The organism is Streptomyces sp. AM 4-1-1 (genome assembly GCF_029167625.1).
Classification (GTDB): Bacteria; Actinomycetota; Actinomycetes; order Streptomycetales; family Streptomycetaceae; genus Streptomyces.
The window spans coordinates 1,722,326-1,953,011 of the sequence record NZ_CP119145.1 but is presented as its reverse complement, the minus strand read 5'-3'; the positions used below and the strand labels follow the sequence as shown (position 1 = coordinate 1,953,011).

At 70.6% G+C, this 230,686-nt stretch carries 194 protein-coding genes, 6 tRNA genes and 2 pseudogenes (2 of these 202 cut by a window edge); 126 read left to right on the top strand and 76 right to left on the bottom strand.

What is annotated here, in order from left to right; translation table 11 throughout:
• The 9 genes from mreD to PZB75_RS08170 form a co-directional block, all read left to right on the top strand.
• A protein-coding gene (gene mreD / locus PZB75_RS08215) for a rod shape-determining protein MreD (protein WP_275534635.1) crosses the window boundary here: on the top strand, positions 1-12 show its 3' end. Its footprint begins 657 nt before the window's first position; only the last 12 of its 669 coding nucleotides appear in the window; its start codon lies beyond the left edge, outside the window; the stop codon is at positions 10-12.
• 46 nt (positions 13-58) lie between these two features.
• Positions 59-2,236: a penicillin-binding protein 2 gene (gene mrdA / locus PZB75_RS08210; protein WP_275534634.1), complete on the top strand. Its 2,178-nt coding sequence runs from the start codon at positions 59-61 to the stop codon at positions 2,234-2,236.
• Positions 2,236-3,426, top strand: coding sequence for a rod shape-determining protein RodA (gene rodA / locus PZB75_RS08205; RefSeq protein WP_275534633.1), 1,191 nt, complete (start codon positions 2,236-2,238; stop codon positions 3,424-3,426). Before mrdA ends, rodA begins: the two co-directional genes overlap by 1 nt.
• Before the next feature lie 113 nt (positions 3,427-3,539).
• On the top strand, positions 3,540-5,465 hold the full coding sequence (locus tag PZB75_RS08200; RefSeq protein ID WP_275534632.1) for a TIGR03960 family B12-binding radical SAM protein: 1,926 nt from the start codon (positions 3,540-3,542) through the stop codon (positions 5,463-5,465).
• 50 nt (positions 5,466-5,515) lie between these two features.
• The gene (locus tag PZB75_RS08195) at positions 5,516-5,656 is read left to right on the top strand and encodes a hypothetical protein (protein WP_275534631.1); all 141 of its coding nucleotides are present in this window, start codon (positions 5,516-5,518) and stop codon (positions 5,654-5,656) included.
• 376 nt (positions 5,657-6,032) lie between these two features.
• A complete protein-coding gene (locus PZB75_RS08185) occupies positions 6,033-6,557 on the top strand; it encodes a DUF6879 family protein (RefSeq protein WP_275534629.1) in 525 nt (174 codons plus the stop codon).
• Between the two features lie 18 nt (positions 6,558-6,575).
• The gene (locus PZB75_RS08180; protein ID WP_275534628.1) at positions 6,576-7,424 is read left to right on the top strand and encodes a helix-turn-helix transcriptional regulator; all 849 of its coding nucleotides are present in this window, start codon (positions 6,576-6,578) and stop codon (positions 7,422-7,424) included.
• Between the two features lie 784 nt (positions 7,425-8,208).
• Positions 8,209-8,433: a DUF397 domain-containing protein gene (locus PZB75_RS08175; RefSeq protein ID WP_100107149.1), complete on the top strand. Its 225-nt coding sequence runs from the start codon at positions 8,209-8,211 to the stop codon at positions 8,431-8,433.
• A gap of 80 nt (positions 8,434-8,513) precedes the next feature.
• The gene (locus PZB75_RS08170) at positions 8,514-8,990 is read left to right on the top strand and encodes a hypothetical protein (RefSeq protein ID WP_275534627.1); all 477 of its coding nucleotides are present in this window, start codon (positions 8,514-8,516) and stop codon (positions 8,988-8,990) included.
• A gap of 52 nt (positions 8,991-9,042) precedes the next feature.
• Here PZB75_RS08170 and PZB75_RS08165 read toward each other — a convergent pair whose 3' ends face one another.
• Positions 9,043-9,744 carry a recombinase family protein gene (locus PZB75_RS08165; protein ID WP_275534626.1) on the bottom strand — a complete coding sequence of 234 codons (702 nt, stop codon included), beginning with the start codon at positions 9,742-9,744 and terminating at the stop codon, positions 9,043-9,045.
• Between the two features lie 307 nt (positions 9,745-10,051).
• Between PZB75_RS08165 and PZB75_RS08160 the strand changes: the two genes are divergently transcribed.
• The 7 genes from PZB75_RS08160 to PZB75_RS08130 all read left to right on the top strand — a co-directional run bounded on the left by PZB75_RS08160 (position 10,052) and on the right by PZB75_RS08130 (position 23,546).
• Complete coding sequence (locus PZB75_RS08160) at positions 10,052-10,879, top strand: TIGR03936 family radical SAM-associated protein (protein ID WP_275534625.1); 828 nt, start codon at positions 10,052-10,054, stop codon at positions 10,877-10,879.
• Positions 10,880-11,109: 230 nt separating this feature from the next.
• Positions 11,110-15,513 carry an Rne/Rng family ribonuclease gene (locus PZB75_RS08155; protein ID WP_275534624.1) on the top strand — a complete coding sequence of 1,468 codons (4,404 nt, stop codon included), beginning with the start codon at positions 11,110-11,112 and terminating at the stop codon, positions 15,511-15,513.
• 332 nt (positions 15,514-15,845) lie between these two features.
• Complete coding sequence (locus tag PZB75_RS08150; protein ID WP_275534623.1) at positions 15,846-16,964, top strand: DegT/DnrJ/EryC1/StrS family aminotransferase; 1,119 nt, start codon at positions 15,846-15,848, stop codon at positions 16,962-16,964.
• On the top strand, positions 16,961-17,989 hold the full coding sequence (locus tag PZB75_RS08145; protein WP_275534622.1) for a Gfo/Idh/MocA family oxidoreductase: 1,029 nt from the start codon (positions 16,961-16,963) through the stop codon (positions 17,987-17,989). Before PZB75_RS08150 ends, PZB75_RS08145 begins: the two co-directional genes overlap by 4 nt.
• Positions 17,986-19,614, top strand: coding sequence for a glycosyltransferase family 2 protein (locus PZB75_RS08140; protein WP_275534621.1), 1,629 nt, complete (start codon positions 17,986-17,988; stop codon positions 19,612-19,614). The genes PZB75_RS08145 and PZB75_RS08140 overlap by 4 nt, the downstream gene beginning before the upstream one ends.
• Positions 19,611-20,894: a nucleotide sugar dehydrogenase gene (locus PZB75_RS08135; RefSeq protein ID WP_275534620.1), complete on the top strand. Its 1,284-nt coding sequence runs from the start codon at positions 19,611-19,613 to the stop codon at positions 20,892-20,894. The genes PZB75_RS08140 and PZB75_RS08135 overlap by 4 nt, the downstream gene beginning before the upstream one ends.
• Before the next feature lie 48 nt (positions 20,895-20,942).
• Positions 20,943-23,546 (top strand): glycosyltransferase, encoded by a 2,604-nt coding sequence (locus PZB75_RS08130; RefSeq protein WP_275534619.1) that lies wholly within the window; start codon positions 20,943-20,945, stop codon positions 23,544-23,546.
• A 96-nt stretch (positions 23,547-23,642) separates the two neighbouring features.
• On the opposite strand, the gene wecB is transcribed toward PZB75_RS08130, so the two are convergent.
• Positions 23,643-24,734 (bottom strand): UDP-N-acetylglucosamine 2-epimerase (non-hydrolyzing), encoded by a 1,092-nt coding sequence (gene wecB, locus PZB75_RS08125; RefSeq protein WP_275534618.1) that lies wholly within the window; start codon positions 24,732-24,734, stop codon positions 23,643-23,645.
• Between the two features lie 173 nt (positions 24,735-24,907).
• Here wecB and PZB75_RS08120 point away from each other — a divergent pair, with 173 nt between their 5' ends.
• Entirely contained in the window at positions 24,908-26,515 is a 1,608-nt protein-coding gene (locus tag PZB75_RS08120) for a glycosyltransferase family 4 protein (protein WP_275534617.1), read from the top strand.
• A gap of 76 nt (positions 26,516-26,591) precedes the next feature.
• On the opposite strand, the gene PZB75_RS08115 is transcribed toward PZB75_RS08120, so the two are convergent.
• Together PZB75_RS08115 and PZB75_RS08110 are read right to left on the bottom strand one after the other, a co-directional pair.
• Positions 26,592-27,722 carry an acyltransferase gene (locus PZB75_RS08115; RefSeq protein ID WP_275534616.1) on the bottom strand — a complete coding sequence of 377 codons (1,131 nt, stop codon included), beginning with the start codon at positions 27,720-27,722 and terminating at the stop codon, positions 26,592-26,594.
• Between the two features lie 97 nt (positions 27,723-27,819).
• A complete protein-coding gene (locus PZB75_RS08110) occupies positions 27,820-28,422 on the bottom strand; it encodes an acyltransferase (RefSeq protein ID WP_275534615.1) in 603 nt (200 codons plus the stop codon).
• 381 nt (positions 28,423-28,803) lie between these two features.
• On the opposite strand from PZB75_RS08110, the gene rplU reads away from it, so the two are divergent.
• From rplU to PZB75_RS08050, 12 genes are all read left to right on the top strand, one after another.
• Positions 28,804-29,124: a 50S ribosomal protein L21 gene (gene rplU / locus PZB75_RS08105; RefSeq protein WP_018551604.1), complete on the top strand. Its 321-nt coding sequence runs from the start codon at positions 28,804-28,806 to the stop codon at positions 29,122-29,124.
• Positions 29,125-29,138: 14 nt separating this feature from the next.
• Positions 29,139-29,396: a 50S ribosomal protein L27 gene (rpmA, locus tag PZB75_RS08100; protein ID WP_275534614.1), complete on the top strand. Its 258-nt coding sequence runs from the start codon at positions 29,139-29,141 to the stop codon at positions 29,394-29,396.
• 131 nt (positions 29,397-29,527) lie between these two features.
• Positions 29,528-30,964 (top strand): GTPase ObgE, encoded by a 1,437-nt coding sequence (gene obgE, locus PZB75_RS08095; protein ID WP_275534613.1) that lies wholly within the window; start codon positions 29,528-29,530, stop codon positions 30,962-30,964.
• A 559-nt stretch (positions 30,965-31,523) separates the two neighbouring features.
• Positions 31,524-33,023: a bifunctional cytidylyltransferase/SDR family oxidoreductase gene (locus PZB75_RS08090; protein WP_275534612.1), complete on the top strand. Its 1,500-nt coding sequence runs from the start codon at positions 31,524-31,526 to the stop codon at positions 33,021-33,023.
• Positions 33,024-33,161: 138 nt separating this feature from the next.
• Complete coding sequence (locus tag PZB75_RS08085; protein ID WP_275534611.1) at positions 33,162-35,378, top strand: hypothetical protein; 2,217 nt, start codon at positions 33,162-33,164, stop codon at positions 35,376-35,378.
• Positions 35,379-35,852: 474 nt separating this feature from the next.
• Entirely contained in the window at positions 35,853-37,079 is a 1,227-nt protein-coding gene (locus tag PZB75_RS08080) for a glycosyltransferase family 2 protein (RefSeq protein WP_275538632.1), read from the top strand.
• A 434-nt stretch (positions 37,080-37,513) separates the two neighbouring features.
• Complete coding sequence (locus tag PZB75_RS08075; protein WP_275538631.1) at positions 37,514-40,288, top strand: CDP-glycerol glycerophosphotransferase family protein; 2,775 nt, start codon at positions 37,514-37,516, stop codon at positions 40,286-40,288.
• Between the two features lie 335 nt (positions 40,289-40,623).
• Entirely contained in the window at positions 40,624-41,730 is a 1,107-nt protein-coding gene (gene proB, locus PZB75_RS08070) for a glutamate 5-kinase (protein ID WP_275538630.1), read from the top strand.
• Positions 41,731-41,872: 142 nt separating this feature from the next.
• Complete coding sequence (locus PZB75_RS08065; protein ID WP_275534610.1) at positions 41,873-42,349, top strand: hypothetical protein; 477 nt, start codon at positions 41,873-41,875, stop codon at positions 42,347-42,349.
• A gap of 297 nt (positions 42,350-42,646) precedes the next feature.
• Positions 42,647-43,930 carry a glutamate-5-semialdehyde dehydrogenase gene (locus tag PZB75_RS08060; protein ID WP_275534609.1) on the top strand — a complete coding sequence of 428 codons (1,284 nt, stop codon included), beginning with the start codon at positions 42,647-42,649 and terminating at the stop codon, positions 43,928-43,930.
• Positions 43,931-44,441: 511 nt separating this feature from the next.
• A complete protein-coding gene (locus tag PZB75_RS08055; protein WP_275534608.1) occupies positions 44,442-45,095 on the top strand; it encodes a hypothetical protein in 654 nt (217 codons plus the stop codon).
• Positions 45,096-45,164: 69 nt separating this feature from the next.
• Entirely contained in the window at positions 45,165-46,295 is a 1,131-nt protein-coding gene (locus tag PZB75_RS08050) for a hypothetical protein (protein ID WP_275534607.1), read from the top strand.
• On the opposite strand, the gene PZB75_RS08045 is transcribed toward PZB75_RS08050, so the two are convergent.
• Complete coding sequence (locus PZB75_RS08045; RefSeq protein ID WP_275534606.1) at positions 46,225-47,454, bottom strand: M48 family metallopeptidase; 1,230 nt, start codon at positions 47,452-47,454, stop codon at positions 46,225-46,227. The two genes, PZB75_RS08050 and PZB75_RS08045, sit on opposite strands and share 71 nt — an antisense overlap.
• A gap of 117 nt (positions 47,455-47,571) precedes the next feature.
• Between PZB75_RS08045 and PZB75_RS08040 the strand changes: the two genes are divergently transcribed.
• The 17 genes from PZB75_RS08040 (at position 47,572) to PZB75_RS07960 (ending at position 64,551) form a co-directional block, all read left to right on the top strand.
• Positions 47,572-47,724 (top strand): hypothetical protein, encoded by a 153-nt coding sequence (locus PZB75_RS08040; RefSeq protein ID WP_275534605.1) that lies wholly within the window; start codon positions 47,572-47,574, stop codon positions 47,722-47,724.
• A gap of 84 nt (positions 47,725-47,808) precedes the next feature.
• Complete coding sequence (locus PZB75_RS08035) at positions 47,809-47,973, top strand: hypothetical protein (RefSeq protein WP_275534604.1); 165 nt, start codon at positions 47,809-47,811, stop codon at positions 47,971-47,973.
• A gap of 38 nt (positions 47,974-48,011) precedes the next feature.
• On the top strand, positions 48,012-48,629 hold the full coding sequence (gene nadD / locus PZB75_RS08030; protein ID WP_275534603.1) for a nicotinate-nucleotide adenylyltransferase: 618 nt from the start codon (positions 48,012-48,014) through the stop codon (positions 48,627-48,629).
• A gap of 19 nt (positions 48,630-48,648) precedes the next feature.
• On the top strand, positions 48,649-50,481 hold the full coding sequence (locus PZB75_RS08025) for an LCP family protein (RefSeq protein WP_275534602.1): 1,833 nt from the start codon (positions 48,649-48,651) through the stop codon (positions 50,479-50,481).
• A gap of 69 nt (positions 50,482-50,550) precedes the next feature.
• A complete protein-coding gene (gene rsfS, locus PZB75_RS08020; protein WP_275534601.1) occupies positions 50,551-50,982 on the top strand; it encodes a ribosome silencing factor in 432 nt (143 codons plus the stop codon).
• Entirely contained in the window at positions 50,979-51,632 is a 654-nt protein-coding gene (locus PZB75_RS08015) for a histidine phosphatase family protein (RefSeq protein ID WP_275538629.1), read from the top strand. Before rsfS ends, PZB75_RS08015 begins: the two co-directional genes overlap by 4 nt.
• Before the next feature lie 117 nt (positions 51,633-51,749).
• A tRNA-Ala gene (locus PZB75_RS08010) sits at positions 51,750-51,822 on the top strand.
• Positions 51,823-52,080: 258 nt separating this feature from the next.
• Positions 52,081-52,260: a hypothetical protein gene (locus PZB75_RS08005; RefSeq protein ID WP_275534600.1), complete on the top strand. Its 180-nt coding sequence runs from the start codon at positions 52,081-52,083 to the stop codon at positions 52,258-52,260.
• Between the two features lie 3 nt (positions 52,261-52,263).
• Entirely contained in the window at positions 52,264-52,497 is a 234-nt protein-coding gene (locus PZB75_RS08000) for a hypothetical protein (protein ID WP_093897076.1), read from the top strand.
• Positions 52,498-52,635: 138 nt separating this feature from the next.
• Positions 52,636-52,708 (top strand) — tRNA-Ala (locus tag PZB75_RS07995).
• Between the two features lie 346 nt (positions 52,709-53,054).
• Positions 53,055-55,934, top strand: coding sequence for a leucine--tRNA ligase (gene leuS, locus PZB75_RS07990; RefSeq protein WP_275534599.1), 2,880 nt, complete (start codon positions 53,055-53,057; stop codon positions 55,932-55,934).
• A 199-nt stretch (positions 55,935-56,133) separates the two neighbouring features.
• Positions 56,134-57,015 carry a hypothetical protein gene (locus tag PZB75_RS07985; RefSeq protein WP_275534598.1) on the top strand — a complete coding sequence of 294 codons (882 nt, stop codon included), beginning with the start codon at positions 56,134-56,136 and terminating at the stop codon, positions 57,013-57,015.
• Between the two features lie 227 nt (positions 57,016-57,242).
• Positions 57,243-58,088 (top strand): DegV family protein, encoded by an 846-nt coding sequence (locus tag PZB75_RS07980; RefSeq protein ID WP_275534597.1) that lies wholly within the window; start codon positions 57,243-57,245, stop codon positions 58,086-58,088.
• A gap of 1,247 nt (positions 58,089-59,335) precedes the next feature.
• On the top strand, positions 59,336-59,785 hold the full coding sequence (locus tag PZB75_RS32025; protein ID WP_343286220.1) for a ComEA family DNA-binding protein: 450 nt from the start codon (positions 59,336-59,338) through the stop codon (positions 59,783-59,785).
• Positions 59,782-62,445, top strand: a complete 2,664-nt coding sequence (locus tag PZB75_RS07970) for a ComEC/Rec2 family competence protein (protein ID WP_275534595.1) — start codon at positions 59,782-59,784, stop codon at positions 62,443-62,445. The genes PZB75_RS32025 and PZB75_RS07970 overlap by 4 nt, the downstream gene beginning before the upstream one ends.
• 269 nt (positions 62,446-62,714) lie before the next feature.
• On the top strand, positions 62,715-63,533 hold the full coding sequence (locus PZB75_RS07965) for an arylamine N-acetyltransferase (RefSeq protein ID WP_275534594.1): 819 nt from the start codon (positions 62,715-62,717) through the stop codon (positions 63,531-63,533).
• A 136-nt stretch (positions 63,534-63,669) separates the two neighbouring features.
• Positions 63,670-64,551, top strand: a complete 882-nt coding sequence (locus PZB75_RS07960; protein WP_275538628.1) for a YceI family protein — start codon at positions 63,670-63,672, stop codon at positions 64,549-64,551.
• 15 nt (positions 64,552-64,566) lie between these two features.
• Here PZB75_RS07960 and PZB75_RS07955 read toward each other — a convergent pair whose 3' ends face one another.
• Positions 64,567-64,809: a hypothetical protein gene (locus PZB75_RS07955; RefSeq protein WP_275534593.1), complete on the bottom strand. Its 243-nt coding sequence runs from the start codon at positions 64,807-64,809 to the stop codon at positions 64,567-64,569.
• A 240-nt stretch (positions 64,810-65,049) separates the two neighbouring features.
• On the opposite strand from PZB75_RS07955, the gene holA reads away from it, so the two are divergent.
• Positions 65,050-66,036: a DNA polymerase III subunit delta gene (holA, locus tag PZB75_RS07950; RefSeq protein WP_275534592.1), complete on the top strand. Its 987-nt coding sequence runs from the start codon at positions 65,050-65,052 to the stop codon at positions 66,034-66,036.
• 459 nt (positions 66,037-66,495) lie between these two features.
• Here the strand turns inward: holA and rpsT are convergent, their stop codons facing one another.
• The gene (gene rpsT / locus PZB75_RS07945) at positions 66,496-66,762 is read right to left on the bottom strand and encodes a 30S ribosomal protein S20 (protein ID WP_275534591.1); all 267 of its coding nucleotides are present in this window, start codon (positions 66,760-66,762) and stop codon (positions 66,496-66,498) included.
• Between the two features lie 215 nt (positions 66,763-66,977).
• Here rpsT and lepA point away from each other — a divergent pair, with 215 nt between their 5' ends.
• The 4 genes from lepA to hemW all read left to right on the top strand — a co-directional run bounded on the left by lepA (position 66,978) and on the right by hemW (position 75,164).
• On the top strand, positions 66,978-68,852 hold the full coding sequence (gene lepA / locus PZB75_RS07940) for a translation elongation factor 4 (RefSeq protein WP_275534590.1): 1,875 nt from the start codon (positions 66,978-66,980) through the stop codon (positions 68,850-68,852).
• A gap of 381 nt (positions 68,853-69,233) precedes the next feature.
• The gene (locus PZB75_RS07935; protein ID WP_275534589.1) at positions 69,234-71,123 is read left to right on the top strand and encodes a long-chain fatty acid--CoA ligase; all 1,890 of its coding nucleotides are present in this window, start codon (positions 69,234-69,236) and stop codon (positions 71,121-71,123) included.
• A 244-nt stretch (positions 71,124-71,367) separates the two neighbouring features.
• Entirely contained in the window at positions 71,368-73,284 is a 1,917-nt protein-coding gene (locus PZB75_RS07930; RefSeq protein ID WP_275534588.1) for an ATP-binding SpoIIE family protein phosphatase, read from the top strand.
• A 638-nt stretch (positions 73,285-73,922) separates the two neighbouring features.
• Positions 73,923-75,164, top strand: a complete 1,242-nt coding sequence (gene hemW / locus PZB75_RS07925; RefSeq protein ID WP_275534587.1) for a radical SAM family heme chaperone HemW — start codon at positions 73,923-73,925, stop codon at positions 75,162-75,164.
• Between the two features lie 39 nt (positions 75,165-75,203).
• Here the strand turns inward: hemW and PZB75_RS07920 are convergent, their stop codons facing one another.
• Both PZB75_RS07920 and PZB75_RS07915 read right to left on the bottom strand, forming a co-directional pair.
• The gene (locus tag PZB75_RS07920; RefSeq protein ID WP_275534586.1) at positions 75,204-76,043 is read right to left on the bottom strand and encodes a DUF3097 domain-containing protein; all 840 of its coding nucleotides are present in this window, start codon (positions 76,041-76,043) and stop codon (positions 75,204-75,206) included.
• A 283-nt stretch (positions 76,044-76,326) separates the two neighbouring features.
• On the bottom strand, positions 76,327-77,055 hold the full coding sequence (locus tag PZB75_RS07915; protein ID WP_275534585.1) for an MBL fold metallo-hydrolase: 729 nt from the start codon (positions 77,053-77,055) through the stop codon (positions 76,327-76,329).
• 175 nt (positions 77,056-77,230) lie between these two features.
• On the opposite strand from PZB75_RS07915, the gene hrcA reads away from it, so the two are divergent.
• The 7 genes from hrcA to PZB75_RS07880 all read left to right on the top strand — a co-directional run bounded on the left by hrcA (position 77,231) and on the right by PZB75_RS07880 (position 84,071).
• Positions 77,231-78,247, top strand: a complete 1,017-nt coding sequence (hrcA, locus tag PZB75_RS07910) for a heat-inducible transcriptional repressor HrcA (protein ID WP_275534584.1) — start codon at positions 77,231-77,233, stop codon at positions 78,245-78,247.
• Entirely contained in the window at positions 78,248-79,387 is a 1,140-nt protein-coding gene (dnaJ, locus tag PZB75_RS07905; protein WP_275534583.1) for a molecular chaperone DnaJ, read from the top strand.
• A gap of 178 nt (positions 79,388-79,565) precedes the next feature.
• Positions 79,566-80,642 (top strand): nitronate monooxygenase, encoded by a 1,077-nt coding sequence (locus PZB75_RS07900; RefSeq protein ID WP_275534582.1) that lies wholly within the window; start codon positions 79,566-79,568, stop codon positions 80,640-80,642.
• Between the two features lie 97 nt (positions 80,643-80,739).
• The gene (locus PZB75_RS07895; RefSeq protein WP_275534581.1) at positions 80,740-81,486 is read left to right on the top strand and encodes a 16S rRNA (uracil(1498)-N(3))-methyltransferase; all 747 of its coding nucleotides are present in this window, start codon (positions 80,740-80,742) and stop codon (positions 81,484-81,486) included.
• Positions 81,487-81,656: 170 nt separating this feature from the next.
• Positions 81,657-82,016, top strand: a complete 360-nt coding sequence (locus tag PZB75_RS07890) for a histidine triad nucleotide-binding protein (RefSeq protein WP_275534580.1) — start codon at positions 81,657-81,659, stop codon at positions 82,014-82,016.
• Positions 82,017-82,050: 34 nt separating this feature from the next.
• Positions 82,051-82,959 (top strand): ribonuclease Z, encoded by a 909-nt coding sequence (locus tag PZB75_RS07885; RefSeq protein ID WP_275534579.1) that lies wholly within the window; start codon positions 82,051-82,053, stop codon positions 82,957-82,959.
• Between the two features lie 119 nt (positions 82,960-83,078).
• Entirely contained in the window at positions 83,079-84,071 is a 993-nt protein-coding gene (locus PZB75_RS07880) for an adenosine deaminase (protein ID WP_275534578.1), read from the top strand.
• Here the strand turns inward: PZB75_RS07880 and PZB75_RS07875 are convergent.
• Positions 84,035-85,393: an MFS transporter gene (locus PZB75_RS07875; RefSeq protein WP_275534577.1), complete on the bottom strand. Its 1,359-nt coding sequence runs from the start codon at positions 85,391-85,393 to the stop codon at positions 84,035-84,037. The two genes, PZB75_RS07880 and PZB75_RS07875, sit on opposite strands and share 37 nt — an antisense overlap.
• A 341-nt stretch (positions 85,394-85,734) precedes the next feature.
• Here PZB75_RS07875 and PZB75_RS07870 point away from each other — a divergent pair, with 341 nt between their 5' ends.
• From PZB75_RS07870 to PZB75_RS07850, 5 genes are all read left to right on the top strand, one after another.
• Complete coding sequence (locus PZB75_RS07870) at positions 85,735-86,937, top strand: PfkB family carbohydrate kinase (RefSeq protein ID WP_275534576.1); 1,203 nt, start codon at positions 85,735-85,737, stop codon at positions 86,935-86,937.
• Between the two features lie 182 nt (positions 86,938-87,119).
• On the top strand, positions 87,120-88,184 hold the full coding sequence (locus PZB75_RS07865; protein ID WP_275534575.1) for a PhoH family protein: 1,065 nt from the start codon (positions 87,120-87,122) through the stop codon (positions 88,182-88,184).
• Between the two features lie 13 nt (positions 88,185-88,197).
• A complete protein-coding gene (gene ybeY / locus PZB75_RS07860) occupies positions 88,198-88,695 on the top strand; it encodes an rRNA maturation RNase YbeY (protein ID WP_275534574.1) in 498 nt (165 codons plus the stop codon).
• The gene (locus PZB75_RS07855) at positions 88,692-89,975 is read left to right on the top strand and encodes a hemolysin family protein (RefSeq protein ID WP_275534573.1); all 1,284 of its coding nucleotides are present in this window, start codon (positions 88,692-88,694) and stop codon (positions 89,973-89,975) included. Before ybeY ends, PZB75_RS07855 begins: the two co-directional genes overlap by 4 nt.
• Positions 89,972-90,331 (top strand): MmcQ/YjbR family DNA-binding protein, encoded by a 360-nt coding sequence (locus PZB75_RS07850; protein ID WP_275534572.1) that lies wholly within the window; start codon positions 89,972-89,974, stop codon positions 90,329-90,331. The genes PZB75_RS07855 and PZB75_RS07850 overlap by 4 nt, the downstream gene beginning before the upstream one ends.
• Before the next feature lie 147 nt (positions 90,332-90,478).
• On the opposite strand, the gene PZB75_RS07845 is transcribed toward PZB75_RS07850, so the two are convergent.
• From PZB75_RS07845 to PZB75_RS07835, 3 genes are read right to left on the bottom strand one after another with little or no spacing between them, the layout of a single operon-like run.
• A complete protein-coding gene (locus PZB75_RS07845; protein WP_275534571.1) occupies positions 90,479-90,637 on the bottom strand; it encodes a hypothetical protein in 159 nt (52 codons plus the stop codon).
• A complete protein-coding gene (locus tag PZB75_RS07840; RefSeq protein WP_275534570.1) occupies positions 90,610-90,972 on the bottom strand; it encodes a hypothetical protein in 363 nt (120 codons plus the stop codon). The genes PZB75_RS07845 and PZB75_RS07840 overlap by 28 nt, the downstream gene beginning before the upstream one ends.
• Positions 90,969-91,220 (bottom strand): hypothetical protein, encoded by a 252-nt coding sequence (locus PZB75_RS07835; protein ID WP_275534569.1) that lies wholly within the window; start codon positions 91,218-91,220, stop codon positions 90,969-90,971. The genes PZB75_RS07840 and PZB75_RS07835 overlap by 4 nt, the downstream gene beginning before the upstream one ends.
• Positions 91,221-91,499: 279 nt before the next feature.
• Between PZB75_RS07835 and PZB75_RS07830 the strand changes: the two genes are divergently transcribed.
• From PZB75_RS07830 to era, 9 genes are all read left to right on the top strand, one after another.
• Positions 91,500-92,321 (top strand): helix-turn-helix transcriptional regulator, encoded by an 822-nt coding sequence (locus PZB75_RS07830; protein WP_275534568.1) that lies wholly within the window; start codon positions 91,500-91,502, stop codon positions 92,319-92,321.
• Positions 92,318-92,530, top strand: a complete 213-nt coding sequence (locus PZB75_RS07825; protein ID WP_275534567.1) for a DUF397 domain-containing protein — start codon at positions 92,318-92,320, stop codon at positions 92,528-92,530. Before PZB75_RS07830 ends, PZB75_RS07825 begins: the two co-directional genes overlap by 4 nt.
• A gap of 1,159 nt (positions 92,531-93,689) precedes the next feature.
• A complete protein-coding gene (locus tag PZB75_RS07820) occupies positions 93,690-94,439 on the top strand; it encodes an ATP-binding cassette domain-containing protein (protein WP_275534566.1) in 750 nt (249 codons plus the stop codon).
• A 3-nt stretch (positions 94,440-94,442) separates the two neighbouring features.
• Positions 94,443-95,708, top strand: a complete 1,266-nt coding sequence (locus PZB75_RS07815) for a hypothetical protein (protein ID WP_275534565.1) — start codon at positions 94,443-94,445, stop codon at positions 95,706-95,708.
• 131 nt (positions 95,709-95,839) lie between these two features.
• The gene (locus PZB75_RS07810; RefSeq protein ID WP_275534564.1) at positions 95,840-96,295 is read left to right on the top strand and encodes a hypothetical protein; all 456 of its coding nucleotides are present in this window, start codon (positions 95,840-95,842) and stop codon (positions 96,293-96,295) included.
• A gap of 315 nt (positions 96,296-96,610) precedes the next feature.
• Positions 96,611-97,003: an AraC family transcriptional regulator gene (locus PZB75_RS07805; protein WP_275534563.1), complete on the top strand. Its 393-nt coding sequence runs from the start codon at positions 96,611-96,613 to the stop codon at positions 97,001-97,003.
• A 64-nt stretch (positions 97,004-97,067) separates the two neighbouring features.
• Positions 97,068-97,478: a VOC family protein gene (locus PZB75_RS07800; RefSeq protein WP_275534562.1), complete on the top strand. Its 411-nt coding sequence runs from the start codon at positions 97,068-97,070 to the stop codon at positions 97,476-97,478.
• A 55-nt stretch (positions 97,479-97,533) separates the two neighbouring features.
• Positions 97,534-97,899: a cytidine deaminase gene (locus PZB75_RS07795; protein ID WP_275534561.1), complete on the top strand. Its 366-nt coding sequence runs from the start codon at positions 97,534-97,536 to the stop codon at positions 97,897-97,899.
• A 151-nt stretch (positions 97,900-98,050) separates the two neighbouring features.
• Positions 98,051-98,992, top strand: coding sequence for a GTPase Era (gene era / locus PZB75_RS07790; protein WP_275534560.1), 942 nt, complete (start codon positions 98,051-98,053; stop codon positions 98,990-98,992).
• A gap of 70 nt (positions 98,993-99,062) precedes the next feature.
• On the opposite strand, the gene PZB75_RS07785 is transcribed toward era, so the two are convergent.
• Together PZB75_RS07785 and PZB75_RS07780 are read right to left on the bottom strand one after the other, a co-directional pair.
• Positions 99,063-99,329 (bottom strand): protealysin inhibitor emfourin, encoded by a 267-nt coding sequence (locus PZB75_RS07785; protein ID WP_275534559.1) that lies wholly within the window; start codon positions 99,327-99,329, stop codon positions 99,063-99,065.
• 32 nt (positions 99,330-99,361) lie between these two features.
• Complete coding sequence (locus PZB75_RS07780) at positions 99,362-100,438, bottom strand: M4 family metallopeptidase (RefSeq protein WP_275534558.1); 1,077 nt, start codon at positions 100,436-100,438, stop codon at positions 99,362-99,364.
• Positions 100,439-100,731: 293 nt separating this feature from the next.
• On the opposite strand from PZB75_RS07780, the gene leuA reads away from it, so the two are divergent.
• From leuA to PZB75_RS07740, 8 genes are all read left to right on the top strand, one after another.
• Positions 100,732-102,558, top strand: a complete 1,827-nt coding sequence (gene leuA / locus PZB75_RS07775) for a 2-isopropylmalate synthase (protein ID WP_275534557.1) — start codon at positions 100,732-100,734, stop codon at positions 102,556-102,558.
• A 222-nt stretch (positions 102,559-102,780) separates the two neighbouring features.
• Positions 102,781-103,482: a TerB family tellurite resistance protein gene (locus PZB75_RS07770; protein ID WP_275534556.1), complete on the top strand. Its 702-nt coding sequence runs from the start codon at positions 102,781-102,783 to the stop codon at positions 103,480-103,482.
• A gap of 529 nt (positions 103,483-104,011) precedes the next feature.
• The gene (locus tag PZB75_RS07765; protein ID WP_275538627.1) at positions 104,012-106,057 is read left to right on the top strand and encodes an MMPL family transporter; all 2,046 of its coding nucleotides are present in this window, start codon (positions 104,012-104,014) and stop codon (positions 106,055-106,057) included.
• Between the two features lie 68 nt (positions 106,058-106,125).
• A complete protein-coding gene (locus tag PZB75_RS07760) occupies positions 106,126-107,355 on the top strand; it encodes an ATP-binding protein (RefSeq protein ID WP_275538626.1) in 1,230 nt (409 codons plus the stop codon).
• Positions 107,352-108,110: a response regulator transcription factor gene (locus PZB75_RS07755; protein WP_275534555.1), complete on the top strand. Its 759-nt coding sequence runs from the start codon at positions 107,352-107,354 to the stop codon at positions 108,108-108,110. The genes PZB75_RS07760 and PZB75_RS07755 overlap by 4 nt, the downstream gene beginning before the upstream one ends.
• The gene (recO, locus tag PZB75_RS07750; RefSeq protein WP_275534554.1) at positions 108,107-108,853 is read left to right on the top strand and encodes a DNA repair protein RecO; all 747 of its coding nucleotides are present in this window, start codon (positions 108,107-108,109) and stop codon (positions 108,851-108,853) included. The genes PZB75_RS07755 and recO overlap by 4 nt, the downstream gene beginning before the upstream one ends.
• Before the next feature lie 21 nt (positions 108,854-108,874).
• Positions 108,875-109,711, top strand: coding sequence for an isoprenyl transferase (locus tag PZB75_RS07745; RefSeq protein ID WP_275534553.1), 837 nt, complete (start codon positions 108,875-108,877; stop codon positions 109,709-109,711).
• Between the two features lie 67 nt (positions 109,712-109,778).
• Entirely contained in the window at positions 109,779-110,345 is a 567-nt protein-coding gene (locus tag PZB75_RS07740) for a YcxB family protein (RefSeq protein ID WP_275534552.1), read from the top strand.
• Positions 110,346-110,445: 100 nt separating this feature from the next.
• Here PZB75_RS07740 and PZB75_RS07735 read toward each other — a convergent pair whose 3' ends face one another.
• From PZB75_RS07735 to PZB75_RS07720, 4 genes are all read right to left on the bottom strand, one after another.
• Positions 110,446-110,883, bottom strand: coding sequence for a transcriptional repressor (locus PZB75_RS07735; protein ID WP_275534551.1), 438 nt, complete (start codon positions 110,881-110,883; stop codon positions 110,446-110,448).
• Between the two features lie 65 nt (positions 110,884-110,948).
• A complete protein-coding gene (locus PZB75_RS07730) occupies positions 110,949-111,842 on the bottom strand; it encodes a metal ABC transporter permease (protein WP_275534550.1) in 894 nt (297 codons plus the stop codon).
• 2 nt (positions 111,843-111,844) lie between these two features.
• The gene (locus PZB75_RS07725; protein WP_275534549.1) at positions 111,845-112,747 is read right to left on the bottom strand and encodes a metal ABC transporter ATP-binding protein; all 903 of its coding nucleotides are present in this window, start codon (positions 112,745-112,747) and stop codon (positions 111,845-111,847) included.
• Between the two features lie 47 nt (positions 112,748-112,794).
• Positions 112,795-113,772 (bottom strand): metal ABC transporter substrate-binding protein, encoded by a 978-nt coding sequence (locus PZB75_RS07720; protein ID WP_275534548.1) that lies wholly within the window; start codon positions 113,770-113,772, stop codon positions 112,795-112,797.
• 154 nt (positions 113,773-113,926) lie between these two features.
• On the opposite strand from PZB75_RS07720, the gene PZB75_RS07715 reads away from it, so the two are divergent.
• Together PZB75_RS07715 and PZB75_RS07710 are read left to right on the top strand one after the other, a co-directional pair.
• Positions 113,927-115,309: a glycine--tRNA ligase gene (locus PZB75_RS07715; protein ID WP_275534547.1), complete on the top strand. Its 1,383-nt coding sequence runs from the start codon at positions 113,927-113,929 to the stop codon at positions 115,307-115,309.
• 314 nt (positions 115,310-115,623) lie between these two features.
• Entirely contained in the window at positions 115,624-115,842 is a 219-nt protein-coding gene (locus tag PZB75_RS07710; protein ID WP_275534546.1) for a DUF6243 family protein, read from the top strand.
• A gap of 123 nt (positions 115,843-115,965) precedes the next feature.
• Here the strand turns inward: PZB75_RS07710 and PZB75_RS07705 are convergent, their stop codons facing one another.
• Positions 115,966-117,534 (bottom strand): MFS transporter, encoded by a 1,569-nt coding sequence (locus PZB75_RS07705; RefSeq protein WP_275534545.1) that lies wholly within the window; start codon positions 117,532-117,534, stop codon positions 115,966-115,968.
• Positions 117,535-117,587: 53 nt separating this feature from the next.
• Here PZB75_RS07705 and PZB75_RS07700 point away from each other — a divergent pair, with 53 nt between their 5' ends.
• From PZB75_RS07700 to PZB75_RS07680, 5 genes are all read left to right on the top strand, one after another.
• The gene (locus tag PZB75_RS07700; protein WP_275534544.1) at positions 117,588-118,568 is read left to right on the top strand and encodes a helix-turn-helix transcriptional regulator; all 981 of its coding nucleotides are present in this window, start codon (positions 117,588-117,590) and stop codon (positions 118,566-118,568) included.
• Between the two features lie 262 nt (positions 118,569-118,830).
• A complete protein-coding gene (gene dusB / locus PZB75_RS07695; RefSeq protein ID WP_275534543.1) occupies positions 118,831-119,979 on the top strand; it encodes a tRNA dihydrouridine synthase DusB in 1,149 nt (382 codons plus the stop codon).
• 599 nt (positions 119,980-120,578) lie between these two features.
• Positions 120,579-123,326: a pyruvate, phosphate dikinase gene (gene ppdK / locus PZB75_RS07690; RefSeq protein WP_275534542.1), complete on the top strand. Its 2,748-nt coding sequence runs from the start codon at positions 120,579-120,581 to the stop codon at positions 123,324-123,326.
• A 923-nt stretch (positions 123,327-124,249) separates the two neighbouring features.
• Positions 124,250-125,302 carry a helix-turn-helix domain-containing protein gene (locus PZB75_RS07685; protein WP_275534541.1) on the top strand — a complete coding sequence of 351 codons (1,053 nt, stop codon included), beginning with the start codon at positions 124,250-124,252 and terminating at the stop codon, positions 125,300-125,302.
• Between the two features lie 275 nt (positions 125,303-125,577).
• Positions 125,578-126,375, top strand: a complete 798-nt coding sequence (locus PZB75_RS07680; RefSeq protein WP_275534540.1) for a TSUP family transporter — start codon at positions 125,578-125,580, stop codon at positions 126,373-126,375.
• Here PZB75_RS07680 and PZB75_RS07675 read toward each other — a convergent pair.
• The 3 genes from PZB75_RS07675 to PZB75_RS07665 form a co-directional block, all read right to left on the bottom strand.
• On the bottom strand, positions 126,344-127,018 hold the full coding sequence (locus PZB75_RS07675) for a class F sortase (protein WP_275534539.1): 675 nt from the start codon (positions 127,016-127,018) through the stop codon (positions 126,344-126,346). The two genes, PZB75_RS07680 and PZB75_RS07675, sit on opposite strands and share 32 nt — an antisense overlap.
• Positions 127,019-127,150: 132 nt before the next feature.
• Entirely contained in the window at positions 127,151-127,840 is a 690-nt protein-coding gene (locus PZB75_RS07670) for a hypothetical protein (RefSeq protein ID WP_275534538.1), read from the bottom strand.
• 353 nt (positions 127,841-128,193) lie between these two features.
• Positions 128,194-128,682, bottom strand: coding sequence for a DUF5990 family protein (locus PZB75_RS07665; protein ID WP_275534537.1), 489 nt, complete (start codon positions 128,680-128,682; stop codon positions 128,194-128,196).
• A gap of 177 nt (positions 128,683-128,859) precedes the next feature.
• Between PZB75_RS07665 and PZB75_RS07660 the strand changes: the two genes are divergently transcribed.
• On the top strand, positions 128,860-129,531 hold the full coding sequence (locus PZB75_RS07660; RefSeq protein WP_275534536.1) for an NAD(P)H-dependent oxidoreductase: 672 nt from the start codon (positions 128,860-128,862) through the stop codon (positions 129,529-129,531).
• A gap of 92 nt (positions 129,532-129,623) precedes the next feature.
• A complete protein-coding gene (gene cutA / locus PZB75_RS07655) occupies positions 129,624-129,965 on the top strand; it encodes a divalent-cation tolerance protein CutA (RefSeq protein ID WP_275534535.1) in 342 nt (113 codons plus the stop codon).
• A 244-nt stretch (positions 129,966-130,209) separates the two neighbouring features.
• Here cutA and PZB75_RS07650 read toward each other — a convergent pair whose 3' ends face one another.
• A complete protein-coding gene (locus PZB75_RS07650; protein WP_275538625.1) occupies positions 130,210-130,926 on the bottom strand; it encodes an ElyC/SanA/YdcF family protein in 717 nt (238 codons plus the stop codon).
• A 417-nt stretch (positions 130,927-131,343) separates the two neighbouring features.
• Between PZB75_RS07650 and PZB75_RS07645 the strand changes: the two genes are divergently transcribed.
• From PZB75_RS07645 to PZB75_RS07630, 4 genes are all read left to right on the top strand, one after another.
• Positions 131,344-132,654 carry a deoxyguanosinetriphosphate triphosphohydrolase gene (locus tag PZB75_RS07645; protein WP_275534534.1) on the top strand — a complete coding sequence of 437 codons (1,311 nt, stop codon included), beginning with the start codon at positions 131,344-131,346 and terminating at the stop codon, positions 132,652-132,654.
• 265 nt (positions 132,655-132,919) lie between these two features.
• Positions 132,920-134,179 (top strand): FAD-dependent oxidoreductase, encoded by a 1,260-nt coding sequence (locus PZB75_RS07640; RefSeq protein ID WP_275534533.1) that lies wholly within the window; start codon positions 132,920-132,922, stop codon positions 134,177-134,179.
• 107 nt (positions 134,180-134,286) lie between these two features.
• The gene (dnaG, locus tag PZB75_RS07635; protein ID WP_275534532.1) at positions 134,287-136,212 is read left to right on the top strand and encodes a DNA primase; all 1,926 of its coding nucleotides are present in this window, start codon (positions 134,287-134,289) and stop codon (positions 136,210-136,212) included.
• A gap of 534 nt (positions 136,213-136,746) precedes the next feature.
• Positions 136,747-137,853 (top strand): RNA polymerase sigma factor, encoded by a 1,107-nt coding sequence (locus PZB75_RS07630; protein WP_343286276.1) that lies wholly within the window; start codon positions 136,747-136,749, stop codon positions 137,851-137,853.
• A gap of 190 nt (positions 137,854-138,043) precedes the next feature.
• Here PZB75_RS07630 and PZB75_RS07625 read toward each other — a convergent pair whose 3' ends face one another.
• The 4 genes from PZB75_RS07625 to PZB75_RS07610 all read right to left on the bottom strand — a co-directional run bounded on the left by PZB75_RS07625 (position 138,044) and on the right by PZB75_RS07610 (position 143,891).
• Complete coding sequence (locus PZB75_RS07625; RefSeq protein ID WP_275534530.1) at positions 138,044-139,975, bottom strand: ABC transporter ATP-binding protein; 1,932 nt, start codon at positions 139,973-139,975, stop codon at positions 138,044-138,046.
• Positions 139,975-141,708 carry an ABC transporter ATP-binding protein gene (locus tag PZB75_RS07620; RefSeq protein WP_275534529.1) on the bottom strand — a complete coding sequence of 578 codons (1,734 nt, stop codon included), beginning with the start codon at positions 141,706-141,708 and terminating at the stop codon, positions 139,975-139,977. The genes PZB75_RS07625 and PZB75_RS07620 overlap by 1 nt, the downstream gene beginning before the upstream one ends.
• A 207-nt stretch (positions 141,709-141,915) precedes the next feature.
• Entirely contained in the window at positions 141,916-143,361 is a 1,446-nt protein-coding gene (locus tag PZB75_RS07615; protein ID WP_275534528.1) for an FGGY family carbohydrate kinase, read from the bottom strand.
• Positions 143,362-143,588: 227 nt separating this feature from the next.
• Positions 143,589-143,891: a YtxH domain-containing protein gene (locus PZB75_RS07610; RefSeq protein ID WP_275538624.1), complete on the bottom strand. Its 303-nt coding sequence runs from the start codon at positions 143,889-143,891 to the stop codon at positions 143,589-143,591.
• A 186-nt stretch (positions 143,892-144,077) separates the two neighbouring features.
• Here PZB75_RS07610 and PZB75_RS07605 point away from each other — a divergent pair.
• The 3 genes from PZB75_RS07605 to PZB75_RS07595 all read left to right on the top strand — a co-directional run bounded on the left by PZB75_RS07605 (position 144,078) and on the right by PZB75_RS07595 (position 144,594).
• Positions 144,078-144,150 (top strand) — tRNA-Asn (locus PZB75_RS07605).
• Between the two features lie 5 nt (positions 144,151-144,155).
• Positions 144,156-144,228: transfer RNA gene (locus PZB75_RS07600), tRNA-Asn, on the top strand.
• A 289-nt stretch (positions 144,229-144,517) separates the two neighbouring features.
• Positions 144,518-144,594, top strand: a tRNA-Ile gene (locus tag PZB75_RS07595).
• Between the two features lie 345 nt (positions 144,595-144,939).
• Here PZB75_RS07595 and PZB75_RS07590 read toward each other — a convergent pair.
• A pseudogene (locus PZB75_RS07590) lies at positions 144,940-145,348 on the bottom strand (PIN domain-containing protein).
• Positions 145,345-145,518 (bottom strand): annotated as a pseudogene (locus tag PZB75_RS07585) (type II toxin-antitoxin system VapB family antitoxin); the annotation flags it as partial. The pseudogenes PZB75_RS07585 and PZB75_RS07590, both read right to left, overlap by 4 nt.
• A gap of 642 nt (positions 145,519-146,160) precedes the next feature.
• Here PZB75_RS07585 and PZB75_RS07580 point away from each other — a divergent pair.
• Complete coding sequence (locus PZB75_RS07580) at positions 146,161-147,873, top strand: DUF262 domain-containing protein (protein WP_275534527.1); 1,713 nt, start codon at positions 146,161-146,163, stop codon at positions 147,871-147,873.
• Between the two features lie 28 nt (positions 147,874-147,901).
• Positions 147,902-148,555, top strand: coding sequence for a DNA repair protein RadC (gene radC, locus PZB75_RS07575; protein ID WP_275534526.1), 654 nt, complete (start codon positions 147,902-147,904; stop codon positions 148,553-148,555).
• On the opposite strand, the gene PZB75_RS07570 is transcribed toward radC, so the two are convergent.
• The 11 genes from PZB75_RS07570 to mtnB form a co-directional block, all read right to left on the bottom strand.
• Positions 148,539-149,654, bottom strand: coding sequence for a hypothetical protein (locus PZB75_RS07570; protein ID WP_275534525.1), 1,116 nt, complete (start codon positions 149,652-149,654; stop codon positions 148,539-148,541). The genes radC and PZB75_RS07570 overlap by 17 nt on opposite strands.
• A 29-nt stretch (positions 149,655-149,683) precedes the next feature.
• Positions 149,684-151,204 carry a class I SAM-dependent DNA methyltransferase gene (locus PZB75_RS07565; protein WP_275534524.1) on the bottom strand — a complete coding sequence of 507 codons (1,521 nt, stop codon included), beginning with the start codon at positions 151,202-151,204 and terminating at the stop codon, positions 149,684-149,686.
• On the bottom strand, positions 151,204-152,085 hold the full coding sequence (locus PZB75_RS07560) for a nucleotidyl transferase AbiEii/AbiGii toxin family protein (RefSeq protein ID WP_275534523.1): 882 nt from the start codon (positions 152,083-152,085) through the stop codon (positions 151,204-151,206). The genes PZB75_RS07565 and PZB75_RS07560 overlap by 1 nt, the downstream gene beginning before the upstream one ends.
• Positions 152,082-152,681, bottom strand: coding sequence for a hypothetical protein (locus PZB75_RS07555; RefSeq protein ID WP_275534522.1), 600 nt, complete (start codon positions 152,679-152,681; stop codon positions 152,082-152,084). The genes PZB75_RS07560 and PZB75_RS07555 overlap by 4 nt, the downstream gene beginning before the upstream one ends.
• Positions 152,682-152,764: 83 nt before the next feature.
• Positions 152,765-155,221, bottom strand: a complete 2,457-nt coding sequence (locus PZB75_RS07550; RefSeq protein WP_275534521.1) for a DEAD/DEAH box helicase family protein — start codon at positions 155,219-155,221, stop codon at positions 152,765-152,767.
• Positions 155,222-156,525: 1,304 nt separating this feature from the next.
• Positions 156,526-157,572: an inosamine-phosphate amidinotransferase 1 gene (locus PZB75_RS07545; protein WP_275534520.1), complete on the bottom strand. Its 1,047-nt coding sequence runs from the start codon at positions 157,570-157,572 to the stop codon at positions 156,526-156,528.
• Between the two features lie 155 nt (positions 157,573-157,727).
• Positions 157,728-158,552: an S-methyl-5'-thioadenosine phosphorylase gene (locus PZB75_RS07540; RefSeq protein ID WP_275534519.1), complete on the bottom strand. Its 825-nt coding sequence runs from the start codon at positions 158,550-158,552 to the stop codon at positions 157,728-157,730.
• Entirely contained in the window at positions 158,549-159,703 is a 1,155-nt protein-coding gene (locus PZB75_RS07535; RefSeq protein ID WP_275534518.1) for a pyridoxal phosphate-dependent aminotransferase, read from the bottom strand. The genes PZB75_RS07540 and PZB75_RS07535 overlap by 4 nt, the downstream gene beginning before the upstream one ends.
• Positions 159,700-160,389: an acireductone synthase gene (gene mtnC / locus PZB75_RS07530; RefSeq protein ID WP_275534517.1), complete on the bottom strand. Its 690-nt coding sequence runs from the start codon at positions 160,387-160,389 to the stop codon at positions 159,700-159,702. Before mtnC ends, PZB75_RS07535 begins: the two co-directional genes overlap by 4 nt.
• The gene (locus PZB75_RS07525) at positions 160,386-160,964 is read right to left on the bottom strand and encodes a cupin (RefSeq protein WP_275534516.1); all 579 of its coding nucleotides are present in this window, start codon (positions 160,962-160,964) and stop codon (positions 160,386-160,388) included. Before PZB75_RS07525 ends, mtnC begins: the two co-directional genes overlap by 4 nt.
• A 131-nt stretch (positions 160,965-161,095) precedes the next feature.
• Positions 161,096-161,746, bottom strand: coding sequence for a methylthioribulose 1-phosphate dehydratase (gene mtnB / locus PZB75_RS07520; RefSeq protein WP_275534515.1), 651 nt, complete (start codon positions 161,744-161,746; stop codon positions 161,096-161,098).
• Between the two features lie 333 nt (positions 161,747-162,079).
• On the opposite strand from mtnB, the gene PZB75_RS07515 reads away from it, so the two are divergent.
• Together PZB75_RS07515 and PZB75_RS07510 are read left to right on the top strand one after the other, a co-directional pair.
• Complete coding sequence (locus tag PZB75_RS07515; protein ID WP_275534514.1) at positions 162,080-162,700, top strand: LysE/ArgO family amino acid transporter; 621 nt, start codon at positions 162,080-162,082, stop codon at positions 162,698-162,700.
• Between the two features lie 27 nt (positions 162,701-162,727).
• Positions 162,728-163,438, top strand: coding sequence for a type 1 glutamine amidotransferase (locus PZB75_RS07510; protein WP_275534513.1), 711 nt, complete (start codon positions 162,728-162,730; stop codon positions 163,436-163,438).
• A 186-nt stretch (positions 163,439-163,624) separates the two neighbouring features.
• Here PZB75_RS07510 and PZB75_RS07505 read toward each other — a convergent pair whose 3' ends face one another.
• The 8 genes from PZB75_RS07505 to PZB75_RS07470 all read right to left on the bottom strand — a co-directional run bounded on the left by PZB75_RS07505 (position 163,625) and on the right by PZB75_RS07470 (position 172,925).
• On the bottom strand, positions 163,625-164,260 hold the full coding sequence (locus tag PZB75_RS07505; protein WP_275534512.1) for an FMN-binding negative transcriptional regulator: 636 nt from the start codon (positions 164,258-164,260) through the stop codon (positions 163,625-163,627).
• Complete coding sequence (locus tag PZB75_RS07500) at positions 164,254-164,997, bottom strand: phenylalanine--tRNA ligase beta subunit-related protein (protein WP_275534511.1); 744 nt, start codon at positions 164,995-164,997, stop codon at positions 164,254-164,256. The genes PZB75_RS07505 and PZB75_RS07500 overlap by 7 nt, the downstream gene beginning before the upstream one ends.
• Positions 164,998-165,150: 153 nt before the next feature.
• Positions 165,151-166,491: a hypothetical protein gene (locus PZB75_RS07495; RefSeq protein ID WP_275534510.1), complete on the bottom strand. Its 1,341-nt coding sequence runs from the start codon at positions 166,489-166,491 to the stop codon at positions 165,151-165,153.
• Positions 166,488-168,263, bottom strand: coding sequence for a GNAT family N-acetyltransferase (locus tag PZB75_RS07490; protein WP_275534509.1), 1,776 nt, complete (start codon positions 168,261-168,263; stop codon positions 166,488-166,490). The genes PZB75_RS07495 and PZB75_RS07490 overlap by 4 nt, the downstream gene beginning before the upstream one ends.
• A 55-nt stretch (positions 168,264-168,318) precedes the next feature.
• Entirely contained in the window at positions 168,319-169,242 is a 924-nt protein-coding gene (locus tag PZB75_RS07485) for a hypothetical protein (RefSeq protein WP_275534508.1), read from the bottom strand.
• The gene (locus tag PZB75_RS07480; RefSeq protein WP_275534507.1) at positions 169,239-170,456 is read right to left on the bottom strand and encodes an MFS transporter; all 1,218 of its coding nucleotides are present in this window, start codon (positions 170,454-170,456) and stop codon (positions 169,239-169,241) included. Before PZB75_RS07480 ends, PZB75_RS07485 begins: the two co-directional genes overlap by 4 nt.
• 35 nt (positions 170,457-170,491) lie before the next feature.
• The gene (locus tag PZB75_RS07475; protein WP_275534506.1) at positions 170,492-171,778 is read right to left on the bottom strand and encodes an ATP-grasp domain-containing protein; all 1,287 of its coding nucleotides are present in this window, start codon (positions 171,776-171,778) and stop codon (positions 170,492-170,494) included.
• Positions 171,771-172,925, bottom strand: coding sequence for a GNAT family N-acetyltransferase (locus PZB75_RS07470; protein ID WP_275534505.1), 1,155 nt, complete (start codon positions 172,923-172,925; stop codon positions 171,771-171,773). The genes PZB75_RS07475 and PZB75_RS07470 overlap by 8 nt, the downstream gene beginning before the upstream one ends.
• Before the next feature lie 191 nt (positions 172,926-173,116).
• Between PZB75_RS07470 and PZB75_RS07465 the strand changes: the two genes are divergently transcribed.
• Positions 173,117-173,545, top strand: a complete 429-nt coding sequence (locus tag PZB75_RS07465; RefSeq protein WP_275534504.1) for a gamma-glutamylcyclotransferase family protein — start codon at positions 173,117-173,119, stop codon at positions 173,543-173,545.
• Here the strand turns inward: PZB75_RS07465 and PZB75_RS07460 are convergent.
• From PZB75_RS07460 to PZB75_RS07445, 4 genes are all read right to left on the bottom strand, one after another.
• Positions 173,538-174,593, bottom strand: a complete 1,056-nt coding sequence (locus tag PZB75_RS07460; RefSeq protein WP_275534503.1) for a diiron oxygenase — start codon at positions 174,591-174,593, stop codon at positions 173,538-173,540. The two genes, PZB75_RS07465 and PZB75_RS07460, sit on opposite strands and share 8 nt — an antisense overlap.
• 113 nt (positions 174,594-174,706) lie before the next feature.
• Positions 174,707-176,287, bottom strand: a complete 1,581-nt coding sequence (mtnA, locus tag PZB75_RS07455; protein ID WP_275534502.1) for an S-methyl-5-thioribose-1-phosphate isomerase — start codon at positions 176,285-176,287, stop codon at positions 174,707-174,709.
• A gap of 541 nt (positions 176,288-176,828) precedes the next feature.
• The gene (locus PZB75_RS07450) at positions 176,829-177,881 is read right to left on the bottom strand and encodes a winged helix-turn-helix transcriptional regulator (protein WP_275534501.1); all 1,053 of its coding nucleotides are present in this window, start codon (positions 177,879-177,881) and stop codon (positions 176,829-176,831) included.
• A gap of 451 nt (positions 177,882-178,332) precedes the next feature.
• Positions 178,333-178,404: transfer RNA gene (locus tag PZB75_RS07445), tRNA-Cys, on the bottom strand.
• Between the two features lie 415 nt (positions 178,405-178,819).
• On the opposite strand from PZB75_RS07445, the gene PZB75_RS07440 reads away from it, so the two are divergent.
• From PZB75_RS07440 to cysS, 9 genes are all read left to right on the top strand, one after another.
• Positions 178,820-180,058, top strand: coding sequence for a hypothetical protein (locus PZB75_RS07440; RefSeq protein ID WP_275534500.1), 1,239 nt, complete (start codon positions 178,820-178,822; stop codon positions 180,056-180,058).
• 106 nt (positions 180,059-180,164) lie between these two features.
• Positions 180,165-180,800, top strand: a complete 636-nt coding sequence (pdxH, locus tag PZB75_RS07435) for a pyridoxamine 5'-phosphate oxidase (protein ID WP_275534499.1) — start codon at positions 180,165-180,167, stop codon at positions 180,798-180,800.
• 32 nt (positions 180,801-180,832) lie between these two features.
• Positions 180,833-181,525 (top strand): phenylalanine--tRNA ligase beta subunit-related protein, encoded by a 693-nt coding sequence (locus PZB75_RS07430; protein WP_275534498.1) that lies wholly within the window; start codon positions 180,833-180,835, stop codon positions 181,523-181,525.
• 17 nt (positions 181,526-181,542) lie between these two features.
• On the top strand, positions 181,543-182,244 hold the full coding sequence (locus PZB75_RS07425) for a YggS family pyridoxal phosphate-dependent enzyme (protein WP_275534497.1): 702 nt from the start codon (positions 181,543-181,545) through the stop codon (positions 182,242-182,244).
• Between the two features lie 23 nt (positions 182,245-182,267).
• Complete coding sequence (locus PZB75_RS07420) at positions 182,268-184,373, top strand: NAD(P)-binding protein (protein WP_275534496.1); 2,106 nt, start codon at positions 182,268-182,270, stop codon at positions 184,371-184,373.
• Positions 184,373-185,395, top strand: a complete 1,023-nt coding sequence (trpD, locus tag PZB75_RS07415; protein WP_275534495.1) for an anthranilate phosphoribosyltransferase — start codon at positions 184,373-184,375, stop codon at positions 185,393-185,395. Before PZB75_RS07420 ends, trpD begins: the two co-directional genes overlap by 1 nt.
• A gap of 1 nt (position 185,396) precedes the next feature.
• Complete coding sequence (gene trpC / locus PZB75_RS07410) at positions 185,397-186,197, top strand: indole-3-glycerol phosphate synthase TrpC (protein ID WP_275534494.1); 801 nt, start codon at positions 185,397-185,399, stop codon at positions 186,195-186,197.
• Between the two features lie 138 nt (positions 186,198-186,335).
• Positions 186,336-186,950 carry a LysE family translocator gene (locus PZB75_RS07405; RefSeq protein WP_275534493.1) on the top strand — a complete coding sequence of 205 codons (615 nt, stop codon included), beginning with the start codon at positions 186,336-186,338 and terminating at the stop codon, positions 186,948-186,950.
• Between the two features lie 155 nt (positions 186,951-187,105).
• Entirely contained in the window at positions 187,106-188,527 is a 1,422-nt protein-coding gene (gene cysS, locus PZB75_RS07400; RefSeq protein ID WP_275534492.1) for a cysteine--tRNA ligase, read from the top strand.
• Between the two features lie 158 nt (positions 188,528-188,685).
• On the opposite strand, the gene PZB75_RS07395 is transcribed toward cysS, so the two are convergent.
• From PZB75_RS07395 to PZB75_RS07385, 3 genes are all read right to left on the bottom strand, one after another.
• A complete protein-coding gene (locus tag PZB75_RS07395; protein ID WP_275534491.1) occupies positions 188,686-189,060 on the bottom strand; it encodes a hypothetical protein in 375 nt (124 codons plus the stop codon).
• Between the two features lie 11 nt (positions 189,061-189,071).
• Positions 189,072-189,836, bottom strand: a complete 765-nt coding sequence (locus PZB75_RS07390; RefSeq protein ID WP_275534490.1) for a hypothetical protein — start codon at positions 189,834-189,836, stop codon at positions 189,072-189,074.
• Between the two features lie 152 nt (positions 189,837-189,988).
• Positions 189,989-190,222 (bottom strand): hypothetical protein, encoded by a 234-nt coding sequence (locus PZB75_RS07385; RefSeq protein WP_275534489.1) that lies wholly within the window; start codon positions 190,220-190,222, stop codon positions 189,989-189,991.
• Between the two features lie 171 nt (positions 190,223-190,393).
• Between PZB75_RS07385 and PZB75_RS07380 the strand changes: the two genes are divergently transcribed.
• A complete protein-coding gene (locus tag PZB75_RS07380) occupies positions 190,394-191,659 on the top strand; it encodes an MFS transporter (RefSeq protein ID WP_275534488.1) in 1,266 nt (421 codons plus the stop codon).
• Between the two features lie 108 nt (positions 191,660-191,767).
• Here the strand turns inward: PZB75_RS07380 and PZB75_RS07375 are convergent, their stop codons facing one another.
• The 7 genes from PZB75_RS07375 to PZB75_RS07345 form a co-directional block, all read right to left on the bottom strand.
• Positions 191,768-193,147 (bottom strand): carboxyl transferase domain-containing protein, encoded by a 1,380-nt coding sequence (locus tag PZB75_RS07375; protein WP_275534487.1) that lies wholly within the window; start codon positions 193,145-193,147, stop codon positions 191,768-191,770.
• The gene (locus PZB75_RS07370) at positions 193,140-194,600 is read right to left on the bottom strand and encodes an acyl-CoA synthetase (protein WP_275534486.1); all 1,461 of its coding nucleotides are present in this window, start codon (positions 194,598-194,600) and stop codon (positions 193,140-193,142) included. The genes PZB75_RS07375 and PZB75_RS07370 overlap by 8 nt, the downstream gene beginning before the upstream one ends.
• 167 nt (positions 194,601-194,767) lie before the next feature.
• The gene (locus PZB75_RS07365) at positions 194,768-195,976 is read right to left on the bottom strand and encodes an MFS transporter (protein ID WP_275534485.1); all 1,209 of its coding nucleotides are present in this window, start codon (positions 195,974-195,976) and stop codon (positions 194,768-194,770) included.
• 133 nt (positions 195,977-196,109) lie between these two features.
• Entirely contained in the window at positions 196,110-197,717 is a 1,608-nt protein-coding gene (locus PZB75_RS07360) for a GAF domain-containing protein (protein WP_275534484.1), read from the bottom strand.
• A gap of 18 nt (positions 197,718-197,735) precedes the next feature.
• On the bottom strand, positions 197,736-198,773 hold the full coding sequence (locus PZB75_RS07355; RefSeq protein ID WP_275534483.1) for a rod shape-determining protein: 1,038 nt from the start codon (positions 198,771-198,773) through the stop codon (positions 197,736-197,738).
• A gap of 144 nt (positions 198,774-198,917) precedes the next feature.
• On the bottom strand, positions 198,918-199,499 hold the full coding sequence (locus PZB75_RS07350) for a hypothetical protein (protein ID WP_275534482.1): 582 nt from the start codon (positions 199,497-199,499) through the stop codon (positions 198,918-198,920).
• Between the two features lie 230 nt (positions 199,500-199,729).
• Positions 199,730-200,176: a MarR family transcriptional regulator gene (locus PZB75_RS07345; RefSeq protein WP_275534481.1), complete on the bottom strand. Its 447-nt coding sequence runs from the start codon at positions 200,174-200,176 to the stop codon at positions 199,730-199,732.
• 136 nt (positions 200,177-200,312) lie between these two features.
• Between PZB75_RS07345 and PZB75_RS07340 the strand changes: the two genes are divergently transcribed.
• Both PZB75_RS07340 and PZB75_RS07335 read left to right on the top strand, forming a co-directional pair.
• Entirely contained in the window at positions 200,313-201,332 is a 1,020-nt protein-coding gene (locus tag PZB75_RS07340; protein ID WP_275534480.1) for an NADP-dependent oxidoreductase, read from the top strand.
• A gap of 65 nt (positions 201,333-201,397) precedes the next feature.
• Positions 201,398-202,180 (top strand): EI24 domain-containing protein, encoded by a 783-nt coding sequence (locus tag PZB75_RS07335; RefSeq protein WP_275534479.1) that lies wholly within the window; start codon positions 201,398-201,400, stop codon positions 202,178-202,180.
• A 101-nt stretch (positions 202,181-202,281) separates the two neighbouring features.
• On the opposite strand, the gene PZB75_RS07330 is transcribed toward PZB75_RS07335, so the two are convergent.
• Complete coding sequence (locus PZB75_RS07330) at positions 202,282-204,207, bottom strand: FAD-dependent oxidoreductase (protein ID WP_275534478.1); 1,926 nt, start codon at positions 204,205-204,207, stop codon at positions 202,282-202,284.
• Between the two features lie 220 nt (positions 204,208-204,427).
• On the bottom strand, positions 204,428-205,378 hold the full coding sequence (locus PZB75_RS07325) for an SGNH/GDSL hydrolase family protein (protein WP_275534477.1): 951 nt from the start codon (positions 205,376-205,378) through the stop codon (positions 204,428-204,430).
• A gap of 352 nt (positions 205,379-205,730) precedes the next feature.
• Between PZB75_RS07325 and PZB75_RS07320 the strand changes: the two genes are divergently transcribed.
• Entirely contained in the window at positions 205,731-206,225 is a 495-nt protein-coding gene (locus PZB75_RS07320; protein WP_275534476.1) for a DUF3145 domain-containing protein, read from the top strand.
• A gap of 210 nt (positions 206,226-206,435) precedes the next feature.
• Here the strand turns inward: PZB75_RS07320 and PZB75_RS07315 are convergent, their stop codons facing one another.
• From PZB75_RS07315 to PZB75_RS07295, 5 genes are all read right to left on the bottom strand, one after another.
• Positions 206,436-207,698, bottom strand: a complete 1,263-nt coding sequence (locus tag PZB75_RS07315) for a beta-ketoacyl-[acyl-carrier-protein] synthase family protein (protein ID WP_275534475.1) — start codon at positions 207,696-207,698, stop codon at positions 206,436-206,438.
• 78 nt (positions 207,699-207,776) lie between these two features.
• The gene (locus PZB75_RS07310) at positions 207,777-208,025 is read right to left on the bottom strand and encodes an acyl carrier protein (protein ID WP_014045780.1); all 249 of its coding nucleotides are present in this window, start codon (positions 208,023-208,025) and stop codon (positions 207,777-207,779) included.
• A 61-nt stretch (positions 208,026-208,086) separates the two neighbouring features.
• A complete protein-coding gene (locus PZB75_RS07305; protein ID WP_275534474.1) occupies positions 208,087-209,088 on the bottom strand; it encodes a ketoacyl-ACP synthase III in 1,002 nt (333 codons plus the stop codon).
• A gap of 13 nt (positions 209,089-209,101) precedes the next feature.
• Entirely contained in the window at positions 209,102-210,016 is a 915-nt protein-coding gene (locus tag PZB75_RS07300; RefSeq protein WP_275534473.1) for an ACP S-malonyltransferase, read from the bottom strand.
• An 89-nt stretch (positions 210,017-210,105) separates the two neighbouring features.
• Complete coding sequence (locus tag PZB75_RS07295; RefSeq protein WP_275534472.1) at positions 210,106-211,305, bottom strand: helix-turn-helix domain-containing protein; 1,200 nt, start codon at positions 211,303-211,305, stop codon at positions 210,106-210,108.
• 109 nt (positions 211,306-211,414) lie between these two features.
• Here PZB75_RS07295 and PZB75_RS07290 point away from each other — a divergent pair, with 109 nt between their 5' ends.
• Entirely contained in the window at positions 211,415-212,071 is a 657-nt protein-coding gene (locus tag PZB75_RS07290; protein WP_275534471.1) for a pirin family protein, read from the top strand.
• 58 nt (positions 212,072-212,129) lie between these two features.
• Here PZB75_RS07290 and PZB75_RS07285 read toward each other — a convergent pair whose 3' ends face one another.
• Entirely contained in the window at positions 212,130-212,954 is an 825-nt protein-coding gene (locus PZB75_RS07285) for a serine hydrolase domain-containing protein (protein WP_275534470.1), read from the bottom strand.
• Between the two features lie 214 nt (positions 212,955-213,168).
• Here PZB75_RS07285 and PZB75_RS07280 point away from each other — a divergent pair, with 214 nt between their 5' ends.
• Complete coding sequence (locus PZB75_RS07280) at positions 213,169-213,630, top strand: MerR family transcriptional regulator (RefSeq protein WP_275534469.1); 462 nt, start codon at positions 213,169-213,171, stop codon at positions 213,628-213,630.
• Entirely contained in the window at positions 213,630-214,676 is a 1,047-nt protein-coding gene (locus PZB75_RS07275; RefSeq protein WP_275534468.1) for an aldo/keto reductase, read from the top strand. The genes PZB75_RS07280 and PZB75_RS07275 overlap by 1 nt, the downstream gene beginning before the upstream one ends.
• Before the next feature lie 422 nt (positions 214,677-215,098).
• On the opposite strand, the gene PZB75_RS07270 is transcribed toward PZB75_RS07275, so the two are convergent.
• The 3 genes from PZB75_RS07270 to PZB75_RS07260 form a co-directional block, all read right to left on the bottom strand.
• Positions 215,099-216,028 (bottom strand): DUF4429 domain-containing protein, encoded by a 930-nt coding sequence (locus PZB75_RS07270; RefSeq protein WP_275534467.1) that lies wholly within the window; start codon positions 216,026-216,028, stop codon positions 215,099-215,101.
• A gap of 182 nt (positions 216,029-216,210) precedes the next feature.
• Complete coding sequence (locus PZB75_RS07265; RefSeq protein WP_275534466.1) at positions 216,211-217,410, bottom strand: alpha/beta hydrolase; 1,200 nt, start codon at positions 217,408-217,410, stop codon at positions 216,211-216,213.
• A gap of 181 nt (positions 217,411-217,591) precedes the next feature.
• Positions 217,592-218,266 carry a TetR family transcriptional regulator gene (locus PZB75_RS07260; RefSeq protein ID WP_275534465.1) on the bottom strand — a complete coding sequence of 225 codons (675 nt, stop codon included), beginning with the start codon at positions 218,264-218,266 and terminating at the stop codon, positions 217,592-217,594.
• Positions 218,267-218,388: 122 nt separating this feature from the next.
• On the opposite strand from PZB75_RS07260, the gene PZB75_RS07255 reads away from it, so the two are divergent.
• Positions 218,389-219,999 carry an MFS transporter gene (locus PZB75_RS07255; RefSeq protein ID WP_275534464.1) on the top strand — a complete coding sequence of 537 codons (1,611 nt, stop codon included), beginning with the start codon at positions 218,389-218,391 and terminating at the stop codon, positions 219,997-219,999.
• Between the two features lie 174 nt (positions 220,000-220,173).
• A complete protein-coding gene (locus PZB75_RS07250; RefSeq protein WP_275534463.1) occupies positions 220,174-220,539 on the top strand; it encodes a peptidase inhibitor family I36 protein in 366 nt (121 codons plus the stop codon).
• Positions 220,540-220,712: 173 nt separating this feature from the next.
• Here PZB75_RS07250 and aceE read toward each other — a convergent pair whose 3' ends face one another.
• The gene (aceE, locus tag PZB75_RS07245) at positions 220,713-223,454 is read right to left on the bottom strand and encodes a pyruvate dehydrogenase (acetyl-transferring), homodimeric type (protein ID WP_275534462.1); all 2,742 of its coding nucleotides are present in this window, start codon (positions 223,452-223,454) and stop codon (positions 220,713-220,715) included.
• A 465-nt stretch (positions 223,455-223,919) separates the two neighbouring features.
• Between aceE and PZB75_RS07240 the strand changes: the two genes are divergently transcribed.
• From PZB75_RS07240 to PZB75_RS07215, 6 genes are all read left to right on the top strand, one after another.
• Positions 223,920-224,357, top strand: a complete 438-nt coding sequence (locus PZB75_RS07240) for a DUF3052 domain-containing protein (protein WP_275534461.1) — start codon at positions 223,920-223,922, stop codon at positions 224,355-224,357.
• A 213-nt stretch (positions 224,358-224,570) separates the two neighbouring features.
• Positions 224,571-225,029, top strand: a complete 459-nt coding sequence (locus tag PZB75_RS07235) for a peroxiredoxin (protein ID WP_275534460.1) — start codon at positions 224,571-224,573, stop codon at positions 225,027-225,029.
• 189 nt (positions 225,030-225,218) lie between these two features.
• Positions 225,219-225,794 (top strand): TerD family protein, encoded by a 576-nt coding sequence (locus tag PZB75_RS07230; protein WP_275538623.1) that lies wholly within the window; start codon positions 225,219-225,221, stop codon positions 225,792-225,794.
• Between the two features lie 194 nt (positions 225,795-225,988).
• The gene (locus PZB75_RS07225; protein WP_275534459.1) at positions 225,989-226,564 is read left to right on the top strand and encodes a TerD family protein; all 576 of its coding nucleotides are present in this window, start codon (positions 225,989-225,991) and stop codon (positions 226,562-226,564) included.
• Positions 226,565-226,635: 71 nt separating this feature from the next.
• The gene (locus PZB75_RS07220; RefSeq protein WP_275534458.1) at positions 226,636-227,781 is read left to right on the top strand and encodes a DUF475 domain-containing protein; all 1,146 of its coding nucleotides are present in this window, start codon (positions 226,636-226,638) and stop codon (positions 227,779-227,781) included.
• 175 nt (positions 227,782-227,956) lie between these two features.
• Entirely contained in the window at positions 227,957-228,691 is a 735-nt protein-coding gene (locus tag PZB75_RS07215; protein ID WP_275534457.1) for a Tellurium resistance, read from the top strand.
• 137 nt (positions 228,692-228,828) lie between these two features.
• On the opposite strand, the gene PZB75_RS07210 is transcribed toward PZB75_RS07215, so the two are convergent.
• Positions 228,829-229,749: a TerD family protein gene (locus tag PZB75_RS07210; protein ID WP_275534456.1), complete on the bottom strand. Its 921-nt coding sequence runs from the start codon at positions 229,747-229,749 to the stop codon at positions 228,829-228,831.
• A gap of 199 nt (positions 229,750-229,948) precedes the next feature.
• Between PZB75_RS07210 and PZB75_RS07205 the strand changes: the two genes are divergently transcribed.
• On the top strand, positions 229,949-230,686 hold the 5' portion of the coding sequence (locus PZB75_RS07205) for an HpcH/HpaI aldolase/citrate lyase family protein (RefSeq protein ID WP_275534455.1). It continues 423 nt past the right edge of the window; the window shows 738 of its 1,161 coding nt (coding positions 1-738); it begins with the start codon at positions 229,949-229,951; its stop codon lies beyond the right edge, outside the window.

The window sequence follows — 230,686 nt, the reverse complement described above, 5'->3', positions numbered from 1 at the left end:
AAGCGCCTGTGAGCCCGCACCCCTCCGGGACCCGCCCCACCACCACCGGGGGCGCCCCATGAGCAACATTCCCGAGACCGGCCGCACCCCACGCGTCCGCATCCGTCTCGTCGTCATCCAGGTCCTCGTCTTCTCCCTGCTGCTGACGCTCGGCGGACGGCTCTGGTACCTCCAGATCCGCAACGGCCAGGAGTACACCGACGAGGCCAAGAACAACCACGTCCAGCAGGTCGTGCAGCCCGCGGTCCGGGGCGCCATCCTCGACGCCCGGGGCGTCCCGCTCGCCGACAACGAGACCCGCCTCGTCGTGTCCGCCAGCCGCACCGAGCTGCTGAAGATGAAGGACGACGGCAGAGGCGTCCTCACCCGGCTCGCCGACGTCCTCGGCATGAAGCCGCAGGAGGTCATGGACAAGGTCCGGCTCTGCGACGCGAAGACCCCGCAGCCCTGCTGGAACGGCTCGCCGTACCAGCCGATCCCGGTCACCGACGAGGCCACCACCCAACAGGCCCTCCAGATCCGCGAGCGCGCCGAGGACTTCCCCGGCATCACCGCCGAACCCACCGCCGTACGCCGCTATCCCTCGCCCGCCAAGGCGAACGCCGCCCAGGTCCTCGGCTACCTCTCGCCCGTCACCGACGAGGAGATCACCAAGGCCCAGGACAGCGACTCCCCGTACCTCCGCTCCGACCAGGTCGGCCGCTCCGGCCTGGAGCGCACGTACGACAAGGAACTGCGCGGCAAGGCAGGCGTCACCCGCTACGAGGTCGACAACCTCGGCCGCGTCATCGGACAGGCCCGGAGCGACAAGGCCGAGGCCGGGGCCAGCGTCGTCACCTCCATCGACGCCCGCGTCCAGAACGTCGCCGAGTACGAACTCAACGAGGCCATGAAGACGGCCCGCAAGGAGTTCGACAAGAACACCGGCGAGAACTACAAGGCGGACTCCGGCGCCGTCGTCGTCATGGAGGCCGGGACCGGCCGCGTCGTCGCCATGGCCTCCCTCCCGGACTACGACCCCAACTCCTGGGTCGGCGGCATCTCCGGCAAGGACTACGCCGCCCTCACCGGCAAGAAGTCGAACTTCCCGCTGCTGAACCGGGCCATCCAGGGCCAGGCCGCACCCGGCTCGATCTTCAAGGTGATCTCGTCGACCGCGGCCGTCAACGCCGGCTACCCGTTCGACGGCAACTACCCCTGCCCCAGCTCGTACTCGATCGGCAACCAGGTCTTCAAGAACTTCGAGTCCCAGGGCTACGGCGACATCACCATCGGCAAGGCCCTCGAAGTCTCCTGCGACACCGTCTACTACGGCATCGCCCACAAGGAGTGGCAGAAGGACGGCGGCAACAAGCCGAAGGCCCACCCGGGCGACTGGTTCTTCAGGACCGCCCACCAGTTCGGCCTCGGCAAGGAGACCGGCATCGACCTCCCCAACGAGGTCTCCGGCCGCGTCCCCGACCGCCAGTGGAAGGAGAACTTCTTCAAGGCGAACAAGGCCGCGTGGTGCAAGCAGGGCAAGAAGGACGGCACCTACGTCGAGAAGATCGCGTACGAGAACTGCCTCGAAGGCGACAAGCTGCGCGCCGGTGACTCCGTCAACTACTCCATCGGCCAGGGCGACACCCTGGTCACCCCGATCCAGATGGCCACCATCTACAGCGCCATCTCCAACGGCGGCACCCTCTACGACCCCAGCGTCGGCAAGGCGATCGTCAGCGGCGACGGAAAGACCGTACGGGAGATCCGGCCGAAGTCGCACGGCAAGCTCCCCTTCACCGGGGACACCCGCGACCGGATAGACGAAGCCCTCGCGGGAGTCGCGACCCGCGGCAGCGCGGCCTGGCGATTCGGCGGCTGGCCGCAGGACAGAATCCCGATGCACGCCAAGACGGGTACGGCCGAGGTCTACGGCAAGCAGACGACCTCGTGGTTCGCCACGTACACCAAGGACTACTCGATCGTCATGACGATCTCCCAGGGTGGTACGGGCTCCGGCGCCTCCGGGCCCGCCGTCCGCAACATCTACAACGCCATCTACGGCCTCGACGCCACCGGCAAGCAGGACCTCAAGCGGGCGCTGCTGCCGAAGCCGCAGAAGGCCCTGCCCAGAATCCAGCCGGACGGCTCGATCGACGCCCCGGCCGTCAAGCCGTACGACCCGAACTCGCGGAAGCCGTCCGCACCGCCCGGGGAGCAGCCGCTCGCCGGACCGCTGACGTCGAGGAGGGACTGATGGCGGGCTTCTCCGTCCAGCGGTACGCGCCCGAACGCTCCTCCTGGGGCAAGCTCACCGCCCGCGACTCCGTCGCCCGCCGGCTCGACTGGCCGCTGCTCGCCTCCGCGCTCGCGCTGTCCTTCATCGGGTCGCTGCTGGTCTGGTCGGCGACCCGGGGCCGTGACTCGCTCACCCACGGCGACCCGTACTACTTCCTGTTCCGGCACGCCCTGAACACCGGCATCGGGCTCGCCCTGATGATCGGCACGATCTGGCTCGGCCACCGCACCCTGCGCGGCGCCGTCCCGGTGCTGTACGGGCTGTCGGTGCTGCTGGTCCTGACGGTCCTCACCCCGCTCGGCGCCACCGTCAACGGCGCCCACGCGTGGATCATCATCGGCGGTGGCTTCTCCCTCCAGCCGTCCGAGTTCACCAAGATCACCATCATCCTGGGCATGGCGATGCTGCTCGCCGCCCGGGTCGACGCGGGGGACCAGGCCCACCCGGACCACCGGTCGGTCGCCAAGGCCCTCGGCGTCGCGCTCATCCCGATGGCCGTCGTCATGCTGATGCCGGACCTCGGGTCCGTGATGGTCATGGCCGTCATCGTGCTGGGGGTGCTCCTCGCCTCCGGTGCCTCGAACCGCTGGGTCTTCGGACTGCTCGGCGCGGGCGCCGCGGGCGCCGTCGCGGTCTGGCAGCTCGGGCTGCTCGACGACTACCAGATCGCCCGCTTCGCGGCCTTCGCCAACCCGGCGCTCGACCCGGCGGGCGTCGGCTACAACACCAACCAGGCCCGCATCGCCATCGGTTCCGGCGGCCTCACCGGCACCGGGCTCTTCCAGGGCACCCAGACCACCGGCCAGTTCGTCCCCGAACAGCAGACCGACTTCGTGTTCACCGTCGCGGGCGAGGAGCTGGGCTTCCTCGGCGCCGGACTGATACTGGTGCTGCTCGGGATCGTCCTGTGGCGCGCCTGCCGGATCGCCCGCGAGACGACCGAGCTGTACGGGACGATCGTGGCGGCCGGGATCATCGCCTGGTTCGCCTTCCAGGCGTTCGAGAACATCGGTATGACGCTCGGCATCATGCCGGTGGCGGGGCTGCCGCTGCCGTTCGTCTCGTACGGAGGGTCGTCGATGTTCGCCGTGTGGGTGGCCATCGGGCTGCTCCAGTCGATCAGGGTGCAACGGCCGATAAGCGCATGACCCGGGCCCCCGGCCGGGGGCCCGCAGGGCCGTCCGTGCGACGGCGTCGCGGGTCCGGGCGCCGGGGTACGCTGAATGGTCCGCCCTGCCAGCTGATGAGAGACACCACATCGATGCCTGTCGAGTCGGTCTTCCCCCGCCTGGAAGCCCTCCTGCCGCATGTGCAGAAGCCCATCCAGTACGTCGGCGGTGAACTGAACTCCACCGTCAAGGACTGGGACTCGTGCGACGTCCACTGGGCGCTCATGTACCCGGACGCGTACGAGGTCGGTCTGCCCAACCAGGGCGTCATGATCCTCTACGAGGTGCTGAACGAACGCGAGGGCGTCCTCGCCGAACGCACCTACAGCGTCTGGCCGGACCTTGAGGCGCTGATGCGGGAGCACGGTGTCCCGCAGTTCACGGTGGACAGCCACCGCCCGCTGAAGGCGTTCGACGTCTTCGGGCTCAGCTTCTCCACCGAGCTGGGCTACACCAACATGCTCACCGCCCTGGACCTCGCGGGCATCCCGCTCGACGCGAAGGACCGCGGGACGGACGATCCGATCGTGCTCGCGGGCGGCCACGCGGCCTTCAATCCGGAGCCGATCGCGGAGTTCATCGACTGCGCGGTCATCGGCGACGGCGAACAGGCGGTCCTGGAGATCACCGAGATCGTCCGGGCCTGGAAGGCCGAGGGCAGGCCCGGGGGCCGTGAGGAGGTGCTGTTCCGCCTCTCGAAGACGGGCGGCGTCTACGTCCCGCGCTTCTACGACGTCGAGTACCTGCCCGACGGCCGGATCGGCCGGGTCGTGCCCAACAGGTCGGGCGTGCCGTGGCGGGTGTCCAAGCACACCGTCATGGACCTCGACGAATGGCCGTACCCGAAGCAGCCCCTCGTACCGCTCGCCGAGACCGTCCACGAGCGGATGTCCGTCGAGATCTTCCGCGGCTGCACCCGCGGCTGCCGTTTCTGCCAGGCCGGCATGATCACGCGCCCCGTGCGGGAGCGAAGCATCACCGGCATCGGCGAGATGGTGGAGAAGGGCCTCAAGGCGACCGGCTTCGAAGAGGTCGGCCTGCTGTCCCTCTCCTCGGCGGACCACTCGGAGATCGGCGAGATCGCCAAGGGCCTCGCCGACCGGTACACCGACGACAAGGTCGGCCTCTCGCTGCCGTCGACCCGGGTCGACGCGTTCAACGTCGACCTGGCCAACGAGCTGACCCGCAACGGCCGCAGGTCCGGCCTCACCTTCGCCCCCGAGGGCGGCTCGGAACGGCTGCGCAAGGTCATCAACAAGATGGTCTCGGAAGAGGACCTGATCAGGACCGTCGCCACCGCGTACGGCAACGGCTGGCGCCAGGTGAAGCTGTACTTCATGTGCGGCCTGCCCACCGAGACCGACGAGGACGTCCTCCAGATCGGCGACATGGCGGTCAGCGTCATCGCCAAGGGCCGTGAGGTCTCCGGCCAGGGCGACATCCGCTGCACCGTCTCCATCGGCGGCTTCGTCCCCAAGCCCCACACCCCGTTCCAGTGGGCGCCGCAGCTGAGCGCCGAGGAGACCGACGCCCGGCTGGCGAAGCTCCGCGACAAGATCCGCGGCGACAAGAAGTACGGCCGCTCGATCGGCTTCCGCTACCACGACGGCAAGCCCGGCATCGTGGAGGGCCTGCTCTCCCGGGGCGACCGCCGGATCGGGTCCGTCATCCGCGCCGTCTACGAGGACGGCGGCCGTTTCGACGGCTGGCGCGAGCACTTCAGCTACGACCGCTGGATGGCCTGCGCGGAGAAGACCCTGCCGGGCTTCGGGGTCGACGTCGACTGGTACACCACCCGCGAGCGGACGTACGAGGAGGTCCTGCCCTGGGACCACCTGGACTCCGGCCTCGACAAGGAATGGCTTTGGGAGGACTGGCAGGACGCGCTCGACGAGACCGAGGTCGAGGACTGCCGCTGGACACCGTGCTTCGACTGCGGGGTCTGTCCGCAGATGGACACGAGCATCCAGATCGGACCGACGGGCAAGACGCTGCTGCCGCTTGAGGTCAAGCAGTAGCCGTGACCAGCGGCGATGCCGTCCAGAGGATGGCTGAGACGCTCGCTGGCATGAGCGAGGCGGAGCGTACCGAGATCCTTCGAGGGCTCGGGACGAAGGAGCGCGAGCAGGCTGCCCGCCCTGTGCGGCGTACGCCGCTCCCCGCTCCTCGGCAAGATCCGGGCATCGTCTCGGCGGTCGAGTGGCTGTAGCTGAAGAGAGGCGTCCGGGCCGTAAGGGTCCGGGCGCCTTGTGCGTGGCGCCGATGAACAGCATCGGGTCGGATCGGGGTGAAGACGCCCTCTTGACCCGCAGGTTCCGACAGAGTGAAGGTCGTGCAACCAGGCGCGACGCGCTCGACAGGGAGGGACACCATGGCCTTACGGTTCGTCGGTAAAGATCCCGAGTCCGGAGATCACGGATCACCCGCTGTGTGGGTGGACCAGGAGTCGAAGGATCTTGTGATCCAGGGGTGGACGGCAGACGAGCGGACCACGAGCGAGAGCTCGCGGGATGTGTCGATCCCCGGACACGAGTCGGTGATCAGGGTTCCGAAGCGGATGGTCCCGCTTCTCAGGGAGGCGCTTCGTGTCGCAGAGTCTGACTGACTTCTCTGACCTCATCAGGTCAGTGCGGGAGTCAGCCGTGCATCTTGAGATGCGCGACGGGTACGGCGTGGACAACGAGATCGAAGGCTTCTCCGCATGGAAGCAGGGGCACCGGTTGAACCCGGACGACCGGGCTTCATGGTGGCGTCCCTGGCTTGACCTCGTGCAAGAGGTGACGGCCAAGGGTGTGGTCATCCGACGTGCCCGCATCGTCTCGGAGCCGGTCAGCGATTACATCGCCTTCGAGCACTCGGGCACCTTTACGAACGTAGCGGCCGGAGAGCAGATCCGTTGGCTGCCCCGTCGCAACGCCTCGGACCTTGCCCTGCCGGGCAACGACTTCTGGTTGTTCGACGGCCGTCTTGTCCAGTTCAACGTCTTCGACGGCGTCGGCCGGTGGGTCCACACTGACCAGACGGAAGAGCCTGCCGCAGTTGATCTGTGTGCGTCGGCGTTCGAAGCGGTGTGGGAGCGAGCCATCCCGCACGAGAAGTACGCCGTCTGATTCCTTACGGGTCAGCTCATGCCTTCTTCTCCGCTCTCCAGCGCTCAAGCGGCGCGAGCCGCTGTGGCTGCCCGCTTGCAGGGCCTTATGCAAGACGCTGGCCTGACAGGGCATGAGCTAGCCGCTCGGTGCGGCTGGCACAAGTCGAAGTCATCCCGGATCGCGCGGGGCAAGACGCCACCCTCGGATGCTGACATCCGTGCATGGTGCGCTGCCTGCGGGGCTGACGATCACGCGGCTGATCTGATCGCTGCGTCCCGAAACGCCGAGTCGATGTACGTCGAGTGGCGGCAGATCCATCGCGATGGGATGCGCCGGGTTCATGAGCAGACTGTCCCGCTGTACCAGCGGACCCGCTCCTTTCGTGTCTACGCCTCGAACGTCATGCCGGGGATGCTCCAGACCCCCGGCTACGCGACAGGGCTTCTACGGTCCATCACAGCCTTTCAAGGAACCCCAGACGACGTGGCCGACGCCGTGCAGGCTCGGACCCAACGGTCCCGCGTGATCCGGGAGGGGGATCACCGGTTCGCCCTGGTGCTCGAAGAGACGGTTCTCTACTACCGGGTGAGCGACGATGCCGCCATGGCGGCCCAGCTTGAACACCTGCTCTCGGTGATGGGACAGCCGAACGTATCCCTCGGCATCATCCCCGCCCGCGCCCGCCGCGCCGTCTGGCCGCTCGAAGCCTTCTACGCCTTCGACGATCGACAGGTGGCGGTGGAGACGCTCACCGCAGAGATCAACCTGACCACGCCCGGCGAGATCCGTACGTACCTTCGGGCCTTTTCCGAGCTGTCCCGATCCGCTGTGCGCGGGGCCGGTGCCCGCGCCCTGATCACGAAGGCTCTCGCTGCCCTCGGGTGAATCCGTGCAACCGCGTGCAACAGCGTGGACCCCTCGCAACCCCGCTCCCTACGGTCTCTTCATCGACCTCGGAAGCGGCAGGGAGGGCGCGACGGTGACGAAGACAGAACCCACGCGGTGGCAGGAAGCGCCGGTAGAGCTGCCGATCCGGGAGGAGCGCCCTGCGCCCCGCCCTGTGTCCGGCTGCCCCGAGTGCACGCGGCTCGGTCAGCTCCGGAAGGCGGCCTGGATGGAGCGTGACAGCACCACGGTTGCCGACTGCGACATCCTGCTTCGGATGCACGGGACCGGCCACTGATGGACATGCAGACGTGGAGGGACGCCAGGACGCAGGCGACGGACGCGACGGAATCCATACGCGCGGCACTCGCGCGCTCGGAGTTCCCGAGTCCGCGTGGAGCAGCGTCCGGCCGGTGGTGACGCACAGCGGGCAGGCGTACGTCCATCTCGGGATGATCCGCGCTGATGCGGTCGAGCAGATCGCAGAGGCGCTGCGGGTGCCCTCGACGCCCTGAGTTCTCACAGAATCCTGTCACTGCCGCCCTCCCGGCGGGACAGGTAGTCCCCCGACCGGACAAGGCTTGAACAGGGACAGGGCGTGTCCCGTCTGAGCTGACGTGCTCGGGTTCTCCCCCGGTCCACTCCTTGACTGGAGTGCCGCCCTGAGCGGTGAGGGCATCGCTCAGGACTCAGGGAAGCCGGGGCAGCCACTCCAAGACTTCCGTCCGCTACGGGCGGGGGACGGCCCTCTCTGGGCCGTCAGCAGATCAGGAAGGGCACAACGATGACCGACCTGTACGGGCTCCCCATCGAGGGAGCCGAGTTCTCGAAGGCGTGCGGCGGCAGTACCCACCCCGACGGCGAGGCGTGCGTGACCCTCGCGAAGATCGGGCCGGACGCGTGGGCCATGGGTGACAGCAAGCGCCCGGGCGCCGAGCCGCTGCGCTTCACCACGGCCGAGCTGGACGCGGCGGGTATCGACCCCGCCCGCTTCGACCTCTCCGCCTGATCCACGGCACCACCTGAACTGACGGCCCTGCCCTCACGCCGACGGGCGGGGCCGTCGTCATCTCTCGGAACGGAGCAGCGGTGCACCACCACGGTTACGCATGGGTGGGGGAGAAGAAGACGTTCGACAGGGAGAGCGTCCGTAGACCGGCCGGACAAGCCCCGACCGCGAGCAGCGAGAAGGAGGTACTCGACCGGTACCGAGAAGCCGTGGCCGTGTTCCCGACGACCGACGTGCCCCCGATCCAGACGGCGCACTGGCTGATGAAACCGCCCTCGATGATCCGAGGGACATGGGAGGAACCCAAGGAGGCCGGCGAGTGGCTGGGGCTCCAGCTCGCAGAGTTCGCACCCCGGTTCGCCTCCGAGCAGGATCGTGAAGTGACCAGACTGGTTCTCCTGGTGAAGGGTGCAGTCGAGCGGCTGACGTGGGGAGGAGACGTGTCCCTCGGCCACTACCTGAAGGGCGCTGTCTTCCACTCCGTCGCCCTTGTGACGTGCTCGCCGAACCGCTCTGATCCCGACCTGCCCTGCCCCGCCCGGCAGACCCGCGCATGAGAGCGGCCCCCGGCGTATGCCGAGGGCCTGCCTGCATCCGTGTGCGCCTCTCTCAGGCGCTCTCTCCCAGGTGGCGGTACAACGTGGCACGACCGATTCCCAGGGCCTTCGCGATGGCTGTGACGCTGTCACCCTTGGCGTGCCGGGCACGGGCTACGGCGAGCTTGTCGTCATCCACGACAGAGGGACGCCCCCCGACGTTGCCCTTACGGGCCGCAGCCTCCAACCCCTCCAACGTCTTCTCTCGTATGCCTTCCCGCTCCACCTCTGCACTGACGGCGAGCACGGCGAACACGATGGCACCTGCCCCGTTCGGGTCGTACACACCCTGAAGCGGACCGGACAGGAGTTCCAGTTGGATGCCGTCCGCCTGAAGGGTGGAAGACAGCGTCATCAGCTCTGCCGCACTGCGGGCAGGACGCTTCATCTCGACCACGGTCAGGATGACCGGCTGATTCGGTGCGGCTGCCTTGATCTCCCGGGCCAGGGCGAGCGCCTTCTCAAGCTCCGGCCGCTCCTTCACACGGGTGCTGATCTTCTCCGAGAAGACGCGGGTGCAGTCGGCACGGGCAAGCATGGCCAACTGGGACTGAAGTTCCTGTCCAACGGTGGAGCACCGTGCGTAGCCCAGCCGGATCGCTGCACTCGGTATCGCGTCGGGTACCTGTGTGACAGGAGCGCCCTGTGTCCGCGCCTTACCGGGGTTTCGGTCGGCCGGAGTCTTCACGGTCAGTTCCGCCTTGAGCGCGGGCACCAGGGCGAAGCGGCCCGTGTGGTAATTCGCTGCCACCTTGCCCGTGGTCGTCGGCGGGGCGTTCCCCGGGTCCGCCACGGTCCCGGGGAACCCGGGAGCGGGCCTGCGCGTACTCTGGGTAGTACAACGACTGTCCCCAGCGCGGCGCCCGAATCGGAGATCTCCCCGCACCCGCGGGGGTGAGCCCGGAGCGGACACCCCGGGGCCACCCGTATTCCGAGGGCGGCGTGCCACCGCGTCCGCTCCGCACCGAGGAGAAGAACCACTGGGCAAGCGACAGCCCGAAGGCCCGCCGCCCGCACCGACGGTGCAGCGCATCCGACTGCGCTACACCAAGCGGGGCCGCCTCCGGTTCACCAGTCACCGCGACTTCCAGCGCGCCTTCGAGCGGGCGCTGCGCCGCGCCGAGGTGCCGATGGCGTACTCGGCGGGCTTCACCCCGCACCCGAAGGTGTCGTACGCCAATGCCGCTCCCACCGGCACGGGCAGTGAGGCCGAGTTTCTGGAGATGGCCCTCACCGAGGCGCGGGACCCCGACACGCTGCGTCAGTTGCTCGACGCGTCGCTGCCGGACGGCCTCGACATCACCGACGCCGTCGAGGCCCGCACCTCGGGTCTCGCCGACCGGCTGACCGCTTCCGTCTGGGAGCTGCGGCTGGACGGGGTCACGGTCGAGGACGCGGAGAAGGCCGTGTCCGGCTTCCTCGAAGCCGGGACCGTCGAGGTCCAGCGCCGTACGAAGAACGGCGTGCGGACCTTCGACGCCAGGGCCGCCGTGGTGGCCCTGGAGGCCGGTGGACCGGACTCCGCGACGCTCCCCGGTGGCGCCGGTACGACCGGTGCCCCGCTCGTCAATAGGCCCGGGGACAAGCCCTGTGCGATACTGCGGCTGGTTGTTCGGCACGTGACACCTGCCGTGCGACCCGACGACGTCCTGTCCGGTCTCCGAGCTGTGGCCGACCTGGCGCCGCCGGTCCCCGCAGCGGTGACCAGGCTGGCGCAGGGGCTCTTCGACGAGGAGACCGGCACGGTGACCGACCCGCTCGCGCCTGACCGCGAGGCAGCCCCGGCCGCGCTACCCACGGCCACCGGGACCGCCGTCGCGACGGCGTCGGCAGGTGCGGGTTCCGCGTAAGGCGGTCGTTGTAGCGCAGCCCCCGGACTCGGGAGCCACCTGGGTCGGGCCGCGCACTGACCAGAAGACTTTCGCCAGGCCGCACGTACATCGCGTACGGAACCGGCGAGCCAGACATTCAGCTCCCGTGCGGCGCCCGCGCCCCGGACGGCGGTATCGCACCATCACGCGAACCGTGCCGGACCGGAATCAGGCGCGGCGCCCGGGAGCGCGACGGGAGAACCGCCCGCATGCCTCAGCCGAACGAACCCGGTACGACCGGAAACACCGAAGACAACAACGCGCCCGGCGACAAGCTGCCGCCGCGCCGCAGGCGCCGCGCCGCGTCCCGCCCGGCCGGTCCGCCGGGCGGGGGAGCCGCCGACGCCACCACCGAGGACACCGCGCGCGCCGCCTCGGCGGCCGACGCGGAGGCGGCCGACGCCACCGCCGGGACCGATGTGGTGCCCGCCACCCCGGCGCGCACCCGCCGCCGGGCCGTCCGCAAGGCGACCGCCCCGGCCGGTGCTCCGGAGACCGCCGAGGCCGTCGAGGTGGTGGAGCCCGCGACGGGTTCCGCCCCGGCCCCCGGGGAGGCCCCCGTGGAATCGGCGCCGGCGGTCGAGAGCACCGATGCGGAACCGGCCGCCGCGCCGCGTGCGCGTCGGCGCGCGGTCCGCAAGGCGACCGCCCCGGCGGGCGCGCCCCGTACCGAGGACGCCGCCGAGGCTCCCGGCACGGCTGTGTCTCCTGAGGCTGCCGCGTCCCCCGAGGCCGAGGTCGAGCCGCCGCGTACCCGCCGTCGGGCGTCCCGCAAGGCGACCGCCCCGGCCACCGGTGTCGAGGCCGGCACGGCCTCGCAGGCCGCCGAGATCGAGGCCGCCGAAGCCGAGGCGGCCGGACCGGTGGGCGGAGAAGCCGCGGAGACCGCCGCTCCCGCCACCACCGAGGCTCCGCGCGGCCGTGCCCGGCGCAGGGCGTCGGCACCGGCCGGCACCCCGCAGGCCACCGGAGCCGAGCGGTCCGACGAGGCCGCGCGCACCGACGAGGCCGCGCAGGCCCCGGAGCCCGTCGTACAGACCCCTGAGACCGTCGTACAGACCCCTGAGCTCGCCGCGCGGCTCGCCGATGAGCCGCAGCCCGAGCCGCAGCCCGAGTCCGGGACCCCGCGTGGCCGTCGGCGCGCGGTCCGCAAGGCGACCGCCCCGGCGGGCGCCCCGCAGGCCGCCGAGACCCCCGAGACCCCCGCGGTCGTGGAACCCGTGGCCGAGTCCGCCGCGGACACCGCGACCACCGCGAGCGAGGCGCCGGTGGAGACCGCCGACGACGCCGCGCCGCGTGGTGGCCGTCGCCGCAGGGCCACGGCAGCCGCCGGGCGCCCCGAGTTCACCGGCAAGGTCGAGGAGCCGGTACGCGGCCGGCGCGCGACGCGTCCCGCCGTGGCGGTGTTCCAGGCACCGGTCTTCGCCGAGCCGATGTTCCAGACCCCGGAGACCGCTGCCGCCGCCGCTGCCGCCTCGCAGTACGACGACACGTACGAGACCGACGAGGCCGACGAGGCCGAGGAGACCACCGGGACGGCCGCGGCCGAACCCGCCGCCGAGCCCGCCGAGGTCGCCGAGACCGCGCCGCAGGGCGGTTCGCGCCGTCGCCGTCGCCGTCGCGGTGAGTCCGCCGAGCCCGAGCGGGCCGCCGTCCAGGCCGCGCCCGCCGAGGCCGAAGAGCCCGCCGGGCCCGCGGAGGAGGCCGAGTCCGAGACCGACGCCGACCACGAGGGCGACGCCGATCACGAGGGCGACGAGTACGGCGACCGGCCCTCGCGCCGGCGCCGTCGCGGTGGCCGCCGTCGTCGCCGGGGTGACGCCACCGAGGCGGACGACGCCTCGGAGCAGCACGACGAGAGCGCCGACCGGTCCGACGAGTCGCGGGAGAGCGGCCAGGACGGCGGCCACGACTCCGACACCGACGAGGAGTCCGACGACGACAACGAGTCGTCGGCCGGTGGCTCCAGCAGCAGCCGTCGCAGGCGCCGTCGTCGCCGTCGCAGTGGTGACGCGTCGTCGGACGGTGAGAACGGCACCACGGACGACCCCGAGCGCACGGTCGTCAAGGTCCGTGAGCCCCGTGAGCGGCGTGCCAGGGAATCGGCCGACCGCGAGCCCGGCACCGGCTTCGACGAGGTCCAGTCCATCAAGGGTTCCACCCGGATGGAGGCGAAGAAGCAGCGCCGCCGTGAGGGCCGCGAGCAGGGCCGCCGCCGGGTCCCGATCATCACCGAGGCGGAGTTCCTGGCCCGCCGCGAGGCCGTCGAGCGGGTGATGGTCGTCCGCCAGAGCGGCGAGCGCACCCAGATCGGTGTGCTGGAGGACAACGTCCTCGTCGAGCACTACGTCAACAAGGAACAGGCCACCAGCTACGTCGGCAACGTCTACCTGGGCAAGGTGCAGAACGTACTGCCGTCCATGGAGGCCGCCTTCGTCGACATCGGCAAGGGCCGCAACGCCGTCCTGTACGCCGGTGAGGTGAACTTCGAGGCGCTCGGCATGGCCCACGGGCCGCGCCGGATCGAGACCGCGCTGAAGTCCGGCCAGTCGGTCCTCGTACAGGTCACGAAGGACCCGATCGGCCACAAGGGTGCCCGCCTGACCAGCCAGGTCTCGCTGCCCGGCCGCTACCTGGTCTACGTGCCCGAGGGTTCGATGACCGGCATCAGCCGCAAGCTGCCCGACACCGAGCGCGCCCGGCTGAAGACCATCCTGAAGAAGATCGTCCCCGAGGACGCGGGCGTCATCGTGCGCACCGCCGCCGAGGGCGCCAGCGAGGACGAGCTGCGCCGGGACGTCGAGCGTCTCCAGGGGCAGTGGGAGGCGATCCAGAAGAACGCCAAGGGCAGCGGCAGCTCCAACGCGCCGACGCTGCTCTACGGCGAGCCGGACATGACCGTCCGGGTGGTCCGCGACATCTTCAACGAGGACTTCTCGAAGGTCATCGTCAGCGGTGACGAGGCGTGGGAGACCATCCACGGTTACGTCTCGCACGTGGCACCGGACCTCACGGACCGGCTGTCCAGGTGGACCTCCGAGGTCGACGTCTTCGCGACGTACCGGATCGACGAGCAGCTGATGAAGGCGCTGGACCGGAAGGTCTGGCTGCCGAGCGGCGGTTCGCTGGTGATCGACAAGACCGAGGCGATGATCGTCGTCGACGTCAACACCGGGAAGTTCACCGGCCAGGGCGGCAACCTGGAGGAGACCGTCACCAGGAACAACCTGGAGGCGGCCGAGGAGATCGTGCGTCAGCTGCGGCTGCGCGACCTCGGTGGCATCGTCGTCATCGACTTCATCGACATGGTGCTGGAGTCCAACCGGGATCTGGTGCTGCGGCGCCTGCTGGAGTGCCTGGGCCGCGACCGCACGAAGCACCAGGTCGCCGAGGTCACCTCGCTGGGCCTGGTCCAGATGACCCGCAAGCGGGTGGGCCAGGGGTTGCTGGAGTCGTTCTCCGAGACCTGTGTCCACTGCAACGGGCGCGGTGTGATCGTGCACATGGAGCAGCCGACCTCGGTCGGCGGTGGCGGCGGTGGCAAGCGGGCCAAGAAGCGTCGCGGCTCCGGTCAGGACCACGACCACGACCACGAGTACACGACGGAGACAGTGACCGAGCCGGAGTCGGAGGGCGAGGCCGAGTCGGCCGCCGAGGCGCCCGCCCCGGTGGCGTCGTCCGAGCCGGAGTTCGTACCCGACGAGGACCTGTACAGCAGCCCGGCCGAGGCCGAGGCCGCCGCCACGCGCGGTCGCGGCCGACGTCGGGCGTCCCGCAAGGCGTCGGCTCCGGCCGGTGCTCCGGGCGCCGGACGGTCCTCCGCCGCCGAGCCGCGGCAGGACGAGGCGGCGCCGGACGTCGAGACGGTCGTGGAGACGGTGGTCGAGACGCCCGTCGTCGAGGCACCGTTCGTCGCCGAACCGGCCGAGGCCGTCGAGGTCATCGAGGCCCCGGCGCCCGAGACGCCCGAGCCCGAGGCGGCCCCGGCCCCCCAGGGCCGTACCCGGCGCCGGGCGACCCGTAAGGCGACCGCCCCCGCGGGTTCGCCGAAGTCGGCGGACTCGCCGGCTCCGGCCGCCGAGTTCGTCGAGTCCGTGGAGGAGCCGGTGTCCGCCCAGGACCCGGTCGCCGCCGAGGACCCGGTGGCCCCGACGCCGCAGCCCGAGGCCGAGCCCGTCGAGGTGACCGCTCCGGCGGCCCCGCCGCGCGCCCGGCGCCGGGCGACCCGTAAGGCCACCGCCCCCGCGGGTTCGCCCGCGGGATCGGACGCCGCCGAGGTCGTCGTGGTGACCGGTCCGGCGGACGCCGGGGCAGGTACCGAATCCGGTGCCGCTCCCGCCGAGGGGACGGAGGCCCCGGCGACCGCGGAGGCGTCCGAGGCACCGGAAGCCGCCGAGGCACCGGTCAAGAAGGCGGTCCGCAAGACGGCCGCCAAGAAGGCGCCCGCCAAGAAGACCGCCGCGAAGAAGACCACGGCGGCCAAGAAGACCGCCGCGAAGAAGACGACGGCCAAGAAGGCGACGGCGAAGAAGACGTCCGCCGCCGAGCAGCCCTCGACGCCTTCCGTGACGGCGTCCGCGCAGTCCGCGGGAGAGGGACCGGCCGACAACTGAAGAATGAGTGACGAGTAGTCTGACGAAACGTGTCCCACTCTGGTGAGCCAGGGTGGGACACGTGTTCTGTTTCAGAATCGATGCATGAGCTTGTCAACAGACCCGAAATCGCCTAAGAAATCCCTGATAATGTGACGGCGTTCGCTGTCCTGTGAGGGGTTTCCACCTCGAAATCAGGGTGGTGACGGGGCCCGGTTCGGGACCAGACCGGCCCCAGAATCCTCGGTAGGGCGTCGGCATTGCGCCGGAGGGGTACGCGCGGCCTCGTAAGACGTCCCGCATCCCTGATCTCTGCCTGTAAAGAGCTCTTGCGGTGTTCAAGGAGGACGTCCATGACGAGCATCAACGAGCAGCCGATTCCTGCTGCCCGCCCGGTCATCGGTGAAGAAGAGATCGAGGCCGTCGTACGAGTGATGCGCAGCGGTCGCGTCGTACAGGGCCCGGAGGTGGCGGCCTTCGAGGAGGGCTTCTCGGAGCTGGTCGACGGCCGGCACTGTGTCGCGGTGAACTCGGGCACATCCGCGCTCCACCTGCTGCTGCTCGCCCTGGGCATCGGCCCCGGCGACGAGGTCATCGTCCCGTCGTTCTCGTTCGCCGCCTCGGCGAACGCGGTGCGTCTGGTCGGCGCCGACGCCGTCTTCGCCGACATCGAGCCCGGCAGCTTCGGCCTCGACCCGGCAGCCGTCGAGGCCGCGATCACACCGCGTACCGTCGCGATCATGCCGGTGCACCTCTACGGCCACCCCGCCGCGATGGACAAGCTCATGCCCATCGCCGAGAAGCACAAGCTCGCCGTCGTCGAGGACGCCTGCCAGGCGCACGCGGCGGCGCTGAACGGCACCCCGGTCGGCGCCTTCGGCGCGGGTGGCACCTTCAGCTTCTACCCGACCAAGAACATGCACTCCCTCGAAGGCGGCATGGTCTCCACCGCCGACGCCGAGCTGGCCCGCACCCTGCGGCTGCTGCGCAACCAGGGCATGGAGCAGCGGTACGCCAACGAGATCGTCGGCGCCAACATGCGCATGACGGACGTGTCCGCCGCCGTCGGCCGCGTACAGCTGGCCAAGGTCGGCGGCTGGACCGAGCAGCGCCGCGCCAACGCCGCCTACCTCGACGCGCACATCACCGCGCCGAACGTCATCACGCCGCCGGTCGCCGAGGGCGCGCACCACATCTACCACCAGTACACGATCCGGGTGCGCGGTGACCGCGAGGCCGCGATGGCCAAGCTCACCGAGGCGGGCATCGGCAACGCCGTGTACTACCCGACGCCGATCCACCGGCTGAAGCCCTACTGGGAGCCGGACCAGAAGGCCGGCCGCACCTGGGACCTGCCGGAGACCGAGCGGGCCGCCGCCGAGGTCGTGTCGCTGCCCGTCCACCCGTCGCTCGGCGAGGGTGACCTGGAACGCATCGCGAACGCCGTGAACGCGCTGGGAGAGAACCTGTGACCGCCACCGGACTGCGTGCCGGACTCGTCGGCCTCGGCTCGATGGGGCGCCACCACGCCCGCGTCCTCGCCGGTCTCGACAACGTCACCCTCGTCGGCGTCGTCGACCCGATGGGGGACAAGAACGGCTGGGCGCAGGGCGCCCCCGTGCTGTCGACCGTCGAGGAGCTCATCGGGCTGGGCGTCGACTACGCCGTCGTGGCCTGCCCGACCGCGCTGCACGAGGAAGTCGGCCTCAAGCTGGCCGACGCCGGGATCTGCGCTCTCGTCGAGAAGCCGCTCGCGGACACCGTCGAGGGCGCCCGCCGTCTCGTCGAGGCGTTCGAGTCGCGCGGCCTGGTGGCCGGGGTCGGCCACATCGAGCGCTGCAACCCGGCGCTGCGCTCGCTGCGCGCCCGACTGGAGGCCGGCGAACTCGGCGACGTGTACCAGGTGGTGACGCGCCGCCAGGGACCGTTCCCGCACCGGATCGCCGACGTCGGCGTGGTCAAGGACCTCGCCACCCACGACATCGACCTGACCGGCTGGGTCACCGGCGAGGCGTACACGTCGATCGCCGCCCGCACGGTGTCCAAGTCCGGCCGCCCGCACGAGGACATGGTCTCCGCGGTCGGACAGCTCACCGGCGGCACCATGGTCAACCACCTGGTGAACTGGCTGAGCCCGCTCAAGGAGCGGTTCACCTCCGTCACCGGCGAGCGCGGCTGCTTCGTCGCGGACACCCTCACCGCCGACCTGACGTTCCACTCGAACGCCGCGGTCACCACCGAGTGGGAGGCGCTGCGCGCCTTCCGCGGTGTCTCCGAGGGCGACATGATCCGCTACGCGATCCCGAAGCGCGAGCCGCTGCTCGTCGAGCACGAGCTGTTCCGTGACGCCGTGCTCGGCAAGACGGACGACATCTGCACCCTGCGCCAGGGGCTGCGCACGGTCGAGGTCGCCGCGGCCGTGCTGGAGTCCGCCTCGACCGGCCGCGCGGTGTTCCTGGACGACAGAGAGACATCGCCAGAGGGTGTGGCAAGTTGACTGAACCCGCTGTCACCGTTGTCGTAGCCGTGTACAACACCATGCCCTATCTCACCGAGTGCCTGAACTCGCTCGTGGGGCAGAGCATCGGTCTCGACCGGCTCGAAATCGTTGCCGTGGACGACGGATCCACCGATGACAGCGGTCAGGAACTGGACCGCTTCGCGGCCCGCTACCCCGGCACGGTCAAGGTGATCCACCAGGCGAACTCCGGTGGCCCCGCCGCGCCGAGCAACCGTGCCCTGGAGGAGGCCACCGGTCGATACGTGTACTTCATCGGCTCCGACGACTACCTCGGCGAGGAAGCGCTGGAGCGGATGGTCGCCTGCGCGGACGAGCACCAGTCCGACGTGGTCGTCGGCAAGATGGTCGGCACCAACGGCCGCTACGTCCACCAGGCGCTGTACAAGAAGAACGACCCGGACATCAGCCTGTACGACTCGGCGCTGCCGTTCACGCTGGCAAACACCAAGCTCTTCCGTCGTGAGCTGGTGGAGAAGTACGGGCTGCGCTTCCCCGAGCACCTGCCGGTCGGCAGCGACCAGCCGTTCACCATCGAGGCGTGCGTCCGGGCCCGGAAGATCTCGGTGCTCGCCGACTACACGTACTACTACGCGGTCAAGCGCGGCGACGCGAGCAACATCACCTACCGCGCGGACCACCTGGCGCGGCTGCGGTGCACCGCGGAGATCATGCGGCACGCGGCCGAGCTGATCGAGGCCGGGCCGAAGCGCGACGCCGTCTTCAAACGGCACTTCGACTGGGAGCTCTCGAAGCTTCTCCTGGACGATTTCCCCGCTCTCGACCCGGCGGTCCGGCGCGAGGTCTGCGCGGGCATAGCGGCGCTGATGGACGAGTACTTCACGGACGGCCTGCGGGACGCGACCGCCGTGACCCGCCGGGTACGGTTCGGCCTCGCCCGGTGCGGCGCCGTCGACGAACTCTGCCGTGCCATCACGGAGGAGGCCGAGCACGGCGCACCGCCCTTCCTCCTGGAGGGCGACCGCGCCTTCGCGCCCTACCCCGGCTTCCGGGACAGCGCCATCGGCCTGCCCGACCGCTACTTCGAGGTCATCGGCGAAGCGGTCCCCGGGCGGCTCGCGAAACACGCCGAGCTGGAGTCCGCCGAGTGGGTGCAGCAGGGGCACGACCTGTCGCTCGCCCTGGCGGTCCGGATCGGGATCACCGGGGACACGGCGTCGGCCGTGATCGGCCTGGCCCCGAAGGCGATGCCCAAGGGCGCGGAGAAGACGGGCGGCCGCAGGCTGCCCGTGGGAACCGAACGCCCCCCCGTCGTGGGTGAGTTCACCAGAGAGACCGTCCAGGACGGTACGCGGACCCTGGTGCGCGCCCGCATCCCGGTCCAGCCCGTCAAGGCCAGATGCGCCGTACGGGTCTACGTCGACCTGGCGGGCTCGACGTACGAGATCGCCGTCAGGACCGGCGGGCTGCCGCTGCCGCTGGCACGCCGCTGGGGAGCCGTGATCCCCTACCGCGTCGCGGCACACGCGAATCCGAAGGGCCGGATGGTCGTCGTCACGGGGCCCCTCTGGGCCTCCGAACGCCGTACGGGCTCCCGGCTGCGCCATCTGCTGTCCCGGTTGACGAAGAAAGTGACCCGATGAATATCTGTGTAGTCGCACTCGGCAAGATCGGCCTCCCGCTCGCCGTGCAGTTCGCCGCGAAGGGCCACCGCGTCATCGGCGCGGACGTCAACGCCAAGGTCGTCGACCTGGTCAACGCGGCCACCGAGCCCTTCCCCGGCGAGCACGACCTGGACGTCAAGCTGAAGGAGACCGTCGGCGCGGGTCTGCTCTCCGCGACGACGGACACCACCGCCGCCGTCGCCGCGTCCGACGCCGTCGTGGTCGTCGTACCGCTGTTCGTGGACGCCGACGGCACTCCCGACTTCGGCTGGATGGACTCCGCCACCAAGGCGATCGCCGCCGGTCTGAAGCCGGGCACCCTCGTCAGTTACGAGACCACGCTGCCCGTCGGTACCACCCGTACCCGCTGGGCGCCGATGCTCGCCGAGGGTTCGGGGCTCACCCCGGGCGAGGACTTCCACCTGGTCTTCTCCCCGGAGCGGGTGCTCACCGGCCGGGTCTTCGCCGACCTGCGCCGCTACCCCAAGCTCGTCGGTGGCATCGACGAGGCGTCGACGCGTCGCGGTGTCGAGTTCTACGAGGCGGTGCTCGACTTCGACGCCCGTGACGACCTGCCCCGGCCGAACGGCGTCTGGGACCTCGGCACCGCCGAGGCGTCCGAGCTCGCCAAGCTCGCCGAGACCACCTACCGCGACGTCAACATCGGCCTGGCCAACCAGTTCGCCCGGTTCGCCGACCAGAACGACATCGACGTCAAGAAGGTCATCGAGGCCTGCAACAGCCAGCCGTACAGCCACATCCACCAGCCCGGCATCGCCGTCGGCGGGCACTGCATCCCGATCTACCCGCGGATGTACCTCTGGAACGACCCGGAGGCGACCGTCGTGCGCTCGGCCCGTGAGGCCAACGCCGCGATGCCCGCGTACGCCGTCGACCTGCTGGCCGCCGCCTACGGCGACCTCGACGGGGTCGGTGTGCTGGTGCTGGGCGCCGCCTACCGCGGCGGCGTCAAGGAGACCGCGTTCTCCGGCGTCTTCGGAGTGGTCGAGGCGCTCAAGGCGCGCGGCGCGGTGCCGTTCGTGTCCGACCCGATGTACACGGCCGAGGAGCTGACCGCGCACGGTCTCGTCCCGCACGTCGACCAGGCCGTCACCGCCGCCATCCTTCAGGCCGACCACGCCGAGTACCGCGAGCTCGCCGCCACCGACCTGCCGGACGTCCGGGTCCTGGTCGACGGCCGACGCACCACGGACCCGGCCAACTGGGTGGGCGTCCGCCGCGTTGTCATCGGTGGCTGATCCGAAGATGCTCGGTACCACCCAGTTCGTTTTTATAAGGATTCAGCTATGACAACGTCCGTTGCCCGGCCCAAACTCGCGGTCATCGTCGCCAACGGCATCACCGGGGACTCCCGGGTGCAGAAGACGGCCCTGGCGGCGGCGCGCGCCGGATGGGACGTCATGCTCATCGGCCAGAGCGTCACCAAGCGTCAGGAGCACTCCTGGTTCGGCCCGGTGAAGGTCGTACGCGTTCCGGTCGTCCCGCACATGAAGCGGCGCGTGGCGGCCCAGGCCCGTCGCGGTGGGCCCCGTGCCCGGCTGACCCAGTTCGGTATCAAGGACCGCGGCACCCTGCACCAGGTGCGGGCCGCGCACGGCACCTGGGTGCGTGAGCAGACCGCCAAGATCGGCTGGTGGGGCTCGTCCGGCGTCGCCGCCCCGGCCGCGGCCAGCCTCAAGGCGTGGGTGCGCGCCCGTCGCGGCGTCCACAAGCTCAGGGTCAAGGCCTACCGCTGGGAGGAGCGGCGCAAGCCCGAGCAGCAGCCCACCGGCGACTGGCGCAAGGACTGGCCAGGACTGCTCGACCTCGACCTGGCCTTCGGACCGGTCATCGAGAAGTTCGCGCCCGACGTCATCCACGCCAACGACATCACCGCGATCAACCTGGGGGCCATGGCAGCCGCCCGGCTGCGAGCCCGCGGCCGCAAGTGCGCCTGGCTGTACGACGCGCACGAATACGTGGCCGGCGTCGAATGGCCCAATCCGCTGATGACCACCGCCTTCCCCGGCGTGGAGAAGGAGTTCATCCACCGGGCCGACGCCGTGGTGACGGTCTCCCCGGAGATCGCCGAGGTGATCCGGAAGGACTACGGCCTGGCCAAGACGCCTCTCGTGGTCCGTAACACCCCGATCCGCGAGACGATCGGTACGGCCGGGGGCCGGGTATCGGTGCGCGCCGCGTGCGGGCTGGGCGATGACGTACCCCTGCTCGTCTACTCCGGCTGGATCTCCTCCGAGCGCGGGCTCGGCACGGCCGTCGAGGGGCTGGCCCAGCTCCCCGACTACCACCTGGCGATCGTCGCGGGCAAGCGCAGCCCGGAGCTGCTGCGGCTGCTGGAGCTGGCCGAGGAGACCGGGGTACGCGACCGCATCCACGTCGTGCCCTATGTCGCGCAGCACGAGGTGGCCGACTACCTCTCGACCGCCGACCTCGGTCTGATCTGCTCCCAGCGGACGATCAACTACGAACTGTCGCTGCCGACCAAGACTGCGGAGTATCTGCACGCGGGACTGCCGATCATCGCCAGTGACGTGAAGACGCTCAGCGCGTTCGTGCGGGAGCACGGCGTCGGCGAGGTCTTCGTCTCGGGCGACGCGGACTCGTTCTCCGAGGCCGTCACGCGGGGCATCGACAAACTCGCCGAGATGAAGGCACACATCACCGAGCCGATCCTCACGGAGCTCTCCTGGGAGCACCAGTGCGAGGGGTTGATGGAGCTCTACACCAAGATCTCCGGAGTGACCCCGCCGACCCCTCGGTCCGACTTCTCCTGGGGCGCGGTGGAGCGGGTGGTCACCGCTGAGGAGGAGGAACCGGTCGTGGAGCTGGAGCGGGGCTGGACCCCTCTCGGCAACACGCCGATCAAGCTGGGACTGGGGCCGGCCAACTACGCGGGGCAGCTCGCCGCCTTCGCGCAGGCGATCACCCGGGAGCGGGCCGACGTGTCCGCGGAGGTGGTCAAGCACCGCACCGCGCGGACGCACGACTACCCGGCCGACGTCTACGTGGAGGGCAGGGCCCTCAAGAACCTCGACGTGCAGCTCGAACAGGTGCAGCGGATCGTGCCGCGCTACACGCACCTCATCGCCGACGCGTTCCGCCCCGTCTTCGGCGGGCTGAACGGCGACAGCATCGAGGGTGATCTGCCCGCGCTGCTCAACGGCGGGCTGAAGGTCGCGCTGCTCGCCCACGGCAGCGAGGTCCGCAGTCCGGCGCTGCACAAGAAGCGCAACCCGTACTCCCTCTTCCTGGACGCCCCGGAGGGGTACGAGGAGAAGCTGACGGTCATCGCGGACCGCAACCGGCGCATCGCCGAGGAGAGCGGGCTGCCCGTCTTCGTCACCACTCCCGACCTGCTCGTCGACCTGCCGATGGCCATCTGGACACCGCTGGTCGTCGACGTGGACGCCTGGACCTGCGACCGGCCGGTCATGGAGCGCGAGCGGCCGGTGGTCCTGCACGCCCCGTCGGCGCGGTGGACCAAGGGGACGGACCGGATTCTGCCCGTCCTCGAAGAGCTGCACGAGCGGGGCCTGATCGAGTTCCAGCTGGCCGAACAGGTCTCCTGGACCAAGGTGCGGGAGATGGTGATGGAGGCCGACATCATCATCGACCAGTTCGCCATCGGTACGTACGGGACCTTCGCCTGTGAGGGGATGGCGGCGGGCAAGCCCGTCGTGGCGTACCTCGACAAGGAGCCCATCGAGGCCAGTGGGGTGACCCCGCCGATCGTCAACGCCACGCCGGAGACGCTGGGTTCGGTCATCGAGGCGCTGGTCGCGGACCGCGAGGGCACCAGGCGGCTCGGCGCCGAGTCCGCCGCGTTCGCGCGGGAGTACCACGACGGACGGGCCACCGCCGCCGCCCTGGACTCCTTCCTCACGCCGTAGCACGCGGCACGCCGTAGCCGGGACGCACCGGACCGGACGTGCGAAGAGGCTCCCCCGCCCGGCGGGGGAGCCTCTTCGCGTACCGGCGGCGCGGGGTCAGCCGCGCAGCGCCTCCTCCAGCAGCTCGACGACCCGGACGGCCGCGGTGCCCTCGCCGTACGGGGTGCCGCGGGGCGCGTCCGGGGCGGGCCGGGACGCCACCGCGGCCCACTCGGCCGCCGACATGTCCTGCGGGTCCGGTACGAGGACGTTCCAGCCGCCCTCCAGGGTCTCCACCCACTCGGTCTCCGGGCGGATCGTGGTGCACGCCCGGCCCAGCAGGAAGGTTTCCTTCTGGAGCCCGCCCGAGTCGGTGACCACCCCGGACGACGCCATGACCGCGCCGATCAGACCGGCGTACGGCAGCGGCCGGCCGACGTGCAGGGAGCCTTGCGCCAGCTTGATGCCGTGCTCCTCGGCGCGGGCGACCAGTCGCGGGTGGGCGAGCAGCGCCACCGGGACCGGCAGCGCGGCGAGCGACGCCAGGATCGCGGACAGCCGCTTCGGGTCGTCGGTGTTGTCGGGCCGGTGCAGGGTGGCCAGCAGGAAGGGGGCGGCCGGGTCGATGCCCTCGGGCAGCGCGGGCGCGGGGTGCTGCCCGGCGGCGACCGCGTCCCGGATGCGCAGGCAGATGTCGACCATCACGTCACCGGCCAGCCGGGAGCGCTCGGCCAGCCCCTCGGCGGCGAGGTGGCGCATGGCCTCCTCGGTGGGGGCGAGCAGCAGATCGGCGCAGTGGTCGGTGAGGACCCGGTTGTGCTCCTCGGGCATCCGCCGGTTGAAGGACCGCAGTCCCGCCTCCAGGTGGGCCACGGGCAGGTGCATCTTCACGGCGGACAGCGCGCCCGCGACCGTCGAGTTGGTGTCCCCGTAGACCAGCACCCAGTCGGGCCGCTCGGTCTCCAGCACCCGGTCCATGGCGGCGAGGACCGCGCCGGTCTGCACGCCGTGGCTGCCCGAACCGACACCGAGGTGCACGTCGGGGGCCGGGATGCCGAGCCCGTCGAAGAAGACGTCGGAGAGGTCGGCGTCGTAGTGCTGGCCGGTGTGCACGATGACATGCTGGTGGGGCGTGCCCGCGAAGGCCGCGGCGATGGGCGCGAGCTTCACGAGCTGGGGCCGTGCCCCGACGACGCTGAGGACCTTCACGTTGCTCTTCTCCTTGAGGGCTGTCGGACCCGTAACGGGCCGTCCCCGATGGTACGTGGAGCCCCGTGGGGGACGGGCACCGCAGGGTCCCGCACGGCCGGTATGCTCGCTGGCTGCGGTAAGTCCGCGGCAGGAAGAAGGCCGGGACGGCGGCGATCAGGAAAGGCGCGTACATGGAGCCGGACAGCACCACGCGGCAGGAATCCCGGGGACGGGTCGTCATGCTCGTCGACAACGGGGTCAGAGGGGACTCCCGGGTGCAGAAGGCGGCCAGGTCCGCGGCGGACGCCGGCTGGGACGTCGTGCTCTTCGGGGTCTCGCCCGACCGCGAGCCGCACTCCTGGAAGCTGGGCGCCGCCGAGGTCCGGCTGGTCCCCAAGCCGGGCCCGCTGAACCCCCGCAGACACGAGCTGCGCCGCCCGTTCCCGCGCCGCCCGCTGGCCTACCGGTCGCCCCAGGTGGCGCGCTACCGGGTGCAGACGGCCAAGGCGTGGCGCTCGGACCTGAGCTTCCGGCAGGCGGCGGCGAAGGCGGCGAAGGCCGGATACCCCGGACGCAGCGCCGGCGGCTCCAAGGGCCGGCTCCTGGTGCCCCGGCTCAGCGCGAAGGTCTTCAGCACCTGGGTCAGGCTGCGCGCCCGCGAGACGCGCCTCCTGCACAAGCGGCGGTCCATGATGGACGCCCCGCTGGACCGCGCGACCACCGCGATGTGGCAGACGTTCATGGGAGAGCGCTCCTGGCGCCGCCTGATGCCCAATCTGTGGGACTTCGAGCTGGCGTTCGCCAAGCACATCGACGACCTGAAGCCCGACCTCATCCACGCGCACGACTTCAAGATGCTGGGCGTGGGCGCCCGCGCCGCCGTCCGCGCCCGCGCGGCGGGCCGCCCCGTGAAGCTCGTCTGGGACGCCCACGAGTACGTCCCCGGACTGCCCCCGAGGCACGCCCGCTGGCTGCCCGCCCACGTCGCGTGGGAGAAGGAGCACGCGGTCTTCGCCGACGCGGTGATCACGGTCTCCCCGTCGCTGGCCGAGCTGCTGAAGGACGGCCACGGGCTGACCGAGCTGCCCACGGTGGTGCTGAACGCCCCGGTGCTCTCCCCGGACCCCGACGAGGTGGCGGGCGTCGGACCCGTACCGGATCTGCGCGCCCTGTGCGGTGTCGGCCCCGACACCCCGCTGCTCGCCTATGTCGGCGGCATCAACCCGGTGCGCGGTGTGGAGACGATCGTCGAGGGCCTGGCCCTGATGCCGGACGTCCACGTCGCCATGGTCTCCGTTCCGCCCGGCAAGCCGTACGCGGCGACCGCCACGATCCAGAAGCTCGTCGACGAGCTGGGGGTCGGCGACCGGGTGCACTTCCTGCCGTTCGTACCGCACTGGCAGGTGGCCGAGTTCGTGGCCCCCGCGGACGCCGCCGTCAGCCCGCTGCACCACCTGGCCAACCACGAGCTGGCACTGAGCAACAAGTTCTTCGAGTACTCGCAGGCCAGGCTGCCCCAGGTGGTCAGTGACATCCGCACGATGGCGGAAATGGTCCGTTCGACCGGCCAGGGCGAGGTCTTCCGCGCCCAGGACACCGAGGACTACGTCAGGGCGGTACGGGCCGTGCTGGCGGACCCGGAGCGCTACCGGGCCGCGTACGACAAGCCGGGTCTGCTGGAGAAGTGGACCTGGGAGGCCCAGGCCGAGGTCCTGGACGGCATCTACAGCCGGCTCCTGCCGGACCGGCCGCGGCTGCCCGCCGCCGCTTCCGAGCCGCAGGCCGCCCAGCGCGCCTGAGCGGCCGACGGCGGAGGAACGAGGCCCCGTACCGGACACGTTCCGGTACGGGGCCTCGCTCTGCGGTGGGGCGCGCCTACAGCTTGGTGCGCAGCCAGCGGACCGACGGCCGCTCGACGAAGCGGTGCACCAGCCAGGAGAGGAGGACGAGCACGGCCACGGTGACCGCCAGCGTGGGCCACGGGCCCAGCGGACCGTACAGTTCTCGGATCAGGGCCCAGCCCAGCTCCTCGTGGACCAGATACAGCGGGTAGACCAGTGCGCCCGCGCTCGACAGCACGCGCCAGCGGACCCGGTCGAGCTTGTGCAGCGCGACGGCGAGCACCAGCAGATAGAAGACCGTGACCAGGGCCAGGGCGATGTACGGGCTGCGGTGGAAGCCCTCCTCGTCCCGCAGCCGGTCGCCGTGCTCCACCAGATCGCTCTGCATGACCAGCCAGCTGGCGCCCAGCAGCAGCCACAGCTTGAGGTCCGGTCCGAAGCGGTACATCAGGTACATCGCGATCCCGGCCACGAACAGGGCGGTGTTCAGCGCCGGAGCGATGGTGCCCAGCAACGGCAGGCCGGTGTCCTGCTGGGCCAGCGCGGACAGGATCAGCCAGGACCAGCAGAAGACGTACACCCGCTGGAAGCTGATCTCCTTCATCAGGACGACGAGGAAGACCAGGTAGAAGCAGAGTTCCAGCCAGAGCGTCCAGTAGGCGCCCACCACGTTCGGTGCCTTGAGCGGCACCTGGAACATCGTGAGGTTCGTCAGGGCGACGCTGAAGCTGGGGGCGTCCCGGACGCCGTCGGGGAGCAGCCGGTAGACCAGGACGGCGAGGACCACGGAGAACCAGTAGGCCGGGAAGAGCCGCATGAAGCGGGCCCTGACGAACTGCCCGGGGGTGCGCCCCCACGCGGACAGACAGATCACGAAGCCGCTGATGATGAAGAAGAGCTGGACGCCGTAGGAGCCGTACTGCGTGAAGGGAAAGAGCCACGGGAACAACTCCCGTGGATTCTCGCCCCAGTTGACGCCGGTCGCCTTGTCGATCCCGGTGAAGTGGAAGGCCAGCACGGCGAGTGCGGCCAGGACCCGCAGCCCGTCCAGCGCGTAGAGCCGTACGGGAGCCCGGCCGGTCCGCTCAGTGCCTCCCGGTGGAGCCGTCCGGGCAAGGGCCTCCGCCGGCTTGTCTTCGGGAGCCTGAACATCGCTTTGTGGCATCACACGTCACTTCGGAGAGCGGTGGGGGAGGGAAGTACCCGCACATCCTGACGTACGCCGGACCGGTCCTCGACCTCGTGGCCGGATCGGAGCGCTGTCAGGCGGCCCGCTCACCGAGTGCCCCGTCCTTCTCCTCGTACACCGCGCCGGATTGCGGGCACTCCCACACGCCGGGCTCGCCGTCCCGCTGGACCAGCCGGACACCGCTGTGGCCCACCCAGCCGATCTGCCGGGCCGGCACGCCGACGACCAGCGCGAAGTCCGGTACGTCCTTGGTGACCACGGCGCCCGCCGCGACCATGGCCCAGCGCCCGATCCGTACCGGCGCCACACAGACGCAGCGCGCGCCGAGGGAGGCGCCCTCGGCGACCTTCACCCCGACCGCCTCCCAGTCGCCGCCGCGCTTCTGCTTGCCCTGGGGGTCGACCGAGCGGGGGTTGTGGTCGTTGGTGAGGACCACCGCGGGGCCGACGAACACACCGTCGCCGAGTTCGGCGGGCTCGTACACGAGGGCGTAGTTCTGCAGCTTGACGTTGTCGCCGATCCGCACACCGGTGCCGACGTACGCGCCGCGGCCGATCACGCAGCCCGTCCCGAGCCGTGCGCCCTCGCGGATCTGCGCGAGCTCCCAGACGCTGCTGCCGTCGCCGATCTCGGCGCTCTCGTCGACCTGGGCGGTGGGCTGGACCCTGTAGTTCACTCTGCTGCCTCTCGCGTGGCCGGTTGTCCGGTTCTCCGGGGGAGCATACGAAACCGCCCGGGGAGGGCCGGACGCGGCACGGTCCCGGCCCGCCGGGGCGGCTCGGCCGCGTCCGGTCGGGGAGGCGACCCGGTTTGACCCCTCACCTGCCGCCCCGTAGCCTTGTCCCTCGGCGTGTTTCCATGCGCGCCTACCCCTGAGCACATCCCTCCTGACGGATTCCCGGTGGTCCGGACCGGAGCGGCGCATCGCGTCCGTTCTCTTCCGTTCCGACCGTCCGTCCGTCGGGAGAGGCCGCTCGTCCTTCCGGATCGTCACGGGCCCCGGCCCGTGCGAGTGGCTGGCTTCAGGGGTTCCGTTCCGAGCGAGAGAGAGACCCGCGTGTACGCCATCGTGCGCAGCGGTGGTCGCCAGCACAAGGTTGCTGTCGGCGACATCGTTGAGGTTGACAAGATTCCCACTGCCAAGGTTGGCGACACGGTCGAGCTCTCGACCCTGCTCGTTGTCGACGGCGACGCCGTGACCAGCGACCCGTGGGTCCTGGACGGCATCAAGGTCCAGGCCGAGATCGTGGACCACCACAAGGGCGCGAAGATCGACATCCTTCGCTACAAGAACAAGACCGGCTACCGCCGTCGCCAGGGTCACCGCCAGCAGTACACGGCGATCAAGGTCACCGGTATCCCCGCGGCTGCGAAGTAAGGGACTGAGGAGACATGGCACACAAGAAGGGCGCATCGTCCACTCGGAACGGGCGCGATTCCAACGCTCAGCGGCTCGGCGTCAAGCGCTTCGGCGGCCAGGCCGTCAACGCCGGTGAGATCCTGGTCCGCCAGCGCGGCACCCACTTCCACCCGGGCACGGGCGTCGGCCGTGGCGGCGACGACACGCTGTTCGCGCTGACCGCCGGTGCGGTGGAGTTCGGCACGCACCGCGGCCGCAAGGTCGTGAACATCGTTCCGATCGCCGTCTGACTTCCGGCGCTCGCAGAACGACACAGCACCTTCCGAGGGCGGATCTCAGCTTTCCCGGCGAACGGGGAAGCGGGTCCGCCCTCGGCGTGTTACCACAGAGACAACCCCGTTTTTACCTGGAGGCACCAACCATGACCACCTTCGTGGACCGCGTCGAGCTGCATGCCGCCGCGGGTAACGGAGGCCACGGCTGCGCCTCCGTCCACCGTGAGAAGTTCAAGCCGCTGGGGGGCCCCGACGGGGGCAACGGCGGACGCGGCGGCGATGTGATCCTCGTCGTCCAGCAGTCCGTGACCACGCTGCTCGACTACCACCACAGCCCGCACCGGAAGGCCACCAACGGCCAGCCCGGCGCGGGGGACAACCGCTCGGGCAAGGACGGTCAGGACCTGGTCCTGCCGGTGCCGGACGGCACCGTCGTCCTCGACACCCGCGGCAATGTGCTCGCCGACCTGGTCGGCGAGGGCACCACCTTCGTCGCGGGCCAGGGCGGCCGGGGCGGTCTCGGCAACGCCGCGCTCGCCTCGGCCCGCCGCAAGGCCCCCGGGTTCGCGCTGCTCGGCGAGCCGGGGGAGTCCCGGGACATCGTCCTGGAGCTCAAGACCGTCGCCGATGTGGCCCTGGTCGGCTACCCGAGCGCGGGGAAGTCCTCGCTGATCTCGGTGCTCTCCGCCGCCAAGCCGAAGATCGCGGACTACCCGTTCACCACGCTCGTCCCGAACCTGGGCGTCGTCACCGCCGGCTCGACCGTCTACACCATCGCGGACGTCCCCGGGCTGATCCCGGGCGCCAGCCAGGGCCGGGGCCTCGGTCTGGAGTTCCTGCGGCACGTCGAGCGCTGCTCGGTGCTCGTGCACGTACTGGACACCGCGACCCTGGAGTCGGACCGGGACCCGGTCTCCGACCTCGACACGATCGAGGAGGAGCTGAAGCAGTACGGCGGCCTCGACGACCGGCCGCGCGTCGTCGTCCTCAACAAGATCGACATCCCGGACGGCCAGGACCTCGCCGACATGATCCGGCCCGAGCTGGAGGACCGCGGCTACCGCGTGTTCGAGGTGTCGGCCATCGCCCACAAGGGGCTGAACGAGCTCTCGTACGCCCTCGGCGGGATCATCGCCGAGGCGCGGGCCGCGAAGCCGCAGGAGGAGGCGACCCGGATCGTCATCCGTCCGAAGGCCGTCAACGACGCGGGCTTCAAGGTGACGCGCGAGGACGACGGCCTCTACCGCGTGCGCGGCGAGAAGCCCGAACGCTGGGTGCGGCAGACCGACTTCAACAACGACGAGGCCGTCGGCTACCTCGCCGACCGGCTCAACCGGCTCGGGGTCGAGGAGGCCCTGATGAAGGCGGGCGCCCGCGAGGGTGACGGCGTGGCCATCGGCCCCGAGGAGAACGCGGTCGTCTTCGACTGGGAGCCGACCGTGATGGCCGGCGCCGAGATGCTGGGCCGTCGTGGCGAGGACCACCGGCTGGAAACGCCGCGGCCCGCCGCGCAGCGCCGCCGGGAGCGGGAGAGCGAGCGCGACGACCCGCAGCGCGAGTACGACGAGTTCGACCCGTTCTGACCGGGCGGGGTGCACGTGGGTGATGTCTTTCGGGCGCGGGCGCGGGCGGGAGACATGGGTGTGGTGCGGAAGCTGCCCACCTAGCCCCGCGCGGCCGGTCCGCACACGCCCCCTCCGGTACGTGACCACGGCCCCGCTTCCTGTGACCTCGGCCTCCCGTGACCCACGGCCCCGCCCCGGCGGGGCCGTGGGCCGTTCGCCCGGCCGGGGTGAGAATCTCGTTATTTGTTCACGCCGCCCACGGGGCGCGAGCGCCGCGGAGCAGGCCCTCCGACCCCGGATGCCGGGCCGGCGGAGGACCGGCGTACCGTGGCGTCCACGCGCCCCGGCCACCCCCGGTCACCAGGGCAGGAGATGGCGCGGGTGTGCGAATCATGTGCAGCTCTGTGGTGCCGGTCACCCGATGTTCCGGCCGTAACCCACCCGATTCACCTGGCGGAACGGTGAACCCAGGGCGTCTCGGAGGGGTACGGCAGGCCACCGTCTCGCCTTGCGAGACGGTCACGCAGAGTGCGACCATCACACTGTCCCCCCGTCCTCGCAAGGTAGGTCGTCTTCTGTGTCTGTGCCGCATGATGCCAAGCTCCGGACCACAGCGGTCGTGCTCGCCGGTGGCACCGGCCAGCGCGTGGGACTGTCGATCCCCAAGCAGCTGCTGAAGATCGCAGGCAAGGCAGTCATCGAACACACGCTGACGGCCTTCGAGCACGCGGAATCCATCGACGACGTGATCGTGCTGATGGCACCCGGTTTCGTGCCCGACGTCGAGAGGATCATCGCCAAGGCCGGTCTGACGAAGGTCAGCCGGGTCATCGAGGGCGGCACCACCCGGAACGAGACCACCGAGCGCGCCATCGCGGCCCTCGGTGAGGGGCTCGCGGAGGGGGAGGACCACAACGTCCTCTTCCATGACGCGGTCCGTCCGCTGCTGTCACAGCGCGTCATCAACGACTGCGTGGACGCTCTCGGCCGCTACCAGGCCGTCGACGTCGCCATCCCGTCGGCGGACACGATCATCGTGACCCGCACGCACGGCGAGGACGGCGAGTTCATCACGGAGGTCCCGGACCGCTCCCGGCTGCGCCGCGGCCAGACCCCCCAGGCGTTCAAGCTCTCCACGATCCGCAAGGCGTACGAGATCGCGGCGGGCGACCCCAACTTCCAGGCCACCGACGACTGTTCGGTGGTCCTGCGATATCTCCCCGACGTGCCGATCTTCGTGGTCGCGGGCGACGAGTACAACATGAAGGTGACGCAGCCGGTCGACGTCTTCATCACCGACAAGCTGTTCCAGCTGGCCTCCAGCGCCGCCCCGCGCCAGGCCGACGAGGCCGCCTACCGCGAGCTGCTGACCGGCAAGACCCTGGTGGTGTTCGGCGGTTCGTACGGCATCGGCGCCGACATAGCGTCCATCGCCGAACAGTACGGCGCCCGCGTCCACGCGCTGGGCCGCTCCACCACCGGTACGCACGTCGAGAACCCGGAACACATCGACGACGCGCTGTCCAAGGCGTACGCCGAGACGGGGCGCATCGACTACGTGATCAACACCGCGGGCGTGCTGCGCATCGGCAAGCTGGCCGAGACCGACAACACGACGATCCAGGAAGCGCTGAACGTCAACTACCTGGCGCCCGTCCAGATCGCCCGGGCCTCGTACAAGTATCTCGCGGAGACACGCGGGCAGTTGCTGCTCTACACCTCCAGCAGCTACACCCGGGGCCGTGCCGAGTACAGTCTCTACTCCTCCACCAAGGCCGCCATGGTGAACCTCACCCAGGCGCTGGCCGACGAGTGGGCGGGCGAGGGCATCCGGGTCAACTGCGTGAACCCTGAGCGCACGGCGACCCCGATGCGCACCAAGGCGTTCGGACAGGAACCGGAGGGTTCACTGCTCTCCTCCGAGGCGGTGGCGCGTACCTCGCTCGACGTCCTGCTCTCCGAACTCACCGGCCACGTCATCGACGTACGCCAGCAGGACCCGATGCGGGAGGCGTCCGAGGCATCCGGCTTCGAACAGGCCCTGGCCTCGGTGCTGGACCGCCAGGAAGATGTGTAATAATTCTTGATAAATGTACTTTATTCGGGCCTCTGTGATCGCTCTTGAGCGAGCGCGGGGGCCCGTCTGCGTGAAGCATCTCTTCACATTTCCTTTAGAACGTGAATCAACCGGCACCCTCTCTGGAGCAGGTTCTTCGTGATTTCCACCGCCATTCGCCTGGCCCGTGTGGGCAGCCGGTCAGAGCTGGCAGCCGTAGCACTGATGGTGCTGGGCTATCCGTGCGTGATGCTGGCAGCGCTCCTTCCCCACCTCTGGCTGTTCGCGGCGGCAGCGGCCGTCACGTACGCCGCCGACTGGTACCTCCATCAGCGTGGCAGCTATCTGGTCGACCGGCTGAACAAGGTGCGCGCCGGTCTGCCCATACGGTTCCTGCTTCGCCAGCTGATGCTGATCCTGCTGCTGGCCCGGCTGGACCTCGCGGAGGAACCGCTCTTCTACGTGGCGGTCGGCTGCTTCCTCGTCTTCTACGGCCTCCAGGCACCGCAGGGCGCCCTCGCCACCCTCATCCGGCTGCGCCGCACCATGCCGGTCGTCACCCGCAACGTCGACCTGAACGCCGTCCGCATTCCCGACGCTCCGCCGAACTGGCTGCTGCACCGCTCCGGCGAGAAGATGCTGCACCTGGACATCCCCGCGATGGTGGGCGTGCTGATCGGCGCCGGGACCGGTGACGACGTCGTCGGCTTCGTCGGCGCCGGGATCACCCTGGGCCTGGGGCTCCTCTACACCGTCGTGCTCGCCCCGTACCTCCGCCGCAGCCGCCGGGCCCCCGCGGCGCCCGCCGTGCTCAAGGCCCTGGGCACCTGGCTGCGCGAGTACCAGCCGACGGTGGTCCTCTACTTCTCCGGGTCCAACGAGTCGGCCTACCAGGTCAACATGTGGCTCGACACGATGGCGCACATCGAGGGCCGCCCGCTGATCATCATGCGCGAAGGCGCTCTGATCACCCAGCTCGGCGAGACCGCGGTACCGGTCGTCTGCGTGGCCGGCGGCACCCATCTGATGAACATGGACCTCTCGTCGGTACGGGTCTGCCTCTACGCGGCCAACGTCGGCAAGAACATCCACATGCTGCGCGTCCCGACGATGAAGCACGTCTTCATCGGCCACGGGGACAGCGACAAACTGGCCAGCGTCAACCCGTTCTCCAAGGTGTACGACGAGGTGTGGACGGCGGGCCGCGCGGGCCGCGACCGCTACGCGCTGGCCGACGTCGGCGTCCGCGACGACGACATCGTCGAGGTCGGCCGCCCCCAGCTGGCCCCGATCGAGTCCTGGACGGGCACCACGAAGAACCCGATCCCGACCGTGCTGTACGCCCCCACCTGGGAGGGCTGGGACGACAGCCCGGGCAACACCTCCCTGCTGCTCGCGGGCGAGAACATCGTGCGACGGCTGCTGGCGGCCGAGCCGCCGGTCCGGGTCGTCTACAAGCCGCACCCCTTCACCGGTATCCGGAACAAGAAGGCCAAGGCCGTCCACGACCGGATCACGGCCCTGGTGAACAAGGCCGCCGCCGAGCGCGCGGGCGACCCCCGCTGGGCGAAGGAGGCCGCCGCGGCCGAGGCCGGACAGCGTGCGGCGCGCGCCGATCTGGTCCGGATCGGCGCCAGGCTCGACGCGCTGGCCCAGCCCGGCAGGGCGGGCGGAGACGACGCGGAGGAGTCGCGCGTCTCGCTCGCCGACCCGGCACGCCAGGCCGAGATCGCCTCCCTGCGGGCCGAGTGGAACGCCGCGTACTGGCGCTCCTTCGGCTGGTGGGAGCACCGGACCGTGACGGAGGCGCAGCCGAAGCTGTACGACTGCTTCAACGAGTCCGACGCGATGGTCTCGGACATCTCCAGCGTGGTCTCCGACTTCATCGCGAGCGGCAAGCCGTACGCCGTCACCGACTCGGCCGAACTGGGCGCCGACGAGTTCAAGCGGCAGAACACCGCCGTACGGGCCGCGGTGATCCTCTCCAACGACGCCGAGGAGATCGGGCAGTTGCTGGACGCCGTCACCGCCGGGGGCACCGACCCGCTGGCGGCGGCCCGCCGGGAGCTGAAGGGCTATCTGCTCGGTCCGGACGAGCCGAACTCCCTGGAGCGGTTCAACACCGCCGTACGCACACTGAGCGCCAAGGCGGAGGCCCGTAACGCCAGGGTCGAACAGCGGCTCGGCGAGCAGACGTCCGCCGTCCTCGACCGTGAGGCGAGGACCAGCGGCGTCGGTACGGGCGCGGCCGAGGCGGACGTGGCCGCCACGGCGACCGCGTCCCCGGACGCCACCGCCGACCCCACGACGGGACTCGCGGAGGAGACCGCGGGGCTCGACGCGGACATCGCGGCGGAGCCCCCGGTGGTCCGCTGACGCGGGCCGCCGGGACCGCCCGGGCCGCCGGGGCCGCCGGGACCGCCCGGGCCGCCGGAGTTCGGCCCGTCGGAGCCCGGACCGTCGGAGCCCGGCCCGTCGGAGCCCGGACCGCCGGCGTCCGGACCGCCGGCGTCCGGACCCTTCCTGAGGGCCGGTCCGAGAAAGCCCGTTGATCGCGAGGGTCTGTCGGTCGAAAGGGCCCCGTTGATCGCGAGGGCCTGCCGGCCGAAAGGGTCTGTTGATCGAGAAGGCCGGTCCTTCCGGCCCGGACCGCTTCCGGCACCCCGCCCGGCCGCCGTGACACCGGCCTCGACCGCCGTACCACCGGCCCCGGCAACGGCCCACGACCCGCCCGTGGGAGAGTCATGGGCCGTCCGGTGCGCCGGTGGTACGGGACGGGCGGTGCCCGGCGTCGCGCGGCGGGACTTCCAGCACGTGTTCCAGATCTCGCAGACCATGGCCGGAGGGCCGATGAACAGCACCGAACCCGACGTGAGCGTAATCATCGGGGCATACAACGCCATGCCCTATCTGGTGCGCTGCCTGGAGTCCGTCGAAGCGCAGACGCTCGGTGCCGAACGGATGGAGATCGTCGCCGTCGACGACGGCTCCACGGACGGCACGGGGGAATACCTGGAGGAGTTCGCCGCCAGGACGAGCATCCCCACGCGCGTCGTCCGGCAGGCCAACTCGGGCGGCCCCAGCGGCCCGCGCAACACCGGCCTCGGGCTCGCACGCGGACGTTATGTCTTCTTCCTCGACGCCGACGACTACTTCGGCGACGAGGCCCTGGAGCGGATGGTCGCGATGGGCGACCGGGCCCGCACGGACGTGGTGCTCGGCAAGATCGAGGGTGTCAACAGGGGCGCGGCCAAGTCGATGTGGAAGGAGACCGTCGAGCGCGCCGACCTCTACACCTCCAACATCAAGTTCACCCTGAGCGCCCAGAAGCTCTTCCGCCGCGAGCTGCTCGTACGCCTCGGGATGTCCTTCGACGAGGGGCTGAGGACGGGCGAGGACGCCCTCTTCACCATGGAGGCGTATCTGCGGGGCGACGGCGTCTCCGTCGTCGCCGACTACACCTGCTACTACCTGGTCGGCCGGGACGACGGCAAGCACGTGACCAAGAGCGGCAGTTGGACCCTGCGCTTCGACTCCGCGCGGGCGCTGACGGGGCTGATCGCCGAGTACGTGCCGCCGGGCGCCAAGCGGGACCAGCTGATGGTCCGTCCCTTCGCGATCACGCTGCTGCCGCAGTTCGGGCCCGCGCTGCTGCGGGCGACGCCGGAGGTGCGGGAACAGAAGCTGGAGCTGGCCGCGCCGCTGATGGCGGCGTACTGGACGCCCGGTCTCGCCCGCCGCTTCAAGGTGCACGAACGGCTGCGGCTGGCCGCGCTGGCGGAGGGGCGGCTCGATCTGGTGCTGGACGTCCTGGAGTTCATGGCGGCGAAGAAGGTCCCCGAGGTCGTCGCCCGGCAGCGCCCGGACCGGCTCCACCTCGCGTATCCGCACTTCGGCGACGGCACCGGGCTGCCCGACGCGGCGTACGAGGTGACCGTGACCGAGACGATCGGCGGCGAACGCGTCGCACCCCCACGACCCCGGAAGCCCGCCGGTTCGCCCGCGCGGCGCCTGGTGGGCAAGGCCCGCAGGGCGGTGCGGGCGGCGCTGCGCGCACCACGGCGGAACCGGGCCTGAGCCCGGCGCGGGCCGGCTCAGAGCCGGGCTCAGGCCGGGCTTCGGGCCGGACGCGCAGCACGGCGGAACCAGGCGCGGGCCGGGTCCGCGCCGGGCATGGACCACGGCGGACCGGGCGCGGACCGGGCATGGATCACGGCGGACCGGGCGGGGACCGGGTCCGAATCCCGCTCTGAGCCGGGCGTAGGCCGGGTGTGGGCGGACCAGGCGTGGACCGCGTTCGGGCGGGCGGGTCCGGGGCCCCGGACGCGTCCCGCAGACCCCGCCGGGCACCGGCACGGTCGTCATGGCGTGTCGCGGGGCAACCATGAGAGGTTGTGGATCGTCTTGCGCGTACCCCCACCTCCCGGGGTGCGTCCGCGTTTACTCGGAAAGGCCCTTTCCCCGTGGCGTCCCGCCCCCTCGAAAGCATCCCCGAAGAGCTGAGCCGGCTCATGAGGTTCTTCCCGGAGACGCCGGCCGAGGAGCGTCCCGCGTTCCACGCCGCGGCGAAGGACTTCCTGGAGCGCGCCGATCCGAAGCTCGTGCGGAGGTTTTCGCCACTGGCCCGTGCCAAGTGGCACCTGGCGGCCACCGGGCGCGGGGACGAACTCGTCGAACTGCTGCGCCACGAGCGCGCCAACCCGGGCGTCTTCGCGGTGCGGGGCCTGCGGCGGCCCCGCACCCAACTCCCCGGCGTCGACGGCTCCTCGCTGCCTCCGGCGGTGCGTCACCTGACCCGCGGCGAACTCCCCGTACGCAGCAGACTGACCGAACTGGCCTGGGAGAACGGCCGCCTGACCGCCCGTGGATACGCGTACATCCCCAACGTCCCGTCCGCTACGGGCAGACGGTCGCTGCGGATCGCCGCGCTCCGCCGCCGGGGCACCAAGAGCACCATCCCGCTGAGGCTGCGTACCGTCCTGGAGCCCAGGGCGACCGCCGAGGCGGACGAACACCGCTACGACTGGTCGGGTTTCGAGATATCCGTCGACCCCGCCCGGTTGCGCAGCCGGGGCCGCTGGCAGCCGGGCGAATGGCTGATGGGCATCGGCATCCCCCGTCGGGGCGGGATGTCGGTCGGCGGGGTGATGAAGGGCGACGCCGGTTCGGCGGGACACGGGCAGGTACGGACACTGGCGGACGGCGTCCGGCTGGTCGTGGGCCACGACCGCGGCCGGCTCCTGCTGAGGGTGGACGTCGTTCCGGCCGAGATCGAGTCGCAGGAGGCGGACGGCGACGGCCTCACCGTGACGCTCAGATCGCGGGGCACCGCCGACGACGGGAGGACCCCGACGGCGCTGCGACTCGTCCACGGGGCGACCGGCCGTGAGCCCGCCGGCCGCGAGTCCGCCGGCCGTGGGGCGACCGGCCGTGAGACCGATCATCCGCTGGAGAAGCGCGGGGTCGGCGGGGACGGCTGGGTGCGCTACACCGCGCGTCTTCCCTTCGCGGGGCTGCCCGTCGACGGGGTCGCCGCGGGCCGGGCGAGGACGTTGGGGGCGTTCATCGTCTTCGCCGACGGCACCACGCGCCGCGCGACCGCCGTGGAGGGGCTGCGGCCCCTCGTCCACCCGCTGCCCGGCGGTCAGGAACTCGCCGTGGCCGCCGACGACGAGCGCACCTACGTCCCACGTGTCCGGGTGGTGAGCCCCGTCGTTGACCGGGTCGAGTGGGCCGAGGACGGTGAACTGCTCCTGGCGGGCACATACCCCGCGCCCGGCGGTGGCTCGATGAAACTGATCCTCCGTCACGAACGGCGCGGCGAGGACCTGACCGTGCCGGTCGAGTGCGTCGACGGCCGCTTCACCGCCCGGCTGAGGCCGGACGCCGTACCCGGGTACGGCGGGACGCTTCCCCTGCGCGAGGGGCGCTGGCTGCCGTACTTCCGCCCGCGTGACACCTGGGACCACACCCGCGATGTCCCCATGACCGTCCGCCCCGACCTGACCGGACCGCTCCCTGCGGTCCGGCGGGGCGACCGCCGGACGTACACGGTGGAACGGACCGACCACGACCGGATCTTCATCGAGTCCGGCCCGGTCCTCGGCGCGGACGCCCGGGGCGGGTACCGGCAGCGACGGCTGCGCGAGACCCACACCCGGACGCAGCGGAAGCTTCCGCTGCGCGACACGGTGCTGTACGACAGCTTCGGCGGCAGGCAGTTCTCCGACTCGCCCCGGGCCGTCCACCGGGAACTGGCCCGCCGCCGCGTCGATGTCGAACACCTCGTGGTGGTCCGTGACCAGCAGGTGGAGCTGCCGCCCGGGGTACGCGGAGTCGAGTGGGCGAGCGAGGAGTGGTACGAGGCCCTGGCGCGCAGCCGGTACATCGTCACCAATGACGACCTCGGTGAGTGGTTCGTCCGGAGGGAGGGCCAGATCGTCGTCCAGACCTGGCACGGCGCCCCGCTCACACGCGTCGGCGCCGATCTGCTGGGTACCGAGCGGGCCGACCTCGCCCACATCGCCACACTGGAGGAGCGCTCGCGGCAGTACAGCTTCTTCGTGACGCCCAACGCGTTGAGCACCCCGGTCATGAAGCGCGCGCTGCGGCTGGAGTGCGAGATCCTGGAGGCCGGCTACCCGCGTAACGACGTCTTCCACGCCCACGACCGGGTGCGGACCGCGTCGGCGGTACGGGAACGGCTCGGCATCCCGGAGGGCAGGAAGGTCGTGCTGTACGCGCCGACCTGGCGCCCCGGACGCGGGTCCGCCGACCCGGAGAACCGCACCGCCCCGGCCGAGCGGATCGACGCGGTGGCGGCCCGCGGGGCCCTCGGTGACGACCACGTCCTGCTCCACCGGAGACACCACAAGGAGGTGGGCGGCGTCCCCGGAGCGGGGGACGGATTCGTCTGGGACGTCACGTACTACCCGGACATCGCCGACCTCTATCTGATCACCGACGTGCTCGTCACGGACTACTCCTCCGCGCTGTTCGACTTCGCCCACTCGGGGCGGCCGATGCTGTTCCTGACGTACGACCTGGAGCACCACCGCGACAGTCTGGGCGGCTTCTCCTACGACTTCTTCACCGCCCGCCCCCCGGGTCCGCTGCTCAGGACGTCCGGGGAACTCGTCCGGGCGATCCGGGGCATCGACGCCGTGACGGCGGAACACCGGGAGAACTATGCGCAGTTCAGGGTGGACTTCTGCGAGCCCTCCGACGGCTTCGCCTCCGCCCGGGTGGCCGACCGGATGCTGGACCTGGGCAAGGGCCTGGACTGACGCCGATGGCGGTGCCGGGGCCGGACGTATCTCAGCACTGCGGCCCGGACGTATCTCAGTACCGAGGTCCGGACGTACCTCAGCACCGCGGCCCGGCGCCCGCCGTACGTCCTCTCGCGGCCCCGAGCTGTCGGTCCCGTCCACTTCCGTCCAGTCCCGTCCAGTCCCGTTCCGTCCCGCTGTCCATCGTGCGAAACGGCGGGCGCCGGGAGCGGGCGCTCGCGTACTGTGCTGTGCCGGGGGGATGCCCCGGGCCCCCGGCCCGCGCGACGGGTCCTCAGGCAAGCGCCGGGCGAGCCAGAGTGAGGATGCACGTGTCAGCTGCAAGGCCCGGCGTGACCGACGCCCGCAGGATCGTCGTCAAGGTGGGCTCGTCCTCGCTCACCACCGCGAGCGGCGGACTCGACGCGGACCGCGTCGACGCCCTCGTCGATGTGCTCGCCAAGGTCAGAGGCGGCGGCGAACGCGAGATCGTCCTCGTCTCCAGCGGCGCCATCGCGGCCGGACTCGCCCCGCTCGGACTGCCCCGCCGCCCCAAGGACCTGGCAAGGCAGCAGGCCGCGGCCAGCGTCGGGCAGGGGCTGCTCGTCGCCCGCTACACCGCCTCCTTCGCGCGCTACGGCGTACGCGTCGGCCAGGTGCTGCTCACCAGCGACGACACCAGCCGCCGTGCCCACTACCGCAACGCGTACCGCACCCTCGACCAGCTTCTCGACATGGGCGCCCTTCCCGTCGTCAACGAGAACGACACCGTGGCCACCGACGAGATCCGGTTCGGCGACAACGACCGGCTCGCCGCCCTCGTCGCCCATCTCGTCCGCGCCGACCTGCTCGTCCTGCTGTCCGACGTGGACGGGCTCTACGACGGCGACCCCAGCACCCCCGGCACCACCCGGATCGCGGAGGTCACGGGCCCCGCCGACCTGGCCGGCGTCACCATCGGCAGCGTGGGCAGGGCGGGGGTCGGCACCGGCGGCATGGTCACCAAGGTCGAGGCCGCCCGCATCGCCGCCGCCGCCGGGGTCCCGGTCGTCCTCACCTCCGCGAGCCGGGCCGCCGACGCCCTCGCCGGACGCGACACCGGTACGTACTTCCACCGCACCGGACGCCGGTCCGCCGGCCGGCTCCTCTGGCTGGCCCACGCCTCCACCCCGCAGGGTGCGCTGACCCTCGACGACGGGGCGGTACAGGCCGTCGTCGAGCGCCGCACCTCGCTGCTGCCCGCCGGGATCGCCGCGGTCGAGGGCGAGTTCACCGCGGGCGACCCGGTCGAGCTGCGCGACCTCCGGGGCCGGGCCGTCGCCCGCGGACTCGTCAACTTCGACGCGAAGGAGATCCCGCAACTGCTCGGCCGCTCCACCCACGACCTGGCCCGCGAACTCGGCCCCGCCTACGAACGTGAGGTCGTACACAGGGACGATCTGGTGGTCCTCGGTCCCTGACCGGCCCCTGAAACGGCTGAAAGTCCGGCCAACAGACAGGGACCTTCACCAAAACCGCCCCATGCGCGGCCTCGGGCTGGTCAACTTTGTAGCGGGGACACAACGGGGTACAGCACAGCAACGCATTCACAGGAGGCCGCCGGTGAGACGAGCGCGCCCGGGGGCACCGCCCCGAGGAACGGGTGGCCGAGCCCTGACCAGCGTCGGAGCAGGAGCCGACTTCGACGAGAACGGGACCACTGGGCAGGAGCGGGCAGTGGTGAAGGAGGAGCGCACCCAGTCGAAGCTGTGGCACGTCACCCTCAGCGTCTCGGGCGCCGAGGCCCCGCTGACGGAGATCAGACGCGGCCTCGAACAGCTCGCGCACGACCACCCCTTCCTGCTGACCAGCCGCTACGCCAACGACCACGCGGAGGTCCGCTACTGGGAAGAGGCGCGGGACCTGCACGACGCGGCGGCCGTGGCGCTGCGGCTTTGGGGCGAGCACCGCTCCAGTGCCAGGCTCCCACCCTGGAAGATCGTCGGCCTGGAGGTCATCGACCGGGAGACGTACCACCAGCGCATCGCCGAGGGCTACGGGCCGCCCCCGGCCGCCCCGGTGGGCGTGCACCCGTACTGACCGTGTGCTGACCGTCTACTGACGGCGTACTGACCGCGTTGCTCGGAGCGCGGGACCACGGGCGTACCGACCGGACCGGCCCGCACGGGGCCGGTGTGCGGATGGACTGCCCGACTGGCCGACTGCCCGACTGCCTGCCGGTCCGCCGGTTTCCGGTGACCGGCGGTACCGGCCATGAGGCTGATTCGTACCCGTACCGGGCGCGCCGTGTGAACCGGCTGTGTCGGTCGGCCGAACGCCGTCTCGCATCACGGGATACGTGACGTATGCCCGCAGAGCGCGCACTACTCTGCGGGCATGACCACGCTTTCGCCCTACGACAACATGTCCCCGGTCGCACAGGCCGCCTACCGGGCACGCGCCGCCGCCGCCGACCTCGCGCCGCTGCCGCGTGCGGCGAAGGACGACGCGCTGCTGGCGATCGCGGACGCCCTGGAGGTACGGGCCGGTGAGATCGTCGCGGCCAACGCCGAGGACGTGACGCGCGCCCGCGAGGCCGGGACCGGCGAGTCGATCATCGACCGGCTCACCCTCACCCCCGAGCGCGTCCGTGCCATCGCCGCCGATGTGCGCGACGTGGCGGCTCTGCCCGACCCGGTGGGGGAGGTCGTGCGCGGCTCGACCCTGCCCAACGGCATCGATCTGCGTCAGGTCCGAGTGCCGCTCGGCGTCGTCGGGATCATCTACGAGGCCCGGCCCAATGTGACGGTCGACGCGGCGGCCCTCTGCCTGAAGTCCGGGAACGCCGTGCTGCTGCGCGGTTCCTCCTCCGCGCGTTCCTCGAACACGGCGCTCGTGCGCGTGGTGCGCGACGCCGTCGGCGGCTCCGGCCTCCCCGCCGACGCGGTACAACTGGTGCCGGGCGACAACCGCGACTCGGTACGGGAGCTGATGCGCGCCCGCGGCCTCGTCGACGTACTGATCCCGCGCGGCGGCGCCTCCCTGATCCGCACGGTCGTCGAGGAGTCCACCGTGCCCGTCATCGAGACCGGCACCGGCAACTGCCATGTGTACGTCGACGCCCTGACCGACCTCGACATGGCCGTCGAGATCCTGATCAACTCCAAGGCGCAGCGTCCGAGCGTCTGCAACGCGGCGGAGACCCTGCTGGTCCACCAGGACATCGCCGCGGACTTCCTGCCGCGCGCCCTGGACGCGCTGGCCGGAGCCGGGGTGACGGTGCACGGCGACGAACGGGTGCTGGAGTACGCGGAGGGTTCCAAGGCCACGGTCGTCGCGGCGACGCCGGACGACTGGGAGACCGAGTACCTCTCGTACGACATCGCCGCCGCAGTCGTCGATTCGCTGGACGCGGCCGTCGCGCACATCCGGCTCTGGTCCTCCGGCCACACCGAGGCGATCGTCACCACGTCACAGGCGGCGGCCCGCCGGTTCACCCAATTGGTCGATTCGGCGGCGGTGGCCGTGAACGCGTCCACCCGGTTCACCGACGGCGGCCAGTTCGGCTTCGGCGCAGAGATCGGCATCTCCACGCAGAAGCTGCACGCCCGGGGGCCGATGGGGCTGCCGGAGCTGACCTCGACGAAGTACATCGTGACCGGCGACGGCCACGTCCGCTGACCGACCCCGGACGTCTCCACCCCTGACGTCCCGACCCCGGACGTCCCGACTCTCGACGGCCTGACGCCTGACCATTGGTGTCCCGGCCGCAGACGTCCCGGCCGCAGACGTCCCGGCCGCAGGCGGACCGCTGGGTCCGCCTGCGGCCGACGGTCCGCGAGGAGGTGCGTCGGAGGCCGACCGAACGCCGGTAGGTCGTACACCGGCCATCCGTAGGCGTCCCTCGGCCATTCGAGCGGCCGTTCAGGCGGCCATTCGGGACCAACCGACGACCGCCCGGGGGCGGTCGGTCCGTCGGTCGTCCGGCGCCCGTGCGAGGGGCCCGGCACCCGTGGGCACCCGTGTGGCGGAGCGGTCCCGCACCAGTCCTGGGGCCGCTTCCCCGGGCCGTGCCCAGGCGGACCGTGGGCCCGCGCGGTGGTGCGTTCCGGCCTTCCGGCGGTGGCCGGTCCTGTTCGCCGGACGCGCGGTGTCCCTGCCCAAAACGACCGTCCGGGTCTAGGCTGGAAACGTGCCGGACGACGTGGGGGGCAGGCCGTTCCCGGACGGCTGGGAGCCCGACGACGACCGCGGGGGCGCGGATGAGAACTTCGCCTCCGTGGTGTTCGACGAGGACTTCGTCAAGGCCGCCGAGATCCATGAACCCACCGCGGTGGAGCGGCTTCTGGCCGCCGCCGAGGCCCGCGCCGCCGCCGACGCGGCCAGAGCGCGTTCGGGCCGGGTCCCCGCGGACGACGATCCGTACGATGACGGCTACGGCTCGGAGTACGGCACCTACGGTCGCGACAGCGGCTACGACGACTCCCTGGACCCCGACGACCCCGACGACGGCGGATACGCGTACGGCCCCTACGGGCGGCACGGCGGTGCCCTGCGCCCCTACCGGGGCTCGGCACGCTGGCACCGGCCGGTGGCCTGGCTGCTGGCCCTGGTGATGGGCATCGGGATGGTCGCGCTCGCCTTCACCGCCGTGTACCGGGGCGCCTCGCACAACCGCCAGGACCGGGTGCCGTCACCCACCAGCGGGGTGGGCAGTCCTTCGGGACGCGATGTCTCCCCGGCTCCCACGAACGGCGGTCCGCCGGCGCTCGGCCGGGATGTCGGCCCGCCGGCCTCCCCGTACCGGTCCCGGCCCACGGTTTCGGCCGTTCCCCCCTCCTCGTGACACCGGGCGCCCGGTTTTTGACCGGCGGCTCGGAGTTTACGTTCACCTTCTCCGACCTACTCTGAAGGTATGGAAGGGCGTGGAGACCCACCTGAGGGGACACCCGAGGGGCTCCCCGGCGGCGGTGAGGACGAATACCGTTCCGTCGTCTTCGACGAGTCTTTTGTCCGTGCTGCCCGGCTCCAGGAACTCTCCGCCCAGGAGCGGATGGGTGAACACGCCCAAGCCGTCAGGACCCGCCCGCCGCGCGTGATGCGTGGCGGTTCCAAGGCCGCCATCGTCCTGATGGCGCTGATCCTCCTCGCTTTCGGCACAGCGGTCTTCATGGGATTCCGGCATCCGTACCCGACGTCGTCCGGTCGGCGCGTCGAACCACTGCGGACCACCGTGATTCCTCTCGCTCCCCGGGGCCGGGTGCCCGGTGGCACAGCCGCCCACCTCTTCGCGAGCAGTCCCGCGGGCGGCCACCGGTCGGGAGCCGCGGGTATCAGCCCTCCCGCCGTGACACGGACGAAGAACTTCTCCGAAAGCCAGGTCGTCGCCGCCCTCGACACCGTCAAGCACTATCTGGTGAAGTCCTCGCTCGACCCGGATGTGCTCACCGGCGGAGCGGTGCGTCAGGTGAAGGCACTTCTCGACCCGGACCAGATGGACGAATTCGACCGGAGCGCCGGCGCCTCGGCGGACGGCAGGCACGCCGCGACCGGCTGGCTGGTGAGGTTCGATCCGAAGAGGGTGACCCTCGCCGCCCCGGACATCCGTGTCCAGGGGACCCTCGACTACGCCGAGGAAGGCGCCGACATGCTGGAGGTCGTGTCGGACCACACCTTCACCTACGCCCTGCGCCCCACCACCTCCGGCCCCCGCGAGGCCGACAGCGTCTCCTTGTTCACCGTCCGCCGCGAACTGCACTTCCGGTTCGACCGTGAGGACCTCCGGCTGGGCCGGTTGGAGCTGCGCAGCAGCTATGTACAAGCCGGACCACAGGCGTGCACCGCCGACGAGGCCGACGCCGTCGGGGCACTGCGCCCGCTGCTCGCCGGAGAACGGGCGGCCCCCGGCGGACCGGCGGGCACCGACCCGTACGCCACGGGCCGGCCCGTGGCCGCGCTGTGCGGGACGCTGACGATCAGTCCGCCCGTGGCCCAGAGCCCTCCTCGGGATCAGCTCGCCGCCACGTCCCGTCCGCCTCGTCCGTAGACCCGCTCGTCCCGGACGCGCCGCCACCCTTGGCGCCCGGCGCGCCACCGTCGCCGCCCGTACCACTGCCCTTGCCGCCTGCGGTGCCCGGGTCTGCCTTGGCCGCGCCGTTGCCGCCGCCCCCGGTGAACTTGTCGCGGAGCTTGCCACCGAGGTCGCCCGCACCACCCGCTATGTCACCGACGAGCTTCATCAGGGGGTCCTTGCTGCCGCGCACGGTCTCCGCGTAGTGCGAGGCCGACTCACGTATGGAGTCCGTCACCGAGGTGTCCTTGTCCTCCTCGCGCTTCGGGTAGTGGCCGTCCACGATCCGCTGGTACTCGCGGGTCTCGGACCACTTCTTCAGCTCGGCGGCACGCACCGTGGTGAAGGGGTGCGAGCGGGGCAGCACATTGATGATCTTGAGCACGGAATCGCGCAGGTCGCCGCCCTTCTCGTACTCCTCGGCCTGGGCGAGGAACGCGTCGACGTTCATCTCGTGCAGATGATTGCCGCCGGCGATCTTCATCAGGCCGCGCATCGACGCCCGGAGGTCCTGGCCGACCAGCAGTCCGGCCCGGTCGGCGGACAGCTCCGACTTGCGGAACCACTCCCGCAGCGCCGTCACGATCGCCATGATCGCGACATTGCCGAGCGGAATCCAGGCGACCTTGAGCGCGATACCGGTGAGAAACAGCAGAATCGTGCGGTACACGGCGTGGCCCGAGAGGGCGTGGCCCACCTCGTGGCCGATGACCGCCCGCATCTCCTCCTCGTCGAGGAGCTCCACCAGACCGGTCGTCACCACGATGATCGGCTCGTCGAGGCCGACGCACATGGCGTTCGGCCGCGGGTCCTGAGTGACGTACATCGGCGGGACCTTCTCCAGGTCCAGGATGTAACAGGCGTCCCGCAGCATGTCGTTGAGATGGACGAACTGGGCGTCGCTCACCCGGACGGAGTCCGAGAGGAAGAGCAGTCGCAGACTGCGCTCGGGCAGCAGTCCGCTGAGGGACTTGAAGATGGTGTCGAAACCACTCAGCTTGCGCAGAGCCACCAGGGCCGAGCGGTCCGCCGGGTGTTCGTACGCCCGGGAGGAGATCCCCGGGAAACGCCTGCGCTGTCTGCCCGGCACACCCTCGTGGCCGTCACGCGCGCTGTCGTGGCTGCTGTCGGTCATCAGTCCCCCTGTGTTCGTACGAGACGTCGTCGTCGCCCGTCCCCCTGACAAATTCCAGCCTAGGTGCTGGGGCTACGGTGTGCGGGGGCCTGTGGATAACTCGAAGGAGCGCCCGAAATGCCGCACACGTTCGCACTGATCGCCGCCGCGTCCGACAGTCAGGGGCCGGGCAACACGGTCCGGATCGTCCTGGTCGCCTCGATCGTCGGAGCCGTACTGCTCGGTTGGTTCCTGCTGCGCGGATACCGCAACAACGATGACAACGACTGAGTCGGCGTGAGCGTGCCCGGAGCGCCCGCATACGATGTCCGCGACGACTTGCTTCCGACTCCCGAGCGATAGGTCCCGTCGAAGATGAGCCTCACGAGCACCGCCCACCAGCTGGTCACTCTCGCCTCCGAGGGCGGCGAGCACGGTGGCAACCACGAAAGTCTCAGTCCCTTCGTCACAGGTGGTGGCGCGCTCCTCGTCCTGCTGCTCCTGGTGTGGATCACCACCCGTTTCAACCGCGACCGCTGAGGCCGAGGCGTACAGCTGTGCCAGTAGGCTCTGCACGCATGGGAGAGCAGGAAGTGCCTACCGGCCCCGGCAAACGCCGACTCGGTGTGATGGGCGGGACATTTGACCCGATCCATCATGGACACCTGGTGGCGGCCAGCGAAGTGGCCGCCCAGTTCCACCTCGACGAGGTGATCTTCGTCCCGACCGGGCAGCCGTGGCAGAAGAGCCACAAACAGGTCTCCCCGGCCGAGGACCGCTATCTGATGACGGTCATCGCCACGGCCTCGAACCCTCAGTTCTCGGTCAGCCGCAGCGACATCGACCGTGGCGGACCGACGTACACCATCGATACGCTACGGGACCTGCGCGCGGTCCACGGCGACGCGGACCTCTTCTTCATCACCGGCGCCGACGCTCTCTCGCAGATCCTCACCTGGCGGGACGCGGAGGAACTGTTCTCGCTCTCCCACTTCATCGGAGTGACGCGTCCGGGACACGTGCTCACGGACGACGGGTTGCCGAAGGGCGGCGTCTCGCTCGTGGAGGTGCCGGCGCTCGCGATCTCGTCCACGGACTGCCGTGGGAGAGTCGCGGCGGGGGAGCCGGTCTGGTACCTGGTCCCCGACGGTGTGGTCCGCTACATCGACAAGCGCCAGCTGTACCGCGGCGAATGAGCCACGGAGAGGGGCACCGGTGAACGACCGACAGAACCCGTACGACCCGTACCAACAGCAGCCGCAGGTCATCGGCTACGACGAGTACGGGCAGCCGGTGTACCAGCAGCCGTACGACCCGTACGCGCCCCAGCAGGCCCAGCAGTCTCAGGAGCCCCAGCAGACGGACCAGGGATACGGCTACGACCCGTACGCCCAACAGCAGTACCAGGACCAGCAGCGGCGCCAGGACCAACAGCAGTACCAGGACCAGCAGCCGCAGTCCCAGCAGCCGTACGGCTCCTATGACCCGTACGGCTCGTACGACCCGTACGCACAGCAGGCCCAACAGCCCCAGCACCCCGATTCGTCCCAGCAGGCCCGTCCGGCGGAGCAGTTCCCGCAGGGGCAGGGTTACGGGTACGACGGCTACGGCTACGACAGCGCTCAGCAGCCGTCCACGGTCGACACCGCGCGGCAGTGGGGCGTTCAGCAACAGGCCCCCGTCGCTACACCGGAGCCCGCCGCCCCGCCGTCCCGGCCGACGGCCCCCGAGCCGGAGCCGGAGCCGGAGCTCGAACCGGAGCCGGCCGTGCCCGCGCAGCGCCGTTCCGACCGGGACTACCGCACCGAGCAGTTCTCGTTCATCGAGGAGCCGGACGAGGACTCCGACGACGTCATCGACTGGCTGAAGTTCACCGAGAGCCGCAGTGAGCGGCGCGAGGAGGCCCGGCGGCGCGGCCGCCACCGGATGGTCGCGCTGATCGTGGTGGCCGCCCTGATCGTGGTCGGCGGGGTCGGTTATCTCTGGTCCGCGGGCAAACTCCCCGGGCTCTCCGGTTCGGACGATTCCGCCGCCGAGGCGTCGGGCGCCCAGCAGCGGGACGTCATCGTGGTCCATCTGCACAACACCAAGAAGGGTGGCACCTCCACGGCGCTGCTCGTCGACAACGTGACCACGAAACAGGGCACCACCGTCCTGCTCCCCAACTCGCTCTCCGTCGCCACCGAAGACGGGGCGGCCACCACCCTCGGCAAGTCCGTGGAGGACGACGGCTCCGCCGGCACCCGAGAGGCGATCGACACGCTGCTCGGCACGGAGATCAGCGGTACGTGGCGTCTGGACACCCCGTACCTGGAGAATCTGGTCGAGCTGGTCGGAAACATCGAGGTGGACACCGACATCGACGTCCCCGACGCCAAGCAGGGGGCCTCGCCCCTGGTGCACAAGGGTGAGGCGCAGACGCTGAGCGGTGCGATGGCCGTCGCGTACGCGACGTACCAGGCACCCGGTGAGGCCGAGGCGAAGCAACTGCTGCGGTTCGGACAGGTCATGCGGGGCGTCCTGCGGAAGATCTCGGACGAGCCGAAGGCCGCCACGACCACGGTCGAGTCCCTGGCACAGATCCTCGATCCGTCGCTGCCCGAGAAGGACCTGGGAGCATCCCTGGCCAAGCTGGCGCAGCACGCCAAGGGCGGGGACTACAAGACGGCCGTGCTGCCGGTGCAGCCCGACGGCAGTCTCACCGAACAGGCCACCGAGAGCGTCGTCAAGGACATCCTCGGCGGCACGGTGAAGGCGCCCGACAAGGACGCGCCCGTCAGGGTCGGCGTCAGGAACGCCACCGGGAACAAGGACGGGACGGAGGCGGCCAGGGTCCAGCTGCTCAACGGCGGCTACGCGTTCGTCGACGGCGGAAAGGTCGACGCCGAGGCGGCCTCGGAGATCCTGTACAAGACACCGGAGGACCAGGCCAAGGCCACCGAGGTCGCCAAGACCCTGGGGCTGCCGGTCACCGCGGTGAAGCAGGGCAAGCCCGCCGCGAACGCCGACGTGTCGGTCGTCCTGGGCCAGGATTACAAGATCAAATAATCGCCGTACGGGCTGTCGGCGGTCCGTGAGACCCTAGAGGTCGATCTGACCGCCGACGAAAGCCTGCTTGTGACCGCCACTGACCGCTCCATCGAGCTCATCAACGCCGCCGCTCAGGCGGCTGCCGACCGGCTCGCGCACGACATCATCGCGTACGACGTCAGCGACGTGCTGTCGATCACCGACGCGTTCCTGCTGGCCTCGGCCCCCAACGACCGTCAGGTCAAGTCGATCGTCGACGAGATCGAGGAGCGGCTCCTGAAGGAGCTGGGCGCCAAGCCGGTGCGCCGCGAGGGCGACCGCGACGCCCGCTGGATTCTCCTCGACTACGTCGACATCGTGATCCACGTCCAGCACAGCGAGGAGCGCGTCTTCTACGCGCTGGAGCGTCTGTGGAAGGACTGCCCCGAGATCCCCCTCCCCGAGGACGCCGTCAAGACCCGGGGCAAGGCCGTGGAGCACGCTGAGCTCAACGGCGGCGCGCAAGGTGACCCGCGCTGAACGGCAGCGACAGCGGCAGGGGCCGCAAGATCGTCCTCTGGCGACACGGCCAGACGGCGTGGAACCTGGAGCGCCGTTTTCAGGGCTCCACGGACATCGAGCTGACCGAGACAGGGGTCGGGCAGGCCCGCAGGTCGGCCCGGCTGCTGGCCTCGCTGAAGCCGGACGCGATCGTCGCGTCCGATCTGCGGCGGGCGGCGGCCACGGCCGCCGAACTCGCCGCGATCACCGGTCTCGGCGTGGCACACGACGCGGCTCTGCGCGAGACGTACGCGGGCGCCTGGCAGGGACTCACCCACCAGGAGATCGTCGGGCGGTTCGGGGAGCAGTACGCGGCCTGGAAGCGCGGCGAGTCCGTGCGTCGCGGGGGCGGCGAGCTGGAGACCGAGGTCGCCGACCGGGCCGCGCCCGTCGTGCTCGAACACGCCGGCAAGCTGCCGGACGGCGGCACGCTCGTCGTCGTCAGTCACGGCGGCACCATCCGCACCACCATCGGCCGACTGCTCGGCCTGGAGTCGCACCACTGGGAGGGTCTGGGCGGGCTCACCAACTGCTGCTGGTCGGTGCTCGGTGAGGGCGCGCGCGGCTGGCGCCTGCTGGAGCACAACGCCGGAACGCTCCCGGAGCCGGTGCTCGGGGACGACGACTAAGGCGGTGTCCGGGGCGGTGCTCGGACAGCCGTCGGCCGGATTTCACTTTCCGGCTGAGCACAGGCTAAAGTTCTTCTTGTTCGCAGCGCGGAAACGCAGGGAAACACAGCGGACAGCGGGGCTATAGCTCAGTTGGTAGAGCGCCTGCATGGCATGCAGGAGGTCAGGAGTTCAATTCTCCTTAGCTCCACGGTCAAGATCCCGTCCCCGGTTGGGGGCGGGATCTTCGTCGTTCCGTCGTGTCCACCACGGCCCTTCGGCCCGTCGGCCGACGGCCCTCCCACGGCCGTCTTCGCGGACTCCCCGGCGGATGACGCGAGGGGTGCCCCGGCGTGAACGGCCCGGTGGCGTTCGATGGCTGATTCTTCGCCGGGCTGACCCTCTTGCGGGGCCATGGCAGAATCGGACCGCCGGAGGGGGCGACGGACCGAACGGGAGGGAGCGCGCGATGCCTGCGAGTCGCGAAGAGGTCCCGGACCTGCCGCTCGCTCCGGAACACCGCGTTACTCACGAAGATCGCGCCCGCCTCGGTTGCCCCTCCTGCGGTTCGTCCCATGTAGCCCAAGTGCTCGGTGACAACGGCGGAATCTCCTACGTGTGCACGGCCTGCGGCCACAGCTGGAGCTGACTGATGGGTGCACACAGGCGGAAGTGCGACTGGTGCGGCAGTGGTACGCCCATCGTCCGCGACATGGATCCGATCAATCCGGAATATCAGTACTGGTGCGAGGAGTGCGCCCGCGCACTGGTCATAAAGGGCGACCCCATCGAGACGTACCGGGAGCTTGAGGGGGAGCCGATCTACGGGCGGCTGCTGGAGGAGCACTGCACGCTCAAGCGGTTCTACTCCTTCGCCACCGCCTGACCCGGGTACCGCGACGGCCACGGTCAAGCGGGCGATGCCCGGTCATATCGGGACGGGCGGGAAGCGATTTGGCGATCGACCGGGGGAACCGTGTAATGTTCTCGATGTCGCCGAGGGAAACCGGGCGGTACGAAGCACGGGGCTATAGCTCAGTTGGTAGAGCGCCTGCATGGCATGCAGGAGGTCAGGAGTTCAATTCTCCTTAGCTCCACAATCACGAAAGAAGCGGACCGTCCGAATTCGGGCAGTCCGCTTCTTTCGTCCACGTCATCGTTCCTCGTTCATGCCCGCACCTCCCCGACGGCCGGCCTTTCTCCCGTCGGCATCCGGTTCTCGCGGCCCGGTCCCGGCCCGCCGCCCTGGGCCGGACGGCGCCGGAGGCCGTGCGGTACCCTGGCGCCATGCGTGCCGTACGCCTTCTGCTTAGTGAGCCGCGCTGATCAGCACCGACCGGTGACGATGCCTGGTCGGAATCGGCGCGGCGTCCCCTCCTGTGCGAGGGGTTTTTTCGTTTCCGTGAGCGCTGGCAGATGACGATCGATGGAGCTTTGAGGATCATGAGCGAGACGAATTCCGCTTCCGCAGCCGAGACAGCTGCGCCGCACCGCTATACGGCAGCGATGGCCGCCGACATCGAGGCACGCTGGCAGGACTTCTGGGACGCCGAGGGCACCTACGAGGCACCGAATCCGATCGGTGACCTGGCGGACGGCACGGAACTGGCCGCCAGGCCCAAGAAGTTCATCATGGACATGTTCCCGTATCCCTCGGGTTCCGGGCTGCACGTCGGTCACCCGCTCGGCTACATCGCCACCGACGTCTTTGCCCGGCACCAGCGCATGACCGGGCACAACGTCCTGCACACCCTGGGCTTCGACGCCTTCGGTCTGCCCGCCGAGCAGTACGCCGTGCAGACCGGCACGCACCCGCGTGTCTCCACCGAGGCCAACATCGAGAACATCAAGGTCCAGCTGCGCAGGCTCGGGCTGGGGCACGACCGGCGCCGCTCCTTCGCGACCATCGACGCGGACTACTACAAGTGGACCCAGTGGATCTTCCTCCAGATCTTCAACTCCTGGTACGACAAGGAGGCGGACCGGGCCCGTCCGATCGCCGAGCTGGTGGCCCAGTTCGAGAGCGGTGAACGCGCCACTCCGGACGGCCGCCCGTGGAGCGAGCTGAGCACCGCCGAGCGCGCCGACCTCTTGGGCGATCACCGGCTGGCGTACGCCTCCGACGCGCCCGTCAACTGGTCGCCGGGGCTCGGCACCGTGCTGGCCAATGAGGAAGTGACGGCGGACGGCCGTTCCGAGCGCGGCAACTTCCCGGTGTTCAAGGCCAAGCTGCGGCAGTGGAACATGCGTATCACCGCCTACGCCGACCGCCTGCTGAACGACCTGGACACGCTGGACTGGCCCGAGGCCATCAAGCTCCAGCAGCGCAACTGGATCGGCCGCTCCGAGGGAGCGCGTGTCGACTTCCCCGTCGACGGAGCCGGTTCCGTGACCGTCTTCACCACCCGCCAGGACACCCTGTTCGGCGCCACCTACATGGTGCTGGCGCCCGAGCACGAGCTGATCGAACGGATCATTCCGGCCGCCTGGCCCGAGGGCACCCACCCGGTGTGGACCGGCGGACACGCGAGCCCGGCCCAGGCGGTCACCGCCTACCGCAAGCAGGCGGCGGCCAAGTCCGACGTCGAACGGCAGGCCGAGGCCAAGGACAAGACCGGCGTCTTCACCGGCGCGTACGCGACCAACCCGGTCAGCGGCGAGAAGGTGCCCGTCTTCATCGCCGACTACGTCCTGATGGGATACGGCACCGGCGCGATCATGGCCGTGCCGGCGCACGACACGCGCGACTTCGCCTTCGCTCGCGCCTTCGAGCTCCCGATGCGCTGTGTCGTCGAACCGTCGGACGGCCGCGGCACGGACCCCTCGACCTGGGACGACGCCTTCTCCTCGTACGAAGCGAAGCTGGTCAACTCCGCGAACGGCGAGCTCTCGCTGGACGGCCTGGGCGTCGTGGACGCCAAGGCGAAGATCACCGAGTGGCTGCGGGCGCACGGCGTCGGCGAGGGCACCGTCAACTTCCGGCTGCGCGACTGGCTGTTCAGCCGGCAGCGTTACTGGGGCGAGCCGTTCCCGATCGTGTACGACGAGGAGGGCATCGCCCACCCGCTGCCCGAGTCGATGCTGCCGCTGGAACTCCCTGAGGTCGACGACTACTCGCCCCGCACCTTCGACCCGGACGACGCCGACACCCAGCCCGAGACCCCGCTGTCCCGCAACGAGGACTGGGTCAACGTGACGCTGGACCTGGGCGACGGCAACGGCCCGAGGAGGTACCGCCGCGAGACCAACACGATGCCCAACTGGGCCGGGTCCTGCTGGTACGAGCTGCGGTACCTGGACCCCACCAACGACCAGCGGCTGGTCGACCCCGCGATCGAGCAGTACTGGATGGGGCCGCGTGAGGGGCAGCCGACCGGTGGCGTCGACCTGTACGTCGGCGGCGCCGAGCACGCCGTACTGCATCTGCTGTACGCGCGCTTCTGGTCGAAGGTCCTGCACGACCTGGGCCACATCTCGTCCCTGGAGCCGTTCCACAAGCTGTACAACCAGGGCATGATCCAGGCGTTCGTCTACCGCGACAGCCGGGGCATCGCCGTCCCGGCGGCCGAGGTCGAGGAGCGCGACGGCACCTTCCACCACCAGGGCGAGAAGGTCACCCGGGTGCTCGGCAAGATGGGCAAGTCCCTGAAGAACGCCGTGACACCCGACGAGATCTGCCGCGAATTCGGGGCGGACACGCTGCGCCTGTACGAGATGGCGATGGGCCCCCTGGACGTGTCGCGGCCGTGGGACACGCGCGCAGTCGTCGGCCAGTACCGGCTGCTCCAGCGACTGTGGCGCAACGTCGTCGACGAGGTGACCGGTGAGGTCACCGTCGTGGACACGGAGCCCGGCGAGGAGACCCTGCGGGCGCTGCACAAGGCGATCGACGGGGTCGGCCAGGACATGGCCGGGATGCGCTTCAACACGGCCATCGCCAAGGTCACCGAGCTGAACAACCACCTGACCAAGGCGGGCGGCCCGCTGCCCCGGTCCGTGGCCGAGCGGCTGGTGCTGCTGGTGGCGCCGCTGGCTCCGCACATCGCGGAGGAGCTGTGGCGCCGGCTGGGCCACGCCGAATCGGTCGTGCACCAGGACTTCCCGGTCGCCGACCCGGCGTATGTCGTGGACGAGACGGTGACCTGTGTGGTGCAGGTCAAGGGCAAGGTCAAGGCGCGGCTGGAGATCTCGCCCTCGATCGCGGACGCGGAGCTGGAGGCGCTGGCGCTGGCCGACCCCGCGGTGGTCGCGGCGCTCGGCGGGGCCGGCGTGCGCAAGGTGATCGTCCGGGCGCCGAAGCTGGTCAACATCGTCCCGGCCTGACGGGCGGTCCGACGGCCCTGGTCGGAGACGTGGACCGAAGGTCCTGACCGGCAGCGTGAGCCGACAGCCGGGGCCGGTGGGGTGTGAGGGCCATCCCCTACGGGCAGGTTGGGGGTTCCGGGAGGAACCCCCAACCTGCCCGCGCCGTTTACGGTGGAGAGGCCGACATCGGCAGCTGGACCGAACCCGAGGGGCGCTCATGGAAGCCGTGATCCTGATCCTGGCCCTGCTCTTCGTCGCGTTCGTGGCACTCGGCGTGTACGTCAGCGTCAAGGTCATCGGCGCGGCCAAGCGCGGCGTGGACCGCACGATCACGCAGGCACGCCGCACGGTGGAGGACACCACCCTGCGAGCGAAGAGTTACGGACAGACCGGCGTTGCCGGGGAGCTGGCCCAGCTGAGGCTGGCCCTGCGCACGTCGATGCGGGCCACCCAGGACGCGTTGCACGCGGGCGTGGCGGAGGACGCCTCGTTGTCGGAGTCGCTGGGACTGTTCCAGCGGCTCAGCGTGCACGGGCATGAGCTGGACGACGAACTGAAGCGTTTGGAACACGAACCGGACCGGGCGACGGTCCTCTCGTTGCTGCCGGGCATGAGAGAACGCACGGAACGCGTCACGCACTCCGCGGAGGCACTGCGCTGGGCGGCACGCGATCGGGCGCGGCAGTTCGCCGACGACGATCTGGCGGCGCTGAAGGCTCAGATCGACATGGAGGCGGGCGCGCTGCGGCACTGGACGACAGTTGACCAGGACCGGCGTCGGGAACCGGGCCCCGAGCCGGAGGCGCGTTCGGAAGCGGGGCGTGGGCGTACCGGGGCACCGCGCGCGTCGGCGGAGGGGGCGACGGGCGGCCGAAAGGCCGGGGGAGCTGGCGAGAAACGCGCGCCGGACGCCTCGGGAGCCGCGCCGGACGAACGGCGCGGTGCGACCGGGGCCGAGGGTGCGAGCGGTGGCGCGACGGGGAAACCCTGGGGAGAGCCGTCCGCCGACGACGCACCGCAAGCCATCACGGCGGCCGATCCGCGCGGGCGGACCGTGTATCCGTGGCAGAAGACGGCACGCCCGGAGACGACGAACTGACACCGGCCGGTACACGTCCGGCCGGTACACGTCCGGCCGGTACACGTCCGGCCGGTACACGTCCGGCCGGTACACGTCCGGTCGGTACACGTCGGGCCGGTCGGTCCGGCCGGTCGGGTCCGCGCATGTCACCGGCCTGTATCCGGGCACCCTGACAGGACCGGACACGATCACTCCGACCAGGGCCGGACTGCCGTGCCTCCGCCAGGCCGGGTAACCTCCCGCTCATGTCCCGCCATGTCGCTATCGTCACCGATTCAACGGCCTACCTGCCACCCCAGACGATGGAGCGGCATGGCATCACCGCGGTGCCGTTGACCGTCGTCCTCGGTGATCAGGCGCTGGAGGAAGGCACCGAGATCTCGGCACGCTCCCTGGCCCTGGCGCTACAGAAACGCCGTTCCGTGACGACGTCCCGGCCGAGCCCGGAGGTCTTCGCCGCCGCGTACCGGGCCGCGGCCGACGCGGGGGCGACCGCCATCGCTTCGCTGCATCTGTCGGCCGAGTTCTCCGGAACGTACGACGCCGCCGTGCTCGCGGCCAAAGAGGCTCCCGTACCGGTGAGGGTGGTGGACACCGGGGTGGTGGCCATGGCACTGGGATTCTGCGCGCTGGCGGCGGCCGAGACGGCGGAGTCGGGCGGCAGTCTGGACGACGCGGTCGCGGTCGCGGAGAAACGGGCCGCGGGCACCTCCGCGTACTTCTACGTCGACACCCTGGACTATCTGCGCAGGGGTGGCCGTATCGGTGCGGCACAGGCACTGCTGGGGTCCGCGCTCGCGGTGAAGCCGCTGCTCCAACTGGACGGCGGCCGTATCGAACTCCTGGAGAAGGTGCGGACCGCCTCGAAGGCGATCGCCCGCTTGGAGGAGATCGTCGTCGAGCGGGCGGGCACGGGAAGTCTGGACATCGCCGTCCACCACCTGGCAGCGCCGGAGCGGGCCGAGCGGCTGGCGGAGCGATTGCGTGAGCGGGTTCCCGGACTGGTCGATCTGCACGTCAGTGAGGTGGGCGCGGTGATCGGGGCGCACACCGGGCCCGGATTGCTCGGAGCGGTGATCTCGCCGCGTTGATGTGGTGGTGGGGGAAGTTGGGCGCTCACTCCGGAGAGTGACAGAGATATCCACAACTGGTTGGTTATCCACCGGAATTGGGTCTGCTCGGCGGGTTCGGGGAGAGGCGTCTAACGTCATGAAGCATGACTCTTCGATCACACACAGTGACCAATTCTGTCGGGCTTCCCGCGAATGACTGCTCGGCGATGGATCGTCCTGCGACGGACTGCTCGGCGATTGATCGCTCCGCGGATGACCGCCCTGCGATTGATCGCTCTGCGAATGACCAGCTTGGGACGGAGCGTTCCGGGCCCGTCGCTCCAGCTGATCTCCTCGGCTCCTCGCCCGCCGACTTCCCTTCCGCCTCCCTCGATTCCCGGTCCGTCGCTTCCGCGCCCGTCGTCTCCGGTTCGGGCGGCGGCTCGGCGGCGAGCCCATCCCTGGGTGGGCCCCTGCTCATCGAGCGTTCCACGGGCGAGCGTGCCATCGACGGTGGATGGGAAGCCGGACGGGTGGTCCATGCCCGGCGCGCGAGCGCGGGGCCCGGACGCGCCCCGGCGTCGGACGGGCGGACGCGGTACGGCCCCGGCAGGAGACGGGGGACCGGCCGTCGTCGGTCGGCGCACGAGCGGGCGGTCGTGGCGGCGGCGACGCGCCGTCGTGCGGCTGCCCTGCTGGGAAACGGGAGCGGGAGCGGGGACGGGGAGGGTGATGGGAACGGGCACGGACTCGGGGACGGGCGCGGGGGCGGACCTGGGAACGGGAACGGGCGCGGAAAGGACGGCGACGGCGGCAGGAGGGGTCGCCACACCCGCCGCGGGGGTGCGTACGAGGCGTGCTCCACGTGGAGCGGGCCCGGGGCCGGACCGGGGCAGGCTCTGGCGGATCACCTTGAGGATGTGCCCGGGACCGTGGCGGCTGAGCCGGACACGACCTCACGGGGGCGGGCGGCGACCGGGCTGCGCGCGAGGGTGACTCCGGCGTTGCGGGAACGGCTGCCGATGTGGCTCCAGCTCAGATGCGGTCTTGAACCACGTACGCTCGCGGCCCTTGCCGTGGTCCTCGTTGTGGCGGGGATCTTCGCCGCGTCGCACTTCTGGTCCGCGCGGCCCAGGTCCGTACACGCTCCGGAGGCGGTGGCGGAAGGAGCCTCTTCTGCTCCCGCACCGTCACGGTCAGAGGTCTTACCCGCCTCGGACCGCCCGCCGGCGCCTGCCGCCGGAGCACCGCCCTCCGCGGGGCCGGCCGGATACGTCGTCGTCGATGTGAGCGGCAAGGTGCTGAGGCCGGGCGTCCAGCGACTGCCGTCCGGCTCGCGGGTGGAGGACGCGCTGCGCGCTGCGGGGGGAGTGAGGAACGGCACGGATGTGACCGGACTCAACCGCGCACGGCTGTTGTCCGACGGCGAACAGGTGGTGGTGGGTGGCCCGCCCGGGACGCAGCCCGGGGCGCCATCCGGTTTCACCGGGCCCGGCGGCGGCCAGGCGGGTTCGGCGATGACCGGGGGAACGGTGTCGGAGGCGAACCCGATCAGTCTCGGCACAGCGACGATCGAGCAGCTCGACACCCTGCCCGGTGTCGGTCCCGTCCTCGCCCAGCACATCGTCGACTACCGCACACAGCATGGTGGGTTCCGCTCGGTGGACGAGCTCCGTGAGGTCAAGGGGATCGGCGACGGCCGGTTCGCCGACCTCCGGCCTCTGGTGCGGCCATGAGCGGCCAGGACGCCCCCGACGGGGCGGGCCGGCGACCGGGCCCGGCAGACCCGGCGCGGGAGGGTCCGCTCGATCTGCGTCTGGTACCCCCGGCACTGGCGGCCTGGGCCGCCGCGGCCCTGTCCGTCGACGCACCGGGGTCATGGGCGGCGATGGGCGCCGTCATCTGCGTGGCGGTGGCGATGCTCCTGCTGTCCGTGTCGGTGTGGGGCACCTCGATGGACAAGACCGCGAGAACCACCCGTCCGGGACGGCCGCCCCATCTCCTTGCCCCCGTCGGCCCGGGGACGGACGGTCACGTCCGACCGGACGGACCGATCCGGCCGGTGCGCTCGACACGTCGCAGGGGCCGGGACGACTTCGCACCATCCACCGCGGAGGACGACGACACGGCCCGGACGGTGAGGTGGAGGTCGAGGCGTACGGCTGTGGCAGCCGCCTTGCTCTGCGCTTCGGCCGGGGCAACGGTCGGCGGGCTGCACGGCGCCGATGTACGGCAGGGACCGGTGCCCGGCCTGGCCCGGTCGCACGCGCGGGCCGAGGCGGACGTGACGGTCACGTCCGATCCGCGGCAGACCCGCCCGGCGGTCCGTGGTGACCGCAGCACGCCCGTCGCACTCCTCATGAACGCCGAAGTGACCCGGCTGACGGTTCCGGGCGGCTCCACCACCCGCCTCCGCACCCCGGTGCTGGTGATCGTCCAGCCCGGCGCGTCGATGGCGCGGTGGCAGCGGCTGCTGCCGTCCACCCGGCTGCGGATCACGGCCCGGCTCGAACCTCCGGCACATGGCGGGCAACACATCGCCGCGGTCCTGCGGCCCGACGGCAAGGGGCCCCCGCACATCACCGGGCCGCCCACCCTGCTTCAGCGCATGGCGGGAGCGCTGCGGGCCGGGCTGCGGAAGGCGACCGAAGGGCTCGCCCCGGACGCACGGGCGCTGTTGCCCGGTCTCGTCGTCGGTGACACCTCCAGGATCGGACCGGAACTCCAGGACGCCTTCATGGCGACCGACCTCACGCATCTGCTCGCCGTGTCCGGAGCCAACCTCGGCATCCTGCTCGTCCTGCTGATCGGCCCGCCGGGCACCGCCGTCCGGGCCGAACGGCGCGGTCTGGCACCCCGGTTCGGTCTCTCACTGCGGATGACCGCACTGCTCGGCTGCGGGCTCACGCTCGCCTTCGTCCTGGTCTGCCGCCCGGAGCCGAGTGTCCTGCGCGCGGCGGCCTGCGGTCTGGTCACCCTGTTCGCCGTCGGGACCGGGCGCCGCCGATCGCTGATTCCCGCACTGGCGGCGGCAGTCCTGCTGCTGGTGCTGTACGACCCCTGGCTGGCGCGCAGTTACGGTTTTCTGCTTTCCGTACTGGCCACGGGGGCCCTGCTCACCGTTGCTCCGCGCTGGAGCGCGTCGCTGCGGCGCCGCCGGGTACCGCCCAGGCTCGCCGAGGCACTGGCCGCCGCTGCCGCCGCCCAGGCGGTGTGCGCGCCGGTCGTCGTCGTGCTCGCTTCGCGGGTCAGTCTGGTGGCGATCCCGTGCAACCTGCTGGCCGAGTTCGCGGTGGCGCCCGCCACGGTCCTGGGCTTCGCCGCGCTCGCCGTGGCACCGTTCGCGATGCCGGTGGCCCAGTTCCTGGCGTGGGTCGCCGGCTGGCCGGTCGGATGGATCGCGTCCGTCGCCCGCACCGGTGCCGGACTCCCCGGGGCCGCGGCCGGCTGGCCCGGCGGCTGGCGAGGCGCCCTGCTGCTCGCCGCCGTCACGGTCCTCGCGGTGCTGTGCGCCCCTCGCCTCATGCGTCGGCCGTGGGTCTGTTCGGCCATGGCGCTGTTGCTGCTGCTCGCGGTGGTGCGTCCCGCGCCGCTCACCCGCGTGCTGACCGGATGGCCGCCGCCGCACTGGGCGTTCGCGATATGTGACGTCGGGCAGGGTGATGCCCTGGTGCTCGCTGCGGGTGGCGGGGCGGGCATCGTCGTCGACACGGGACCGGAGCCCCGGCTCGTCGACCGTTGCCTGCACGACCTGGGGATCACCCGCGTACCGCTTCTGCTGCTCACCCATTTCCACGCGGACCACGTCCGGGGTCTGCCCGGGGTGTTGCGCGGGAGGGCGGTCGGTCTGATCCAGACGACGAGCCTCGACGAACCCGCGGAGCAGGCCGCCTTCGTACGGCGGACGGCCACCGCCGCGCACATCGCCGTGGTCCGCGCCGCGCACGGCGAACGCCGCCGCCTCGGCTCGCTCGACTGGCAGGTCCTGTGGCCGGGCGACGGCACGGCGGCGGTGCCCGGCCCCGTACCGCACGAGCCGAACGACGCGAGTGTCACCCTCTTCGTCCGGACCGGCCGACTGACCCTGTTGCTCCTCGGCGATCTCGAACCGATGTCCCAGCAAGGGCTGATACGCGCCCATCCGGTGTTGCCCCGGGTGGACGTCCTCAAGGTTGCGCACCACGGTTCGGCCCACCAGGACCCCATGCTGCTGAGCAGTGTCCGCCCGAGGATCGCCCTGGTGAGCGTGGGCAGGGACAACCCGTACGGGCATCCGGCCGCACGGACCGTCCAGGCGCTGAGAGAGAGCGGGGCCGCCGTGCTGCGTACGGACACCGACGGCGCGATCGCCGTGACGGGCGACGGTCCCGGGCTGCGGGCTACGGGGCGCCGATGAAGCCGAGCCCCGAACCGGAGACGGGAGACCCCGATAGGAGAAATGCCGGAGGGGAGAAAACCCCGACAGGAGAGAAGCCGGGCGGGAGGAAACCCGACAGCGGAGAACCTGGACAGGAGAGCCAGGGAAGGACAGGTCGGGACACAGGAAGGATTAGGGAGGGCAGGAAGGACAGGGAAGACAGGCAGGCAGGACGGCGCGGTCTCGGACGAATGGCCTACGACCAGTGACTCATGGCGCTCGGCGGTGCCGCGGGACAGACTTCCGGCATGGATCCGCAATCGTCCAAGTCCGTCGACGTCTATCTGGACCGCATCCGGGCCGCGCGCCCCGCACGCCCCGACGCGGCGGCCCTGCGCGCCTTGCAGCTGAGCCATCTGACCACCGTGCCGTTCGAGAACCTGTCCATCCATCTCGGCGAGGACATCGTGCTGGAGGAGGGGGCACTGCTCGACAAGATCGTGGCGGAACACCGTGGCGGATTCTGCTATGAGCTGAACGGTGCGTTCGCCGTACTGCTGAGGGCCCTCGGCTTCCGGGTGTCCCTGCTACAGGCACGGGTGTTCGATCGCGACGGTCGGCTCGGAATCCCGTACGACCATCTCGTGCTGCGTGTCGGGACCGAGGAGGGGGCGGGGGAGTGGCTGGCCGATGTCGGCTTCGGTGACCACGCCCACCACCCGCTCGCGCTCGACGTCCGTACGGAGCAGCACGACCCGCGCGGGGTGTTCCTGATCCGTACGGCACCCGACGGTGACCTCGATGTGCTGTGTGACGGCGAGCCTCAGTACCGCCTCGACCCGAGGCCCCGGGAGCTGGCGGACTTCCGGGCCGGTTCCTGGTACCACCGCACCTCACCGGATTCGCACTTCACCCGGTCCCTGGTCTGCTCGCTGCTCACCGGGTCCGGACGGATCACGCTCAGCGGCACGAGCCTGGTCACCACGGTGCGGGGAGAACGCCATGAGACCTCGCTCGCCACCGACGCCGAGGTGGTCGCGGCCTACCGCGACCACTTCGGACTCGTGCTCGACCGGCTGCCCGAGGTCGCTCCCTCCTGTGAGGGCCTGCGAAGCTCTCCGGCCTGACCCCTTCCGAGCTGCGCATTTGCCCCCTATACCGCAAGAGTGATCGAATGGCCGATCGTCGGCGGGCCGCTGCTCCGACAACGACGTCCAGCCGTCAGGGGCCCCAAGGAGTGAACTGCCCTCTGGAGTGAGTGAGATGTTCGGCCGTTGGTCAGGCAAGGGACAGACGGGAGGCCCGCGCGGCGGGCCGTTCGCCGGCCTGGGCGTACCGCCGTCGGCGGGCGTGCTGAGCTGCCGGGTGCTGGACCCGGTCGACGAACCCGTGCGGCAGGCCGACTTCGTGGTCACCGACAGCGCGGGCCGCAAGGTCGTGGGCGGTGAGACGGACCCCTTCGGTGGCGTCGTCGCGACCGTACCGGCCGGTGAGTACCGGCTCGCGGTCACGGCCGAGGGCTTCACACCGTTCCACGGGACGGCCGTCGTGCCCGAGGGCGGTCACGCCGCACTCGGGGACGTACGCCTCCAGGTTTCGCCGCCTCCGCAGTTGCCCGATCCGGGCGAGTGGGAGATCGAGCCGAACCACTCCCAGATAGGTTTCACCGCCCGCCATATCGGCATGGCCCGTATCCACGGCAGGTTCAACACCTTCGCGGGTGTCGTCCGGATCGCCGACCGCATGGAGGACTCCGCCATGCATGTCGTCATCGACGCCGCGTCGATCGACACCAACGTCCAGATGCGCGACGACCATCTGCGGTCCAGCGACTTCCTGGACGTCGGCCGTTATCCCACGTTGGAGTTCTACGGCGACCGGTTCGCGCACCGCGGTGGCAGCCGCTGGGGCGTGACCGGGGCGCTCACGTTGCACGGTGTCAGCCGCACGGTGACGCTGGAGACGCACTACCTGGGGCTGGGCAACGGTCTGGAGGGCGAGATTCGCGCTGCCTGCCGGGCCACCACGGAACTGCACCGGGAGGACTTCACCCTCACCTGGCAGACCATGCTGGCCCGGGGGATCGCGGCCGTCGGTTCGAGCATCGCCATCGACATGGACATCCAGATCGTCCCGAGGAGCTGACCGCGGCCGGGTCCGTCACGGCCTCTCCAGCCAGCCCTCGTACTCCGCCGCGAACGCGTCGAGCGCCGCGGGATCGAGGAGCCCGGCCGGGTCCTCCACCACCACCAGCCACTGGACGTCCTCGGCGTCGTCCTCGCCGGCCAGCGCGTCCCGTACGAGCTGGGGCTCCTCGCCGACCCCGAACCGGTCGGCGACTTCCCCGGCCACCTCCTCGGCGGTGTCCCGGTCGGGCAGTACCAGTACATGTCTCGTATCCATGTGTCTCACATCGCTCACCCGCCCATTCTCGGGTACGGGGGACGTGCGGACACAGGCCGGGACGGCGCCGCGGCGCGCGCCCGCCGGACGGCCGAGGATCGGTCGGGAGGTACCGCCGCCGGAGCAGGTTGTCGGGGCCTGTTGCCGGGGACCGGCCGGCCAGGATCGACCCGCCGGGAACGGTCGGGAGGAACAGCCGCCAGGATCGGATGTCGGTGGTGCGTGGGATGCTGGTCGGCGATGGCTACCAGGAAGAATTCCACCGACGACCCGCTGGCCCCCATCACGCTCGCCGTGGGGCAGGAGGACCTTCTCCTCGATCGCGCCGTGCAGCAGGTGGTCGCGGCGGCCCGCGCCGCCGACGCCGACACGGATGTCCGTGATCTCACGTCCGACCAGCTCCAGCCCGGCACGCTCGCCGAGCTGACCAGCCCGTCGCTGTTCGCCGAGCGCAAGGTGGTGATCGTGCGCAACGCGCATGATCTCTCCGCCGACACGATCAAGGACGTCAAGGGGTACGCCGAAGCGCCCGCCGAGGAGATCACCCTCGTCCTGTTGCACGCGGGCGGCCCCAAGGGCAAGGGGCTCCTGGACGCGGTGCGCAAGGCCGGGGCGCGCGAGGTCGCCTGTCCCCGGACGACGAAGCCGGCCGAGCGGCTGACCTTCGTACGGTCCGAGTTCCGCACGCTGGGGCGTTCGGCGACCCCGGAGGCGTGTCAGGCGCTGGTCGACTCCATCGGCAGCGATCTTCGGGAGCTGGCGAGCGCGGTGTCCCAGCTGGTGGCGGACGTCGAGGGCACGATCGACGACGCGGTCGTCGGGCGCTACTACACGGGCCGGGCCGAGGCGTCCAGCTTCACGGTCGCTGACCGGGCCGTCGAGGGCCGGGCGGCGGAAGCCCTGGAGGCGTTGCGCTGGTCGTTGTCGACGGGCGTGGCGCCCGTCCTGATCACCAGCGCGCTCGCCCAGGGTGTCCGGGCGATCGGCAAGCTGTCGTCGGCGCGCGGCGGACGACCCGCCGACCTCGCCCGGGAGCTGGGCATGCCGCCCTGGAAGATCGACCGGGTGCGCCAGCAGATGCGCGGCTGGACCCCGGACGGTGTGTCGGTCGCGCTCCGCGCCGTCGCCGAGGCCGACGCTGGGGTCAAGGGGGGCGGGGACGACCCCGAGTACGCCTTGGAGAAGGCCGTCGTGACCATCGCCCGAGCGGCCCGCTCCGGCCGTTGACCGCGCTGTCCCGCGCCGTCCGTTTCGGCCGTTGGCCGCGCTGTCCCGCGACGTCCGCTTCGGCCGCTGTCCGTGCTCCCCGTGCCGACGCCGTTGACCGCGCGGTCCGCGCTGCCGTTCCTCCGGCCTCCGGCCGCCGTCCGTGCCGTCCCTGCTGTCCGCGTTGAGCGTCCGGCACGAGTACGAGCACGAGCACCAAAACGTACACGTACACGAACACGGACACGAGTACGGACACCAGGCACCGCGCGCACCAGGCACCACACACCACGCACCCACCCCGGGCACGCCGAAGGCCCCGGTCGCCGTCCTGGGGAGGACGGTGACCGGGGCCTCGCGGTTCACGCTCGGTGCGCCGCACCCGCGTGGCGAACGCAGGTTCGGTGTGCGGCGCGGGGTGCCGGTCAGGAGCGGAAGAGAGGGCCCGCTGAGTCCGTTCCGGCGATCACATCAGAGGGCTCAGCCCTGGAGGGCGGCAACCTTGTTGGCCAGCGCCGACTTCTTGTTGGCGGCGGCGTTCTTGTGGATGACGCCCTTCGAGACAGCCTTGTCGAGCTGACGGGAGGCGTCGCGGACGGCCGTGGTGGCCTTCTCGACGTCACCGGCAGCGGCGGCCTCGCGGGCCTTGCGGACAGCGGTCTTGAGCGACGACTTGACGGCCTTGTTGCGCAGGCGCGCCTTCTCGTTGGTCTTGTTCCGCTTGATCTGGGACTTGATGTTCGCCACGAAAGAGCCTTTGCAGGTTCGTTGGATCTTCGATGTGCGCCCCGCCGCTCCGAAGAGTCACGAGGCACAGCTGTCCACGGTACCAGCAGCGATCGGACCGGCCCAAACCGGTCCCCGGCCGTCAGGCGTGGGACGATGGGAGCTGCGTATCGATCCGACCGACCCGACATCGACCCGAGACAAGGCGTTCGGCGTCTCAAGAATCAGGACCCTGCGTGCCCGCGACTCCTACCCACGTGCCCGAGCCGAGCCGTACCGACCCGGCGCTGATCCGCAACTTCTGCATCATCGCGCACATCGACCACGGCAAGTCGACCCTTGCCGACCGGATGCTTCAGCTGACGGGTGTGGTCGACCAGCGGCAGATGCGCGCTCAGTACCTCGACCGGATGGACATCGAGCGCGAGCGCGGTATCACGATCAAGTCCCAGGCGGTACGGCTGCCCTGGGCGCCCGACACCGGTGAGGACAAGGGCACCACCCATGTCCTCAACATGATCGACACCCCGGGACACGTCGACTTCACGTACGAGGTCTCCCGCTCACTCGCCGCCTGCGAGGGCACCGTCCTGCTGGTCGACGCCGCGCAGGGTATCGAGGCCCAGACGCTCGCCAATCTCTACCTGGCGATGGAGAACGACCTCACCATCGTCCCGGTGCTCAACAAGATCGACCTGCCGGCCGCCCAGCCGGAGAAGTTCTCCGAGGAGCTGGCCAACCTCATCGGCTGCCGGCCGGAGGACGTGCTCAGGGTCTCCGCGAAGACCGGGGTCGGTGTGGGCGCGCTCCTCGACCGGGTGGTCAGGGACGTCCCCGCCCCGGTCGCGACGGCCGACGGTGCGGCCCGCGCGATGATCTTCGACTCCGTATACGACTCCTACCGTGGCGTCGTCACCTATGTACGCGTCGTCGACGGACAGCTCAACAAGCGCGAGCGCATCAGGATGATGTCGACCGGCGCCACCCACGAGCTGCTGGAGATCGGTGTCTCGTCCCCGGAGATGACCCCCGCCGACGGCCTCGGTGTCGGTGAGGTGGGTTACATCATCACCGGCGTGAAGGACGTCCGTCAGTCCAAGGTCGGCGACACCATCACCTCCCTGAGCAAGGGGGCGACCGAGGCGCTGGGCGGCTACAAGGACCCCAAGCCGATGGTGTTCTCCGGTCTGTATCCGCTGGACGGCTCGGATTACCCGGACCTGCGCGAAGCCCTCGACAAGCTCCAGCTCAACGACGCCGCGCTGGTCTACGAGCCGGAGACGTCGGCGGCGCTCGGCTTCGGTTTCCGCGTCGGCTTCCTCGGCCTGCTCCACCTGGACGTGGTCCGTGAACGCCTGGAGCGCGAGTTCGGTCTCGATCTGATCGCCACCGCCCCCAACGTGGTCTACCGCGTGGACATGGAGGACGGCACCGAGCACATCGTCACCAACCCGAGCGAGTTCCCCGAGGGCAAGATCGACAAGGTGCACGAGCCGATCGTACGCGCCACGGTCCTCGCGCCCAGCGAGTTCATCGGCGCGATCATGGAGCTCTGCCAGAACCGTCGCGGCACCCTGCTCGGCATGGACTACCTCTCCGAGGACCGGGTCGAGATCCGCTACACCCTGCCGCTCGCCGAGATCGTCTTCGACTTCTTCGACCAGCTGAAGTCCAAGACCCGGGGTTACGCCTCGCTCGACTACGAGCCCACCGGCGAGCAGAGCGCCCAGCTCGTCAAGGTCGACATCCTCCTGCACGGCGACAAGGTCGACGCGTTCTCCGCCGTCACCCACAAGGACAAGGCGTACGCGTACGGCGTGCGGCTCGTCGCGAAGCTGCGCGAGCTGATCCCCCGGCAGAACTTCGAGGTGCCGATCCAGGCCGCCATCGGCTCCCGGGTCATCGCCCGTGAGACCGTCCGCGCCATCCGCAAGGATGTCCTCGCCAAGTGCTACGGCGGTGACATCTCCCGTAAGCGGAAGCTGCTGGAGAAGCAGAAGGAAGGCAAGAAGCGGATGAAGATGGTCGGCAATGTGGAGGTCCCGCAGGAGGCCTTCATCGCCGTGCTGTCCACGGACGAGTCGGCGGGCGAGAGCAAGGCCAAGAAGTAGCCCGCCGTTTCCTACCGGGCAGTAGTCCGACGGGCCCCCGCACCCCCGCGAGACCGCGGCGCGGGGGCCCGTTTGTTATGAAGCGGCTGTCCACAGCCTCTTACGTGCGGGACGCGGGCCCTCTACCCTGAGCAGACTTCGTGGTTACTCGCCAGTTAAACAAGCGCCGTTCCCACGCCCGGGGCGCCGCCCACCCCGCACCCGGGACCACGCGGTGACCCGATCGGCGTGGAACAGTACCGACCACAACCCACCATCACATCGCACCACAACACGGAAACCACCACGCGGAAGCAGCAGTCGAGCACCCCACACAGCAGCCGCACGCACCACATCACCACAACCGGTCGTGAAGCACTGCCGCAGGCACCGGAGGACGTCGTGAGCGACACACACACCCTGATCGATAACCGACCGCCCTCCGTGGCGAATCTCTTCATCGACCGCGTGGCGGCCACTCCGGACGGCGAGGCGTACCGCTACCCGGTGCCCGCCGCCTCCGGTGAGGGCCCCGACGACTGGCGGTCGCTGAGCTGGGCGGAGGCCGCCGAGCGGGTGTACGCCGTCGCGGCCGGTCTGATCGCCCTGGGTGTGCGGCCCGAGCAGCGCGTCGCGCTCGCCGCCGCCACCAGCGTCGAGTGGATTCTCATCGACCTCGGTGTGAGCTGCGCGGGCGCCGCGACCACCGCCATCTACCCCTCCACCACCACCTCGGAGTCCGCGTTCATCCTGGCCGACTCCGAGAGCCGGGTACTCATCGCGGAGGACGCCGTCCAGCTGGCGAAGGCCCGCGAGCACCGCGCCGAGCTGCCGTGTCTCGACCATGTCGTCGTCATCGACCCGGCGGACGTCGAGCCCGACGACGACGACCCCGAGGGCTGGCTGCTCACGCTCGCCGAACTGGAGGCCCGCGGCGCCGCCCACCTGGCCGAGAACCCCCGGGCGGTCAAGGACCGGACCGACGCCATCACCCCCGACCAGCTGGCCACCCTCATCTACACCTCGGGCACCACGGGCCGCCCCAAGGGCGTGCGGCTGAAGCAGGACAGCTGGTCGTACATGGCCAAGGCCACGGTGGCGACCGGACTGATCACCGAGAACGACGTCCAGTACCTCTGGCTGCCGCTCGCGCACGTCTTCGGCAAGGTGCTGACGTCCGGCCAGATCGAGGTCGGCCACGTCACCGCCGTGGACGGCCGCGTCGACCGGATCATCGAGAACCTGCCGGTCGTCCAGCCGACGTACATGGCCGCCGTCCCCCGTATCTTCGAGAAGGTATACAACGGGGTCGCCGCCAAGGCGCGGGCCGGGGGCGCCGCCAAGTACAAGATCTTCCAGTGGGCGGCAGGCGTCGCCCGCGAGTACGCCGAGGTGTCCCAGGACAACTTCCGGCGCACCGGCCGGGCCTCCGTACCGTTCCGCCTCGGCGCCCGGCACAAGGTCGCCGACCAGCTCGTGTTCGCCAAGATCCGCGAAGCGTTCGGCGGCCGGCTGCGCGCCTGCATCTCCGGGTCCGCCGCGCTCGCCCCCGACATCGGCTACTTCTTCGCCGGCGCGGGCATCCACATCCTTGAGGGATACGGGCTCACGGAGACCAGCGCCGCCTCCTTCGTCAACCCGGGCGAGGCGTACCGCACCGGCACGGTCGGCAAGCCGCTCCCCGGCACCGAGGTGCGGATCGCGGACGACGGCGAGATCCTCCTGCGGAGCCCCGGCATCATGGAGGGCTACCACGGACTGCCCGAGAGGACGGCCGAGGCGCTGGAGGCCGACGGCTGGTTCCACACCGGGGACATCGGCGAGCTGTCGGCGGACGGTTTCCTCCGGATCACCGACCGCAAGAAGGACCTGATCAAGACGTCGGGCGGCAAGTACGTCGCCCCGGCCGAGGTCGAGGGCCGGTTCAAGGTGGTGTGCCCGTTCGTCTCGAACATCCTGGTGCACGGCGCCGACCGGAACTTCTGCACCGCGCTCATCGCGCTCGACGAACCGACCATCCTGCAGTGGGCGGGCGAGAACGGCATGGCCGGCGCCTCGTACGCCGACGTGGTCGCCTCACCACAGGTCGTGGAACTCATCGAGGGGTACGTACGGCAGCTCAACCAGGGACTCCAGCGCTGGCAGACCGTCAAGAAGTTCCGGCTGCTGCCCCGTGACCTCGACATCGAACACGGTGAGCTGACCCCCAGCCTCAAGCTGCGGCGGCCGGTCGTCGAGCGGCAGTACAAGGACCTGATCGAGGACATGTACGTGGGCGCCCGCGAGGCCTGACCCCACCTGCCCTACCTGACGCACCCGCACCGCCCGTACCATCTGGGCGGGAGCCGTCGAGTGCGCGTGACGCGGACGGGGCCACCGGCTCCGTCCGCGTCACTGTGTCACGCTTCGGCCCACGAGCCGTGAACCGTTGACCCACGCCCACTTCGGTAACTCGACGCTTATGGGCAGGGTCAGTCTGTCACTCTGTCTGTATCGTCAGCGGCGCGCATAGTGAGAAACGGTCAGGAGCCGCACCGTGGGACCAATTCCCTTGCAGCGGGACACCGTTCACCGTCCCGAGAGTTCCGCAGGACAGGAGGGGCCGCTGCCGGTCGCCCGCACCAGCCTGCCCGGAAACTCCCTCGCCCCGTCCGCCGCCCGCAAGTTCGTCCGGGCCGTGCTCGCCGAGTGGGCCGCGACCGGCCTGCCCGCCGCCGCCGGATTCAGCGAAGGGCTCTTCGACGACGCGGCGATCGTCACCAACGAGCTGGTCACCAACGCCGTGGTGCACGCCGGAACCGCCGTCGAGCTGGTCGCCCGGCTGGAGGGCGCGACCGACGAGCAGCCCGCGGCCCTCGTACTGGAGGTCGCCGACCACCACCCCGCCCGCTCGGTACGCAGCGAACGCCCCGACCTGGCGCATGTCTCCGACCCCAGCGGCCGCCCCGGCCCCGCCGAGTACGGCAGAGGGCTGCAACTCGTCGCCGGGATCACCGAATGCTGGGGCATCACCTACCGCACCGGCCTCAAGACCGTCTGGGCCCGGCTGCCCGTCGACGACTGGCACGCCTACCCGGACCCCTCCGCGGAGCCCGGCACCAGGACCGGCCCGAACGGCGAGGAGCTGTTCGCCCCCACGCCCCGGCGCACCGCCCGCGAGGACGCCGACCGGGCGAGCCGCGGCGCCCTCTCCTTCCTCGCCGAGGCGTCCGACCTGCTCGCCGGCCAGCTCGACGAGGACATAGTGGCGGCGCTCGCCGCGCAACTGCTGGTGCCCCGCCTCGCCGACTGGTGCGCGGTCTGGCTGGAGAGCGAGGGCGGCGGCCCGGCGGCGCTGCCCCGGCTCGCCCGCGTCTGGCACAGCGACGAGTCGGTCACCGAGCAGCTGCGCGCGGCGCTGGAGAAGGAACCCCTCCGGCTGCCCGGCATCGTCGGGACCGGCCCGGTGCGGCTGCCCTGGCCCGAGGACGCGGGGCTGAAGGGCGGCGAGGGTGTCGCCCTCGCCTACCGGATAGCCGCCGGCGACCGGGTCCTCGGCGCCGTGCTCCTCGGCCGGGAGGGCATCGCCCGGGTCCCCGACGAAGTGACCGCCCTCATCGAGGACTTCGTACGGCGGGTCGGTCTCGCCGTCGGCGCCGCCCGCCAGTACACCCGGCAGGCCACCATCAGCCGCATCCTGCAACGCGGACTGCTGCCCAGCAAGGTCGCCGAGATCCCCGGCGTCACCAGCTCGCTCGTCTACGAACCCAGCGACGACGGTGTGGTCGGCGGCGACTTCTACGACATCTTCCCGTGCCCCGGCGACCGCTGGTGCTTCGTCCTCGGTGACGTCCAGGGCAGCGGCCCCGAGGCCGCCGTCGTCACCGGCCTCGCCCGGCCCTGGCTGCGACTGCTGGCCCGCGAGGGGTACGCCGTCGGCGAGGTCCTGGACCGCCTCAACCGGCTGCTCCTCGACGACGCCATGGAGGCCGCCGAGGCCGCCGCCCTGATGGTCGCGGCGGCGGGCGCGGGCGGCCAGCAGATCCCGGACGGCACCCAGTCCCGGTTCCTCTCCCTGCTGTACGGGGAGCTGGTACCGCTTCCCGGGGGCGGCGCGCGCTGCACCCTGGCCAGCGCGGGACACCCGCTGCCGCTGCTGCTGCGCCCCGACGCGACGGTGCGCCCCGCGGCCGAGTCGCAGGTCCTCCTCGGGATCGTCGAGGACGTCGCGTACGAGTGCCAGACCTTCGACCTCGCGCCGGGGGACAGCCTGCTGTGCGTCACGGACGGGGTGACGGAGCGCCGCTCGGGGAGTGTGATGTTCGACGACGGGGACGGCCTGGCCAAGGCGCTGGCGAGCTGCACCGGGCTGACCGCGGAGGGCATCGCGGACCGGATCAACCGGGCGGTGCACGAGTTCGCGGAACGGCCCCCGGACGACGATCTGGCGCTGCTGGTGCTCCAGGCGACCTGAGACCGGCCGACCTGAGACCGGCCGACCTGAGACCGGCCGACCTGAGACCGGCCGACCTGAGACCGGCCGAGCTGAGACCGGCGGCCGGGGGCGGGCACGCGGGCCGGAAGACCCGGGTATCGGGCACGCGGGCCGGGACCCGGGGAGATCGGGCACGCGGGCCGGGACCCGGTGGATCGGGCGCTGCGGCGTGCCACTGCCCGCCCGCTCGGGACCAGGCCCGCTCCGGACCAAGCCCGCTCCGGACCAGGCCGCTCGGGACCAGGCCGCTCGGGACCAGGCCCGCTCCGGACCAGGCCGCTCGGGACCAGGCCGCTCGGGACCGGGCCCGCTCCGGACCAAGCCCGCTCCGGACCAGGCCGCTCGGGACCAGGCCCGCTCGGGACCGGGCCCGCTCCGGACCTGGTCCGCCCTGGACGGGGTTCGCCCTGGACAAGGCCGGCCGCGGACCGGGCCCGCCACCGATTCGGTCCCGCCCTGGACCGGCTCCGCCCTGGGCCGGTCCCGCCCTGGACCGGCTCCGCCCTGGGCCGGTCCCGCCCTGGGCCGGCTCCGCCCTGGACGGGGTTCGCCCTGGGCCGGCCCGCGCGGGCCGGCCGAACCGGTGGCGGGCCCGGTCCGGTCGGCGGCGAGGGACAATGGTGGGTATGCCTTCCGTACTGCCCGATGGTGAACCCGTGCCCGAGGACGGGGCCCTGCCCCGCCATGCCCTGGAAGGCGCCGCCGACCGGCCGCTCGGCTTCTATCTGCATGTGCCGTACTGCGCGTCCCGCTGCGGCTACTGCGACTTCAACACGTACACCGCCACCGAGCTGCGCGGCTCCGGGGGCGCCCTGGCCTCCCGGGACAACTACGCCGCGCATCTGATCGAGGAGGTCCGCCAAGCCCGCAAGGTCCTCGGTGACGACCCGCGCCCGGTCCGCACGGTGTTCGTCGGAGGCGGCACGCCGACACTGCTCGCGGCCGGTGATCTCGTACGGATGCTGGGGGCGATCCGTGACGAGTTCGGGCTCGCGGACGACGCCGAGATCACCACCGAGGCCAACCCGGAGTCGGTCGGTCCGGCGTACCTGGCGACGCTCAGGGAGGGGGGATTCAACCGGATCAGCTTCGGCATGCAGAGCGCCCGGCAGCACGTGCTGAAGATCCTGGACCGGAAGCACACCCCCGGCCGGCCCGAGGCGTGCGTCGCCGAGGCCCGGGAGGCGGGTTTCGAGCACGTCAACCTCGATCTGATCTACGGCACACCGGGGGAGACCGACGACGACTGGCGGGCCTCCCTCGACGCGGCGATCGGCGCCGGCCCCGACCATGTGTCGGCGTACGCGTTGATCGTCGAGGAAGGCACCGGGCTGGCCCGCCGCATCCGCCGCGGTGAGATCCCGATGACGGACGACGACGCGCACGCCGACCGGTACCTCATCGCGGACGGGACGATGGCCGCCGCGGGCTACTCCTGGTACGAGGTCTCCAACTGGTCCCGCACCCCCGAGGGCCGCTGCCTGCACAACGAGCTGTACTGGCGCGGCGCCGACTGGTGGGGCGCGGGCCCCGGCGCCCACAGCCACGTCGGCGGGGTGCGCTGGTGGAACGTCAAGCACCCGGGGGCATACGCGCAGGCCCTGTCCGAGGGGCGGTCGCCCGGTGCCGGGCGCGAAGTCCTCTCCGACGAGGACCGCCGGGTCGAACGCATTTTGCTGGAGCTGCGGCTCGTGGACGGCTGCCCGCTCTCCCTGCTGGCCCCCGCGGGACTCGCGGCGGCGGGGCGCGCGGTCCGGGACGGACTGCTTCAGGAGCAGCCGTACGGGGAGGGGCGCGCGGTGCTGACGCTGCGCGGGCGGTTGCTGGCGGACGCGGTGGTGCGGGACCTGGTGGACTGAACGGGGCCGGGACCGGCGACGGACCTCACCGGTCCCGTCTCATCCCCGCCGCTGGTCCTCCGGCGCCGTGACGAAGTCGATCAGTTCCTCGACCCGGCCCAGCAGCGCCGGTTCCAGGTCGCGGTACGAGTGGACCCTCGACAGGATGTGCTGCCAGGCCGCGCCCGTGTTGTCCGGCCAGCCCAGCGCCCGGCACACCCCCGTCTTCCAGTCCTGCCCGCGCGGCACCACCGGCCAGGCCGCGATCCCCACCGACGACGGCTTCACCGCCTCCCAGACATCGATGTACGGGTGTCCGGCCACCAGCACGTCCGGGTCCGAGACCTGGGCGGCGATCCGCGACTCCTTCGACCCCGGGACCAGATGGTCGACCAGCACCCCGAGCCGGGCCCCCGCGTCGGGGGCGAACTCGCGGACGATCGCCGGGAGGTCGTCGATGCCCTCCAGATACTCCACGACCACCCCCTCGATCCGCAGATCGTCGCCCCAGACCCGCTCGACCAGCTCCGCGTCGTGCCTGCCCTCCACGTAGATCCGCCCGGCCCGTGCCACCCTGGCCCGCGCCCCGGGAACCGCCACCGAACCCGACGCCGTACGGGACGGCCGGACCGGTGCGGGCGCGGTCGCCGACGGGCGTACGAGGGTGACGACCCTGCCCTCCAGCAGGAACCCGCGCGGCTCCATCGGGAACACCCGGTGCTTGCCGAACCGGTCCTCCAGGGTCACCGTCGGTCCCTGCGCGGTCTTCTCGCAGCGGACCACCGCACCGCAGAAGCCCGTCGAGACCTCCTCCACGACCAGATCGGGATCGGCGGGGACCTCGGGCACGGGGGCGGACCTCTTCCACGGCGGAGTCAGGTCCGGTTGGTAGCTGCGCATTGCACGACGATAACGGCCTCTCCCGCGACAGGGAGTGCGGATCGGCGAGCGGCGTCGCGGGGTGTCGGGAGCCCGTTCCCCGAAGCGGGGGAGCCGTGGGACGGGAACGGCCGTGGATCGCGAAAGCTGACGGCACGCCGAAGCGCCCCGTCCCCGGCCGTCCGCCGCTCACCGCTCACCCGCCGGAGCGGTCAGCCCCGGTTCCCGCCCCTCACCCGCCGGAGCGGTCAGCCCCGGTTCCCGCCCCTCACCCGCCGAAGCGGTCAGCCCCGGTTCCCGCCCCTCACCCGCCGAAGCGGTCCGCCAGCAGATCGCGCTGCGCCCGCACGAACGCCGCGTCCACCACCGCCCCGTGCCCCGGCACGTACAGCGCGCTCTCGCCGCCCAGCGCCAGCAGCCGGTCCAGCGCGGCGGGCCACCGGGAGGGAACCGCGTCCGGGCCCGCCTGCGGTTCGCCGGACTCCTCCACCAGGTCGCCGCAGAGCACCACGGCCGGGCCGCCCGCCGCCCCGGGCACCAGCACCGCCAGATCGTGCCCGGTGTGTCCCGGTCCGACGGCGGCGAGCAGCAGCCGACGGCCACCGCCCAGATCGAGCGTCCGTTCCCCGGACACCTCGTGGCGCGGGACCACCAGCGTGTCGACGGCCTCCGCCGCCTCCCGTTCGGGCACGCCGTGGCGCACCGCGTCCGCGTACAGTTCCTCCGACCCGCGCCTCAGCCGGTCCGCGATCCCGACCGCCCCGTACACCTCGACCCCGGCGAAGGCCGCCGTGCCCAGCACATGGTCGAAGTGCGGATGCGTCAGTGCGACATGCGTCACCCTCCGGCCGAGCAGCGCCTCGGCCCGGCCCCGCAGTTCGACGCCCTCCCGGAGCGTCGAGCCGGTGTCGCAGAGCAGCACCCCGTCCGCTCCGGCCACCAGCGTGACCGTCGCGTCCCACCCCGGGAGCCGTCGCCGGCCCACGCCTTCACCAAGTCGCTCCCAGCCGGACTCTTCCCAAGAGACGTTCATACGACGACGCTATCGACAGTGGTCCGCCGGGCCCCGGGGTGGCCTGGCCGGTCGCCCTTGCCCGGCCCCCACCCCACCCCCGTACACTGACCGGAGGACTCGTTGGCACTCACCCGCACAGAGTGCCAAGGAATTCCGGAGAACCACCGAGGAACGACAGTGGGAGGTGTGCGCGGTGCTCAGTGAACGCAGACTCGAAGTGCTGCGCGCCATCGTCCAGGACTACGTCGGCACCGAGGAGCCCGTCGGCTCCAAGGCGCTCACGGAGCGGCACAAGCTCGGGGTCTCCCCGGCCACGGTGCGCAACGACATGGCGGTGCTGGAGGACGAGGGTTTCATCGCCCAGCCGCACACCAGCGCGGGACGCATTCCGACGGACAAGGGCTACCGCCTCTTCGTCGACCGGCTCGCGGGCGTCAAGCCCCTGTCGCCACCGGAGCGCCGGGCCATCCAGAATTTCCTCGACGGCGCGGTCGACCTCGACGACGTGGTGGGCCGTACGGTACGGCTGCTGGCGCAGCTGACCCGGCAGGTCGCCGTCGTGCAGTACCCCTCGCTGACCCGCTCGACGGTGCGGCACGTGGAGCTGCTGTCGCTGGCGCCCGCCCGGCTGATGCTCGTCCTGATCACGGACACCGGCCGGGTCGAACAGCGCATGATCGACTGCCCCGCGCCGTTCGGTGAGACCTCTCTCGCCGATCTGCGGGCCCGGCTCAACAGCCGGGTCGTCGGACGCCGCTTCTCGGACGTCCCGCAGCTGGTGCAGGACCTGCCGGAATCCTTCGACAGCGAGGACCGTGGCACGGTGGCCACGGTGCTGTCGATCCTGCTCGAATCCCTCGTCGAGGAGACGGAGGAGCGGCTGATGATCGGCGGCACCTCCAACCTCACCCGCTTCGGGCACGACTTCCCCGTGATGATCCGGCCGGTGCTGGAGGCGCTGGAGGAGCAGGTCGTGCTGCTGAAGTTGCTCGGCGAGGCGACGGACCCGGGCATGACCGTACGTATCGGGCACGAGAACGCCCACGAGGGGCTCAACTCCACGTCCGTCGTCGCGGTCGGCTACGGTTCGGGCGACGAAGCAGTCGCCAAACTCGGCGTGGTCGGACCGACCCGCATGGACTACCCCGGAACGATGGGAGCGGTACGCGCAGTGGCACGTTACGTCGGACAGATCCTGGCGGAGTCGTAAGTGGCCACGGACTACTACGCCGTACTCGGCGTGCGCCGCGACGCACCTCAGGACGAGATCAAGAAGGCATTCCGGCGGCTCGCGCGCGAGCTGCACCCGGATGTGAACCCCGATCCGAAGACCCAGGAGCGGTTCAAGGAGATCAACGCCGCTTACGAGGTGCTGTCGGACCCGCAGAAGAAGCAGGTCTACGACCTCGGCGGGGACCCGCTGTCCTCGTCGGGCGGCGCCGGTGGCGCGGGCGGCTTCGGGGCCGGGGGCTTCGGCAACTTCTCCGACATCATGGACGCGTTCTTCGGTACGGCGTCGCAGCGCGGGCCCCGCTCGCGCACCCGGCGCGGCCAGGACGCGATGATCCGGCTGGAGATCGATCTCGCCGAGGCGGCGTTCGGCACGACCAAGGACATCCAGGTCGACACGGCCGTCGTCTGTGCGACCTGCAACGGCGAGGGCGCCGCACCCGGCACCTCCGCCCAGACCTGTGACATGTGCCGCGGCCGTGGCGAGGTCTCCCAGGTCACCCGGTCCTTCCTGGGCCAGGTCATGACCTCGCGGCCCTGCCCGCAGTGCCAGGGCTTCGGCACGGTCGTGCCGACCCCGTGCCCGGAGTGCGCCGGCGACGGACGCATCCGCTCCCGGCGCACGCTCACCGTGAAGATCCCGGCCGGTGTCGACAACGGCACCCGCATCCAGCTCGCGGGTGAGGGCGAGGTCGGCCCCGGCGGCGGCCCGGCCGGCGATCTGTACGTCGAGATCCACGAGCTGCCGCACACGGTGTTCCAGCGGCGCGGCGACGATCTGCACTGCACGGTCACCCTCCCGATGACGGCGGCGGCGCTCGGCACGAAGGTGCCGCTGGAGACGCTGGACGGTCCGGAGGAGGTCGACATCCGGCCGGGCACCCAGTCCGGCCAGTCGGTTCCCCTGCACGGGCGCGGCATCACGCATCTGCGGGGCGGCGGCCGTGGCGATCTCATCGTGCACGTCGAGGTGGTCACCCCGTCGAAGATGGACCCGGAGCAGGAGCGGCTGATGCGGGAGCTGGCGAAGCTGCGCGGCGAGGAGCGGCCCCTCGGGCAGTTCCAGCCGGGGCAGCAGGGCCTGTTCTCCCGGCTGAAGGACGCCTTCAACGGACGCTGACGCGCCCGATGGCCGGGCAGCCCGGCCGAACTCCCGTACCGCCCGCAGGTCATGGACCGGCGGGCGGTCGGTGTGTCCGGGCCGGGCCGGCGACGACCGCCCGGGACCCGGTCCGCCTCCTCCACGCGCCCGCGGGGCCTGATGCGGGGGCCCGCACGGGACGTGACACGATGCTGACATGTCCTCCGCGTTGACCGATCTCTGCCGGTATCCGATCGTGCAGGCCCCGATGGCGGGCGGAGCGTCATGCCCGCAGCTCGCGGCGGCCGTCGCCGAGGGCGGTGGGCTCGGCTTCCTCGCCGCCGGGTACAAGACGGCGGACGGCATGTACAACGAGATCAAGCAGGTACGCGCGCTGACCGGTAGCCCGTTCGGCGTCAACCTCTTCATGCCGCAGTCGGGTCTCGGCGACCCGAGCGCCGTCGAGGTGTACCGGCACCAGCTCGCGGGCGAGGCCGCCTGGTACGAGACCCCGCTCGGCGACCCGGACGCGGCGGGCGACGACGACGGTTACGAGGCGAAGCTGGCGATCCTGCTGGAGGACCCGGTCCCGGTCGTCTCCTTCACCTTCGGCTGCCCCACCCGCGACACCCTCGACGCGTTCGCCAGGACCGGTACGTTCACCGTCGTCACGGTCACCACGCCCGAGGAGGCGCAGGCCGCCCAGTGGGCGGGCGCCGACGCGGTCTGCGTCCAGGGCATCGAGGCGGGCGGCCACCAGTCGACGCACCGCGACGACCCCCAGACCGACCACACCGGCATCGGGCTGCTCTCCCTCGTCACGCAGGTCCGGGAGACCTCACAGCTGCCGGTCATCGCGGCGGGCGGACTGATGCGCGGCTCGCAGATCGCGGCGGTGCTGGCGGCGGGCGCGGAGGCGGCGCAGTTCGGCACGGCGTTCCTGGGCTGTCCCGAGTCCGGGGCCCATCCGCTGCACAAGCAGGCGCTGACCAATCCGCTCTTCGTACGGACCGCCCTGACCCGGGCGTTCTCCGGGCGCCCCGCCCGGGGGCTGGTCAACCGCTTCATGCGGGAACACGGCCCGTACGCCCCGGCCGCGTACCCCCAGGTGCACCATCTGACGAGCGGGCTGCGCAAGGCCGCCGCGAAGGCGGGGGACGCCCAGGGCATGGCGCTGTGGGCGGGCCAGGGCCACCGGCTGGCCCGCGAACTGCCCGCTGCCCGGCTGACCGGACTGCTCGCCGAGGAACTGGACACCGCGACGACGGCACCGGACCGGAGGAGCGCGCCGTGACCGCCCCGGCGACGGCGGTGGCGTCCCGCCCGAGGAACCCGAACAGCACACGGAACACGGGCAGCACGAGGAACACGAGCCACACGAGGAGCAGCCGGTGACCGCCCCGGTCTTTGTCGTCGAGAACATCCCGCAGACCCCGGAATTCGTCCTGGACGGTCCCGAAGGCCGGCACGCCGTGTCGGTGAAGCGGCTGCGGGCCGGTGAGGACGTCGTCCTGACGGACGGCCGCGGCAGGCGGGCCGAAGGTGTGGTCAAGGCGACGGAGGGCAAGGACCGGCTCGTCGTGACCGGCCTGGGGGCGTACACCGAGGAGCCCCCGCCCACTCCCCGGATCACCGTCGTCCAGGCCCTCCCCAAGGGCGACCGGGGAGAGGTCGCCGTCGAGACGATGACGGAGACCGGCGTCGACGCGATCGTGCCGTGGCAGGCCGCGCGCTGCATCACGCAGTGGAAGGGTGACCGGGGCCCGAAGGCCCTCACCAAGTGGCGCAGCACCGCGCGGGAGGCCGGCAAGCAGTCCCGCCGGGCACTGTTCCCCGAGGTCATGGACCTCATGACGACCAAGGGGGTGGCCGGACTCCTGGCGACGGCGGACTTCGCGGCCGTCCTGCACGAGGACCCGGAGTGCGCCGGTGAACCGCTGGCCACCGTGGACCTCCCCGCCGAGGGCGGGATCGTCCTGGTCGTCGGGCCCGAGGGCGGTGTCTCCCCGGACGAACTGGCCGCCTTCACCGCGGCGGGCGCCCGGGTCTGCCGCCTGGGACCGAGCGTGCTGCGCACTTCCACGGCGGGCACGGCGGCCACCGCGCTGCTGATGGGACGCACCGGACGCTGGGGCTGACGGCCGCCCCCCGGCGTACCGCCCCCGCGTACCGCCCCCCGGCGTACCGCGCCCGGAACCGGCGTGAGGTGACCACACCGGACCGATACCATACGTGTGTACGGAGACGACCAGCAGTGACCATGTCCGCGCCGCGGCCGTGGTCGCCGAGGAGCCGAGGAGGCCCGGACATGGCGGGAGAACCGCAGCCCGACTGTCTGTTCTGCAAGATCGTCGCGGGGGAGGTCCCGGCCACCGTCGTGCGGGAGACCGCGACGACCGTCGCCTTCCGCGACATAAACCCGCAGGCCCCCACGCATGTGCTCGTCATCCCCCGGGTCCACCACCCGGACGCCGCCGCGCTCGCCGCCGCCGAACCGCAGATCGCCGCGGACGTGCTGCGCGAGGCCGGGCAGGTGGCCGCCGACGAGAAGATCACCGACAGCGGTTACCGGATCATCCTCAACACCGGTTCGGGCGCGGGACAGACCGTCTTCCACGCGCACGCCCATGTGCTCGGCGGCCGCGGCCTCCAGTGGCCCCCCGGTTAGCGCCGGTCACGGCACCGGAACGGAACCGTCCGCCTTGTCCGTACGAGAACTGGTGATCCTCGGCACCGCCAGCCAGGTCCCCACCCGGCACCGCAACCACAACGGCTATCTGCTCCGCTGGGACGGCCAGGGCATCCTCTTCGACCCCGGCGAGGGCACCCAGCGGCAGATGCTGCGGGCCGGGGTCGCCGCGTACGACATCGACCGGATCTGCGTCACGCACTTCCACGGCGACCACTCGCTGGGCCTGGCCGGGGTGATCCAGCGGATCAACCTCGACCGGGTCCCGCACCCGGTCACCGCCAACTACCCGGCGAGCGGGCAGCGCTTCTTCGAACGGCTGCGGTACGCCACCGCTTACCACGAGACCGTCGAACTGACCGAGGCCCCGGTCGCCGCCGACGGGGTACTGGCCTCGACCGCCGCGTACACCCTCTCCGCGCACCGGCTCTCGCACCCCGTCGAGTCGTACGGCTACCGCCTCGTCGAGCCGGACGGCCGCCGGATGCTCCCCGCGCTCCTCGCCGAGCACGGCATCGCGGGGCCCGACGTCGGCCGGCTCGCGCGCGAGGGCGAGCTGAACGGCGTCACGCTCGACGACGTCTCCGAGACCCGGCGCGGTCAGCGGTTCGCGTTCATCATGGACACCCGGCTCTGCGACGGTGTGCGGGTGCTCGCCGAGGGCTGCGATCTGCTGGCCGTCGAGTCGACCTTCCTCGACGAGGACGAACGGCTGGCCACCGACCACGGCCATCTGACCGCGGGCCAGGCGGGGCGGGTCGCGCGCGACGCGGGCGTACGGCACCTCGTGCTGACCCACTTCTCGCAGCGCTACGACGACCCCGGCGTCTTCGCGGCCCAGGCCCGCGCCGCGGGGTACGAGGGCGGACTCACCGTCGCCGAGGACCTGACGCGGGTCCCGGTCCCCACCCGGCACCGATGACCTGCGGAGGACCGGACGCGGGTCCCGGTCCCCGTCAGGCCCCGGTGATGGGTTCCGTATCCTCGTAAAAACCCAAAACCGTACGAATACCTGAACGTCAGTTCGTAAGTGAGACACCCGTGCACCTCCCCAAGGCCGAACTCCACCTCCACATCGAAGGAACCCTCGAACCCGAGCTGGCCTTCGCGCTCGCCGCGCGCAACGGCGTGACCCTGCCGTACGCCGACACCGAGGAACTGCGGGCCGCGTACCTCTTCGACGACCTCCAGTCCTTCCTCGACCTCTACTACGCGCTGATGACGGTGCTGCGCACCGAGGACGACTTCACCGAACTCGCCGACGCCTATCTCGCCCGCGCCGCCGCCCAGGGCGTGCGCCACGCGGAGATCTTCTTCGACCCGCAGGCGCACACCGCGCGCGGTGTCCCGATCGGCGCGGTCGTCGAAGGACTCGGCCGGGCGCTGGAGCGCGCCGAGGAACGGCACGGCGTCTCCGCCCAGCTGATCATGTGCTTCCTGCGTGATCTGTCCGCCGAATCGGCGCTGGAGACGCTGGAGTCCGCCAAGCCGTACCTGCACCGGATCAGCGCCGTCGGACTGGACTCCGCCGAGGTCGGCCACCCGCCCGCGAAGTTCCGCGAGGTGTACGAGGCGGCCGGGGCACTCGGACTGCGGAAGGTCGCCCACGCGGGCGAGGAGGGTCCGCCCGCGTACATCCGGGAGGCCCTGGACGTCCTCGGCGTGGAGCGCGTCGACCACGGGCTGAGGTGCCTGGAGGACCCGGAACTGGTGGAACGGCTGGTCGCCGAGCGGGTGCCGCTGACACTCTGCCCGCTGTCCAACGTACGGCTGCGCGCGGTCGAGACCCTGGAGAAGCACCCGCTGCGCACCATGCTGGCCGCCGGACTGCACTGCACGGTGAACTCCGACGACCCCGCCTACTTCGGCGGATACGCGGGCGACACCTTCCACGCCGTCCGGGAAGCGCTCGGCCTGGACCCGGAGGAGCTGCGGACCCTGGCCCGCAACTCGTTCGAGGCGGCCTTCCTCGATCACGACGAGGAGCGCAGGGCGCGCTATCTGTCCGAGGTCGAGGCGTACGAGTTCGACTGACCCGTCCCGTTCGTGGGACCGGCCGGGCGGAACGCGTTCCTGGCGGGTCGCCGACGGCGCAGGGCGGTCACCCGCAGTTCCGCGACAGCCTGCTCGGGGGCGCCCAGCCTGGGCACGGCCCCGGGCGGTTTGCCCGTGGTGGCGGCCAGCAGGGCGGTGGGCGCGCCACCGCGACGGCGGACCGAGCCCGGCACCAGCGGACGGCCCCCGATGTGCAGGGCCACGGCCGTGAAGGGCGCCGCGATCAGCAGGGTGGCGGCCCCGAGCAGGAGCCCCATGCCCTGATAGCCGGCCGCCTCCGAGAGGACGCTGCCCAGCATCGGGCCGCACGCCACACCGACGGACGAGGCCGACCCGGCGAACACCGCCCACCGGCCGCGCGCGTCGAGCGAGGCGGCCAGCCCGATCAGATACGTCAGGACCACCGGGTACAGCGTGTTCCACACGATCTCGCCGGTCGCGAACGAGCCCAGGCCGCGCGCCGACGAACAGAGCACGATGCTCGCCGCGATCACCACCGTGCCCAGCCCGATCGGCACGGCCCGCCCGAGGCGCGCGCCGAGCAGCCCGGCCCCCGCCAGCCCGAGCAGTCCGGCGCCGAGCGAGGCGGCGAGCACCGCGCCGATGGTCACCTCGGTGAGCCCGGCCCGCACCACACCGATCCTGCCGCTCACGCCCCACAGGGCGTTCTGCGCCATGGACCAGCACAGCATCCCGCCCGCCAGGACCAGGCCCGAGCGGCGGTGCGGCAGCCGGCCCGCGGCGGGTGTGACGGCCGTGGCGGGAAGGGCCCGGCCGAGGCGTCCGGTGGCGGGCTGGACGAGCAGGGCGACGAACGCGATCGCGAGGAACGGCAGCCGGTGTCCGCCGCCGAGGTGCGGCAGCGTCAGATAGAGGACGCCCGCCGTCGCGGAGACGCTCAGCAGCCCGAGGGACGAGCCCCGGTGCGGATCGCTCCCGGCGGCGATACCGGCGACCGCGACCACCGTCGCCGTACCGGAACCGATGCCGCCGATCACCGCGCCCAGGACCACCAGTGGCACGGTCCCGGCCAGCGCGGCGCAGCCGTACCCGGCCGTGGCCAGCGCCAGGCCGATCCGTGCGGGCCGCCGGGGCCCGCCCCCTTCGACGCGCCCCGCGAGCACGAAGCCGGTGATGGCCGAGCTGAGCAGGAGAGCGCTGCCGACCGCACCGGCCTGGGCCGGGTTGAGCCCCAGCCCGGCGCTGAGCCGTCCGACGAGGGTGGGGAGGAGGTACGAGGCGAGGTGACCGGCGGTGAAGACGGCGACCAGGGGCCCCACGGCGCGCGGGCGCGAGGACATGGGCGTTCCTGAGGACATGCCTGGGGGAGGCGGGAAGAAGGCAGGGGAGGGTGCGGCGATACACGCGGATATGCGTGAAGAGGGTGGCATGAGAGAGGGATGCGTCACTCGTCGGTAACGTGCTCCGATGGTGCTCGCGGGCCAATTTGTATCAACTGCGCACAGCTGACCGAAAGACGACTCGATGTGATCTGGGTCACCGGAATGTTTATCGTCTCAAATCATGGGTAGCAGCATGAGTTTCCGCAGGTCAGTCATGTGGGGCAGGTGTCACGGATTCGTCTGTCCCCGGTGGCCGGATCGTGCACACTGGCCTGATCTGCCACCACCGGGGAGCGCACGTGAACACAGACAATCCAGGCATCGATCCGCTGGACGGGCTGCGCGCCCCCCAGGACCCGCACTGCGATGTGTTCCTGACCGGGACGGTCTTCCTCGACATCATCTTCACCGGCCTGGACAGCGCCCCCGTACGCGGTACGGAGAGCTGGGCGCGGGGCATGGGCTCCAGCCCCGGCGGGGTCGCCAACATGGCCACCGCGCTCGCCCGGCTCGGACTGCACACCTCGCTCGCGGCGGCTTTCGGCGACGACCACTACGGCGAGTACTGCTGGGACGCCATGGAACAGGGCGAGGGCATCGACCTGTCGATGTCGCACACCGTCCCCGGCTGGCACTCGCCGGTCACGGTCTCCATGGCGTACGAGGGCGAACGCACGATGGTCTCGCACGGCCACGAGGCCCCGCCCCCGGCGGCGGTGGACACCGACGCGGCCGGCCCCTCCGGTACGACGCCCGCCGCCTCGCCCACTGCCCCGACCGGCACTTCGCCCGCCACCCCGTCCGGCACCTCGCCCGCCGCCCCCGAGGAACCTTTTCCACGCTGCCCGCCCAGGGCCCGCGCAGCCGTCGCCTCACTGGTGCCCGGCCGCACGGAGCCCTGGGTCGCCATGGCCGCCCGGAGCGGCGCCCGGATCTTCGCCGACGTGGGCTGGGACGAGACCGGACGCTGGGACCTCGACGCGCTGGCCGACCTGGAGCACTGCGAGGCGTTCCTGCCCAACGCCCAGGAGGCGATGCGCTACACCCGTACCGACTGTCCGCGCGCCGCCGCGCACGCCCTGGCCGAACGGGTGCCGCTCGCCGTGGTCACCCTCGGCGCCGAGGGCGCGTACGCGGTGGACGCGGCCACCGGCGTCACCGCCGAGGTGCCCGCCATCGAGGTGGAGGCCCTGGACCCGACCGGTGCGGGCGACGTCTTCGTCGCCGGGTTCGTCACCGGCACCCTCGCGGACTGGCCGCTGGCCGACCGGCTGGCCTTCGCCGGGCTGACCGCCGCGCTCTCCGTACAGGAGTTCGGCGGCTCGCTGTCCGCGCCCGGCTGGGCGGAGGTCGCCGCCTGGTGGCAGCGGGTGCGGACCCTCCCGGGCCAGGACCCGGCCGCGCTGCGACGGTACGCGTTCCTGGAGGAACTGCTGCCCGCGACGGCCCGGCCCTGGCCACTGCGCCGCGCGGTCCCGACGATCGGCTTCCGCCACCCCTGAGGCGTACGCGCACCGCCGCTTCCACGCGGGAGCCGGGTGCCGTCCGCCCAGGACATGGGAGCCGTCCGCCCGGGAAAAGCCCTCGGCGTTGTCCGCGCCGAGTCGTAGGCTTGATGTCACAGAGGCTGTCGAACAGCGAAAGCCTCTTTACGGGAGGTATGTGCAGGCCACAGAGCCGGCCCATGACGGAGACACCCACAGCCCAGACCCCCGCGTCCGAGCAGGCGCGAGCCCACTTCACCGTCCCCGCCAAACACCCGATGGTGAGCGTGCTGGGTTCGGGCGACGCCCTGCTGCGCGTGATCGAAACGGCCTTCCCGGCGGCCGACATCCACGTCCGGGGCAATCAGGTCACCGCGGCGGGTTCCGCGGCCGATGTCGCGCTGATCCAGCGACTGTTCGACGAGATGATACTGGTGCTCCGCACCGGGCAGCCGATGACGGAGGACGCAGTGGAACGCTCGATCGCCATGCTCAGAGCAAGCGAGGGCGGCGAGGGGGACGGCGACGAGACGCCCGCCGATGTGCTCACGCAGAACATCCTCTCCAGCCGCGGCCGCACCATCCGCCCCAAGACGCTCAACCAGAAGCGGTACGTCGACGCGATCGACAAGCACACGATCGTCTTCGGCATCGGCCCCGCGGGCACCGGAAAGACCTACCTCGCCATGGCCAAGGCGGTGCAGGCCCTCCAGTCCAAGCAGGTCAACCGGATCATCCTGACCCGCCCCGCCGTCGAGGCGGGCGAACGCCTCGGCTTCCTCCCGGGCACGCTCTACGAGAAGATCGACCCCTATCTCCGCCCGCTCTACGACGCGCTGCACGACATGCTCGACCCGGACTCGATCCCCCGGCTGATGGCGGCCGGCACGATCGAGGTCGCGCCGCTGGCCTATATGCGTGGCAGGACCCTGAATGATGCGTTCATCATCCTGGACGAGGCGCAGAACACCAGCGCCGAGCAGATGAAGATGTTCCTCACCCGGCTCGGCTTCGACTCGAAGATCGTCATCACCGGTGACATCACCCAGGTCGACCTGCCGAGCGGCACGAAGAGCGGTCTGCGTCAGGTGCAGGAGATCCTGGAGGGCGTCGACGACGTGCACTTCTCCCGGCTCACGTCCCAGGATGTCGTCCGGCACAAGCTGGTCGGCCGTATCGTCGACGCGTACGAGAAGTACGACAACCGCGACGACCGGAGCGGCCAGGACGGTCGGAACGGGCGAAGCGGTCCAAAAGGGAAGTAGACCAGACAGCACCATGTCGATCGACGTCAACAACGAGTCCGGAACCGAGGTCGACGAGCAGGCGATCCTCGACATCGCCCGCTACGCCCTCGCGCGGATGCGCATCCATCCGCTCTCCGAACTCTCGGTGATCGTGGTGGACACCGACGCCATGGAACAGCTCCACATGCAGTGGATGGACCTGCCGGGTCCGACGGACGTCATGTCCTTCCCGATGGACGAACTGCGCCCGCCGTCCAAGGACGACGAGGAGCCCCCGCAGGGACTCCTCGGTGACATCGTGCTCTGTCCCGAGGTCGCGAAGAAGCAGGGCGAGGACGCGGAGACCGGGCACTCCATGGACGAGGAGCTTCAGCTCCTCACCGTCCACGGAGTGCTGCACCTCCTGGGTTACGACCACGAGGAGCCGGACGAGAAGGCCGAGATGTTCGGCCTCCAGGCCGCGATCGTCGACGGCTGGCGCGCCGAGCACGGGCTGGAAGGCCCGTCCCCGGCCCCCACCCTCTCGTGAGCCTTCCACTCGTCGCGGGCGCGGTGCTGCTGGTCGTCGTCGGCTGGCTGGCGGCCTGCGCCGAGGCCGGCATCGCCCGGGTGTCGAGCTTCCGGGCGGCCGAGGCGGCCCGGTCCGGCCGACGCGGCAGCGCCAAGCTGGCCCAGGTCGCCGCCGACCCGACCCGCTATCTCAACGTCGCCCTGCTGGTGCGGGTCGCCTGCGAGATGTCCGCCGGGGTGCTCGTCACCTACGTCTGCCTGAACGAATTCCGGGAGACCTGGCAGGCGCTGGCCCTCGCCATGGGCGTGATGGTGCTCGTCTCGTACGTCGCCATCGGCGTCTCGCCGCGCACCATCGGCCGCCAGCACCCGCTGAACACGGCCACCGCGGCGGCGTACGTCCTGCTGCCGCTCGCCAGGATCATGGGCCCGGTCCCGCAACTCCTGATCCTGCTGGGCAACGCGCTGACACCAGGTCAGGGCTTCCGCAAGGGCCCGTTCGCGAGCGAGGCCGAGCTGCGGGCGATGGTCGACCTCGCCGAGCAGGAATCCCTCATCGAGGACGAGGAGCGCCGCATGGTGCACTCGGTCTTCGAGCTGGGCGACACGCTCGTACGCGAAGTCATGGTGCCGCGCACCGACCTGGTCTGCATAGAGCGCTACAAGACGATCCGGCAGGCGCTGACGCTGGCGCTGCGCTCCGGTTTCTCGCGCATCCCGGTCACCGGGGAGAACGAGGACGACATCGTCGGCATCGTCTATCTCAAGGACCTGGTCCGCAAGACGCACATCAACCGCGAGTCGGAGGCCGATCTCGTCTCCACGGCGATGCGGCCCGCCGTGTTCGTCCCCGACACCAAGAACGCCGGGGACCTGCTGCGCGAGATGCAGCAGCGGCGCAACCACGTCGCCGTCGTCATCGACGAGTACGGCGGCACGGCGGGCATCGTCACCATCGAGGACATCCTTGAGGAGATCGTCGGCGAGATCACCGACGAGTACGACCGTGAACTCCCGCCCGTGGAGCCCCTGGAGAACGGCTGCTTCCGGGTGACGGCCCGCCTCGACATCGGCGACCTCGGGGAGCTGTTCGGCCTCGACGAATACGACGACGAGGACGTGGAGACGGTCGGCGGGCTGCTGGCGAAGGCATTGGGTCGGGTCCCGATCGCCGGGGCCACGGCGGTGGTCGACCTCCCCGACGGCCGCGTGCTCCGGCTGACGGCCGAATCCCCGGCCGGCCGGCGCAACAAGATCGTCACCGTGCTGGTGGAACCGGAGAAGACGGAGACCGCGTGACCCCGGGAGAGCTGAGCGCCTTCTGCCTGGACCTGAACGGCGCGTCGCGGGACGTGCCGTTCCCGCGCAGTCCGGAGCTTTCGGTCTTCAAGGTGGGCGGCAAGATCTTCGCGTTCTGCGCACTGGAGCAGCGTCCCCTGACGGTCTCCCTGAAGTGCGACCCGGAGGAGGCGGTCCGGCTGCGCGAGACGTACGACGCGGTGGTCCCCGGTTGGCACCTCAACAAACGCCACTGGAACACGGTCACCGTCTCCGGCCTCCCGGACCGTCGCCTGCGCGAACTGGTCGAGGACTCGTACGACCTGGTGGTGGCGGGTCTCCCGAAGGCGGAACGCCTGCGCCTGGACCGCCCTTGACCGACCGGCCCCGGGCCGCCCGGTCCCTTCGACACCGCGCCCTGGCCACCGGCCCCGAGGCCGCCCGGTTCCATACCCCGGCACGCGGTCAACGAACGACGGATGTCTCCGGCCACCTTCACAGCACGCCACAAAGCGTGGCGGAAGTCAGCAAGGGCTGAGGAGGTTCTCGGCCGGTACGGGGACGTCGTCGTGCTGCGGATGACGACGGAGCAGCACCCGGCAGTCCACGGCCATGGAGGCGTCTCCCGCCGCTTCGGCCGCCGTCAGTCCGGCGGTCAGGTTCTCGCAGATGACGCAGTCCATGTCATTCCCTTCAACCGGTCCCGGTGCAGTCTTCCGATGGCCGTGAGCTGTCTGTGTTCCCACCTCGTCGCCGGGCGCAGGCGTTGGTAGTGCACACGCCATACGCGGCCGGTGGGGCGTTCCAGGTAGATGTAGAGGCCGTCCCGCTCGCGCACCCGGCCCGGCATGTCGTCGCCCCGGTCGTACAGGACCGCCCCGGGCGTGATCTCGTGCGGACCGGCGAAGACGAACGCGCCCTCGCGCACGGCGATGCGCCGTTGTGTTCGTTCACGCGGGGTGCGCTCCCGCGTCCCGGCGGACGGTACGGACCTGTGTGCTTCCGCGCGCTCCGTCACCGGGACCGCCTGTTGAACCCGTGCCGCTGGTTGTACTCGCGGAGCAGGTGACGTACCCGCTCTATCGTCGCGCTGTCCTTCTCCGTCGGCGGTACGGGTACGGATTCGGGCACGCGTACCAGTTCGGTGGCCGGAGGCTGCTTCCTGTCCGGGCACTTGGGGCCGCCGCACTCGCACGGCGGCCACCGGTGGACCGCCGAGTCGACCTCGGGCAAGGCGCGTTGCCGACGGAAATCGTTGCCTCTCACCACGACCGCCCGGCTCCCGGACCGCGTGGGGACAACTCTGCGTCACCGGTACGAGCGAACGCACCGAGCACCGGACGCCGCGAACCGCCCGTGTCGGCGGGGGCGCATCCCACGTCAGCGCTCCCTTCCTCCCGCCGGAGGGATGCCCTCTCGCCCATGGCTGCCGTACCTTCCCTTTGAACAGTTACCTGCTGTGCTCCTAGACTCGCGTTCCGCGACCGTGGCGGCCAGGTAGTTGGCGTTGACTCTGGGTGATGTCAATGGGAAGGAAGTGCGCGCATGGCATACGCAGACGAGCTTGACCCCTCGTCATCCGTTCTTTCGTTCTACGCAACGGAGCTTCGACGACGCCGGGAGGCGGCGGGCATCTCCCAGCGGGAGCTGGCCAAACGGGCGCACATGGCCCCTTCGCTGCTCAACAAGATCGAGGCGGCGAAGCGATTGCCGAGCAGGGAGCTGTCCCAACTCTGCGATGAGACCTTCGGGTTGGTGGACCACTTCCAACGGCTGTGGCCACTGGTCATCAAGTACGCGTATCCGGCGTGGTTCCGGCCGTACGTCGACCTCGAAGAGGCCGCGACCGTGATTCGGTCGTTCCAGGCTCAGGTGATGCCGGGGCTACTTCAGACCGAGGCGTACGCGAGGGCTGTGCTGTCGGCGGGACGACCGAATCCCTATGTCGTTGACGAGATGGTGACGGCTCGGTTGGAGCGGCAGCACATCCTGGATCGAAAGAACGCGCCTGAGTTGTGGGTCGTTCTGGACGAGAACGCGTTGCGCCGGTGCGTGGGCAGCCCTGAGACCATGCGGGCCCAGTTGGAGCAGTTGGTGACGGCCGCCGAGACTCCCAGCACGGTGATCCAGGTGATTCCGTACGACAGTGGTGTCCATGCCGGTGTGGATGGCTCGTTCTCCACCCTCAGGTTGGACGAAGGACCCGATGTGGTCTACGTGGACGGCTTTTTGCAGGGGCAGATCCTTGCTGAGCCAGCACATGTCAAGGAGGCCGAGCGTGCCTATGATCTGCTGACAGCAGACGCGCTCTCAACCAGTCGGTCGATCGACCTGATTGTCAAAGCCATGAAGGAACTGAACGCATGATGAGTACAGACGGTATGCCCGGTGTGGCATGGCGTAAGAGCAGCTACAGCGGCAACAACGGTGGTGACTGCGTCGAGGTCGGGTCCGGGCTGTCGGGTGTTGTTCCGGTCCGTGACAGCAAGGTGCCGGCCGGTCCGGTGCTGGTGCTCGCCGACGGCGCGTGGGCCGGGTTCGTCTCCGCCGTGTGTACGGGAGAGTTGAGCGCCTGACGTCACTGCCGGTCTCCGCCCGCGTCAGGTACCGAGGTCCTTGATGATCTCGGTCACCCTCCGGCTCGCCAAGGGCGCCCATCGGACCGGCAGCGTCAGTCCTTGGCCCGGGTGACCGTCGGCCCCTTGGACAGTGCCGACTCCACCTGAGCGAACTTCTTCTCGCCCAGTCGCAGCGGTGAGTTGCCCCTGAGACCGCAAGGATCGCGGGCCGCCCTCGGCCTACGCCTGACGCCATCGCCGCACCGGGCGGACGCTGTTCCACAGATCCCTGGTCATCGATGTATGTACTGCCCTCGCCCCGGACCGACCGCTCGGCCCCGCCTGAAGCCGCGTAAGTCCTCGCGCTTGCCCTGCCGCTCAGCGGCCAACCCGCCACTCCGTGGAGACCGCCCCCTCCGGTGATACCGCAGGCAGGAACCTACTGTCAGCCCTTATGGCTTCACCAGTTCAACCTTGGTAGGCCAGTATCGGTAGGCAGAGAATTTCTCTGAACAACGAGACCTCGATCAAGTCCGCATCGATTCGCCGTGGATCGAATGAATTCCCTAGTTCACCACCCAGTGTGTTGATAGGATCAGACGGTCAACTGGCCCTCGGTGCGTGGGTGTTCGTGCAATGGGTCTGGTATAGGCCAGTCATCAGGAGGGAACCATGAACAGAGCGCGCAGGATTACAGCGGTCCTGACGGGAAGCGTTGTTCTGCTGAGTCTGGGAGCGCTTCCAGCCCAGGCGGAAGACAGTCGCACGTCCTACATATCAGGCTGGACGCGCGGTCACGAGTCCAGCCGCTGGTCAGACCTCAACAGCGACGCTGTGAGCACGTCAGTCGGCCTCAAGGGCTGCAGTACCGACTCGTCCTTCACTTCCGCTACGTTAGTCCTGTGGCAGGACATCAGCCTCGCCCCGGACAAAAGCTCGGGTTCCAAAACCAACACGTGCAATACCTCATCGTGGGGGGACAAGGTGGCGGGGACCTACTACTTCGAGCTGAGCGGCTTCAATGGAGGAAGCGTCTTCTCGGCGTCAACCGTGACGATCAAGTGGTAGCCGGGCTGTAGCACTCGTTGGGGTTCAGCTGTTGGTTCAGCTGAACCCCAAGTTTCTGCTCTCTCGCCCCCGGACCTGTACGCCCTCACGACAGAATGAGCTATTCCACATGGCACTGCAGTTCAGCGGAATCGACTTCCGCTACCGGCGGACGTCGTCGGTCTTCACGGGGCTGAACCTTGTCATCGACAGTCCGGCGACTGTCTTGCTGGGCCCCAACGGCGCGGGTAAGTCAACCCTGATGGCGCTGGCGGCGACTCAACTGGCCCCGCACCAAGGCAGTGTCGCTTGGGGCGGGATCAAGCCGACCGATCGTCGGTCGAGGGCGGAGTACGTCCGGAGGGTGGCTTGGCTGCCCCAGGACGTCATGGCCGTACCGGGCCTGACGGTACGCGAGCAGGTGGCCTATATGGGCTGGCTGAAAGGTATGTCACGGAAGTCCGCGTGGGACGCCTCGGTCGACGCGCTGGCCCGTGTGAGACTCACCGACTTGGCGGACCGACGCAGTCATCAGGTGTCCGGAGGGCAAAGGCGCAGAATGGGCTTGGCGGGAGCGCTGACTCATCGGAGTGAACTCATCTTGTTGGACGAGCCAACAGCCGGCCTTGACCCGACGCAACGCAAGGTCTTCCGGGGGTTGCTTGAGCAACTCACCGCTGACGTGCATGTGATGGTGTCCACCCACCAGACCGAGGATCTCGCCGACCTCTACTCCGAGGTCGTTGTACTCGACCAAGGGCATGTCCGTTTTCAGGGTGGTACCGAAGCGTTCCATGCCCTCGCCGGACAGCCCCACCTTCCCAGCGTCAGGGAACAGGCCGAAGCCGCCTACGCCCACCTTGTCCGCCAGGAGGCGTAAGTCATGTTATTGCGTACCCTCTTTCGTTCCTCTGCTGCCACCTATGTCATTCCGCTGCTCGTCGTGTTCGTCCTGCTCGCGATCGGGCATGACCTGACGTCCTGGACCACTGATCATTACTGGCCCTCGGCCACGGGAAGCTCCACCTATGCTCTGCCCTTCGTCTCGACCATCTGCGCGGGGCTTGGGGCCTGGGAAGGTGCGAGGCTGAGCCGGGGTGGAGTCTTCGGCCACCCCCATGTTCGTAGCCCTCTTGGTGTCAGCGCTCCTGTACTGACCCTGGTGGTCGCCGGTGGTGCGATCACTTGTCTGGTCGCCCTCTGCTTGTCGGCCAACGCGGCTGCCGTGGGCTGGGGGTCGCCCGATTGGGGAATTCTTGCCGTCGAACTGCTCGTGGTGACTTCCAACACCCTGGTCGGATATTGCATAGGGCGGCGTTGGACGGCAGTCCTTTCCGTACCCGCCGTTCTTGTGTCCGCCTTTGTGGCGAATGCCTATCCGGCCTCGTGGAACATTCTCTGGATACGACATCTGGTGGGCGGCGGACTGAGTGCTTGCTGCGGGACGGACCAAGTGCTAAACGTGTGGGCTGTCTGGAGTGCCGTCGCCTTCACCTTGGGTATCGTGCTCGCCTGCGTCACGGTCATCAGCTTCGACGCGACACGAAAAGCTTTGGTATCCGGCCTGTTGCTCGTCCTGGTCGGTACGGGGGTCGGTACGGCTTTCGCGCATGGTCTGTCCAGCGAGCCGCTGGTCGCGCGGCCGGACAGTGACTTGCGCTGCGAGAGCGTGGCCGGGCTCAAGGTGTGCCTGTGGCCCGAGGTGCGTGATCCCGCCATGGTCCGGAGCCAGGCGAGCAGAGTGGTGCGCTCGCTTCATGAGGCTGGTGTGAGCACCCCCGACGTTCTGACCATGGCGGCTCACGCCTCAGGCAAGGAAGCCAAGCTCGGCATCTCGCCAGGCGCCCGGCAGCAGGACATTTCCGCGGGGGTGGTTTCCGGCCTGCTGCCTCCTACGCCGGCCTGTGCCGCTCGGCAGTCCTATCCGGCTGCGGAGGCCGCTGCCCCGGTAGCGGCCTGGATGCTGCTGACCGCAGGCGCCACGGTCGAGACCACCACTCGGCACACCGGGACCGAAGCGACAGCGCTTGCGCAGAAGATCAGAAGTCTTCCCAGTGAGACCCAAACCATCTGGTACCGGGTGAATTTCCAGGCCATGGGTGCCTGCGATGTGAATCCGCAACTGATACCCAGAAGGGGCGGCTCGTGAGCTGGTGGCTCAAGATCCGTGCGCCCTGGGCTCTCGTGATCACTTCTGCGGTGACGGTCTGCGTCGGCCTTGTGGTCGGCGAGGCCGAATTGCCCATCCCCATCTTGACAGGGCAATCGGGCGGATTTCTCATGGGTCACCTCGTCCCGGTGCTTCCCGCCGTCGTCCTGATGCACGGCATCGGGCGCGCGGACAGACGGTTGGAGACCGTTGCGACCCGACCGATCAACAGATGGGACACCGCGCTCGGGCTGTCCGTGGCTGCCCTCTCGGCCGTGACCGCTATAGGGGTCGATCTGTCCCTGGACAAGGACATCGCACTCGTCATCGGCCGCAACACCGCGGGATATATCGGTATCGCCATGCTGGTGGCCGCGTTCCTAGGGACCCGGACCGCAGCCCTTCTAACCACGGTGGTGCCCCTTGTGCTGGGCGCGACAGGCTGGACGCCGGCCGGTGCTCCCCGGCACTGGGCGTGGCTCCTGCACCCCGCCCACTCATCCCTCGCTTTCCTGATGACCGCTCTCGCTCTCGCAGCCGGAGCATCGGCAACATGTGTGCGGCGCGGCCCACTGCGCGGGCTGTGAACAGAGGGATTCGGTATCCCGCTGAGAACTGTCCCGTCGTCCTGGCGGGGTCACGATGGCAGAAGCGGACGCACCGCACCGGTACAGGCATTGGCATGCTCGTACCGGTGCGGTGCCCACCGGGTGGATCTGCCCCAACGGGCCGCGAGAGGAGCGACTTGATCCCTTCATTCCGAAGGCCAGGTCCATGAATGCGGCCGACGCGTGGACGAGATGTGCCGGAACTGGTGGATTCCGCCGCCGACCCATCGCCCTCTGCGGTCGCCGGACCGTCACGCGGGGCCGGAACCGTCTGGGCCGTGGTCTGATGACATCGTGAGCCGCGCCGCCGAAGACACCAACCGCCGCATGCTGCGGGCCCGGGACGTCATGGACCGTGCCTACGCGCAACCGCTGGACGTCCCGGCCCTGGCCCGTATCGCCCTGGTGTCCCCGGCGCACTTCTCGCGCACCTTCCGGGCGACGTTCGGCGAGACCCCGCACCGCTACCTCCAGCGCCGCCGGGTCGAGCGTGCGATGTCCCTGCTGCGTGAGACCGACCGCAGCGTGACGGACATCTGCTTCGAGGTCGGCTTCGGCAGCACGGGGACGTTCAGCCGCACGTTCCACGACATCGTCGGCCGGTCACCGAGGGCGTACCGCAAGGAGACGGCGGCCATCGGCGTCCCCACCTGCTTCACGATGGCGTGGACGCGGCCGAACGCCTGATCCGGTCGGCGACCGAGCAGATTCGGATAAGTCTTCGGCCGGTCCGCTCAGTAACGTGACGCACATGTTCAACGCCATCACGCACTCGCAGATTTACGTCCTCGACCAGGACGAAGCCCTCGACTTCTACGTCGGCAAGCTGGGCCTGGAGGTCGTCGCCGACATCGACATGGGCTCCATGCGCTGGCTGACCGTCAGCACCCCCGGCCACCCCGAGCGGCAGGTCCTCCTGGAGAAGCCGGGCGCTCCGGCGATGTCGGAGGAGACGGCGGAGCAGGTCCGCGAACTGGTCACCAAGGGAGCGGGGGGTGGCTGGCTCATCCTCACCACGGACGACTGCCGCAAGACGTACGAGACGCTGCTGGGCCGGGGCGTCGAGTTCACGGAGGAGCCCACCGACCGGCCGTACGGCATCGACTGCGGCCTCCGCGACCCCTTCGGCAACCGACTCCGCTTCACCCAGCTGAAGGGCTGACACCCGCCCGGTGCCCGCGTCCCGTGCCCGGCCGCCCCCTTCGTATGCTCACCCCATGACTGAGATCACCGATCCGGACCGCGAGCTGGACCCCGAGGACCGCAAGATCATCACCCTGGCGCGCAGCGCGCGTGCCCGCAACGGTGTGCCGGAGGGGGCGGCCGTACGGGACGAGACGGGCCGTACGTACGTGGCGGGCACCGTGGAGCTGGAATCCCTGAAGCTCACCGCCCTCCAGACCGCCGTCGCGATGGCGGTGGCCAGCGGGGCGAGGTCGCTGGAGGCGGCTGCGGTCGTCGCCGACGCCCAGGCCCCCTCGGACACCGACCGGGCCGCCGTACGTGACCTGGGCGGTCCCGGGACTCCCGTGCTGCTCGCCGGGCCGGACGGGGTGCTGCGGGTCCGGGTGACGGCGGGCTGACCCGGTCCGGGACCGGACGGGGGTCGGGCCGGGGCCGGGGGCCGGACGGGAGAGAGCCGGCCGTCCCCGGCGGGGCTCCCGGCCGTGCCCGGCGGGCCCCGGCGCGGCCCGCTGTGCGCCGTCGCCGCCGGGATCGGGGAGAATGGGCGCCATGAGCGCTCGTACCCCTGAGAACAACGCCCCCCACCGGGCCGGCTTCGCCTGCTTCGTGGGCCGCCCCAACGCGGGCAAGTCCACCCTCACGAACGCTCTGGTCGGGCGGAAGGTGGCGATCACGTCCAACCGGCCCCAGACCACCCGGCACACGGTGCGAGGCATCGTGCACCGGCCGGACGCGCAGCTGATCCTGGTCGACACCCCGGGCCTCCACAAGCCGCGCACCCTGCTCGGTGAGCGGCTGAACGACGTGGTGCGGACCACCTGGGCGGAGGTCGACGTCATCGGCTTCTGCCTGCCCGCCGACCAGAAGCTCGGCCCCGGCGACAAGTACATCGTCAAGGAACTCGCGGGGATCAAACGGACCCCCAAGATCGCGATCATCACCAAGAGCGATCTGGCCGACCACAAGACCCTCACCGAACAGCTCCTGGCCGTCTCCCGGCTCGCGGAGGAGCTGGGCTTCGAGTGGGCGGAGATCATCCCGGTCTCGGCCGTCGCCGACAAGCAGGTCGGCCTGCTCGCCGATCTGATCGCCCCGATGCTCCCGGAGAGCCCGCCGCTCTACCCGGAGGGCGACCTCACGGACGAGCCCGAGATGGTCATGGTCGCGGAACTGATCCGTGAGGCCGCGCTCGAAGGCGTACGGGACGAGCTGCCGCACTCCATCGCGGTGGTCGTCGAGGAGATGCTGCCGCGCGAGGGCCGCCCGGCCGACCGGCCGCTCCTCGACATCCACGCGAACGTGTACATCGAGCGCCCCAGCCAGAAGGGCATCATCATCGGCCCGCAGGGCAAGCGGCTGAAGGACGTCGGCACGAAGTCCCGCAAGCACATCGAGGCACTGCTCGGTACGCCGGTCTACCTCGACCTGCACGTGAAGGTCGCCAAGGACTGGCAGCGCGATCCGAAGCAACTGCGCAAGCTGGGCTTCTGAGCCGAACCGAGCCGAGCTGAGCCGGGTCCGGCGGCCGGCGGTCGGCCAACCGGCGGACGGGTGCGGGTGGCTACGCGCCCTCCTTCAGGACGCGGGTGATCAGCGCCCGCTGGGCGTCGGTCAGCTGCGGGTCGGCGCAGTGGGTGGTCCGGCCGTCGACCGTGATCCGGTACCGGAAACCGTCCGGTACCCCGGTCGGCGGTGCGGCGGCGCCGTCCGCCAGGGCGGTCTCGGCCAGGTCCTCCCACTCGGCCGCGTCCGGCCGCCCCGAGGTGTTCACCTCGCAGTCGCGTGGGATGCCCGCGAAACCACCGGTCCGGCTTACCTGAATCAGCATGGCACCCTGTCTACCGGTGACCGGGCCGGCGCTCAAGTGGCCCGCACCCCGACCTCCGACCACGCCTTGAGCACCGCCTCCACCTCGTCGCCCTCGCCGAAGCGGCTGCGCGCCGCGGCCACGGTCAGCTTGGCGAACGCCGCGAAGTCCGCGTTCGCGGTCAGCTTGCCGCCCGTGAGCACGTCGTACCAGACATGTCCCGCGCGCTCCCACGCCTTGCCGCCGAGCGCGGTGGCGAAGAGGTAGAACGCCCGGTTGGGGATGCCGGAGTTGAGGTGCACACCGCCGTTGTCGTCGGTCGTCTCGACGTAGTGCTCCATCGAGGCGGGCTGCGGGTCCTTGCCGAGCACATCGTCGTCGTACGCCGTGCCCGGCGCCTTCAGCGAGCGCAGCGCGACCCCGGTGACCCGGGGCGCCAGCAGCCCGGCGCCGATCAGCCAGTCGGCCTGGTCGGCGGTCTGGTCCAGGGAGTACTGCTTGACCAGGGAGCCGAAGACGTCGGACACGGACTCGTTGAGCGCGCCCGACTGGCCGGAGTAGTTCAGATTGGCCGTGTACTGGGTGACCCCGTGCGTCAGCTCGTGGCCGATCACGTCGACGGACACGGTGAAGTCGACGAAGATCTCGCCGTCCCCGTCACCGAAGACCATCTGCTTGCCGTCCCAGAACGCGTTGTTGTACTTCTCGTCGAAGTGGACGGAACCGATCAGCGGCAGCCCGCGGTCGTCGATCGAATGGCGGCCGTACGCCTTGAGGAACAGCTCGAAGGTGGCGCCCAGTCCCGCGTACGCGCGGTTGACGCTGGCGTCCTTCGCGGCGGCCCCGCCCTCGTCGCGGACCTTCTTCCCCGGCAGCTTCGTGCCGTGGCGGCAGTCGTGGATGGTGCGTCGGGGTTTGTCGGACGCGGCGGCCCTGGCGGCCGGGGCGGTGAGGGGACCGGCCGCGGCCGCCCTCTCGCGATGGGTACGGCGGGCCGCGTCCCCGTCCAGGGTGCGGCGGGCGGGCCCGGCCAGCACAGGGTCCGTGGCCTGCGAGAGCTTGTCGAGGAGGTGGGGCGGCACGATGGTGCAGAAGACGGGACGGAACCCGTTGTCCAGTTCAGGGTGCATACGATCGACTGTTGCACCGCGTCATGGAAGTGTCACGGGTTGCGACGGTGATTGACGAAATAGAGTGATGGGTCGCTGTTCAACCCTTTCGGACGGGTGATCCCGCATACTGATACGGAACCGTCGTCCCCGGCCTCCCTCGGCTACGCTCTTCGCATCATGCGTTTCGGGCTGCTCCTTCTTAGCTGCCGCGGCGAGGGCCTGTAGTCGTAGGCCGACCCCCTCCCCGCGGAGTCCGGTGTTGCAGCGACACAGTCGGCCGTCCCACCGCTGGACCCGAGGAGCCCCACGCCATGACCGCCGTATCTTCCGCTGATTCCGCAGGTCCCGCCGGTTCGGCCGGAACCACCGGTTCGACCGAATCCGTCGGCCGCCCCACGCCCGTCACGAACGCCACGCACCTGCAGAAGCCGTCCGGGATGCCCGTGCACAAGTACGCCGGGTACGAGGCGGTGGAGATCCCCGACCGCACCTGGCCGGACAACCGGATCACCCGGGCGCCGCGCTGGCTCTCCACCGATCTGCGCGACGGCAACCAGGCACTGATCGACCCGATGTCCCCGGCCCGCAAGCGCGAGATGTTCGATCTGCTCGTACGCATGGGCTACAAGGAGATCGAGGTCGGGTTCCCCTCGTCCGGCGAGACCGACTTCGCGTTCGTCCGGTCCATCATCGAAGAGGGCGCGATCCCGGAGGACGTGACGATCTCCGTCCTGACGCAGGCCCGTGAAGAGCTGATCGAGCGCACCGTGGAGTCGCTGCGCGGGGCCCACCGCGCCACCGTCCACCTCTACAACGCCACCGCCCCGACCTTCCGCCGCGTGGTCTTCCGCGGATCGAAGGAGCAGGTCAAGCAGATCGCCGTGGACGGCACCCGGCTGGTCATGGAGTACGCGGACAAGATCCTCGGCGACGAGACGATCTTCGGCTACCAGTACAGCCCGGAGATCTTCACCGACACCGAGCTGGACTTCGCGCTGGAGGTCTGCGAGGCCGTCTGTGACGTCTGGCAGCCCGAGGCCGGCCGCGAGATCATCCTCAACCTGCCCGCCACCGTGGAGCGGTCGACGCCGTCCACGCACGCGGACCGGTTCGAGTGGATGTCGCGCAACCTTTCCCGCCGTGAGCACGTCTGCCTGTCGGTCCACCCGCACAACGACCGCGGTACGGCCGTGGCCGCCGCCGAACTGGCGATCATGGCGGGCGCGGACCGCATCGAGGGCTGTCTGTTCGGGCAGGGTGAGCGCACCGGCAACGTCGACCTGGTGACGCTGGGCATGAACCTCTTCTCGCAGGGCATCGACCCGCAGATCGACTTCTCGCAGATCGACGAGGTCCGCAGGACCAGCGAGTACTGCAACCAGATGGAGATCCACCCCCGCCACCCGTACGCGGGCGACCTCGTCTACACCGCCTTCTCCGGCTCCCACCAGGACGCCATCAAGAAGGGCTTCGACGCGATGGAGGCGGACGCGGCGGCCCGGGGCAGGACGGTCGACGAGATCGAGTGGGCCGTGCCGTACCTGCCGATCGACCCGAAGGACGTCGGCCGCTCCTACGAGGCGGTCATCCGGGTCAACTCTCAGTCCGGCAAGGGCGGGATCTCGTACGTCCTGAAGAACGACCACAAGCTGGACCTGCCGCGCCGGATGCAGATCGAGTTCTCCCGGATCATTCAGGCCAAGACCGACGCCGAGGGCGGCGAGGTCACCCCGGCGCAGATCTGGTCCGCGTTCCGCGACGAGTACCTGCCCAGCCCGGACGACGCGGCGGCGCGGTGGGGCCGGGTGCAGATCCGCTCGGGTCAGAGCACGACCGGCGGCGACGGCCGCGACACGATCACCGTCGAGGCGACCGTGGACGGGGTGGACACCGTGCTGACCGGTACGGGCAACGGTCCGATCTCCGCGTTCTTCCAGGCGCTCCAGGCCATCGGCATCGACGCCCGTCTGCTGGACTACACCGAGCACACGATGAGCGAGGGGGCGAGCGCGCAGGCCGCCTCGTACATCGAGTGCGCCATCGACGACAAGGTGCTGTGGGGCATCGGCATCGACGCCAACACCACGCGCGCCTCGCTGAAGGCGGTCGTCTCGGCGGTCAACCGGGCGGCCCGCTGACCTGCCGGTCCGCCGTCCGTCGGCGCGGGAGGACGCCGCGGGTCCGGCCGGCCGAGGGAAGCTGAGCGCACGTTCGAAGAACCCCGTCCGCCCTTTCGAGGGGGGCGGGGTTCGGCCATCTCCGGAGCGTTGTGACCGTCGGGGTACTGACGCCGCCTCACGGGTGTGGTTAACATCACGTCAACACGGCAACGTTGCCGGAGCGTTACGGAGGTGTGCGTCGTGCGGTCAGCCCTGGGACGAAGCGCTGGAAAGCTGCGCATCTGTGGCATCCGTACCATCTGGGACACCGTCGGTGACGGTGAGTTCTACTGCCCCGGCTGCGGAGGGGACCGCAACTACCGCCGCCTCAACGGCCGTCGGCGCTTCGCCGTCCTCGGCGTGCCCCTGATGGCGCGCGGGAGCGAGGGCCCGGTCGTCGAATGCGCCGCCTGCCGCCGTCACTTCGGCACGGACACCCTGGACCACCCCACCACCACCCGGTTCTCCGCGATGCTGCGCGACGCCGTGCACACCGTCGCGCTCGGCGTGCTCGCCGCCGGGGGCTCCTGCTCCGGGCCGTCCCTGACGGCCGCCGTCGCCACCGTGCGCGGCGCGGGGATCGAGGACTGCACGGAGGAACAGCTCGCCACCATCGTCCAGGTGCTCGCCTCCGACATCGAGCAGGGCTGCGGCGGCGGCCCGGCCGCCGAGGCGTGCGGTGCCGCGCTCGCGATCGAACTGCACGAGGTGCTGAAGCCGCTCGCCCCGCACCTGGCCCCGACCGGGCGGGAATCGCTGCTGCTCCAGGGCGCCAGGATCGCGCTCGCCGACGGACCGTACAGCCAGGCGGAACGCGATGTGCTGACCGCTGTCGGGGACGCGCTGCAACTGCGGGCCGAGGACACGGTCCGGCTGCTCGCGGCGGCCCGTACGCCGTCCTGAGCGCGCGGGAGTCCTCGACGGGTGACCTTGTGGGGCCGGAGGCGCCTGTCTGTGCGTCCGTGCGCCGGGTGCGCGCGTGCGTACGGGGGGCGCGGGTGGCGCCCGGCGTTCCGTGTGCGCGTCCGCGCTCGTAACGCCCGCGCTCGTGTGCCCGTCCTTGTGTGCCTGTGCTCGTGACGCCGCGCCAGTGCGCCCGCGCCCGTAACGCCCGCGCTCGTGCGCCCGCGCTCCTACGCCCGCGGCCGTGCGCCCGCCCTTCTACGCCTGCGGTCGTGCGCCCGCGCTCGTACGGGGCGTACTCCCCGAGGAGTAACCAGCGGCGTGCGCCCACCGTCGCAGTAGCGCCGAAGTCGCCCCGGCGCGCGATGAATCGGCCCTCCCCGGCCGGAAGTCTGGAACCACCGGACACCGACCAGGAGGGGACCCCGTGATGAGGGCGGAAACGGAACAGAACGGCGTGCCACCGGGACCGGTGGGGCTGTCCGGGGCGACGCGTGACGGCCGTGACGGCCGGAGGCGGCTTCGGCGGATGCTGCCCTGGGCGGTCGTCGCGTTCTGGGCCGCCGTGATCGCGTTCGCCGGGCCCCTCGCGGGCGGACTGGGCGACGTACAGAGCAACCGGGCGGTCGACTACCTCCCGGCCGACGCCGACTCCACCCAGGTCGCCCGCATCCAGGACGCCCTGCCCGGCGGCGAGTCCACCGACCTCGTCCTCGTCTACCACCGGGACGGTGGGCTCACGGCCGCCGACCGGGCCACGGCGGCCGAACAGACCGCCACCGTGGTCCGGGACCACGGCCTCGGTGGCAGCGTGCGAGGGATACCTTCCAGGGACGATACGACCCTCATGTACCCGGTCTCCTCGACCGGGCCGGGCCACGACGACGACGCCCGTACCGCGTTCGTCGCCGACATCCGCGCCACCGCCCAGGGCGGCGACGGGCTGAGCGTCCAGGTCGGCGGGCCCGGAGCGTTCACCGTCGACGCGCAGGAGGTGTACACCTCGGTCGACGGGCCGCTGCTGTACACGACCGTCGCGGTCGTCGCGATCCTGCTGGTCCTCATCTACCGCAGCCCGTTCCTGTGGCTGGTGCCGCTCGTCGTCGCGGGGATCGCCGACGTGCTCTCCATGGCCGTCGTCCACGCCCTCAACCGGGGCTTCGACATCACCGTCACCGGCCAGAGCTCGGCCGTCATGACCATCCTCGTCTTCGGCGCGGGCACCGACTACGCGCTGCTGCTCGTCTCCCGCTACCGCGAGGAGCTGTACCGCTCCGCCCGGCCGTCGGACGCCATGGCCGCCGCCCTGCGCGGCTGCGGACCCGCGATCATCGCCTCCTCCGGGACGGTCGCCGCCGGACTGCTCTGCCTGCTCGCGGCGGACCTCAACAGCAGCCATGGCATGGGCCCGATCGCCGCCGTCGGTGTGCTGTGCGCGCTCCTCACCATGACGACCCTGCTGCCCGCGCTGCTCGTGGTCCTGGGCCGCCGGGTCTTCTGGCCGCTCGTGCCCGAGCACGGTGGCGCCCCCGCCCGGCGCCGCTCGCCCTTCGCCGCGATGGGCGGCTCGGCCGGACGCAGGCCGGTCGCCGTGCTCGTCTGCGGCGGCGCACTCCTCGGCACGCTGGCCCTCGGCGCGTTCAACCTGCCCGGCGCGCTCACGCTGGAGGACTCGTTCACCGACGCCCCCGACTCGGTCGCGGCGATGAAGACCCTCGCCGCCGCCTACCCCGAGCACGGCACCCAGCCGATCACCGTGCTCACCCCCACCGACCGGGCGGCCGGGGCCGAGGCGAAGGCCCGTACGGTCGAGGGAGTCACCGCCGTCGAACGCGGGCGCAGCGGCGGCGGCTGGACCGAACTCGCCGTCACCGCGTCGGACGGCCCCGAAACGGCGGGGGAGCGGGCCACCATCGAGGCGCTGCGGGACGGACTGGACGGCAGCCATGTCGGCGGCCCCAGTGCCCAGCAACTCGACCTGGAGAACACCGACTCCCGCGATCTGAGGGTCGTCGTCCCGCTGGTGCTCCTGTCGGTCCTGCTGATCCTGATCGCCCTGCTGCGCAGCCTCGTCGCCCCGCTGCTGCTGGTCGCCGCCGTGGTCGCCGTCTGGGGCGCCGCGCTCGGCATCGCCGGACTGGTGGCGGTGCCGCTCCTCGGGCTCGGGGGCACCGACTCCGGGCTGCCGCTGCTGTCCTTCGTCTTCCTGGTCGCCCTCGGAGTCGACTACGGCATCTTCCTGATGCACCGGATGCGCGAGGAATCGCTGTCCGGGGCCGACCCCGCGGACGCCGCGCTGACCGCGCTGCGCGCGACGGGCGGGGTGATCGCCTCGGCCGGACTCGTCCTCGCGGCGACCTTCGCGGTCCTGATGAACATGCCGATGGTGTCCCTCGTCGAGCTGGGCTTCGTGGTCGCGGTCGGGGTGCTCCTCGACACCTTCCTCGTACGGACCTATCTGGTGACGTCCGCGAGCGTGGCCCTGCGGCACCGGGTGTGGTGGCCCGGCCGGCTGAGCCGACCGGTCGGGGACCCGGCGGAACGGCCCGCGTCCGAACCCGTACCGGCCCCCTGACAGCGGGCGCGGGCGTACCGGAGGATGACACCGTGCCTTCTCGAACCCCGCGGCTGAGTGAGCGCGTCATGACGGTCGTCAACCGCGATCCCCTGGAAGCGCCGCACAAGGTGCGCAACGACGCCCTCATCGCGGCGGGGGCCGGTGCGCTCTCGGTCGCCCTCGGCATCACCGCCGACGGCGGCCGGGCCCCCGACGCCCTGGGCTGGACGCTGCTGGTCTGCACCGTCGTCCCCCTGGTGGGCCGGCGGGTCCGGCCGCTGCTCGCCCTGGTGGTGATGATCCCGTTCCTCATGGCGTACCACGGGTGCGACAACACGCACATGGCGCCGATACCGCAGACCTGGATCGCCCTCTACACGGTGGCCGCGACCGGCAGGCCGCTGCGCACACTGCTGACCGGCATCGGCGTCCTCGGCGCCATGCTGTCCGTGGTGCTCACCATCAGCGCCCACGAGGGACTGCAACTGCTGCGCCTCTCGGGGTGGATCGTCGCCGTGCTGTTCTGCGGTGTGGACGTGCGCATCTACCGGCAGTACGTCGCCTCCATCGTGGAACGCGCCGAGCGCGCCGAACGCACCCGGGAGGAGGAGGCCCGCCGCCGGGTCGCCGAGGAACAACTGCGGATCGCCCGCGATCTGCACGATCTGCTCGCGCACAGCATCACGCTCATCGGGGTGCGGACCTCGGTCGCCTCGCACATCCTGACCGTCGACCCGGAACGCCTCGACCGGGCGGCCGTCGCCCAGGCCCTCGACGACATCGCCGACACCTGCCGCGAGGCCCGCGCCGAACTGCGCACCACCCTCCAGGTGCTGCGCGCCGACAGCCACGAGGCGGACGGGCCGCTGCCCGACCTGGCCGCACTGCCCGCCCTCGTACGCTCCGCCCGTGCCGCCGGGGCCCAGGTCGACCTCTCGGTGCGCGCCCCGGAGGGTCGGCTGCCCCCGGCGACCGGCGCCGCCGCCTACCGGATCGTGCAGGAATCCCTGACCAACGCGGTCCGGCACGCGGGGCCCGGGGTACGGATCAGCGTCGCGGTGGTGCCCGACGGCGACCGGGCGCTGCGCGTCACCGTCACCGACGACGGACCGGGTGGCGCGTCGAGGAGGCGGGCGGGGCGACGGGCGGACGGGGACCCGGCCGGCTTCGGCATCGTGGGAATGCGGGAACGCGCCCGCAGCACCGGGGGCACACTGGCCGTCGGACCCCGCCCCGGCGGCGGCTTCGAAGTCCGCGCCCTGCTGCCGTTCCACGAGCGGGAGCACCGGAACCAGCCCCAGGAGACCGCCCTGTGATCCGCGTACTGCTCGCCGACGACCAGAGGCTCGTACGGGCCGCCTTCGCGATGCTCGTCGAGTCCGCGCCCGACATGGAGGTGGTGGGCCAGGCGGGCACCGGCGTCGAAGCGGTCGAGCTGGCCCGCTCCGCGCGGGCCGACCTCGTCGTCATGGACATCCGGATGCCCGACCTCGACGGGATCGGGGCGACGCGGCTGATCGCCGCCGACGAGGACCTGGCCGGGGTGAAGGTGCTGGTCCTGACGACGTTCGACACCGACGAGCACGTCGTCGAGGCGCTGCGCGCGGGAGCGTCCGGATTCCTCGTCAAGGACACCAGGCCCGCCGATCTCCTCACCGCCATCAGAACGGTCGCGGCCGGGGACGCCCTGCTCTCGCCCGGCCCGACGGCCGGGCTGATCGCCCGCGTGCTGCGCAGCCCGCAGCCGCCCGTGAGCGGTGGCCCGGACGGGCTCTCGGGCCGGGAGCGCCAGGTGCTCGGGCTCGTCGCCCGGGGCCTCAACAACTCCGAGATCGCCGGGACCCTGGGCCTCAGCCCGCTCACCGCGAAGACCCACGTCAGCCGGATCATGGGGAAGACCGGTGCCCGGGACCGCGCGCAGCTGGTGATCATCGCCTATGAGTCGGGCCTGGTCACACCGGCCGGCGACGCGGCGGACCGGTCCGGACCGGGCACCGGCACGGCGGTGGGCGCGGGTGGCGCGGGGGCCGGGGCCGCCGGCCCCTCCCCGTACCGGACAATGGGCGCATGAGCTTGTTCCGGGACGACGGCGTCGTACTGCGTACGCAGAAGCTGGGCGAGGCCGACCGGATCATCACGATCCTGACCCGGAGCCACGGCCGGGTGCGGGCGGTCGCGCGCGGGGTGCGGCGCACCAAGTCGAAGTTCGGGGCCCGGCTGGAACCCTTCTCCCATGTGGACGTGCAGTTCTTCGCACGCGGCAGCGAACTCGTCGGGCGCGGTCTCCCGCTGTGCACCCAGAGCGAGACCATCGCCCCGTACGGAGGCGGGATCGCCGCCGACTACGCCCGCTACACGGCGGGCACCGCCATGCTGGAGACCGCCGAACGCTTCACCGACCACGAGGGGGAGCCCGCCGTCCAGCAGTACCTGCTGCTCGTCGGCGGGCTGCGGACCCTGTCGCGCGGGGAGCACGCGCCGCACCTCATCCTCGACGCCTTCCTGCTGCGCTCCCTCGCCGTCAACGGCTACGCCCCCAGCTTCGTCGACTGCGCGAAGTGCGGTATGCCCGGACCGAACCGGTTCTTCTCCGTCGCGGCGGGCGGAGTCATCTGCGGCGACTGCCGGGTGCCCGGCAGCGTCGTACCCTCAGCGGAGGCCGTCACCCTGCTGAGCGCGCTGCTCACCGGTGACTGGGAGACGGCGGACGCGAGCGAGGCGCGTCACGTCAGGGAGGGGAGCGGGCTGGTGTCCGCCTATCTGCACTGGCATCTGGAGCGCGGACTGCGCTCGCTGCGGTACGTAGAGAAGTGACACAGGGAGACGAGACAGCTCATGGCACGACGCGGGATTCTGGGACGTACCCGGCGCGAGTACAAGACCCCCGAGCCGCACCCCTCCGGCGCCCGGCCCCCGAAGATCCCCGGTGATCTGGTCCCGGAGCACGTGGCGGTCGTGATGGACGGCAACGGCCGATGGGCGAAGGAGCGCGGTCTGCCGCGCACCGAGGGCCACAAGGTCGGTGAGGGCGTCGTGATGGACGTCCTCAAGGGCTGCCTGGAGATGGGCGTCAAGAACCTCTCGCTGTACGCCTTCTCCACCGAGAACTGGAAGCGGTCCCCGGAGGAGGTGAAGTTCCTGATGGACTTCAACCGGGACGTCATCCGCCGCCGCCGCGACGAGATGAACGAACTCGGCATCCGCATCCGCTGGGTGGGCCGGATGCCCAAGCTGTGGAAGTCGGTCGTCCAGGAACTCCAGGTCGCCCAGGAACAGACCCGGGACAACGACGCGATGACGCTCTACTTCTGCGTCAACTACGGTGGCCGGGCGGAGATCGCCGACGCGGCGCAGCACATCGCGCGGGAGGTCGCGGCGGGGCGGCTCGACCCCTCGAAGGTCACCGAGAAGACCTTCGCGAAGTACATGTACTACCCGGACATGCCGGACGTGGACCTCTTCGTACGCCCCAGCGGCGAGCAGCGCACCTCCAACTACCTGATCTGGCAGAGCGCGTACGCCGAGATGGTCTTCCAGGACGTTTTGTGGCCGGACTTCGACCGCCGTGACCTGTGGCGGGCCTGCCTGGAGTACGCCAAGCGCGACCGGCGGTTCGGCGGGGCGGAGGAAGCGGCTGCGGTGGCCGGGAGCACCCCGGAGACCCAGGGCTGACCTGTGGTTATGATCACGGTTCGCTCGTCCTCGGGGAGGGGCTGTGATCGACACCTGGGGAGGGGCCGTGACCGACGCACATCAGCCGGAGCCGGCGGGAGGACCCGTGGCGCCGCAGGCCGCGGGGACGGCGGCGGGGGCGGTCGAGCTGGAGTTCCGGCCGACCGTCCAGGACCTGACCGAGGCGCTGCGCGCGCGGAACCGGGTCGGCGCCGCCGGAAGGCGACAGCGGCTCCTGCTCGTGTTGTCGCTCGTGCTGGGCGTGGCGTACGCGGTGGGGGCGGGGGTGGCGGGGCTGAACCCGCTTCCCGGCGGAGTCCTCCTCGTCGTGGCCTTCGCCCTGCTGCTGTCACCGTGGTTGCAGGCGCGCCAGTTCCACCGGATGTTCGAGCGCCAGGGCGGGTTCCGGGCGCGGGCGGACGAGACGGGTCTGACCCTCTCCAACGACAACAGCGTCACGACCACCTACTGGCGGGCCCTGCCCCGCTTCGTGGAGACGCCGAACCTGTTCGTGCTGGTCAGTGACGACAGGAACGCCGTCGGTATGACGGTGCTGGCCAAGCGCGGGGTGCGGGACGAGGCCGAGCTGGACCGGCTGCGGGCGATCCTCGACCGCCACCTCCAGCGCCGCTGAACGCGTACGGCCCCGGGCCGGGTCCGCCATGGGGGCGGGTCCGGCCCGGGGCCGTACGTCGTCGCGGGGCGGGGCCTCCCGTCCGGCCGGCCGGGCCGGATCAGCTCCGCGGGGTCCTGGCGCACTCCTCACAGGTGCCGAAGACCTCCACCGTGTGGGCCACGTTGACATAGCCGTGCTGGGCGGCGATCGTCTCCGCCCACTGTTCCACCGCCGGTCCCTCGACCTCGACGGCCTTGCCGCAGACCCGGCACACCAGGTGATGGTGGTGGTCGCCGGTCGAGCAGCGGCGGTAGACCGCCTCCCCCTCGTCGGTGCGCAGGACGTCGACCTCGCCCGCGTCGGCCAGGGACTGGAGTGTGCGGTAGACGGTGGTCAGTCCGACCGAGTCGCCCCGGTGCTTGAGCACATCGTGCAGTTCCTGGGCGCTGCGGAACTCGTCCACCTCGTCGAGCGCCGCCGCCACCGCCGCTCGTTGCCGGGTCGACCGGCCGCGTACCGGGGCTGTGTTGGTACCACTGATCGGCGCCGTCGCCACAGGAGCCTCCTCGTGTCGCCCGTACATATGTCGGGCCATTGTGCCAGTCCGCCCCGGCGGCACCGTCAGACCCGGAGGTCGTCCGTGCCGGCGCGTGGGGCCGGTACCCCCAGGGTGCACTCCTCCCCGGCCGTTTCACCCGCGCGCGCCCGCCTTCTCGCGAGCGGCGCGGCGAGCGCCGTCAGGGCGACGAAGACGCCGATGGCCAGCAGCACGATCGTCGCGCCGGGCGGCACGTCCTGGTAGTACGAGGTCACCGTGCCGGCCAGGGTCACGGCCGTGCCGATGACCACGGAGAGCACGAACGTCACCGCGAAGGACTTGGTGATCTGCTGCGCGGCGGCGACCGGCACCACCATCAGCGCGCTGACCAGCAACAGGCCGACGACCCGCATCGCGACGGTGACGGTGACCGCGGCCGTCACCGCGATCAGCAGGTTCAGCGCGCGCACCGGCAGCCCGGTGACCCGCGCGAACTCCTCGTCCTGGCTGATCGCGAACAACTGCCGCCGCAGGCCCAGGGTGACCAGCAGCACGAAGGCGGCCAGCAGGCAGATCGCGGTGATGTCCCCGGGCGAGACCGTCGAGAGCGAGCCGAAGAGGTACGAGCTCAGCTTGGCGTTGGAGCCGGTGTCGGAGAGGTTGATCAGCAGCACACCGCCCGCCATACCGCCGTAGAAGAGCATGGCCAGCGCGACGTCGCCGCGGGTGCGTCCGTACCAGCGGATCAGTTCCATCGTGATCGCGCCGGCCACCGCGACGGCCGTCGCCATCCACACCGGGCTGGTGGAGAGCAGGAAGCCGAGTCCGACGCCGGTCATCGCGATGTGGCCGATGCCGTCGCCCATCAGGGCCTGGCGGCGCTGCACGAGATAGATGCCGACGGCGGGGGCGATGACGCCGACCAGCACGGCGGCGATCAGGGCCCGCTGCATGAAGGGGGGCTGGAGGAATTCCATGGTCAGCTCAGCAGTCCGGTCCGGGCGGGCTCGGAAGCCGCGTGGGGGTGTACGTGGTCGTGGCCGGGCAGCGCGTGCTGGCCGACGGCCTTCGGGGGCGGTCCGTCGTGCATCACGCAGCCGTCGCGCAGCACCACGGCCCGGTCGATCAGAGGCTCCAGCGGGCCCAGCTCGTGCAGGACGAGCAGCACCGTGGTGCCCGCCGCGACCTGCTCGCGCAGGGTGGTGGCGAGGATTTCCTGGCTGTGCAGGTCGACGCCCGCCATCGGCTCGTCCATGATCAGGAGCTCCGGTTCGGCGGCGAGCGCCCGCGCGATCAGGACGCGCTGGTGCTGCCCTCCGGACAGGGTGTCCACGGAGTCGCCCGCCCGGTCGGCGAGTCCGACCAGCTCGATGGCCCGCTGGACGGCGGCCCGGTCCGCCTTGCCCGGCCACCGCAGCCGGGTGCGGGACAGCCGGCCGGACGAGACCACCTCGCGGATGGTCGCGGGGACGCCGGACGCGGCGGTGGTGCGCTGCGGTACGTAACCGACCCGTGCCCAGGACCGGAAGCGGCGCAGCGGGGTGGCGAACAGCTCGATCGCGCCGCCGGTCAGCTGGACCTGGCCGATGACCGAGCGCACGGCCGTCGACTTGCCGGAGCCGTTGGCGCCGAGCAGGGCGACGACCTCGCCGCGGTTGACGGTGAAGTCGACGCCGCGCAGCACGGGTCGGGCGCCGAGCGTGGCGGTCGCGCCCCGCACGGCGATCACCGGGTCGCCGCGGTGACCGGTGGCCAGGAGGGGGTCGGGGCCGGACTCGGGCGTGGCACCGGTACCGGTGGGGTCGGTGGTACCGGGGGGTGCCTGCCGGGCGGGCGGGGGGTCCGGTGTGGACGTGGGTTCGAGGGTGGTGGGCTCGGGCATGAGTGCCTCCGTTACTGCTGATGCGTGAGTCACCGCTGATACGTGAGTCACTTCGCGCCGAGTGCCTTCCGCAGCGCGGCGAGGTTGGACTCCATGACCTCGATGTAGTCATCGCCGTGGGACGCGTCCGTGATTCCCTCCAGCGGGTCGAGGACATCGGTCCGCAGCCCGGTGTCCCCCGCGAGGGTCTTGGCGGTCTTGTCACTGGCGAGTGCTTCGAAGAAGACGGTGCTCGCCCTGTCCCGCTTCGCGACCGCCTGGATCTCCTTGATCCGGGCGGGGCTCGGCTCGGCCTCGGGGTCGAGACCGGCGATGCCCTCCTGCTTCAGCCCGTACCGCTCGGCGAGGTAGCCGAAGGCGGAGTGGGTGGTGATGAAGGTCTTGGTGGTGGTGTTCCTCAGCCCCGTACGGTACGCCGTGTCGAGGGCGCCGAGGCGTCCGACCAGGGCGTCGGTGTTCTCGCGGTAGTCGGCGGCGTGGTCCGGGTCGGCCTTCTCCAGGGACGTGCCGACCCCCTTGGCGACCTCGGCGTACTTCACCGGGTCCAGCCAGATGTGCGGGTCGGCGCCGGACCCGCCGTGGTCGTGTTCGTCGTGTCCGCCGTCGTGCGCGTGCTCGTCCCCGCCGCCGTCGACCTCCGCGCCGTGGTTCTCCAGCGTGGTGAACTTCGCGGCGTCGACCGCGTGCCGGGCCCCGGACTGCTCGACCGCGTCGTCGACGGCGGGCTGGAGGCCCCTGAGGTAGAGGATGTAGTCGGCGTCGCTCAGCCCGCCGATCTGCCGGGGGGACAGCTCCAGATCGTGCGGCTCGACGCCCGGCTTGGTCAGCGCGGTGACGGAGACGTGCTTCCCGCCGATCTCCTCGGCCAGGAACTGCATCGGGTAGAAGGACGCCACCACGGCCAGTTTGTCGCCGCTCCTGTGATCGTCCCCCGCGGTGCCGGAGGAGCAGGCGGAGACGGCCGTGAGACCGAGGGCGACCGCTCCGGAGACGGCGGCGAGGGGTATGAGGCGTCGTACGTTCATGACACTCATTTTCAACAAAAATGGAAACGATTGTCAACAAGGATGATGAGATGCTCGGATGACCCTCTGACCGCCAACCGATTTGATCCAAAGGGTGCGCCCGCCGGTAATCTGAAGGCTTCGCGTTCGTCGTCGTCGTAATGAAGAGAGCACCGTGGCCGCCGACAAGATCGACTCCATCGTCAGCCTGAGCAAGCGCCGTGGCTTCGTCTATCCCTGCAGTGAGATCTACGGTGGCCAGAAGGCCGCCTGGGACTACGGGCCGCTGGGCGTCGAGCTGAAGGAGAACCTCAAGCGCCAGTGGTGGCGCTACATGGTCACCTCCCGCGAGGACGTGGTCGGTCTCGACTCGTCGGTCATCCTGGCGTCCGACGTGTGGGTGGCCTCCGGGCACGTCGCCACCTTCTCGGACCCGCTGACCGAGTGCACCTCCTGTCACAAGCGCTACCGCGCGGACCACCTGGAGGAGGCGTACGAGGAGAAGCACAACCACGCGCCCGCCAACGGCCTGGCCGACCTCAACTGCCCCAACTGCGGCAACAAGGGCACCTTCACCGAGCCCAAGCAGTTCTCGGGTCTGCTCTCGACCCACCTCGGCCCCACCCAGGACTCCGGTTCCGTCGCCTATCTGCGGCCCGAGACCGCGCAGGGCATCTTCACCAACTTCGGCCAGGTGCAGCAGACTTCGCGCAAGAAGCCGCCGTTCGGCATCGCCCAGATGGGCAAGTCCTTCCGGAACGAGATCACTCCGGGCAACTTCATCTTCCGCACCCGCGAGTTCGAGCAGATGGAGATGGAGTTCTTCGTCAAGCCGGGCGAGGACGAGCAGTGGCAGGAATACTGGATGGAGCAGCGCTGGAACTGGTACCGCGACCTCGGCATGCGCGAGGAGAACATGCGCTGGTTCGAGCACCCGAAGGAGAAGCTGTCCCACTACTCGAAGCGCACCGCTGACATCGAGTACCGCTTTCGCTTCGGCGGCAGCGAGTGGGGCGAGCTGGAGGGCGTCGCCAACCGCACGGACTACGACCTCACCGCGCACTCCAAGGCGTCCGGCACCGACCTGTCGTACTTCGACCAGGAGGCCGGCGAGCGCTGGACCCCGTACGTCATCGAGCCCGCGGCCGGTGTCGGCCGCGCGATGCTGGCCTTCCTCCTCGACGCCTACATCGAGGACGAGGCGCCGAACGCCAAGGGCGTCATGGAGAAGCGCACCGTGATGCGCCTCGACCCGCGCCTGGCGCCGGTCAAGGTCGCGGTGCTGCCGCTGTCGCGCAACTCGCAGCTGTCGCCGAAGGCCAAGGGCCTCGCCACCGACCTGCGGAAGAACTGGAACATCGAGTTCGACGACGCGGGCGCCATCGGCCGCCGCTACCGCCGTCAGGACGAGATCGGTACGCCGTTCTGCGTGACCGTGGACTTCGATACCCTCGACGACAACGCGGTGACCGTGCGCGAGCGCGACACGATGACGCAGGAGCGCGTCTCGCTGGACCAGATCCAGGCGTACCTGGGTGCCCGTCTGGCGGGCTGCTGAGCCGTTCGGGCTGATCCCGCCGATCACCCACTGATCATCCGCTGATACCGGTCGATCAGGAGAGCGAGGCCCCCGGTTCCGGTCCCGGAGCCGGGGGCCTCGTCGTGCGCTCCGGCCGGCGGCGGCCGGGACCGGCCCGGCCGCCGGGCCGGAAAAGTGGGTGCCCGGCGCCATCGGCCCGGGGTACGGTTTCCGGCATGTCTTCGTTCTTCCAGATCTACGAGTGAGTGCGCGGCGGGTCCGACCACCCGCCGCCCGACGGTTCGTTTCCGGATCACCTCAGACCTCAGGTCTCACCACGATGGGAGAACTCCGTGGCCAAGAGCCGCAACAACCTCCTCGGTGTCGGAGGACAGCGCAAGAAGCTGTCCCGCGCCGAACAGCAGGGCGCGGGCCCCGAGCGCAACGCCGACCGCATGAACGCGGCCGACCAGAAGCAGGAGCTGGTACGCAAGATGCGTGAGCGCGCGCAGTCCGCGACGCCCGCCCAGGGCGACGACTCGGCCGGGCCGGAGTCCGCGCCCCGGAGCTAGTGCCGGGAGCGGCACCAGGGCCTTTCGTTCGGCAGGGTCCGGCCGCCCCCGTGCTTCGCGGGGCGGCCGGACCCTGCCCTTCGTCCGTTCCGGGGGATGTCGAGCCGGCGTCCCGCGTCGCTGTCACGACACGGCGCGCGGCAGCCGCAGGCTCAGCGACGCCGTCAGGGCGATCGCCGCCAACTGCGCCAGCAGCGTCACGGACAGCGCGTCCCGCATCCCCGCGCCGGGCACCAGCGCCAGGAACAGCGTGCCCAGCGTCGCCACCCCCAGGGCCAGCGACGCCTGCTGCGTCGTCGTCATCACCCCGCCGCCCAACCCGGCCCGCTCGGACGGCACGTCCGAGAGCACGATCCGGAAGAGCACCGGCAGTTGGAGCCCCTGCCCGAGCCCGGCGATCGCGATGCCCGGCAGCAGCTCCCACAGCCCCAGGCCCGGCCAGCCACGCCACACGGTCAGCGCGAGCACGGCCACCCCCACGCCCTGGACCAGCGCGCCCGCCGTCACGACCCGGCTGCCGTGGCGGCGGATCAGCCGGGGACCGGCCAGCGACGCCCCGAAGAACGCCACCGCCATCGGTGTCATCGACAGTCCCGCCATGGCCGGACTCATCGCCAGCCCCTGCTGGAGCGCCACGGCGATGACGAACATGAAACCGCCGAAGCCGACCGAGAACGGCACCAGGAGACCCAGCCCATGGCGCAGCGAGTCCAGCCGCAGCAGGCTCGGCGGGACCAACGGGGTCCGTCCGAGCCGGTCCGCCCGCCGCTCGACCCGGTAGAACGCCACCGCGGCGAACGGGAACAGACCGAGCGAGATCCACGTCCACAGCGGCCAGCCCGCCGCCCGCCCCTCGGTGAGCGGCGCGAGCAGCGTCACCAGCGACGCCGCCAGCAGCAGCGTGCCGCGCACATCGACCGGCGCGGGCCGGTCCGAGCGGGTCTCCGGCACGGTACTGACGGCGAGCACCAGACCGACCGCCGCCACCGGCACGTTCACCAGGAAGATCGAGCGCCAGCCCGCGCTGTCGCCGAACACCGAGGACAGCGGCGCGGCGGCGACCAGGACCCCGCCGAGCATCTGGCCCGCGACCATGGAGAGCCCGGCGGTCGCCCCGTACAGGCTCATCGCACGGGCACGCCGGTGCCCGGCGGTCGCCGACTGGATGGTGGCAAGCACCTGCGGCAGCATCAGGGCCGCCGCCGCGCCCTGTGCGACCCGGGCCCCCACCAGGGACCAGGCGTCGGGGGCGAGCCCGCAGGCGAGCGAGGTGAGGCCGAAGGCGGCCATCCCGATCAGGAAGAGTCTGCGCCGCCCCGCCATGTCGCCGAGCCGGCCGCCCAGGACCAGCAGTACGGCGTACGCGAGGCCGTAGCCCGCCACGACCAGCTCCAACAGGGCGGGGCCCGCGGCCAGATCGTGGTCGATGGTGGGCAGGGCGACGTTCACTATGAAGAAGTCCACGAGCGGCAGCGCGGCGCCGAGCAGCACGGTGAACAGCCCGAGCGTGCCGAGCACGGGCGCGCGGTGATCATGGCGCTCGCCCCGGGATTCCGGGTACGGGGATCGCGGGTACGGGGGTTCGGTGGACGGGGAGACCGGGGGAGTGGATGAGGCCGTGGTCAGTGCGGTGGAATCGTTCACGACCACGAGGATCGTCCAGCCCCCAGCCTGGTACCAGAGTCTTCTCATGCTGGTACCAGCAGTACCTGGCACACCGCCGGGCCGTTCGGCACTCTGGGGGCATGACGATGACGGCGACCGGCGGGACCATGGCGAACAGCGGGACGACGGCGAACAGCGGGACCGGGGCCCCGGAGGCATCCGGGGAACCCTCGGCACCCGACACCGACGCGTCCGGAGGCCCCGCGCGTGAGGTCCCCGACGCCGAGGTCCGGCGGCACGAACTGGCGGCCTTCCTGCGCAGCCGCCGTGAGCGCATCACCCCCGAACAGGTCGGCCTCGTCCGGGGGCGACGCCGGCGCACCCCCGGCCTGCGCCGGGAGGAGGTCGCCCAGCTCTCCGCCGTCGGCGTCACCTGGTACACGTGGTTGGAACAGGCCCGAGACATCCAGGTCTCGCCGCAGGTCCTCGACTCCCTCGCCCGCGCGCTGCTCCTCGACCGCAGCGAGCGCTCGCACCTCTTCTCGCTCTCGGGCGCCGTCGACCCCGCCCCTGGCACGCAGTGCCCCAGCATCACCCCGGCGCTGCGGCAGACGCTGAGGCGACTGGAACCGTTTCCGGCCTGCGTGCAGAACAGCCGGTACGACATCCTCGCGTACAACCGCACCTACGGTCGGCTGCTCTGCGACCTGGACGCGGTCGCCCCCGAGGACCGCAACTGCCTGATCCTGTCGTACACCCACCAGGACTGGCGCGAGTCCGTCGTCGACCTCCCCGCGATGCACCGGCTGATGACCGCCAAGTTCCGGGCCGCCATGGCCGGTCACCTCGCCGAGCCCGCCTGGAAAGCCCTCCTCGGACGGCTGGAGGCGGCATCGCCCGAGTTCCGCGAGGTCTGGGCGCGGCACGAAGTGGTGGGACAGGGCGGCCCGACCAAGCACTTCCGCAACGCCGGTGTGGGGCTGCTTCACCTCGACCACACCGACTTCTGGCTGGGTCCTTCCGCGGGGCCGCGCATGGTGACGTACGTGCCCGCCGACGAGCGGACCAGGGAGCGGCTGGAGCGCTTGCTGGCGCTGGCGATCGGCGAGACCGGGGACTGAGCGCGGGCCGGACGGGACGGGAAGGCGGGTCGGGAAGGTCGGCGAGACCGGGGACTGAGCGCGGGCCGGACGGGACGGGACGGCGGGTCGGGAAGGTCGGGAAGGTCGGGGAGGCCGGGTGGGTCGGGAGGGCTCGGAGGGCGTACGTGGGGAGCCTCAGGCGGCGCCCGCGTCGGGTTTCGGGTCGCGACCCGCCTCAGGTGTACGCGACGGGGGCTCCACGCGTACGCGGCGAACTTTCGGCGTACGCGACAATGGGGGAATGACCACGCTCGCCCCCTCCCTCCCGCTGCTCCGGATCGGCCCGCACACCGTGCAGCCGCCGGTGGTGCTCGCCCCCATGGCCGGTATCACCAACGCCCCGTTCCGCACCCTGTGCCGTGAGTTCTCCGGCGGGAAGGGGCTGTTCGTCAGCGAGATGATCACGACGCGGGCCCTGGTCGAGCGCAACGAGAAGACCATGCAGCTCATCCGGTTCGACGCGACCGAGACCCCGCGCTCGATCCAGCTCTACGGCGTCGACCCGGTGACCGTCGGCGAGGCCGTCCGCATGATCGTGGACGAGGGCCTGGCCGACCACATCGACCTGAACTTCGGCTGCCCGGTCCCGAAGGTGACCCGCAAGGGCGGCGGCTCGGCACTGCCGTACAAGAGGCCGCTGCTGCGGGCGATCCTGCGCGAGGCCGTCTCGCACGCGGGGGACGTCCCGGTCACCATCAAGATGCGCAAGGGCATCGACGACGACCACCTCACCTATCTGGACGCGGGCCGGATCGCCGTGGAGGAGGGCGTCACGGCCGTGGCGCTGCACGGCAGGACGGCGGCCCAGCACTACGGCGGCACGGCCGACTGGGAGGCCATCGCCCGGCTCAAGGAGCACGTGCCGGAGATCCCGGTCCTCGGCAACGGCGACATCTGGTGCGCCGACGACGCCCACCGGATGATGCGCGAGACCGGCTGCGACGGCGTCGTCGTGGGGCGGGGCTGTCTGGGGCGGCCCTGGCTCTTCGGCGACCTGGTGAGCGCCTTCGAGGGGACCGGGACCCGGCAGGCCCCGCCGCTGCGCGAGGTGGCGGCCGTCATGCTGCGGCACGCGACGCTGCTGGGCGAGTGGATCGGCGACGAGAGGCGCGGAGTGATCGACTTCCGCAAGCACGTGGCCTGGTACCTCAAGGGCTTCGCGGTCGGCTCCGAGATGCGCAAGAAGCTGGCGGTCACCTCGTCGCTGGACGAGCTGGGCGCTCAGTTGAGCGAGCTGGACCTGGACCAGCCGTGGCCGGACGGCGCGGACGGACCGCGCGGACGGACCTCGGGCAACAACCGGGTCGTGCTGCCGGACGGCTGGCTGAAGGACCCGTTCGACAGTGCCTGCGTGAGCGCGGACGCGGAGCTGGACACCTCGGGCGGCTGATGCGCGGCGGCCCAGGCCGCCAGGCGCTGCGGGGGCCCATGGCCGAGGTGAGCTGCTGAGGCGCGGGTACCGAGGCGCGGGCACCGGGATGTGGGATCGAGGCGCGGCACCGGTCGGGCACCGGGCGCGGCCAGGGATCGGTTCCCGGGGCGCGCGGCGGGGGGGGGGGGGGGGGGGAAACGGAATCCGTTTCCCCACCCCCCGTTCGCCGTACCCGAGGTCGTCCGAATGGTGGTATCGGAGCACCGCGATGAGCGTGATCCTCGCCACCCTTGATAGGGGGCGTGCTCACATGAGCGCTTTTGGCGGGGTGCACTTTTCAAAGGTTGGCACTCAGTGCCACCCTTTCTCTTTTCGATCGATCATCCTTCATGTCACCGAACGTGGCCATCTCCGGCCGTTTCAACTGCTCTCCGTGTCCGTCCGTTCGGGAAGTGAAGGTGACGGTTCCGGTGTGGCTCTTCCGACGCACTTTCGATCTGCTGGCGGACGAGTGGTTAAGCCCCTATGACAGACAAGTGGACATACCCAGAAGCCTTCGATCTGGGTATGTTCCTCGCCGTCAGGGCAGCCACCGCGTCCTCGAGGAGTCGAGACCCGTGTCGGAAAACAAAGATCCCCACGTATCCATCCCGGAGTCCCAGGGGCAGAAGTTCGTCTACGACTTCACCGAGGGCAACAAGGATCTGAAAGACCTGCTCGGCGGGAAGGGTGCGAACCTCGCCGAGATGACCAACCTCGGGCTGCCCGTCCCCCCGGGCTTCACCATCAGCACCGAGGCGTGCAAGGTCTACCTCGAAAGCGGCGAGGAGCCGGCCGCACTGCGGGACGAGGTGAGCGCCCACCTCGACGCGCTCGAACAGCGGATGGGCAAGAAGCTCGGCCAGGCCGACGACCCGCTGCTGGTCTCCGTCCGCTCCGGCGCCAAGTTCTCCATGCCGGGCATGATGGACACGGTCCTCAACATCGGTCTCTCCGACGCGTCGGTCGTCGGGCTCACCGCCCAGTCCGGCGACGAGCGCTTCGCCTGGGACTCGTACCGCCGGCTCATCCAGATGTTCGGCAAGACGGTCCTCGGCGTCGAAGGCGACCTGTTCGAGGAGGCGCTGGAGGCCGCCAAGCGGGCCAAGGGCGTCACGGTCGACGTGGACCTCGACGCGGCCGACCTGAAGAAGCTGGTCAAGCAGTTCAAGAAGATCGTCACGCGGGACGCCGGGCGTGACTTCCCGCAGGACCCGCGCGAGCAGATGGACCTGGCCATAAGGGCGGTCTTCGACTCGTGGAACACCGACCGCGCCAAGCTCTACCGCCGCCAGGAGCGCATCCCCGGCGACCTCGGCACGGCCGTCAACGTCTGCTCGATGGTCTTCGGCAACCTCGGCCCCGACTCCGGTACGGGGGTCGCCTTCACCCGCGACCCGGCCAGCGGACACCAGGGTGTGTACGGCGACTACCTCCAGAACGCCCAGGGCGAGGACGTCGTCGCGGGCATCCGCAACACCGTGGCGCTCGCCGATCTGGAGACCATCGACAAGACGTCGTACGACCGGCTCATGTCGATCATGGAGACGCTGGAGACCCACTACAAGGACCTCTGCGACATCGAGTTCACCATCGAGCGCGGCCAGCTGTGGATGCTCCAGACCCGCGTCGGCAAGCGCACCGCGGGCGCCGCGTTCCGGATCGCCACCCAGCTCGTCGACCAGGGGCTCATCGACGAGGCCGAGGCGCTGCAACGCGTCAACGGCGCGCAGCTCGCGCAGCTGATGTTCCCGCGCTTCGACGACGAGGCGAAGACCGAACTGCTCGGCCGTGGCATCGCCGCCTCGCCGGGCGCCGCGGTCGGCAAGGCGGTGTTCGACTCGTACACCGCGATCAAGTGGTCACGCTCCGGCGAGCAGGTCATCCTCATCCGCCGCGAGACCAACCCGGACGACCTCGACGGCATGATCGCCGCCCAGGGCATCCTGACCTCGCGCGGCGGCAAGACCTCGCACGCGGCCGTGGTCGCCCGTGGCATGGGCAAGACCTGTGTCTGCGGCGCCGAGGAGCTGGAGGTCGACACCAAGCGGCGGCGGATGACCGTCGGCGACCGGGTCGTGGAGGAGGGCGACGTCGTCTCCATCGACGGTTCGACCGGCAAGGTGTACCTGGGCGAGGTGCCCGTCGTGCCGTCCCCGGTCGTGGAGTACTTCGAGGGCCGGATGCACGCGGGCGCCGACGACGCCGACGAGCTGGTCGCCGCCGTGCACCGGGTCATGGCGTACGCGGACCGGGTGCGCCGGCTGCGGGTGCGGGCCAACGCGGACAACGCGGAGGACGCGCTGCGGGCACGGCGCTTCGGGGCCCAGGGCATCGGCCTGTGCCGTACCGAGCACATGTTCCTCGGCGAGCGGCGTGAGCTGGTCGAGAAGCTGATCCTGGCCGACACGGACGACGAGCGTGAGACGGCGCTGGGCGCCCTCCTGCCGCTCCAGAAGGCCGACTTCATCGAGCTGTTCGAGGCGATGGACGGGCTGCCCGTGACCGTACGGCTGCTCGACCCGCCGCTGCACGAGTTCCTGCCGGACATCACCGAGCTGTCGGTGCGGGTCGCGCTCGCCGAGTCCCGTCAGGACGCCAACGAGAACGACCTCCGGCTCCTCCAGGCCGTCCACAAGCTGCACGAGCAGAACCCGATGCTGGGGCTGCGCGGGGTCCGGCTCGGACTGGTCATCCCCGGTCTGTTCGCCATGCAGGTACGGGCCATCGCCGAGGCGGCGGCCGAGCGGATGAACGCCAAGGCCGACCCGCGCGCCGAGATCATGATCCCGCTCGTCGGCACGGTCCAGGAGCTGGAGATCGTCCGCGAGGAGGCCGACCAGGTCATCGCCGAGGTCGAGGCCGCCACCGGTACCCGCCTCAAGCTCTCCATCGGCACGATGATCGAACTGCCGCGCGCCGCGCTGACCGCCGGCCAGATCGCCGAGGCCGCGGAGTTCTTCTCCTTCGGCACCAACGACCTGACGCAGACGGTGTGGGGCTTCTCGCGGGACGACGTGGAGGCGTCGTTCTTCACCGCGTACCTGGAGAAGGGCATCTTCGGGGTGTCGCCGTTCGAGACGATCGACAAGGACGGTGTCGGCGCGCTGGTGCGCAGCGCCGTCGAAGCGGGCCGGGCCACCCGTCCCGGCCTCAAGCTGGGCGTCTGCGGGGAGCACGGCGGCGATCCGGAGTCGGTGCACTTCTTCCACGAGGTCGGGCTGGACTACGTCTCCTGCTCGCCGTTCCGTATCCCCGTCGCGCGGCTGGAGGCGGGCCGCGCCGCCGCCGTGGCGTCGAAGGGCCGGGGCAGCGACAGCCGCTGAACGGCGTCCGCGGCGGGTCGTCGAGGGACCGGGACCGGTTCGCCGAGGGGCCGGGACCGCGTCCGTCGCAGGGCCGGGACCGCGACCGCGGCAGGGCCGGGACCGCGACCGCACTCGCCACAGGGCCGAGCCCCGCGACCGCACTCGCCACAGGGCCGGGACCGCGTCCCGAGCAGCGCCGGACCCGTGTCCCGCATCGGCCGGACCGGTGCCCGCCGCGGGCTCGGCCGCGTCGGCCGCGGGGCTCGGGCCGCGTCCGCAGCCGACCGGACCCGCGTGCTGTGTCGGCTGCCAGTGCCCGCTGTCGGCCCGGCCCGGCCCGCGTCGGCCGCGGGCCGGGCCCGTGCTCTCTCCCGTCCGGGGCCGCCGTCGGATCACCTCATCCCGACGGCGGCCCCGGAACTCCCGAAGTGGCGGTAACCCGTGCGCGGGTGCCGCCTTTTTGTCATGTCCAGGGCAATTGAACCGCGCGTCGTCCGGAGTGTGGCGAGGCCCCGGGGGGCGATGGAATCCGATATTCGACGAGGCGTCAGCTGTTGAATTGCGGACAGTTGAGCGCCATCCTTTTCTCCGTTCGATGCGCAAAGAAATGAGCGCGGAACGACCGGGGAACGGGATGGGAACGCCGCCGGAACGAACCAGGGTGCGGCCCGCGGATACCCCATCCGCGAACCGCACCCGGCTTACCCCCGTCGGACACGGAGCCGCACCATTGCCAACCGCCGCCGAACGCGCGAAGCCCCCCACGGCCTTCACTCGTTCAATCGGTGGCTCTGGTTTCGTGCCCGACGTCGTACAGCTTTTCGGGTGACACCGCCCTGGGGCGAGACGTTTCAACTGTGGCTGAAACCCCGTGGTGACGTCCTGTGATGGCTCGCATACGATTTGATGGGGGCGATTGCGGGTGCAAGGGGTGGGGTTCAGTGTTGCGCATTCATTTCACCGGGGTGGACCTGTCCAAGGTCCGCATGGCGGCGAGGCCGGACGCATTGTGGGAAACCATTCTCAGTTTCCATCGACTGCGGGACCGCCGGGCTTCCACGGTGTTCGGTGACTGGCGAACCGAAACACGGCCACGACTGAATGGTGAGACGCGGCTGCTGGCGGCGATCGTTCCGCAGCGCGGCTATTTCCCGGATTTCCTGACACCCACTCAGGGGAACGGCGAGCCGTTCGGTCTGGACGCGGGGATGGAGGCCCTGCGCGACACACCGCCCGAGCGGCTGCACCGCGAGCTGTCGCTCGTCGCGTCCGGCCGACCGCAGCAGACGCGCCTCGGCGGCCTCGGCGGCAACCGGTCGGCACATGGAACGGCGGTGCGGGAACGACCCCCGCACCCCAGGCTCGAAGCGCTCACCGAGGGCCGCGTCGAACCGCTGGGCCGCCTCATCGGCGCCCTGCGCGGCTACCACCGCGCCGCCGTCGAGCCCTACTGGCCGCACATCCAGGCAAGCGTCGAGGCCGACCGCGCGGTCCGGGGCCGGGCCCTGCTCGACGGCGGCGCGGACGAACTCCTCGGCACGCTGCCGCCGATGATGCGCTGGCGCGCACCGGTCCTGGAGGCGGACTACCCGGTCGACCGGGAACTGCGCCTGGACGGCCGGGGATTACTGCTCCAGCCGTCGTTCTTCTGCCGGGGCACCCCGGTCGTCTACCGCGACCCTCATCTGCCACCGGTCCTCGTCTACCCGGTCACCCACCCCGGCGCCCCCACCTTCGCGGAACCCGGCCCCTGGCTCGGCCGACTCGTCGGCCACACCCGGTCCGCGGTGCTCCGGTCCATCGGCGACGGCTGCACGACCAGCGAGCTGGCCCGCCGCGCCGGGGTCTCGTTGGCCTCCGCCAGCCAGCACGCCTGTGTGCTGCGCGAGGCGGGTCTGGTCCACACGCTGCGCCACGGCAGCTCGGTGCTGCACACGCTCACCCCGCTGGGCGGCTCACTGCTCAGGGGCGGCGCACCGCTCGCGCTGTCCTGAGGCCGGGCACCGGGGGTGCCCCGGTCCGGCTGACGGCCGGGGTCGTGGGGGTGGGCGTGGGGGGTCGGGGTACGGCGGTGGCCCGTGAGGATCGGCTCGTGGTCGGCGGGTGTGCGGCGGTGGCCGGTAAGGATCGGCTATGGCCGGGGGCGTACAGCAGTGACTCGTACGGACCGATTCGTGGTCGGCGGATGTACGTCGGTGGCCCGTGAGGATCGGCTCATGGCCGACGGGTGTACGGCGGTGGCTCGTACCCCAGCCCTAAAATCGCGATCATGCCCGACATATCCCTGAGCGCTCTCGTTCTCCTCTGCCTCGCCGCGGCCCTGGCGGGCTGGATCGACGCGGTGGTGGGCGGCGGGGGACTGCTGCTCCTGCCCGCGCTGCTGCTCGGGCTGCCGCACGTACCGGCCGCCCAGATCCTCGGCACGAACAAGGCGGTCGCGATCGTCGGCACTACGGGCGCGGCGGTGACGTACGCGCGGAGGACGCCGATACGGCTATCGGTGGCGCTGCGGATCGGGCTCGCGGCGCTGGCCGGGTCGATGGCGGGCGCGTTCTTCGCCGCCGGGATCAGCAGTGACGTACTACGTCCGATGATCATGGTGGTGCTGCTCGCCGTCGCGGCGTTCGTGATGTTGCGGCCGTCGTTCGGCAGGGCGGTGTCCGAGGGGGAGGGGCAGCGGCCGCGGTCCGGCGGCCTGGCCCGTACCGTCACGGCGATCGTGCTGGTGGGCGGCGGAATCGGTTTCTACGACGGGCTGTTCGGGCCCGGCACGGGCACGTTCCTGGTGCTGGCGCTGACGGCCGTGCTCCACCTCGACCTGGTGACCGCGTCCGGTACGGCCAAGATCGTCAATGTCTGCACCAACGGCGGGGCGCTCGCGATGTTCGCCTGGCAGGGCACGGTGCTGTGGCAGCTCGCCGCGATCATGGCCGTGTTCAATCTGGCGGGCGGGATGTCCGGCGCCCGGATGGCGCTCAGCAAGGGCAGCGGGTTCGTCCGGGGAGTGCTGCTGGTCGTCGTGTTCTCCCTGGTCGTCAAGCTCGCCTTCGATCAGTGGACGGGGTGAGCGACGGGGCGTGGCGCACATCGGTGAGGTGGGCGTACGCGACCACGTTGCCCTGGTAGCCGGTCTCCTTCGAGTAGCCGCCGCCGCAGGTGATCAGCCGTAGCGAGGCGTGCTCCGACGCGCCGTAGACCCGGTCGTCGGGGAAGCGCTCGTTCTCGTACACCTCGATCGCGTCCAGCGAGAACACGGCGGTGCTGCCGTCCGCGCGGTCCACCTCGACGGTACTGCCCTTGCGCAGCGACCCCAGGCGGTAGAAGACGGACCGGCCCCGCGCGCTGTCGACATGACCGGCGAGGATCGCGGTGCCCCTGGCACCGGGCGGGGTGCCGCCCTTGTACCAGCCGACGACATCGGGGGTGTCGACGGGTGGTGCGTCGAGGCTGCCGTCCGGGCCGAGCCCGAGCGGTGTCATCGGGGCGTCCACGCCGATGGCGGCGATACGCACACGGACCGGTGCCGACGGGCGCAGCGGATCGGCGACCGGTGCGTCGGGCCGGAGACCGGGACCGGCCGCGAATGCCTCGGCGGTGGTGGGCTGCGGCGGGACCAGCTCGGTGGCGGCGCCGTTCTCGACCAGCCAGACGCCGACGAGTGCGGCGATGGCCAACAGCCAGAGCTGGGCCGTCCGTGCCTTCTGCGACACGTGCGTCGTCCTTCGGAGTGGGGGCGTCCGGGAGTGCGGGGGAGACCTGCGGGTGGGGCGTCGGCGGTGGTGATCGGTCGTGGCGGTGGTCGGTCGGCGATCAGCCGTCACGGTGGTCGGTCGTGGTGGCGTTCAGTCGTGCTGTGGTCGGTCAGGGTCGTGGTTCGGCTTCTGCCTGCGGCGCAGCAGTACGCCCGCGCCGGCCGCCGCCGCGGCGAGGACGCCGACGCCCGCCGCGACCTGAACGGTGTCGGACCGGACGCTGCCGCCGTCCCCCGCCTTGACGTGTCCGGACGGTCTGAGGCGGTCCTCGGGGTTGTCGTGCCCGCCGGGTCCTACCGGGCCGACGGGTCCACCGGGGAAGTCGTGCCCGCCGGGCTCGGGGTGCCTGCCGGGCGGCCGGTGGCCGTCGGGTTCGGGGTGTCCGCCCGGGGGGCGGTGGCCGTCGGGCGGCCGGTGTCCATCAGGCGGTCGCCGCTCGCCGGGCCCGTCGTGACCGCCCGGCTCCGGGTGCTCCGCAGCGCCGAAACCCGACGCGTCGAGGCCCGACACGTCGAGATCTTCCTCGCCCTCCCCTTGGGGCGCGGGCTCCGGGACGAGCCCTCCGTCGTCCAGCGGTTCCCCCTCGCCCGTTCCCTGCCCGTCGGGCCCGGGGGCCAGGCGGCCGGCGGTGACCGCGGCACCGGGAGCGCCCGTCCGGATGGTGATCGTCGGCCTGCCGGGGACGCCCGCGTACGCGGCGGGCGCGGCGTTGAGGCCGAGCACCGCGGTGGCCAGCGCGGTGGCGACGGTACCGGTCACATGACGGGCAGGGCTGCGCATGGGGGATTCCTCCGTGAAGGCGGCGCGAGTGGGTCTGTCCTGCCTTCCGAGCTAACGGGACGTACGGCTCCGCTGCCTGCCGACCGTGCTTCAGCGGCCCCTCGTACGGTTCGGTACCGCGGCCGTCCTCCGGCCGTCCGCGCAGGTCGGGGCCGTACGGGCGCATCGCGCGGAACACAGAGGCCCTGTCCTGCCGATCGGGTGGCAGTCCGCATGAAATGTGACACACATCACATGAGTGACCTTGTGGGTGCCGGGCACACGTTTTACACCCCCCACGGGACGGCACCCCTCCGCCGCCCCCCGGCTGCCGCCCTCACCGACCCGTCCCCCCGGGGCTGGTGAGGGCGGTGTCATGCCTGCCGCGTGTGGTCCGCGCGGGCGGTCCGTTCGGTGGCGGACCACGCTACGTGCGGCGGGCGCACGCGGGCGCAGAGCGGCCCGCCCTTCGCGTCCGTGAGCCCCAGACGCGCCGTCAGATGACCGGATCGTACGGCGGCTTCGAGGACGGCCGGATCGATGTCGGCGAACATCAGCTTGGCCCGGCGGAACATGGTGAAGTCCCCCGCCCGGTCGACCGACCCCCAGGACAGATAGACGAACCTGCCGCCGAGCCGGTTCTGTACGTACGGGCCGGAGACCTCGACACCGTCCGGCGTGATCAGCGTGGTGCAGTCCAGGGTCCAGGAGGCCGAGTCGGCGTCGCCGGGGTACAGGCCGAGGAGTTCGCCCGGCCGGTCCTTGCGCTGTACGCCGACATGGACGTTGCCGACGCCGGGAAAGTCGCTGTCGGGGCCGCAGGTGCGGCCCGGGAGGTCCGTGGCTTCGATATGGATGCGCATGAAAGCCATGTTCCCCCGCCGGACCCCGGCCCGCCCCTTTCCGGACCTCCCGCTCCCTTCCGGACCTCCCGGTCGTGCCGGAAGGTCCGGCCGCGTTCCCGGAACGCGTCGACCCGTCCCGAGGCCACGTCGGAAGTGGCTTGACCTCGACCTTGGTCGATGTACGAGCCTGCACGCATGGACGACGACATCACTGCTTCCGCACCCACCTCCACACCCACGATCACATCCGTAACCGCACCCACGACCACATCCGCGTCCGCGCCCACCACCCCACCACTGAAGGTGGCCGTCATCCTCGGCAGCAACCGCGATGGCCGGTTCGGCCACGTCGTCGCCGACTGGTTCCTCGCGCACACCGACGGCCGTTCGGACATCGACACCGAGCTGGTCGACCTCGCCGAGGTGGACCTGCCGGTCGCCCTCTCCTTCCAGCCCACCGCGGGCGTCCGCGACGAACTCGTCAAGGTCTCCCCGGTACTGGCCGCCGCCGACGCGTTCGTCGTCATCACCCCCGAGTACAACCACTCGTACCCGGCGTCGCTCAAGAGCCTCATCGACTGGCACCGCGCCGAGTGGCAGGCCAAGCCGGTCGGTTTCGTCTCGTACGGGGGAGTCTCCGGCGGCCTCCGCGCCGTCGAACACCTCCGTACGGTCTTCGCCGAGCTGCACACCGTCGGCATCCGGGACACGGTGTCGTTCCACAGCGCGGCCGCGCAGTTCGACGACAACGGCCGGCACCTGGACCCGGCGGGCTGCGACGCGGCGGCGAAGACGCTGCTCGACCAGCTCGTCTGGTGGGGCCAGGCACTGCGCGAGGCGAAGGCGGCGCGCCCGTACGGTTCCTGAAACGCCCGCACGGCGGCCGTCGTGGACCGACAATCGGGGAGTGCCGGTCGGCGGGGACCCGGCCCGCCGACCTCGAACGAAGGAGCCCGAAGGTGACGACACCGTCCGCCTGGCTGACCGTACTGACCACGACGGACAGCGAGGAGAAGGCCCAGGAGCTGGCGCAGGGCGTCGTGGAGGCACGACTCGCCGCCTGTGCCCAGATCTCCGCGCCCGTCACTTCGGTCTACCGGTGGCAGAACGCCATCGAGACCGCCGAGGAGTGGCAGGTGCTGTTCAAGACGACGTCCGAGCGGTACGACGAACTGGAGGCCCACATCCAGGCGGCGCACGACTACGAGACCCCGGAGATCATCGCCCTGCCGGTGGTACGCGGCAGCGCCGCCTACCTCGGCTGGGTGTCGGCCGAGACCGCTCCCATCGCACCGCTGTGACCGGTGCCCGCCGCCGCGACCATCGGGGGTGCTCCGGGTGCTCGACCACCCGGGGCGCACCGGGCGCGCGGCCTCGCGGCCTCCCGGCCGGCTCCGCACGACCACACCCGGTCCCCGCCGCATCCACATCCGGTCCCCGCCGCATCCACGCGCGGTCCCATCCCGCTCCGCCCGGTCCCACACCCGAATTTGCGTTCGGTTTCCCCTGTTCGGTCCCACACCCGAAACCACGCCCGGCTCACGCTCAGCCCGCCGCCAGCGCCTCTCCCACGCCCGCCTCCGTCGGCCCCAGGAATCGCGGATCGGGCTTGAACGCGGCCTCCAGCGCCGCCTTCCCCGCCGCGAACACCTCCCGCGCGCCGCCGTAGTACCAGGTCGCGTCGTGCACGGCGTCGACCCCCACCCCGTACGCGTCGATCCCGGCGGCCCGGCACAGCGTGACCGCCCGCCGGATGTGGAACCCCTGACTGACCAGGACCGCCCGGTCGACGCCGAATATCTTCCTGGCCCGCACACATGAGTCCCAGGTGTCGAACCCGGCGAAGTCGCTGACGATCCGCCGGTCCGGCACGCCGTGCGCGGTGAGATACGTCCGCATGGCGTCCGGCTCGTCGTACTCCTCCCGCCCGTGGTCCCCGGTGACGAGGACCACCCGTACCTTCCCCGTCCGGTACAGCTCGACGGCGGCGTCCAGCCGGTGCGCGAGGTACGGCGACGGCCTGCCCTTCCACAAACCGGCCCCGAACACCACGGCGACCTGCCGCGAGGGCGCGTCGGCGGTGGTCCCGACCCGTGCCCCGGCCGCCGTGTACATCCACGTCATGGGCGTCAGCGCCAGCACGCACAGGATCATCACCGCCTGGACCACCCGACGCCGCCCCCGCCGCGTGCGCGGCAGCCGAGGCCGCGACCGGACGGGGAACCGCCCCGCCGGCGGTCCCGTCGGCCGTTCCTTCTCCAGTCGCACGGAGCCCCCTGCCCAGTCCTGCCGGGTCCTGCCCGGTTCCGGCGGCCCGCCCTGTCGCACCGCCCCACAGGATCAGACGACCGAAGGAGCGAAAGAGTTCGCCGCCCACCGTCCGGATTCGCGCCCACCGCCGGTTTCGCCGTCCCCGCTCCCGCGACCCGTTCCCGGTCCCCGCTCCCGCGACCCGTTCCCGGTCCCCGCTCCCGCGACCCGTTCCCGGTCCCCGCTCCCGCGACCCGTTCCCGGTCCCCGCTCCCGCGACCCGTTCCCGGTCCCCGGTCCCGCGCCCCCACCGCCCCGGCTTGCTCACCCCCTCTCCCGCCCACGCCTACGCGAATTCCCGGTGAACGAGACGCTCACGACATCCGCCCGACCCCCTCACCGTCGGCCCGGCCGTCTACTGTCGAGATCATGGACGGTACGCAGGGCACCCACGAGACAGAGGCCCCCGGCTACGGGGACTCCGACACCGAACGCTGGGACACCGAGCCCGACAAGCGCCCCGGCCGCACCGCCTTTCAACGCGACCGCGCCCGGGTCCTGCACTCCGCCGCGCTGCGCAGGCTCGCCGGGAAGACCCAGGTCGTCACCCCCGGCACCCGCAGCTCCGCCTGGGACGCCAGCCCCCGGACCAGGCTCACCCACTCCCTGGAGTGCGCCCAGGTCGGCCGCGAGCTGGGCGCCGCCCTCGGCTGCGACCCCGACCTCGTCGAGACCGCCTGCCTCGCCCACGACATGGGCCACCCGCCGTTCGGGCACAACGGCGAACAGGCCCTCAACGACTTCGCGTCCGACTGCGGCGGCTTCGAGGGCAACGCCCAGTCGCTGCGCCTGCTGACCAGGCTCGAACCCAAGCGGTTCGTGCCCGACGAGCGGACCGGCGAGCTGGTCAGCGTCGGACTCAACCTCACCCGCGCCGCCCTCGACGCCGCCACCAAGTACCCCTGGCCGCGCGCCGCGCACCCGACCGACCCCGGGTCACCCAAGTTCGGGGTGTACGAGGACGATCTGCCGGTCTTCGCGTGGGCCCGCCGGGGCGCGCCCCACGACCGCAAGTGCTTCGAGGCCCAGGTCATGGACTGGGCCGACGACGTCGCGTACTCCGTGCACGACTTCGAGGACGGGCTGCACGCCGGGCACATCGACCCGAACTGCCTCTTCGCCGAACCGGAACGCCTCGACATCTGGGCCGTCGCCATCGGGCGGTACGTGCCCAGGGACACCGATCCGCAGGAGCTGGCCGACGCCCTCGACCGCCTCGTCGAGCAGGAATGGTGGCCGCACGGCTACGACGGTTCCGCCGTCGCCCAGGCCCGGCTGAAGGACGCGACGAGCCAGCTCATCGGCCGGTTCTGCTACGCCGCCGAGACGGCAACCCGGGAGCGGTACGGCACCGGACGTCTCAGCCGGTACGCCGCCGAACTCGTCGTCCCCCGCGAGACCCGCAACGAATGCGCCGTTCTCAAGGCGGTCGCCGACCGCTACGTCATGCAGCGCCCCGAGCAGGAGGCCATCCGCGCCGACCAGCGGATCGTCATCGCCGAACTCGCCGCCGCGCTCACGGCGCGCGCCCCGGAGGGACTGGAGCCGCAGTTCCGGTCGCTGTACGACGCCGCTCGCGACGACCGGGCCCGCAAGCGGGTCCTCGTCGACCAGATCGCCGCCCTCACCGACGCGTCGGCCCGCTCCCTCCACGAAACCCTCACAGCCCCACGCCACTGACCTTCCCCGCGTCCCCACGGGCCCACCGACCCCACACATCCGGTCCCGTCCCACCGGCCCCACACACCTCACGCCGCTCACCGGTCCCGGCCCGCTCCGGCCTGTCCCGGCCGATCCCGATGCGGTCCGACCAGGTCCGGCCCGATCCGGACGGAAGTCCTCCGGGCGTGACCTGATCGGGCCACACCCCCTTTCGCCGTTACGCTGCGTGCGGGACGCTCGCAGCCTGGATGGCGCCGCGCAGTACGCACCGAGGAGGCAACAAGTGGTCGAGGCACATCGGACGTTCGTCATCGTCGGCGGTGGACTGGCCGGGGCGAAGGCAGCCGAAACACTCCGATCGGAGGGTTTCCGGGGACGGGTCATCCTGGTCGGCGACGAACGCGACCACCCGTACGAACGCCCGCCCCTCTCCAAGGGCTATCTGACCGGGAAGGACGCGCGCGACAGCGTCTACGTCCACGAACCGGCCTGGTACGCCGGAGCCGACGTCGAGCTGCACCTCGGCCAGCCCGTCACCGCCATCGACCGCGAGGCCCGGTCCGTCCAGCTCGGCGACAACACCGTCCTGCGGTACGACAAGCTGCTGCTCGCCACCGGGGCCGAACCGCGCCGCCTCGACATCGCGGGCACGGACCTGGCGGGCGTCCACCATCTGCGCCGCCTCGCCCACGCCGACCGGCTGCGCCAGGTCCTCACCGCTCTCGGCCGGGACAACGGCCACCTGGTGATCGCCGGGGCGGGCTGGATCGGACTGGAGGTCGCGGCGGCGGCCCGTGGCTACGGCGCCGAGGTCACCGTCGTCGAACCCTCCGCCACCCCGCTGCACCACGTGATCGGCCCGGAGGTGGGCCAGATCTTCACTGACCTGCACAGCGAGCACGGCGTCCGCTTCCACTTCGGCGCCGGGCTCAGCGAGATCGTCGGCCAGGACGGCATGGTCCTCGCGGCCCGCACCGACGACGGCGAGGAGCACCTGGCCCACGACGTCCTCGCCGCGATCGGCGCCGCCCCGCGCACCGCCCTCGCCGAGGCCGCGGGCCTCGACATCGCCCCCCGGGAGGAGGGCGGCGGCATCGCAGTCGACGCCTCGCTGCGCACCTCCGACCCGGACATCCACGCCGCCGGCGACGTGGCCTCCGTACGGCATCCGCTGCTCGGCACCCGGCTGCGCGTGGAGCACTGGGCGAACGCGCTGAACAGCGGACCGGCCGCGGCCCGCGCCATGCTCGGCCAGGACGTCTCGTACGACCGGGTGCCGTACTTCTTCTCCGACCAGTACGACCTCGGCCTCGAATACTCGGGCTGGGCGCCGCCCGGCTCGTACGACCAGGTGGTCATCCGCGGCGACGCGGGCAAGCGGGAGTTCATCGCGTTCTGGCTGAAGGACCACCGGGTGCTCGCCGGCATGAACGTCAACGTGTGGGACGTCACCGAGACCGTGCAAGGGCTCGTACGGGCCGGACAGCGGATCGACCCGGACGCGCTGGCCGACCCCTCGGTGCCGCTGGAGTCCCTGCTCTGAGCGGTCTCCGGGCCGCCACGGGCGGTACCGCGCGGGGCGGGGGCACGGGATTCCCGCCTCCCCGCCCGCCGGGTCGGGATGTCCGACGCCACCCGTAGACTTCACCCGTGGCAGGCAGGATCAATGACGACGACGTGAAGGCGGTCCGGGACGCGGTCCCGATCGACGCCGTCGTTTCCGAGTATCTACAGCTGCGCAACGCGGGCGGTGGCAACCTCAAGGGACTCTGCCCGTTCCACGACGAGAAGTCCCCCTCCTTCCAGATCAGCCCCGGCAAGGGCCTCTTCCACTGCTTCGGCTGCCAGGAGGGCGGCGACACGATCGCCTTCGTGATGAAGATCGACCACCTCTCGTTCTCCGAGACGGTCGAACGCCTCGCCGCCAAGGCGGGCATCACCCTGCGGTACGAGGAGGGCGGGTACAACCCCTCCCACCAGCGCGGCGAGCGCATCCGGCTGGTCGAGGCGCACAAGGCCGCCGCCCAGTTCTACGTGGAGCAGCTGGACGGGGTGGAGGCCGAGATCGGCCGGAAGTTCCTCGCCGAGCGGGGCTTCGACCAGGCGGCCGCGGCCCACTTCGGCATCGGTTACAGCCCGGCGGGCTGGGACCACCTCACCCGTTATCTCCGCGGCAAGGGCTTCACCGACAAGGAGCTGATCACCTCCGGTCTCTCCCAGGACGGCCGCCGCGGCCCCATCGACCGCTTCCGCGGCCGGCTGATGTGGCCGATCAGCGACACCTCCGGAGAGATCGTCGGCTTCGGCGCCCGCAAGCTCCGCGACGACGACAACGGCCCGAAGTACCTCAACACCCCGGACACCGCGATCTACAAGAAGTCGCAGGTGCTGTACGGGATCGACCTCGCCAAGAAGGACATCGCGAAGGCCAGCCGGGCCGTCGTCGTCGAGGGCTACACCGACGTCATGGCCTGCCATCTCGCCGGGATCACCACCGCCATCGCGACCTGCGGCACCGCCTTCGGCAACGACCACATCAAGATCCTCCGCCGGCTCCTGATGGACAACGGCAGCGCCCGGGTCATCTTCACCTTCGACGGCGACTCGGCCGGCCAGAAGGCCGCCCTGCGCGCCTTCGAGGACGACCAGAAGTTCGCGGCCGAGACGTACATCGCCATCGCACCCGACAACATGGACCCGTGCGACCTGCGGCTCGCCAAGGGTGACGAGGCCGTCCGCGACCTCGTCGAACCCCGCACCCCGCTCTTCGAGTTCGCGCTCCGCCAGATCGTCGGGCGCTACGACCTGGAGACCCCGGCCGGCCGGGGCGCCGCGCTCGACGAGGCCGCGCCCGTCGTCGCCAGGATCAAGAACCCCTCCTCGCAGCACGAGGTCGCCGTCCAGCTGGCCGGGATGCTCGGCATCCTCGACACCCAGTTCGTGGTCAAGCGGGTCGCCCAGCTCGCCCGCTGGGCCCGCGACCGGGGCGAACGCGGGCCGGGCGGGCAGACCGGCCGACCCGCCCGGACCCCGGCCCGGGGCGGCTCCTCCCACCCGGCCGTCCAGTCGGGCCCCGCGCTCTCCGGCCCGGCGCTCAACCTCCGCAGCCCCGCCCACCGCACCGAGCGCGAACTCCTCAAGCTCGCCCTCCAGCGGCCCGCGCTGGTCTCCCCGGCGTTCGACGCGTACGGCACGGACGAGTTCACGGCCCAGCCCTACGCGGCGGTCCGCCGGTGCATCGAGGAGGCGGGCGGCGCGGAGCAGGGCGTGCCCGAGCCCCGGGACTACCTGGCCAAGGTCCTCGACGCCGCGCCCGACGACACCGTGCGCAACCTCGTCACCGAGCTGGCCGTCGAGGTCTTCCACGGCAAGACGATCGACGAGACGTACGCGGGCATGCAGCTCGTCCAGGTCCGGCTGCGGGCCGTCGACCGCCGCATCCACGACGTCCAGGGCAGCCTCGCCCGTCTCGGCAGCAAGGTCGCGCCCGACCAGATGGCGGCGGCGCAGAACGAGGTCTGGGTGCTCCAGCAGTACGCGCAGTCGCTCCGCAACAACGGCACCGCCGCGCTCTGAGGGCCCGGGTCCTTCGCCGCGCCGCGGCGGCACTCCGGTCTTCGTGGCGCCCCGGCGGCGCCCTGGTCTCTGTCGCGCCCCGGCGGCCCCCCGTCTCTGTGGGTTCCGGCGGCCCCCCGATTCCTCTGCCGGTCTCCCGTCGCGCTCACGATCTCCGCCGCGCTCGCGGCGGCGTCCCGATACCTCCGTCGTGCTCCGACGACACCTCGGCTTCCCGCCCCGGTGCCCGAAGCACCCCGGCCCCGGTGCCCCGGCACCCCCGCCCCGGCGCCCCCGACACCCCCGGCGCCCCGGTGACCCCGTCGCGCTCCGACGCCCCCGCGGGTCCGCCTCGTCCCTTCAGGTCCCCGGGCGACGCCCCCGGTGACCACGCGGTCACGTACCGGCCGCAAAAAGGTGGCGCACGCCCCTCGTGGCGGCGCTGTGTCGTACCCCACACTGGTGGTGGTGCCTGAGTCATCGGAGCGCGTCCGACCCGCCGACGGCGGGCCGCCCATCCCGCGGTCCGGCAGCGATCACCTGGAGGTCGCCCCCGTGCAGACCCGGACCGTGACCAAGACCGAGCACGTCTCGGCGATCCCCACACAGAAGCGGCCCGCGCACCATCCGGAAGCCGTGGACCCGCCGCCACCCGGCCCGTCACCCGTCCCCGCGCCCGGGTCCACGGTGCTGGAGGAGTCGGCGCACCCGCCGGGACCGTCCGAGCGGCGCGGCCGTCCGGACACCGGCCCCCCGTCCTCCGACCTGTTCCGCCAGTACCTGCGGGAGATCGGCCGCATCCCGCTGCTCACGGCCGCCGAGGAGGTGGAGCTGGCCCGCCGCGTCGAAGCCGGTCTGTTCGCCGAGGAGAAGCTGGCCCGGACCTCCGATCCCGACTCCCGGCTCGCCGTCGATCTGGACCGGCTGGTCGTGATGGGCCGGGTGGCCAAGCGCCGGCTCATCGAGGCCAACCTCCGGCTCGTCGTCTCCGTCGCCAAACGCTATGTCGGCCGGGGACTGACGATGCTCGACCTCGTCCAGGAGGGAAACCTCGGACTGATCAGGGCGGTCGAGAAGTTCGACTACGCCCGGGGCTACAAGTTCTCGACGTACGCGACCTGGTGGATCAGACAGGCCATGTCCCGCGCCCTCGCCGACCAGGCCCGCACGATCCGGGTCCCGGTCCACGTCGTCGAGCTGATCAACCGCGTGGTGCGCGCCCAGCGAGGAATGCTCCAGGAGCACGGCCGCCGGCCCAGCAACGAGGAGGTGGCTGCCCAGCTCGACCTGTCCCCGGAGCGCGTCGGCGAAGTCCTCCGCCTCGCTCAGGAACCCGTCTCCCTGCACGCCCCGGTCGGCGAGGAGGACGACGTCTCCTTCGGCGACCTCATCGAGGACGGCGACGCCACGTCCCCGGTCGAGTCCGCCGCGTTCCTGCTGCTGCGCGAGCACCTGGACGTGGTGCTCTCGACACTGGGCGAACGCGAACGCAAGGTGATCCAACTGCGCTACGGGCTGGCCGACGGGCGGCCCCGCACCCTTGAGGAGATCGGCCGGATCTTCGGCGTGACCCGTGAACGCATCCGCCAGATCGAGTGCAAGACCCTCAACAAGCTGCGCGACCACGCCTTCGCCGACCAGCTCCGCGGCTACCTCGACTGAACGCGGTACAGGCACGGGGACCGGCAGCGCCCCGAGCCCGTACGAAAACGCCCGCCCCGGAGCCGTACGAAGACCTCCGGCCCGCTCCCGGAACCGTACGCCCGGAGCCGTACGAAGACCTCCGGCCCGCTCCCGGACGGCGTACCGCCCGGGAGCGGGCCGGACCGGCACCGCCGAAACCGCCGCCACCTCAGTCCACTTCGGCGACCGCCTGCGCGAACTGCGCCGCGTACAGCCGCGCGTACGCTCCCTTGGCGGCCAACAGCCCCTCATGCGTGCCCTGTTCGACGATCGAGCCGTTCTCCATGACCAGGATCACGTCGGCGTCCCGGATGGTGGAGAGCCGGTGCGCGATCACGAAGCTCGTACGGCCGTGCGCCAGCCGGGCCATCGCCTTCTGGATCAGCACCTCGGTACGGGTGTCCACCGAGCTGGTCGCCTCGTCGAGCACCAGGATCACCGGATCGGACAGGAACGCCCGAGCGATGGTGATCAGCTGCTTCTCGCCCGCGCTGACCCCGGACCCCTCGTCGTCGATCACCGTGTCGTAACCGTCCGGCAGGGTACGGATGAAGCGGTCGGCGTGGGCCGCCCTCGCCGCCTCCTCGATCTCCTCCTGGCCGACTTCGCGCGAGGCGCCGTACGCGATGTTCTCCGCGATCGTCCCCCCGAACAGCCAGGTGTCCTGGAGGACCATGCCGATCCCGGCCCGCAGGTCGTCGCGCGACATCTTCGACACGTCGACGCCGTCGACCGCGATCCGGCCCTCCGACACCTCGTAGAACCGCATCAGCAGATTGACCAGCGTGGTCTTGCCCGCACCGGTCGGCCCGACGATCGCGACCGTCTGACCGGGCTCCACGCTCAGCGACAGATCCTCGATGAGCGGCTTCTCCGGGTCGTAACGGAACGACACCCGCTCCAGCGCGACCCGGCCGAGCGCCTCGGCCGGCCGCTCGGCCGCCTTCGGCGACGGATCGGCGCCCTGCTCCTCCGCGTCGAGCAGTTCGAAGACCCGCTCGGCCGACGCCACACCCGACTGGACCAGGTTCGCCATCGAGGCGACCTGGGTGAGCGGCATCGAGAACTGCCGCGAGTACTGGACGAACGCCTGCACATCACCGATCGACAGCGCCCCGGAGGCCACCCGCAGCCCACCGACGACCGCGATCAGCACGTAGTTCAGATTCGAGACGAACATCATCAGCGGCTGCATGATCCCGCTGTTGAACTGCGCCTTGAAGCCGGCCTCGTACAGCGCGTCGTTCTGCTCAGCGAAGTCCTTCGCGGACTCGTCCTGCCGCCCGAAGACCTTCACCAGCGCGTGCCCGGTGTACATCTCCTCGATATGGGCGTTGAGCTTGCCCGTCACCTTCCACTGCCGCACGAACTGCGGCTGCGACCGCTTGCCGACCTTCGTCGCCACCACCAGCGACAGCGGCACCGTCACCAGCGCCACCAGCGCCAGCAGCGGCGAGATCCAGAACATCATCACCAGCACACCGACGATGGTCAGCAGCGAGTTGATGAGCTGGCCCATCGTCTGCTGCATCGTCTGCGAGATGTTGTCGATGTCGTTCGTCGCCCGACTCAGCACCTCCCCGCGCTTCTGCTGGTCGAAGTACGACAGCGGCAGCCGCGACATCTTCGTCTGAAGGTCCTCGCGCAACTGGAAGACGACCCGGTTGATGACCCGGATCGACAGCCGCGTCGACACCAGCATCAGCAGCCCCGCGCCCACGTAGACCGCCAGCGCCAGCAGCAGTACGTCACGGATCGCGCCGAAGTCCATGCCCTGCCCGGGGACGAAGTCCACCTTGGACAGCAGGTCCGCCAGACCGTTGTCGCTGTGCCGGGCGGCCTCGACCGCCTGCGCCTTGGTCGTCCCGGCCGACATCCGGGCACCGATGACCCCGGCGAACACCAGGTCGGTGGCCCGGCCGAGGATCTTCGGCCCGATCACCGAGAACGCGACACTCAGCACACCCGCCGCGAGCATCAGGTACAGCGAGGTCTTCTCGCTGCCGAACCTCCCCAGCAGCCGTTTGCCGGAGCCCTTGAAGTCCATGGACCGCTCGGTGGGAGCTCCGCCCGCCATCATGCGCCCGCCAGGCCCGGCCATTACGCGGCCTCCGCTTCCGTCAGCTGGGAGAGCACGATCTCCCGGTATGTCTCATTGCCTTCCATCAGCTCCTGATGGGTACCGGTCCCCACGACCCGGCCCTCGTCCAGCACCAGAATCCGGTCGGCGTCGCGGATGGTGGACACCCGCTGCGCCACGATCACCACGGTCGCCTCGGCGGTCTCCCGCAGCAGAGCCCCGCGCAGCGCCGCGTCGGTCGCGTAGTCCAGCGCGGAGAACGAGTCGTCGAACAGATAGATCTCCGGCCGCTGCACCAGCGTCCTGGCGATCGCCAGCCGCTGCCGCTGCCCACCGGAGACATTCGTGCCGCCCTGGGAGATCGGCGCGTTCAGACCGTGCTCCAGCCGCTCCACGAACTCCTTGGCCTGCGCCACCTCCAGGGCGTGCCACAACTCCTCGTCGGTGGCGTCCGGATTCCCGTACCGCAGATTCGTCGCGACCGTCCCGGAGAACAGATACGGCTTCTGCGGTACGAGACTCACGGTCTTCGCCAGCAGCGTCGGCTCCAGCGTCCGCACGTCCGTGCCGTCGACCAGCACCTCGCCGTCCGTCACGTCGAACAGCCGGGGCACCAGACCCAGCAGCGTCGACTTCCCGCTGCCCGTCGACCCGATGATCGCGGTGGTCTCCCCGGGCCGCGCCACCAGATCGACCGAGCGCAGCACCGGCTGCTCGGCACCCGGGTACGCGAATTCGGCGCCGCGCACCTCCAGATGACCGTGCCGGCGCAGCTCCCGTACCGGATTCCTCGGCGGCACCACGCTCGAATCGGTGCCCAGCACCTCCTGGATGCGCTCAGCGCACACCTCGGCGCGCGGCACCATCATGAACATGAAGGTGGCCATCATGACCGCCATCACTATCTGCATCAGATACGCCAGGAACGCCGTCAGCGCGCCGATCTCCATCCCGCCGCTGTCGATGCGGTGCGCGCCGAACCAGACGACCGCGATCGACGACACGTTCACCACCGTCATCACGGTCGGGAACATCAGCGCCATCAGCCGGCCCGTGGACAGCGCGACGTCCGTCAGCTCGGTGTTGGCGCCGCGGAACCGCTCCTCCTCGTAGGAGTCCTTGACGAACGCGCGGATGACGCGGTTGCCGGTGATCTGCTCGCGCAGCACCCGGTTCACCTTGTCGAGCCGCACCTGCATCGTGCGGAACAGGGGGCGCATCCGCTTGACGATCAGGCTCACCGCGATGCCGAGCACCGGCACCACGGCCAGCAGCACCGCCGAGAGGGGTACGTCCTGGCCGAGCGCCATGATGATGCCGCCGACGCACATGATCGGCGCCGAGACCATCAGCGTGAACGACATCAGGACCAGCGTCTGGACCTGCTGGACGTCGTTGGTGGTACGGGTGATCAGCGAGGGCGCCCCGAAACGCCCGACCTCCCGGGCGGAGAACGACTGCACCCGGTCGAAGACCGAGGCCCGCACGTCCCGGCCCAGAGCGGACGCCGTACGGGCTCCGTAGAAGACGGCGGCGATGTTGCAGAGCACCTGGACGACGGACACGGCGAGCATGATGCCGCCGAAGGCCAGGATGTACCCGGCGTCACCTTTGATGACACCGTTGTCGATGATGTCGGCGTTCAGGGTGGGCAGATAGAGAGTGGCGCAGGTTTGCAACAGCTGGAAGGCGACCAGCAGCAGAATGGGTTTTCTGTACGGCCCGAGATAGGTCCGTAGAAGTTTTATGAGCACGCGTGTCTCTCGAGTCGGCAGCGAAGAAGGTCGGGAGTCGACCCAGTTTCCGGTACGCGACACCGCGACCGCGAACGTTTTTCCTCAAGCCCGGGTCAAAACCACCCGGGGGTGGGACGCACCGGACAGGACCGCGCACACCCTGTCACGGCCTGATCAACCGCCCCACCGGACAACCGACTTGCCCCGCTGCACAACCGCCCCGGCTCAGTGCCCGGGACCGAACGCCTCCGGATGGATCTGCTCCCGGGTGGCGGCGTACTGCTGACGCACGGCCTGGCCGACCGCCAGTTCCTCGCCCGGCTCCAGCACCTGCGCCGCCGCGCCCCGCCAGGCCGGGGGAGTGCGCGGATCGAGCATCCCCCGCGAGACCCCCAGTGCCCAGGCCGCCTGCCGGGCCGCGCCGAGGGCCGCGTACTGCGCGGGCTGCGGCACGACGACCTGCGTACCGAACAGCGCGGGCGTCAGCGCCTGCACCGCGGGCAGCTCGGCGGCCGCCCCGAGCAGGAACACCCGCCGCACCCCGACCCCCCGGTGCCGCAGCACGTCCAGGGCGTCGGCCAGCGAGCACAGCATCCCCTCGAAGGCCGCCCGCGCCAGGTGCTCCGGCTTCATCGACTCACGCCGCAGCCCGCTCAGCGTGCCCGCGGTGTGCGGCAGGCGCGGGGTGCGCTCGCCCTCCAGATACGGCAGCAGGACGAGCCCGGAGGCCCCCGGCGTCGACTTCAGCGCCAGCGCCGACAACTCGTCCAGATCCGTGACGCCCAGCATCTCGGCGGTGCCCCGCAACGCCCGTACCGCGTTCGAGGTGTACACCACCGGCAGATGCATCCCGGTGGCATCGGCGAACGACGTGATCATCCCGGTCGGATCGGCCAGCGCCTCGTGGTGCACCGCCATCACCGACCCCGAGGCCCCCAGCGACACGACCGCGTCACCGACCCCGACACCGAGCCCGAAGGCCGCCGCCATCGTCTCGCCGGTACCCGCGGAGATCAGCAGGCCCTCCGGCGTCGTACCGGCGGCGTCGGAGGGACCGAGCACCTCGGGCAACGCGGCCGGCTGCCCCAGCGCCAGCTCGACCAGATCCGGCCGGTACGCGGCGTCGCCCGCCGACCAGTACCCGGTGCCCGAGGCCGCGCCCCGGTCGGTGGTCCGGCGGGCCGGACGCCCGAGCAACTGCCACACGAGCCAGTCGTGCGGCTGGAGGACCGCGGCGACCCGGCGCGCGGCCTCCGGCTCGGTCCGCGCCAGCCAGCGCAGCTTGGACACCGGCTGCGCGGCCTGCGGCACGGCCCCCACGGCCTCGGCCCAGGCCTGCCGCCCGCCGAGCCCGTCGACCAGATCGGCTGCGGCGGCCTGCGCCCGCTTGTCGTTGCCGAGCAGCGCGGGGCGGACCAGATTGCCCAGGTGGTCCAGCGGTACCAGACCGTGCTGCTGCGCCGACACCCCGATGGCCTGCACGCCTTCGAGCAGCCCGCCTCCGGCGGCCTCGCCGAGCGAGAGCAGCCAGACCTGCGGGTCGATCTCGGTGGCCTTCGCCTCGACGGGGTGTGCGGCATACCCCTGCCGCAGCACCGCGCCCGTGTCCGCGTCGCAGACGACGATGTGCGTGAAGGCGGAAGAACTGTCCAATCCGGCGACTATCCCCATACCGAGATTCTGCCGCACCGCCGGAGGTTTCCCGAACCGGTGGCACGGCAGCGCGAGGGGCCTACGCGGAGAGCGGAAGGTCCGACGCGGAGAACGGAGGGCCGGACGCGCGGAACGGAGGGGCCGACGACCCCACAGGGATCATCGAACCCTCCGCTCCCACCACTCTCATCTCGCCGCTGTCGCCGCTCTCGCCGCTGTCGGGCGCTGTGGGCGCGTCGCGCGCCTCAGGTCGCGGTGGTGCCCCAGTCGTCGGCCCGGCCCCCCGGCCCCCGGTCCCGCAGCGAACGCACCCGGTCGGACACGGCGGACGGCACCTTGTCCCCGACCTTCTCGCTCACCGAGTGATACGCCTTGTCCGCGATCTCCCGGCCGCTCTGCGCGGCGGCCTCGGCGGCGTTGCGTACGGCCGGGTTCTGGGCGACCTGGCGCGCGGACTTCCTCAGTTGCTCGTAGCGCTCGCGCCCGGCGCGCGTGCCGAGCACGTAACCGAGGGCCAGTCCGGCGATGAACGTGAGCCGGTACCGCATGGCTGCCACCCTTCCTTGTTCCGTGAGCTCCGTGACGTGTGCTGCCCGCCTACCCCGGGAAGCCCGGGATCACCCCGCGCGACACCGATTGGCGGAGCACCCCCCTGCTTGCGCTAATGTATGTGTCGCAGCGAACGCGCGCCGCCCGGCAGCAGCCAGGCAGGTACGTTCGAGGCGATGCAGCAATCCCCTGTAGCTCAATTGGCAGAGCAGCCGGCTGTTAACCGGCAGGTTACTGGTTCGAGTCCAGTCGGGGGAGCGCGGTCCCCTGTAGCTCAATTGGCAGAGCATTCGGCTGTTAACCGGAGGGTTACTGGTTCGAGTCCAGTCGGGGGAGCAGAACGGAAGAGGACCCTTCGGGGTCCTTTTTCGTGTCCATGGCTTCACGATGACGCGGTGAGCGGCCGACCGGAACAGCCGGGTTTCCATCTGGCTTTCGCCCGGCTTTCACCCGGTTTCCGGCGGCTCGCGGTGACTCTTTCGCGTCCACTTCGAGCCGTCCGGAACCGGGCAGCGAGCAGCGCGGTCCTCATGGGCAGGTGATGCCGACCGTCCGAAGCGAGAAATCGTATGACCGGCTATGCTGCGGCAGACGGCGCGCACACTTGTACGCGCCACGCCGAAAAGGGGCGGTAGCTCAGCCGGTTAGAGCAGCGGACTCATAATCCGTCGGCCGTGGGTTCGAGTCCCACCCGCCCCACCATGCGCGCCTTTGACCTGCGGAAACGTCTCATCTGGGGTGCGGATTCAGGGCGTTGGTTCACGGGGCTGAATCCGCTGCTCGTGAGTTCGACTCCGTTGCCATCAGCGTTAGTTGAGGTCACTCTGACCTGCGTAGACGTATCGGCCCACGGCTGGAGGATGGCGTCGTGGGTGGGCTGTGTGAGCGTCTGGACGTCGAATTCTGGACGCTGGCTGGACGCGAGGATCCGGAGGTGGTGTCGCCCGGTGACCTCTGGGTGGCGGGAGACGGCCCGGGCCGCAGCGGACTGACCGCCAGGCGGGCGGGTCGGTCAGAGGCTCGGTGTTCGTCGGTGCCGCGCGAGCTCTACTGCTTGAGGTCGATCGTGCGGACCGGCTGGTCTGTTGTGCGGGCGATGGTTTCGAAGTCGCGGTCGTAGTGGGGGAGGGTGAGTCCCGCCTCTTCCGCGGCTGCGGCCACCAGCAGGTCGCCGGGGCCCGCGCTGCGGTGTTCTCCCTTGGCGGTTAGCTGTTCCTGGGTGATGCGGGAGCGGTGGTAGACGCCGTCGGGTTTGGGGCACCAGGCGTAGTGGGCGTCGAGGGCCGCCTTCAAGCAGGTGCGGTCCGTAGCGGGCTGAGTAGAGGACTTCCGGTTCGGTGATGTCGCAGATCGCGATGAGGCCGGCGGCGATCCTGTTGTCCCATTGGGCGGTGTTCTGGCGGAGGAGGACGCGGGCGAGGGCGGAGGTGTCGATGAGGTAGCCGGCGATGGTCACCCGTGCGCCCCGGTGCCGCGGTCGTCGGTCGCCGCGCCCGCGCTTGTGGGGCGGTATACGCGCTTGTGCAGCAGTAGGTCGATGTCCAGAGCGCCCTCGGCCACCAGTTCGCGGGCCTCATCGAGTGCCCGCAGGCGCCGGTAGCGGGCCGTGACTTCCCGCAGCGCGGTCTGACCTGTGGCGGAGTAGGTGATCGAGGTTATCGCTCGCGGTCAGGGCGGCTGCCTTGAGAGCTGATACCTAGCCCCAGGGGCTGTACAGGGGCCGGGGCGGCGTAGTCGTGTCCAGACGACGGTGTCTCCGGGCTGATTCGTTGTCCCATTTACTTGCTGTCTGCGCGTGGGGTTGTCATCCGCGGCGCGGCCGGTCGAGTACCGGGCTGGCAGCGGAGGGACCGTGGATGCCGGCCCGTCTGGTGCGCAGGCCGGGGTAAGGAAACTGCCCGAACAGAAAACGGCCTTGCGGGGTAGCTCTGATCACTTTCAGTGACCAGACTGGTACGGACTGGGAAAACAGCGAGCCAGCGGTTATCGGCGAGATTGATCGTGGGTGCTAGCGGTGGGCCTGCTCGTTCGGGTGGGACTGGGCGTGGAGTCGCTCGCGAAGGCCGATCTCCTCGGGGCGGCGGATGCGGACGGGCTTGAGCCTGACCGGCAGGCTGTCGTCTGCTGCTGTGTCCTCGTCTCCGGTAAAGGCCCGGTAGAGCGGAAGCGACCGACGAGCGATGGATGGAACCTCTCGCAGAGTCCGGGACGGCCTGATGTCAGAGTGGCCCCATACGCTGCAGACACGCTGACAGAAGGGGGACTCGTATGGCGGCCGTACCTGCTCAAGGGCGCAAGGCACAGGACCCGGACTCCAACGTGCCCCGGCTCGTGACAGTCGTGGACCGGGTACTGGAGGGGGATGTCGTACTGCCGAAGTTCCAGCGGAACTTCGTGTGGACGCGGCAGCAGATCCTGGACCTGCTCGACTCGGTGTCGCGCAATTACCCCATCGGCAGCATCCTTCTCTGGCAGAGCACCGAGCAGCTGGCCAGCGAGCGCACCGTGGGCGGCCTCGCGGTAGGTGAGCAGCGGCACGGGTACCCAGTCAACTACATCCTCGACGGTCAGCAGCGACTCGCCAGTATCTGCGGAGCCCTCCACTGGGAGCCTCAAGATGACCCGCAAAGCCTCTGGAACGTCATCTATGACTTGGAGCAGCAGGAGTTCCGCCACGCAGACACGCTGGACGATCCACCAGCTCACGTGATGCCACTGCGCCTGCTGTCTGACGGGTTCGAGTTCGCCGACCGTGCTTCGAAGGCTGGATCTGCGGAACTTCAGGAGCGGGCGAAGGCCCTGTACAACCGCTTCTCGAACTATCAGATCGCCGTCATCACCCTCCGCGGGATGCCGTCGTCGGAGGTTGCCAAGGTCTTTGAACGGATCAACAGCACGGCTACCCCGCTCACGGTTGTCGACTTGATGCGTGCCGCGACATGGAGTCCTGAGTTCGATCTGAAAGACGAGATCGATGAGCTCCTCGGCGTACTCGACCGGAAACGATATGGCCGAGTCGACACGAAGACCATGCTGCGCACGATCTCGGCGGCGGCGGATTTCGGGTTCTCCCGCGACGACATGAACAGGATGCGGGACCTGTCCCGTGAGGAGCTGGAGCGCGCAGTTGAGTCGGCGGGAGAGGCGGCGAAGCTCGCCGTGGACTTCCTGACCACGCAGATCCGTACACCCCGGGCGAACGCCTTGCCCTACTACAACCAGTTCGCGGTCCTGGTGGAGATCTTCCGTCAGTTGCCCAAGCCTACGGCCGCCCAGTTCGACGCCATCGAGCGGTGGTTCTGGTTGACCGCCAGCGGCGAGTACTTCAAGGGGTGGAACTCTCGACAGATGGCCGACGACCGTGAGGCGGTACGTGCCTTCGCACGGAGCGAGAGTGCCGACATCGAGGTCGGAGCGGGTCTGCCACGGAGCGTGCTGTGGCGGCGCAGCCAGTTCCGTACCACCAACGCGCCCTCAAAGCTGTTGGGTTTGCTGCTTGCTGAGGCACACCCGTTGGACCTGCGCCACGGTCGGCGTATCGACACGGACAGGGCGCTGTCGTGGCAGAACGACAAGGAGTTCCACCACTTCTTTCCCCGCGCGTTCCTGAAGCGACAGGGGTTGGGGCAGAACCGGGCGAACGTCTGCGCCAACCTAATCATGCTCAGCTCGGTGACCAACATCTATATCAGCGATCAGCCGCCGTCGGTGTATCTCAAGGATCTCTGCGAGACCCAGGGGACGGCCACGATCCGGACGCGCCTCGCCACCTGCCTCGTCGATGACGCGGCTTTCGATGCCGCCCAACGGGACGACTACGAGGGGTTCCTGCAAGCCCGCTCTGAGACGCTGCACCAGCGGCTCATGCAGCTTATTGGTACGTCGGCGGACGGGGCCGGGGAGTATGTGGCAGTGCCCGATGAAGCCGAGAATGACGGCGAGGCTGGCGAGGAACCGGTCGACCGTGATTCCGCCGACTGAGCGGGTGTGATAGATGCGAGTCACCGACATGCCAGCTGGCGACAGGCCTCGCGAGCGACTGTGGGAGCTGGGCGCGGAGGCGCTCGCCGACCGGGAGTTGCTCGCTCTGCTCCTTGGTTCCGGGAGACGAGGGTGGGATGCGGTGGAGCTGGCCGGTGAGTTGATCGCCGCGCACGGGGGGCTCCGAGGGTTGGCGCGTGCGGATCCGCACGCGTTGGTCGCGCTGCCAGGGATGGGGCCGGCCAAGGCTGTACGGGTCGCTGCCGCATTCCACCTCGCCCGCCGCGTGGCCAACGTCGGTGGTACCGAACGGCGTCGTGTCGCCGCGACGGCCGACCTCGCCGCCGTCGCGGCGCCACTGCTCCGAGGGCTGCGCCATGAGCGCGTCATCGTGGTGGTCTGCGACGCGTCCGGCGCGGTGCTCCGTACGGCCCGTCTTACTGAGGGCGCGACCGACCGCAGTCTCATCCCGGTCCGCGACGTCCTCGCCCTCGTCCTAGCCTCCGGCGGTGCGTCTTTCGGCGTAGCCCACAACCACCCCACCGGCGATCCCACTCCCAGCGCCCCCGACCACCAAGCGACCACCCGCCTCCGCGAGGCCGCTGCAGTGGTCGGGCTGCGCTTCCTGGATCACGTGGTGGTGACGGACGGCGCATGGCGCCGGGTCACAGACGGCCCGTGAAGGCGGCGTTGAGGATCGACGGTCGGAGTGCGTTGAGGGCGGGTTCAGAGTAGGCGGAGTTCAACCGCTCGGCGAGAGTATCGAGCACGTGGGCGACATGATCTTGGACGGGGCGAGGAGGCAGGGGGAACGTTAGCTCCTCGAACCGCTTGCGGCCGAGGGTGCGATTGCGCTCTGCTCCAGCTGAACAGGCGGAGGCGATGAGAGCTTGGCCGGGCTTGCTGAGTAGGAAGTGCCGCAGGTAGCTCGTGTTCACCCGATCGTCGGTTGGAAGGTAGAAGAAGAATCGGTTGGATGCGATGTAGCCCATGTCCTCAGATCTGGTGACAGAAATTCCTCCCTCCCAGGCCATGAGATTGCTGAGCGCGAGAGCATTTTCGGGGAAGGTGAAGTAACTGAGCTTGCTGAGATCTTCTCCGTTGACAGGGGTGTGTCGGATGAAGCCTCTACCGAAGGAGCGGATTCCGATACTTCGGTACTCGGTTTCGGGGTCGATGTCGAGGGCGGTGCGTTTGAACGCGATGACCTCGCCAACGCGGACGGAATCCGTCACAGACTCGACGGCGGACGAGATGAGTGAGGCAGCGAGGTTTGCCTGGAGGGAGACCATTTTTTGACGCAATGAGATAGTGCTGCTCGCCCGCCCGAGGGTTGCGTCGAGCTTGTCGGCGATGCGGCGCTGCTCGTCAATATGAGGAAGGTCTACGCACTGTACTTTTAGTGCTTTCATCCCCAATGTGCGATTGCGGCCGGCTGAGCCAGGGGATGCGGCGACGAGTTTGGTAAGCCCGGGTCCGCCGTAGAAATAGTGGAGGAGGTATCGTGGCTCGGCGATGGATTCGTTGACTCTAAAAGTCATGAACCTGTGCGATCCGATGAGACCGTCTTCACGTTCTGTGGCAAGTGCGACGGCCCCCTCCCATGCGAATACGTTACTGAATAGAAGGTCGTCGGGCTTGATGTAAAATACCCTCTTCTCCCCAATCTCAGTGCCCGAGACGGGGTCTTTATGGAAGACGCCACGACCGAATGATCTAAGCCCGATCTCGCGATACTCTCCGTCAGGGCTAATGGCTACGGGCCTGCGCACTAGAGACATGACGTCTTCTAGGACATGGCTAGTAGTTTTCACTGCTCACCTCCCAGTTCCGTCCTGAGCTCGCCTAGTAGCCCCAGAATCTCCTGCTCTGTCTTGATCAAATCGTCGATGAGTTCCCCTGGTGACCGGTGGGCCAGGTCGTCGCCGACGTGGGGATTGACCAGGTCGAGGTTGTAGCCGCTCGTTTGGATGTCTTCTGCCGCTACCTTCCACGCGCGCTCATTCAGCTCGCGTCCCTCACGGCCCTCGCCTCCCCACCACTGGGCGCAGTCAGCGAACTCCTCATACCGCATGGGCTTGGTCTTGCTGTAGCCGCGCCGCCCCTCCGGCAGAGGGATCTCGTAGAACCAAGTTTCCTGTGTTGGGCCGGTCTTATCGAAGAAGAGCAGGTTGGCCGCGATCGGAGTGTAGGGCGCGAAGACCCCCTGGGGGAGTCGGACCACAGTGTGCAGGTTGCATTCCCGCATGAGTTTAGCCTTGACCTTGGCGCCCACACCACTACCGAAAAGTGAGCCATTCGGTAGGACGATTGAGCAGCGGCCCCCGGGCTTGAGGCGCTCGATCACCGAGAAAAGAAACAGCCAGGCCGTCTCCTGAGTGCCGACACCCGCTTTATCGAATCGCGCGGCAACAGACTTCTCCTCTTCGCCTCCGAAAGGAGGGTTGGTCAAAACGACATCGACCCGGTGTCGAGGGCTGCTTTCTTCGCGCATCCGTACCAGTGCGTTAGCGCGGACGATGTTCGGAACGTCAATTCCGTGCAGTAGTAGGTTCATCATGACGAGCAGATAGGGAAGGGGCTTTTTCTCGAAACCTCGAATGTTGTGGTGTAGCTGCGCTACCTGTACTTGGGATTGAGGCAGTTCTCGTAGTTCGTCGTACGCCTCGACGAGGAATCCGCCCGTCCCGCACGCCGGGTCGAGAATCGACATGCCGAGCTTCAAAAACGACTGCTCAACCATAAAGCGGATCACAGGGCGAGGCGTGTAGAATTCGCCGGAGTCACCGGCGGCGTCTCGCATCTCCTTGAGGATCGACTCGTATACGTACGCCATCGTGTGGATGTCGTCTGCGGACTCAAAGCTGATGTCGTTGATGACGTTAACTAGGTCACGTAGGAGGGTGCCTGAGAGCATCCGGTTATGGATCTCCTGGAAGATCGTAGAGATCACATTTCGTGGGTCGCCTTCCTTGTCGCTGCTTAGACCGCGCAGGTAGGGGAGGAGCTCGGTGTTCACGAACTCCAGGAACTCGTCGCCCGTGAACTCGGCTCGGGCGCCCCAGCTCGCCCAGTCGTAAGGCGCAGCGATCGCAGGTTCGTAGTCGAGGTTCTCGGCGGCCCGCTCCTGCTCCACGCACACGTCGAACGCGCGGAGGAAGAGAATCCAGGACAGCTGAGGCAGGCGGTCGAGGTCGCCGTTGAGGCCCGCGTCCTTGCGCATGATGTCGCGGGCCGACTTGATGGCCGACTGCAGCTCTGCACGGGTCCGCTTCCTGGGCTGTGCAGGCACTTCGATGGCTAGTTGGCCGTCCGTGTCCTTGGTGGGCATCAGAGTTCCGTTCCGGTGGTGTCGGCGACAGCCTTGTCCCAGAAGACACGCAACAGAGCGAGCGCGGCATCCAGGGAAGGCGTGGTCTCGGTCAGTCCGTCAGCGAGGGACGGATAAGTTTCGCGCCACAGAGGCGGTGGATCAGGGAGGGCGCTGGGCAGGGGGTGAGTGGCCCGGACGGTGAAGACGTGCTCGACTACGTCGTACAGTTCGCGATCGGGCACCAGGCCGGTCTCGATCAAGAGGACGAGATCGGCGAGATCTTTGACGCGGGTGTTGGGGCGGTCGCCGTAGTCGCGGGAGAAGGCGTGCAGCTTCTCGGCGAAGTGCTGCCGCCGGTCCACTGCCTCGATCGTGCGCGCCGGAATTCCCGCGAATTCCAGGACTCCTAGCAGCGCCAGCGGCTCGGTGGCCGCCAACTCCTCGGCACGCGCCGCGACGTCCAGCCGGATGCCGGCGAACGGCTTGCCCGCCAGCCCGGCTTCCACGGAAAACCGCCACGCAGGCCGCCCGGCCGCATCTGCGGCAAGAGCCACCGGCGGTGCGATACGGAAGGTGAACCAGTCCCCGTCCGGATCCTCGCCCACGGCGTCGAGCAGGGCGTCGCGTATGGCGTCGCCGTCCAGATCCGTCGCCCGTACGGCCAAGTCGAGATCCTTGGTTGCCCGCGCCCGGTTACGCAGCCGGAATTCGAGCGCAGCACCCCCCTTGAGAATCCACTCACCGTCCGGATCGGCTGACAGGCGTGCCGCTAGCCGGTCGAAGACGACACGCCGACGCAGGCGGCCCAGATCCGTACCGTCCGAGTCGGACTGCCGCTTCAACCTGGCTTCCAGAGCCCGGCGGAGCGCGGTGGCGTCCTTATAGCCCTTCTCCTTCATGACAGCTCGGCTCTCATGGCGCGTTCCACGCCCAGTTCAGCCCGGGACCCCAGTTCCTGGGCGGCATGAAGGAGGCGACGGCGGCTGGACATCCCGCGCTCCAGGACATCTGCCACGGCGGAGTCAAGTACGTCCTGATCCACGGCTGCCGCGGCGCACTCAACGATGGCACGCACCGGAGTAGTGATACGGAAACCCTCGTGCTGCTCAATCTCGGTCTCGGCCAGGGACGCCCGGTGCAGCACGACGGCGAGATCCTTCTGCCGGAATCCCGGCGGCACAGTCAGATGCACCTCAGAAGGGTTGGCCGTACCCAGGTCATGGACGGCCAGCGCGGTGGTGTGAGAGATGACCGCGCGGCCCCGGCTCCACAGGGACCAGCGGACGAGGCTGTCCGTCTCGGAGCTGGGGAGGTGCTCGTACTCGCGGAAGCGGTAGATGCCTCGGTCGATGCGGGTCCAGTTGCGGTGCCGGACGTGGAAGTGCTGTGCCTGGTATGAGTAGCCGACGCCGAGCGCCTGGGCGGCTGTGAAGTAGCCGCGCTGGCGGCTGGCTAGCCGCCATAGCCGGTCACGTACGGTGTCGTCGCTGAGCACACCACCAGGATAGCAGTCAGTATCCTCCTATTCTCCTTTAGTTTGGTGCGGCACGCGCGCACCAAACTAAAAGTATGATGGAGTTATGCGACATCGAAGATGCGCTTGCCGAGCTCGTCAATGGCGCCGTGCATGCTCTGGACCCCGCCGAAGTGACTCGCCAACTGGATGACCCTTCCCATCTGCCGGAACGGAGGTACCCGCAAGGCGCTCGGCGACAGTTCGGACGCGCCTTGCTCGGTGAACTTGTCCAGCAGAGCATCGAGTATGACTCGGGCCTCAGGGGCGAAGCTCGTGAGGAAGTCCGCGTGCTCGCGCCGCACCCGATGCGCCCGCTCGGCCCTGCTGACGAGCGGAAGCTCCCATGCCGCGTTGATCAGCAGATCGATTGGATCCACCTCAGGGTGATCCAATTTGCGGAGCAGGTCGTCCTCTGTGATGTCGCATTGGTCGTACAACCGCTTACGGAGTGCCTCGCGACTCTTGACCGTCGCCCACTGGGCGCGCAGGTCGGTCGGCGACAGGTCGAGTTCCAGGACCCGGTCGTGCACGAACTCGCGATACCGGACGAGCTTCAGGGTCCGGCCGTCGGACTGTAGCTGGTAGTGCACGTCGTTCCAGACAAAGACCTCGACGCCAGTCACGTAGATGCGCTTCTTGCTGCTCTGGATCGCGTCGGCTTCGTCCTCGTCGGTGACTACGGGACCATCAGAGTCGTCCCTCGGTAGCGCCCCACCTTCCTGCGACTCGAAGGGTGCGTCCGGCTCGGCGACCTCCTCGGCGACGCTGTCCGGCGTCACCTCATCGTCGGTGCTGTCGATCAGCGAGCCCTGCTCATCTGTCCGGTCGTTGACGATGCGCAGCGGTGGACCGTCGAACTCCCGGTCCTCGAAGAGTCTCGTCGCCTCGACGAAGTCGATGATGTCGAACGATCCCTTCTCGATGTCCAGGCACAGTCGAGTACCCCGTCCAATGATCTGCTTGAACTGCGGCATGGACCGGATCCGACGCAGGAGCACGATGTTGCGCACCGAGGGGATGTCCACGCCGGTGGTCAGCATCTGACTCGTCACGGCGATCACGGGCTCGTCCGTGTAGTCCTTCCGGAACCTGTCCAGGAGTTCCAGCCCGGCCGTACCGTCGCGGTCGGTGATGCTGCAGACGTAGTCGTGGAACTGCGCGACGACGTCCAGGTTCGCCTGATTCAAAGCTGCAACTACCCTGTGCGCGTGATCGTTGTTCTCGCAGAAGACGATCGTCTTGCCCATGCGGTTGGTCTGGTGCAGGTAGTCGGTGATGTAGCGGGCAGCCTCGTCGGTGCGTTCCTGGATAGCCAGGGCCTTCTCGAAGTGCCGCTGCGTGTAGACCTTATCCGGGATCTCGTCGCCGTCGACGTCGAGCTGACCGGGCTCGGGCTGAAAACCCGTCAGATCGACGTTCAAGTGCACTCGGCGGACCCGGTAAGGGGCGAGGAACCCGTCCTCAATGCCGTCCTTGAGGGAGTACTCGTAGACGGGTTCACCGAAGTACCCGAAGGTGTCGCGTTCCTTTTCCTGGATCGGGGTTGCCGTGAGTCCGAGCTGGGTGGCCGGTTCGAAGTACTCCAGGATCGAGCGCCACTTCGACTCGCTGTTGGAGCTGCCTCGGTGGCACTCGTCGACGATGATGAGGTCGAAGTAGCCCCGCGGGTACTGGCTGAACAGAGCCTGCTCGTCACCGCGTTCGCTCTCAAGGGACTGATATAGGGCGAAGAAGATCTGCCGGGCTCGCTGTGCACGGCCACCGCCGATCTTGTGAACGACGTCTCCAAACACTGGCTCGAAGTAGTCGTCCTTCGGCTGATCGACGAGGATGTTACGGTCGGCGAGATAGAGAACACGAGGCTTCTCACCCCCCTTCCAAGAGCTCCGGCGAAGCTTTGACACCAACTGGAAGGCGACCATGGTCTTCCCGGTGCCGGTGGCGAGCGTCAGCAAGATGCGCTTCTCCCCTCGAGCGATGGCCAGCAGGGCCTCGTTCACGGCACGGCGCTGGTAGTAGCGCGGGCGCTTGGGAGTGAGGTCGGTGTTACGCAACCTGTTGTCGAATGGGGCGAGCACGAGTTCGCGCTCAAGGTCGGACGTGATCTCCTTGCCCTCGCAGTACCTGGCCCAGAGCTCTTCCGGCGAGGGGAAATGCGAGACCTTGTGGCGGTTGCCGCCGATCTCGATCTCCCAGATCTCCAATCCGTTAGTTGCGTAGGCGACCGGTAGTCCGAGGCGTGTCGCGTATCGCTTGGCCTGCTCGATACCTGCGGCTACGTCGATGCTGGTTCGCTTGGCCTCGACGACAGCGATGGGCGCGTCGTCGCGATACTCCAGCACATAGTCCGCCACCAGCGCGGGCCCCCGGCGGTGCCTACGCGCAGACGCGATCATCTTGCCGTCGTTGATCGGGTACTGCTCTCGGACCTGCTCTTTGCCCCAGCCCGCAGCCGACAACGCCGGCACGACGAAGGCTCGACACGTCTCCTGCTCGCTGAACCCCGCTGCACTCCCCATAAGGAGCATTGGTACAGCAGGGCTACGACACATGCCATATGAATCGGTCACTAGGCCTGACCTCACCCTGTGCTGTGAGGCCTGCGCTGGCGTGGTGGGTACTCGGCGGAGCGCAGGGCGGCATCTCCGACCGGCCGAGTGCAACACCGAGGATCGCAGCGCCGTCAAGAAGCCCGAACTCGGTGTCCCTCCTCGTGGCGGGCGCTCTCTCACTGGGGCGGCCGCCGCCAACAATGCCCGCTACGTCCCCGCGGTGATCACCAGCCCGGGGTTCGGCGGTCGCTCGTTCCGGATTGGCTCTCAGGCTGTGCCGGACGTGGTGCCGCGAGACTCCATCCCGGCGCCGGGGGTCGAACTGTTGACCGGTGGCAGGGGAATCCGCTGTGGGCGAGTTCGAGGCGCACTTCTGAGCTGGGGCGATCGTCTCGGAAGCTGGTTGGGCTTGTCCTTGCAGGACGCGTTCTGGACGCTGGTTGGACACAAGGATCGGAAAAGACTGACAAGGGCAGAGGAGGGCTGATGCGCCAAACTGCGTCTGACCTGGGAAAACGGCCAAGATGAGCATAGATCGACAAGGGTCGCCAAGAGCCTCAAAGGACTCATAATCCGTCGGCCGTGGGTTCGAGTCCCACCCGCCCCACCCAGCGGCCCTAGGCAGAATCGTTCTGACCTGGGGAAACGCGTTTTCCGGGGACATTTTGCGTGCCGTGAACGTCTCGCGGAAGTGCGGCGAACGTGGGGCTTCGGGCGTCCAGGACGAGCCTTGAGCGGGTGTGACCTGGGCTTTTCGATCCTCCGTCCGCAGGAGCGTCGTGAGACGGTCTCGCGGACGTTGAGGGAGACGCTGCACTCCGTCCACACCATCGCGCTGGCGGGGCGTTGCCCTCCGTACCCGGTCCGCCCCGTGCACGATGAGCTGCTGTCGCGAACGTTGGTGATGTGTCATCGCTATGTACATCATGGACTTGCACGCGCCTGACCGTCAGGGAGTACGGGGCAGCCGGGGATGGGGCCGCTGATCTGGTCGGCGATCTTGTCGGGGCTGCCCTCGGTCACGGAGTCCGAGGTGAACAGGGGCGACTCGCCGTGTACTTCTCCTACGCGGTGTGGTTCCGGCGCGATGAGCGGAGGGCCGCCGGGGAAGGGCCGAAGCGGAGGGGCCTCCGGAGACGGCGGAGGAGCCGAGGGAGCGCCCGTCCGGCGCCGCGCCCGCCTCCGCCGGCCGTGAGCGGACCGAGGACCGGGTCGCGGTCGGGAGACGGTCGGAGGCGGGTCGGAGGCGGGCGCGGCGGGTGTGCGGATGCTCAGGCGGAGTAGTCCTCCAGCGTGCCCCGGCGCCTCACATCGACCGAGACGCAGTGGAATCCGCCGCTGAGGGTGCGCGCCTGACGCATCCTCAGGGGAGCGACCTGCACGCCGCGCTTCTCGATCTCCCTGATGAGCGGGGACTGCTGGTCGTTGATGACCGCGAGGTCCGGGTTGATCATGATGAAGTTCATGCCCTGCCAGATCGACGCGCGCGGGTAGTCCCAGGCGTAGCCGGTGTCGCCCATCTCGGGGGCCCAGATGACGTCCCAGTCCTTGAAGACCGGCGGGATCTGGTCCTCGCGGATGCGCTCCGGGTTCAGCACCACCAGGCCGGGACGGACGACCATGACGGTGGTGTCGATGTGGGTGCCTTCGTACGCGCCGCGGATGAAGTGGACGCGGTACTCGTCGCCCAGGATCTGCTGGAGCCACTGGCCGCCAAGTTCGTTCCCGCTGCACGAGACCAGGTAGAGGATGTCCTTGCCGACGCGCATGACGTTGGCGGCGTCGAAGACCGGCTCCAGATTGGCCAGCGGCAGGCCCGACTCGGGGCGCACGCGGTACGTGTCGTCCAGCAGGCGCGGCTTGGGCGCCGAGATCCACTTCGCGCCGCTCCTGAAGTAGTCGAGCAGGATCTCCTTGTACGCGAACGGTTCGAAGAAGCGCGAGCGCAGCGCCATGGGAGTCTCGATGACGGTCTGCCCGATCGGCAGGATCACATCTCGCGGACAGTAGTTGTACTCGCCGTCCGTCTGCCAGTCGGGCGTGCTGAAGGGCTTGGCGTGCTCCGTGATGTCGGGGCGGCGCACGGTGACGCCCTCGCCCTTGAGCAGATCGACGAAGGCTTCGAGGTCTTCGTGGGCCTCGGTGACGACCCTCTCGCTGTAGGGGCCGGACGGGATCTCGTCCTGGCTCTCGTGGTGCTCGCAGTAGTCCAGCGCGAAGAGTCCGGGGTCGGGTGAGGGCACCCGGGCGTTCTCCGCGACACCGACGATCATCTCTTCCAGCGGGTCCCACTCGTTGTGCGCGTTCACCAGTGACATGGGTGGTTCATCCCTCTCGCTCGGACATGCGGTATCTCGGAATGGAACGGGTGCGGGTGGCAGGAGGTACGGGAAGGAGGTACGGGGAGAAAGTACGGAGAGAACGTGCGGGTGGGGCGCGGCAGGCCGTTCGGTCAACGTAAGTGGTATGGAGGTCAGTTGGGCAGCTCGATGGGCAGCTGGATTCCGTCGTGCGCCCGCACGCAGTCGCAGTCGCGGTCGGCCGGCATCGCGCCGATCACGTCGAGCAGCAGCCGGCGCAGCTTCTCGATGTTCTTCCCGAACGCCTCGAAGACCTCCGCCTGGCTCACTCCGTGCCCGGCCTCGGCCCCCGCGTCCAGATCGGTGACCAGGGCGATCGCCGTGTAGCACAGGGCGAGTTCGCGGGCGAGGACCGCTTCGGGGTGCCCCGTCATATTGACGATCGGCCAGCCCTGGCGGGCGTACGAACGGGACTCGGCGCGGGTGGAGAAGCGGGGACCCTCGATGACGACCATCGCGCCGCCGTCGATGACGCCCGGCACGCCGCTGTCCGCCGCGGTCTTGATGACCGTCTCGCGGCCGGCCGAGCAGTACGGGTCCGCGAAGGGCACGTGTACGGCGCCCTCGTCGAAGTACGTCTGTACGCGGCCGTGGGTGCGGTCGACCAACTGGTCCGGGACGAGGATCTTGCCGGGGCCGTAGTCCGGGCGCAGCGAGCCCACCGCGCAGGGGGCGAGCACCTGCCGCACGCCCACCGAACGCAACGCCCAGAGATTGGCCCGGTAGTTGATGCGATGCGGCGGGAAGGCGTGGTCGTGACCGTGGCGCGGCAGGAAGGCGACGGTGCGCCCGGCGACCTCGGCGACCATCAGGGGGCTGGAGGGGTCTCCGTACGGTGTGCTCACCGGCACCTCACGGGCGTCCCGCACAAGGGAGTAGAACCCGCTGCCGCCGATGACGCCGATCTCGGCGCGGACGTATCCGGTTGCCTGGCTCATGCTTGGGTCTCCTGGGGTCGGGCAAGGGCGAAGGCGGTGAGCCGTTCCACCGCTGTGTCGAGGGTCTGCTGCCGCTTGCAGAAGGCGAGGCGGAGCAGGGGCCGCCCCGCCTCCTTGTCGTCGTAGAAGGCCGTGGAGGGCAGCAGGACCACCCCGGCACGCTCCGCCAGGACATGGCAGAGTTCCTCGCCGTCGTGGTGGCCGAAGGAGGCCGCGTCCGCCTGGAGGAAGTAGGTCCCCTCCGGGGTCCAGGTGCGGATGCCCGCCGCCGCCAGTCCGGTCAGCAGCGTGTCGCGGCGCCCCTGGAGGTCGTCGCGGAGCGTGTCGACCCAGGGGCGGGGGTTGCGCAGCCCTTCGGCCACGGCCGCCTGGAAGGGGCCGCCGCCGGCGAAGGTGAGGTACTGCTTGACCGAGACCAGGGCGTCGACGAGACGGGCGGGGCCGCACGCCCAGCCGACCTTCCAGCCGGTGACGTTGAAGGTCTTTCCCGCGGAGGAGATCGCGAGGGTCCGCTCGCGCATCCCGGGCAGGGAGGCCAGGGTGATGTGCCGGACCCCGTCGTAGGTGAGGTATTCGTACACCTCGTCCGTCACGGCGATCAGGTCGTGCTCCCGGCAGACCTTGGCGATCTGCTCCAGCTCGCGGAGGCCGAAGACCTTGCCGGTCGGGTTGTGCGGGCTGTTGAGGAGGATGACGCGGGTGCGGGAGGTGACGGTCCCGCGCAGCTCGTCCGGGTCGAAGACGAAACGGTCCCCGTCCCGTTGGAGCAGCACGGTCCTGCGTACGCCGCCGGCCAGGGAGATCGCCGCGCCGTAGGCGTCGTAGTACGGCTCGAAGACGATCACTTCGTCGCCGGTGTCGCAGAGCGCCGGCAGGGCCGCGGCCACCGCCTCCGTCGCGCCCATCGTGACGACGATCTCGGAGTCGGGATCGTAACGGAGTCCGTACTCCGCCTCCCGCTGTTCGCTGATCGCCTGGCGGAGCCGGGGCAGACCGTTGACCGGCGGGTACTGGTTGAGGCCCTCGCCGATCGCGCGGCGGGCCGCGTCGAGCAGGAAGTCGGGGCCGTCGGAGTCGGGGAAGCCCTGGCCGAGGTTGAGCGCGCCGGTGCGTCGGGCGAGTGCCGTCATGACGGCGAACACGGACTTCACAGCTCCACCCCTTCGAAGGTGGTGACCGTCCGGTGACCCTCGGTCTTCGTGGCCGCTCCGTCCGGGCGCTGGACACCGAGCGTCCGCCAGCCCGCCTCCCGCGCGGCGTCGAGCTCCGGTCGGCTGTCCGAGCAGAAGAGGATCTCCGCCGGGTCGGCCCCCGTCCGGGCGGCGATCGACCTGTACGAGGCGGGGTCCGCCTTGGGGCCCGGGTCGCGGGTGTCGAAGTGGCCGGAGAAGAAGTGCAGCAGGTCCCCGCTGCCCGTGTGCCGGAACCAGTCCTGCTGGGCGAGCACCGAGCCGGACGAGAAGACATGGAGCGCGGCGCCCTGCCCGCTCCACCGGGTCAGGGCGGGCAGCACGTCGTCGTAGACGTGCGAGACGAGGTCACCGGAGGCGTAGCCGTGCCGCCAGATCAGTCCTTGGAGGGACTTGAGCGCCGGTTCCTTGACGTCGTCGTCGATCCAGCCGCGCAGGGCGTCCGCCATGTCGTCGACGGAGGCATCGGGGGCGCCGAGGCGTGCGCGGATCTCGGCGGCGATCCCGGCCACGTTCGCCGCCGCCCCGGGCGGGGGCTCGCGCAGCCACGGGACGAGCCGCTGCCGGGAGTAGGGGAAGAGATGGTCCCTCATGTACGTGAGCGAGCTGGTCGTCCCCTCGATGTCGAGTACGATCGCGCGGATCACCGCTCGGCCTGGATCTGGTCGAGCGTCGGGAACCGCGAGGCGATCGAGTTCTCCACGAAGTCGCCGACCCAGCCGTCCTCCTTCTGGAAGAAGCGGACGGCGGTGAACTCGGGGACGGTGCCCATGTCGAACCAGTGAACCGTGCCGGCGGGCACCGACAGCAGATCGCCCGCTTCGCAGACGACCGCGTGGACGCGGTCGTCGATGTGCAGATAGAAGCAGCCGCGGCCGGCCGGGAAGAAGCGGACCTCGTCCTCCGCGTGCCGGTGCTCCTCAAGGAAACGGGAGCGGGCTGTGCGGGCCTTCTCCGGCCACGTCGGGTCGTCGGGCGCGGGCCGCATCCGCACGACGTCGATGAAGCGGTAGTCGCCGGCGGCGCTGACCGCGTCGATCTCGGTCCGGTAGGCCGCGAGGACGGCTTCCTCGGCGGCGTCGGCGGCCAGCCCGCGGTCGGTGTCCCAGCGTTCGTAACGAATGCCGGCGTCCGCGAGGAACTTCGTGATCCCGGCGGGGTCCTCGGTGAGCGACAGGGTGCTGCTCGGGTCGTCCACAGGCATGGTGCGCAGCAGTGTCATGGTGTCCGGTCCTCTCGCGTTGTGGTGTTCGGTACGGCTACGGCTACGGCTACGGGTTCGGGACTGCCCGATGCTCGATCGTCGGCGGTGTGGCGGTGTGGCGGTGTGGCGGTGTGGCGGTGTCGCGTCGATCAGAGGTGATGCCCCGTCAGGAGCAGTAGTCGGCAGATGCCTTCGAGACATTCCAGCCGGTTGCGGGCCGCCTCCAGGGTGGGTCCCCAGACCGTGGCGCCGTGGTGGGCGATCAGCAGCACGGGCGGCGCCCCGGCGCCGGCGGAGCGGTAGTGGGTCTCGACGTCGGAGCCGATCCGCCCCACGTCGGGCCAGTTGGGGAAGACCGGGACGGTGACCGACGAGGGGTCCGCCAGTCCGAGGCCCTTGATGAGCTCGAAGTCCTCGATGCGTACGGACGTTTCACCGCGGTGGGCCGTGACGCCGGCCACGGCCGTGGCGTACGGCGCGTGCGCGTGGATCACCGCCTCGCAGTCGGCGGCCGACCGGTACAGCGCCGTGTGGATGGACGTCTCCGCCGACGGCCGTGGTCCGCCGTCGCGCAGCGGCTTCGAGGTGGACACCTCCACCGGCACGACGTCCTCGTCGGTCAGCTCGCCCTTGGAACGGCCGCTCGCGGTCACGAGGGCCAGATCCCTGTCGCCGGCCGGGCGGGCGGAGAGGTTCCCCGAGGTACCCTCCATCCAGCCGCGGTGGTACAGCGCGCGTGACATGGAGACCAGGCCGGGTGCCAAGGCCGCCTGGGCTTCCTGATCGATTGTGATTGCCACGGAGGCCACTCCTCAGGATTCGGCGTGATGAAGACGGCCCGCACGCTTCCAGGTCGCCGTCGGTCGCATGCAAGATCCTCGCAGCCGCCCCTCAGACATTTACCAGGAATCGTCACACGCCGCACTGGCCAGTTGGTGCCATGGCCGCTATGGCCACCATCGGCCGGAGGATTAGAGGGGCGGCGTGCGCTGATCAGGCTTGACACTGTTCGCGAGCGAACCACATGATTCAATCTGTGGGACTGTCGGCGCAAATGGGGGTCGCGAATCCGTCTGTCGCCGGAGCGCGCTCTCCGCAAGGGAAAAGCGCTTCGTGCATGGAAAGGGATTATCTTGACTGCCGTACCCCTGGTGCAGGGATTCGCCGTCGGAGCCGGCCTGATCATTGCGATCGGCGCACAGAATGCGTTCGTCATCCGTCATGGGCTGATGCGCAAGCGCGTCCTCGCCGTGGCGAGCGTCAGCGCGATCTGTGACGTCACGCTGATCGCGGTCGGTGTGGCCGGTGTGGGCACGGCCATCGCGGCCAGCTCCACGGTGACGGCGATCGCGACCTGGGGCGGCGCGCTTTTCCTGCTCTTCTACGGCGTCAAGGCATTTCGTTCCGCTGCCCGGATGAAAAGCATGGACGTGGAGACCGCCGCACCGGTCGGAGATCTGCGCACCACCGTAATTGCCGCTCTTGCGCTCAGTCTGCTGAATCCTCACGTATATCTTGACACCGTCGTACTGGTCGGGAGCGTCGGCTCGCATTACATTGGGTTCGACCGGTTCGCATTCGGTGTCGGAGCCATGATCGCGTCGGTCGTCTGGTTCTTCAGTCTCGCTTACGGGGCTTCTCTGCTGGCTCCCTTCTTCAAGAAGCCACTGGCCTGGAAAATTCTTGACATCGCGGTCGGCTGCATGATGTGGGCGGTCGCCGCCGGACTTCTGGTGTCGTACTTCAACAAATAATCCGCTGCCATTAAGGAGCCGTCCCTCTTGTCTCGGATTCTGATAGTCCAGAACAGTGCCACCGCTTCGGAGGGGGACATCGGCTCGGCGCTGCGCGAGGCCGGTGTCGGTTACGACGTCGTCCACGCGCAGAAGGAGCCGATACCCGACGGCCTCGATCATGACGCGGTCATCGTCCTGGGCGGTGGGCAGCACGCGGCGGACGACGATCTCCATCCCTGTCTGGTCGAGGAGAAGGAACTGCTGCGGGACGCGGTGGAACGAGGGCAGCCCTGCCTGGGCATCTGTCTGGGCGCTCAGATCCTGGCTCATGCCATGGGCGCTGTCATTCACCGCGGTACACGGGTGAATTTCGGATTCCAGACCGTAGGTTTGACCGAAGCGGGCACTCGTGATCCTCTCTTCTCCGGTCTGCCGGAGAAACAGCGGATGTTCCAGTGGCACGCCGACTCGCTCGAACTCCCCGCAGGAGCCCAGCTCTTGGCGTACTCCGATTCCGGCTCCCCCCATCAGGCGTTCCGTATCGGCGAACGCGCCTACGGCGTGCAGTATCACGTCGAAGTCGACGACCGGCTGCTGGAGGCATGGCTGGACGCCGCCGCGGACGCGCCTCCCGGAGAGGCCGTGGACGCCCCGGTGGTCGCCGCCACGCGGGCGGACGTACCGCTGTACTACTCCGCGTACCGGCGTCAGGTGCGGAAGCTGATGGAGAACTTCCTCTCCCTGACGACTTCCTGAGCCCGAAGAGACCTTCGTGGCCACGCCCCGGACCGCAGGGCACAGCGCCCGCCGAGCCCGCCGGGCCGACGCCCCCGGTCACGGCGCTCGCCGGGGACTGTTCCGCTCCGGCACCGACCGGTCGTGTGCGCGCGCCGCCCCCGGTGCCTGAGGACACGGCCTCAGGCACCGGGGGCGGCGGGCCGGTCACGGCTGTTCGTGCAGGCGGCGGAGTTGTTGGCGGGCGGCCGCCGCGTCGTTGAGGCCGTCGCGGGCCACCAGGTGTCCGGCGATGCGTTCGCGCTGTCCGGCGGGGCGGTGGTCGTCGTACTTGAACTTCGCCGCCACCGACGTCAGACGTATCCGGATGCCCCGTATCGCCGAGAGCTGGCGTCCGTACGGGGGCTCGGTCGCGAGCACCGGGGCGTGGCCGCCCTCCGGCTGGTGGTGGGCCAGTTGGCGGGTCAGCAGCTCCGCCTTCTCCACCGGATCGTCGACGATCTCCGCCTCGCCGATCAGATGCACGGCGCTGTAGTACGACGTCGGCACACCGTTCTCCGCCGGCTCGTCGTCCTTGGCGCGCCAGGACGACGGGACGTACGTGTAGTCGTCGGCGATGCTGATCAGCACCGTGGGCGCGGCCTCCAGTGCCTTCCAGACGGGGTTCGCCCGGGCGAAGTGCAGCAGGACCGTGTCACCGTCGAGGAGGAAGTGGGTGGGAAGGACCTCCGGTGGGTTCCCCGGCGAGGTGTTGACGGCGAAGTGCCCGAAGTCCCGCCCAGCGGCGAGCCATTGACGCCACTCCCCGTCGTTGAACGCCGCGTCCCAGGGGTGGATCAGCATGAGACCGGCTCGCTCGACGTGCCGGTGACCAGCCGTACGGCCGTGCGCGCGTCGGGGTTCGCCTCGCGCAGTCCGTCGACGAGGGCCTGTCCGGCGCTCTCCAGCGCGGCGTCGTCCATCGCCCCGAGGGCGTCCAGGATGAACAGCGCGCGAGTGGTCTTCTCGCTCAGCTGCGTCCGGGTGCACTGACGCCAGTTCCAGCGGCGGCAGGTGACGCCGAGGTCGTCGCGCCAGACCACTTCGCCCGCGTCCGGCGACTCCACGACCGCCTCGCCCTTCGCGGTGGTGTCGAAGGTCTCCTCACCGGTGGCCCGGACCAGACGGGCCGGGCCTTGATAGCGGTCGAGGTCCTCGCCGCCCAGCGGCAGCACATGCGCGACGGACACCGCGTTGTAGATGTCGGTCAGCCGGTTGACGCGCGGCAGCCCGTCGGCGAGCCTGCGCAGCAGCGCCTCCGCGCTGGGGCGGGTGCGCTGGGGCTTCATCCCGGCGGCCTTGAACGTCTCCCGCCATGCGGCGATGTGCGGGTGCTCCTCCAGCGCGGTGTCCGCGAACCGCTCCCGGGCCACGCGCTCGGCGTCGGCCAGCAGTCGCTCGCTGGTCCCGTCGCTGGGGCCGGGGCGCAGTCCCTCGGCGACGACGAGCAGCGCGCGGTAGTCGGGCCGCAGCGCGATGACCTCGGGGGCGATCGTCGCTCGGGCGAGCCAGGCTTCGGGGCTGAGGGCGGGAGACGACAACGTGACTCCTGGTGATGGTGTGGCAGTGGCTCCGTCACTGTATCGAAGGTCCCGCCACGGATTTCCGCGCCGATCCCGGTGGGTGCGGGACGGCGGTCCGTGCCATGGGGCCCGTTGCGTCCGGCACCTGCCCGGTGGGTGCACAGTGGGCGCTCAGTGGGTGAAGACGCCTGTGGTGCGGGTCAGTTGGTTGGTTCCGTAGTTCACCACGGCCCCGGAGCCGGCGGGCGAGGCCCGTACGTCCGTCCCCGCGTATCCACCCGGGGTGATGAACACCCCCCAGGCCGCGATCCACTCCTCGACGGCCGCCGTCCCCGGGTCCACGACCTTCTCCGTTCGGGGCGTCACACGCTCCTGGACGATGAAGTGGTCCTTCACGGCGTCCCGCAGAGCCGACTCCCAGGCGTGGGGGCTCAGCTCCCAGCCCACGAGGATGCCCGTACCGCCGAAGTCCCGCAGCGGCTTCGCGATGAGCTCGGTGCGGCGCTCGACGCAGTGGTCGAGCATGTCGACGGTCCGGTCGCCGACCCGGGTGGGACCGTCCGCGAGCAGCCGGGTCCAGGGCAGCAGCCGGTCCACGGCCCGCCGTTCCGCGTCGGTGAACACGGCGCCGTGGCCGGGGTCGGAGAGCAGGGACAGCGCGCCCTTGTTGGAGTAGAGGGAGCTGTCCATGGGCGTCCACAGGACGGCCCTGCCCTCCTCGTGCGCCCGGAGGATCGGCTCCGCGTGCCGCGCGGCCCGGGTGTCCGCGCAGACGTCGTCGACCGTGAAGAACCGGAAGACGGCGTCGACGGGCACGCCCGCCACCCGCAGCGCGCCCGCGCTCTCGGTGACGTCGTCGAGCTCGGCGAGGGCGATCGGCAGACCCAGGCGGTGCAGCGTCTCCCGGAACGCGAGCAACAGGTGTCCGAACCGGGCGAGTCCGCCTCGCGCGCAGACCAGCGCCACCCGGGGTGTGCGCTCCCCGGCTGTCGGCCGGCAGGCGCCGCGCAGGGCGCGGACGATCTCCTCGCCGGTGTGGACGTAGCCGAGCCCATGCCGCCGCGCGAACTCGCCGAAGGGCTCGGTGTCCAGCAGGGACCGCTGCATCTCGGCCCGGTCCGTGCCGCCCAGGTCGCTGGCGACGTTGAACTCCAGCAGCTTGAAGTCACGGCCGTCGTGGTAGAGGTCGGCGCGGCCGTAGCGTACGGGGCCCGTGCCGGCGAACCGGCGCAGTACGGCGGCCTTGTCGGGGGCGATGCCCAGCAGCGAGCAGTAGTGGTCCACGTCGCCGTCGAAGAGCCGGAAGGGCAGCGAGCCGAGGAGGGTGAAGACGGTCTCGATGTCGCGTACGGCCGCGGCGAGTTCGCCTTCCGGCACGAACATGGGCCGGGCCAGCATCCTGGCGCCCCAGCACTCCTGGAAGGCCGGTGGGAAGCGCGTACGGCTGACCACGTCGCGCATGCCGCCACCGTCCGCCAGGCACTCCTGGAGGTACGCCTCGGTGACGCTCATCGGGTCACCGTTCCGGTGGACGGCGGTCGCTGGAAGGGCGTCGTGATGACGAACGACCGTACCAGGGAGGGGACTTCCGGAAAGGGCATGTCTGACTCCTCATCGTCGCTGCTGATGACCACGCGTACACCGAGAGCGCGTAGACGGCCGGCCAGCCGGTCGGCCCGTGCCCCGTCGTGTCCCGGCGGTCGGACGAGGCAGGCCGTGGCGGGGCCGCCCTCGCCACCGCCCGCCGCGTCGCCCACCGCGTCGAGGCCCATGTCGAGGCCCGTGTCGTCGATCGCGTCGAGGCAGACGGCCTCCGCCCAGCGCTGTGCGGCGCTCTTGACGGCCGCGGCTGCCTCGGCCGCGGCGGGGGCGTCGAGCGCGCCGCTCGCGATGAGCAGCGGCGCGCGCCGGCCGCACGCCAGTGCCTCCTCGGCGGCAGGCGAGAGCGGAAGGTCCGCCGCGCGGCTCAGCGCGTCCGGGACGCCGCGCAGGCCGCTCATCAGCGGCCCCGCCGCGTCCTCGCCCAGGGTGCGGGCGATCAGCCGCGCGAGTACGGCCAGTTCGCCGACGCGTGCGACGGCCCGTGGCATGGACCGCCCGCCGGGGCCGCCGTCGACGACGTACGCGGCCGTCGCGAGGCGGGCGAGCGGCCCCCGCGACGCCTCCGGGCCGACCAGGACCACCTGGTCGTCCGGGTGCAGCGGCTCGTCCGCGGTCAGCGCGTGCGAGGGCAGTACGGCGGGCCTGACCCGACCCCCGCTGAGGAGACGGGCCCAGGCCGCCGCTGTGCGGCAGGAGTGCAGGGAGAGCCCGGCGGCGGCCAGGACGATCGGACGGGACGCGTCCAGGGCGGGCGGCCGGTCGCCGTCGAGCAGTTCGGTGACCGCGTGGGCCTGCGCGTGCACGGCACGGGTGTACGGGGAGACGGCGCCCGCGCCCGTACCCGCGTACGAGCGTGCGCCCGGCCCCGGCCCCGTGCCCGTCACCGGCCCTGCCACCGACCCCGTGCCCGCGTTGCCCGCCACCGGCCCCGGCCCCGTCGCAATCACCGACCGCGTGCCTGCCACCGGCCCCGAGCCCGCCACCGGCCCCGTCATCGACCCCGAGCCTGCCACCGGCCCCGTTACCGATCCCGATCCCGCCACCGGCCCAGTCATCGAGCCCGAGCCGGCCACCGGCCCCGACCCCACCACCGGCCCCGACCCCGCCACCGACTCCGTGCCCGTCGGCCCACCGGTGACCGGCGTTTCCGGGCCCGCGTAACGGGCCCGGTTGGCGGGGAATCCGCGCTGGTACAGCTCAAGGTCGACCAGACTCCCGTGCTTGTACCCGATGTCGTTCAGCACGCCGCTGTAGGTGTATCCGGCGTCGCGGAACAGACGTGTCGACCTCGTGTTGCCGGCGGTGATGACCGCCAGGACGCCGGTGAACCCGGTCTCCTCCGCGTGCCGGGTCAGCCAGTGGCACAGCCGGGTACCCACACCGCGCCCCTGGAACCCGGGACCGACGTACACGGAGATCTCCGCGCTGGCCCGGTAGCCGCCGCGCGAGGCGAACTGGCTGAGCGATCCGTAGCCGACGACGACGCCGTCGGACTCGGCCGCCACCGCCGGATACCGCTCGTCGTGATGGTCCAGCCACTGCCGCATCTGGGCGGTTGTCTTCTCCTCGGTGTCGAGGGTGGAGGTGGACCGGCGCACGGCGTGGTTGTAGATCTCCCGTACCGCGGCGAGATCCGCGGTCTCCAGTCGGCGGATCACCAGGCGTTGTCCGTTCTCAGTCATCGCGCAGTCCGCAGTGGTTTCCGAAGAGGACACCGGGCCGTCGTCGACCGGGTCCCTATTCCTTGTCCGAGCGGCGGTACACGCCCACGCCCTCGGTCGTCGGGTACACGGCGTGGACGTCGTAGTACTCGTCCAGGTGGCTGTGGAAGCCCGCGTACTGCGACTCGTTGTTGGCGATCCGCCCGGCGAAGTAGCGGTTCTCCGTGAGGTTCTGGAGCAGCATGTTGTGCGCCAGCAGCACGCCGCCGGGACGGATGGCACGACTGGTCGCCCGCATGATCGGCTCGTAGATCGCCTTGTCCCGCAGCAGCGGGTCCTCGGCGTCCTTGGGGCCCTCCGCGTCCAGGACGCAGAAGTCGACACGGTCGAGGGTGCGGCCGAAGGCGATGGCGTCCTCGGTCACGTAGTCGACGCCCTCGTCGAGACCGAGGGCCCGCAGATTGTCCTGCGCCCGGCGCATCGTGTCGGTGTTGATGTCGACGAGCGTGGCGGTGCCTCCGGCGGCGATGATGCCGGGCATGGCCCAGACCGCCCAGTAGCCGTAGTAGGAACCGGGGAAGACCGTGCGGCGCGGCTCCAGGATGTGCGCGAGGGCGAAGAGCAGCCGCGCCTCCTCCGGGAAGATGTACGTCTTGTACGGGCCGTGCCGGAAGGTCGCGGCGACGGTGTTGTACAGCGGCCCGAACTCGTCGGCCGGGTAGCACGTGGAGCCGATCACACCGGCGTCGGCCAGCTCTTCGAGAATCCGCTCGGTGTACGCCCACTCGTTGACCGGCAGCCGGGTGGAGAGGTTGAACTGGTCCTCGTTCAGGCCGGTTTCGGACAGCGGGGCCGCGCCGGAGCCGACCCACGCACAGTAGTCCGCCCGGCTGAGCTCGCCGCGCCGGAACGCGCGGTACTGCGGGTACTTCGACAGTGCCTCGTCGATCAGCACATGAGCCGGTCCGCCGAGGGAGACGTCCGAAGCGGTGAAAGTCACCTTGTGGTCCTTTCCTTGGGGTCGTGCCGGGATCGCGGAACGGCGGGCCGGGACGGCTCCGCCGTCTTCGGGGAGCGACGGCCGATCAGGGTGACCGCGACCGCGCAGGCCACGAGCACCCACCACAGGCCGGTCGCCGAGTGGTCGAGGAAGAGCGTCACCATCAGCGGGGTTACGGCGTTGGCTAGGCCGACGAACATCTGGTTGAAGGCCAGGAAGGAACCGCGCCTGTGCTCGGGCGCGATGGAGGTCAGAAGGACGAGCAGCGACTGGGAGGAGATGAGTTCGCCGAGCGTGTACAGGGCCATGCCGAACAGCAGCAGGCCCACCTGTGTTCCCGGGCCGAAGCCGCCGGCGATGCCCAGCGCCCCGAGCAGCCCGATGTGCAGTACGGCTCCGACCGCCACGAGCGCGCGGGGCCGGTGGCGCTCCAGGCGGTGGGCGACGGGCACCTGGCACAGCGCGAGCAGCGCGGTGTTCATGGCGAACAGCACGCCGATCACCCATGGCCCGGTGTCCAGCCGCCTCATCACGTACACCGGCATGGCGGACTCCACCGCGACGGCGATCATCCACAGACCGGCGCCGGCGGCGACGACGGCGCGGAACCTCCCGTGCCGCCAGGGCTTTTCGGCGAGCGCCCCGCGGTCGTCCCGGGCGGGCGCGGACATGCTCCGGCCACCGGCGAGCGGCAGATAGAGCACGGTGGCCAGGGCGATGCAGACCGCGTTGGCCGCGCCGACCACGGCGAGGTCCGCCGCCCGCCCGGACGCGGCGAGACCGGCCAGCATCGCGCCGCAGCCGAAGCCCGCGTTGAACATCGAACGGGACAGGGCGAGCCAGCGCCCCTGCTGCCGCTCACCGGCCAGGGCGCTCGCCAGCACGGGGGACGCGGTCTGCTCCGTACGCAGGCTGAGCGCGACGACCACACTCAGTGCGACGAACTCCCAGAAGTCGCCCGCGAAGAGATAGAGGCCGAAGGCGGCGGCTCTCATCAACGCGGCAGCGAGCAGAACCCACTTGGGGCCGAACCGGTCGATGAGCCGGCCGACCAGCGGCAGTGCCGGCAGCGCGATCAGCGCGGCGATCGTCAGACCCGCGCCGATGCGGGAGAGCGAGAAGCCGAGCCGGGCCTGGAAGAAGAGGAGAGCGAAGGGGTAATAGGCGCCGGTGCCGACGGCGTTGACGAAGCACGCGGCCCCGAACCACCGCACCCCCTTCCCCCGTGGCAGTGACTCGCCGAGCCCCCTCACCGTGGCGTGCCGGTTCCGGCCGGCTCGTCCGCGCTCACCCGGGGGGTGAGCTGGAGCAGCGCGGTGTCGGCCCAACGGTCCGCCTCCGCCGGGGTGTTCGCGCGTACGACGAGGTGGCCGAGCACATCCGCGTTGCTCCGGGCCCGCCGCACGCGGTCCCCGGGCCGGGCGTAGACGTCCAGGTCGCACACGCCGGGCAGCCGTCCGACGAGCTCCTGGCCGTCGACCGCGCTGAGCACGCCGCTGTCCAGGGCGGTCAGATACCGGGAGGCCGAAGCGGCCCGCGCGGTGGCGCGCAGCTCTGGTTCGAGCCCCGCGTGCATCCGGATGACCTCCCGCTGGAGGTCTATCCCGGTGGCCTCCTTGATGTTCCGGCCCACCTGGGCACCGCCCATCCGGGCGTTGATCTCGACCAGCTTCGGGCCCTCGGCGGTCATCTTGATCTCCACGTGGGAGGCCCCGAAGTCGTGCCCGATGGCGTCGAGCGCGGCCAGGGCCACCGCGGTGGCCTCCTCCTGGAGGCGCACGGGGAGCTGGGAGGGGAAGGTCTCGCCGATCTCCACGAAGGCCGGGTGCGGGCCGAGGGTCTTGTCGGTGAGGCCGAGGACCTGACGGCCCGCCGAGGTGGTGACGACCTCCACGCTCACCTCGTAGCCGGTCAGATACGCCTCGACGAGCACGCCCGCGGGCCGGGGGAGACCGCGCAGATCGGTGGGGGCGGCGCTCAGGACGTCGTGGTGCGCGGCGACCTCCTCGGGTGTACGGCAGAGCCGTACACCGATGCTGGCCGCCTCGGTCATGGGCTTGACCACGCACGGGAAGCCGGTCTCCTGGGCGAACGCGACGGCCTCGTCCCGGCTCAGGACCCGGGCGAAGCGCGGCGCGGGGACGCCCGCACGGGCGCACAACTCGCGGGTACGGAGCTTGTTGCGGGCTGCGTGGGCGGCCTTCGGCGCGAGGCCCGGCAGTCCGAAGGCGTCGGCGACCTCGGCGACGACCGCCACGTAGTAGTCGATGACCGCGAGCACGCCGCCCAGCTCGCCCCGGTCGTGATGACCCCGCAGGGCCTCGCGCACGGACACGCTGTCGCGGGTGTCGGCGTGGACGATCTCGTGGACGCAGCCGTCGACGACGGCGCGGGAGCTGTCGGACACGACGTAGCGGCTGAGGTCGTCGGTGACGAGGACCGGCCGGAACCCGAGATCCCTGGCCAGTACGAGCGGCTTCAGCCCGTAGGCCCCGCGCCCCGTCTCCACCACGGCGAGCGTGGACCGGTCAGTCATGAGGGGCCTCCTCCTGCCGCAGACGCAGCACATACGCGAATTGGTCTTCCGCCACACAGCCACGGGAGAGCTTGGCCTCCTCGCTGCCCAGGCCGTAGTGGATGGTGGTGATGCCGTTCCGGGCGGCCATCTCCACGGGGAAGTAGTAGAGGGTCTCGAAGTAGAGGGCCAGCTTTCGCTGGTAGCCGTAGTCGAAGCCGGCCTGCCGCGCGTACCAGTGGTCGCGGAACCGGATCATGGTGCCGAAGCCGCGGATCAGGCCGTCACCGACGGCGAGCGTCACCACGGCGTCGTCACCGAAGTTGGCCGCCATCTCGCGCAGGACCTCCTCGGTCTGCGCCGCCGTCCACGCGATGCCGTACTTGGCCATGAGCTCTTCCTCAAGGCGGCCGAGGCGCGGGATCAGCGCGGTGCTGAGCGTCTCCATCCGCATCTCGACCCCGGCCTCGGCCAGCCGTCGTCGCTCGGTGCGGACCCTGCGCCGCCGTTTCGCCGAGAGCCGCAGGAGGTAGTCCTCGAAGCCGCCCGGGGTCACCGGGAGCGAGCTGTAGCGGCCGGAGAGGTGCGAGCGGTAGCCGCGGTCGGCGAGCACCTGGCGCAGCACCTCGTCGCCGCCCTCCACGAAGGGGAACGCCACCGAGGCCGCCTCGTGCTCCACGGCGATCTCCTCGGCGCGGGCGACGAGTTGGGCGACCGCCGTACGGCCGGTCGCCGGTCCGCGCGGCACACGGCTGCGCCCCATGTGGCGTCCCCCGCAGACCAGGCTCGGCAGCAGTGCCTCGGCGGGCGGGCCGGGCAGTTCGGCCAGCAGCTCGGCGGCCCCCGCCCGGCCCGCCTCGGCGCTGAACCGCAGCAGGGTGTCGGGGCGTCCGAGGACCCACGGGGACTTCTCGGTCGCCAGGGCGGTCGCCAACGCGGCGTCGATGACGGGCCGGTCCGGTCCGGTCCCCGCACCCGCGCCGTTCCCGGCCGCGCCGTCCCCGCCCAGCCGCGCCACATAGCGCATCGGGGACCCGGCCGTGCGCTGGGCGACCCGCAGCCAGTCGCCGCCGAGGAAGAGGTCCTCGGGGCGCAGCAGGTCTTCCCAGCCGAGCGCGAGGACATCGTCCACTCGGGTCGTTTCTCGCAGGACGTGCTCCACAGTCATGGGACGGATCTTTCTGTCCGTGGCGCGGCCCGGTCCACAGGTCCGGCTGGCCGTCTGCTGCCGCGTCCGCACGCGGCCACCCTCTTTCCGGCGCCGTGCGGGTGTCGGCTGGTGAACTTGACCGTGAGCGGAAGGCGTCCGGGAGGGGCCGGGAACGCCGGAGGTACGGGTCGAGGAGGAGAGCTGTGTCCATGGCCGCACATCGCCTGACGAGGCGTCAGAACACCTTGTTCGTCTATGGAAGCCTGACGTTCCCCGAGGTCCTTCGGGCCGTGCTGGGCCGGGTGCCGGAGCACCGGCCCGCCTCCGCCGCCGGATGGCGGGCCGCGGCGCTGCGCGACCGGCCCTTCCCGGGGCTGGTACGCGGCGACGGCGTCGTCACCGGCCTGGTGCTCAGCGCGATGACCGAGCGGGAGTGGCGGACGGCGGACGACTTCGAGGGGCCGTTCTACGACCTGGTGACGCTCGCGCTCGTCCCTGGCGGCTTCGCGTCCGCGTACGTGTGCGCCACGGACGGTCCGGTGCTGCCCGCCGACTGGGACCGCGACCGCTTCGCCGCCGAGGAGATGGACGCCTACCTCCAACGGTGCGCGGCCTTCCGTGCCGGGGCCCTCATGTGAGGCCCTGATCCTGGAACTCGGCCGCCACCTCGGGGAGGTCGAGGGCGCCGAGGGAGGAGAAGAGCCGGATCGTCTGGGCCGCCGAGGAGCGGGCCGACTCCCGTATGAGGGTCTCCGGCAGCACCTCGGCGACGACCTGACGGGCCGCTTCCCTGGCGAAGCCGTACCCCTCCAGCTCGGCGCGCATGGCGTCGGTGTCGGGCCGCAGGAAGGTGTGGATGAGCCGCGGGACCATCAGCGCGGCGGTGCGCCGCTCGCTTGGGCCGAGCTGTCCCCAGAGGTACTTCAGGAAGATCGCGAAGTAGGTGTGGTGCCGGCCCTCGTCGAGCGCGTGGTCGCGCAGCACCTCGCGGACCGCGGGGACGACGTCACCGTCCTGCGGCAGCTCCATCAGGCTGCCCGATATCAGGGTCTCGGAGACGATCACGAAGACCAGCTCCATGAGATGGCGGTTCTCGGCCCCCGCTTCCTCCTGGAGTTCCTGCAACCGCCTGAGGAAGTACGGGAGTTCGGGCAGCCGTGGCTCGATGCCGGTCCGCTGCCTCACCTGCCGCAGCAGATCCATGGAGAACAGGGCGTGGTAGGCCTCGTCGCAGTACACCTTGTACGCGTCGAACCGCATGTCCTCCGGGACGGCGACGCCCACGGTTGCCTGGGCGATCCCCAGAGCCGTCCGGTTCACCACCAGGTGCTCCAGCTTCATGGTGAAGTCGAGGTAGCGGTAGAGGTGCTGGATCAGCACCTCGTCGTAGAGGTCGGGCCGCAGGTCCTGGATGTACTTGTGCCGGGCCAGCGGCACCAGCTCCGGGGAGAAGTACGGCCGCGCCGCGTCGCCCTCGCGCAGCGTGCGCCGTTCGGTGGAGCGGACGCTGGCGCGGGTGTCCCAGGACCGGAACGGGCTGTTGTAGCCGGAGTTGTCGGGGGCGGGGACGACCGGGGTTCCCGCCTCGGCCTCTTCCGAGGCGGGAGCCGCCGAGTCGAGGATCAGCTTCTTGGGACAGTGGGAGTGGGTGCTGCAGCCGACGAACAATCCAACGATTCCACACATATCAGATTCCTTCGGGTGCCCGGGACCGCGAGCGGTACCGGTAGGAGGACCGTCGAGTTGGTGAGGAGCCGCTGCCGTCGGCCGGACGGGACTACCGGCCGACGGGTGACCGGTCAGACCTCGCGCACGGCGAAGAGCGGGAGGGACAGCCGGTCCCGGCCCCCGAGTCCGGCCAGCTCAAGGATCACGGCGCAGCCGACCGCCACGGCTCCGGACTGCTCCACGAGCTTCACGGCGGCGGCGGCCGTGCCACCGGTCGCCAGGACGTCGTCGACGATCAGCACACGCGCCCCCGCCGGCAGCGCCTTCTCCGCCAGCTCCAGGGCGTCCGTGCCGTATTCGAGCGCGTACTCCACCGCGTGCACCGGTGGCGGCAGCTTGCCGGGCTTGCGCAGCGGCACGAAGGGGCGGTCGGCCGCCTGGGCGATGGCCATGCCGAGCAGGAAGCCCCGGGCCTCGATGCCCGCGACATGGTCGAACCGGCCGCGGAAGCGGGTGATCACGGCCCGTGCCAGCCGGTCGACGAGCCGGGGACGGGCGTAGACGGGCATCAGGTCCTGGAAGGCGATGCCGGGGACCGGGTGGTCGGGAACGTGTGCGGTGTGCGCGGCCACCCGCGCGGCCAGATCGTCGTGGGCCGGTTCGATGACGCGGCGCTCGGTGACGACGGCGGTGACGAGTTCGCCCGGGGTGACGTCGAAGGCCGGGTTGTACACGCCCGCGCCCGCCGGGGCCGTGCGCGTGCCCGCGACCGAGGTCACCTCCTCCGCGCCGCGCTCCTCGACGACGATGCCGCCGCCGGTTTCGAGTCTGTCGTCGACGGTGGACTCGGGGGCGACGACCACGAGCGGGATGCCGTGGCGGGCGGCGGCGAGCGCCAGACCGTAGGTGCCGATCTTGTTGGCGACGTCCCCGTTGCGGGCGATCCGGTCGGCGCCGACCAGCACGACGTCGACCAGGCCGCGCGCCATGGCGAAGGCGGCGGCCGAGTCGACGCAGATCCGGTACGGGACCTCGGCCTCGGCCAGCTCCCAGGCGGTGAGCCGCGAGCCCTGGAGCAGCGGCCTGGTCTCGTCGACCAGCACTTCCTCGATCCGCCCGCGCTCGGCGAGTTCGAGGATCGCGCCCAGCGCGGTGCCGCCCGCCGCCGTGGCGAGGCGGCCGGTGTTGCAGTGCGTCAGGGCACGCAACGGACGGTCGGGGCAGAGCTGTTCGACCAGATCCGCGGCGCGGTGGGCGGCCGCGGAGTTCGCCTCGGCGTCCTCGGCGAGGATGGCCCGGGCCTCGTCGAGGACCGCCTGCGGGCCCTCGGGCAGCCGCTCCAGCACCCGGGCGACCGCCCAGGAGAGGTTGACCGCGGTGGGCCGGCAGGCCGCGATACGGGCGGCGTCGGCCCTGACGGCGTCCTGGGCCCTCTCGTCCAGGGCACCCGCCGCGGAAGTGCTCCCCGGCTGGTCCCGGCCGGCCGGGACCCGGTCCGGCAGCACGCCTTCCGCGCCGTGACGGAAGGCCGACAGGGCGACTCCGAACGCGCCGGTGATGCCGATGGCGGGTGCGCCCCTGACCGCCAGGGTGCGGATCGCGTCGATGACGTCGTCCACGGTGGTCAGGCGCAGCGGGCTCGCCCTGTGCGGTAGTGAACGCTGATCGGTGGTGAGTACTTCTCCGCCGTTCCAGGAAATCGAGTAATTCAATTTTCCTCCTGCTGGGCCGAGTTGTGATCCCGTCGCCTGGCTTCCGGCGATTGAGCCAATCACTGCTGAGCCCGCCGCCTCAACGCCTGACCGGCACCTGGGCCTGTCCGGCTGCGGTCACGGCACACCACGGCCAGCCCCGGAGGAGTGTCCCGTGATCCCCGGCGGACGTGCGACGGACCGCCGTTCGGCCATCTGTTGATGGATGACGCAAGGAACTCGCCAAGTCACCAGGGCCTATTGGACTCGCATCTGAGGCGATGCATACTTATGCCGCTCCGCACTCACGCGCTGTGCCGCGTGCCTGACCCATCGTGATGTAACCGAGGAGTCAGCCGACCGCCGGACCAGAAGGGAATCGCGGCACGCGTACCGTCCGTCCGCATCGAATAGGGGAAGCAAGTGCACAAGACGACCGGCAGGCAACGTCTTTCCTGCCGCACAGCGGACAACTCACCTCACCGGAACTCCTGTCGCGCACGTCGTCCGTCCGGGGACCTCGCATGGCCCAGCGGTACGACGGCCGCGCCCGCCCGGCCGATCAGTGGGAAGCGCTCTCCGGGGGCTGCCACCGTCCGAGCAGTCCCAGCTCCATGGCGCGTATGCCGGCCTGGAAGCGGCTCTCGGCGCCCAGTTGCTCCATGACCTGACCGATCAGCCGTCGAAACGTCCGGGGCGAGACCCCCAGTGACCTGGCCATCGCGCTGTCGGTGCGTCCCTCGGAGAGCAGCTGCACAAGGGCCAGCCCCCGCTCCGACAGCAGCCGGCCCCCGGGTTCGGACTCCGATGCCCGTACGGGCTGGGAGTCCAGCCAGCAGAACTCGAACACTTCGCGCAGCATCGGGACCAGCTCAGGGCCGCGCAGCTCAAGTGCCGTCGGCTCGCCGTCCGTTCCGTTGATCGAGGTATAGGCGATCACGTCGTCGATCACGATGAGCCGGAAGGGGAGCGACTGCGCCAGTCGCACTTTGACACCCGACTCGGCCAGTGCCTCCAGATGAGCGCGCCCGTGCGGCACCCGGGTCATCGAGGCGAGGTGGATGGAGCGCATCGCCACACCGCGGTCCATCGCACGCTGATTGCGCGGCCGGCTGTCGGCGAGGTCCTCCGGCGACAGCGGTATGCCCGGGTGCATGCTCAGGATCTTGCGGCGGGCGCGGTAGGCGGCGCCTTCGAGCGCGGCCGAGATCGGCTCGTAACCGCGCAGCACATTCCACCGCGGATGGTCGTCGTCCCCCGCGTGCAGCCGCTCGCTGAGCGCCTTGACTATCGACGTCGTCGATTTCTGGAACTGGATCTGACCGGCGAGCCGTTCCTGCTGTATCTCCAGCAGCCGTGCGTGGACGAGGTCCGAGGCGCCGGGGACCAGTAACCGCTCGCCCGGCCGGTGGCCGCCCTTCTCCCGGATCAGTCCGGCCGACAGCAGACGCTCCACGGCCGCGTGCGACTCGCTCCCGGACAAGCCGAGCTGTTCGGCGAGGTCGCCGCGGCTGAGCTGTCTGCCCGAGCCGAGAAGGAGTTCCAGCGCGGAGAGTTCTCTGGCGCCGATGAGTTCGGACACCTGCGGTTCAGAGTGCTCATCACCTGTCGTCACAGTTCCTCCGACCGTCACTCCACAGCCTTCTTCGCAGAGGCGATTCTATCCATCGGGGAAGATCGCGACCGGGTGCTGTTCGCGGCACCGGTAGAAGGCTGGTGAAGGTCTTGCGCGGGGGTGCCCGGCCGTGAGGCCCGACGTCCCCCTTTGTCCTCCGTGTCCGTCAGACCGTTACCGGCAGGTGCCGGGTCCCGGCCGAAGGGCTGTGCGGTGCGGTGGATGTGACCGGCCGGCACGCGCGCACGGTGTCACACACGAAGGTGCGCCGGCGTCGTCGTCGAATCGCGTGAGCCGGGCGCGGAGGATGTCCGAGCTCTCCGAAAGCCGCGCGGGGAAACTCCGGTACGACACCGGGTGAACGTCCGGCGTCCGTTTCCCCGCCGCTTGTTCCACCGGCTGTGCGGACGCGCTCGAAAAGAGTGGAAGCTTGAAGAGGTTGAAACGCAAGAGGCCGCGATCGGATTCGAACCGATGTAAATCGCTTTGCAGGCGATCCCCTGAGCCACTCGGGCACACGGCCGTTGCGGGGCCTTATCCGGGTGGTCGTACCCGGCGTCCCCGTTAATGTTGCCGTAATACTAGGCGGGGGAACCGCGCGCCCGTCAAGCAACGTCTCACATCCTGATATTGTTACTTATTGAACTTACCCCTTTGGCCGGAACGTGCACCCTCCATTCCGCTCTGAGCTGTGGCGATGTAAAGGATCATTGTTTTGGTGAGTGGTTCAGGCCACCCGGTGACGCCTTTTTTCAAAAACCCTTGCGATTACGGAAAGCCTGCTGATAGAACTTGTGACCGCATCGCTGATCAGTCAGCCAGTCTCTCGCAGCCGGCGATGTCCGCAGTCCGGGGGGTGCTGCCGAGCATGGCGTCTTCAGCCTGCTCTTTCTCGCGGATGCGTACTCGCTGCGCAGCGCAAAATGGGGGTCGTCACTGTGACTGCGTTAACCAATTCATGGCTCGCCGACGTGGATCTGAACCACATATCCCGTCATGCCGGAACGCCGGTCTTCATCTACAACGAAGCACGGATGCGCAAGAACATCGGCCGGGTGAAGGAGGCCGCGGCGGCGGCCGGCCTGGCGGGAAGAGTGGAACTTTACATTCCGTTCTTTCCGAATTCCAACCCGCACTTCATGGCACCGCTCAAGGACATGGAAGGTGTCGGCGTCCTGGTGCAGCTGCCCAGTGAGTACCGCCTCCTGCGTGAGCACGGATTCAGCAAGTTCATCGTGTCGCCCGGCCATGTGTCGGACGAGGAGATCGGTTTCTGGGACTCCGCGGGTCACCCGACGTTCCTCGCCAGTCTCGACGAGGTCGCGTACTCGCTGCGTACCGGCGCCCCGACGATCAGCGTGCGGATCGACAGCCTCGACTCGGGCAAGCCGGGCATCAAATACGGGGAGCTGGGCCGACTGGCCGCGCTGCTCAAGGAGTACGAGCGTGACCTCACCGGCCTGGAGGTGTACTGCGGCAGCGGTAACACCCTCGAAGAGATGGTCGGCATCGTCGAGCAGGTCATGGACATCTACCTGGAGTACTTCCCGACGGCCCGGTCGATCAACTTCGCCGGCGGCCACGGTTTCGACTACGACGCCTGGGACGAGTCGGAGAAGCACTTCGACTGGCACAACTACTTCCAGGCCCTCGCCGACGCGGCCCGTCGTCAGGGCATCCCCGAGGACGTGACCTTCCTGTTCGAGCCGGCGCGCGACGTCCTGGCCGACGCGGGCGCCCTGCTGCTGAGCGTCGAGCGCAGTGTCATCTCCACCCCGGTGTCGAACATCCTGGTGACCAACGGGTGCCGGATGCTCATGCCCTCGGCCCAACTGCGCGACCGGAACCACAACGTGGCCTTCCTCGACGCCGGGATGAACGAGGTCACGACGGCACGCACGACCACGGCCGCGGTCCGTGGCCGCACCATTCTGCGCAACGACTACATCCTGCCCGGGGAGGTCGAAGTCCCCGACGGCGTCGACGCGAGCAGCTTCCTGGTGATCCTGGACGTGGGCGCCTACTGCGCCACTCAGCACATGGAATTCCTCAACGTGCCCCCGGCGGCGGAGGTACTGGTGACGCCGGACGGGTCCACGCACCTGATCACCAAGGCCGGCGACGACCTGGACAAGTGGCGCAACGTGCTTGAGGACAAGCAGGTACTGGCCTCCTGAGAGCTGCCCGCCGGGTGTGACGCCCGGCCGCCTCCAGGGCGGAACCGGCACCCCGGCGTACCCGACAGTCTTCGCACCGTGAGCGACTCATCCGGGAGTTTTCACCATGTTCGATCCGCAGTCAGACGCAGCCGCAGGAGCGATGAGTGAACAGGCCGCGGAGGAGGCACCGTTCGACATGTTCGAGCAGTGGTTCGCCGAGGCCGGCCAGAACGAGATCAACGATCCGAACGCCATGGCGCTGGCGACCGCAGACGAGGACGGTCTTCCCGACGTCCGGATGGTGCTCCTGAAGGGGTACGACACCGAGGGGTTCGTCTTCTTCACGAACACGCAGTCCAACAAGGGCGCGCAGCTCACGGCCAACATGCGGGCATCGGCCGTCCTGCACTGGAAGTCCATGCGCCGCCAGGTGCGGTTCAGGGGCCCGGTGGAGTGCGTCAGCGAGACCGAGGCCGACGCCTACTTCGCCTCCCGGGCCCCCGACAGCCGGATCGGCGCCTGGGCCAGCCGGCAGTCCCGCCCGCTCGGCAGCCGCCAGGAACTTGAGGACGCGGTGGCCCGCGAAGGAGCGCGTTTCGGCACCGGGGACGTACCGCGACCGCCCCACTGGTCGGGCTACCGCGTGCGTCCCACCTACGTCGAGTTCTGGTCGGACCGGCCGTTTCGGCTGCATGACCGGTTCGTTTTCAGTAGACAGAAGCCCGAGGGAACCTGGAACCAGGGTCGCCTCTACCCCTGATCGAGCAGTAGACGAACCCGTAGGGAAAGCCCATGTACTTCACGCACGCCGATGCCGTCTGGAACCTCCACCCGAACCTGCGGGCTCTCGCGGTCGCCACCGAGGACGTCCGCGACACCAAGGAGGCTCCCGCCGTCCTCGAACGACTGGCCACCGTCATCAAGGAGCGGCAGGCCGGCGCGGCGGAAGCGGAGATGCCCGAGATCGCCGCGTGGCGCGAGACGTTCTCCCGCATGGGCATGAAGCCCACCCAGTACCGGTGCGCCTCGGAAGCCCTGTTGCGCCGCTACCGGAAGTCCCAGGAGATGCCCAGGTTCCATCCGCTGGTCGACTACCTGAACCACGTCTCGATGGCCTTCGGCATCCCCATCGCGGCGTTCGACCGCGCGCACGTCGCCGAGGGCATCACCGTTCGTCCGGCCGACGGGACCGAGACCTACCTGACGTTCCAGGGGGACACCGAGCACCCCGGGGAGGGAGAGGTCGTCTTCGCCGATCCCGAGGGCCACGCCCACTCACGGCGATGGACCTACCGGCAGAGCGCCAGGTCCGTGGTGTCCGCGGACACCGGCCAGGTCCTGATTGTGGCGGAGGCCCATCACGCCACCGCCCACGACGACCTCCTGGCCCTGGAGGCCGAACTACGGGTCGGCCTACCGGCCCTCGGCGCGCGCATCGGGTCATCGACCCTGATGAGTTCGCCACAGCGTTTCGAATTCGTCTGAGCTTGAGGAGATGTCAGGTGAGCAGCGACCACGAGCCGGACCGTACCGACCCGCTGGACGGGCTGGAGCGTACGCGAACGGCGATGGCCGAGGCGTGCGCGCGGGCGGGCCGGTCCCCGGACTCGGTGACCCTGGTCGCCGCCTCCAAGACGGTGCCCCAGGACGTGCTCGGCCGGGCGATCGGCCGGGGCCTGCACGTCTACGGTGAGAACAGGGTGCAGGAGGCGCAGGCGAAGTGGCCCGCTCTCCGGGCGGAACACCCCGGGGTGGAACTGCACCTGATCGGTCCGTTGCAGACGAACAAGGCCCGTGACGCCGTCGCTCTCTTCGACGTGATCCACTCGGTCGACCGCTTCTCGCTCAGCGAGGCACTGTTCCGCCAGAGCGAGAAGCAGGGCCGGCGGCCCAAGGTCTTCGTCCAGGTGAACACCGGGCTGGAGCGGCAGAAGGCCGGAGTCGCCCCGAGCGACACGGACTACTTCCTGGACATCTGCCGGGGCAAGCACGAACTCGACGTGATCGGCCTCATGTGCATCCCGCCCGTCGATGAGCCCTCGGAAGCGCACTTCCTGCAACTGCGGGAGATCGCCGAGCGGAACGGGCTGCCCTCACTGTCCATGGGCATGAGCGGCGACTTCACCTCGGCCATCGCGCACGGCGCGACGCACGTCCGGGTGGGCAGCGCCGTCTTCGGTGCCCGCGCGTATCCCGCAGCCTGAACAGGCCCCAGCAGAAGGAAGCCATGTCCCGCCCCGCGCGTTACGACGCCCTCTTCCAGCCCGTCCGAATAGGCCCGGTCACGGCCAAGAACCGGTTCTACCAGGTACCGCACTGCAATGGGATGGGGAGGGCGTTCCCCAGCGCCATGGCCGCGATGCGCCACGTCAAGGCCGAAGGCGGATGGGGCGTCGTCTGCACCGAGCAGTGCGACATCCACTACTCGGGAAACCACCAGCGCGAACTCAGGCTGTGGGACGAGAAGGACATCCCCTACCTCGCGCGCGCCACCGATCTCATCCACGGACACGGCGCCCTCGCCGGCGTCGAGCTGGCGCACAACGGCGCTCACGTCAGCAATCTGGAGAGCCGGGCCGTCCCCATCGCCCCGAGCGTCGCGGCCACCAGGGACCTCTTCCCGGCGGCCGCCCGCGCCATGGACAAGTCCGACATCCGCGCGTTCCGGCGCTGGCACCGCAACGCGGCCCTGAACGCGCAGCGCGCGGGATTCGACATCGTCTACGTGTACGCGGGCCACGACATGACGCTGCCGATCAATTTCCTCTCCCGACGCCGCAACCAGCGGACGGACGAGTACGGCGGCAGCCTGGAGAACCGCGCCCGGCTGCTGCGCGAGCTGATCGAGGACGCGAAGGAGGCGGTCGGGGACCGCTGCGCGGTCGCCGTGCGCTTCAGCGTCGACGAACTGATGGGCGAGCAGGGCATCACCGCCAAGGGGGAGGGGCACGACGTCGTCGAGATGCTCGCCGAACTCCCCGACCTGTGGGACGTGAACATCAGCAACTTCGACAACGACGGGGCCACCGCGCGCTTCTCCGGCGAGGGATACCAGGAGGAGTACGTCAAGTTCGTCAAGAGCGTGACCACGAAGCCGGTGGTCGGCGTCGGACGATTCACCTCCCCCGACACGATGGCCACCATGGTGCGCAACGGCACCCTGGACCTCATCGGCGCGGCCCGCCCCTCGATCGCCGACCCGTTCCTGCCCCGCAAGATCGAGGAAGGGCGCATCGACGACATCCGCGAATGCGTCGGCTGCAACATCTGCGTGGCCTGGGACCGGGCGGGCGCCCCGTTCCGGTGCACCCAGAACCCCACCACGGGTGAGGAATGGCGCCGGGGCTGGCACCCCGAACGCATCGCTGTGCGCGACACCACCGACAAGGTGCTCATCGCCGGCGGTGGCCCGGCCGGACTCGAAGCGGCCCGTGCCCTCGGCCAACGAGGGTACGAGGTGATCCTCGCCGAACAGGGGCGCGAACTCGGCGGACGGGTCACCCGTGAGAGCCGGCTGCCCGGTATGGCCACCTACGCCAGGGTGCGTGACTGGCGGCTGCAACAGCTGAAGACCATGCCAGGCGTGCAGATCCTGCCCGGCAACGAGGTCACCGCTGAGCTCGTCCTGGAAGCGGAGTGCTCCCTCGTCGCCGTCGCCACCGGAGCGACCTGGCGCCGGGACGGGGTGGGAAGGCACCACATCGCCGCCGTGCCAGGTCTCGCGTCGATTCCGGTGTACACACCGGACGACATCATGGACGGCCGTCTGCCCCAGGGCCGGGTCCTCGTCTTCGACGACGACCACTACTACATGGCGAGCGTCATCACCGAACTCCTCGTCCAGAGCGGCTGCGAGATCACCTTCGCCACCCCCGAGAGCCTGCTGGCGGCCTTCACCCAGTTCACCGCCGAACAGAAGCGCGTCGGCCGACGGCTCATGGAACTCTGCGCGAGCACCCACCCGTTGTCCTCGCTGGCCCGTGCCGAACCCGGAGCGGTCCACCTCTCCTGCACCTACACCGGACGCGAGACGCGGGTGGCCGTCGACGCGGTCGTCCTGGTGACGAGCATGGTCCCGCGCGACGCCCTCTTCCACGACCTGCGAAACCTGGAGGAGGGCACCCTGGCACGGGCGGGCGTCCGACGCGTCGTGCGGGTCGGCGACTGCCTGGGCCCGGGGATCATCGCCGCCGCCGTACACAGCGGGCACCTCTTCGCCCGCGAACTGGACACCGGCCTGAGCGACCACACGCCCTTCCGGCGCGAGAACGTCGAACTCGACTGGGACCAGCCCATGCCGCAGCCGGCGAACACGCCACAAGGGGAGATGTGATGGAGCAGTACAAGGCCCTCCTGAGCAAGACCGCCTCCGGCGGCACCCTCACCCGCGAGGAGTCGTCCCATGTGATCAGCAAAATGGTGACCGGTGAGGCGACCCCCGCCCAGATGGGGGCGCTGCTCATGGCGCTGCGGGTGCGCGGCGAGACCGTGGAGGAGCTGACCGGCGCCGCCCTCACCCTCCGGTCCCACATGCTGCGCGTCGACGTCCCGCCCGGCGCCGTCGACGTCGTCGGCACCGGGGGCGACGAGGCCGGCTCGTACAACATCTCCACCTGCGCGGCGTTCATCGTCGCCGGCAGCGGAGTGCCGGTCGCCAAGCACGGCAACCGCGCCCTCTCGTCCCGGTCGGGCGCCGCCGACGTCCTGTCCGCCCTCGGGGTGCGCAACGGCCTCACCCCCGCCGGGGTCGAGCACTGCGTGCGCACCGCGGGCATCGGTTTCATGTTCGCCCCCGCCCACCACCCGGCCCTGAAGCACGTGGCGCCCACCCGTAAGGAACTCGCCACCCGCACCCTGTTCAACCTGCTCGGCCCGCTCCTCAACCCGGCGGGGGTCCGCCACCACCTCGTCGGTGTCTTCTCCCGTCAGTGGCTCGAACCGATGGCCCGCGTCCTTCGCGAACTGGGCTCCGAACGCGCCCTGGTCGTGCACGGCTCGGACGGCCTGGACGAGATGACCACAGGCGGACCCACCCTGGTCTGCGAACTGAACGAGGGAACGGTCTCGACCTACCGGATCGCTCCGGAAGACGTCGGACTGCCCCGCAGCCGGCCCGGCGACCTGCGGGGCGGGGACCCGGCCGAGAACGCGAAGGCCCTGACCGCGGTGCTGGAGGGCGAGCGGAACGCGTACCGGGACGTCGCCGTCCTCAACGCCGCCGGCGCGCTCGTGGCCGCGGGCGCCGCGGACGGCCTGGCCGAAGGAGTCCGGATGGCGCAGACGTCCATCGACTCCGGGCAGGCACGGCACCGGCTCGATCTGCTCGCCGTTTCCTCACACGAGTCAGGAGAATGACATGAGTGACCTCTTGAAGAGAGTCGAGTCCTACAAGCGTGCGGAGATCGAGGCGGCCAAGCGGACCGTCCCCGTCGCGCAGCTGCGGCGGCAGGCGGACGACGCGCCCGCTCCGCGTGGATTCTTCGACGCGCTGGCCCGCAGGACCCGCCAGGGTGACTACGCCCTCATCGCGGAGATCAAGAAGAAGAGCCCGTCGAAGGGGCTCATCCGCGACCACTTCGATCCCCCCGCCCTGGCGCGGGCCTTCGAGGACGGCGGGGCCGCCTGCCTCTCGGTCCTGACCGACACCCCGTCCTTCGAGGGGAGCCGCGAGCACCTGGTGTCGGCCCGGGCCGCGGTGTCGCTTCCGGTCCTGCGCAAGGACTTCATGTACGACCCCTACCAGGTGATCGAGGCGCGTGCCTGGGGAGCGGACTGCGTCCTGCTGATGTTGTCGGCCCTGGACGACGAATCCGCCGGCACCCTCGAAGCCACGGCCCACGACCTGGGCATGGACGTACTGGTGGAGGTGCACGACGAGGAGGAACTGCGACGCGCGCAACGCCTGCGGTCCCCCCTGCTCGGCATCAACAACCGGGATCTGCACACCCTGCGGACCAGTCTGGACACCGCCGAGGCCCTGGCGCCGAAGGTCCCCGACGACCGCCTCGTGGTGGGGGAGAGCGGACTGAGCACCCCCGCCGACCTCGACCGGATGGCCAAGGTGGGGATCAGGGCCTTCCTGGTCGGTGAATCCCTGATGAGAAGTCAGGACGTCAAGCTGGCGACGCGCCAACTTCTGGCCACTTCCGATGTCTGACGGGGGCAGCGCCGGGGCCGGTCAGGTACTAGCGTTTCGGCCGACCGGTAACACGCACGCGCAGCGCACTCGCGGCTGGAGTCGACGCCTTCGATTCGGGCACGGGTCGTCGGCGCCAGAGAACACCAGCGAGCGTCAATGAGCCTTCAGTTCCTCATCACATCCCTGATCATCGTCGTCTCTCCCGGCACGGGGGCGCTCTACACGATCGCCACGGGCCTGTCCCGCGGCTTCCGTAAGAGCGTGGTCGCCGCCTTCGGCTGCACCCTGGGCATCGTCCCGCACCTGGCTGCCGCGATCGCGGGGCTCGCCGCGATCCTGCACACCAGCGCGGTGGTGTTCGGCGTCTTCAAGTGGGCCGGTGTGGCCTACCTCCTCTACATGGCGTGGAGGACCCTGCAGGAGTCCGGAACGCTCAAGATCGAGGACCCGAACAAGGAGGAGACCTCGTCCCTGCGGATCGCCGGCACGGCGATCCTGATCAACTTCCTCAACCCCAAGCTGTCGATCTTCTTCCTCGCCTTCCTGCCGCAGTTCGTGCCGGCGGACACCGCGAACACCCTCCCGCAGATGCTTCAGCTGAGCCTGGTCTTCATGGTCATGACCTTCGTCGTGTTCGCGATCTACGGCGGATTCGCCGCGGCCGTCCGGGACAAGGTGATCACACGCCCCAAGGTCATGGCGTGGATGCGCCGCACGTTCGCCGCCGCCTTCGTCGGCATCGGCATCCAACTGGCCGTCGCCGGCCGCTGACAAGGAGCAGGGGATGTCCATCGAGGTGTGCGGTCCACGCCACCTAATGCCGTGACCGGCAAGGCTTGCCGGGAGGGGCACCAGGCGCCGACGCCGTCGTCCGCTCCTCGATGGACATCACCGCCTGACGACCGGACCACACGGGGAGAGCCGACATGCCCATCCGCTTGTACGACACCGGTGTCCGCAAGGTCCGTGACTTCGTCCCGCTCACCCCGGGCCGTGTCTCCATCTACCTGTGCGGCGCCACCGTCCAGGCGGCCCCGCACATCGGGCACATCCGGTCGGGGCTGAACTTCGACATCATGCGCCGCTGGTTCGAGTACCGGGGACACGACGTCACGTTCGTGCGGAACGTCACGGACATCGACGACAAGATCATCAAGAAGGCCGCCGAGCGGAACCGCTCCTGGTGGTCCATCGGGCACGAGAACGAGCGCGCGTTCAACCACGGTTACGACGCCCTCGGTTGCCGCCCGCCCACCCACGAACCGCGGGCGACCGGGCACATCCCCGAGATGACCGAGATGATGCGCGTGCTGATCGAACGCGGGCACGCGTACGAGGCCGACGGCAACGTCTACTTCGACGTGCGTTCCTTCGCGGGCTACCTCTCGCTGTCCAACCAGGAGCTGGACAACCTGCTCCAGCCGTCCGGTGAGGGCGAGACCGGCAAGCGGGACCCGCGCGACTTCGCGATGTGGAAGGCCGTCAAACCGGGAGAGCCCAGCTGGCAGACGCCCTGGGGACGCGGCCGGCCCGGCTGGCACCTGGAGTGCTCGGCGATGGTCCACACGTACCTGGGCGACGCGTTCGACATCCACGGCGGCGGGATCGACCTGATCTTCCCGCACCACGAGAACGAGATCGCGCAGGCCAGGGCCTTCGGCGACGACTTCGCCTCGTACTGGGTGCACAACGCCTGGGTGACCATGAGCGGCGAGAAGATGTCGAAGTCCCTCGGGAACTCGGTCCTGGTGAGCGAGATGGTCAAGCGCTGGCGCCCCGTCGTGCTCCGCTACTACCTGGGCACCCCGCACTACCGCTCGATGATCGAGTACAGCGAGGACGCCCTGCGCGAGGCCGAGTCGGCGTTCGCGCGGATCGAGGGGTTCGTGCAGCGGGTCGTCGAGAAGGTCGGGGGCGAGGTCGCCCCCGCCGACGAGGTCCTGCCCGCCTTCGCCGAGGCGATGGACGACGACCTGGGCGTCCCGCAGGCGCTCGCGATCGTGCACACGGTGGTCCGGCAGGGGAACTCGGCGCTGGCCGCCGACGACAAGGAGGCGGCCGTCGCACGGCTCGCCGAGGTACGAGCCATGCTGGGGGTCCTCGGACTCGACCCGCTCGACCCGCACTGGGCGGGTGACGACGACCGGGGCCAGGAACTCCACGGGGCCGTCGACACCCTCGTGCGCCTGGTGCTGGAGCAACGCGAGGCCGCCCGCGGCCGTCAGGACTGGGCCACCGCCGACGCGATCCGCGACCATCTGCGGCGGTCCGGGCTCGTCATCGAGGACGGCCCGGGCGGCCCCCGGTGGACGCTCGGCCCGACCGGGACGCGTACGGGCGCGCCCTGAGGGACCCGGCACGGTCCGCGCCGTACGCCTGAGGGCTTCCGCCGGGCCGGGAGTCCGCCGTACGTGTCCCACAGGGCGTACGAGCGCGTCGTCGGCGAGGGGCGGACCACGGCGCCCGCCACCCGTACGAGTCGCACTCGACCGCCGTTCGGGTACGGCTACGCGGCGGCCGGGGGCGGCAGGACCGGCCGGGTCCCGCCGCCCTGCGGGCAGGTCCAGGAGGCGACGCCGTCCACCACCGCGGCCACTGCCGGGTGGCTGTGGCCGGAGGCGGGGCACGGCGGGGCCGGGGCGCCGCCCGTGGATTCCAGGACGCCGTCCTGCAACTGGCCGGCCAGCATGACGACCGCCTCCGCCTCGGCCATGCCCCGCTCCAGCAGCACGCTCGTCGAGGTCCCGTCCGGGCAGCCCAGCGTGACCTCCACCCCTTGCGGGTCGGCCGGTGTCACGGTCAGGGTGTGGCCCCGGGGGGCCCGCAGCTGCCGCAGGACGGTCTCCGCCCAGTGGCGTACCGCGTCGGCGTTCGGGGTCATCGTCGGCCCGCCTACTTCTTCGCCCTGACGTCCGCGGCCCAGGCGAGGGAACCGGTACCGGTCCTCCCGCCGATGTTCACCCGGAACGTCATGTGGTCCTGGAACTGCACGTGGTCCCCGTGCCTCACCGGCTTGAGCGTGCCGTGGAAGTGGTAGCTCTTCCCCACCACGTGCCCCGCGTTCCTCGGCTTCCGTCTGCCGTTGCTCCACCACGAGACGCCCTGTTCGGTGACCTTGCCCGTGATGACCGCCCGTAGCTTCGCCGAGATCCTGTAGCCCCAGTTGATCGTGGAGTGGTGGCAGTTGAAGCGGGCCGACAGTGTCCCGCGCGCATCGCTCCAGCTCGGGTTCTTGTCGCAGCGCAGTGTGGCCGGTCCCTTCTTCGCGGCCGGCTGGCGCGCGGCGGCCGCGGCAGTGGCCGGGGCGGCGGTCGGGGCGGCGGCGTCCGACGAACGGCCCGGCTTGCCCACGGGCACCCCCAGAAGCGCGGAGATCCGTTCGAGGTCGGCGGTGGAGAGCTTCTGTGTCCCGCCGCCGGGGCCCGTCGCGTCCAGCGTGAGACGCAGTGTCGTCTCCGTGGCGGCGGTCGCCGTCCTGGCCACGAACGTCCGGCCGCCGGGCGGAGCCGCCCGGTCCGTCCGGTGCGGCGCGCCGTCGTGGTCCGCGGGTCCCGTCCGCGCGGTGGCGGCGCCGGCCGTCGCGAGTGTCAGGGCGGTGCAGACCGCCACCACGGACGTCCTCCAGGAAAGGCGCACGTTGCTGTTCCCCTCATTCACCGGGCGAATGTCGGCAGCAACTTTTTCGTACCCGAGCGGCCATTTCAATCGAAGCGCGGCGAAAGACGAATGAAAGGTGCGTTCGTGGCATGACCCTGAGACGTCACGGGGTGTCCGGCCGGGCCCCGGTCACTTCTCCGGTTCCGGCGGGGTCACTCCGGTCCCGGCGGCGCCGTCGCCCACAGCTCCGGGCCGCCGCCGCGCCACTCGACGAGCCGGTCGTCGTCCAGCCGGATGTCCTCGGGTCTCAGCGCGCCGGCCTTGCGCAGGAACTCCACCAGATCGCTGGGCCGGTAGGCGATGCCGACGAGGAGCCTGTCGTAGCGCACCCTTCGGCCGCCCTGCTCATCCGGCGGGTGGACGATGATGCGTGCCTGTACGGACATACCCCCCAGCGTGTACCGAGCCGTGCCCCGGTGCATCCGGACGGCGTCCGGGAGCGGTCAGGGCCCGGGCCCGCCCTGCCCGCGCGGGGCGCGGGAGCGGGCGTCGGTGAGTGGGGCGGGGCGGGGCGGGGCGGTCGAGCGGGGCCTCGGCGGCGGTCGCTACCATCCGCTGTGACCGAAACGACCGAACCGGCTGTACCGCGCGGCCGAATACTCGCCGACCTGACCCCACTGCGGACCTCCCCCGACTACCGGCGCCTCTGGTTCGGCAACACGGTGTCCTGGGTGGGGCAGGGGATGACCGCGCTCGCCGTGTCGCTCCAGGTGTACGACCTCACCGGGTCCGCGTTCTCGGTCGGCCTGATCGGCTTCTGTTCCCTCGTACCGCTGGTCGTGTTCGGGCTGTACGGCGGCGCCGTGGCCGACACCTTCGACCGGCGCAAGCTCGGCCTGCTCAGCGCCTCCGGCTCGTTCGCGCTCTCCGTCGGGCTGGTCGTCATCACCGTCGCCGGGATCGACCAGGTGGGGCTGCTCTACGCGGTCGTGGCGCTCCAGGCGGTCTGTTTCGCGCTCAACTCGCCCGCCCGCAGCTCGATGATCGCCCGGCTGCTGCCCGCCGAGCAACTGCCCGCGGCCAACGCGCTCAACTCCATGACCAGCACCACCGGCGCACTGGTCGGACCCATGATCGGCGGGCTCCTGGTGGGCTGGTGGGGTTACCGGGCCGCGTACACCATCGACGCCGCCACCTTCAGCGCCTCGCTGTACGCGATGTGGCGGCTGCCCTCGATGCTGCCCGACCGGAGCGAGGGGAGCGGCGGCGGACGGGCGTCCGTGATGGACGGGCTCCGGTTCCTCGGGACCCGGCCCAATCTGCGGATGACCTTCTTCACCGACCTGTGCGCCATGGTGCTGGCCCAGCCCCGGGCACTCTTCCCGGTCGTCGCCGTCGTCTGGTACGGGGGCGACGCGAAGACCACCGGACTGCTGGTCGCGGCCCCGGCGATGGGCGCGCTGCTCGGCGGGGTGTTCTCCGGGTGGCTGGGCCGGATCAGACGGCACGGACTCGCGGTGGTGATCTCCGTGGCCTGCTGGGGCGGCGCCGTCGCCGTCTTCGGACTCACCCGGCAGCTCTGGCTCGGTCTGCTGTTCCTGGCGCTCGCCGGGTGCGCGGACACCATCTCCATGGTCTTCCGGAACACCATGCTCCAGGCGGCGGTGCCGGACGACATGCGGGGACGGTTGCAGGGCGTGTTCATCGTCGTCGTGGCGGGCGGGCCGCGGCTGGGCGACTTCCTGGCCGGATCGGTCGCCGACCTCGCCTCCCCCGAACTGGCGGTCGTGGGGGGAGGCGTGGCGTGCGTGATCGCGGTGGCACTGCTGGCGCTGCGGTGGCGGGGCTTCCTCTGGTACGACGCGAAGAACCCGTGTCCGTGAGGGGGCGCGCGTCCACGGGAACCGGCCCCGCCCGCTGCCGCCCGCCCCGCCCGCTGCCGCCCGCCCTGCCCCGTGCCTCGGCCGTCCGCCCGGCCCACGCCCCGGTCGTCAGTCCTCCGGCGGCGCGAGGCCCACGACCGCGCGGGCCACACCCAGCTCCACCAGGTCCTGCGGACGCAGCCGTAGCTGATCGGCCGTGCGGCGCAGTTCGCTCTCCGGGCGCTTCAGGATCGCGGCGGCCGACTCCGGTGCGATGACGGAGAAGTAGCTGTCCGGGGTGACGTACATGTTCCCCGGCGCCGCCAGGGCCAGCGCCCCGCCCGAACCGCCCTCGCCGATCACCAGGGTCGTCACCGGGACCCGGGCGGCGGCGACCGCCGCGAAGGTGTCGGCGATGGCCGCGCCCGCGCCCGCCCGCTCCGCCTCCGCGTCGTTCGCGGCTCCCGGGGTGTCGATCAGGGTGAGGACGGGGACGCCGAGCCGGTCCGCCAGCCGGATCACCCGGCTCGCGGTGCGGTAGCCGGCCGGGAGGGTCGGGGTGCCGCACTGGGCGACGTACGCGACCGGCCGGCCGCCACGCAGTCCGAACCCGCAGAGCAGACCCGGGTCCGTGCCGCCGCACCGGTCGCCACCGAGCGGCAGCCGCTCGTCGAAGTACGCGTCCAGATACGCGGCGGCGCGCGGCCGGTGCGCCGAACGCGCCCTGCGCACCGCCTCCCAGCCGGAGTCGGGCGGACCCGCAGGGGTGTCCCGGCCGGTCCCCGGGGCGCCCGTGCCCGGCAGCGCGTGCGGTACCGGTGCGGGCGCGGCGGGGCCGGAGGAGCGCAGCGCCCGCAGCCAGCGGCCCAGGGTGCGGGGCAGCTCCGCCGGGGTGACCACCGCGTCGATGTGCCCGGCCGCCAGCTGTCCCTCGGCGGTGTACGCGGCCGGATCGGCGTCGGCGGGCCGCACCCGCGATCCGGCGAACCCGATCTGCGCCCCCGGCAGCGCCAGGGCCACGTCCGCGCCCGCCCCCACCGTGGCCCAGCCGCCGCCGGTCGACGGGTCGCGCAGGACCGCGATCTGCGGCAGCCCGGCCGCCCGCAGCCGAACCGAGGCCCGCGCCACCCGCTGGAGCTGCGTCAGCGCGACCACGCCCTCCTGCATCCGGCTGCCGCCCGTCGCCACGAGCGCGACCAGCGGCAGCCGCCGCTCCGCCGCACAGCCGTACGCGGCCTCGATCGCGTCCCCGGTGCGCTGCCCCAACGAGCCGCCCAGGAAGCCGAATTCGAAGGCGAGGAGCACACAGGGGCGGCCGTCGACCGTGGCGGTCCCATGGATCACGGACTCCTGCTCGCCGGTCCGCCCGGCGGCCAGGGCCCGCGCGTCGGCGTACCCGTGCCAGCCGAGCGGGCCGTCCCCCACCGTGCCGGCACCGGGGGTGACGGACTCGGTGAACTCCCCGGTGACTGCGGCGATCGCCTCACGGGCCGTCATCCGGTCAGTCATGGAGTGCCCGCTTCATGACCTTGCCCATGTCGTTGCGGGGCAGCGCGTCCAGGTACCGGACCGTGCGCGGGCGCTTGTGCGGGGCCAACTGCCCTGCCACATGGTCCGCCAACTCCCGCTCACCGGGCGGGTTCCCGGGATCGGCGGGCACCACCCAGGCGACGATCCGCTCGCCCAGGTCCGGGTCCGGCTCGCCCGTGACGGCGGCCTCCCGGACGCCCGGGTGGTCCAGCAGCGCGTTCTCGATCTCGCCCGCGCCGATCTTGTGACCGCCGCTCTTGATCAGATCGGTGGCCTTGCGGCCGACGATCCGTACGTACCCGTCGGCGTCGAGGGTGGCCATGTCGCCCGTACGGAACCAGCCGTCCCCGGTGAACGCGGCGGCCGTCGCGTCCGGCCGGTTGAGGTAGCCGGAGAACAGGTTCGTGCCGCGCACCTGGATCTCGCCGATCGCACCCGTCCCCTCGGGGTCCGGGACCGGGGTGCCGTCCTCCTCGGCCAGCCGGAGTTCCACACCGCGCAGCGGGACGCCGACCGTGCCGGGGCGCGGTTCGCCGTCGGCCCGCACCGCCGTGTTCATCAGGGTCTCCGTCATGCCGTACCGCTCGACGACCCGGCGCCCGGTGGCCGCCGCGATCCGCTCGTGGTCGTGGACCGGCAGCGCCGCCGACCCGGACACCAGCAGCCGCGCCCCGGCCAGCGCCTTCGCGGTCTCGCCGCCCTCCGGCCCGTCCAGGGCCTCCGCCAGCCGGTGGTACATCGTCGGTACGCCGAACAGCATCGTGCCGCCCGACAGCAGCTCCCGCGCCACGCCCTCGACCGAGAACCGCCCCAGATGACGGACCGAACCGCCCCGGCGCAACGGCCCCAGGACGCCCAGGATCAGACCGTGCACATGGAACAGCGGCAGCGCGTGCACCAGGACGTCGACGCCGGTCCACCGCCAGGCGTCCTCCAGCGCGTCCAGGCTCGCGGCGATCGCCCGGCGCGGCAGGACCGCGCCCTTCGGCGGGCCCGTGGTGCCTGAGGTGTAGACGATCAGGGCGGGGGACTCGGGGCCGGGCTCAGGGAACACGCCCTCGCCGCGCGCGGTGATGTCGACGTCCGTACGGGGCAGGGCGGCGAGCGCGGGCGGCAGGGTGTCGGCGGCCCCGGCGAGCACCGCCGAGGGGGCACTGTCGGCCAGGATGTGGGCCAGCTCGCGCTCACCGGTCCTCGGATTGAGCGGCACGGCGGGTACCCCGGCCCGTAGCGCCGCCACCACCGCGACCACCGTCTCCGGTGTCGGGGTGGCCCAGACGGCGACCCGCCCCGCCCCCGCCAGACGCGCGGCGAGCGCACCCGAAGCGGCGGCCAACTGGGCATGGGACAGGGACGTTCCGCCGAACCGGACGGCCTCCTGGGAGGCGGCCGGTGCGGATGCGTGGTCCAGCGAAGGCAGAAGAGAGGTCACCCGTCGCAGCGTAGCCGCGCCGCGCGCCACCGAAAGGGCGCGGTGCGGACCGGAGTGCGCCCCGGACGGCCCCCCCGTACGCGCCGGCCGCCGTGGCCGCCAGTTGACGGGCCGCCGCTCCGGCCGGAGGAACGGGTCACGCACCGGCCGGGGCGCGACCGCCGGACTCAGCTCCGGTCGATGGTCCGCATCCGGCCGTACGCGTACACGCATCCGGCCAGCGCCAGGTCGGACAGCAGCATGAACCCGATGGAGTACGAGTGCTTGGCGCTGTAGATCGCGCCCATCACCAGCGGCGGCACGAACCCGCCGAGCCCGCCCACCGCGCCGACGATCCCGGTGACGCTGCCCACCTGTCGCTGCGGTGTCACCTGCGAGACCAGGGCGAAGACGCTGCCGCTGGCGGTGCCGAGAGCGGCGGCCATGCACAGCAGCGCGATCGTGCCGCCCGGCGCGAGGCCCGGATCGAAGGACTGGACGATCGCCGTCAGCGCGGCGAGGCCGAGCGCCCCGGACGTGACCGCCGCCGGGTGGACGCGGTCCGACAGCCAGCCGCCGATCGGCCGGAAGACCACGGTGACCAGGGCGAACCCGGCCGCCTTCGTGCCCGCGTCGGTGGGGGACAGGGCGTACCAGGTCTTCAGGTACGTCGGCAGGTAGACCCCGAAGGCGACGATGCCGCCGAACCCGATCGCGTACAGCGCGGACAGCTCCCAGGTGACCTTCAGCCGCCCGGCCCGGCCCAGCCGGGTGGCGAGCGAGGCGGTCGGCAGCTGCCGGTCCGGATGGTCGGTGATCAGTACGGCCGCGAGCGCGGCGTAGAGGACGAGCGCCGCGGCGACGACCCAGAACGGCAGGTCGTCGCCGTGCGCGGCGATCCTCGGGGTGAAGTAGCCGGACAGCGCGACACCGCCCATGCCCATGCCGAAGACACCGAGGGCGAGGCCGCGCCGGGCCGGCCGGAACCACGAGTTGACCAGCGGGATGCCGATCGCGAACGTCGTGCCGCCCAGCCCCAGCAGAAAGCCGACGACGAGCATCGCGGCGAACGAGTCCTTCGCCGGGATCAGCAGCAGTACGGGTACGACCGTGAACGCCGAGACCAGCGGGAACATCACCCGGGCGCCGAACCGGTCGGTCAGCGCGCCGACCGGGACACGGCCCAGCGAGCCGACGATCACGGGCACCGCCACCAGCAGCGACTGCTCGAACGAGCTGAGCCCCAGCCGGTCCTTGTAGGCACCGGACATCGGCGAGATCAGGTTCCAGGCCCAGAAGGTGAGCCCGAATCCGACCGTGGCCATGACCAGGTTGCGGTACGCGGCGGACGACCGCTCGCCGGCCGGAGCGGGGGACTGTCTGACGGCTGCTTCCACACCGCCAGTCAAGGGCGCCGGAAGGCCGCGAGCCCGTCGGGTTGCTCCATGCGGGGCGCCGGGGCCGGGCGCCGCGCGCTGCCGCGCCTCCGGTCCGACGCCCGTACGTGTACGGCCGCCGCCGTCCGTGTCCTCACAGGGGGGTCTGCCAGGTGAGGGTGGACGACCGGGTGCCGTCCTCCTCGCGACCGTCGTCCGCGACCGTCAGCCGCAGCGCGGGCCGCCCCCGCGGGGTACGCGCCGTCGCGTCCACCTCCACCTCGATCGCCGACACCCCGGCCCGCCGGTGCGCGGCGGCGAGCGCGCGGCGCAGAACTGTCAGCAGCTCCTGGTCCGCGGGCTCCCGCACCAGCGCGTCCACCGCGCCCATGAAGTGCACCGACGGCTGGAAGCCGAGCACGGAGGCTGCCCCACCGGTCTCCCGCAGCACCCGGCCCCGGAACGTGCCGGGGGACTCGGCGGGAGGCTGCTGAAGCGCGAAGATCGTGGTCCGCACCTCCTGGATGGTGGAGTCCAGCTCGTCGACCGCCCGGCTCAGCAGCTCGTCCGTCTCCGGCGCGTCGGCGCGGCGCCGGGTCGACTCCAGCATCATCTCGGTGGCGAACAGCCGCTGTACGACGAGGTCGTGGAGATCCCGGGCGATCCGGTCCCGGTCCTCGTACACCGCCAGCTGTTCCCTGTCCTGCTGGGCGTCCGCGAGGACGAGCGCGAGTGCGGCCTGCGAGGCGAACTGCGAGGCCAGCAGCCGGTCGACGGCCGTGTAGGCGCGCTCGCCGCGCCGCCGGGGCAGGGCGAGCGTGCCGATCAGCCGTCCGCCGCTCTGCAACGGCAGCATCATGCTGGGTCCGAAACGCGATCTGACATGCGTGGTCATCCGGGGATCGGTCGCCGAGTCCTTGAGGAACACCGGCTCTCCGCCCAGCAGTTGGACCAGTACGGGAGAGCCGGGCGCGATCGTGGTGCCGACGATGCCCGCCGGGTCGTCGAGGGTCGAAGCGGTGACGATCTCCATTCCGCCCTCCGGGGTGGGCTGGAGGATGACCCCGGCCGCGGCGCCGGCCAGGACGCGGGCCCGCTCGGCGACGGTCATCAGGGCGTCCGAGGCGTTCCCGCCCGCCAGCAGGGCGGTGGTGACGGCGGCGGCGCCCTCGATCCACCGCTCGCGCTGCCGGGCCGTCTCGTACAACCGGGTGTTGCCGATCGCGATACCGGCCTGCGAGGCGAGTACGCGCAGCAGCGCCACGTCCGTGTCGGTGAAGTGCCCGGTGCTCTTGCCGGTGAGGTAGAGGTTGCCGAACACCTCGGTGTCGACCCGGATCGGGGCGCCGAGGAAGGAGCGTGCCGGGGGGTGGCCCGGTGGCACCCCGCTGGAGCGCGGGTCCGCGCCCAGATCGTCCGAGCGCACCGGTCCGGGTTCCCGGACGAGCACGCCGAGCATTCCCGAGTGCCCGTCCGGGAACCGGCCGATGCGCCGGCGTTCGGCATCGCTCAGACCGGTGGTGAACAGCTCGGTGATCGTGCCGCGTTCGGGGTCGAGGACGCCCAGCGCGCCGTGCCGGGCCCCGGTCAGCGCGGTCACCGCCTCCACGATCCGCTGGAGGGCCGCCCGTAGTTCCAGCTCGGTCCCGACGCCGAGCACCGCCTCCAGCAGCTCCGGCAGCCGGGGGGACCCGCCGGGCCCGGGTGAGCTGTCGGCGCCGTCCGCCCCGGTCCCGTCGTTCCGCCCGTACCCCTGCGTCATCCGCCGGGCCCCGGGGCCTCAGCCGGCCAGTGGGTCGAGCACCATCGGGCGGATTCTGCCCTCCAGCATCTCGCCGAGCCCGAGCACCGAGCAGACGTCCGGACGTTCCGCGATGTGCACGGGCATCCCCGTCGTCGTCCGCAGCATCTCGTCCAGGCCGGGCAGCAGCGCGCTGCCGCCGACCATCATGATCCCGCAGTCCGCCAGGTCGGCCACCAGGTCCGGCGGGCAGTCGCGAAGGACCTTGCCGAGGCCGTCGAGCACGCTGGTCAGCGGATGCTGGATCGCCTCCCGGACCGCCGCCGTGTCCACCTCCACCGTGCGGGCCCGGCCGGTCACGGTGTCCCGGCCGTGGATCTCGGTGAGGGCGGGGCCGTGCTGGATCAGCCCGTTGCCGCTGAGCGTGAGGTGGAGCGGGCGTACGGACCGGGCCGGCAGCAGCAACTGGTGGTGCTGGCGCAGATACTGGATGACCGCCTGGTCGATGGCGTTGCCGCCGACCGGCACGCGCACCGCCGCCACGATCGAACCGAGCGACAGCACGGCGATCTGGGTGGTCGCGGCGCCGCACACCATGATCATGGTGGCGGTCGGCTGCTCGACGGGCAGCCCGCAGCCGACGGCCGCGGAGATCAGGGTGTCCACCAGCTCGACCCGCCGGGCGCCGATTCCGAGCATGGTCTCCACGGCGGCCCGCCGGGCGATCGGGTCGCTCTCGTGCGGGATGCAGACCGCCGCGCGCAGCCGGGGTTTGCGGCGCAACTGGCGGCGGAGCTTGTCGCCCAGCAGATGGCGCACCATACGCTGGGCCATGTCGATGTCGACGACGGTCCCGCCGGAGACCGGCCGGACCACCCGGATGTAGTCGGGGGTGCGGCCCGTCATCCGCTCGGCGAGCGCGCCGACCGCGATGAGCGAGCCGGTACGGGTGTTCACGGCCGCGACGCTCGGCTGGTCGACGACGAGCCCGACCCCCTTGATGTACACCCGGGTCCGTGAGGCCCCGAGGTCGACGGCGACATGGCAGCGGCGCAACTGCTCAAGACTGACGGTCACGGCAGGGTCTCCCGAGAGCGCGGATGGCGGTACCGGCGGCACACCGGTTCTTCCCCGCATCCTGCGGGCCGCGCCGCCGCGCCGCCCGCCGGGAGCGGCCGTCCGGGTGACCGTCCCCCGGCCGGGGGACGGGCGGCGGCGCGGTCAGCCGGGCAGCAGCCGCTGGAACAGGCCCCAGGTGAACTCGGCGACGTACGGCTTCGCGGGCTGCCGCCCCGGGCCGGGCACGGAGACCGCCAGGGCCCACCGGGTCGGGGCGCTGCCCTCCATCGGGCGGGCCGGCGGGAAGGCCCGCGCCACCTCGTCGACGGTGCAGGACCAGGGCGTCAGGTCCTCGACCGTACGCAACGCGGGCCCGGCCGCCCCCGGGGCGCGTACCAGCCATTCGTTCCACACGGCTCCGCCGGGCGCGGTCATCACCTCGAACCGCAGCTCCGGCCAGAGCGGCACCGGCCAGAGCAGCGCGTCGCACTCCAGATCACCGATCCGGCGGCGGACGGACGTCTCCGGCTCGCCGAGCGCCGCCCGGTAGCGGCGCAGCGAGCCGCGGCCGCCCCGGGGCGCGCGCACCATGCTCTGCCAGCGGCGGTTGGCCTCCCGCATCTCGGCGAGTGACGCGCTCAGCTCCTGACGGGCGTCCTCGACCAGCTCGGGGTGGTGGTCGGCCATTCGGCGCAACAGGACGAGCTGGAATTCGAGCGGTCCGAAGGGGGTGGCGGAAGTCATGGGTTCATCCTCCACCGGGGGTGGCCCCGGCGGGCGCCGGGGGCCGCCACGCACCTGCGGGGCCCGGCAGGGGCACGCGCCTGGGCCGCCGCGTGCCCCAGTGGTCCGGCTTGCATGGATGCCGGGCCGGCTGCGCACCCGCGCGCCCCGGTCGGTACGGGTGTCAGGGCCGCCGCGCTCCCAGCGCCCCGGTCGGTACGGACGTCAGGGCCGCCACGCACCCGCGTGGCTCAGCCGGCCGTGTCCCCGTCCGTGCCCACCATCCGGCGCAGCAGGTCCCGCAGCGTCTCGCGCTCCTCGGCCGAGAGACCGGCCAGCGGCTCCCGCGCGAAGTCCAGCGAGTCGCGCAGCCGCAGCGCGGTGGCGGCGCCCTCGTCGGTCGGCGCCGCCAGCTTCACCCGGCGGTCGTCGGGGTCGGGCCGCCGCTCCACCAGGCCGCGCGCCTCCAGCCGGTCCACAATGCCGGTGACGTTCGACGGCTCGCACTTCAACTTCTGGGCGATCCTGCGCATGGGCATCGGTTCGGCGGAGAGGAGCCTGAGTACCTGGGCCTGCGAGGCGGTGAGGGAGTGCGCGGCGGCTGCCCGGTCGTACTCCTCGTAGTAGCGCGCCACGACGGTGCCGATGAGTTCGACGACCTCAAGGGTCAGCGGATCTGTGCGCCTGGTGGTGGCCATGCCGCCATCGTAACGAATTGTTTGACAACATGAAATATCCAGGCGCATGGTTATTTCAGCACCTGAATCAAATCGGCGGACCGTCCGAGGTCCGACCGACGGCCCCCGCCCGAACCCCACCCGAGGAGACACGGTCATGTCCGCATCGCTTCCCACTTCCAGCCGTGAGTGGCACCTCGTCGCCCGGCCGCACGGCTGGCCCACGAACGAGGACGTCGCACTGCGCGAGACCTCCGTGGCGGCGCCGGCCGCGGGGCACGTCCTCGTCCGCAACATCCACTTCTCGGTCGACCCGTACATGAGGGGCCGGATGAACGACGTGAAGTCGTACACCCCGCCGTTCGAGCTCGACCGGCCCATGGACGGCGGCGCGGTCGGCGAGGTCATCGCCTCCGGTGACGAGCGGTTCGCGGTCGGCGACCACGTCCTGCACGGCCTCGGCTGGCGCGAGTACGCCGACGTCCCGGCCGAGCGTGCCGCCAAGGTCGACGCCTCCGTCGCCCCGCTCTCCGCCTACCTCGGCGTGCTCGGCATGACCGGACTCACCGCCTACGCGGGCCTGTTCGAGGTCGCCTCGTTCAAGGAGGGCGACGCCGTCTTCGTGTCCGGCGCCGCCGGCGCGGTCGGCAGCCAGGTCGGGCAGATGGCCAGGATCAAGGGCGCCTCGCGTGTCATCGGCTCGGCCGGCTCCGACGAGAAGGTCAAGCTCCTCACCGAGGAGTACGGCTTCCACGCGGCGTTCAACTACAAGGACGGGCCCGTGACCGATCAGCTGCGCGAGGCCGCCCCGGACGGCATCGACGTCTACTTCGACAACGTCGGCGGCGACCACCTCGAAGCCGCCCTCGCGTCGTTCAACACCCACGGCCGCGCCGCGATCTGCGGGATGATCGCCCAGTACAACTCCACCGAGCCGAACCCGGCCCCCCGTAACCTCGCCCTCGTCATCGGCAAGCGGCTGCGCCTCGAAGGACTGCTCGTCGGCGACCACACCGCGCTGCGGCCGAGGTTCGTCGAGGACGTCGCGGGCTGGCTCGCGTCCGGCGAGCTGAAGTACCGCGAGACCGCCGTCGAGGGCATCGAGCACGGCTTCGACGCCTTCCTCGGTCTGCTGCGCGGCGAGAACACCGGCAAGATGATCGTCACCCTCGGCTGATCCCACCGCCCGACGGCCGCGTCCTCACGCACGGGGGCGCGGCCCGCGCCCGTACGCTGAACCGCATGGGTGATCTCACGGCCGGGTTCGGCTACTTGATGAAGGGGCAGCGCTGGGTCGCCCGGCACGGCCGGTGGTTCGGGTTCGGTCTGCTGCCCGGACTGCTCACCCTCGTCGTGTACGCGGGCGCGCTCATCGGTCTCGGATACGGGGCCGACGACCTGGTGGGCCTGGCGACGCCCTTCGCCGACGACTGGGCCTCACCCTGGCCCGGCCTGCTCCGCGGCGCCCTCACGGCGCTGCTGTTCGTCCTCGGACTGTTCCTGGCCGTGATCACGTTCACCGCCGTGACGCTCCTGGTCGGCCAGCCGTTCTACGAATCGCTCTCCGAGGAGGTCGACCGCGGCGAGGGCGGGGACGCCCCCGGGCCCGGACTGCCGCTCTGGCGGGAACTGTGGATCTCCGCCCGGGACAGCGTCCGTGTCCTGCTGCGGGTCGCGGGCTACGGCGTCCTGCTCTTCGCCCTCGGATTCGTCCCGGTCGTCGGCCAGACCGTGGTCCCCGTGATCGGCTTCGGCGTCACCGGATACTTCCTCACCGAGGAGCTGACGGCCATCGCCCTCCAGCGCCGCGGACTGGTCCTGAAGGACCGCCTCACCCTGCTGCGCGGCCGGCGCGCGCTGGTTCTCGGCTTCGGGGTGCCGCTGGGACTGGCGTTCCTGGTGCCGTTCGTCGCGGTGTTCCTGATGCCGGGGGCCGTCGCGGGCGCCACCCTGCTGGCCCGTGATCTGCTGCCGCCGCCCCGGGAGACCGCCCGCCCGGCCCCGCACGCCCTCGACAAGGACTGACGACCGCCCACCCCCCCGGGGTGCGGCCTGCCCGCGCGCACAGGGCCCCGGCCGCACAACGCGACCGGGGGCCCCTCACAGCCGAAGCAGCCGGCGTCCCGTCAGCCGCTGTGGACCTCCAGGGCGGTGCGCACCGCCGACTCCACCGCCCCCTCGATCCAGGCGGGCTTGATCGACGTGTGGCAGCCCGCGAAGTGCAGCGGCCCCTCCACGGTCCGCACATCGGGGAACAGCTCGGTGTGCTGCCCGGGAAGCAGCACGGCCGCCTCGCCGTACGCGTACGGGTCACGCATCCACGACTGGGTGCGGCCGACGCCCGTGTAGAAGACCTCGATCCGCTGTCCGTACACGTCCTGGACACCGCCCAGCGCGTGCGGGTAGCGCTCCTCGTCGTCGAGGGAGTCCCACTTCAGCGCGTCGTCCGCCCAGCTGTACGAGGCGAGGACCACACCGCCGCCGCTGCCCGGGACCGGGTGGGACGGCTGGTACATGAAGCGGTTCGGGTTGTCCGTCACCGAACCGCCGCCGATCACCCCGGCCGCCCCGGGCTGGTCACGGGCGGTCGCCCGGTACGCGGCGTAGTGCACGCGCTGGGCGGGCGGCAGATGCCCGGAGGGCACCGACGGATGGGCGCCGAGCAGGGAACCGTCGGCCGGGGCCTTGCCGAGCCGGTACTCCTCGTACAGCCCCGGACGGACCGCCTCCAGCTCCCGCTTCCAGTCCGCCTCCTCGAACTCCCACCAGCGGCGGCTGAATTCGAGCAGCACCTTCGTCGCCGCGTCGTAGTGGATCTCGGTGATCGCCCGGCGCTTTCCGTACGAGAGCGCGGGGGTGACCGGGATGTGACGCAGCCCGGAGAACGGGACCGTGATGATCGCCTCGTCGCCCGTGAACGTCTCGCGCACGATCGGCCCGTCGCGCCCCTCGGAGACCGTCTCGACGCGGACGCCGTCCGGGCCGTGCGTGATCCTGGCCGCCCGGCGGTCCAGCCGGACGGAGCCCTTGACCCGCTCGTAGAGCGCGTCGGCGAGGGTGGCGGTGCCGTCGGGCAGCTCGAAGAACGCGGTGTCCGGGCTGATCAGCGAGGCTCCGATGAAGCTGTGCACGAACGCCAGATGCATCCGCGAGGTGAGGTTCTCGACCGTGCCGATGAGGTCGACGGTCCGGACGTCGAGCCCGGCCGCCTCGGTCAGGAACCGGAACATCGACCAGTGGCCGTACTTCTGCACCACCCGGGCCCAGCCCTCGACGAGCGCCCGTCCCTCCTTGCCCTCGAACTCCGCGCGCACCGGGGCGAACGCCTCGCGCACGATCTGCGCGGCGGGCTTGTTCTCGTACGCCGCGGGCACCCCGAACGAGCGGTTGACCGCCTGCGGCCTGGCCGCGTAGTCGGCCCGGCGGACCCGGACGCCGTTGGCCTGAATCCAGGTGCGGTAGGCGGGCCGGCCCTGGCCGTCCACATCGACGAGATGGAAACGGCGGCGCTTCAGCCCGAGACTGTCGATCAGCCCGGTGACCAGCGGATGGCTGTCCGGGATGCGCATGGCGCCGGCCTCCGCGTACTGCTTCGGGTCCGCGAAGGGGGCGGGGGACTTCTCATGGCCGCCGGTCCTGAAGGTCTTGATACGGCCGCCGACGCGGTTGCCGTTGGCCTCGATGACGGTGACCTCGTGTCCGGCCTCGCGCAGCAGATGCGCGGAGATCAGTCCGGCCGGTCCCGCGCCCACGATCAGCACCTTCTTGCGGGCCTTGCGGTTGGGCGGCAGCCCCTTGCCCAGCAGCACCTCGCGGTAGTGGGGCACCAGGGGCCGGTCGTGGTCGTCACGCACGAGGACCGCGCGGGCGATGGTGAGGCAGGTCTCCCAGTCGGTCTCCCGCGTTCCGGGAGCGGCGGGTGCGGCGGGCGCGGCGGCCTGGGCGGTGCCCGTGGTACCCGCGGCGAGCACCGCGGCTCCGGCGGCGGCGCCCGCGATCAGATGGCGACGGGAGGGCTGGCCGAGGGAAGGGTCGGCGGATGGTGAGTTCATGCGACTCACCTTGTGGGCAACGACGGTGGCAGCCCTCACGGACGCGCGCCTCCCGCCCCGGAATCACCCGTAGGGGGACGGTGTTCGTATCGGATCGATGCCAAGTACGTCCGGCGCGCGAGGCGTTGTGACATGCGGGGAGCCAACGCGCGGTGATGTACGGGAATTGACGGCCGGTCAGAAAATGGGCGGAGGGGCCCCGGGTGTCCGCCGGGAGGTGTTACGCGGGCGGGTCGGCCGCCGTGACCTTGCGGTAGGCGATCTCGGCCAGCCGTGCCTGCCCGTCGCGGCCCGGATGGAACCAGTCCCACTGGCTGAGCTGCTCGCCCGTGAAGCGGTAGTCGAAGACCGCCCCGCCGTCGTAACGGCAGCGCCGGTCCTTCGCGCAGACGTCCCTCAGCACCTCGTTGTACGCGACGACCCGCTCCTGGACCAGCGCCCGACGGGCCACCGCCGCCGGGCCCAGATCGTCCGCGTCGCCCAGCATCGACTTGCAGAGGCCCAGCTTCCAGATCTGCTTGCCCAGCGCGTTCTCGCGCCCCGTCGACCAGAGGCGCATCAGGTCCGGCACGCTCGACACGTACACCTGCGCGTTCGGCGCCGCCCCGCGCAGCTGCCGCATCGACGCCTCGAACAACGCCCGGAAGTTCTCGACCGGCGTCATGATGTCCGCCGAGTCCCGGCACGCGTCGTTCGCGCCGATCATCACCGTCACCAGCTCCGGCCGGTCCTTCGCGGCCAGCGCCATCTGCTCCGGCAGCTGGGCGATCCGGGCCCCGGTCGTGGCGTGGTTCCAGCTGTGCGTGGCCGCCCTCGCCGGGCCGAGCAGCCGCACCGCGAGGCTGCGCACCCCGCTGTCCGTGCCCGTCGCCCAGGACACCTCCGGGCAGTCGACCAGCACCGAACAGGCGTCGAAGCCCCGGGTGATCGAGTCCCCGACGGCGGCGATCGAGGCGGGGCTGCGGCCCCAGAGCGGCCCGGCGGCTGCCCGACGCTGCTCGGCCGAGGGGCCCTTCGCCGTCCCGGCCGGTCCCGCGTCACATCCGGCGGACGCCGCGACACCGATGAACGCGACCACGGAGAGCGCGGCGGTCACGGTCCGTGAACGTCGACGCACCGGACGTGGCGCGCTCGCCGTCCGTGAACGGCGGCGTATGGAACTGTCCCGCATCCCCTCGTCCCTCCGGTCCCTGGCTCCCCGCCGACTCTGTCCGGCCCCGGGCCGTGGACCCCGTGTCCCGGCCGAGGAAGCCCGACCGCACGGATGGCCCTGAGGCCGACCGTACGTCAGACTGCCGGTGCCGCCACACGGTAGTTTTTCCCCCGTCGGACCAGCGGCATCGCTTCCGCCCGGCTCCGCCGGAGTGGCTTCGGTAAATTACATCACGTCACATACTGTCCCTTTCAGGAGATTAACTCCCGATGCTGTTAACTGATGACAACCTCGGGGACCGGCCGGGAAGCGGCGGTACGGGCGCGAGGCCGCAGCGGAAGGCCAACCTCGTCCCACTCTGGAGGCCCCGGTGACGACACGTGGAGTTCTGTACGTCCACTCCGCACCCCGTGCGCTGTGCCCGCACGTCGAATGGGCGGTGGCGGGCGTTCTCGGTGTGCGGGTCCAGCTCGACTGGGTCAGACAGCCCGCCGCCCCCGGCACCTGGCGGTCCGAGTTCTCCTGGAAGGGCCGGATCGGCACCGCGTCCGAGCTCGCCTCCGCCCTGCGCGGCTGGGACCTGCTGCGGTTCGAGGTGACCGCCGAGCCCTGCGCGACGGCGGAGGGCGAGCGCTACAGCTCCACCCCCGGGCTGGGCATCTTCCACGCGGTCACCGGGATGCACGGCGACATCCTGGTCCCGGAGGACCGGCTGCGGGCCGCACTGGCACGCTCACTGCGCGGGGAGTCGGATCTTGAGGTGGAGGTCGCCAAGCTCCTCGGCAAGCCGTGGGACGACGAGCTGGAGTCCTTCCGGCACGCGGGGGAGGGAGCGCCGGTGCGGTGGCTCCACCAGGTGGTCTGAGGACCGTCCCGTCCCGCACGACGGCCTCCTGCGCGGCGCCCGCGCCGGTTGTGCCGCCGCACCGGCCCCCCGCCCCGCCGGCCCGTGCGCCCGCGCACGGCCACCGCGGGGGCCGCGCCCCCGGTGCCCCTCCTCCACGACGAAGCCCGCCTCCCCGGACAGGGGAGGCGGGCTTCGTCGTACCGCTCACACGCGGTGGGGCGGTCGTGGTCAGACCGAACGGAACGCCAGCACCACGTTGTGGCCACCGAATCCGAACGAGTTGTTGATCGCGGAGATGGTCCCCACGGGCAGCGGGCGCGGCTCGTCGCGCACGATGTCCGCGTCGACCTCGTCGTCGAGCTGATCGATGTTGATGGTCGGCGGTGCGAGCCGGTTGTGCAGCGCCAGGACCGTCGCGACGGTCTCCACACCGCCCGCCCCGCCCAGCAGATGACCGGTCATCGACTTCGTCGCGGAGATCGCGACATGGTCGAGGTCGTCGCCCAGCACCCGGCGCAGGGCCTTGATCTCGGCGACGTCGCCCTGCGGTGTGGAGGTCGCGTGGGCGTTGAGGTGCACGACCTCGTTCGGCTTGAGGTCGGTCGCGTCCAGCAGGTTCCGCATCGCGGTGGCGATACCGCGGCCGGTCGGCTCGGGCTGGGCGATGTGGTGGCTGTCCGCGGACAGCCCCTGACCCAGCACCTCGCAGTAGGCACGGGCGCCGCGGGCGGCGGCGTGCTCAGCGGACTCCAGGACGACGACACCGGCACCCTCACCGAGCACGAAGCCGTCACGGGCCGTGTCGTACGGACGGGAGACCGTCTCCGGGTTCTCCTCCCGCTTGGACATCGCCATCATGTTCGCGAAGGCGGCGATCGGCAGGGGGTGGATGGCCGCCTCGGTGCCGCCCGCGACGACGATGTCGGCGCGGCCGGTACGGATCATCTCGACGGCGTACCCGATGGCCTCGGCGCCGGACGCGCACGCCGAGACGGGGGTGTGGACACCGGCCTGGGCGTTGATCTCCAGACCCACGTTGGCGGCCGGGCCGTTGGGCATGAGCATCGGGACGGTGTGCGGGGAGACGCGGCGGGCGCCCTTCTCCTTCAGTACGTCGTACTGGTCGAGCAGGGTGATCACGCCACCGATGCCGGAGGCGATGACCGAACCGAGCCGTTCGGGACGGACGGAGTCGTCCTCACCGGCCTTGCCGGTGAAGCCGGCGTCCGCCCATGCCTCGCGGGCCGCGATGACGGCGAACTGCGCCGACCGGTCGAGCTTGCGGGCGAGCGGACGGGGCAGGACCTCGCCCGGGTCGACAGCCGCGGGGGCGGCGATCCGGACGGGCAGTTCGGCGAAGCGTTCGCCCTGGAGGGGCCGGACGCCGGAACGGCCGGCCAGCATGCCTTCCCAGGTCGATGCGGAGTCGCCACCCAGCGGAGTGGTTGCGCCGATACCGGTGACGACCACGGTGCGATTGGTCGAACTCACTGGAAATTCTTCTCCACGTGTAGGGGGTCGTGAATCAGCGGCGCCACCGCCGGGTGGCGACACACGAGCCGGGTCGGGTCAGCCCTGGTGCTTCAGGATGTAGTCGGCGGCGTCGCCGACCGTCTTGAGGTTCTTGACGTCCTCGTCGGGGATCTTGACGTCGAAGCGCTCCTCGGCGGCGACGACGACCTCGACCATGGACAGCGAGTCGACGTCCAGGTCGTCGGTGAAGGACTTGTCCAGCTGGACGTCCTCGACCGGGATACCGGCGATCTCGTTGACGATCTCGGCGAGACCGGTGACGATCTCTTCCTGCGTGGCGGCCATTTTGGCGCTCCTTCGGTGTGTTTCTGCTGAATCGGACGTCCGGGCCGGAAGACCCGAGTGCCTAGGGGAGGGTAACGACCGTCGCGGCGTAGGCGAGACCCGCCCCGAAGCCGATGACGAGCGCGGTGTCGCCGCTCTTCGCCTGGCCGGTCGCCAGGAGCCGCTCCATCGCGAGCGGAATCGAGGCGGCCGAGGTGTTGCCGGTGGTCTCCACGTCCCGGGCGACCGTGACGTGCTCCGGCAGTTTCAGTGTCTTCACCATCGAGTCGATGATCCGCATGTTGGCCTGGTGCGGAATGAAGACGTCCAGGTCCTCCGGGGCGATCCCGGCCGCGTCCAGCGCCTGCTGGGCGACCTTCGCCATCTCGAAGACGGCCCAGCGGAAGACCGCCTGGCCCTCCTGGGTGATGGCCGGGAACTTCTCGACCGTGCCGTCGCGGTAGTCGTCCCACGGCACCGTCTGCCTGATGGTCTCGGACTTGTCGCCCTCGGACCCCCAGATCGAGGGACCGATGCCCGGCTCCTTCGACGGGCCGACGACGACCGCGCCCGCCCCGTCGCCGAACAGGAACGCCGTCGTCCGGTCCGACAGGTCGGTGAGGTCGCTGAGCCGTTCCACCCCGATGACCAGCACGTATTCGGCCGAGCCGTCGACGACCATGCCCTTGGCGAGCGTCAGGGCGTAGCCGAAGCCCGCGCAGCCGGCCGAGATGTCGAAGGCGGCGGGCTTGCCCGCGCCGACCTTGTGCGCGATCTCGGTGGCGATCGCCGGGGTCTGCTTGAAGTGCGAGACGGTGGAGACGATGACTCCGCCGATCTCCTCCGGGGCGATCCCGGCGGCGGCGATGGCCTTGCCCGCCGCCTCCACGGACATCGCGGAGACGGTCTCCTCGGGGGAGGCCCAGTGCCGGCTGGCGATACCGGAGCGGGAGCGGATCCACTCGTCGGACGAGTCGATCGTCTCGAGGATCACCTCGTTGGGCACGACACGGGTGGGACGGTAACCGCCGACACCCATGATCCGTGCGTACGGGGCGCCCTTGCCGGGCTTGATCTTCGACATGCTCGCGGGCTCCTTAGGCACCCACGTGCTCAGCGATGAGCGCGCGGGCGGCGTCGAGGTCGTCGGGGGTCTTGAGCGCGAGGGTCTTCACACCGGGCAGCGCGCGCTTGGCGAGTCCGGTGAGGGTGCCGCCGGGGCTGGCCTCGACGAGGGCCGTGACGCCCAGTTCCTTGAAGGTTTCCATGCACAGGTCCCAGCGGACCGGGTTGGCGACCTGGCCGACGAGACGCGAGATGACCTCGGCGCCGGTGTCGACCGTCTTCCCGTCGGCGTTGGAAAGATACGTCACGGTGGGGTCGGAGACCTTCAGCGAGGTGGCGGCCTCGCGCAGCTTGTCGACCGCGGGAGCCATGTGGGAGGTGTGGAACGCGCCGGCGACCTTGAGGGGCACCACGCGGCGCACTCCCTCGGGCGGGTCCCCGGCCAGCTCGGCCAGTTGCGCGGCGGTGCCCGCGGCGACGACCTGGCCCGCGCCGTTGACGTTCGCCGGGGTCAGTCCCAGCTTCTCCAGGTGCGGGATCGTTACCTCCGGGTCGCCGCCGAGCAGCGCGGACATCCCGGTCTCGGTCGCCGCGGCCGCCTCGGCCATGGCGAGGCCGCGAAGGCGTACGAAACGCAGCGCGGAGTCCTCGTCGATGACACCGGCGAGCACGGCGGCGGTGATCTCACCGACGCTGTGACCCGCCACGGCCCCGGGCGACGCGCCGAGCGCGCCGGCGGACAGCAGGCCCGCCGCGACCAGCAGCGGCTGGGCCACGGCGGTGTCACGGATCGCGTCGGCGTCGGCCGCCGTGCCGTAGTGGGCGAGGTCGAGGCCGATGGCGTCGGACCAGCCCGCGACGCGGTCCGCGGCGCCGGGAAGGTCGAGCCAGGGGGTCAGGAAGCCGGGCGTCTGAGCGCCTTGGCCGGGAGCGACGAGTACGAGCACCCTCACACTCTCTCTTGCGGACGGTCCGGAGCGCCCGTGGGGACAAGGACGAAGAACCGTCAGGGGAATTGTTGAATACTTACAAAAGTCTAGGACTGGGTGTCCTTGGCGGCCAGGCGCCCGAGGATGAGGGCGACCCGCAGCGTGAACGCCGATCGGACGTCGGACGGAGACCAGCCGGTGACGTCAGTCACACGTCGGAGCCGGTAGCGCACGGTGTTGGGGTGGACGAAGAGCATGCGCGCGGCACCTTCAAGGCTACTCGCCTGCTCCAGATACACGCTCAGTGTTTCCAGGAGCGCGGAACCGGCTTCCTCCAGTGGTCTGTAGATCTCCTCCACCAACTGGTCCCGGGCGGCCGGGTCACCGGCCATCGCGCGCTCCGGCAGCAGATCGTCCGCGAGCACCGGCCGGGGGGCGTCCTGCCAGGCGGTGCACGCCTTCAGACCGGCGGCGGCGGCCTGCGCGGACCGGGTGGCCGCCAGCAGGTCGGGGACCACGGGACCGGCGACGACCGCGCCCGCGGCGTACGGGCCGATCAGCGCCTTGGCGACCTGGAGCGGGTTGTCGTTGCCGCCCGCGATCACGACCAGCCGGCTCCCGAGCACGCCCGTGAGGACCTGGATCTTGGCGTGCCGGGCGGCCCGCCGGATCGCCTCGACGGTCAGCTCGCTGTCCCCGTCCGGGGCCGTGCCGAGCACGACACAGACATGGTCGGGGGAGTTCCAGCCGAGCGCGGCGGCGCGTGAGACGGCGCCCTCGTCGGCCTCACCGGACAGCACCGCGTTCACCACGAGCGATTCCAGGCGGGCGTCCCACGCCCCCCGCGCCTCGGCCGCCTGCGCGTAGACCTGGGCGGTCGCGAAGGCGATCTCCCGGGCGTAGACGAGCAGCGCCTCACGCAGCACCGACTCGTCGCCGGGCGCCGCGACCTCCTCGATCGCGGTCTCCATGACCTCGATCGTGGTCCGCACCATCTCGACCGTCTGCCGCAGCGTGATCGCCCGGGTCAGCTCGCGCGGGGCGGTGCCGAACACATCGGTGGAGATGGCCTGCGGGGTCTCCGGGCGGCGGAACCACTCCGTGAACGCGGCGATGCCGGCCTGGGCCACCAGACCGATCCAGGACCGGTTCTCGGGGGGCATGGCCCGGTACCACGGCAACGTCTCGTCCATGCGGGCGATCGCGTTGGCCGCGAGCCGCCCGGAGGACTGTTCCAGGCGTTTCAGGGTCGCGGCGTGCAGGTGGGCGTCGTTCGTGGCGGGCTGTTCAGGATCGGGTCGAGGCACCACACAAGATTGCCCTATCGGGGCAAGTGCCCGTGGCGGCGGGGCGGCGGCCGGGCCGCGTCCGGACCGACCGGACCGGGCCGGGAGCCGCCCCGTTACCGTGGGACCCGTGATCTCCGTACACCGGTCGGGCGACCGCTACCAGGGCGGGGACGGCGAGGCAGGCATCACCTCCCTGCACGCCTTCTCCTTCGGCCATTTCTACGACCCGGACAATCTCCGCTTCGGCGCGGTCATGGCCTGCAACGAGGAACGGCTGGCGCCGGGCGCGGGCTTCGACGAACACCCGCACAGCCATACCGAGATCGTCACCTGGGTGATCGAGGGCGAACTGACCCACCGCGATTCGGCGGGCCACGCCACGGTCGTACGGGCCGGTGATGTGCAGCACCTCAGTTCGGCGGCCGGGGTGCGCCACGTCGAACGCAACGACGGTACGCGGCCGCTGACGTTCCTTCAGATGTGGCTGGCGCCGCTGTCGCCGGGTGGCGGGCCCTCGTACCGGATCGTCCGGTCCCTCGCGGACTCCACCCCGTACGCCCTCCCGGCGGCCGGCGCCGTGCTGCGGGTGCTCGGACTCGGCGCGGGGGAGCGCTCGGCCCTGCCGGACGCGCCGCGGTGGTACGTCCATGTCGTACGGGGTGAGGTCCGGCTGGCGGGCGAGGAGTTGACGCCCGGAGACTCGGCGCGCGTCACCGGGGCCGAGGGGCTGGAGCTGGTCGCCACGGAGCCGGCCCGGGTGCTCCTGTGGGAGTTGTCCGACTGAACCGCACCCTCCCGCGGGCCCGTCGAGCCGGCCGACGCGCGCCGGACCGCCGGACGGGTCAGCTCAGTTCCGCGAGGACCGCGTCCGTGAACGGCGGCCACGCCTCGACCGCCCACGGTCCGAACGGCCGGTCGGTGAGCACCACGCAGGCCGCCCCCGAGCCGCCCGCCGCGGCCGGGTCGACCCACAGGAAGGTCCCGGACTGCCCGAAGTGCCCGAACGTCGCGGGCGACGACGAACCACCCGTCCAGTGCGGCGACTTGGCGTCCCGGATCTCGAACCCGAGCCCCCAGTCGTTGGGGTTCTGATGACCGTAGCCGGGCAGGATTCCCTTCAGCCCGGGATGGACGACGGTCTGGGCCGCCAGCACCGTGCGGGGGTCCAGCAGACGCGGTGCCTGGAGCTCCGCGGCGAACCGCACCAGGTCGTCGACGGTCGAGACGCCGTCCCGGGCGGGCGAGCCGTCCAGCGTCGTCGACGCCATGCCCAGCGGTTCCAGGACCGCCTGGCGGACGTAGTCGCGGAACGGGATGTCGGTGGCCTCGGCGATGTGGTCGCCCAGCGCCTCGAAGCCCGCGTTGGAGTACAGCCGCCGGGTGCCGGGCGTGGCCGTCACCCGGTGTTCGTCGAAGGCGAGGCCGCTGGTGTGGGCCAGCAGGTGCCGGACGGTGGAACCCTCGGGCCCGGCCGGTTCGTCCAGCTCGACCGCCCCCTCCTCGTACGCCACGAGCGCGGCGTACGCGGCGATCGGTTTGGTGACGGACGCCAGGTGGAAACGGTGCGTGGTGGGGCCACGCGTGCCGGCCACGGTGCCGTCGGCACGGACGACGGCCGCCGCGGCGGTGGGGACGGGCCAGTTCTCGATCATCGCCAGGCTCTGCATGGGAACGAGACTAACGACCTCCCCGACGGGCAAGCGGGGCGCCGGGAGCCCGCCCCCGTCGTGGGGGAGGTCGTGAGCGCTGTCTCCTCGTCCCGGTGGGCACCGGGGACGCGGAGGAGACCGGTGGGCCCGGGGAGAAACGGAGTCGCCGGGGAGGGCTCGCGATCGGCGCGGGCTTGCCTGGAGCGCACTCGAAGGTTCTAGCGTGGAGGACATGACGGTGATGGAGAGCACTTCCGTACGGACGGACGCCTGCGCGCCGGCCCCGAGGGCGCACCCGAGGCCGGACGGGCAGGACCGCTACACCATCAGCGAGGTCGTCGCCCTCACCGGGCTCACCGCCCACACCCTGCGGTGGTACGAGCGCATCGGGCTGGTGTCGGACGTCGACCGTTCGCACACCGGGCAGCGCCGGTTCACCAACCGCGACCTGGACTGGCTGGCGTTCATCGGCAAGCTGCGGCTCACCGGGATGCCGGTCGCCGACATGGTGAGGTACGCGGAACTGCTGCGCGAGGGCGAGCACACCTTCGAGGCCCGGCAGGAGCTGCTTGAGGCGACCCGCAGAGACGTGAGGTCACGGATCGCGGAACTCCAGGACACACTCGCCGTACTCGACTACAAGATCGAATTCTACGCGGACGCCCGTCGGGCGCCGGAAGGGTCCTGTGCGTGATGACTGACAACGAGACAGCCACCGACACCAACGCCGGCCGGGACCGGATCACCACCGTCGAACTGGGGGGCGGCGGCCCCCGGGTCGGCGTGCAGGGGCTCGGCTGCATGGGGATGAGCGAGTTCTACGGCACCACGGACGAGGCCGCCGCCCGGGACACCCTGGAGGCCGCGCTGGAGGTGGGCGTCACCCTCTTCGACACCGCCGACATCTACGGGCGCGGCGCCAACGAGGAGTTCCTGGCACCCTTCGTCGGCGCGCACCGCGACGAGATCACCCTCGCCACGAAGTTCGCCATCGAGCGGACCGACGACCCGGCCCACCGGGGGGTGCGCAACGACCCCGCGTACATCCGGCAGGCGATCGAGGCGAGCCTGCGCCGGCTGAACACCGAGGCGATCGACCTGTACTACATGCACCGCAGGGACCCCGCCGTCCCGCTGGCCGAGTCCGTCGGGGCGATGGCCGAGCTGGTCCAGCAGGGCAAGGTCAAGCAGCTCGGGCTGAGCGAGGTGACGGGCGCGGAGCTGCGGGAGGCGCACGCCGTGCACCCGATCGCCGCCCTCCAGTCCGAGTGGTCGCTCTTCAGCCGGGACGTGGAGCGCAGCTCGGTGGCCGCCGCCGTGGAGCTGGGCGTGACGCTGGTGCCGTACTCGCCGCTCGGGCGCGGCTTCCTGACCGGTGCCTTCGCGGACGCGGGCAAGGACCTGCCGGAGGGCGACTTCCGCAAGTTCCAGCCGCGGTTCACGGGCGACAACGCGAGGACGAACGCCGCCCTGCTGGAGCCCGTCCACAAGATCGCGGCGGCGCACGGCGCGACGGCCGCGCAGGTGGCCCTGGCCTGGGTCCACCAGCGCGCCCAGGTGTACGGACTGACGGTGGTGCCGATCCCGGGCACCCGCAAGCGCAGCCGACTGCTGGAGAACGTGGCCGCGACCCGGCTCGTCCTCTCGGCCGAGGAGCTGGCGCTGCTGGAGCCGATCGCGGACCGGGTTGCGGGCGACCGCTACCCGGACATGAGCAACACGGCGACGGCCCGCGAATAACACTCAGGGGCCGGTGGTCCGTGGGTGACGGCGCGCGGTGGGCTGCTCTGAGGGCGGCGGGGAAGTGGACATGGCCCGCTCAGGGTCAGGGCTGCCCCGTACTCCCTGGCGGGCGCGCGACGACAGCTACGGCACCTCGCGGCGTTGTCGGGACGTCCGCGTACATCCGGTATGCGGACGTCCCTCCGGCGCACCGCGTCCGACGCCGCGCGCCACTCCACCAGGGTGTACGGGACAGCCCTTGGGCAGTGCGGTGGCCCGGTGTCGTCATACCGGAGACCCGGGCCACCCCTACCGGGGTACGACCTGCCACGGCGGAACGGTGAGCAGGCCGTCGGCGCCCCCGTCTCGTCGAGCACCGGCACCGGCGCCGTGGCCGTGGCCGTCACAGCTCGGCGGGCAACGCCCCGCGGCCGTCGCCGTCACAGCTCGTCGAGCAACTGCGCCTTCTTCGCGGTGAACTCGGCGTCCGTCACGAGGCCCGCCTCGTACAGATCTCCCAGATGACGTATCCGCTCGGCGATCTCCGCCGGATCGCGGCGCCCGGCCCCGGCCGGGACGGCGGCGGCCACGAGGGACGCGGGCTGCGACACCCGTACGGCCTGCGGCACACGCACGGTCTGAGTGGTACGGACGGACTGCAGCACCGCCGCCGCGAACGGCAGCGATTCATGGACGGGCCCGTAGCCGAGGCCGAAGACCACGGCGGCCGGGTCCTGGTCCGCCTGGGCGAAGGCGCCTGGGCCCGCCGCGCCGAGGTGCGCCGGGTCCGTGCCCGGCCGCACCAGCCGCAGATGGCCGTTGAACACCTCGGGGGAGCGCCATTCGACCCCGCACAGCTCCGTCACCGGGAAGGTCTGGTCGCCGGCCTTCCACTTGGCACTGGAGGCGCCGGTCCGGGACCACCGGAAGGAGACCAGGCTGCCGTCGAACTCGGCCCTGCCGTCGTACGCCTTGAAGTGCATCGGTGCCTCGGGTGCCGCCACCAGGAACCGCTCGGCGGGGAACGCCGAACCGGGGCCGAGCGCGGCCCGCAGTTCGCCCGCGTAGTACTCGGCGAGCGGTTCGCGGGCGGCCGGCAGCACCAGCCGGTACGGGTCGCGGCTGTCGTCGAGCTGTCCGGCGGCTGCCTCCAGCAGTGGATCGGCACCTGGTCTCGGCACCGCGCGCAGCACCACCGTGCCCCGCTTGCCCGGGGTGAGCGTCACCGACGACAGCGCCGCGTGCGGAACACGGCGCTCACGCAGACTCTGGAAGAGTTTCGGTGCGCGGATACCCCGTTCGAAGCGGATGAGCACGGAGTCGGTGTCGAACTCCCAGGTGGCATGAATTCCGGCCAGCACATCACCCATGTGCCTCATCGTATGCGGCACTTCGCCACACGTCCCCCTTCACGGCCATCCGATTTCGCCGCAAGCCCGGCGTGATCCCGCCGCCGCGTCCGGGGCACGGTCCTTTTTCGGCCTCATCGGTGTCCCGCCGCAACTGCGCCGACACCCACGCGCGGAGGCCGCGATCGCGCCCGTCGGACGCCTTACGCGCCGGAGATCCCGCTGTGGCACGTCTCGTCCGAGCCCGCGCAGCTGACCGAGTCGTAGGCGCCGACGCCGATCGCCGCGAAGTTGCTGAGACTCTCCGTACCCGGCTCGAAGTAGCCGCTGTGACCGACCGCGCCGCCCGCCGACGCGATCCGGGAGCCGAAGGCCGGGTCCACCGGATCGGCACCGTGGCCGAGTCCCCCGACCTCCAGATGCGGCACGTCCTGAATCCAGTCGTCACGGTCGCGCATCGCCCAGACCCTGGCCCGGGTGCGCAGCTGCGCCGCGTTGTCCACCCGCATCCCGGGGCTGCCCGCCACCGCGATGTCGGCCACCCGGGAGGGCAGCCGGTGAGCGGCGACCCCGCACAGCACCGAGCCGTAGCTGTGGCAGAACAGCGAGACGGGCGCCTCGCCCGGCAGCGCGGCCAGCAAAGCGTTCAGCCGTACCGCCCCGTGCTTCGCGAGGTTCCCGAGCGCCGCGTCCATGCCGAGCCCGGCGGGCGCCGTGTAGTCGGCCCAGGCGATGACGGCGGTACGGGTCCCGGTGCGTGCGGCGCGCTCCGCCGCGTACAGCGACTGCCCCATGCCGACCGGCGCGCTGTACTTGCGCCCGCTCCGCTCCAGCGTCAGCAGATTGGTGTCGACCCCGGGGACGATCACCGAGATCCGGTCGGCCCGGTCCAGATCGCCGAAGACCTCGGCGGCCAGTCCCTTGCCCGACGGGTCGAACGCCAGGAACTGACGGTCCTCGGCGAGCATCGACCGGAAGCGGTTCATCCGCTGGAGCGCCTGGCCCTGCCCGTCGGGCGAGAGCCCGCTGTCGTGCGTCCTCAGCTGCTCCACCACCTGCGCCTGGGCCAGGGCCCGCCGGTTGGCGCGGTAGCGCAGGGTGACCGGGGCGCCGTTCATGTTGCCGACGACGAGCGGGTAGGCGTCGGCGAGCCGGTCGCTCTGGGCGGCGCTCAGCGTGGCGAAGAACCGCGCCAGCCGGGCCGGCGACGCGTCGGCATCCGGGAGCGCGTGGCCCGCTATGCGGCCCTTTGCCCAAGAGGCGAGGGCCATTTGGCGCGGACCCGCGGAGACCTGGTGGCGGACGGCGGTCCAGCCGGTGGTCGTCAGCATCACGAACACCACGGCCACGGCGAGCAGCGCTCGCCACGCGGTGATGGTGGGGGAGGAGTCGAAGGAAGTCACTGCGGCTCACCTTAGGAGACGGGCGGCGGCAGTCGTGGGAGGGGTGACGGACATCACCCACACTTGGAGGATTGAAATCGAATGTCTCACTCCGTGTGCGTAGCGCCCGCACCCACGGCGCGGCTCGCGTGCGGCCGGGCGGACGTGTGCGGGCCGGTCGTTCCAGTACGCGGGACAGCCCTCAGCGTTCGGCGGCGGACGACGGGGTGCGCCAGCCCTCGGTGAGCGCGGGGCCGAGGTGGTCCAGATAGATCTCGGTCAGCGCGCGCAGCGACTCCAGCTCCGTGTCGGGACCACGCCCCCAGAGCCGGCCGGCCACCCGCATCACTCCGCAGAACGCGGCTACGGCGACCCTCGGCCGGGGGTCCTGGGCCATGTCCAGCCGCTCGCGGTCGGCGATGAGCCGGGCGACCTCGTCCTCCAGCGCGCTGTTGCGCCGCAGATGGGCGGCGAGCAGTGACGGCGTCGACTCGATCATCCGGTACGCACGCATGTGGAGTTCGACCGGTACGACCTCCTCGATGGCGGTGCCGACGTCGTTCCAGGCGGAGAGGACCGCTCCGCGCAGCGCCTCGAAGGGTGCTTCCGCGGCCGGCCGACCGCGCAGCTCGGCGACGAAGCGCGACTCCACCATGTCCTGGAGGGCGAAGGCCGCCTCCTCCTTGTTGGCGAAGTAGCGGAAGAACGTGCGCTGGGACACCTCGACCGCGTCGGCGATTTCGTCAACCGTGGTCTCGTCGTACCCCTGAGTGGTGAAAAGATGGAGGGCGGTCCGGAGCAGGGCGTCCCGGGTGCGCTGTTTCTTGCGCTCGCGCAATCCCGCCGGGTGCCCGGCAGCCTTCTGCCCGCCTGTCACTTGCTGGTCCTCTTTTCTCCGCTTTGTCCGGCTTCCGGCTCAGCGTATCTGTGAGCCACGTGACAGTTACCGACCCGCGAAATCGTTTGTCAACTGTCAGCGACTGACATTAATCTCATCACATGACTAGTGAGACCACCGTCGAACAAGCGCCGCGGGAACCGGAAGACAGTCTCGTTTCCGCACCGGTCAAGGGGCTGCGCGGCCACCCCTGGCTGACGCTCTTCTCCGTGGCCATCGGCGTGATGATGGTCGCGCTCGACGGCACGATCGTCGCGATCGCCAACCCGGCGATCCAGCAGGACCTCGGGGCCTCGCTCTCCGACGTCCAGTGGATCACCAACGGCTACATGCTCGCCCTCGCGGTCTCCCTGATCACCGCGGGCAAGCTCGGTGACCGGTTCGGCCACCGCCAGACCTTCCTGATAGGCATCGCCGGGTTCGCGCTGGCGTCGGGGGCCATCGGGCTCTCCCACAGTGTGCTGCTCGTGATCGTGTTCCGGGTGCTCCAGGGTCTCTTCGGCGCCCTGCTGATGCCCGCCGCGCTCGGCCTGCTGCGCGCCACCTTCCCGGCCGAGAAGCTGAACATGGCGATCGGCATCTGGGGCATGGTGATCGGGGCCTCGACCGCCGGCGGCCCGATCCTCGGCGGGGTGCTCGTCGAGCACGTCAGCTGGCAGTCCGTCTTCTTCATCAACGTGCCGGTCGGCGTGATCGCGCTCGTGTTCGGTCTGCTGATCCTCAAGGACCACCGTGCGCTGAACGCGCCGCGCTCCTTCGACATCGGCGGCATCGTGCTGCTGTCGGGCGCCATGTTCTGCCTGATCTGGGCCCTCATCAAGGGCTCGGGCTGGGGCTGGGGCGACTCCAGGACGCTGCTCTTCCTCATCGGTTCCGTGGTCCTGTTCGCGGCCTTCGCCTTCCTCGAACTGAGGGTGCGCGAACCGCTGATCCCGCTCGCCATGTTCCGGTCCGTACCGCTCTCCGCGGGTGTGGTCCTGATGGTGCTGATGGCCTTCGCCTTCATGGGCGGGCTGTTCTTCGTCACCTTCTACCTCCAGAACGTGCACGGGATGAGCCCCGTCGACAGCGGTCTGCACCTGCTGCCGCTGACCGCGATGATGATCATCGCCTCGCCGGTCGCGGGCGGCCTCATCACCAAGTTCGGTCCCCGGGTCCCGCTCGTCGGCGGCATGGTCTGCACCGCGGTCGCCTGCTTCGGGATGTCCCAGCTGACCATCGGGACCGGCACCGTGACCCTCTCCATCTGGTTCGCGCTGCTCGGCCTCGGTCTCGCACCCGTCATGGTCGGTGCCACCGAGGTCATCGTCGGCAACGCCCCGATGGAGCTGTCCGGCGTCGCGGGCGGCCTCCAGCAGGCCGCCATGCAGGTCGGCGGCAGCCTCGGCACCGCGGTCCTCGGCGCGGTGATGGCCTCCCAGGTCGACGCGAAGCTCGCGGACAACTGGGTGGCCGCCAAGCTCCCGCCGCTGAGCGGCGCGCAGCTGGAACAGGCGAGTTCGGCCGTCAAGGTCGGCATGCCGCCGATCGCGCCCAACACCCCGCCGGAGATCGCGGCGAAGATCACGGGCGTCGCGCATGACACGTTCGTGTCGGGGATGAGCACCGCGTTCATCGTCGCGGGCGGGGTCGCCGTCGTCGCGGCGCTGTTCGCCACACTCACCAAGCGCGGTGAGAACGCCGAGGCCGGCGCGGGAGCCGGTCACATCTGACGCCGGAGCGCCACCGCGCGCCCGCGTCAACACAGCAAGGACGACAGCCCCGCCGGACGGTACCGGCGGGGCTGTCGCCTATCCGGGTGGTGTGCCCGGCACCCCCTTCCGGCGCCGCCGGCCGGCGGGTCAGGGTGCGGACGACCGATCCACACGACAACGGGGCTGATCCATATGCGTACGACCGTCCTCGCCGCCGCCCTGGCCGCGGCCGTCCTCCTGCCGTCCACCGCGACCGCCGCGGCGCCCACCACCCGGCTCGGCGACTGCGGGGCCGGGCAGCTCTGCCTCTGGGAGAAGCCGGACTTCACCGGCTCCCGGCGGGTCCACGAACTGTCCACCATCGACATCGAGAGCTGCGTACCGCTGCCCCCGGGCACCACCGCGCAGGCCCTCGCCAACCGCACCGGGCGCCCCGTCACCACGTACCAGTCGCAGAAGTGCGCCGAGACCGGTGAGTTCGAGACCTATCCGGGCGGCGGCACCTGGCTGCCGCGCTCGCCGTACCAGGTACGGGCCTTCAAGGTCTGGGAGAACTGAACCGGCGGACCCGGTTCACGCCCGCCGCTCGCCCGGCCGGGGAACGGCGGGGAACGGCGGGGAACGGCGAGGCGGGGCGAGGTGAGGCGGGGACGGCGAAGGGCGGTGGGGCCCGAAAACCCCACCGCCCGAACGGGTCACCGCCCGCCTCGTCCCTCAGGGAGCGCCGCGGGTCACGCGTCGCCGCCGGCCGGGCCCGGATCGGCCGACGCCACGCTCAGGAGCTGATAGCGGTCGATCGCCGTCTTCAGCGCCGAGCGGTCGACCTTGCCCTCCTTGGCCAGCTCGGTCAGGACCGCCAGCACGATCGACTGCGCGTCGATGTGGAAGAACCGCCGGGCCGCGCCACGGGTGTCGGCGAAACCGAAACCGTCCGCGCCCAGCGACTGGTAGGGACCGGGCACCCAGCGCGCGATCTGGTCCGGCACCGAACGCATCCAGTCGGAGACCGCCACGAACGGCCCCTGCGCGCCGGAGAGCTTCCGCGTCACGTACGGCACGCGCTGCTCCTCCTCCGGGTGCAGCAGATTGTGCCGCTCCACGTCGACGGCCTCACGGCGCAGCTCGTTCCAGGAGGTCGCCGACCAGACGTCCGCCTTCACGTTCCACTCGTCGGCGAGAATCCGCTGCGCCTCGACCGCCCACGGAACCGCCACGCCCGAGGCCATGATCTGGGCCGGGATCTCGCCCTTCTCGGCGCTCCGGTAGCGGTACACGCCCTTCAGGATGCCGTCGACGTCCACGTCGGCGGGCTCCGCCGGGTGCTGGATCGGCTCGTTGTAGACGGTGAGGTAGTAGAAGACGTCGGGGTCCTCGCCCGGGGCGGCGTGGCCGTACATCCGGCGCAGCCCGTCCTGCACGATGTGCGCGATCTCGAACCCGAAGGCCGGGTCGTAGGCGACGCAGGCCGGGTTCGACGAGGCGAGCAGCTGCGAGTGGCCGTCCGCGTGCTGAAGACCCTCGCCGGTCAGGGTCGTACGGCCGGCGGTCGCGCCCAGTACGAAGCCGCGCGACAGCTGGTCGGCCATCTGCCAGAACTGGTCACCGGTGCGCTGGAAACCGAACATCGAGTAGAAGACGTACACCGGGATCAGCGGTTCGCCGTGGGTCGCGTACGCCGAACCCGCCGCGATCAGCGACGCCGTGCAGCCCGCCTCGGAGATGCCGTCGTGCAGCATCTGCCCGGTCGGCGACTCCTTGTACGCGAGCAGCAGATCGCGGTCGACGGACTCGTACTGCTGACCGAGCGGGTTGTAGATCTTCGCGCTCGGGAAGAACGCGTCCATGCCGAAGGTGCGGTACTCGTCCGGCGCGATCAGCACGAAACGCTTACCGATCTCCTTGTCCCGCATGAGGTCCTTCAGGACGCGGACGAACGCCATGGTCGTGGCGATCGACTGCTGACCCGAACCCTTCTTCGCGGTCGCGTACACCTTGTCGTCAGGCAGTGACAGCGGCTTCGCGCGCACCACCCGGGTCGGCACATAGCCGTCCAGGCTCTTGCGGCGGTCGTGCATGTACTGGATCTCTTCGGAGTCACGACCCGGGTGGTAGTACGGCGGCCGGCCGTCCTCCAGCTCCTTGTCCGCGATCGGGATGTGCAGCCGGTCCCGGAAGCGCTTCAGGTCGTCGGCCGTGAGCTTCTTCATCTGGTGGGTGGCGTTGCGGCCCTCGAAGTTCGGCCCGAGCGTCCAGCCCTTGACCGTCTGCGCGAGGATCACCGTCGGCTGGCCCTTGTGCGCCTTGGCCGCCGCGTACGCCGCGTACACCTTCCGGTGGTCGTGACCGCCACGGCCCAGGTGCAGGATCTGCTCGTCGGAGAGGTCCTTCACCATGTCGCGCAGCCGCTGGTCGTCACCGAAGAAGTGCTCACGGATGTACGCGCCCGTCTCCGTCGCGTACGTCTGGAACTGCCCGTCCGGCGTGGTGTTCAGCTTGTTGACCAGGATGCCCGTGCGGTCCTGCGCCAGCAGCGGGTCCCAGGACCGGTCCCAGACCAGCTTGATGACGTTCCAGCCGGCGCCCCGGAACTGCGACTCCAGCTCCTGGATGATCTTGCCATTGCCGCGCACCGGCCCGTCGAGCCGCTGGAGGTTGCAGTTGACCACGAAGGTGAGGTTGTCGAGTCCCTCACGGGCGGCGATGGAGAGCTGGCCCAGCGACTCGGGCTCGTCCATCTCGCCGTCGCCCAGATAGGCCCAGACATGCGATTTGGAGGTGTCGGCGATGCCGCGCGCCTCCATGTAGCGGTTCATCCGCGCCTGGTAGATGGCACCCAGCGGGCCCAGCCCCATCGAGACGGTCGGGAACTCCCAGAAGTCCGGCATCGAGCGCGGGTGCGGATAGCTGGACAGCCCGTCCGGGGCCTTCGACTTCTCCTGACGGAAACCGTCGAGCTGCTTCTCGCTCAGCCGGTCGAGCAGGAACGCGCGGGCGTAGATACCGGGGGACGCGTGGCCCTGGAAGAAGACCTGGTCGCCGCCGTCGCCCGCGTCCTTGCCCCGGAAGAAGTGGTTGAAGCCCACGTCGTACAGCGAGGCGGAGGAGGCGAAGGTGGCGATGTGACCGCCGACACCGATGCCCGGACGCTGCGCGCGGGACACCATCACCGCGGCGTTCCAGCGGGTCGCGTTGAGGACCTTGCGCTCGACCTCCTCGTCGCCCGGGAAGAACGGCTCGTCCTTCGTGGCGATGGTGTTCACGTAGTCCGTGCTGCGCATCTCCGGCACGGCCACGCGCTTCTCGCGGGCCCGCTCGATGAGGCGGAGCATCAGATAACGGGCCCGGTCCCGGCCTCGCTCGTCGACGGCGGCGTCGAGAGAGTCGAGCCATTCCTGGGTCTCCTCGGGGTCGAAGTCCGGGACCTGGCTCGGAAGGCCGCCAATGATGATCGGGTTGCGATCTGCGGAAGCCACGCTGTTCCTTCGCTGTTCGGTGTTGCACTACGGGGCCTGGTCACGGGCAGGCACCCCCGGGACATGTGCTGGTGCGCCGACTCCATCGTGTACCGCAGGGCCGTAAACGTCATCTCTACCGAGAGGTAACCGCCGGGTTCGGCGGGAGTCCACGTCCTGGGTACGAGGACGGGCCGGGGCGAACCGCAACCATACGCCCGACCCGCCCAAACGTTCCCAAAAGCTGTTCGAATCCAACGGGAGGCGCGAAACGGCATAAGCTGAGGAGGGAAGTAGTGGGCGCGGACGTATCGCGGACCTGGTGGAGACGTCGGAAATCGCGGCGGCGTGGCACGAAACGTCACCGTTCAGGCGGTCTCGCACGCTGGGTACTTGCGCGATCCGCCGCTCCCGTGTGGACTACGGCCAATGCCCCGCGCACGCGCGTGGCTGAAGATTTTCCGAAACATGATCAGGAGGCACCCCGTGAGCGCGACCGCGGACCACGCGGAGGAACGGACCAACTCGGCCGCCCGGCTGGGGTTCGAACCCGGACAGGTGGTCCAGGAGATCGGCTACGACGACGACGTCGAGCAGGAGCTCCGTGAGGGCATTGAGGCCACTATCGGCCAGGAACTCGTCGACGAGGACTACGACGACGTCGCTGACGTCGTCCTGCTCTGGTTCCGCGACGAGGACGGCGACCTTACGGACGCGCTGGTGGATGCCATTGGTCTGATCGAGGACGGCGGAGCGGTCTGGCTGATGACGCCGAAGACGGGCCGCGAAGGATACGTCGAGCCGAGTGACATCAACGAGGCAGCGCAGACAGCCGGTCTCGCGCAGACCAAGAGCATCAGCGCGGGCAAGGACTGGACGGGCAGCCGTCTGGTCACCCCCAAGGGGGCCAAGGCCAAGCGCTGAACCGCTCGTCTCTCCATCCGGGGCCCCCGTCGGCGACAGCCGCCGGGGGCCTTCGTACGCGCCCGGCGGCACGCGTACCGGCCGCGTGGACCGGCGTACCGGCCGGCGGAAGCCCGGGACGGCTCGCTGATCCACTCCCTATCGCGGGACAGCCCTTAGGGTGGGGGTCACCCGGACGGACCAGCCCGGTGACGTAGCGAAGGGACGCGTTTCATGGCGATCGAGGTCGGTACCAAGGCCCCGGATTTCGAGCTCAAGGACAACCACGGGCGGAGCGTGAAGCTCTCCGACTTCCGCGGTGAGAAGAACGTCGTCCTGCTCTTCTACCCGTTCGCCTTCACCGGCGTCTGCACGGGCGAGCTCTGCGCGCTCCGCGACGAGCTGCCCGCGTTCGAGAACGACGACACCCAGCTGCTCGCCGTCTCCAACGACTCCATCCACACCCTGCGTGTCTTCGCCGAGCAGGAAGGTCTTGAGTACCCGCTGCTCTCGGACTTCTGGCCGCACGGCGAGACCTCGCGCGCCTACGGCGTCTTCGACGAGGAGAAGGGCTGCGCGGTGCGTGGCACCTTCATCATCGACAAGGAGGGCGTGGTCCGCTGGACCGTCGTGAACGGCCTGCCCGACGCACGTGACCTGAACGAGTACGTCAAGGCGCTCAGCGCGCTCTGACCGTCCCACCGCACCACGGTGATCCGACCGGTGATCCGACGGTGATCAGGTGGATCTGCGGCCGAACCCCGGCCAAAAGCCTGTTTTGGCCGGGAACCGGTCACTAGGCTCCACTCGTTGATCCGATGCCAACGCACAACGGGGGCGCTGGCATCTGCCGGCCCCTAAATGAAACCTATGGGAGGACTCGTGGGAGTCAGCCTCAGCAAGGGCGGCAACGTCTCGCTGACCAAGGCCGCGCCCAACCTGACCGCGGTCATCGTCGGTCTGGGGTGGGACGCTCGTACCACCACCGGTGGTGACTTCGACCTCGACGCCAGCGCACTGCTGACGAACGCCGAGGGCAAGGTCGCCAACGACGCCAACTTCGTCTTCTTCAACAACCTCAAGAGCCCCGACGGCTCCGTGGAGCACACCGGTGACAACCTCACCGGTGAGGGCGAGGGCGACGACGAGGTCATCAACGTGAATCTGGCCGGAGTGCCGGCCGATGTCGCGAAGATCGTCTTCCCGGTCTCCATCTACGAGGCGGAGTCCCGCCAGCAGAGCTTCGGCCAGGTGCGCAACGCGTACATCCGCGTCGTCAACCAGGCCGACAACACCGAGCTCGCCCGTTACGACCTGAGCGAGGACGCCTCGACGGAGACCGCCATGGTCTTCGGCGAGCTGTACCGCAACGGCGCGGAGTGGAAGTTCCGCGCCATCGGCCAGGGCTACGCCTCGGGTCTGCGCGGCATCGCGCAGGACTTCGGCGTCAACGTCTAGGACGACGTCACGACTCATGACGTCATGACGTCACGACTGACGACGTCACGTCCGGTCGGTCACCGGCGTTCCCGCCCGGCGGGGGAGCCGTGGACCGATCCGCTCACGCCAGCATCATCACGTCCGGCGCCGCACCTCGTGCGGCGCCGGACGCGCTCGACAGACCGTCCAACGAATCGGGGAGGACACACATCATGGGCGTCACACTCGCCAAGGGAGGCAATGTCTCCCTCTCCAAGGCCGCACCCAACCTCACCCAGGTGCTGGTCGGGCTCGGCTGGGACGCGCGCTCCACGACCGGCGCGGACTTCGACCTCGACGCCAGCGCGCTGCTGTGCCAGTCGGGCCGGGTGCTCGGCGACGAGTGGTTCGTGTTCTACAACCAGCTCACCAGCCCGGACGGCTCCGTGGAGCACACCGGGGACAACCTCACGGGTGAGGGCGAGGGCGACGACGAGTCGATCATCGTGAACCTCACCCAGGTGCCCGCCCACTGCGACAAGATCGTCTTCCCGGTGTCGATCCATGACGCGGACAACCGCGGGCAGACGTTCGGACAGGTCGCCAACGCCTTCATCCGGGTGGTGAACCAGTTCGACGGACAGGAGCTGGCCCGTTACGACCTCAGCGAGGACGCCTCGACGGAGACCGCGATGATCTTCGGCGAGCTGTACCGCTACAACGGCGAGTGGAAGTTCCGTGCCGTGGGACAGGGGTACGCGTCCGGACTCCGCGGTATCGCTCTAGACTTCGGGGTCAACGTTTCGTAAAGCCGCGCTCGGCGCGGGGGAGCCCCGTACTCACTCGGGGGAGACCCGTTACATACACGATGGGGTAGCCAGTGCTTCTGAAAACCTTCGGCTGGTCGTTCGCGATTACCGCGCTCGGCCTGGTCGCAGCATTGATCTACGGGGGGTGGCAGGCTCTCGGCATCGTCGCGATCCTCACCGTCCTGGAGATCTCGCTGTCCTTCGACAACGCGGTGGTCAACGCCGGGATTTTGAAGAAGATGAATGCCTTCTGGCAGAAGATCTTCCTCACCATCGGCGTGCTCATCGCGGTCTTCGGCATGCGGCTGATCTTCCCCGTCGTGATCGTGGCCATCAGCGCCAAGATCGGACCCATCGAAGCGGTCGACCTGTCCTTCAACGACGCGGACCGCTACAAGGAACTCGTCACGGACGCCCACCCCGCGATCGCCTCCTTCGGCGGGATGTTCCTGTTGATGATCTTCCTGGACTTCATCTTCGAGGACCGGGACATCCAGTGGCTGCGCTGGATCGAGCGTCCGCTCTCCAAGCTCGGCAAGATCGACATGCTCTCGGTCTGTGTCGCGCTGATCGTCCTGCTGATCTCCGCCATGACCTTCGCCACGCAGGCGCACCAGCACGGCGGGGGGCACGCCGACAAGGCGGAGACCGTCCTGCTCTCCGGTATCGCCGGTCTCATCACGTACCTCATCGTCGGCGGGCTCTCCGGACACTTCGAGAGCAAGCTGGAGGAAGAGGAGGAACGCGAGCACGAGGCCGAGGAGACGGCCAAGAAGTCCGGCAAGAACGTCTCGGCGATCCTGCTCTCCGGCAAGGCCGCGTTCTTCATGTTCCTCTACCTCGAAGTCCTCGACGCGTCCTTCTCGTTCGACGGGGTCATCGGCGCCTTCGCCATCACCAACGAGATCGTGCTGATGGCACTCGGCCTCGGTATCGGCGCCATGTACGTCCGTTCGCTCACGGTCTACCTGGTCCGCCAGGGCACGCTCGACGACTACGTCTACCTGGAGCACGGCGCGCACTACGCCATCGGCGCGCTGGCCGTGATCCTGCTCGTCACCATCCAGTTCCAGATCAACGAGATCATCACCGGCCTGGTCGGGGTGGTCCTGATCGCCTGGTCCTTCTGGTCGTCGGTCCGGCGCAACAAGAAGCTGGAGGCCGGGGGCGGGGGAGACGGCTCCGAATCCCGGTCGGAAGTCCCGTCCGGGGTGTGACCCGGTAGGGAATGAGGAACGCTCTCTGCGGGGGCGGTCACACGGCGACGGCTCCCGGGGAACACCCCGGACCCCGGCCCGGTGGCCGCCCCGCGCGGTGTGCGCGTCGAACGCGACGGGTGCGGCGGGCGGGGCGGGCGCGGGACCGGACACGACAACGCATGTGGGGGTTGGGATGGCTTTCTGGGACAACCTGTGGCCGGGGCGCGAATCTCAGTTCGAGTCGGGCAACGCGGCGACGAACTCCATCGTGCTCTCCAAACGCCACTCGACGGTGTCGTTGACCAAACAGGGCGCGCTGACCGGGCATCTGCGCGTCAACCTCTCGTGGCGGATGCGCAGTTCCGACATGGAGGGCCGGTCCCGGACCAGCGGCAGTCTGCGGCACCCGCTCAGCCTCTTCAAACCGGAGGTCGTCCAGGCCCACACCCAGGGCGTCGTCAACGTCGACCTGGACCTCGGCTGCATGTACGAACTGGCGGACGGCACCAGGGGCGTGGTGCAGCCGCTGGGCAATCTGCTGGGGGACATGAACGCGCCCCCGTACATAAGGCTCAGCGGTGACGACCGGTTCGGGGCGCCGTCGGGGGAGACCCTGTACATCAACCTCGACCACCGCGACCAGATCAAGCGCCTGCTGTGCTTCGTCTACATCTACGACCAGACCCCGGCCTTCGACCGCACCCACGCCAAGGTGACGCTGTACCCCGGCAACGGGCCGCGGATCGAGATCGAACTCGACGAGCGGGCCCCGCAGGCGCGTTCCTGTGCCGTCTTCACGGTGGACAACGTCAAGGACGAACTGATCGTGCGGCGCGAGGTGAAGTTCGTGTACGGCTTCCAGTCGGAGCTGGACCGTCTCTACGGTTACGGAATGCAGTGGGGGCGCGGCTACAAGACCCGGGCCTGAGCGCCGCGGGTCCGAACTCTCCCCCGGGTCCGGCCACTTCAGGCCGGACTCCGCCGGACCGGACTCCTCTCGGCCGCGGACCGCCGGGCCCGGTCCCTCAGGCGCGGTCCCTCAGGCGCGGTCCCTCGGGTCCGGCCTCACGTCCGGATGAACTGCGGTCCCTGCGGCGGCAGTACGAAATGCGGGTCGGGCGCGGGCGCCGCGGCCGCCGCGGGCTGCGGATAGCCGTACGCCGGTCCGGTGGGCGCGGGCTGCGGATACCCGTAGGCGGGCCGCGGCGCGTGGACGGGCGGCGGCACGGCCGGCTGTGGATGGCCGTACGCGGGCTGCTGATGCAGCACCGTGGGCTGAGCGTCGGGTCCGGGCGAGGGCACGGGGAACGCGGGCTCGGCCGAGGGCGCGGGGAACGCGGGTACGGGCGGCGCCGGAGGCGGTTCGGCAGCCGTCTCCGGCGGGGCCGCGTCCGGAGCGGTCTCCGGCGTCACCGGTGCGAGATCCGGCTCCTCCGCGGCCTCCGAGTCGTCCACCGAGATGCCGAAGGCGGTGGCGAGACCGATCAGACCGGTCGGATAGCCCTGTCCGACCGCCCGGAACTTCCAGCCGTCCCCGCGCCGGTACAGCTCACCGCAGATGATCGCGGTCTCCTCGCCGGTCTCCGCCCGCACGTCGAACACGGCCAGCGGCTCGCCACCGGCCACCGCGGCGTCGTACAGCATGATCCGCAGATCGCGTACCTGCTCGAACGCCGCCCCGTCGGAGGACGCGGCGACGACCACCTGCTCGACCGACGGATCGAGCCTGCCCAGGTCCGCCTCGATGGTGTCCGTCAGCCCTTCCGGCACGCTGCGCTTCGGCAGCCGCCGCACCAGGCCGGACGGATGGCGCGGCTGGTTGTAGAAGACGAAGTCCTCGTCGGAGCGCACACGGCCGCCGGGGCCGAGCAGCAGGGCGGAGGCGTCCACATCCGGCACCCCGGCGCCCGGGGTCCAGCGCAGCACGGCCCGTACGGCCATGGCGTCGAGCGGGACGTTCGAGCCCTTCAGCATCGCGTGCGTCATGCCGGTCATCCTGCCTGCTGGCCGCCCGCGCGGACAACGCGGGGGCGGCCACCGATTCGTACGGGGATACGGGACAGAGGGGTCGGAAATCGGACGGGACACCCGGAATTCACCGAGCACCGGAACCATTGACACCCGACCGTACGTACTATTACCGGCCATACGTTGTTCGACCTCTCAGGCGGTACGGGGGATACACATGCGTCATTTCGGCCACATCGCGCCTGCTGTCCGGGAGGCGCTGTTCTTCCAGGAGCCCTGCGAATTCAGCGCGCGGTCACCCGCCACGACGCTCTCGGCCGCCCTCGGAGCCACCCTCTACAGCCCCGCCACCCGGCATGCGCTCGCGGACGACATCGTCAAGCAGACCGGGCGTGGCGTGGTCTCCATGGTCCTCTGCCTGGAGGATTCGATAGACGACTGCGAGGTTGCGGGCGCCGAGGAGAACCTGGTCGCCCAGTTCGCCGACCTCCACGCGCGCGACGCCCGGCTCCCCCTGCTCTTCATCCGGGTCCGCACGCCGGAGCAGATACCGGACCTCGTGCGCAGGCTGGGCGACTCCGCCCGGCTGCTGTCCGGATTCGTACTGCCGAAATTCACCGAGGACAGCGGGGTGCCGTTCCTGGAGGCGCTCACCACGGCGGAGACGGCCGGCGGGCGCAGACTGTTCGCGATGCCGGTCCTCGAATCGCCGGAGCTGCTGCACCTGGAGAGCCGGACCGAGACGCTCCGGGGCATCGCCCGCACCGTCGACAAGTACCGCGAACACGTCCTCGCGCTGCGCCTCGGCGTCACCGACTTCTGCTCGGCGTACGGGCTGCGCCGGTCCCCGGACATGACGGCGTACGACGTCCAGGTCGTCGGCGCGGTGATCGGCGACGTCGTCAACGTGCTGGGCAGGGCGGACGGCACCGGCTTCACGATCACCGGCCCGGTC

Excerpts from the sequence above, each read along its gene's own strand:
- PZB75_RS07900 (WP_275534582.1), top strand. The coding sequence starts at position 79,566 with ATGTCCTCCGCGTTGACCGATCTCTGCCGGTATCCGATCGTGCAGGCC.
- PZB75_RS07670 (WP_275534538.1), bottom strand. The coding sequence starts at position 127,840 with ATGCGCAGCCCTGCCCGTCATGTGACCGGTACCGTCGCCACCGCGCTG.
- PZB75_RS08150 (WP_275534623.1), top strand. The coding sequence starts at position 15,846 with ATGACGAGCATCAACGAGCAGCCGATTCCTGCTGCCCGCCCGGTCATC.
- PZB75_RS07825 (WP_275534567.1), top strand. The coding sequence starts at position 92,318 with ATGATGAGTACAGACGGTATGCCCGGTGTGGCATGGCGTAAGAGCAGC.
- PZB75_RS07965 (WP_275534594.1), top strand. The coding sequence starts at position 62,715 with ATGGATCCGCAATCGTCCAAGTCCGTCGACGTCTATCTGGACCGCATC.
- leuS (WP_275534599.1), top strand. The coding sequence starts at position 53,055 with ATGAGCGAGACGAATTCCGCTTCCGCAGCCGAGACAGCTGCGCCGCAC.
- pdxH (WP_275534499.1), top strand. The coding sequence starts at position 180,165 with ATGTTCGATCCGCAGTCAGACGCAGCCGCAGGAGCGATGAGTGAACAG.
- PZB75_RS07745 (WP_275534553.1), top strand. The coding sequence starts at position 108,875 with ATGGCACGACGCGGGATTCTGGGACGTACCCGGCGCGAGTACAAGACC.
- PZB75_RS07780 (WP_275534558.1), bottom strand. The coding sequence starts at position 100,438 with ATGCACCCTGAACTGGACAACGGGTTCCGTCCCGTCTTCTGCACCATC.
- PZB75_RS07235 (WP_275534460.1), top strand. The coding sequence starts at position 224,571 with ATGGCGATCGAGGTCGGTACCAAGGCCCCGGATTTCGAGCTCAAGGAC.
- PZB75_RS08000 (WP_093897076.1), top strand. The coding sequence starts at position 52,264 with ATGGGTGCACACAGGCGGAAGTGCGACTGGTGCGGCAGTGGTACGCCC.
- PZB75_RS07550 (WP_275534521.1), bottom strand. The coding sequence starts at position 155,221 with ATGGGGAGTGCAGCGGGGTTCAGCGAGCAGGAGACGTGTCGAGCCTTC.
- PZB75_RS07570 (WP_275534525.1), bottom strand. The coding sequence starts at position 149,654 with ATGTCTCTAGTGCGCAGGCCCGTAGCCATTAGCCCTGACGGAGAGTAT.
- PZB75_RS08195 (WP_275534631.1), top strand. The coding sequence starts at position 5,516 with ATGAGCGAGGCGGAGCGTACCGAGATCCTTCGAGGGCTCGGGACGAAG.
- PZB75_RS07250 (WP_275534463.1), top strand. The coding sequence starts at position 220,174 with ATGCGTACGACCGTCCTCGCCGCCGCCCTGGCCGCGGCCGTCCTCCTG.
- PZB75_RS08050 (WP_275534607.1), top strand. The coding sequence starts at position 45,165 with ATGGAAGGGCGTGGAGACCCACCTGAGGGGACACCCGAGGGGCTCCCC.
- PZB75_RS07255 (WP_275534464.1), top strand. The coding sequence starts at position 218,389 with ATGACTAGTGAGACCACCGTCGAACAAGCGCCGCGGGAACCGGAAGAC.
- trpD (WP_275534495.1), top strand. The coding sequence starts at position 184,373 with ATGGAGCAGTACAAGGCCCTCCTGAGCAAGACCGCCTCCGGCGGCACC.
- PZB75_RS07700 (WP_275534544.1), top strand. The coding sequence starts at position 117,588 with ATGACGATGACGGCGACCGGCGGGACCATGGCGAACAGCGGGACGACG.
- PZB75_RS07960 (WP_275538628.1), top strand. The coding sequence starts at position 63,670 with ATGTTCGGCCGTTGGTCAGGCAAGGGACAGACGGGAGGCCCGCGCGGC.
- PZB75_RS07665 (WP_275534537.1), bottom strand. The coding sequence starts at position 128,682 with ATGCGCATCCATATCGAAGCCACGGACCTCCCGGGCCGCACCTGCGGC.
- PZB75_RS07955 (WP_275534593.1), bottom strand. The coding sequence starts at position 64,809 with ATGGATACGAGACATGTACTGGTACTGCCCGACCGGGACACCGCCGAG.
- obgE (WP_275534613.1), top strand. The coding sequence starts at position 29,528 with ATGACCACCTTCGTGGACCGCGTCGAGCTGCATGCCGCCGCGGGTAAC.
- PZB75_RS07280 (WP_275534469.1), top strand. The coding sequence starts at position 213,169 with ATGACGGTGATGGAGAGCACTTCCGTACGGACGGACGCCTGCGCGCCG.
- PZB75_RS07785 (WP_275534559.1), bottom strand. The coding sequence starts at position 99,329 with ATGCTGATTCAGGTAAGCCGGACCGGTGGTTTCGCGGGCATCCCACGC.
- PZB75_RS07395 (WP_275534491.1), bottom strand. The coding sequence starts at position 189,060 with ATGACCCCGAACGCCGACGCGGTACGCCACTGGGCGGAGACCGTCCTG.
- PZB75_RS07375 (WP_275534487.1), bottom strand. The coding sequence starts at position 193,147 with ATGACTGACCGGATGACGGCCCGTGAGGCGATCGCCGCAGTCACCGGG.
- PZB75_RS07540 (WP_275534519.1), bottom strand. The coding sequence starts at position 158,552 with ATGAGCCAGGCAACCGGATACGTCCGCGCCGAGATCGGCGTCATCGGC.
- PZB75_RS07545 (WP_275534520.1), bottom strand. The coding sequence starts at position 157,572 with ATGTCACTGGTGAACGCGCACAACGAGTGGGACCCGCTGGAAGAGATG.
- hemW (WP_275534587.1), top strand. The coding sequence starts at position 73,923 with ATGGTGGGTATGCCTTCCGTACTGCCCGATGGTGAACCCGTGCCCGAG.
- PZB75_RS08135 (WP_275534620.1), top strand. The coding sequence starts at position 19,611 with ATGAATATCTGTGTAGTCGCACTCGGCAAGATCGGCCTCCCGCTCGCC.
- PZB75_RS07645 (WP_275534534.1), top strand. The coding sequence starts at position 131,344 with ATGGACGGTACGCAGGGCACCCACGAGACAGAGGCCCCCGGCTACGGG.
- PZB75_RS07795 (WP_275534561.1), top strand. The coding sequence starts at position 97,534 with ATGACTGAGATCACCGATCCGGACCGCGAGCTGGACCCCGAGGACCGC.
- leuA (WP_275534557.1), top strand. The coding sequence starts at position 100,732 with ATGACCGCCGTATCTTCCGCTGATTCCGCAGGTCCCGCCGGTTCGGCC.
- PZB75_RS07385 (WP_275534489.1), bottom strand. The coding sequence starts at position 190,222 with ATGTCCGTACAGGCACGCATCATCGTCCACCCGCCGGATGAGCAGGGC.
- PZB75_RS08005 (WP_275534600.1), top strand. The coding sequence starts at position 52,081 with ATGCCTGCGAGTCGCGAAGAGGTCCCGGACCTGCCGCTCGCTCCGGAA.
- PZB75_RS07610 (WP_275538624.1), bottom strand. The coding sequence starts at position 143,891 with ATGCGGTACCGGCTCACGTTCATCGCCGGACTGGCCCTCGGTTACGTG.
- PZB75_RS07420 (WP_275534496.1), top strand. The coding sequence starts at position 182,268 with ATGTCCCGCCCCGCGCGTTACGACGCCCTCTTCCAGCCCGTCCGAATA.
- PZB75_RS07525 (WP_275534516.1), bottom strand. The coding sequence starts at position 160,964 with ATGACACTGCTGCGCACCATGCCTGTGGACGACCCGAGCAGCACCCTG.
- mrdA (WP_275534634.1), top strand. The coding sequence starts at position 59 with ATGAGCAACATTCCCGAGACCGGCCGCACCCCACGCGTCCGCATCCGT.
- PZB75_RS07330 (WP_275534478.1), bottom strand. The coding sequence starts at position 204,207 with ATGAACTCACCATCCGCCGACCCTTCCCTCGGCCAGCCCTCCCGTCGC.
- PZB75_RS07815 (WP_275534565.1), top strand. The coding sequence starts at position 94,443 with ATGTTATTGCGTACCCTCTTTCGTTCCTCTGCTGCCACCTATGTCATT.
- PZB75_RS08075 (WP_275538631.1), top strand. The coding sequence starts at position 37,514 with ATGAGGTTCTTCCCGGAGACGCCGGCCGAGGAGCGTCCCGCGTTCCAC.
- PZB75_RS07325 (WP_275534477.1), bottom strand. The coding sequence starts at position 205,378 with ATGCGGGACAGTTCCATACGCCGCCGTTCACGGACGGCGAGCGCGCCA.
- PZB75_RS08200 (WP_275534632.1), top strand. The coding sequence starts at position 3,540 with ATGCCTGTCGAGTCGGTCTTCCCCCGCCTGGAAGCCCTCCTGCCGCAT.
- PZB75_RS07890 (WP_275534580.1), top strand. The coding sequence starts at position 81,657 with ATGGCGGGAGAACCGCAGCCCGACTGTCTGTTCTGCAAGATCGTCGCG.
- PZB75_RS07340 (WP_275534480.1), top strand. The coding sequence starts at position 200,313 with ATGTCCGCATCGCTTCCCACTTCCAGCCGTGAGTGGCACCTCGTCGCC.
- PZB75_RS07285 (WP_275534470.1), bottom strand. The coding sequence starts at position 212,954 with ATGCAGAGCCTGGCGATGATCGAGAACTGGCCCGTCCCCACCGCCGCG.
- PZB75_RS08040 (WP_275534605.1), top strand. The coding sequence starts at position 47,572 with ATGCCGCACACGTTCGCACTGATCGCCGCCGCGTCCGACAGTCAGGGG.
- PZB75_RS07875 (WP_275534577.1), bottom strand. The coding sequence starts at position 85,393 with ATGTCCTCGCGCCCGCGCGCCGTGGGGCCCCTGGTCGCCGTCTTCACC.
- PZB75_RS07565 (WP_275534524.1), bottom strand. The coding sequence starts at position 151,204 with ATGCCCACCAAGGACACGGACGGCCAACTAGCCATCGAAGTGCCTGCA.
- PZB75_RS07465 (WP_275534504.1), top strand. The coding sequence starts at position 173,117 with ATGGCCGCACATCGCCTGACGAGGCGTCAGAACACCTTGTTCGTCTAT.
- era (WP_275534560.1), top strand. The coding sequence starts at position 98,051 with ATGAGCGCTCGTACCCCTGAGAACAACGCCCCCCACCGGGCCGGCTTC.
- PZB75_RS08180 (WP_275534628.1), top strand. The coding sequence starts at position 6,576 with ATGCCTTCTTCTCCGCTCTCCAGCGCTCAAGCGGCGCGAGCCGCTGTG.
- PZB75_RS07830 (WP_275534568.1), top strand. The coding sequence starts at position 91,500 with ATGGCATACGCAGACGAGCTTGACCCCTCGTCATCCGTTCTTTCGTTC.
- PZB75_RS08035 (WP_275534604.1), top strand. The coding sequence starts at position 47,809 with ATGAGCCTCACGAGCACCGCCCACCAGCTGGTCACTCTCGCCTCCGAG.
- PZB75_RS07350 (WP_275534482.1), bottom strand. The coding sequence starts at position 199,499 with ATGACTTCCGCCACCCCCTTCGGACCGCTCGAATTCCAGCTCGTCCTG.
- PZB75_RS07460 (WP_275534503.1), bottom strand. The coding sequence starts at position 174,593 with ATGTGTGGAATCGTTGGATTGTTCGTCGGCTGCAGCACCCACTCCCAC.
- PZB75_RS08120 (WP_275534617.1), top strand. The coding sequence starts at position 24,908 with ATGGAGCCGGACAGCACCACGCGGCAGGAATCCCGGGGACGGGTCGTC.
- PZB75_RS07215 (WP_275534457.1), top strand. The coding sequence starts at position 227,957 with ATGGCTTTCTGGGACAACCTGTGGCCGGGGCGCGAATCTCAGTTCGAG.
- PZB75_RS07475 (WP_275534506.1), bottom strand. The coding sequence starts at position 171,778 with ATGACTGACCGGTCCACGCTCGCCGTGGTGGAGACGGGGCGCGGGGCC.
- PZB75_RS07865 (WP_275534575.1), top strand. The coding sequence starts at position 87,120 with ATGACGGAGACACCCACAGCCCAGACCCCCGCGTCCGAGCAGGCGCGA.
- PZB75_RS07505 (WP_275534512.1), bottom strand. The coding sequence starts at position 164,260 with ATGCTGATCCACCCCTGGGACGCGGCGTTCAACGACGGGGAGTGGCGT.
- PZB75_RS07660 (WP_275534536.1), top strand. The coding sequence starts at position 128,860 with ATGGACGACGACATCACTGCTTCCGCACCCACCTCCACACCCACGATC.
- PZB75_RS07615 (WP_275534528.1), bottom strand. The coding sequence starts at position 143,361 with ATGGGGATAGTCGCCGGATTGGACAGTTCTTCCGCCTTCACGCACATC.
- PZB75_RS08130 (WP_275534619.1), top strand. The coding sequence starts at position 20,943 with ATGACAACGTCCGTTGCCCGGCCCAAACTCGCGGTCATCGTCGCCAAC.
- PZB75_RS07920 (WP_275534586.1), bottom strand. The coding sequence starts at position 76,043 with ATGCGCAGCTACCAACCGGACCTGACTCCGCCGTGGAAGAGGTCCGCC.
- holA (WP_275534592.1), top strand. The coding sequence starts at position 65,050 with ATGGCTACCAGGAAGAATTCCACCGACGACCCGCTGGCCCCCATCACG.
- radC (WP_275534526.1), top strand. The coding sequence starts at position 147,902 with ATGCCAGCTGGCGACAGGCCTCGCGAGCGACTGTGGGAGCTGGGCGCG.
- PZB75_RS08115 (WP_275534616.1), bottom strand. The coding sequence starts at position 27,722 with ATGCCACAAAGCGATGTTCAGGCTCCCGAAGACAAGCCGGCGGAGGCC.
- PZB75_RS07765 (WP_275538627.1), top strand. The coding sequence starts at position 104,012 with ATGCTGCCCTGGGCGGTCGTCGCGTTCTGGGCCGCCGTGATCGCGTTC.
- PZB75_RS07760 (WP_275538626.1), top strand. The coding sequence starts at position 106,126 with ATGACGGTCGTCAACCGCGATCCCCTGGAAGCGCCGCACAAGGTGCGC.
- PZB75_RS07210 (WP_275534456.1), bottom strand. The coding sequence starts at position 229,749 with ATGACGCACGCGATGCTGAAGGGCTCGAACGTCCCGCTCGACGCCATG.
- PZB75_RS07430 (WP_275534498.1), top strand. The coding sequence starts at position 180,833 with ATGTACTTCACGCACGCCGATGCCGTCTGGAACCTCCACCCGAACCTG.
- PZB75_RS07970 (WP_275534595.1), top strand. The coding sequence starts at position 59,782 with ATGAGCGGCCAGGACGCCCCCGACGGGGCGGGCCGGCGACCGGGCCCG.
- PZB75_RS07305 (WP_275534474.1), bottom strand. The coding sequence starts at position 209,088 with ATGTCGAAGATCAAGCCCGGCAAGGGCGCCCCGTACGCACGGATCATG.
- nadD (WP_275534603.1), top strand. The coding sequence starts at position 48,012 with ATGGGAGAGCAGGAAGTGCCTACCGGCCCCGGCAAACGCCGACTCGGT.
- PZB75_RS07985 (WP_275534598.1), top strand. The coding sequence starts at position 56,134 with ATGGAAGCCGTGATCCTGATCCTGGCCCTGCTCTTCGTCGCGTTCGTG.
- trpC (WP_275534494.1), top strand. The coding sequence starts at position 185,397 with ATGAGTGACCTCTTGAAGAGAGTCGAGTCCTACAAGCGTGCGGAGATC.
- PZB75_RS07845 (WP_275534571.1), bottom strand. The coding sequence starts at position 90,637 with ATGGACTGCGTCATCTGCGAGAACCTGACCGCCGGACTGACGGCGGCC.
- PZB75_RS07270 (WP_275534467.1), bottom strand. The coding sequence starts at position 216,028 with ATGGGTGATGTGCTGGCCGGAATTCATGCCACCTGGGAGTTCGACACC.
- PZB75_RS07335 (WP_275534479.1), top strand. The coding sequence starts at position 201,398 with ATGGGTGATCTCACGGCCGGGTTCGGCTACTTGATGAAGGGGCAGCGC.
- PZB75_RS07625 (WP_275534530.1), bottom strand. The coding sequence starts at position 139,975 with ATGGCCGGGCCTGGCGGGCGCATGATGGCGGGCGGAGCTCCCACCGAG.
- PZB75_RS08060 (WP_275534609.1), top strand. The coding sequence starts at position 42,647 with ATGACCACGCTTTCGCCCTACGACAACATGTCCCCGGTCGCACAGGCC.
- PZB75_RS07495 (WP_275534510.1), bottom strand. The coding sequence starts at position 166,491 with ATGAGCGTCACCGAGGCGTACCTCCAGGAGTGCCTGGCGGACGGTGGC.
- PZB75_RS07820 (WP_275534566.1), top strand. The coding sequence starts at position 93,690 with ATGGCACTGCAGTTCAGCGGAATCGACTTCCGCTACCGGCGGACGTCG.
- PZB75_RS08175 (WP_100107149.1), top strand. The coding sequence starts at position 8,209 with ATGACCGACCTGTACGGGCTCCCCATCGAGGGAGCCGAGTTCTCGAAG.
- PZB75_RS08045 (WP_275534606.1), bottom strand. The coding sequence starts at position 47,454 with ATGACCGACAGCAGCCACGACAGCGCGCGTGACGGCCACGAGGGTGTG.
- PZB75_RS07580 (WP_275534527.1), top strand. The coding sequence starts at position 146,161 with ATGGCGGCCGTACCTGCTCAAGGGCGCAAGGCACAGGACCCGGACTCC.
- PZB75_RS07405 (WP_275534493.1), top strand. The coding sequence starts at position 186,336 with ATGAGCCTTCAGTTCCTCATCACATCCCTGATCATCGTCGTCTCTCCC.
- recO (WP_275534554.1), top strand. The coding sequence starts at position 108,107 with ATGAGCTTGTTCCGGGACGACGGCGTCGTACTGCGTACGCAGAAGCTG.
- PZB75_RS07470 (WP_275534505.1), bottom strand. The coding sequence starts at position 172,925 with ATGACTGTGGAGCACGTCCTGCGAGAAACGACCCGAGTGGACGATGTC.
- ybeY (WP_275534574.1), top strand. The coding sequence starts at position 88,198 with ATGTCGATCGACGTCAACAACGAGTCCGGAACCGAGGTCGACGAGCAG.
- PZB75_RS07810 (WP_275534564.1), top strand. The coding sequence starts at position 95,840 with ATGGGTCACCTCGTCCCGGTGCTTCCCGCCGTCGTCCTGATGCACGGC.
- PZB75_RS07980 (WP_275534597.1), top strand. The coding sequence starts at position 57,243 with ATGTCCCGCCATGTCGCTATCGTCACCGATTCAACGGCCTACCTGCCA.
- cysS (WP_275534492.1), top strand. The coding sequence starts at position 187,106 with ATGCCCATCCGCTTGTACGACACCGGTGTCCGCAAGGTCCGTGACTTC.
- PZB75_RS07360 (WP_275534484.1), bottom strand. The coding sequence starts at position 197,717 with ATGACGCAGGGGTACGGGCGGAACGACGGGACCGGGGCGGACGGCGCC.
- PZB75_RS07915 (WP_275534585.1), bottom strand. The coding sequence starts at position 77,055 with ATGAACGTCTCTTGGGAAGAGTCCGGCTGGGAGCGACTTGGTGAAGGC.
- PZB75_RS07680 (WP_275534540.1), top strand. The coding sequence starts at position 125,578 with ATGCCCGACATATCCCTGAGCGCTCTCGTTCTCCTCTGCCTCGCCGCG.
- PZB75_RS07720 (WP_275534548.1), bottom strand. The coding sequence starts at position 113,772 with ATGAACGTACGACGCCTCATACCCCTCGCCGCCGTCTCCGGAGCGGTC.
- dusB (WP_275534543.1), top strand. The coding sequence starts at position 118,831 with ATGACCACGCTCGCCCCCTCCCTCCCGCTGCTCCGGATCGGCCCGCAC.
- PZB75_RS07725 (WP_275534549.1), bottom strand. The coding sequence starts at position 112,747 with ATGCCCGAGCCCACCACCCTCGAACCCACGTCCACACCGGACCCCCCG.
- PZB75_RS07345 (WP_275534481.1), bottom strand. The coding sequence starts at position 200,176 with ATGGCCACCACCAGGCGCACAGATCCGCTGACCCTTGAGGTCGTCGAA.
- PZB75_RS07490 (WP_275534509.1), bottom strand. The coding sequence starts at position 168,263 with ATGACTGAGAACGGACAACGCCTGGTGATCCGCCGACTGGAGACCGCG.
- PZB75_RS07225 (WP_275534459.1), top strand. The coding sequence starts at position 225,989 with ATGGGCGTCACACTCGCCAAGGGAGGCAATGTCTCCCTCTCCAAGGCC.
- PZB75_RS08155 (WP_275534624.1), top strand. The coding sequence starts at position 11,110 with ATGCCTCAGCCGAACGAACCCGGTACGACCGGAAACACCGAAGACAAC.
- PZB75_RS07730 (WP_275534550.1), bottom strand. The coding sequence starts at position 111,842 with ATGGAATTCCTCCAGCCCCCCTTCATGCAGCGGGCCCTGATCGCCGCC.
- PZB75_RS07275 (WP_275534468.1), top strand. The coding sequence starts at position 213,630 with ATGACTGACAACGAGACAGCCACCGACACCAACGCCGGCCGGGACCGG.
- PZB75_RS07310 (WP_014045780.1), bottom strand. The coding sequence starts at position 208,025 with ATGGCCGCCACGCAGGAAGAGATCGTCACCGGTCTCGCCGAGATCGTC.
- PZB75_RS07800 (WP_275534562.1), top strand. The coding sequence starts at position 97,068 with ATGTTCAACGCCATCACGCACTCGCAGATTTACGTCCTCGACCAGGAC.
- PZB75_RS07560 (WP_275534523.1), bottom strand. The coding sequence starts at position 152,085 with ATGAAGGAGAAGGGCTATAAGGACGCCACCGCGCTCCGCCGGGCTCTG.
- rodA (WP_275534633.1), top strand. The coding sequence starts at position 2,236 with ATGGCGGGCTTCTCCGTCCAGCGGTACGCGCCCGAACGCTCCTCCTGG.
- PZB75_RS08080 (WP_275538632.1), top strand. The coding sequence starts at position 35,853 with ATGAACAGCACCGAACCCGACGTGAGCGTAATCATCGGGGCATACAAC.
- rpmA (WP_275534614.1), top strand. The coding sequence starts at position 29,139 with ATGGCACACAAGAAGGGCGCATCGTCCACTCGGAACGGGCGCGATTCC.
- PZB75_RS07705 (WP_275534545.1), bottom strand. The coding sequence starts at position 117,534 with ATGAGAAGACTCTGGTACCAGGCTGGGGGCTGGACGATCCTCGTGGTC.